The organism is Thauera sp. K11 (genome assembly GCF_002354895.1).
In the GTDB taxonomy this organism is placed as follows: domain Bacteria; phylum Pseudomonadota; class Gammaproteobacteria; order Burkholderiales; family Rhodocyclaceae; genus Thauera; species Thauera sinica.
Genome location: NZ_CP023439.1, coordinates 4,789,555 through 5,016,131, shown reverse-complemented (window position 1 = coordinate 5,016,131; position 226,577 = coordinate 4,789,555). Strand labels below are relative to the sequence as shown.

Below are 226,577 nucleotides of genomic sequence, written 5' to 3'. Positions count from 1 at the left end.
AGACAGGGAAATCACGCGGACACCCGCCAAGGTCGAAAGCCTGACGCTGGTGCCTTCTTTGGCGGACCAATCGAGACACACAACGGTGACTTGGTGGCCGGACTCCTGAAGCGATTCAGCCAGCTCATTCGTAAGCCAGGGGTCGCTTTCCTCCAGCGAAAATCGCGTGCACAGCATCAGCACTTTCATCGCTGATTCCTCTTGACCCAGGCCATCAATCCCAGAGACATCATGATCGCCAACACCCCGTATGTCATCACATGCGCGTAAACCGGCGCAAGCCTGCCTGCGACGTTTGCCAGCAGCATGAACGCCACTACGAGGAATACGCCTTGTAAAAGCTCGAACATCATCGAAACCCGGATGATTCCACGAGCCATGAACATGAAGGAAATCGATGCAGCAACAGTCCGAAATATGTCTCCGATGAACTGCGCAGCAAAAAAATCGGACATCGGCAGGAAATCCTTGGAGAACACCAACTCTATGACAATGTTCCGTATCAGGTAGAGCAGTAGTAGTCCTGCGCTGATGGCCAGCAACAGCCAGAGCAGCGTCGTCTTGAGTTCGACCACCGCCCGATCGAGATTGGTTGCTGCTGCGCATCTCGGCAGGGCATAGTTGACCAGAACGACGCCGACGAACTGCATATAGACATCCGATATTTTTACTGCTCCCTGCCACAGCCCTACTTGGTCCCATCCGGACTGTCTGCCGACGACATCCCGGATGATCAGGTGGGCAATCGGAATGGACGTCGCACCAATCAGCGTTACAATGGAAAAAGAAAGAAGATGGCGAATCCGCGATTTATCCACCGACCATCCCAGATGCCGGAAGAATTCACTGTTTTTTTTGAGGGCATAACAGAATCCAAGCAGCCCGGGCAACGCAGGCATCAGCATCACTCCATACGCGGCCCCCTCAAAGCCCGACATATGAACAGCCGCTGCGATGATGCCTGCGCCAAGAACAGTTCCCAGGATATTGGTCTTTGCATAAAACGCACTATCACCGCGACTACTCGCCTCTGCTTGCACCAGGTTCCCATAGGCAACTACCGACTGGGCCAAGGCAAGTCCAAGAAACACCGAAGAAAGATGCCCTTGGAGCAAGCGATTCGCCAACATTTCCGAAAATATTATCAACAACAGGGCAATTATCGCCGAGGCCAGGGTTGTCACCGTAAAGGCAGTCGAAACCCAAGCCTTTCCTTCGACTGTATTCGCCGGGGCACCGGCAAGGACTTTGATGAGGCCATTCGTGACCCCTGCCCCTGCAAGCATTGCCGTAATAGCCACGACAGTCATGACCTGACTGAGAAGGCCGAAGCCTTCAGGACCCAGTTTCCATGCTACGACCTTGATTACAACGAGCCCGGCAACAATCTTGACCAGGGTAGAGGACAGAAAATGCGCAGCCGATTTCAGCTTCATCAGATTACATTTTCCATCTCTATGCTTCCAGGTGAATGATCACCAGACATTGGTTGGCAGATCCTCGAATCCAAGCATGTGCGGACCAATAAGCAGGCAGCATTGGCACGTATCAAGTCGCAACCTCGCCGCATTGCCACTTCATGGCGAGAGTTCGGCGGGACTTACGCATGTCTATACTTTTCCGATTGCCACGATGGCACGTCGATGGGCTGTCCACCAACCCAGAGCAAGGGCCATGAAAACGCCAAGCATGCCGCCAACGATCAGCCCCAGGACGGCACCGGTCGTAGTACCCGGCTTGCGTTCTCGATTTTCCGTCCTGTCGGGCGATGCGATGAATCGCATGCGGACCAGGTAGTCGTTGGCCCAGCTCCCGCGCTGCAGGTCGAGTTCGTTCCAGGTCTGCTCGACGACATTGGCACTTCGGTCCTTGCCTTCGAACACCGTCTTCTGGATGTTGCCGAGTTCGGCGAGGAAGGCACGTCCATCGCGATTGCCTTGCAGGGCCTGCTGGGCCTCGCAGTAGTAGTCGCGCTTGAGCGCACTGGCCACCCGTTCGCGCTCGCGGCGGGCGTCGTCGAGGCGCATGTCGGCGATCTGGATTTCGACCGCGGTGAGTTGCGCCTGCGGGGACAGGAAGCGTTCCGTCCCTTTGTCCACCGCCACGATCTGGCGGGCATTCTGGCCCTGGGTATCGGGGTTGCGCGTCGTCAGCGTGCGTAGCGTTGCGGCGCGCTCTTCCTGCTGCCCGATGTCGAATCCATTCTGGAGTTGCTCGTTACGCAGGGTCTGCTCACGGATGCGGTAGTCGTTGCATTGCCGCAGAATGGTCTCTTCCATATCGACGCGGATGACGGTATCGCGCACGAATTCTGCCAGCAGCGCGAGCGGCGCCCCACCGATGGGTTCCGGGCTCTCATACCGCAGACGGACGTCGACCGTATCGCTGACCTTGCCGGCCTGTACGCCAAAGGTCTTGGCATCCCTGTCGGTAAAACCGAACTCGAGCCGGAGTGCCTTTCTGAGCGCGGCGTCGCTGTCGATCAGTTTCAGAATCCGGGCGGACGCGGCATCGTTTTCCGTGCCGTTCCTTTGCACGAATTGGGCGAGCCGCGGACCGCTGAGCAGGACACTTTCATAGCGCTTGTAGGCTCCGATGGGCACGTGGGCCATGAAGATGCCTTCCGACACATAGCGCGTGGATGCCAGGCTTATACCCAGGCCCAGCAAAGCGCCGAGGCCGGCAAGGCAGCAGATCATCCTGCGGCGTTGCCAAAGAACAGGGACAAGATCGCTCAGGTGGATCTCCTCAGCGTCGTCACGGACTGGGGCGGGCTCTGGAATGGAGGCGATATGCTTGTTCATCGGCGCGGATCGTGTATTTGGCGATAGGGTTCGTAGTCCGGCCGCGTACCGGCGCCGCCGCGATCAGCGGAGACGCCCCGCGCTAATCCAGAGACGGATGCTCGGATGACGAACCTAACAAAAAATTAACATACCATTATCGCATAGCATCATTGCAACGAATATATATCGAAAGTCATAACGTCGCACAGGCCGGCTCATGCAGGCATGGTTTCCTTGCTACCGCCGGTACTGCTGCGCGCGTTGGCGACGAATTCCACCGCGAAGGCCAGTATCGTCCCCCCCATCAGCCCAAGCACGACGGCCAGGGCAAGAATGAACGACTTCTTGGGTGCGGCAGGCTTGGCCGGGGCTGCAATGCTGCCGAGCAATTCCGTCGCCTGCGTTTGCGGCGGCGAGAGCCTTTGCGCGAGGGCCGGGCGCTCGGCATCCAGCGCATTGATGGCGATCGCCAGCCGGCCGCGCTCCAGCATGATCAAGGATGCCTGCACCGGGTCGCGCTGCTTCACTTGCTCCATCAGGGCCGTTGCGTCGGCCAGTTGCTGCGTCAGTGTCTTGCGCTGGATGTCGAGGTGCTCGATACGCTCGGTGAGGTATTTGACGTTGAGGGCGTAATTCTGCTGATGCGCCGCCTGCACGTCATTCGAGATCTTCTCGAGCAGCGCCACGGCATCCGCGGGGGCATCGCCCTCCGTCACCAGTTCGACCACCGTGGCGAGCCCTTTGGGGGCCGATGCCCGTTTGAGGAAGGGCCGCGGACGCTTGACGCCGTCAGCGACGTCTTCGCCGTATTCGGACAAGAGGCGTGATGAGATGAGTTCGGGTGCTTCGAACGGGCCGGCAGATGCAACCTGCCCGATGCGTACCTTCACCGATGCTTCGTACACCGGCGTCTTGACGAGCAGGTAGGCCCCGGCCGCCGCGAGGCAGAGGACAAGACAGGCAAGAATCCAGCGCCTGCGGCGGACGAGAACGTTCCAGAGCGTGATCAGGTCGATTTCGTCTTCGCCACTGGCGGCCGGCGTCGCTGCTTGATTCTGTATCGCCATTTATGCCTCTGAAGAATAAAGAAAAAAGATTTTTTCACACCTCGCGCCCGTGCCGCCATCCTAATAGTTACAGGATATTGGAAAAGCCCGGCGGCATGGCGGCAGATCATGGCGATGGCGTCGGGACCGTGGGCTCTTCCCTCGCACGACGTCGCCACCGATCCGATCGGCCGGATCGAGCGCCGGGTCCGCGCGGGAGACCTCCGCATCGTCCGGCAGGCTTCGCGAGTCGCCTTCCGCCCGAAGGACGCCAGCAGGGATGCGGTCGAACGGGCCATGCCACGGCCATCCTCGCGCCCGGCGAATGCGTCGATGACCTGCCCTCGTTTCCTTCGCCGATGGCCGGAAGCCGGCGTTGCGATCCAGGCTGCAATCGGGCTCAGTGCGCCTCATCCCAGTTCGCCCCCGCCCCCACTTCCACCACCAGCGGCACGGCAAGCTTCGCCACCCCCGCCATCAGCCCGGGCAGTGCGCCGCGAATCAGTTCCAGTTCCCCCTGCGGCACTTCCAGCACGAGTTCGTCATGCACCTGCAGGATCAGCCTCGATTCCACCCCCCCGCGGTGCAGCCAGTCGCTCACCGCGATCATCGCCCGCTTGATGAGGTCCGCCGCCGTGCCCTGCATCGGCGCGTTGATCGCCGCGCGTTCGGCGGCCTGGCGGCGGCCGGCCTGCTGGGCGCGGATGTCGGGCAGGTAGAGGCGGCGGCCGAAGACGGTTTCGACGTAGCCCTGCTCGCGCGCTTCGGCGCGGGTGCGGTCCATGTAGGTGGCGACGCCGGGGTAGCGGGCGAAGTAGCGGTCGATCCAGCCCTGCGCGGCGGCGCGGTCGATGCCGAGGTTGCGGGCGAGGCCGTGGGCGCTCATGCCGTAGATGAGGCCGAAGTTGATGACCTTGGCGTAGCGGCGCTGTTCGCTGCTCACTTCCTCCTGCGGTACGCCGAACACCTCGCTGGCGGTGGCGCGGTGCACGTCCTCGCCGTGGGCGAAGGCGTCCAGCAGGCGGGCGTCGCCCGACAGGTGGGCCATGATGCGGAGTTCGATCTGCGAGTAGTCGGCCGATACGATGAGATGGTCGCGCGGCGCGATGAAGGCGGCGCGGATGCGGCGGCCTTCCGGCGTGCGGATGGGAATGTTCTGCAGGTTGGGGTCGGAGCTGGCCAGCCGGCCGGTGACCGCGGTGGCCTGCGAGAAGCTGGTATGCACCCGCCCGGTGCGCGGATTGACCATGCGCGGCAGCTTGTCGGCGTAGGTGCTCTTGAGCTTGGACAGGCTGCGGTGCTCGAGCAGCAGCTTGGGCAGCGGGTAGTCCTCGGCGAGTTTTTCCAGCACTTCCTCGTCGGTGGAGGGCTGGCCGGTGGCGGTTTTCTTGACCACCGGCAGGCCCAGCACGCCGAACAGCACCTCGCCGAGCTGCTTGGGCGAGCCGAGGTTGAAAGGCTGGCCGGCGAGCTGGTGCGCCTCGCGCTCGAGTTCGAGCAGGCGGCGGCCGAGTTCTTCGCTGTGGCCGGCGAGCAGGAAGGGGTCGATCAGCACGCCGGTGCGTTCCATCTCGAACAGCACCGACAGCGTGGGCAGCTCGATGTCTCGGTACAGCGCGGCGAGCGCGGGTTCGGCTTCGATCTGCGGCCACAGCTTGCGGTGCAGGCGCAGCGTGACGTCGGCATCTTCCGCCGAATATTCGGTGGCGCGGTCGATCGCGACTTCGTCGAAGCCGATCTGCTTGGCACCCTTGCCGCACACGTCGGTGTAGGGAATCGTCGTCAGGCCCAGGTGGCGCCTGGCGAGCGTGTCCATGTCGTGCGCCCTGTCGCTTTCCAGCACGTAGGACTGCAGCATCGTATCGTGCGCGATGCCGCCCAGCCGCAGGCCGTGGTTGGCGAGCACGTGGGCGTCGTATTTCAGGTTCTGGCCGACCTTGGCGTGCCTGTCCGATTCCAGCCAGGGACGCAGCTTGTGCAGCACTTCGTCCAGCGGCAACTGCGCCGGCACGTCCGCGCCGTGGTGCGCCAGCGGCAGGTAGGCCGCCTCGCCCGGCTCCACCGCGAAGGACATGCCGACCAGGCGCGCCACCATCGGGTCCAGGCTGGTGGTTTCGGTGTCGAAGGCGGTGAGTTCGGCGGCCTGGATCCTGGCCAGCCAGGCGTCGAACGCGGGCCAGTCGAGGATCGCGGCGTAGCCGGCACGGTGCGCACCGGGCTGGGCGGGCGGGTCGTCGTCGGCCGCCTCCTGCGACGCAAAGCGGCGCGCCTCGGTGGCGGCCTTCGATGCCGCCACGCTGGCGGCACCGGTGCTGGCGCCGGCCTCGCCGTCGAGGTCCTTCAGCCAGGTGCGGAACTCGAAGCGCTCGTACAGCGCGCGCAGCGCCGCCTTGTCGTCGTCGCGCGCGGGGAGGTCGTCGAGCGCCACCGGCAGTTCGACGTCGGTGGCCACCGTCACCAGCGTGCGGCCGAGCGGCAGGAAATCCAGATGCTTGCGCAGGTTCTCGCCGACCTTGCCGCCGACCTTGCCGGCGTTGGCGACGAGATTGTCGAGGGTGCCCCATTCGGCGAGCCACTTCACCGCGGTCTTGGGCCCGCACTTCTCGACGCCGGGCACGTTGTCCACCGCGTCGCCGACCAGCGCCAGGTAATCGACGATACGCGCCGGCGGCACGCCGAACTTGGCTTCCACGCCGGCCTCGTCCAGCACTTCCTCGCTCATCGTGTTCACCCACTTCACGCCGGGGCGCACGAGCTGGGTGAGGTCCTTGTCGCCGGTCGAAATCACCACCTCCCAGCCGCGCTCCAGCGCCTGGCGGGTGAGCGTGCCGATGACGTCGTCGGCCTCCACGCCGTCGACCGACAGCAGCGGCCAGCCTTCGGCCTGCACCGCCTCGTGCAGCGGTTCGATCTGCACGCGCAGGTCGTCGGGCATGGGCGGGCGGTGCGACTTGTATTCCGGATAGAGGTCGTCGCGGAAGGTCTTGCCCTTGGCATCGAAGACGCAGGCGCGGAATTCTGCCTTGTAGTCGCTTTCCAGCCGACGTAGCATCGACAGCACCCCCCTGATCGCCCCGGTCGGCTCGCCTTTCGAGTTGCGCAGGTCCGGCAGCGCGTGAAACGCGCGGTAGAGATAGCTGGAACCATCGACGAGCAGCAGCGTGGGCATCCTGAACGATCCTTGCAGGGAATCAGCCGGGCCGCACCCGAGTCGAATCGACGTGGGTGCGGCCCGCGAGAAGAAACCGAGAACAACATGACCGCGAAAGAAAAACTCCTCCGCAGCGTGGCAGACGGCAGCGCACCCCGGTTCAATGCGCGCGAATCCTGGCGAATCTTTGGAATTATGGCAGAGTTCGTCGAGGCGACCGAACGGCTCAGCGCCATCCGGCCGGCGGTGTCCATCTTCGGCAGCGCACGCACGCCGGCCGACCACATGTACTACATGCTCACCGAGCAGATCGCGCGCCAGCTCTCGGATGCCGGCTTCGCGGTGATCTCCGGCGGCGGGCCGGGCATCATGGAGGCCGCCAACAAGGGCGCCTATTTCGGCAAGAGCCCGTCGGTGGGCCTCAACATCCAGTTGCCGATGGAACAGGGTTCCAACCCCTACCAGGACATCTCGCAGACCTTCCAGCACTTCTTCGCGCGCAAGTTCATGTTCGTGAAGTTCGCCGCGGCCTACGTGGTGATGCCGGGCGGCTTCGGCACGCTGGACGAACTGCTCGAGGCGATGACGCTGATCCAGACGAAGAAGAGCCGCCAGATCCCGATCATCCTCGTCCATGGCCCGTTCTGGAAAGGGCTGCTGGACTGGATCCGCGACCGGCTGGTGACCGAGCGCATGATCAACGCCGAAGACCTCGACCTGGTGCAGGTGATCGACAAACCGGCGGAAGTCGTCGAGGCGATCTTCAAGCACTACGAGAAGCGCGGCTTCGCCCCGCTGCCGGCCGAACACGAGATGATGCTGAACCTCTGAACGCGCCCCGGCGCCCCCGGCGGCGGGAAACGGCTAGAATTGAGGCATGTCGAGGAGAACACACACAATGCGCCGTACCCTGACCGCCCTGCTGCTCGCCGCCGCCCTGCCGGCCTTCGCCCAGCAGCGTCCCGCGCTCGAACCCATTCCCGAACCGCCCCCTCCGCCGCCCGGCATGACCGACATCGAGGAACCTCAGGTGACCATCGTCAGGCGCGGCGAGGACACCGTGCAGGAGTACCGCATCCGCGGCAGGCTCTACATGGTCAAGGTGACGCCGCCGCACGGCGTCCCCTACTACCTGATCGACAAGGAAGGCACCGGCCAGATGGTGCGCGACGACACGGCGCCGACGCTGGCGGTGCCGATGTGGGTGATCAAATCCTGGTAGGCATGACGGCGGCGGACGCAGCGCCCGCCACGTCCGCAACCGCAATGATTCCGGAGGTCCGCAGCTTTCCGCCGGCGTTCCGCGCCGATGCGCGCGTGCTGATCCTCGGCAGCATGCCCGGCGAAGCCTCGCTGGCCGCAACGCAGTACTACGCCCATCCGCGCAACGCCTTCTGGCCCATCATGGGCAGGCTGTTCGGTGCCGGGCCCGATCTGCCCTATGACGAGCGCCTGGCCCGGCTCAATGCGGCGGGCATTGCGCTGTGGGACGTGATCGCGCGCTGCCGCCGGCCCGGCAGCCTGGACAGCGCGATCGACCGCGGCAGCGTCGAGCCCAACGATTTCGCCGGCCTGTTCGCCGCCTGCCCGCGGATCGGCCACGTGTTCTTCAACGGCACCGCGGCGGAAACGGCCTTCCGCCGCCACGTACGGCTGCCGGCCGGGTCGCGGCCACCGGCGTTCGCCCGCCTGCCCTCGACCAGCCCGGCGCATGCGGCGCGCGACTTCGCCGCCAAGCTCGCCGCCTGGCAGGCGGTGCGCGAGGCGCTGGGCGCCGCCCCGCGGCACGCGGCGGCATGCGCGGGCGCCGCCTGAGCCGGGACCTGCATCCCTCCCATCCACCGACCCGCGAGCCATGTCCGTCTTCACCCCCGTCCCCGAATCCGTCCTCGCCGACTGGCTCACGCACTATGCGATCGGCCGGCTCGTCGAACTGAAGGGCATCTCGGCCGGAGTGCAGAACAGCAACTTCTTCGTCACCACCACGCTCGGCCGCTACGTGCTGACGCTGTTCGAGGACACCCCGCGCGCCGAACTGCCCTATTACCTGCACCTGATGGCGCACCTGGCGCGCCACGGGCTGCCGGTGCCGGCACCGATCGCCAACCGCGACAACGAATACCTCGGCACGCTGCAGGACAGGCCGGCGGTGCTGGTGGTGCGCCTGTCGGGCGACTCCATCATGTCCCCCGGCACGACGCACTGCGCCAGGATCGGCGCGATGCTGGCCGGCCTGCATCTGGCGGGCCAGTCCTACGGCCGGCGCCAGGAGAACCCGCGCGGCGCGGCCTGGCGCGCAGCCACCGCGCAGGCGGTGCGCAGCTTCCTGCCGGCCGGCGAGCAGGCGCTGCTCGATGCGGAGGTGGCCTTCCAGGCCAGCGTCGACACCGCCGCGCTGCCTGCGGGCGCGATCCACGCCGACCTGTTCCGCGACAACGTGCTGTGGGACGTCGACGATACCGGCGATGCGCACGTCGGCGGGGTGATCGACTTCTACTTCGCCGGCTACGATGCGCTGCTGTTCGATGTCGCCGTCACGGTGAACGACTGGTGCGCCGCGCCCGACGGCACGCTGGACGCGGCACGCTGCGCCGCGCTGCTCGAGGCTTATCATGCCGAACGCCCCTTCACCGACGCAGAGCGCGCCGCCTGGCCGGCGATGCTGCGCGCCGCCGCGTTCCGCTTCTGGATGTCGCGCGCCGCCGACTTCCACCTGCCGCGCCCCGGCGAAATGGTGCTGGTGAAGAATCCCGATGAATACCGCGACATCCTGCGCCTGCGCGCGGCGGGCGTTCCGCCGCTGCCATGATGAATGATCGCCCGCGCTTTGAACTCGCCCCGCCCATGGGCTAGCATCGCCCGCAGACCCTGCCCCGGACCGCTGCGCGGCCCCCGCCGCCGATCCGTCCCGCCACACCACTTTCCTGGCCCGCCCGCCACCCGCCCTTTCCGATGACCCGACGCCCCCATCCGCACAACCATCCACTGCCCGGCACCGTGACACCGACGCAGGCGCTGCAGTGGCTCGCCACCGGCTGGCAACTGTTCATGAAGAACCCGGGCGTGTGGCTCGTGCAGTCGGTCATCTTCATCGTCATCCTGGCCGCGCTGGGCTTCGTGCCCTTCATCGGCTGGGCGGTCACGCCGGTGGCCCTGCCGGTGCTGACCGCCGGCATGCTGTCGGGGGCGCAGGCGCTCGAACGCGGCGAGGCGCTGCGCGTCGACCATCTCTTCGACGGCCTGCGCCGCCACGCCGGCAACCTCCTGCTGGTGGGCGGCTTCCATCTGCTGGGCACCCTGCTCGCGGCGTTGATCGCCGCCGCCATCGGCGGCAGCGCGATGCTCACCGGCATGCTGGTCGGCGCCTTCGCCGGCATGGGCGTGGCCGCCGGCGGCGTGATGTTCGGCGTGCTCGTGTTCACCGTGCTGTGGGCGCTGCTGATGATGGCGCTGTGGTTCGCACCGGCCCTGGTCATGCTGCACGACGTCGCCCCGCTCGAGGCGATGAAGCTGTCCGTCCAGGCATGTTTCCACAACCTGCTGACCTTCGTCGTGCTGGCGGCCATGCTCTACGTGCTCGTCTGGGTGGCGATGCTGCCGGCCGGCCTCGGCATGCTGGTGCTGGTGCCGGTGCTCGCCGGCGCCCTGCTCGAAGCCTGGCAGGACACCTTCCATGCGCGCCCCGCCCTGCCCGCCCCGGCACGGGACGACGCGCCGCCGCCCGCCGCCTAGCCCTTCCGAATCGATCCAATGCAAGCAAACCGACTCCCCATGCAGCGCGGCTGGGCCTGGCTGCGCGAGGGCCTCGCGCTGTGGCTGCGCAACCCCGCCCTGCTCACCTTCGCCGCCTTCGGCTGCCTGCTGGTACTGCTCGTCGTCAGCCTTTTCCCCTTCGTCGGCCGGGCGATCGTCTCGCTGCTGATGCCGGTGCTGTCGCTCGGCGTGCTCAATGCCTGCCGCGCGGTCGACACCGGCCGCAAGGTCGGGCCCGATGTGCTGTTCTCGGGCTTCAAGGCCAACCTGCCGGAATTGATCAAGATCGGCGGCCTCTACCTGGTGGCGAACTTCGCCGTTCTGTTCCTCACCACGCTGGCCGACGGCGGCACCCTGATGCGGGTGATGACCGACGGCAAGATCGACGAGACCGCCGCGGCCGACCCCGCGCTGACGCTCGCCCTCATCGTCGCCCTGGGGCTGTCGACGCCGGTCATGATGGCCTACTGGTTCGCGCCGCTGCTGGCCGGCTGGTGGAAGATGCCGGCGGCGAAGGCGCTGTTCTTCAGCTTCCACGCCTGCCTGCGCAACTGGCGCCCCTTCCTTGCATATGCGATCGCGCTGGCGCTGTTCGGCGTGCTGGTGCCGGGCCTGGTGATCGGCGTGATCGCGATGATCTCGCCGACGCTGGCCACCCTGCTGTCGGTGCCGCTGCCGCTGGTGACGGTGCCGGTGGTGTTCGCCAGCTTCTACGTCAATGCGCGCGACGTGTTCGGCCTGCCGGGCGAGGCGCCTCCCGCCCTGCCGCCGGCCGACGGACCGCGCGACGACGAACCGCGCGATGCCGACTGAGCGCCAGGCCGGCGCCGGGAGCGGCCCCGGCCCGCTGGGCTTGCTCGGCGGCACCTTCGACCCCATCCACCTCGGCCATCTGCGGCTCGCCGAGGAAGCGCGCGAGGCCCTGGGCCTGGAACGGGTGCGCCTGATCCCGGCCGGCCTGCCGCCCCACCGCGGCCTCCCCGGCTCCACCGCCGACGACCGCCTGGCGATGACGCATCTGGCGGTCGCCGGCAACCCCGGACTGGAAGTCGATGACGGCGAGGTGCGCGCGGCGCAGAAGAGCTACACCGTGCTGACGCTGGAGCGGCTGCGCACCGAACTGGGCGGGCAGCGCCCGCTGGTGCTGATCCTCGGCGCCGATGCCTTCCAGGGCCTGCCGAGTTGGCACCGCTGGACCGAACTCTTCGAACTCGCCCACATCGCCGTGGCCAACCGGCCGGGCTACGCGCCGCACGGCCGGCGCTGGCCGGCGGTGCTGTCGCCCGAACTGGACGCGGCCTGCCGCGGCCGCATGACGAACGACCCCGCGGCGCTGCGCCACCAGCCCGCCGGCCGGGTGGTGCCGTTCGACATGACGCCGCTGGCGATCTCCGCCTCGCTGATCCGCGACCTGCTGCGCGGCAGCCACAGCGCGCGCTATCTGCTGCCTGACACGGTTCTCGACTATATTGACTTGCACGACCTCTACCGCTGACCCGACCAGACACTCCATGGATACACCCACGCTGCAGCAAATCGTCATCTCCGCCCTCGAAGACATCAAGGCGCGCGACATCGAAGCCATCGACACCACCAGGGTCACCGCGCTGTTCGACAGCATCGTCGTCGCCAGCGCCGAATCCAGCCGGCAGACGCGGGCACTGGCGCGCAACGTCATCGACAAGGTCAAGGAAGCCGGCGGCGAGGTGGTCAGCATCGAAGGCGAGGACAGCGGCGAGTGGGTGCTGGTGGACCTCGGCAACATCGTGGTGCATGTCATGCAGCCGGCGGTGCGCGCCTATTACAGGCTCGAGGAACTGTGGTCCACCACGCCGGCCAGCCGGCGCAACGCGGCCTGAGCGCGCGCCCACCGCGCCGCCGCGCATGAAGCTTTTCGTCGTCGCCGTCGGCCATCGCATGCCGTCGTGGGTGGAGGCGGGCTTCGACGAGTTCGCCCGCCGCATGCCGCGCGAACTGCCCCTGCAGTTGATCGAGGTGAAGGCCGAACCGCGCACCGGCGGCAAGACGGTCGAGGCGATGATGGCGGCCGAGGCCGCGCGCATCGAGGCGGCGCTGCCGCCGCGCTGCCGCCGCGTGATCCTGGACGAGCGCGGCGCCGACCTCACCACCGCGGCCCTGGCACGCCGGCTCGAAGCCTGGCAGGGCGAGGGGCAGGACGTGGCGCTCGTCGTCGGCGGACCGGACGGCCTGTCGCCCGCCTTCAAGGCCGGCGCGCAGGAGGCCATCCGCCTGTCCAGCCTGACGCTGCCGCACGCGCTGGTGCGGCCCCTGCTGGCCGAGGCGCTGTACCGCGCCTGGACCGTGCTGCGCAACCACCCCTACCACCGCGAGTAGCGCCCGGGCCGACGGCATCGCGCGTACCCGAATACGCGTAGAATGCCGCAGCCGCCGGCCTTTCCGACCCGTTGCCGGTCCTGTCAGCAACGACTCATGCAGATGAACCCTTCGCGCATCTACCTCGCCTCCAAGAGCCCGCGCCGCCGCGAACTGCTGCGGCAGATCGGCGTGCATTTCGACGTCCTCACCTTTCGCGCCGGCGAGCGCGGCTACGACGCGGACGTCGATGAAACGCCGCTGCCCGACGAGGGCGTCGAGCGCTACGTCGAGCGCGTCGCCCTGACCAAGGCGCAGGCCGGCATGCGCCGCGTGCTGTGGCGCAAGCTGGTGCGCCAGCCGGTGCTGTCGGCCGACACCACGCTGGAGGTGGACGGCGAGATCATCGGCAAGCCGGTCGATGCGGGCGACGCCCATGCCATCCTGCACCGCCTGTCAGGACGCAGCCACCGGGTGCTGACGGCGGTGGCGATGAGCGACGGCGAACGCACCCGCAGCCGCCTGTCGGTGAGCGACGTGCGCTTCCGCGCGCTCACCGACCACGACATCCGGCACTACATCGCCACCGGCGAACCGCTGGACAAGGCCGGCGCCTACGGCATCCAGGGGCATGCGGCGATCTTCGTCGAGGAGATCCGCGGCAGCTACTCCGGGATCATGGGCCTGCCGCTGTTCGAAACCGCGCAATTGCTCGACGCCTTCGGCTATCCTCTGTAGCCTCGCGCGGCGCCGGCGACGCCGCCCGCGCCGGGCCGCCATGCGGCGGCCGCGCTCGCGATGAGCCATGCGCAATGGCGCACGCACCACGCGCCATTGCGCATTTCCCATTGTCCCAGCGCACCATGAGCATCGAATTCCTCATCAACTGCACGCCGCAGGAAACGCGGGTGGCGATCGTCGAGCAGGGCGTCGTGCAGGAACTGCACGTCGAACGCACCGCCAGCCGCGGCATCGTGGGCAACATCTATCTCGGCAAGGTGGTGCGGGTACTGCCGGGCATGCAGTCGGCCTTCATCGACATCGGCCTCGAGCGCACCGCCTTCCTGCACGTGGCCGACATCTGGAGCGACCGCCAGAACGGCGAGGGCGCGCGCCCGATCGAGAGGATCCTGGCCGAGGGACAGAACCTGATGGTGCAGGTGCTCAAGGACCCGATCGGCACCAAGGGCGCGCGCCTGTCGACGCAGATCAGCATCGCCGGCCGGCTGCTCGTGTATCTCCCGCAGGAAAAGCACATCGGCATCTCGCAGCGCATCGAGGACGAAGCCGAACGCGAGGCGCTGCGCGCGCGGCTCACCCGCCTGGTGCCGTCCGACGAGCCGGGCGGCTTCATCGTGCGCACGATGGCCGAATCCGCGTCCGACGACGAACTGGCCGCCGACATCGCCTACCTGCGCAAGCTGTGGGGCGAGATCGGCAACAGCACCACCGGCGCCTTTCCGCCCAAGGTGCTGCACGAGGACCTGGGCCTGGGCCAGCGCACGCTGCGCGACCTCGTCACCGACGACACCAGCCGCATCCGCATCGATTCACGAGAGAACTTCCAGAAGCTCAGCGCCTTCGCCGCCGAATACACGCCCACGGTGCTGCCGCTGCTCGAGCACTACAGCGGCGACCGCCCGCTGTTCGACCTCTACAACGTCGAGGAGGAGATCCAGCGGGCGCTGGCGCGCCGGGTGGACCTCAAGTCCGGCGGCTACCTGATCATCGACCAGACCGAGGCGATGACCACCGTCGACGTGAATACCGGCGGCTTCGTCGGCGCGCGCAACTTCGACGACACCATCTTCAAGACCAACCTCGAAGCCACCCAGGCGATCGCGCGCCAACTGCGGCTGCGCAACCTGGGCGGCATCATCATCATCGACTTCATCGACATGGAGAACGTCGAGCACCGCGAAATGGTGCTCGACGAATTCCGCAAGGCGCTGGCGCGCGACCACACCAAGATGAGCATCAACGGCTTCACCGCGCTCGGACTGGTGGAGATGACCCGCAAGCGCACGCGCGAATCGCTCGCCCACCTGCTGTGCGAACCCTGCCCGACCTGCGGCGGCCGCGGCGAGGTGAAGACCGCACGCACCGTGGCCTACGAGATCCTGCGCGAACTGCTGCGCGAGGCGCGCCAGTTCAACGCCAGGGAGTTCCGCGTGCTCGCCGCGCCCGACGTCATCGACCTCTTCCTCGACGAGGAGAGCCAGTCGCTGGCGATGCTGTCCGATTTCATCGACAAGAAGATCTCGCTGCACGCCGAAGCCAGCTACACCCAGGAACAGTTCGACATCGTGCTGCTGTGAGCGATACCGCACGTCCGCCCGAGCCCGGCGCCGGGCGCTACGCCAACGGCCTGTCGCGCCACTTCGCCGCGACCCGCCCGGCCTTCCTGTCGGTGACGCTGGTCGGCTGCCTGATCGGGCTGGCATGCGCCTACCGCGACGGCGTGCCGATCGATGCGGCGACGGCCTTGTGCACCGTGCTGTTCGCCCTCGTCGCCCATGCCGGCATCAACGTCATCAACGACTATCACGACGCCCGCAGCGGCGCCGATGCGGCGAACACGGGACGCATCTTCCCCTTCACCGGCGGCAGCCGCTTCATCCAGAACGGCGTACTGAGCGAGCGCGCCACCGGCCGCTACGGCCATGCGCTGCTCGGCGCGGTGGTTCCGGCCGGCCTGTGGCTGGCCTGGCAGTCGGGCGCCGGCCTGCTGGCCATCGGCGCCGCCGGCCTCGTCATCGGCTGGGCCTATTCCGCGCCGCCGCTGGCGCTGATGAGCCGCGGGCTGGGCGAACTGGCGATCGCGGCCGGCTGGCTGCTGGTGGTGGCCGGCAGCGACTACGTGCAGCGCAAGGGCTTTTCGCCGCTGCCGCTGGCGGCCGGCCTGTCCTACGCGCTGCTGGTGGCGAACCTGCTGTTCATCAACGGATTCCCCGACCACGACGGCGACGCCGCCGCGGCCAAGCGCACGCTGGTGGTACGGCTCGGCCCGCAGGCGGCCAAATGGGGCTACCTGCTGATCGCCATCGTCGCCTACGGCTGGCTGGTGTCCATGGTCGCCACCGGGCGCCTGCCGCAGCAGGCCGCGGCGGCGGCGATGACGCTGGTGCTGTCGTTCTCCGCCGCGCGCGAACTGCTGCACCACGCCTCGCAGCCGCAGGCGCTGGCCCCGGCGATCAAGCGCACCATCCTCGCCACGAACCTGCACGGCCTGATCCTCGCCGCCACCCTGGCGTGGGGCCGCTGAGGTCGCAGGCGCCGCGGCCGCGGTGCTGTACAAAGATTCACTTTCCGCGCATGGCAGGCGGCCGGCGCTGGTAGACTCCGCGCAGGCCCCTTGCCCCGGAACATCATGATCGGACGCCTCACCGGCACCCTGCTGGAAAAGAACCCGCCGCAGATCCTCATCGACGTGCATGGCGTCGGCTACGAACTCGACGTGCCGATGAGCACCTTCTACGGCCTGCCGGCGGCGGGTGCGCAACTGAGCCTGCACACCCACTTCGTCGTGCGCGAGGACGGCCACTTCCTGTTCGGCTTCGCCACCGAAGAAGAACGCGCGACCTTCCGCCAGTTGCTGAAGGTGTCGGGAGTCGGCGCGCGCATGGCGCTGGCGGTGCTGTCCGGGCTGTCGGTGAACGATCTCGCGCAGGCGGTGGCACTGCAGGAAGCCGGCCGCCTGGTGAAGATCCCCGGCATCGGCAAGAAGACCGCCGAGCGCCTGCTGCTGGAACTGCGCGACAAGCTCGGCAAGGCGCTGCCCGGCGTGTCCGGCGCCCGCCTCGCCACCGCGCCGGGCGCCCCCCCGGATTCGAAGAGCGACATCCTGAATGCGCTGCTGGCGCTGGGCTACAACGAGCGCGAGGCGCTGGGGGCGATGAAGGGACTGGCCGAGGATGCGGGCGTGTCCGAAGGCATCCGCCAGGCGCTCAGGCTGCTGTCCAAGGGCTAAACTGCCGCCATGATCGAGACCGACAAGCTGCGCGCCGGCACGCCCGAGCGCCTGATCTCCGCGCAACCCGCCGACCGCCAGGAAGACGCCGTCGAGCGCGCGCTGCGGCCCAAGCGCCTGGCCGAATACGTCGGCCAGGCCAAGATCCGCGAACAGCTCGAGATCTTCATCTCGGCGGCGCGGCGACGCGGCGAGGCGCTCGACCACGTGCTGCTGTTCGGCCCGCCCGGCCTGGGCAAGACCACGCTGGCCCACATCGTCGCCGCCGAGATGGGGGTGAATCTGCGCCAGACCTCCGGCCCGGTGCTGGAACGCGCCGGCGACCTCGCCGCGCTGCTGACCAACCTCGAACCGCACGACGTGCTGTTCATCGACGAGATCCACCGCCTGTCGCCGGTGGTGGAGGAGATCCTCTACCCGGCGCTGGAAGACTTCCAGATCGACATCATGATCGGCGAGGGGCCGGCCGCGCGCTCGGTGAAGCTCGACCTGCCACCCTTCACGCTGGTCGGCGCCACCACCCGCGCTGGCATGCTGACCAATCCGCTGCGCGACCGCTTCGGCATCGTGTCGCGGCTGGAATTCTACACCGCGGAGGAACTCGCCTTCATCGTCGGCCGCTCGGCGCGGCTGCTCAACGTCGCCATCGACGATGCCGGCGCGCTGGAGATCGCGCGCCGCGCCCGCGGCACGCCGCGCATCGCCAACCGCCTGCTGCGCCGCGTGCGCGACTACGCGGAGGTGAAGGCCGGCGGCCACATCAGCAGCGGCGTGGCCGATGCGGCGCTGCAGATGCTCGACGTCGACGTGCTGGGGCTGGACCTGATGGACCGCAAGCTGCTCGGCGCGATGCTGGAAAAGTTCGGCGGCGGCCCGGTCGGGCTGGACAACCTCGCCGCGGCGATCGGCGAATCCACCGATACCATCGAAGACGTCATCGAGCCCTACCTGATCCAGCAGGGCTACCTGCAGCGCACTCCGCGCGGCCGCATGGCCACGCATTCGATCTGGCAGCACTTCGGCCTCGCGCCGCCGCGCGCCGGCGGCGACGGCCTGTTCGCCTGACGGCATCGCTTTCGCATGCGCACCCTGCAGGTGCTGATGTTCATGCTGTGCCTGCTGGGCGGGCTGTACCTGCTGATGCAGGCGCCCGCCTTCTTCATGCCCGACCGCTGGAACCCCGCGACCGGCCGGCAGTTCGACGCCGCCGCGGCGCGCCTGCTGGGTGCCGCGCTGCTCGCCATCGCCGCCGCGGGCGCAAGCTACCTGCGCCACTTCTACTACGGAGAACGCCGCCGCCTGCCCGGCCCTGCCACGCAACGCCGCCACTTCATGCTGCTGTTGCTGGCCCTGGCGCTGCTGGCCGTGGCGCTGGTGACGGCCGAACCGGTCGCGAACCCCGACTACCGCCCACCCGCCTCGCGGCGGCCGTGAGCGGCGCCGGCCGCCGCATCCGCACGGGCGGGGCCGCCGCGTCTCACTCGCTCATCAGGCGCCGCGCCCGGTCGGCCGTCTCGATGACCTCGGCCAGTTGCCGCGAGGTGAGCATCGAGCCGAAATGCGCCAGGGCCTCGCGGGTCACGTAGAGGTGGCCGTTCTCGCGGCGGCTAATCCAGCCCAGCTCGATCAGGCGCGCGATCTTGCGGCGCACGGTTTCGCGCGGCAGGCCGGTCGCGGCAGCGATGGAATAGGCGTTGCATGGACGCAACAGGCAGCCTTCCTCGCCCTCGCTCCGCTCGCCCGACGCCGCGCCGTCCGCTCCGTTCTCGAGCGCGCCGATGTTGTGCAGGGCGATCTCGCCGAGCAGGATGGGCAGCAGGATGTCGCGGTCGAACTCTTCGAACCAGCGCTTGAGGTTGCGGATCTCGTGGCGCGCAAGCAACAGCGCGACCGGTTTCAGGAGGCGCGTGGGTGAAGTTTCGGCGACGCACACTGCGTCAGCCTCAGACTGCGGAGGCGATAGGGGTTTCTTTTCGGGTCTGCTGGGCATGACGGCCTTGACGGTTCTGAACGGCGCTCTCGGACGCAACCGAACGTGAATCGAGCCTGTTATTAGGTTTCGATGAACTACTGATCTTCGGTCCCGAGGATAGCCGAAGCCGGCCGCTTGCCCCTGATAACGAATGCCCAAAGTGGGTGCTATTTCTTGGCCCGTGGATGCGCGGCGTCATAGACCTTCGCAAGATGCTGGAAATCGAGGTGGGTGTAGACCTGCGTGCTGCGGATGCTGGCGTGGCCGAGCAGTTCCTGCACCGCGCGCAGATCGCCGCTGGATTGCAGCAGATGGCTTGCAAAGCTGTGGCGCAGCATGTGCGGATGGACATGCACTCCCAGGCCCAGTGCGCCGGCGCGCCGCGCGAGCCGGCTGCGGATGGCGCCCGGGCTCATGCGCCGTCCGTTGCGGGTGACGAAGAGCGCCGGTTCCGCGGCGCAGGGCAGTTGCCCGCGCACCGCCGACCATGCGCGCAGGGCGGCCCACGCCTTTTCGCCCACCGGGACGCTGCGGCTGCGGCTGCGCTTGCCGGTGACGGTGACCATGCCTTCGGCGGGGTCGAGCCCCCCGCCCACGTCCAGCGCGGCCAGTTCGGCCAGCCGCAGGCCGGACGAATAGAACAGCTCGAACATCGCCGCGTCGCGGATGTCGAGCAGGCTTTCGGGCGCCGGGTCGAGCAGCGCCTGGGCCTGGTCCGGCGACAGCACGCGGGGCAGCCGTGTCGGCGATTTCGGCGCGCGGATGCCTTCCACCGGATTGGCGGGCAGCCCGCGATGGCGGATCAGCCAGCGGTAGAAGCTGCGCCAGGCGGACAGGCAGCGCGCGATGGAGCGCCCGGACAGCCCCTGGGCGTGGAGCCGGCCGACGAAACGGCGGATGTCGTGGGGCGCGAGCGAGGCCGGGTCGCGGCCGTCGGCGAGCCGGTGCAGCGCGGCCAGGTCCTTGCGGTAGGCCGCCAGGGTGAGACCGGCGGCGCGGCGCTGCGACGCCAGCCAAGCGAGCCAGTCCTCGCCCGCCGCCGGCAGGGCCGCAGCCCCGGCGGCGGGTGTCAGGCGCTCGTGCACGCCAGTGCGGCGGCGACGAGGTCGCCGATGCGTCCCAGATAGAGCGTGCCCATTTCCGGGTAGAAGCGCTCGGTCTCGGCGCTGCCCAGCGCCAGCACGCCGACCGGCTCGCCGCCGTGATTCAGCGGGATCATGGCCATCGAGCGCACGTGCGGTGCAGCCTCGCCGAACCAGCCCAGCACCTCGATGTTGTCCGGCACGCCGCAATACGCATGGCGCAGCCCTTCCACATGGCGGCGCACCGCCTCGCCCACCGGCGCGGGCCCGCCCTCGGCCGCCTCCTCGAGCCATGTGCGCAGCGCGACGTGCGGCACCGAGAAATCCTCCTGCAGGCTGGAGAACACCGCGTGGCGCACGCCGTCGAGGCTGTGCGCCTCCAGCAGCGCCACCGCCAGGCGATGCACCTTCTCGCTGATGTCGTCGTTCTCTTCGCCGAAACGGATCAGCTCGGACAATTTCTGCTCGAGCAGGCCGATCTTGTCGCGCAAGGCGTGCAACTGGCGCTCGGCGAGCGAGATCGCCTGCCCGCCGTGGCGCGGATGCGGAACGGTGAGGCGGGTGAACAGCTCGCCATGCTCGTTGAGGAAATCGGGGTTGTCGCGCAGATAGCGGGCGACGTCTTCGGGATTCATCGGGTAGCTCCAGCCGGGCGCAGCAGGCCCGGATCAAGGTCGGATCAGGTCCGGAAAGGGTCGGCGAACGATCAGGCGAGTTCCAGTTCGCCGTCGAACACGGTGACGGCCGGGCCGGTCATCAGCACCGGCGAGCCCTCGCCGGCCCAGGCGATCTCGAGCGTGCCGCCGCGCGTGTCGACCCGTACCGGCGATTCCAGCAGGCCGCGCAGGATGCCGGCGACCACCGCCGCGCAGGCGCCCGTGCCGCAGGCCAGCGTCTCGCCCGCGCCGCGCTCGAACACGCGCAGCCGGATGTGGCGGGCATCGACCACCTGCATGAAGCCGGCATTGACACGGGCGGGGAAGCGCGCATGGCGTTCGATCAGCGCCCCCTGCGCCGCCACCGGCGCGGTGTCGACGTCGGCCACCACCTGCACCGCATGCGGGTTGCCCATCGACACCGCGGTGATCGCCACCGTGTCGCCGCCCACCTCCAGCGGCTGCACCACCGCGTCGGAATCGGACACGAAGGGCACGTCCGCAGGCTTCAGCACCGGCACGCCCATGTCCACCGTCACCAGCCCGTCGTCGCGCAGGCGCGGCTCGATGATGCCGGAACGCGTCTCGACGCGGATCTCGCGCTTGCCGGTGAGCTGCTTGTCGTGGACGAAGCGCACGAAACAGCGCGCGCCGTTGCCGCACTGCTCGACCTCGCCGCCGTCGGCATTGAAGATGCGATAGCGGAAATCCACCCCCGGCGTGCTCGCCGGCTCGACCACCAGCAACTGGTCGCAACCGACGCCGAAATGGCGGTCGGCGATGGCGGCGACACGCTCGGGCGTGAGTTCGACCGGAGCGCGGGTGGCGTCGATCACGACGAAGTCGTTGCCGAGGCCGTGCATCTTGGTGAAGCGCAGTTTCATTGCAGGAGGTCCAGACGGTTTCAGTAGAACTTCGGCTCGCCGCGCGGCCGCGTCTTGAAGCGGCGATGCACCCAGTAGTATTGCTCCGGCATGGTGCGGATCACGCCTTCGAGCCAGGTGTTCATGCGCGCCACGTCGCCTTCGACGTCGCCACCGGGGAAATTCTCCCACGGCGCGCCGATCTGCAGCACGCAGCCGCCGCGCGGCTGCAGGCGCGCGACGCAGGGCAGCACCGCCGCGTCGGCCAGGCGCGCGAGGCGCGGCAGGGCGGAGATGGTCGCCGCCGGAATGCCGAAGAAGGGCACGAAGATCGATTCCCTGCGGCCGTAGTCGAGATCGGGCAGGTAGTAGAAGGGGCGCCCCGACTTCATCGCCTTCACCGTGCTGCGCACGCCGTCGCTGCGCGACAGCAGCAACTGGTCGCCGAAGCGGCTGCGGCCATGGTACAGCCAGCGGTCGAACACCTTGTTGCGCTGCCGCGAATAGATGCTGACCGCGTCGATCTCCAGCGTGATCCGGGTGCCGGCCATGTCCAGGCCGAGGAAATGCGGCGCCAGCAGGATCACCGCGCGGCCCTCGTCCTGCGCGCGGCGCAGGTGCTCGAGCCCCTCGATGGGCACGATCTCCTTCAGGCGTGCGGCGCTCGCCCACCACAGCAGGCCGCGCTCGAACAGGCTGCGGCCGAGCAGCGCGAAGTGCCGCCGCGCCAGCCGCCGCCGCGCGGGTTCGTCCAGTTCCGGAAAGCACAGCCGCAGATTGGTCTGCACCACATGCCGGCGCCAGCGCGCGAACGGGTACAGCAGCAGGCCGAAGCCGCGGCCCAGGGCGGCGAGCAGCGGCAGCGGCAGGAAGTGGAGCAGCCAGATCAGGCCGATCGCCAGACGGCTCACTGCCCGTCTCCGCCCGCGCCGTCCGCCGCGCCGCCGCTGTCGCCGGTCCGGGGCGAACGCGGCTTCTTGTAGCGGTTGTAGCCCCACAGGTACTGCTCGGGGCGCAGCATGATCAGGCGCTCGACCTCGCGGTTGATGGTGGCGCAGCGCGCCTCGAGATCCCCCTCCAGCGGCAGCGTCGGCGGATACAGGCGCATGACGAAACCCTCGCCGCGCGGCAGGCGCTCGACCCAGCAGTAGATCGTGCGCACGCCCTTCACCTCGGCTAGGCGCGCGGCCAGCGTCATCGTCCACGCCGGGCGGCCGAAGAACGGCGCCCACACGCCTTCGCCCGCGCCCGGCACCTGGTCGGGCAGCATGCCCACCGCCCCGCGGTTGCGCAGCGTCTTCACCAGTTGACGCACGCCGGACAGGTCGGCCGGTGCGGCGCGCAACTGCGGCCGCGAGCGCCCCGCTTCCATCAGCGGCGCCAGCACCGACTTGCGCGGCGGCCGGTAGAGCACGGTGATCGGCTCGCGGGTGGCGATGTACTGCGCATTGATCTCGAAGCAGCCCAGGTGCGGCGTGACGAACAGCAGCCCGGCACCCTCGCGGTGCGCGGCCTCGACCAGTTCCCAGCCCTCCACCCGCAGCTTCTCCATGACCGCGTCCACCGGACGCAGCCACACCCATGCGATTTCGATGAACTGCCGGCCGGTCTCGGCGATCGCGGCACGCAGCAGGCGCGTGTCCTCGCGCCCCAGCGCATTGAACAGGTTCTGCCGCAGGCGGCGGCGGTAGGTCGGCGACGCCGCGTAGGTGATCCAGCCGGCCCAGCCACCGAGGCGGTGCAGCCAGGACAAGGGAAGACGGGCGAGGAGGCGGAACAGGGATTGGACGATCACGTCGCTCAGCAGGAAATCACGCTCGGCGGGCCGGAGCGTTTGACCTCCGGAAGCGGCTTCGTATAATTATGACTTAGCCGCCGAGTTAACTCGACAACTTGCAGGGCGGCCAGCGGAAGCGACCGGCATCGGCCGGATGACGCCTCTTCCGCCAAAACAAGTTCTGCTAAAGCGTCGGCTGCTCGAAAGCATCCCCGGAGCCGGCCGTCACGCAAGGCCAGTGCGAACCGGGGATTTCGCCTTTTTGGAGCAGCATCTTGAGCACCTTTCTCTTCACCTCCGAATCCGTTTCCGAAGGCCATCCGGACAAGGTCGCCGACCAGGTTTCCGACGGCGTGCTCGACGCCATCCTGACCGAGGACCCCAAGGCGCGCGTCGCCTGCGAAACGCTGGTGTCGACCGGCCTCGTCGTGATCTCGGGCGAGATCACCACCACCGCCCACCCGAACTACCGCGAGATCGCGCAGGAAGTCATCCGCCGCATCGGCTACGACAATTCCGACATCGGCTTCGACTACAAGAGCTGCGCGGTGCTGGCGGCGATCAACCGCCAGTCGCCCGACATCGCCCAGGGCGTCAACCAGGCCAACGACGACCCGCTCGATCAGGGCGCTGGCGACCAGGGCCTGATGTTCGGCTACGCCACCAACGAAACCGCCGCCCTGATGCCGCTGCCGATCTACTACGCGCACCGCATCATGCAGCGCCAGGCCGAAGTGCGGAAGGACGGCCGCCTGCCCTGGCTGCGCCCCGACGCCAAGAGCCAGCTCACGGTGAAGTACGTCGACGGCAAGCCCGCGGCGATCGACACCGTGGTGGTGTCCACCCAGCACGACCCCGACGTGTCGCAGTCCCAGATCCACGAGGCGGTGATCGAGACCATCATCAAGCCGGTGCTGCCGCCCGAACTGATGAAGGGCGAAGTGCGCTACCTGGTGAACCCGACCGGACGCTTCGTCGTCGGCGGCCCGCACGGCGACTGCGGCCTGACCGGGCGCAAGATCATCGTCGACACCTATGGCGGCGCGGCCCACCACGGCGGCGGCGCGTTCTCCGGCAAGGACCCGTCCAAGGTCGACCGCTCGGCCGCCTATGCCGGCCGCTACGTGGCGAAGAACATCGTCGCCGCCGGCCTGGCCGACAAGTGCGAGGTGCAGGTCGCCTATGCGATCGGCGTCGCGCGCCCGGTGAGCCTGATGGTCAACACTTTCGGTACCGGCAGGATCGCCGACGAGAGAATCGTCCAGCTCATCGGCCGCCACTTCGACCTGCGCCCGAAGGCCATCATCCAGACGCTCGACCTGCTGCGCCCGATCTACTCCAAGACCGCCGCCTACGGCCACTTCGGCCGCGACGAGCCGGAATTCACCTGGGAGCAGACCGACAAGGCCGCCGCGCTGCGCGCGGACGCCGGGCTGTAAGGCCGCCCGGCACGGCCTCGAACGCAGCGCCCACGCCAGCCGTCCGTGCCGGGCATTCCTGGAGGGGGCGAGGACTGTCCGAGCCCGCAGGGCGAGTTCCGCAGCCCCCGGAAGGAATGCCCGGCACGGACGGCGGTCCCCCGCACAGACAGCCAGCGCCCGAACGACGCCCATCCGCCGGACAGCCATCCACCCGTACGACACCCACGGCAGACCCGAAGCTATAATCACACCTCTTCCGAGGAGCGCTGCAAGGCGCCGGCCGCATCCCCTGCGTCGGCCCCCAGGCTCGGAACCCGCCACTCCCGGCGGGCATGTCCAACGGCGCTCACCTGATCGCAACCCTCAACCCTGCCGGGTTCGGGATGTCGGGTGAGCATGATGCCGTCCCCTCCCTCCCGGCCATAGCACGGAGCTTCACATGAACGCTGTGGCTGATCTCAACGACCACGTAGTCGCCGACCTGTCGCTTGCCGACTGGGGCCGCAAGGAAATCCGCATCGCCGAGACCGAGATGCCCGGCCTGATGGCGATCCGCGAGGAATACGCCGCCAGCCAGCCCCTCAAGGGCGCCCGCATCACCGGCTCGCTGCACATGACGATCCAGACCGCGGTGCTGATCGAAACCCTGATCGCACTCGGCGCCCAGGTACGCTGGGCCTCGTGCAACATCTTCTCGACCCAGGACCACGCCGCCGCCGCAATCGCCAAGGACGGCATCCCGGTGTTCGCCGTCAAGGGCGAATCGCTCGAGGACTACTGGGACTACACCCACCGCATCTTCGAATGGAAGGACGGCGGCTGCAGCAACATGATCCTCGACGACGGCGGCGACGCCACGCTGCTGCTGCACCTGGGCGCGCGCGCCGAACAGGATGCGTCGGTGCTGGCCAGGCCCGGCTCGGAAGAGGAGACGATCCTCTTCGCCGCCATCGAGGCCAGGCTGGCGCAGGACCCCGCCTGGTACTCCACCCGCCTCGCCCACATCAAGGGCGTCACCGAGGAAACCACCACCGGCGTGCACCGCCTGTACCAGATGCACGCGCGCGGCGAGCTCCGCTTCCCGGCGATCAACGTCAACGATTCGGTCACCAAGTCCAAGTTCGACAATCTCTACGGCTGCCGCGAATCGCTGGTCGACGGCATCAAGCGCGCCACCGACGTCATGGTGGCCGGCAAGATCGCGCTGGTGTGCGGCTACGGCGACGTGGGCAAGGGCTCGGCGCAGGCGCTGCGTGCGCTGTCGGCCCAGGTGTGGGTGACCGAGGTCGACCCCATCTGCGCGCTGCAGGCGGCGATGGAAGGCTACCGCGTCGTCACCATGGACTACGCCGCCGACAAGGCCGACATCTTCGTCACCGCCACCGGCAACTACCACGTGATCACCCACGACCACATGGCGAAGATGAAGGACCAGGCCATCGTCTGCAACATCGGCCACTTCGACAACGAGATCGACGTGGCGTCGGTCGAGCAGTATCGCTGGGAAGAGATCAAGCCGCAGGTCGACCACATCATCTTCCCCGACGGCAAGCGGATCATCCTGCTCGCCAAGGGCCGCCTGGTGAACCTCGGCTGCGCCACCGGCCACCCGAGCTACGTGATGTCCAGTTCCTTCGCCAACCAGACGATCGCGCAGATCGAACTGTTCCAACACACCGCCAGGTACCCGGTGGGCGTCTACACGCTGCCCAAGCACCTCGACGAAAAGGTCGCGCGCCTGCAGTTGAAGAAGCTCAACGCCCAGCTCACCGTCCTGACGTCCGCGCAGGCCGCCTACATCGGCGTGCCGGTCGAAGGCCCGTACAAGTCGGAACACTACCGTTACTGAGCGGCATCCGGAGGCCGTCCCGATGAGCATGAATTCCTTCCATGCCCGGCAGGGACGGCCGCGCCATGCCACCGACGCGAAGAAGCCGGCCGACCGCCACGGCCTGCTGCGCGTCGACCAGTTGCTGGTGGCACAGGGGCTGGCGCCGTCGCGCACCGCGGCGCGCAGCCTCATCGAGGCGGGCCGCGTCAGCCACGACGGCGAGGCTGTCACCAAGCCGTCGCTGGAACTGCCGCCCGATGCCAGGCTGGCGGTGGTGGCGGACGACGGCGACCGCTTCGTGTCGCGCGGCGCGCTCAAGCTCGAAGGCGCACTTGAGCGCAGCCTGCTCGACGTGCGCGGCATCACCTGCCTGGACATCGGCCAATCCACCGGCGGCTTCACAGACTGCCTGCTGCAGGCCGGCGCAGCGAAGGTGGTGGGGGTCGAGGTCGGACACGACCAGCTCCACCAGCGCCTGCGCAAGGACCACCGCTGCGTGACGCTGGAGGGCCTGAACGCCCGCCGGCTCGCGCCCGCCGACCTGCACGGGCACTTCCCGCCGCACGGCTTCGACCTCATCGTCTGCGACGCCAGCTTCATCTCGCTCGCCCTGCTGATGCCGCAATGGCCGGCGCTGCTGGCGCCGGGCGGGCACGTGCTGGCGCTGGTGAAGCCGCAGTTCGAGGTCGGCCCGCAGGGGCTCGGCAAGGGCGGCATCGTGCGCGACGCGGCACGCTACGCCGAGGTCGAGACCCGGCTGCGCGCCGCCGCGCACGACGCCGGCCTGCGCATCCTCGACTGGTTCGAATCGCCCATCGCCGGCGGCGACGGCAACCGCGAATTCTTTTTCCACGGCATCCGCGCAACGGATGCCGGCACCCCACCGCACACGCCATGAATACCGAAATCTCGATCGAGTTCTTCCCGCCGCAGACCGCCGAGGGCGCCGACAAGCTGCGCACCACCTGCGAGAAGCTGGCCGCGCTGAAGCCCGCCTTCTTCTCCGTGACCTACGGCGCCGGCGGTTCGACCCGCGAGCGCACCTTCGCCGCCGTGAAGGAGATCGCCGCGGCCGGCCATGAAGCCGCGCCCCACCTGTCGTGCATCGGCTCCACCCGCGACAGCATCCGCTCCATCCTGCAGGAGTATGCCGACGCCGGCATCCGCCGCATCGTCGCGCTGCGCGGCGACCTGCCCTCGGGAGTGGTCGATCCGGGCGAGTTCCGCTACGCCAGCGAACTGGTGGAATTCATCCGCGCCGAAACCGGCGACCGCTTCCACATCGAGATCGCCGCCTACCCCGAATGGCATCCGCAGGCGAGGAGCCCGCGGGACGATCTCCTGGCCTTCAAGCGCAAGGCCGAGGCCGGCGCCGACTCGGCGATCACCCAGTACTTCTACAACCTCGACGCCTACCTCCATTTCGTCGACGCGGTGCGCGGGATGGGCGTCACCATTCCCGTCGTGCCCGGCATCATGCCCGTCGGCAGCTTCAGCAAGCTGGCGCGCTTCTCGGACGCCTGCGGCGCCGAGATCCCGCGCTGGATGCGCAAGACCTTCGAGAGCTACGGCGACGACGCCGAATCGATCCGCGCCTTCGGCCTGGACGTCGTCACCCGCCTGTGCGAGAAGCTGATCGCCGCGGGCGCGCCCGGCCTGCACTTCTACAGCATGAACATGGCCGGCCCGACCACCGAGATCTGCCGCCGGCTCGGCCTGGACGGCCCGCCCCGCCCCTGAACGGCGAGGCTCGCACCGGAACCGCAACGCAATTCCGGACCGCCATTCCGGAGCGCCTCGCCCGGCGGATGCCGCCGCCGGGCCCGCGGGATGCGGCCCGTGGATCGCGGCGCACTCCCCGGCGCATGTTCTATCCACAGCGCCGGAGGATTTGAGTATGCTGACGCACCGATCCGCGCGCCGTCCGCAACGCCCGGGGATCTGCGCCCTTCGCGTGACGGCCCTGCCCCGAGATGAAAAAACTGGAAAACATCGCCATCACCGGTGAACTTCCGAGCCCTAAAGGGGTTGCGCTGGCCATCCTCGAAATGTGCCGGCGGGACGACACCACGGCCGCCGAGATCGCGCACATCGCGCACACCGACCCCGCCCTCGCCGGCCGCCTGATCCGGCATGCGAACTCGGCCGCCGCGGGCAACGGCCGCCCGGTGGTCGCGGTGGTCGACGCCATCCTGCGCCTCGGGCTGGGCACGGTACGCAACCTGGCGCTGGGCTTCTCGCTGGTAGACCAGTACCAGAACGGCCCCTGCGACGGCTTCGACTACCGGACCTTCTGGTCGCATTCGCTGCTGATGGCGCTCGCGCTCCAGAAGTTCTGCGCCCTCACGCACATCGGCCAGCCCGACGAACTGTTCGCCTGCGGCCTGCTGTCGCGCATCGGCTGCCTGGCGCTCGCCACCGCCTACCCGGCCGAATACACCAACGTGCTGGGCCTGAACGGACCGGAGCGCACGCTCACCGACCTCGAGCAGGAACACCTGCAGACCGACCACAACGAACTGAGCGCCGCCCTGCTCACCGACTGGGGCATTCCGGGCGCGCTGGTCGAGCCCATCTATCACCACGAGAATCCCGACGCCTCAGGCTTCTCGGAAGGCTCGCGGCCGTACCGGCTCGTGCACCTGCTCTACCTCGCCAAGCGCGTGGCCGATCTGGGCGTCGCCGCCGAGAACGAACGCAGCGGCCGGACGGCGGAGCTGCTGCTGCTGGGCGGCAGGATCGGCCTGAACTGCGAGGAGCTCGGCGCCACCATCGACGAACTGGTGCGCCAATGGCACGAATGGGGCGAACTGCTGAAGATCCCCGCCTCGGCCCTGCCCCCCTTCGCCCAGGTGTCCGCGCCTCCGCGTCCGGCGGAAAGCGGCAGTCCCGCGGCCCTGCGGGTACTGCTGGCCGAAGACGACCCCGCCACCCGCAGCATGCTCGAGACTGTGCTCGGCGGCGCACTGGGGCATTCGGTGATGTGCGCCGGCGACGGACGCGAGGCGCTAGCGCTGGCGATAGAGGCCATGCCGCAGATCGTCATCGCCGACTGGAAGATGCCCGGCATGGGCGGCCTCGAGCTGTCGCGGGCCCTGCGCGCCACCGAATGGGGGCAGACGATCTACCTGATCATGCTGATCGGCGGCGAATCCGAAGACGAGGTCGGCGAGGCTTTCGAGGCGGGCGTCGACGACTTCCTCGCCAAGCCGGTCGACGTCCGCACGCTGCACACCCGCCTGCGCGCCGCCCGGCACTACGTGCAACTGCTCGCGGCGTGGGAGCGCGACCGCGCGCAGCTCAAGCACTTTGCCGCCGAACTGGCGATCAGCAACCGCCGCCTGGAGCACGCGGCGATGACCGACCTGCTTACCGGCCTACCCAACCGCCGCGCCGGCATGACCGCGCTCGCCAAGGCGTGGAGCGCCGCCAACCGCTCCGGCCAGCCGCTGTCGGCGCTGTTGCTCGACGTCGACCACTTCAAGCGCATCAACGACAGCCACGGCCATGCCATCGGCGACAACGTGCTGCGCGAGGTCGCGCAGGCGCTGCAGCACTCCGCGCGCCGGGACGACAGCGTGTGCCGCCTCGGCGGCGAGGAATTCCTCATGATCTGCCAGAACGCCGACCTGAAGTCCGCGCTGATGGCCGCCGAACGCCTGCGCCGCATGATCGAGGGCCTGCGCATCAAGGCCGGCGGCGCACTCATCCAGACCTCGATCAGCATCGGCGTGGCCAGCCGCGAGACGGCGATGGCCGACGCCGACGACCTGGTGAATGCGGCCGACCGCGCCCTGTACCAGGCCAAGCAGGCGGGGCGCAACCGCAGTTGCATCTACGTCCAGGGGCAGTTGCGCTGCAACCCGCACTGACGCGGAGCGGCACCCGCGCGCAAGCCTCGCAGGCGCCCCGCGAGCGCTTCGCGCTCAGCCCGCCTTGCGCGCCATGAACATCACGCCGCCGATCACCATCGCCGTACCCGCGATCTGCGCAAGGCCGATGGCTTCGTCGAGCAGCAGCCAGCCCAGCGCGATGGTGATCGCCGGCCCGAGGCTGCTCGTCAGCGACACCGGCCCGGCACCGAGACGCCGGATCGCCTCCGAGGTCAGCCACACCGGCGCCACCGTGCTGACGAGCGCCATCGCCAGGGCGAGCGCATACACCTGCCACGGCTGCACCAGCGCAGACACCGGCCGCATCACGAAGAACTGCACCAGGCAGCCGAGGCAGGCGAAGCTGGTGGCATAGGCAGTGAAGCGCGCCGAACCCGTCCGCCCCACGACTTCGCCGTTGCCCATCAGGTAGAGCGCGAAGGTGACCGCGCTGGCGAACACCAGCAGGCTGCCCAGCACCACGTCGTCGGCATCGCCGGCGATCGTCAGGTCGTGGCCGACGGCGACGCCGATGCCCAAGTAGCACAGGCCGAGCGCACCCAGCATGCGGCGGGTGACGGGCTTGCCGAGGAAGAGCGCCGACAGCACGATCACCAGCGTCGGATACAGGTACAGGATCAGCCGCTCGAGCGCGGCGGTGATGTACTTCAGGCCAAGGAAGTCGAGGTAGCTGGCGAGGTAGTAGCCGATCAGCCCCAGGCCCAGCATCCACGCCCAGTCTCGCGCCGGCAGCCGCGCGGCGGCGCGGCGGCTGGCGACGACGCCCATCGCCACGAAGAACGGCAGCGAGAAGCCCATGCGCAGTGCGAGCAGGGTCTCGGCATCCACGCCGTGGCGGTAGGCGAGCTTGACCAGGATGGCCTTGAACGAAAAGCCCGTCGCGCCCAGCACCGCAAAGGCGAGGCCGCTGCGGTTCATCGGCCGGCCCCCGTCCTGCGGCCGCGCACGGCCGCCTCCCCGCCGTACCGGCCGTGCGGGGCGGCAGCCACGCTCAGCGGCGCCCTCCGAGCAGGGAGCCGAGGATGCCGCGCACGATCTGCCGGCCGATGGAACTGCCTATCGTGCGCGTCACCGTCTTGGCCGCGATCTGCACCAGGCCGTCGCGCTGGCCGCCGCGCGGGCCGGTGGAACCGAACAGGATGTCGCCGACCATGCTGCCGGTTTCGCCGCCGGCCTGTTTCGCCGCCTCGCGGCCGGCCTTGATCGCCGCGGTGGTGGCCGCCTTGGCCTGCAGCATCTCGTAGGCCGACTCGCGGTCGATCGCCTGCTCGTAGTGGCCGAAGACCACCGAGCCCTTGATCGCCGCGTCGCGCTCGGCGGCATCCAGCGGGCCCAGCCGCGAATTCGGCGCGATGACGAAGCAGCGCTCGGTGATCTCCGGCCGGCCCTTGTCGTCGAGGAAGGACACCAGGGCCTCGCCGACGCCGAGTTCGGTGATGGCCGTCGCCGCATCGAAGGCCGGGTTCGCGCGCATCGTCTCGGCAGCGGTCTTCACCGCCTTCTGGTCGCGCGGCGTGAAGGCGCGCAGCGCGTGCTGCACGCGGTTGCCGAGCTGCCCCAGCACGGTCTCGGGCACGTCGAGCGGGTTCTGGGTGACGAAATACACCCCCACGCCCTTCGAGCGGATCAGCCTCACGACCTGTTCGATCTTCTCCAGCAATGCCTTGGGCGCATCGTTGAACAGCAGGTGGGCCTCGTCGAAGAAGAACACCATCTTCGGCTTGTCCGGGTCGCCGACCTCGGGCAGTTGCTCGAAGAGTTCGGACAGCATCCACAGCAGGAAGGTGGAATACAGCTTGGGCGAGTTGTACAGCCTGTCGGCGGCCAGCACGTTGATCACGCCGCGGCCGTCGGCATCGGTCTGCATCAGGTCGTTGATGTCCAGCATCGGCTCGCCGAAGAACACGTCGCCGCCCTGCTGCTCCAGCGCCAGCAGGTTGCGCTGGATGGCGCCGATCGAGGCGGCGGCGATGTTGCCGTACTGGGTGGTGAAGTCCTTCGCGTTCTCGCCGACGTACTGCACCATCGCGCGCAGGTCCTTGAGATCCAGCAGCAGCATGCCGTTGTCGTCGGCGATCTTGAACACCAGTTGCAGCACGCCGCCCTGGGTGTCGTTGAGGTTGAGCAGGCGGCCGAGCAGCAGCGGCCCCATGTCGGAAACCGTCGCGCGCACCGGGTGGCCATGCTCCCCGTACACATCCCAGAACACGACGGTGTTGGCGCGCGGCGCATAGTCGGCGATGCCCAGCGCGGCCAGGCGCTGCATCAGCTTGTCGGACTTCGTGCCGGCGGCGCCGATGCCGGACAGGTCGCCCTTCACGTCGGCCAGGAACACAGGCACGCCGATGCCCGCGAACGACTCGGCCATCTTCTGCAGCGTCACCGTCTTGCCGGTGCCGGTGGCGCCGGTGACGAGGCCGTGGCGATTGGACAGGCGCGGCAGCAGGTTGATGTCTTTGTATACGCCGTCGTGGGACGTGCGGGCGATCAGCAGCGGCTCGACCATGGAAAGGCTCCGGAAGGATGGCGAAACAGGCGGGGATGCCGGTCATGCGGACGGCGGAAAGTGTAGCAGCGCCGGCAGCTTGCGTGACACCGCCGCCTCGGCGGGAGCGGCCGCCGGCTGTATAATGCCGGACTCTTCAATCGCTCAGGCAGTATCGGGGTTCTCATGGCTGGTCATTCGAAATGGGCCAATATCCAGCACCGCAAGGGTCGTCAGGACGAAAAGCGCGGTGCGGCCTTCTCCAAACTCGCGAAGGAAATCACCGTCGCCGCCAAGATGGGCGGAGGTGATCCGGGCTTCAACCCGCGCCTGCGCCTGGCGGTGGACAAGGCCAAGGGAGTGAACATGCCCAAGGACAGGATCGAGAACGCGATCAAGAAAGGCACCGGCGAACTCGAAGGCGTGAGCTACGAGGAAGTGCGCTACGAGGGCTACGGCATCGGCGGCTCGGCCGTCATGGTCGATTGCCTCACCGACAACAAGACCCGCACCGTCGCCGACGTACGCCACGCCTTCTCCAAGTACGGCGGCAACATGGGCACCGACGGCTGCGTCTCGTTCCAGTTCAAGCACTGCGGCCAGTTGCTGTTCGCCCCGGGCACCAGCGAGGATGCACTGATGGAAGCCGCGCTCGAAGCCGGCGCCGAGGACGTCGTGGCCAACGACGACGGCTCGATCGAAGTCATCACCGGGCCGTGGGAATTCACCACGGTGAAGGAAACGCTGGAAAAGGTCGGCTTCACCGCCGAGTTCGGCGAAGTGACGATGAAGCCGCAGAACGAGACCGACCTCGCCAGCGACGACGCCGCGCGCATGCAGAAGCTGCTCGACGCGCTCGAGGCACTCGACGACGTGCAGGAGGTCTATACCTCGGCCGCATTCGCCGAGTAAGCTGCGCCGACGCAGCCGAACCCATGGGGCGGCGCACTGCGCCGCCCTTTTTCTTTGCGGGCACTGCCCGGGGAGCACGACCATGCTGATGTCCACCACCCCCACGCTCGACGGCCAGCCGATCCGCCAGTACCTCGGCGTCGTCACCGGCGAGGCCATCATCGGCGCCAACATCTTCAAGGACATGTTCGCCTCGATCCGCAACGTGGTCGGCGGCCGCGCAGGCTCCTACGAGCGCACCCTGGCCGACTCGCGGGAGATCGCCATGGACGAGATGGCCGAAGCCGCCCGCAAGCTCGGCGCCAACGCGGTGGTCGGCATCGACATCGACTACGAAGTCCTCGGCCAGGACAACGGCATGCTGATGGTGTGCGTCAGCGGCACCGCGGTGAAGGTCTGACCCGCCGGTCCAGTGAGCGCCGCATCAGCCACCGTCGCCACCCGCATCCTGGGGCTCGATCCGGGGCTGCGCATCACCGGCTTCGGACTCATCGACACCCTCGGCAGCCAGTTGCGCTACGTCGCCAGCGGCTGCATCAGGACGCGGGACGGCGAACTGCCCGGCCGCCTGAAGACGCTGCTCGACGGCGTGCGCGAAGTGATCGAGACCTACCGCCCGGACGTGGTCGCGGTGGAAAAGGTGTTCGTGAACGTCAACCCGCAATCCACCCTGCTGCTCGGACAGGCACGCGGCGCGGTGATCTGCGGCGCGGTGTCGTGCGATCTCGCGGTGCATGAATACACCGCCCTGCAGGTCAAGCAGTCGGTGGTCGGCTACGGCAAGGCAGCCAAGGAACAGGTGCAGCACATGGTGCAACGCCTGCTGGCGCTCGACGCCAGCCCCAGCCCGGACGCCGCCGACGCGCTCGCCTGCGCCATCTGCCACGCCCACGGCAGCCGCGGCCTCGGCGCCCTGCCCGGCCTCGGCACCCGCCGCCGCGCCGGACGGATGCTTGCCTGACGCCACACGGCCGCTGCCGACGATTTCCTGTTTCGTCCATATTGCAAACGACCCGCCGCGCGTGTAGTATGCGGCCCTCTTGACCGGATGCAACATCCGGTCAGCCGCAAGGCAGCGGGGGTATAGCTCAGTTGGTAGAGCAGCTGACTCTTAATCAGTAGGTCCAAGGTTCGAATCCTTGTGCCCCCACCAAGGAATTCAGCAGTCGAAAAGGCTAGTTCTCGCGGACTGGCCTTTTTGCTTTCTGGCACCATGTAAGCACTCTGTAAGCGTTTCCCAAAGGTCGGACCCTAGCCAAGGCGACGCCCAGTTCGGCGGCGCACCGGCACCGGCACCGCCACCAGGACGCCGGCCAGCCGCGGAGCTGGCAAACGGCACGGCATAACCCCCCGTACAGACGTATGCACGAAGCCAGGGGATGGAATCAACGCTAGGAACTAGCGCGGCGGCCGGGATGTTCCCGCTTGTTCCCACTTATAAAAATCCAAGAGGGAACAGACAAACAGCCGGGAACCCGCATGGTTATTGAGATTCCTTATGTTGTTCTCACTGTTCCCGCTACTTTGCAGGCGGTCGGCTCCATACCCCCTATCCATTTTGCGGAATTACACACCACTATAGGATGGCCCGATCTTCAGGCATGGAGCCCTAGAGTTTTTGACTCCCCCCATGTCAGCACACCTCGATGCGGTACAGGCAGGATGCCCCGGCATCGCCAAGCAAGCGGCGCAGCGGCGGATGTGAAGTTCCTTTTCACGTTGTGGTCAGGGGCGCGGTGTTGGCCCACCACGCATGCCCCGCTTCTTGCCGGCATCCGGCCGGCGCCGGTGTTGCTCGGTCAGGCCGTCAATGCTTCGATGACGGCCGCCGGGTTGCGCTCGATCACGTTCAGCAGCACCAGCGCCGGGCCACGGGGCGTGCGGTCGCCCCGCTCCCAGTGGCGCAGGGTGGCTGTAGAAAAGCCGAAGCGGGCGGCAAATTGCTCTTGCGTCATGCCCACACGGGTGCGCAACGCCTTCACATCCACAGGGCGCGGCCGGTGAATGCGGGTTTCAGGCGCGCGGTCTTCGGCGTGTTCGATGGCTTCCAGTAGCCCGCGCTTGATGCTGTCGAATGCAGTGCTCATGTTCGTTTCCCTTTCCATGCCTTGACGAGCAAGGCCGTCAGCGTTGCCAGCTCGTTGCGCTCCGCCTGGCTCAAGTTGGCACGCTCGCCCTTGGCGAACAGCGTCAGCAGGTATAGCGGCATGGCGTCATCGTGGAAGTAGTAGATGACACGAACGCCCCCGCTCTTGCCCTGCGAACCGCGCCGCCAGCGCAGCTTGCGCACGCCTCCCGTGCCAACCATCAGATCCCCGTCTTTCGGGTGTTCCGCCAAGTAGCGGATGATGTCCTGCCGTTCTTCCTCGCTCAGCAACTTGTCGGCGGTACGGATGTACTCGGGCAGTTCGGCAACGGTTTGCATGGTTCAGAGTGTAATCCACTGGAACAGTTCGGGCCATCGTCAGGCGGTGCGCAACTGCACCACGTTCGCCGGGGTGCTCTCGCCCGTCCGGATCGCTTCAAGCCGCGCTTCCCAGGCCACCAGCGCAGCGCGCTTCTCATCGATGTAGGCGTGCCGGTCGTAGTGAGCGGACTGCACCCCGCTGATGCCGTGGGAAAGAAGCTGTGCGCGGATATCCTTGCTGATGCCCATCGCCGCCAACATGGTTTCCACGGTGCGGCGGATGTCGCGCAGATCGAACGCTTCGTCGCCCATGCTGGCGCTGATTTCGGCGACGCGATCCCCGGGCGTGGTGGCGGTCATCGCGACCTTGCCGTGCGTCGAGAACAGCCACAGACCGGCCATGTTGGCGGCGCGGTCCTCTGCCTTCGCCCGTTCGGCTTCCCGGCGCCTGGCGCGCTCCACGAGGCCGGCCGCCAGCGCGGCGGCATTCGGCGCCAGGGGCAACAGATGTTCCCGCGCCGCCGTGCGCTTGCCCTTGCCGTCCCACAGCCGCAAGGTCTGTGTGTCGGGGTCGTAGTCGCTCACCTTGGCGCGCAGCAATTGCACCATACGTTGCCCGCCGGCCAGCAGCGCCAGCTGCAGGGCCAGGTCGGGCAGATCGTCGCCAAGCGCCTGCAGGTAGGCACGCAGCTCGTCCGACGACAGAACGCGGTCGCCGCGCCGCACCGCACCGGAATGGCGGGGATGGCGTCCACCGGGTTGTGCTCGATACCGAAGGGGATCAGGTCGGACGGTAGCGCGGAATCGAACGGGGCGCGCTTGGCAGCATTGAAGGCAGCGGAAAGGTAGCTGCGCAGGATGCCGGCGGCGCGCACTTTGCCGGCCTCTCGCACCTTGCGCACCATCGCCGCGGCCTGGTGCGCGGTCACGTCCCGCGCCGCCATCTCTGCAATCGTGGGGTGCGCGGCGAGCACATGGCACTTGAAGGAAGAACGGGTAGCGGCAGCGCTCTTGCCCTTGCCCGAGCGCTCCAGATGGGCAGTGTAGGCGGCGCATAACGCGCGCAGGGTGGCTTCTTCCGCGGCCTTCGCGGCTTCGATGGCGGCGCGCTTGTCCGCTTTCTCTTGGCACGGGTCGGTGCCTTGGTCGATCAGGGTTTGCAGGCGCCGGGCTTCAGCGCGGACTGCATCAATGCTCCAGGCTCGGGCGTCGCCGATGGTTGCTCGAAGGTCTTTGCCATTCAACTTGCCTTGGAAGATGAAGGCGCGCACCTCGCCGACCGGTGTCGCTCGCACTGCGAGGCCGGGCGCTTCGGAGTCCCACAGGAAGATCAGTATGTCCAAGGTTCGAATCCTTGTGCCCCCACCAAGGAATTCAGCAGTCGAAAAGGCCAGCCCCAGCGGACTGGCCTTTTTGCTTTTCTGCTCCGTGTAGCACTTCCGGGCAACGCAGTCTTTGCCCACGCTCGTTGAAATCTCCATGCGTTGCACTAAACTACGTACAATGTTTTGGAGAATGCAATGGACGCCCTGACCTTCAGCTACACGCGAGCCCACCTCGCCGAGGTGATGCGCACCGTCAACGAGGACCGCGCGCCCGTACTCGTCACCACTCAACGCGGCAAGCCGGTGGTCATCATGTCGCTCGACGACTACAACGCCCTCGAAGAAACCGCATACCTGCTGCGCAACCCCAAGGGCGCCCGCCGCTTGCTCGATTCGGTCGAACAGCTTCGTGCCGGCAGCGGCTCCGTGCATGAACCGATCGACGACGATGCCGCTGAAGTTCGCTGACCATGCGTGGGACGACTACGTCTATTGGAGCCAGCATGACCGCAAAGTCCTCAAGCGCATCAACCAACTGATCGAGGACATCCGGCGGCACCCCTTCGAGGGGATCGGCAAACCGGAACCCCTGAAGCATCAGCTCTCGGGGTTCTGGTCCCGCCGGACCGATGATCGTCATCGACTCGTGTATGCGATCAATGGCGACGACGTCTTGATCGCGCAGTGCCGGGACCACTATTGAGCGTCCCTGTTCTCGTCGCCCTCCAACGACGATGGCCTCCCGCCTGCCGTCGATGACGCTCACCACGGAGAGCGCTTCTCGGGAACACGGCACGCGCGCAGTCTGAGAAATGGACTTCATGCCCGAAGTCACTCAGGTGGCCGTTTCCGGGCAAAGCAGGTATGCGGCCGGCGCGATCGCGAAAGCACGCCGCGCGCCCTACACTGGCTCCATCGAACGAACCGGGAGCGAGCGGCGATGAGAAACGGACTTCCTGCCAACGAGCGCAACGGCGGCCGGGTGCTGGTCGAGGCGCTGCGCGTCAACGGGGTCGATACGGTGTACTGCGTGCCGGGCGAAAGTTATCTGCCGGTACTCGACGCGCTGCATGACACGAGCGGGATCCAGACCATCGTCACCCGCCACGAGGGCGCGGCGGCGAACATGGCCGATGCCTACGGCAAGCTCACCGGCCGGCCCGGCATCTGCTTCGTGACGCGCGGCCCCGGCGCCACGCATGCGGCCAACGGCGTGCACACCGCCCGCGAGGATTCCACGCCGATGATCCTGTTCATCGGCCAGGTCGATACCGGTTTTCTTGGCCGCGAAGCCTTCCAGGAGATCGATTACGGGCAGATGTTCGGCAGCGTGGCGAAATGGGTCGCGCAGATCGACCGCATCGAGCGCATCCCCGAGATCGTGGCGCGGGCCTTCAGCGTGGCGCTGTCCGGCCGCCCGGGGCCGGTGGTGGTCGCGCTGCCGGAAGACGTCCTGTTCGGCAGCGGTGCCGTCGCCGATGTGCCGCCGGTGCGCATCGCCAGGGCCGCCCCGGCGGCGGCCGACATGGCCGAACTGCGCGCCCTGCTGGCGCAGGCCCGGCGGCCGCTGGTGGTCGCCGGCGGCAGCGGCTGGGATGCCGCGGCCTGCGCGGCGCTCGTCCGCTTCGTCACCGCCAGCGATCTGCCGCTCGCGGCATCGTTCCGCCGCCAGGACCTGTTCGACAACCGCGACCGCCACTATGTCGGCCAGCTCGGGCTGGGCGTATCGCCGCGCCTTGCGGACCGCGTCAGGGAGGCGGACCTGCTGCTGGTGATCGGCGCCCGGCTCGGCGAAGCCTCGTCGTCGGGCTACACGCTGGTGGAGAGCCCGGAGCCGCGGCAGACCCTGATCCACATCCACGCCGACCCGCAGGAACTCGGCCGCGTCTATCGTCCGACCCTGCCGATCAACGCCGGCATGGCGCAGGCGGCGGCCGCGCTCGCGACCCTGGCGCCGATCGAGGAACCGGCATGGCGCGACTGGACCCGCGAGGTCCGCGCCGACTACGAGCGGCATTCCACCCCGCCGCCGGCCCATCCCGAACTGGCCGGAGTGGATCTCGCCGAAGTCGTCGGCTGGCTCGGCAAGACGTTGCCCGACGATGCGGTCGTCGCCAACGGCGCAGGCAACTACACGGTGTGGGTGCACCGCTTCTTCCGCTACCGCCGGCCGGCCACCGAACTGGCGCCGACCAACGGCGCGATGGGCTACGGCCTGCCGGCGGCGATCGCGGCAAAGCTGCGCCATCCGGCGCGCACGGTGGTGTGCTTTGCCGGCGACGGCTGCTTCATGATGTATCCGCAGGAACTGGCCACCGCCGTGCAGTACGGGGCGGCCGTCGTGATCGTCCTCGTCAACAACGGCATGCTGGGCACCATCCGCATGCACCAGGAACGCGAGTACCCCGGACGGATCAGCGCCACGCGGCTGGTCAATCCGGATTTCGTCGCGCTGGCGCGCGCCTTCGGCGCCCATGCCGAACGTGTCGAGCGCAGCGCCGACTTCCCCGCGGCGTTCGCACGCGCCTCGGAAGCCGGCGTGCCGGCGCTGATCGAGCTATGCGCCGATCCGCGCCAGATCACGCCGCAGGCGCGGCTGGACTGACCGGAAACGCCCGGCTCACGGCCGGCCCGACAGCCTCGCGGCCAGGAAGTCGATCAGCACGCGAACCCGGCCCGGCAGGTAGTGGTTGCTCGGCAACAGCGCGTAGATGCCGAGCGGCGGCGGCTCGAAGTCCTCGAGCAGCGTCTCCACCGCACCGCTGGCGAGGTAGTCGGCGGCGATGAAATCCGGCTGCATGGTGATGCCCAGTCCCTGCGCCGCCGCCAGGGCGAGCGCGTCGCCGTTGTTGGCCTGCAGGCGGAACGGCAGGTAGACGCTCTGCGGCTGGCCGTCGACGGTGAACAGCCACGGCCGGTTGTTCGCCTTGGCGGAGTATCCCAGGCAACGATGGGCTGCCAGTTCGGAGGGGTGCCGCGGACGGCCGTGCCGCGACAGGTAGTCGGGCGAGGCGACGGCGAGCAGGCGGCAGTCTCCGATCTTGCGCGCCACGTCGCCGGGGTCGAGCCGGGCGGTGACCCGGATCGACAGGTCCACGCCCTCGTCGATCAGGTTGATGTGCCGGTCGGTGAAGTCCAGGGCCAGGTTGATCTCGGGGCAGGTCTTCTGGAATTCGGGCAGCAGCGGCATGATCCGCTTGAGGCCGAAGCTGAGCGGCAGGCCCATGCGCAGGTTGCCGCGCGGCGTGAGCCGCTCCTCCATCACATCGGCCTCGGCCGCCTCGACGAGGTCGAGGATCGTCCGGCACTTTTCCAGATAGCCCGCGCCCGCGGTGGTCAGCGTCAGCCGCCGCGTCGTGCGCACGATCAGCTTGACGCCCAGGTGCTCCTCCAGCGCCGCGATGTGGCGCGTGACCACCGAGCGGGCGACGCCGAGCTGGCTTGCAACGGCGGCGAAGCTTCCCAGGTCGGCCACGCGGACGAACAGGCCCATGGCGTCGAGTCGGTTCATTGTTGCCATCCACGCAATCGAGATTTGCCCATTGTCGGCCATTTCGGCACGCGCTGCGGACCCGGACGGAATCGCGCCATGCCGGACACGACCGTCCGCCGGCCCCGCGCGGCAAGGGTAGTTGCAAAGGCGGAATGTTTGACCGGCGTCAACACCCGCCGCGGCCAGCCGGACTCTAATTCCTGAAACTTTTAGACAGCGTCTAGATCCGGCCGGCGCGCCCGAAGGAAGTGGAAGTCGCGAACCGGCCCGTCAGGTTTTTCATCGCGAGAAAGGGGAGCAGGAAATGATGCGAATGAAGATGGTGGGCATTGCCGTCTCGGCAGTGATTGCGGGCACTGCATGGGCGGCGGCGACGCGCGACGAGCCGATCACGCCGATCCGTCCGCCGGTGCAGGTCAACCTCGGGATGGTGGAACTGGGCAAGAAGCTGTACTTCGATCCGCGCCTGTCGAAGTCGGGCTTCATCTCCTGTAACTCCTGTCACAACCTGTCGATGGGCGGCACCGACAACATCCCGACCTCGATCGGCGACAAGTGGCAGCAGGGCCCGATCAACGCCCCCACGGTGCTCAACTCCAGCCTGAACGTGGCGCAGTTCTGGGACGGCCGCGCGGCCGACCTGAAGGCGCAGGCCGGCGGCCCGATCGCCAACCCGGGCGAGATGGCCTTCACCCATACGCTGGCGCTGGACGTGCTCGAATCGATCCCGGCCTACGTGCGTGAATTCAAGCAGGTCTTCGGCAAGGACAAGATCGACATCGACCAGGTGACGCTGGCCATCGCCGAGTTCGAGAAGACGCTGGTGACGCCCAATTCGCGCTTCGACCAGTGGCTGCTGGGCAAGGACGACGCGCTGACGCCGGCGGAGCTTGAGGGCTACAACCTGTTCAAGAACAGCGGCTGCGTGGCGTGCCACAACGGCGAAGCGGTGGGCGGCAACTCATTCCAGAAGATGGGCCTGGTCGAGCCGTACAAGGCCAGCAGCCCGGCCGAAGGCCGCTCGGCGGTGACGGGCAAGGACGCCGACCGCTTCAACTTCAAGGTGCCGACGCTGCGCAACGTGGAAATGACCTATCCGTACTTCCACGACGGCGCCGCCAACACGCTGACCGAGGCCGTCGACACCATGGGCCGCCTGCAACTGGGCAAGAAATTCACGAAGGACGAGAACGCCAGGATCGTCGCCTTCCTGAAGACGCTGACCGGCGAGCAGCCGAAATTCACGCTGCCGATCCTGCCGCCGTCCTCGGACGCGACGCCGCGTCCCAAGCCCTTCAACTGACCGCAACCGCGTGCCTTGCCCGCCGCGGGCAGGGCGCGCGCCTTGCGCGATACACAAAATGGGCGGAACAGCCCATCATCACGAACGAAACGAACCACCCTGCCGACAGAGATGAACGCATACTCCTTTGCCGATGCCGTCGCGTGCCTGCGCAACGCCGGCGTGGCGGTCACCCGGCCGCGGATCGAGATCGCGCGCATAATGTTCTCCCGGCCTGTCCACCTCACCGCGGAACAGGTCTTCGAGCGCGTGCGCACGGCCTCGCCGGAAACCTCCCGGGCAACGGTGTACAACACGCTGAACTTCTTTTCCGAGAAGAAACTGGTGCGAAAACTGTTGGTCACCCCCCAGCACGTGATCTTCGATTCGACTCCCACTCCCCATTTCCACCTGTTCGATGCCGACACGGGGGAAATCTCCGATCTCGACCCGCAGGACCTGAAGGTCGTCGGCCAGCCGAAACTGCCCGAAGGCGTGGAGCTGGAAGAAGTCGACGTCATCGTCCGCGTGCGCAGCAGGAAATCCTGACACCATGACTTCGTCGCCCTCACGAGATACCGCCGCCAAGCCCGCCAGCGCCTGGAAGGTCTTCGACCTCGACTCCCTCAGGAAGCACGTCGAGGGCAGCGAGCCGCGCATCCACGAGTTCCTGCGCAGCGCCGCGATGTCCTGTGCGATCTACCGGCTCCCGGCGGGCGCCCGCGACATGCAGGCGCCCCACCTGGAAGACGAGGTCTATCTGGTGCTGGAAGGAAAGGCGCGGCTGCATCTGGGCGACCAGGTCGAGGAGGTCGGCCCTGGCATGGTGCTGTTCGTCGGCGCCACGACGGAGCATTCCTTCTTCGACATCCAGGAAGACCTGACGCTATTGGCCATCTTCGGCCCGGCGCCCGGCACGCTGCAGCGCCGCGGCGCCGGCCCGAGCCCCGGCAGCCGCGCGTAGCGGCGCCGGCGCGAGAAGCGCCCGGCCTCTTGTCAAACGCCACCCGGAGAAGACGGAACCGGCCCATCCTTCCGGGCCCGGGCCGCAGCCCGCTGCGGCCGGCAGCGATGCCGGCCGGATGCTCAGAGCCAGGTTCCGCCCTGCCGTTCGTCCGGCGTCCGCGTGGCGGGGTCGAAGTCGTGGATCCAGCCCAGGTGGTGCAGCATTTCCTCGCGCTGGCCGAGCCGCGCGTTGCGCCGGTCGGCGGCGGAGCCGTCGGGCAGATGCAGCACGTCGGCGGTGGAGATCGACGCGAACTGGACCTTGCGCGTGCGCCCGCGGCGCAGGCGTTCGTAGTTCTCCAGCGCCGGCCCGAAGCGGTCGGGACCGCATTCGCCCAGGCTGGCGGCGAGCACCACCGCATCCTCGATGGACTGGTTGGCACCCTGGCCGTGATGCGGCACCAGCGCATGCGCCGCGTCGCCCAGGAGCGTGACCCGGCCCCGCGTCCAGCGCCCCAGCGGCGGACGGTGGAACAGCGCCCAGCGGCTGCTGGTCGGCACGGCGGTGATCATCTGCACCACCGCCGGGTGCCAGTTGGCGAAGTGCCGCAACTGCTCGCCCTGCTCGGCGCCGGTCACCCACTCGCGCACCGGCCACGGCGACGGATGGCGCTCGACGAGCAGGAAGTTGTGGTCGCCGCTGCCGATCGGGTAGTGCAGCAGATGGCCGCCCGGACCGATCCAGAACTGGATGGCGTCGGGATCGGGCAGCAGGTCGAGCATCTCCGGCGGGACGATGCCGCGGAAACCCGAGCAACCGGAATAGAGCGCGTCGTCGTAGCCGAGCATCCAGCGCCGCACCAGCGAGCGCGCGCCGTCGGCGCCGATCACCAGGTCGGCCCGGGCGGAGCTGCCGTCCTCGAATTCGAGCACGACCTCGCGGCCGTCGTCCTTCAGGTCGCGCAGCCGCTTGTCGAGATGAATACGATCCATGCCGACGGTCCGCGACAGGATGGCCTGCAGGTCGGCACGGTGGATGCCCCAGTAGCAGGCGCCGAACTGCCCCTCGTAGGTCGGCTCGCCGCCGTGCCGGCCGATCACCCTGCCGTCGCGGCCGTCGCGGTAGATCAGGGTCGAAATCGAGAAACACACCTCGTCGAACCTCTCGCGCAGGCCGATGCGGTCGTAGAACCGGGTCGCGTTCGCCGACAGCGCGACCGCCGCGCCCACTTCCCTCAGTTCGGCCGTCTGTTCGTAGAGATCGACCTCGATGCCGTGCTCGCGCAGGGCGAGTGCCAGCGTCAGGCCGCCGATGCCGGCGCCGACGACCGCGATCTTCCAGTCTCCTTTGCTCATGAATCTCCATCCTCTGGTGGTTGTCGTTGTTGCGGCGCCCGGCACCCTGGCCACGGTGCGCCGCAGTCCGTCGGCGCAGGAGACCGGTTCGCTCCCCGCGCCCCCATGCCTGCGGCCGCTCGCGGCGCGCAGGCATGGATCTGGCGGAGCAGAGATTAGACATCCCCACGATATGACTCAATGCACCATGTCTTATGGGCTCCATGATTCACAGTCATAGTCCACCCGCCCGATGTCGCCCGCGAGGTTAGGGCACGGATCGCCTGCGAGGCACCCCTCGCCCAGCCGAAATCCCGCCCGGCGGCCGCAGAGCCGGCACGGTTGCACGGCCGGGTCGCTGGCTCGACAGGCATCATTTCGTATTTTCCGAAATATCACTCTCGGTTTATCTGATTTTTCTTTCATCATCCAGCGGCTATCCTTCGGCGCGTTCGCCTCTTCCCCAACGGAGTTGCACATGAAGACGTTCTCGCTGGTGGCCGCCGTGCTCGCGCTCGGCCTGACGCTGTCCGCACCCGACGCCGAAGCGGCCAAGCGCCTCGGCGGCGGCACCTCTTCGGGCATGCAGAGAAGCATGAGCGCCCCCGACCGCGCGCCCTCGGCCGCGCCCCCGCAGGCTCCCGCCGCCTCGGCGGCGACGCGCTCGCCCGCCGCCGCGACTGCCGCATCCCAGGCCCAGCCCAAGCGCTCGTGGATGGGGCCGATCGCCGGCCTGGCCGCGGGCCTGGGCCTTGCGGCGCTGGCCTCCCACCTTGGATTCGGCGAGGAACTCGCCTCGATGATGATGATCGGCCTGCTGGTGATGGCGGTGCTGGTCGTGGTCGGCCTCATCATGCGGCGCCGCGCGGGCGGCCCGCAGCCGGCGATGGCAGGAACAGGCGGCATGCAGTATGCCGGCCAGGCGCCGCAGGCCCGCGATGCGGCCATGCCGCAACCCGGTCACGGCGCCTTCGCCGGCGCTGCCGCCGGCCAGCCCGCCGCGGCGCATGGCCTGCCGGCCGGTTTCGATGCCGAAGCCTTCGTGCGCCAGGCCAAGGTGAACTTCATCCGCCTGCAAGCCTCCAACGACGCGGGCAACCTCGACGACCTGCGCGAATTCACCACGCCGGAGATGTTCGCCGAACTGAAGACCAACATCCTCGCGCGCGGCGACGCATCGCAACAGACCGACATCGTGCAGATCGACGCCGAGGTGCTCGAGGTGGCCGAGGAAGCCTCGCGCTACGTGGTCAGCGTCCGCTACAGTGGCCTCCTCCGCGAAGACCGGGACGGCCCGACCGAGCAGATCGACGAGATCTGGCACCTGGTCAAGCCGCGCGCCGGCAACGGCGGCTGGCTGCTCGCCGGCATGCAGCAGGCGTAAGGAGCGGGACCTTTCCTGTACGGGGAGGGGGCGCCGGGCGGCGCCCCCTCCCCTTTCCAGTTGGAGGAAGCACGACATGCTCGACCAGGTCGCCGAGAGAATCGCGAGCCGGATCATCGTCGGCCTGCTGCTCGGCGGCCTGCTGCTCCTGAGCTATTCGGTGCTGCACCCCTTCATCGTGCCGGTGGCGTGGGCGGTCATCATCGCCTTCGCCACCTGGCCGCTGTACCAGGTCCTGCGCGCGCGGCTGCCGCGCCTTCCCACCCTGAGCGCGCTCATCATGACGCTGCTGCTGAGCGCGGCCTTCGTGCTGCCGGCGCTATGGATGGCGGCGCTGCTGCGCGGCGAGATCAGCCTGGCGATCGGCACGGTGGTGTCGCACATCCGGCAGGGGCCGCCGGCACTGCCCGAGTTTATCCGCGACCTGCCGTGGGTGGGCGACCTGCTGCAGGGCATGTTGGACGATCTGACCGGCGACGTCGAAGCCTTCAAGGCGCGGCTCACCGAATGGGTGCGGCAGGGCGCGGATCTCCTCGTGGTCCTCATCGGCGACGTCGGCCGCAACGCCGCCAAGCTGGGCTTCGCGCTGATCACCGTGTTCTTCCTGTACCGCGACGGCGAACTCGTGCTGGGGCAGGTGCAGCGGGTGCTGCACCGCTTCCTCGGCGCACGGGTGGACGACTACCTGGCCGCGGTGGGCGGAATGACCAAGGCGGTGATTTGGGGGCTGGTCGCCACCGCGCTGGTGCAGGGCTTCTTCGCCGGGCTGGGCTACTGGTGGGCAGGCCTGTCGGCCCCGGTGCTGCTCGGGGCGGTGACCGCGCTGGTCGCCATGATCCCGTTCGGCACGCCGTTCGCATGGGGCTCCATCGGCGTCTGGCTGCTGGTCAGCGGCGACACCCGCGCCGGCATCGGCCTGCTGCTGTGGGGCACGCTGGTGGTGAGCTGGGTGGACAACCTGGTGCGCCCGCTGGTCATCAGCAATGCGACGCGCATCCCCTTCCTGCTGGTGATGTTCGGCGTGCTCGGCGGACTGACGGCTTTCGGCCTGGTCGGCCTGTTCCTCGGGCCGGTGATCCTCGCGGTGCTGATGGCGGTGTGGCGGGAATGGATCGGCGAATCGGCGCAGGCATCGCCGCCGGCTCCGCCCGCCGCGGCAGCGCCCCCGGGCGCGCCCTTGCGCGCGCCGGACCAGGCCCGCCGGACGGAAGGCTGAGCCCGGCCCGTGCAGGCGGGCGGCCGGACCGGCGTCAATGGCAGACGACACCATCGCATGAAAGGGGCGACAGCCGGCGCCATTGCATCGCCGTGCGACATCGCGAACAATTCCCGCCACCCGCACACCGCCCGGCCATCGTGTCGAAACTGCACAACTCCCGCCTGATGCGCATCGCCTTCCTGTGGCTGGGCTGCATCGCCCTGCTTCTGGGCGCGCTCGGCGTGGTCCTGCCGCTGCTGCCGACCACGCCTTTCGTGCTGCTGGCGGCGGCCTGCTTCGCCCGCGGCTCGGAACGTTTCCACCGCCGCCTGCTCGCGCACCGCATCGCCGGACCGATCGTGCGCGAATGGGAAGAGCATCGCAGCATGCCGCCGGGGGTCAAGCCCTGGGCCTTCGGGCTGATGTTCGTCTCCTTCGGCGTGTCGATGCTGATCGTGCCCGCGACCTGGCACCGCCTCATGCTGCTGTGCATCGCCGCCGTGCTGACTTTCTTCCTGTGGCGCGTGCCGGTGCGCGCGCCCGGCGCGGCGCGGTCAGCCGGCGCCGCCGGCGAAACCCGGGAGTGAAGAGCTGCTGCTGCGCCGCACCACCCAGCCGCCCATCGCCAGCACGTCCATGTCGGTGCGCAGGAAGCACGCCAGCGCCTCTTCCGGCCGGCAGACCACCGGCTCGTTTTCGTTGAACGACGTGTTGAGCACCATGGGCACGCCGGTGATGTCGCAAAAGGCGCGGATCAGGCGGTAGTACAGCGGGTTCGCGCGCTCTTCCACCGTCTGCAGCCGCCCCGAGCCATCCACGTGCGTCACCGCCGGCACCTGCGGCCGGCGCTCGGCGCGGATACGGAACACCTGCGACATGAAGGGCACGTCGCCATCCTGCTCGAACCATGCGGCAACCGCCTCGCGCAGCACCGACGGCGCGAACGGGCGGAAGGATTCGCGGCGCTTGATCTTGAGGTTGAGCACGTCCTTCATGTCCGCCCGCCGCGGATCGCCGAGGATGCTGCGGTTGCCGAGCGCACGCGGTCCCCACTCCATGCGCCCCTGGAACCAGCCCACCACCCTGCCCGCGGCGATGTCGGCGGCGGTACGCCGGACCAGTTCGCCGGCGTCGGCGATGCGTTCCAGCGTGCAGCCCGCCGCCGCGAGTTGCGCCGCGGCGGCATCCAGGACGCGGCCGATGGCCTCGTCGCCGAAGGCGGGGCCGAGGCCGGCATCCAGGAGCGCGGGCGCACGCGGAGCATCGCCATGCGGGCAGGCGCGATGCCAGGCCAGGAGCGCGGCGCCGATCGCCAGGCCGGCATCGCCCGGCGCCGGCGGCACATGCACGCGGCGAAACGGCGTGCGCAGGCGGATGCGGCCGTTCGCCGCCGAATTCAGCCCGCCGTCGCCACCCAGCGCCAGTGCGTCCAGGCCATGGCGCGCGTGCAGCGCATCGAGCAGATGGAACAGGGTTTCCTCGTAGATCGCCTGGGTGGCGCGGGCGATGTCGAAGTGGCGCGGCGCCAGCGGCTCCCCCGGCCGGCGCGCGGGGCCGAGCAGGGCTTCGAGCGCACAGCCGTCGCCGAGCAAGGCCGGATCGAGCCGGAAGCCGCCGTCCGGCCGCAACCCGACGAGGCGGCGCAACAGCGGCACGAGGGCTTCGCTGCCGTAGGGTGCCAGACCCATCACCTTGTATTCGTCGCCTTCGCCGGGAAACCCGATGTGCCGCGTCAGCATGCGGTAGAAAAGCCCCAGGGCATCGGGATGATCCTGCCCGCCGTGAAGCTCGATACGGGTGCCGCTGCCGACGCCCCAGACGGTGCGCGCGCCGGGCGCGGCGCCTGCCACCGACAACACCACCGCTTCGGGGAACGGCGACGCCAGGAAGGCGGCCGCCAGTTGCGCATCCTGGAGCGCGATGCCGACCACTTCGGGCACGGCGCGTGCGTCGCCCCTCGCGGCGGCCGGTTCGCCGGCCAGACCGGAACGCAGTTCGCGCAGCATGTCCGGCGCGGCCCGCGGTTCCACCGCGACCGCCACCTGCGCCAGATCCGCCGGCGCCATGCCGGCTTCGGCGAGGCAGTAGCGGATCGCCTCGCGCGGGAAGCCGGCCCAGTGCTTGATGCGGCGAAAGCGCTCTTCCTCGGCGGCAGCGACGACGATGCCGTCACGGACCAGGCAGGCGGCGGAATCGGGGCGGAAGGCGGAAACGCCGAGGATGAAGGGCATGCGGGCGGGCAAAGGAGTGATGCGGCGTGTGCTGCACGCCTCGCCCAGTGTGCGGCGCCCGGCCCCGTCCCGCAAGCCGCCGGAACCGGCACGCCGGCGCTGCCGGCCCGTGCCGCGGGGGCGTCCTGCAGCACTCAGGACTTCGCGTAGCCGTGCCGCGCCAGCACCGGAATCCAGCACTTGTCGACCACTTGCCCGAAACCCGCCTGCGTGGGGTGCAGTTCGTTGTCCCAGTCCTTCTCGTGGTTCGCCGAAACGAGGCATCCGGCGGAGCGGATGAAATACACGCGCTCGTGGGTCGCGGCGAAACCCTCGTACATCTTCGCCAGGCGGTCGATCAGGATGCGGCAGATCGCCCGGCGCAGCGCCATCTCCCCGTCGACACGCCGCACCTCCATCGCCGGCCGCAGCCATGGGCCGGTGATCTTCAGGTCGGCGAGCTTGAAGCCGCGGCCGTCGGGGACGGGGTAGTCGTAGCTGTGCAGGAAGATGTCCGGGCGCTGGACCGGACCGCCGGCGTAGGCGTCGGCGATGCGCTGCAGCAGCGCACTCAGCGCCGCCGACAGCTTGCCGATGAAGACCGCCATCGTGTCCTCGTCGATGCATTCCTCGGCCGTTTCCATGCCGCTGCAGTTGCGCTTGAGCGCAAGCCGGTAGTCGACCGCGTCGTTGCCCGCGCCGCTGACCAGGATCGCCGAATAGACGCCACGAAAGCCGGCCGACAGATGCTTCTCGAGCTGCTTCGCATGGCGCCCGAACACGTATTCCTCCAGCTTGGCGCCGTTGTAGCCCAGCATCTGGACGATGCGGTACGGGTCCTTGAGCCGCTTGTGTTCGACCAGCGCCTGCAGCACGTTGTTGCGCGGATACCAGAACCAGGAATCCCCGATCGCCAGCATCGCCGGAAACAGCCCCGGCTCCCAGGTATCGGTGGGGAGATAGATGCGGGACGTGCTCATGCGGGCCTCCTCGGATGCGCCGGGAAATGCGTTTGCGATTTCCGCCTGTGCTCCCGGTATAGCAGCAGCCGCGGCAGGCGCAAGGAGGCCGGTTCGCGGCCGCCGCGACGGGCGCCCCTCCGGCACGGCCCGCGCCGCCGGATTCAGTTTTCCGGCGCGCGCCCGGCCGGCGGCGCCAGCCAGGCGTTGACGGCCTCGATGCCGGGCTCGTCCAGCGTCCCCACCAGGCTCTGCAGGCGCAGGCGGGAGACGATGTAGCGATACCTCGCCACCGCCAGGTCGCGCTTGACGCTCACGCGCTGCTGCTGCGCGTCGAGGATGTCGATGCGGCTGCGCGTGCCGGCCTGGAAGCCCTTCTGGTTGGAAAACACCGCCTGCCCGGCGGAGCGCTCGGCCTGCTCCAGCGCGCGCACCCGCAGCACCCCCTCGGCGACGTTCTGAAACTCCTTGCGGATCTCCTGCCCGACCTCGCGCCGGCGGGCCTCGTACTGCTGCTCGGCGCGCTCGATGCCGGCCAGGGCCTGGCGGGTCTGCGACACCGTGTAGCCGCCGGCGAAGAGCGGCACGTTGACCTGCACGCCGACCAGCGTGGTCAGGTAGCGCGTGTCGATCGACACGTTGTTCTCGCTCTCGCTCCTGCTGCGCTGGGCGACCAGATCGACCGTGGGGTAGTGCCCGGCGCGCGCCTTGTCGAGTTCCTGCCGCGCGACCTCGATGTCGGCGCGCAGCGCGCGCAGTTCCGGATTCACCTCTTCGCCGCGCGCGATCCATTCTTCCGCGTCGGCCGGCTGCGGCGGCTGCAGCTCCATGCGCGCCGGATCGAGCGCGGCGAGCGCATCGACCGGCCGATCGATGATGGTCTGCAGTTGCCGCCGCGTGTAGCCCAGGTTCTGGCTGGCTTCGAGTTCCTGCGCCAGCGTGAGGTCGTAGCGCGCCTGCGCGTCGTCGATGTCGGTGCGCGTGCCCTGCCCGGCGGCGAAGGCGCGCTTCGATGCTTCGAGCTGGGCGGCGTAGGCTTCCTTCTGCGCGATCACCAGCGCATGCTGGTCCTGCGCCAGCAGCGCGTCGAAATAGGCGCCGGCCAGGCGCACCAGCAGGTCCTGCAGGCTGCGGTCCAGCGTCGCCTCCGCCCCTTCCACCTGGTGCCGCGCCTGCCGGTACTGCGCGAAGCCGTACATGCGCAGCACCGGCTGGCGCAGCGTCAGCGCGTAGTTGCTGCTGACGTAGTCGAAGCTGTCGGTGGCCGTGCGGCCGAAGACGTCGGGCGCCTCGCGCTCGGTGCTGTTCCTGCTGCGCGTCAGGCTCGCCGAAACGCTGGGCAGCAACTGGGCGCGGGCCTGCGGCACGGCCTCGCGGCTGGCCGCGGCCTGCGCGCGCGACGCCTGGTGGCGGGCGTCGTTCTGCAGGGCCAGCCGGTAGCTGTCGAGCAGGTCGAGCGCTGCGGCCGGCGGCGCCGGCAGCAGCGCTGCCAGGCCGAGGGCCGCGGCGGCGGCCCGCCACGCCGCGCCGCGCGAAAGCGCGGAATGTGCCGTCCCCCGCATGGCTCACTCCTCCTTCATCGACGCGGCCATGCGCTTGAGCAGCGGATGCAGCAGGTAGGCGAGCACGGTGCGCTCCCCGGTGCGGATCACCACCTCGGCAGGCATTCCGGCCTGCATCTGGCGGTCGCCGAGTTCCTTCATGCCCTGCGGCGTCAGCGAGATGCGCGCCAGGTAGTAGGACAGCCTGGTCTCCGGATCGGCGACGAGATCGGACGACACCGAATCCACCCTGCCCTGCACCACCAGCGCCGGCGAATGCGCGAAGGACGCGAAGCGGACGTCGGTCTCCATGCCCGGCTGCACGCGGTCGATCATGTGCGGCGGCACCTTCGTCTCGAGCAGCAGGGCCTCGTCCTGCGGCACCACGTCCATCAGCTTCTGCCCCGGGGCGATGACGCCGCCCACCGTCTGCGCCACCAGACCGACGACCTGCCCCTCGGCCGGCGAGCGTATCGTCGTGCGCGCCAGTTCGTCACCGGCGGCCTTCAGCTTCTCGGCGTCGGCCTGCACCTCGCGGCGGATCTCGGCGAGCTGCGCATCCACTTCCTTGCGGTATTCCTGCGTGCGCTGCACGGTGCGCAGCTTCATCTCGGCGATCGAGCGGCGCGCGCGCTGGATGTTGCCCTGCAGGTCGGCCACCGAACCGGCCGCCTCGGCCGCCAGCCGCTGCACCTCGAGCTGCTTGTTGCGCGGCGCATAGCCCTCCTGCACCAGTTCGCGCAGGCCCTCCAGTTCGTCCTGCAGCAGTTCGAGCTGGGTGCGGCGCGCCGCCAGCATGCCCTCGTAGCCGCGGATGGCGGCCTCTTCGCCCCGTATGCCCTCGCGGATCGCGTCGATTTCCGCCTGCAGGGCGCTACGCCGCGCGACGAAGAGGCTTTGCTGGTTGTCCGTGGTCTGCCGGATCACCGGATCCGCGGCGGCCTGCTGCAGGTCGGGGTGGAAGACGATCTCCGCCCGGCCGGCCTGCTCCGCCATCAGCCGGCCTTCCATCGCGCGCAGGGTCAGGTAGTGCTGGCGGATCGACTCGTAGTTCGCCAGCGCCACCGCGCTGTCGATGCGCAGCAGCGGATCGCCGCCGCGCACGAACTGGCCTTCCTTGACGAAGACCTCGGTGACGATGCCGCCCGACAGGTGCTGCACCGCCTTGCGCTTGGTATCGATCGCGACCATGCCGGCGGTCGGCACGCCCTCGTCGAGCGGAGCGAGCGCCGCCCACAGCAGGAAGCCGCCGAAGCCCAGGCCGAGCACCCACATGCCCAGCCGCGCCGGATGGCCGGTGTCGAGCGGCAAGGCGGGATCGGCGTCGGGCACCGCGCCCGTGGAGGAGGGTCCGGCACCGGCCGCGTCACGGCCGGGGATCAGCTTGCGAATCGCCATGTGGAACTTCCGTAAGACGGACTGCGAAAAAGGGTCTGCTCAGGCCGGCTGCGGCACTGCTCCGCCGGGCGCGGCGCGCGTGCCGGCCGCCAGTTCGGCGAGCACCTGCCGGGGCGGTCCGTCGTGGGTGATCGCGCCGTCGTCCATGACCAGCAGGCGGTCGGCGGAACCGACGATGCCGCGGCGGTGCGTGATCAGGAAGACGGTGCTGCCCTGCTGCTTCAGGTCCTCCACCGCGCGCCCCAGAGCGGCCTCGCCGACGTCGTCGAGATTGGAATTGGGCTCGTCGAGCACGACGATGCGCGGATCGCCATACAGCGCCCGCGCCAGCCCGAGGCGCTGGCGCTGCCCGCCCGACAGCGTGCCGCCGGCCTCGCCGATCTGCGTGTCGTAGCCCTGCGCGAAGCGCAGGATCATGTCATGCACGCCGGCGCGCTCGCAGGCGCGGATCACCCCGGCCGGGTCCAGTTCGCCGAAGCGCGCGACGTTCTCGGCGATGCTGCCTTCGAAGAGTTCGATGTCCTGCGGCAGGTAGCCGATGTGGGGGCCGAGCGCCTCGCGGTCCCGGTTCTCGATCGGCTCGCCGTCGATCAGCACGCGCCCGCCGCGATGCGGCCAGATGCCGACCAGCGCGCGCGCCAGCGTGGACTTGCCCGACCCCGACGGGCCGACGATGGCGATCACCTCGCCTGGGCCGAAATCCGCGCTCAGATCCTTCAGGATGGGCTGCGCGCGCCCCGGCGCGGTGGCCGTCAGGTGCTCGATCCGCACACGCCCCGACGGCGCATCGTGCCCCGGACCGATGCCGGGGGCCGGCGCCGGATGTCCGGCCAGCAGCGCATCGAGGCTGCGGAAGGCCCGGCGCGCACCCAGGAAGGGCTTCCAGTTCGCCACCATCTGGTCCAGCGGCTGCGTCGCGCGCCCCATCAGCACGTTGGCGGCGATCATCGCCCCGGCGGTCAGCTCGCCCTCGATCACCAGCAGCGCGCCGGCGCCGAGGGTGAGCGACTGCAGCGTGTAGCGCAGAAATTTGGTCAGCGCCAGCATCCTCGCGCCCAGGTCGGCCGCCCGCGCGTTCAGCGCCAGATGCCGCCGGTGGCGGGCCTGCCAGCGCTGCCTGAGGTTGCCGAGCATGCCCATCGCCTCGATCGCCTCGGCATTGCGCAGCTTGCCATGCACGAACGCACCCACCTGCGAGCCCGCCTCGAGCGCGGCCTCGACCGGCTTTTGCGTGAGGCGGTGCGACAGCCACGCGAGGCCGGCCAGCAGCAGCGCGAACACCACGCCCAGCACGCCCAGCATCGGATGCAGCATGAACAGCACGGCGAGGTAGATCGGCGTCCACGGCGCGTCCATGAAGGCGAACAGGCCGTTGCCGGTCATGAACTGGCGCAGGCTGGTCAGATCGGAAAAGGTGCGCGCCGGATTGCGCCCGCCGTGGTTCAGGCTGGACCGGAAGCCGGCCTGGAACACGCGCACGCCGAGCAGCGCGTCGAAGCACACGCCCAGGCGTACCAGCAGCCGCGCACGGGCCCATTCCGCGAAGGCCATCGCCGCGAAGCAGAACAGCATGACCAGCGTCACCGCGACCAGCGTGAGGCTGCTGCGGCTGACCATCACCCGGTCGTAGATCTGCAGCATGTAGATCGTGGGCGTCAGCATCAGCAGGTTGACGAGCACGGAGAACGCCATGCAGACGGCGAACTCGCGCCGGAACCCCCACAGCGCCGCGCCCAGGGCGCTCTGCCGGACGAAGGGAGGCGTCTTCATGCCGTCACCGGGCGCGGCGCCACGGCGGGCGGGGCTGCGCGCTGCAGGCCGGCGAGGACCTCGTCGCGCGGGCCGAAAGCCTTGACGCGGCCGTCCTGCAGCACGAGCACCAGATCGACCGCGGGCAGCACGCTGGTGCGATGGGTGATGATGACGACCGTCGCGCCCCGCGCCTTCAGTGCGAACAGGGTCTGCAGCAGCGCCTGCTCGCCCGCCTCGTCGAGGTTGGAGTTCGGCTCGTCGAGCACGACCAGGCGCGGCTCGCCGTAGATCGCCCGCGCCAGGCCGATGCGCTGGCGCATGCCGCCCGACAGGATGCAGCCCTCGTCGCCGATCCCGCTGTCGTAACCCGAGGGCAGCGCGAGGATCTGCCCATGGACGCCGACCGCGCGCGCCGCCGCCTTGACCGCCTCGCGGTCGGGCTCGCCGAAACGGGCGATGTTCTCGGCCAGCGTGCCGTCGAAGAGTTCCACGTCCTGCGGCAGGTAGCCGACGTGCGGGCCCAGTTCGGCCTTGTTCCACGGAAAGATGTCGACGCCGTCCAGCCTGACCTTGCCGCTGGCGGCCGGCCACACGCCCACCAGCAGCCTCGCCAGCGTCGACTTGCCCGAGGCGGCCGGCCCGATCAGCGCCAGCACCTTGCCGGGCGGCACGCCGAAATCGACCCCGCGCAGGATGGGCAGCGACGCGCCAGGCGCCGCGGCGACCACGCCTTCCACCGTCAGCAAGCCCTTGGGCGGCGGCAGCGGCATGCCGGGCGCGGGTGCCGGCACGGCGGCCAGCAGCCGGTCCACGCGCGCGAAGGCGTCGCGCGCATCGACCACCTGCCGCCACGCGCCGATGACCTGCACGATCGGCGCCAGCACCCGCACCCCAAGGGTGGAAGCCACGATCATCATGCCGCCGCCACCGGGAAACCTCCCTTCGATGAGCAGCCAGCAGCCGGCGCCCAGCAGCAGCGACGACTGCGTGAGCTGTACGAACTTCGCCATCGACGCGTAGTTGCCCGCCTTGTCCGAGGCCCGCGCCTGCAGCGCGAGGAACTCGTTCTGCCGCTTCAGCCAGCGCCGCCGGATGCCGGCCTGCATGCCCATGGCCTCGATCACCTCGGCATTGCGCAGGCTATCGGCGGCGTAGCTCTGCGCAGCGATCGCGGCCCGGTTGGCATGTGCGAGCGGCGGCTGGGTGTCGCGCTCGGTGAGCCAGGCCAGGCCGACCTGGATCAGCGCGCCGATGATGGACATCCAGCCCAGCACGGGATCGATCAAGAAGATGGCCAGGATGTAGAGCATCGCCAGCGGCACGTCGATCAGCGCCGTCGCCGCCGGGCCGTGGATGAATTCGCGCACCGTGCGCAGGTCGTTGAGCACCTGGGCGGTGGCGCCCGGCACGCGCCGCAGCCCGGCCGCGAACAGGGCATCGAAGACGCGCCCGCCGACGCGCGCATCGAACCTCGACGCCGCATCGTGCAACACCCGGCTGCGCACCCACTCCAGCACCTCCATCACCGCATAGACGGCCACGATCAGCAGCGTGAGCATCGCCAGGGTCGTGCCGCTGCGGCTGTTCACGACGCGGTCGTACACCTCCAGCATGTAGAGGGTCGGCGTCATCACCAGCAGGTTGATGAAGAAGCTGAAGAAGACGACCTGCCGGATCAGCGACTTCTGCGCGTCGAGGGCGGCGCGCAGGTCGGACGGCGTGTCGCCGGGCTTGATGGCCATGGGTCGGGTCTTTGCGGATTCTTGCGGTCGCGTCGGATTCTACGCGGACCGCCGCCGCCGACGCGTATCAATCCCTTTCGGCGGGACCGCCGCGGCCGCGTCTCCGGCGGCGCGGCCGGCCTGCCTCGACCGTCTTCCAGCGGATCGCAGAGGACCACATCCAAGAGACGAAAGTAGCCGCTTCTTCTACGCGGGTTCACACATGGCCCGGTAACTCATTGAACGGTAAGAATTTCCATGGCGATCCCTCGAAATATAATGACAAAAGAGTAAATGGCCAGTGCTTCTGGGATAATGCGCAAATGGCATCATCCAGACGATCACTTTCCGGCCAAGTTCCGGTTCCGCAAACCACCGCAAACGCGTAAGCCCGCGCCGACCGGAAGCCACGCCTGAGGATCATCGGATGGATACGCTACGGCGACAAAACCGCCTGCGGCGGCACGGTGGCTGAGGGCTTGCCGAATTACACCAGCCACGGGCGGGCGATTTCCGTCCAGGGCGCCCGGAAGAATTTCCATGGATTTAACGAGCAGAGGCCACCTCAGGCGTCCAAGGCTATTGATCGCCTGCATACTCATTTTGGGACTGCTGGGATGTTTCACTCTCAGCAATGCGGTGCTGTATGCGCATTCGTCTGGGGACTTCCTTTACGCATCAATGCCAATGCTGCTCACGACAGTGATTTACATGCACCGCAGATACCCGACGAAATTGGGATGGTTTGCCATTGCATTCCTGCTCCTGGCACCGTCAATCGCAGGAACTATTGGCGGACTTACGTCCATCTATTTCGACATTGGCACCAAATATGGCTGGGGAATGCTAATTGACGTCCTATTGATTGATCTTGCGATTTTCCTCGTCATAGCGTGTCTTCTCCATGCTGCCAGTATCACTGATGCCGCCAGGCCTTGACCTTCGCGGTCCGCCGCCCTCCTTTGCCCGGCGCGGTGCCGTCGTTCAGCCCAGGCGCTCGTCCCGCAGGTGCTGCCGCAGCGGACCGAGCACGCGCCTTGCCAGTTCGAAGAAGGTTTCGTCCAGCGCCACCGGCTCGCCGCGCAGGGCGAGGCGGTAGGCGGGGTCGCTGCCTTCGCCGTGCTCCGGCCGGTTGCCGCCGCTCCATCGCGCATGGGCCCTGGCGCCGTTGTCGCCATTGGCCACGCAGGCCCAGGCCGACTTGGGGAAGAAGTGCAGCGGGCGGCTCAATCCTTCGCGGTACAGCGCGAGCGCGTCGCCCAGCAGGCGGTGCGCCTCGGCGGCTGCCAAGGGCGGGAACGCGAACGTGCCGTCGCGCGACAAGCCCCGGGTTTCGCATGCCGCGCCGGCGACCGGCGCGGCGCACAGTGCCAGATGCGAGAACCATGCGGAAAGATAGTCGGCGACGCGGGTGTCGTCGTAGCGCTGGCGCAGCAGGCCGCCGGGGTGCAGGTTCGCGAATGCCGCGGTCAGCGTCCAGCGCTCCGCGCCGAGTTCGAACTCGATCCGCGACACCTGCGGCGGCAGCGGGGCGTCCGCCGTCGCCACCGCCACCGCTGAGGCGAAGCCGCGCAGGCTGGCCAGTTCGCGCAGCAGTTCGCCCTCGCCCAGCGCGCCGGGCGGATACTCGCCGCCGGCGCGCGCCAGTTCGAGCAGGTCCGCGGAAGGCGCTGCCGCGGCATCCGTCCCTCCCGCCGGCCGGTCGAGCAGGGCCGGCAGCAGGCGCTGCGCCAGCGCCTGCCGCGCCGGCCAGTCGGGGATGAAGCCTTCCACGTCCTCGAGTTCGTCGTCGGCCTCGGGCAGGTCGAGGCCGATGCGCTCGCGCAGCAGGTAGCGGCAGGGGTTGCCGAAGAAGCGGATCAACTGCGCCAGGCCCACGTCGCGCCATTCCTCGCCGGGCGGCGGCAGCGGCGCGATGAAGAAGGGACGATGCACCGCGTCGTCGACCGGGCGGTCCTCACCGTCGGCAGCGCTGCCCTCGTCTTCGCCGCCTTCGTCCCCGGCCTGCGCATCATCCATGCCGGCGGTTCCGCCGGACGCGGCTCCCAGCCGGGCGGCGAGCGCCGCGGCGTATTCCTCGTGGTAGCTGACGAGGCGCGGATCGCGCTGCGGCGACGGCAGGAAGTAATCGGCCGCGAACGGCTGCAGCGGATGCGCCACCGTCAGCCGGCGGCGCGCGGCGGCCAGCGAGGCGGGATCGGCGGGGTCCGCGGCGCAGGCCGCCGCCAGGGTGTCGAACAGTTCGTCCACCAGCACCGACGGCGGCAGAACACCGCCGTCGCGCACACTGCGCCCGACGTAGGACAGATGCAGCACGTCGCGCGCCGACAGCAGTACGTCGAGGAACAGGTTGCGGTCGTCGAGCCGGCGCTGACGGTCGCCGCGCTGCGGGCGCGCCGCCATCAGGTCGAACTCGGCAGCGCGGTCGCTGCCGGGAAAGGCGCCGTGGTCGAGCCCGATCACGCACACCACCCGGTAGGGCAGGCCGCGCAGCGCGGGCAGGGCTGAAAACGTCACCGTGCCGCCGGGCACGCCGCCGCGCGCAGGATCGTCGAGCAGGCCGGCGAGCGCCGCATGCACCACGTCCGGCGGCACCGGCGCGGACAGGCCGCCGCCGGCGATGGACTCGGCGAGCGATGCGACGGCCGCGCGCACGTCGCGCAGCTCGTCGGCCCACGCCACGCTGTCGCCGACCAGCGCCGCCAGCGCCTCGCCCAGCGTCCGGCGCCATCCCTCGGCGTCCTGCGGACGCAGCAGTGCCTCGCGCAGCGCACGCAGGGTCCGGGCGTAGCGCCAGAAGCGGCCGAGCGCGAGCGCGGCATTGCCCTCCGGCGCCGCCGCGCCGATGCGGCCGGCGAAGGGGGCCTGCCACGACGCCTCGCCAGCCGCCCAGGCGAGATACAGCCGGTGCAGACCCTCGTCCAGCGTATGGCGGGCAGGGCCGCCGTCGCCGCCCAGCCCCCAGCGGATGCCGGCGGCGCGCATCCAGTCATGGACCGTGGCGAGCGCGGCCTCGTCCAGGCCGAAGTTCGCCGCCACCGGCGGCTGTTGCAGCAGGTCGAACACGCGGCTCGCCGGAAAGCGCCCCGCGGCCAGCGTCAGCAGGCGGTCCAGCACCTGCGCCACCGGGTTCTCGCGCGTGCCGCCCAGGCCGGTGATGCGCCACGGAATGCGCCGGCCGGCCGGCGCGGTGCCGAACACCGCCTCGATGAGTGGCGCGGCGGCGTCCAAATCGGGCGTCAGCACCACGATCTCGTCGGGCCGCGGCGGGTTGCGCCCGGCGAAGAGGCCGAGCAGGCGGTCGTGCAGCACCTCCAGTTCGCGCGTGCGCGAATGGCAGGCGTGCAGTTCGATGCTGCGGTCGCGCTCGGCCAGCGCCACGCTGCCGGGCTCGAGATCCTGCAGGTCGAGAATGGCGTTCTGCAGGCGTGCCAGCACGTGTTTGCCCGGATGCGGCGCGAACGCGGCTTCTTCCTGCACCTCGCGCTCGCCGTCGAAGAGCAGGCCGATGTGCGCCTGGGTCTGCCGCCCCCACGCGGCCAGCAGCCGGTTGCCGGTTTCGTGGAACATGTCCTGCTGGCGGCTGGCGAGCCAGGACAGGCGGCGTGCATCGACGATCTCGAACCAGTATTCGCGGCAGGGATTGAGCACGTACAGCCGCACTTCGACCACCCGCGCCAGTTCGCGCAGCATCTCCAGGTAGAGCGGCGGCAGCGCCGGCAGGCCGAACACATGCACCGTGCGCGGCAGGCCGGCGGCGGCGAGTTCGGCCTCGCCCATCGCCGCGACGCGCCGCAGGAAGAGCGCCGCCGGATGCTCCTGGCGCAGGTGCAGGCCGGCGCGGATGCGCCGCCAGAGTTCGGCCTGCCAGGCTTCGTCGGCGCGTTCGGCCTCGGTCGCCGCGCCCTGCACCGCCGCCTTGCCGGCGGCCCATTGCTCGAGCCAGCGCGGCCGGTAGGTCAGGTAGTGGTCGAACACCCGCGCGATGCGCCCGGCGAGTTCGAAGCGCATCGCCGCGTCCGCGCCCTCCAGGTAGCGCGCCAGGCGGGGATGCGCCGGCAGCCAGCCGTCCGCGGCGGCGGAATCGAGCAGGCCGTGGATGCGCCAGGCGAGCAGCGCCGGCGCGAACGGCGAGCGCTCCGGCACCTCGACCACGCGGCCGATCTGCGCCCACAGCCACTGCGCCAGGTAGGCGAAGTCCAGATTGGCGCAGACGCCTTCGCGCGCGGCGACCGCGAGTTCCACCCTGCGCCGCAGCGCGCTGCTCGGCACCACCACGTGGCGCCGGCCGAAAGGCCCGGGCCGCTCGTCGGCGAGGCGGTCGAGCAGCATGTCGAGCAGGATTTCGAAACGGTTCGAGAAGGCGAGGTGGAACATCGGCAAGGCGCTTGCGGAAGGACTGCATTGTGCCATCCGCCGCCCGCCGGACGGCCTCCGTCGCTGCGCGACACCCTCCCCGCGGGAGGAGAGCGCCTCCTTCGGGCGGCCGGGCGGATGCACTCTAGGCAGGCTTCCCCTTCGGCACGACGGCGCGGCCGCTCTCCACCACCCTGCCGCGCCCGTTGCGCTTGGCTTCGTAGCATGCGATGTCGGCCGCCTTCAGCACGTCCGACGGGCTGCGGGTGTGGTCGTCGATGCGGGCGAGGCCGATGCTGGCGCCGACGCGGAAGGTCCGGCCGTCCCATTCGAAGGCATGGGTCTCGACCGCCTCGCCCAGCCCCTCGGCGATGCGGCGCGCATCCTCCGGGCTGCAGCCGCGCAGGATGAGGGCGAACTCGTCGCCGCCGACGCGGCAGATCAGGTCCTGCGCACGCACGCGATGCCGGATCAGGTCGCCGATCTCCTGCAGCAGCGCGTCGCCCGCCGCATGCCCGCAGGTGTCGTTGACCTCCTTGAAGCGGTCGAGGTCGATGAAGCACAGCGCGCCGTGGTCCGCGGCCCGCCGCGAGGCCAGCACCGCATCCTCCAGCGCCTGCTCGAAGGCGCGGCGGTTGGGCAGGCCGGTGAGCGGATCGTGCAGCGCCTGATAGGCGAGCTGGCCGGTGGCCTCCTCGACCCTGGCCTGCAGGTTGTGGGTCGCATCGGCGATCGAGCGGGCCATGTTGTTGAAGCCCTGCTGCAACTCGCCGAGTTCCTGGCCGCCGCCGACCGCCACGCGCACGTCGAGATCGCCCGCGGCCATGCGCCTGACGGCGTCCACCAGGCGGCCCACCGGCTCGCCCACCGAGCGCGCCAGCCGCACCGCGAGCACGCCCGTGCCGATCATCGTCGCGAACGCGAACGCCAGCACGGTCAGCGCGGTCATGCGGCGGCGCGCGGCATACGACCGGGTGTCGAGTTCGACATACACCCAGCCGATCACTTCCGGCGCCGGCGCCGCGGCGGTGGCGGCGCCCAGATCGTCCACCGCGACGGGCTGCGAGGTCACCGGCGCCGCGAAGGCATAGCGCCCCGCGCTCGCGCCGACGAGGCGCGGAGCCACCGTCGCCGCCACCCGGCCGAGATCGACGATGGCCGGGGAATCGCCCACCGCGCCGAGTTCGCCGCTGCGATCGTAGATCGCCGCGGCGACGACGTCCTGCTGCGCCAGCGCGGCAGCGAGCAGGCTGCGCAGGTTCACGGCATTGCCCGAGATGACGCCGTATTCGGCCGCGGGCGCGAGAAAGCTGACCATCGCCATGCCGCGGTCGCGCGTCGCCTGCTCGGTCAGTTCCGCCTCGCGGTCGAGATAGAGGATGCTGATGAGCACCGAGAGCAGCGAGACCGGCACCAGCACCGTCAGCAGCAGTCTTTGCGTCAATGTCAGCGCGCGCGCCGTCCTCATGGTGCGCCTCCCTGCAGCAGGCTCCGCAATTGTTCGTCGGCGGGGACGCCGATGTTGAGCGAGCGCGCCACCTGCCGGTTGACCGCCACCTGGAAGGGCGACGCAGGCCGCGCCGGCGGCAGCCGGCCCGCCGTGGTGCCGGCCTTGCGGACCCAGTCGGCGACGTCCGCCGCCACGTCGTCGGGCGCGCTGAAGACCGCGGCCAGCGCCCCCGCTTCGACGTAGGCGCGCGAAAAGGCGAAGATCGGCCGCCTGAAGCGGTAGCTGGTGAGCAGGATGGAGCGCGCCGGGCTGGATGCCGACAGCACCGGATCAGGCAGCACCAGCAATGCGTCCACGTTCGGCAGCAGCCGTTCGAGGCCGGCGATGACCTCGCCGGCCCCGGCGACGGCTTCGGGCACCAGCCTGAGGCCGGCGGCCGCGGCGGCCCGCGCCAGCTCCGGATCGGGCTCGCCGCTCGGGGTGCTGTAGAGCACGCCGAGGCGGCCTCCCCGCGGCAGCACCGCGCCGACCAGCCGCATCTGCCGCTCGGCGGGCTGATCGAGAAAGATGGCCGACAGCGCGGCCTGCGGGTGGCGCGCCCGCAGTGTCTCCCATTGGCCGCGGCTGAGCATCACCGCCAGCGTGGGCCGGCGAAAGCGTTCGAGCACGGTGGACGCTGCCTGCGAACCCGCGGCGATGACGAGATCGGCCCGGCCCAGCGCGCCTTCGTCCAGCCCGTCGGCGAGGTTGCCTGCCGGCAGCAGCTTGTAGCCGCTGCCGGCGAGCGTCCGCTGCAGGGCCTCGGCGAAAGCCTGCTGCGCCCCGCCGGGCTGCGACAGGGCCACGGCGACCTGCAGCGCGTGCGCTGGCGCCGACAGGCCCAGCACGAGCAGGCACGGCGCGGCGAAGCGGCCGAGAAAGGCGCCGACGAGCCACCGCGAGGCCGCAAGGCAGCAGGCGATCGACGACGGCCGGCGGCATCGCGACATGGTTCCTACCAGGAAAGGCGCAGGCTCGCGAACAGTTGCGGCTCGGCGCGGTACTTGCCCTCGTGGAACTCGGGATAGCGCCCGCCCACGCTCTGCGCCGTGATCGCGAACTCGTTGTCCGAGCGCGCGGGGCCGAAGCTGCGCGACACCTTGAGGTCCACGCGGTCGCGGGGCGGGACGACGTCGCCCTGGTTGAGCCACTTCATCTTTTCGTTGTGGTAGTAGCCGATGCTCGCGCGCCAGCGGTCGGGCAATTCCTTGATCAGCAGCAGCGAGGTCACCGCCTGCGGCGCGCTGACCTCGATGTCCTCGTCGAGCACGCCCTTGCCGGCATCGATCTCGATGAACGCCTGCGACAGCACGACGCGGCCCCAGCCGGGCCGGCGCCAGTCGACGCTGAACTCGGCGCCGTCCATCACGAAGGCGCCGGAATTGAGCATTTCCGACGAACGCTGCGGACGGGTCTGTTCGTACGGCAGGTAGCCGGACGGAGGCAGTGCCCGGCACGGCAGCCTGCCCAGCGGGTTGTTCGGGTCGAGCGGCGTCACCGTTCCGTCCGCCGCGATGGCCGGGTTCCAGCAGGTCCGCTCGTCGATGTAGCGCTCGTAGCTTTCGTGGAACACCCGCACGTCGAGGTTCAGCCCCAGGTCCGCCAGCAGCGCGACGTAGCCGAGTTCGGCATAGCGCACGCGCTCCGGCTGCAGCCGCTGCGTGGCGCGCAGGCCGAGGGCCTTGATCGCGCCGTCCTCGCGGTACACCTGTTCGGCGTCGGACTGCAGGAGCGTCGGCGCACGATAGGCCACGCCGCCGGACAGGCGCAGCGAGGACTGCTGCGACAGCGCGATGTTGAACGCGAGCCGCGGCGAAAACAGATCCCCGCTGTAGTCGTGCTTCTCGAACGTTCCGCCGGCGTTGATCTTGAGCCACTCGACCGGCTGCCACGTGAGGCTTCCGAAGACCTGCGCATGCCGCGCATACAGCGTGCCGCGGGTGTTGAAATAGTCGCGCGAACGCACGCTCTCCTGCCGCACGCCGGCGCCGATCATCATCTGCCATGCCGGATCGAGCCGCGTCGAGTACTGCAGTTCGAGATCGTCGCGGGTGGTGTCGAGATCGACGTCGACCACCGCCAGGCGGGTCCGCCGCCCGCCGAGTTCGGCCACGGCGAGCTTGCCCGGCCGTACGTGCTCCGACTGCCGGTAGTACTGCAGCGTGAAGTCGGATTCGGCGCCGAAACTGCGCGTCCACGCCAGGTGCAGGTAGTTGGCGCGGAACGACTCTTCGCCGATCGGATCGGCCACGGAGCCCGGCGTCCCGCGCTCATGGACGCCGTCGCTCATCCCCAGTTGCAGGCGCAGTTCGTCGTTCGGCGAGAGCTGGGTCGAGGCGCTGAAATTCACCGTGTCGAGGACGAAGCGCTCCTGCGGGTTCGCCATCCCGTCGTTCTCGGCGGGGGAGCGGAACGTCCTGGCGGCGCGGCGCGAGCCCGACAGCCGCCAGTCGACCGCGCCATCGGGCTGGCCGCTGAGGCGAACGCCGTGGTCGTAGAAGCCGTCCTGGCCGATGCGCGAGATGAGCGTCAGGCCGTCCTCGGTCGCGGGGGCGCGGGTGATGATGTTCACCACGCCCTGGAACGCATTCGCCCCGTAGGCGGCACCGTTGGGGCCGCGCACGACCTCGATCCGCTCGATGTCGTCGGTGCGGACCGGCAGTTCCCGCCAGTTCGCGTTGCCCCGCATGGGGCTGTTGACCGTCCGGCCGTCGATCATGACCTTCACGCGGCCGTTGTACGCGTCGCCCAGGCCGTGGTTCGCCACCGTCGGCGAACCCTCCGGCCACTGCGCCACCAGGAAGCCGGGCACCAGCCGCAGCAGGTCGTGGATCTCGGTGAAGCCGGAGGCGGCGATCATCTCGCGGTCGATGATCGTCACCGCGGCCGGCGCGTCGATCGGCGACTGTGCCAGGCGCGACGCCGTCAGCACGATGGGAATGTCGTCGAAGAAGACGTCGCCGGCCGCGGCCGCAGAAGGGAGCGCAAGGGTGGCGCCCGCAGTGTGCATGCATAGAATCGACCGCCGGAATCGCGCCTTCATTTCCGGTAAACCCCTCTCAATCTCTGACGGAACCCGACCACGGCAAGGGTCTCACAGCCCGCCGGACGCGGTCCACCGCCGATTCGGCCGGCATGCGGCACCTGACACGGCGGTGGCAGCAAACCCCCGCCCCGATTCCATGTGCGGCTCACGCATGGACCAGCGTGCGCACGCCGTTGGCGATGAATTCCACCGCCAGCGCCGCCAGCACCAGCCCCATCACCCGCGTCATGATGTTGAGCCCGGTCTGGCCGGCAAGGCGGCTGATCGGCCCCGCCAGGCGGAGGGTGGCCCACACCGCGGCGCCGATCGCCATGCCGATCAGCACCAGCAGGGCCAGTTGCCACCAGTGGCGCGCGCGCTCCGACAGGATGATGACCGAACTCATCGTGCCGGGCCCGGCCAGCAGCGGAATCGTCAGCGGCACCACCGCGATGCTGGAACGCTCCGCCGCCTCGTGCGCCTCCTCGGGCGTGGACCGCGCCCGGCCCGGCTCGGCATTGAACATGTTCAGCGCGATCAGGAAGAGCAGCACCCCGCCGCCCACCTGCAGCGACGCGATCGAGATGCCGAAGATGCCCAGCAGCGTCTGGCCGAACAGCGCCGACACCGCGATGACCACGGCGGTGGCGACGGCCGCGGTGTCAATGGTGCGGCGGACCTGCGACCGCGACTGGTGCGCGGTGAGGCTCAGGAACATCGGGATGGCGCCGAAGGGATTGATCAGCGCAAGCAGGGTGATGAAGGCTTTCAGCGTGTCCATGTCTCGTGTTCCCCCGCGCCCGGGCCGGCGGACCCCGGGCGTTCCGTCCGCGCCGCGAGCATAGCGCATGGGCCGGCTAGACTATCGCAGTGGCCGCCGATCCTGCACGATGTCCGGCCACGCGCCCGCCCCGCGGCCCACGTCCAACCCGATTCCGCCTCCCGCTCCCATGGCCCGCATCCATCCCGAAGGCTGGCGACAGCTCCCCGCAAGCGGCGCGCGCTCGCGCGAACTCGCCACGCTGGCGCTGTTCGCCGGCGCCCTGCCCGACGACTTCGCCGTCTACCACGGCCTGCACTGGACGCGCGCCGAGGGCGAGCACACCGTGTTCGGCGAGATCACCTTCGCCGTCGTCGGCCCTTCCGGCCGAGTGCTGCTGATCGAGCAGCAGGCGGGCTTCCTCGACGAGACGGCCGAGGGCCTGCTGCGGCCGCCGTCGCGCCGGGCGCGCAAGGTCAGCGTGGAACTGGCGCGCTGCACCGAGGCCCTGCGCGCGCGCCTGCGTCCGCTGCTGGACGGCGACGAGCCCCGGCTCGACACCCTGTTCTACTGCCCGGACTACCGCGTGCGGCAGCCCGGCACCGCCGGGCTGGACCCGGCGCGCATCGTCGACGCCTCCCGGCGCGACGAACTGGCCGCCATCGTGCGCACGCTCGCCGCCCCGGACGCCGGCCCGGAGGCGAAGCCGCCCGCCCCCGAGCGCCGCGCCACGCTGCACCGCTTCTTCGCCGACCTGCTCGAACTCGTGCCCGACGTGCAGGCGCTGGCCGGCCGCGCCGAGGCGCTCACCACCCGGCTGTCGGGCGGCCTCGCGGAGTGGGCGCGGCGCATCGACTTCACCCCTTTCCGCCTGCACGTCACCGCCACCGCCGGCAGCGGCAAGACGCAACTGGCGCTGGCCGCCTATGGCGACGCGCTGCGCGCCGGCCGCCGGCCCCTCTACGTGTGCTACAACCGGCCGCTGGCGGACCACTTCGCCCGCATCGCGCCGCCGGGCGGCGAGGTGGCGACCTTCCACCGGTTGTGCGACCGCCGCCTGCGCGCCGCCGGCCGCATCCCCGACTTCACCGCGCCGGGCGCGTTCCGGCGCATGGAGGCGGATTTCGCCGCGCTGGCCGCGGTGCGGGACCCTGCCTGGCGCTTCGGCGAACTGATCGTCGACGAAGGCCAGGACTTCGCCGAGCCCTGGCGCGACGCGCTGCTGGCGCTGCTCGCCGACGACGGCCGCGCGTGGTGGCTGGAAGATCCGATGCAGAATCTCTACGGCCGCCCGCCGGTGCCGCTGCCCGGCTGGGTGCGCATCACCGCCGCGACCAACTACCGCACGCCCGCCGACATCGTGGACCTGCTCAACCGCCGCCTGCCGCTGCCTGCGCCGATCCGCGCCGGCAGCCCGGTCGCCGGCAGCGCGCCGGAGGTGATGGCCTGGCACGGCGACGGCGAACAGGGCCTGATGGAGGCCACCCGGCGCGCGATCACCCGCGCCATCGGCCTCGGTTTCCGGCGCGACATGATCGCGCTCGTCACCTTCCGCGGCCGCGAGCATTCGCGCTTCACGCCGATCACCCACCTCGGCCCGCACCGGCTGCGCGCCTTTTCCGGCCGCTACGACCTCTTCGGCGAGCCGGAGCACAGCGAGGGCGACCTGCTGATCGACTCGGTGTATCGCTTCAAGGGCCAGTCGGCGCCGTGCGTGATCTTCACCGAGATCGACTTCGACGCGCTGGACGAGGCCACCGTGCGCAAGCTCTTCGTCGGCGCCACCCGGGCGACGATGAAGCTGATCCTGGTGGCGTCGCCGCGCGCCGCCGCCGTGCTGCAGCCGGACGAGGGTGAACCCTGAGGCCGCAGCGGCCCGAATCCGGACTAAGCTCAGAGCATGTCGGCAGCGCGGGGCCGCCCGGCCCGCGACGCGCGTTGCGCCGACGCCGATCGACACGATGCCGGGCGGCCCGCACCGGGCAGCCCGGGAGGAGCCAGGCATGCAGACACCGGACACAACGCCCCATGTTGAAGCCTTCGATCCCGTCGCCCGCGTCGCCGACGCGATCGCCGCGCGGCTGCCCGCCGACGAAGCCGCCGAGGCGGCGGAGTTCGCGCGCCAGTACTTCGCGCTGACCGCGCCCGAGGATCTCGCCGAGCGCCCGCCCGACGACCTCTACGGCGCGGTGCTGTCGCACTGGCACTTCGCGCGTACCTTCTCCGGCGGCGCGCCGCGGCTGCGCGTCTACAACCCGCGGCTGGAAGAGCACGGCTGGCAATCGACGCACACGGTCGTCGAGATCGTCAACGACGACATGCCCTTCCTGGTCGATTCGATCACCAACGAGGTGAACCGCCAGGGGCTGATGGTGCATCTGGTCGTGCACCCGGTCATGAAGATCCGGCGCGATGTGGAACACCGCATCGTGCACGTGGCGCGCTCGCGCAACGAGGCCGAGGGACGCTTCGAATCGCTGATCCACGTCGAGGTCGACCACCGCACCGAGCGCGCGCAGCTCGATGCGCTGCACGACGGCCTGCTGCGCATCCTGGGCGACGTGCGCGCCGCGGTGGAAGACTGGCGCCGGATGCAGCAGCGCATCGTCGACATCCTCGCCGAGCTGGAACTGTCGCCGCCGCCGCCGGTGCCGGCCCAGGAGCTGGCCGATGCCCGCGCCTTCCTGCAGTGGATCGCCGACGACAACTTCACCCTGCTCGGCTGCCGCGACTACGACCTGGTGCGCGACCCGGCGGGCACCGGCGCGGCCGACGGCAGCGCGGACGAACTGCGGGTCGTGCCCGGCAGCGGCCTGGGCATCCTGCGCGAGCACGGCCAGGCCCTGCCCTCGCTGGCCTTCTCGCAGATGCCGCCGGAGCTGCGTGCCTGCGCCCGCGCGCGCAACCTCTTGACGCTGACCAAGGCCAATGCGCGCGCCACCGTGCACCGCGCCGCCTACCTCGACTACATCGGCGTCAAGCGCTTCGACGCCGCCGGCGAGGTGATCGGCGAACGCCGCCTGCTGGGCCTCTACACCTCGGTCGCCTACAGCACCAGCCCGACGCAGATCCCGCTGCTGCGCAGCAAGGTGTCCACGGTCACCCAGCGCGCCGGCTTCCTGCCCAAGAGCCACGCCGCCAAGGCGCTCGCCACCATCCTCGAGCAGTATCCGCGCGACGAACTGATCCAGACCTCGGCCGACGATCTGTACGCCACCGCGATGGGCATCCTGCGCCTGGGAGAACGCCAGCGCACGCGGCTCTTCGTGCGCCGCGACACCTTCGGCCGCTACTACGCCTGCCTGCTGTTCGTGCCGCGCGAGAACTACAACACCGACGTACGCCAGCGCATGCAGACGGCACTGTCCGAGGCGCTGCACGGCGTGTCGTCGGAGTTCAACGTGCATCTGTCGGATTCGCCGCTCGCGCGCATCCTGATCGTGATCCGCACGCCGCCCGGCGCCGCGCCCGATTTCGACGTGCACGAACTGGAGCAGCAACTGGTGCGGCTGGCGCGGCGCTGGGAGGACGACCTCGCCCAGGCGCTGATCGAGGCCGTCGGCGAGGAGCGCGGCAATGCGCTGTTCGCGAAGTACGCCGCCGGATTCGCCGCCGGCTACCGCGAGGAACACGCCGCCCGCATGGCGGTGCACGACATCGAGCAGCTCGAGACGCTCGACGCCCCCGACGCCATCGCGATGAACCTCTACCTGCCGCTGGAGGCGCCGCCCGGCCGGCTGCGCTTCAAGCTGATCCGCGCCGGCGAACTGGCGCCGCTGTCGCAGAGCCTGCCGATGCTCGAGCACATGGGGGTGCGCGTGCTTGAAGAGCGTCCGTTCGAGGTGCGCCGCGCCGACGGCCAGGAATTGTGGATCGACGACTTCGGGCTGGCCGTGCCCGAGGGCGCGACGATGGTCGCGGAACTCGACATCGAGCGCCTGCGCGGGCCGTTCCAGGAAACCTTCCGGCGCACCTGGCGCGGCGACAACGACGACGACGATTTCAACCGCCTGGTGCTGCTCGCCGGCCTGGACTGGCGCAGCGTCACGGTGCTGCGCGCCTATGCGCGCTACATGAAGCAGGCCGCATTCACCTTCAGCCAGCACTACATCGAGCAGGCGTTGGCCAGCCATCCGGCGATCGCCGCCGAACTGATCGCGCTCTTCCGCGCACGCTTCGATCCGGCACAGGACGAGGCGCGCGACGCGCGCCAGGCGCAGATCGCCGAGCGCATCGCCGCCGCGCTCGACGGCGTGACCAACCTGGACGAGGACCGCATCCTGCGCCACTACCTGGCGCTGATCCAGGCCACGCTGCGCACCAACTTCTTCCAGTGCGACACCGACGGCCAGCCCAGGGGCTGGCTGTCGTTCAAGTTCGATCCGTCCGGGGTGCCGCTGCTGCCCGAGCCCAGGCCGATGTTCGAGATCTTCGTCCATTCGCCGCGGGTGGAAGGCGTGCACCTGCGCGGCGGCAGGGTCGCGCGCGGCGGCCTGCGCTGGTCCGACCGCATGGAGGACTACCGCACCGAGGTGCTCGGCCTGGTGAAGGCGCAGCAGGTCAAGAACGCGGTGATCGTGCCGGTGGGCTCGAAGGGCGGCTTCGTGCTCAAGCGCCCGCCCGCCGGCGGCGACCGCGATGCGCTGATGCGGGAAGGCATCGCCTGCTACCAGATCTATCTGCGCGGCCTGCTCGACCTCACCGACAACCTGGCGGGCGGCCAGGTCGTGCCGCCGCGGGACGTGGTGCGGCACGATGGCGACGATCCCTACCTGGTGGTGGCGGCCGACAAGGGCACCGCCACCTTCTCGGACATTGCCAACCGCACCGCGGCCGAATACGGCTTCTGGCTCGGCGACGCGTTCGCCTCGGGCGGCTCGGCCGGCTACGACCACAAGGGCATGGGCATCACCGCGCGCGGCGCGTGGGAATCGGTGAAGCGCCACTTCCGCAGCCTGGGCCGCGACAGCCAGACGCAGGACTTCACCGTGGTCGGCATCGGCGACATGTCGGGCGACGTGTTCGGCAACGGCATGCTGCTGTCGCGCCACATCCGCTTGGTGGCCGCCTTCGACCACCGCCACATCTTCATCGACCCGGACCCCGACGCCGCGGCCGGCTTCGCCGAGCGCGAGCGCCTGTTCAAGCTGCCGCGCTCGTCCTGGGCCGACTACGACGCCACGCTGATCTCGCGCGGCGGCGGCATCTTCCCGCGCGGCGCCAAGTCGGTGGCATTGTCGCCGCAGGCGCGCAGCACGCTCGGCATCGAGGCCGAGCAACTGTCGCCGGCCGAGCTGATCCACGCCATCCTGCAGGCGCCGGTGGACCTGCTCTACAACGGCGGCATCGGCACCTACGTCAAGGCGAGCACCGAGAGCCACGCCGAGGTGGGCGACCGCGCCAACGACGCCATCCGCGTCGACGGCGCGCAACTGCGCTGCAAGGTGGTGGCCGAGGGCGGCAACCTCGGCGTGACGCAGCGCGGACGCATCGAGTTCGCGCTGCGCGGCGGGCTGATCAACACCGACGCCATCGACAACTCGGGCGGCGTGGATTGCTCCGACCACGAGGTCAACATCAAGATCCTGCTCAACCAGGTGGTGGCCGAGGGCGAACTCACCGGCAAGCAGCGCGACCGCCTGCTCGCCGAGATGACCGACGAGGTGGCGCAACTGGTACTGCGCGACAACCGCGGGCAGAACCAGATCCTGGCGCTGGAACGCGCCCGCGGCGCGGCTCAGCTCGACGAGCAGGCACGCTACATGCGCCACCTCGCCGGCGCCGGCCGGCTCAACCGCCGCCTGGAGTTCCTGCCCTCGGACGAGGCCATCGCCGAACGCGGCCAGGCCCGCACCGGGCTCACCACGCCGGAACTCGCGGTGCTGCTCGCCTACGGCAAGATGGAGCTGTACGACGCCGTGCTGGCGTCCGGCATCCCGGAAGATCCCTACATCGCCACCGCGGTGGAGCGCTACTTCCCGAAGCCGCTGCGCGAACGCTTCCTGCCGCAGATCGGGCAGCATCCGCTGCGGCGCGAGATCGTCGCCACCCACGTGGTCAACAGCATGATCAATCGCGTCGGCCCCACCTTCTGCTTCCGCCTGCAGGAGGAAACCGGCGCGGCCCCCGCCGACATCGTGCGCGCCTACCTGGGCACGCGCGAGATCTTCGGCCTGGTGGCGCTGTGGAACGCCGCCGAGGCGCTCGACCATTCGGTGCCGGTCGGGGTGCAGCAGGACATCCTGCAGGCGAGCATGCGCCTGGCGCTGCGCGGCACGGTGTGGCTGCTGCAGCGGCGCGCCATCCTCGGCGAGCTGGACGCCGCCATCGGCCGCTTCGCACCCGGCGTGGCCGAAGTCGGCAACGGCCTGGGCCGCTGGCTGGCGCCGCACGAGCGCACGCCGATCGACGCCGAGGCGGACCGCCTGGCGGCGCAGGGCGTGCCGAAATCCCTGGCGCTGCGCATCGCCCAGCTCGGCGACCAGTTCTCGGCGCTCGACATCGTCGAGATCGCCGGCGAGACGGCACGCACGGTGGAAACCGTCGCCGACGTCTATTTCGGCCTCGGCGGCCGCCTCGACCTCGGCTGGCTGTCGCAGCAGATCTCCACGCTGCCCGCCGACGGGCACTGGTCGGCGCTCGCCCGCGTCGCGCTGCGCGATGACCTCACCGCGATCGCCCACGGCCTGGCGCGGTCGGTGCTCGACCTCAGCCCGCAGGAGCAGGACACCGGCGCCCTGATCGCCGCCTGGGAGGCGCGGCGCGAAGCCCACCTCGCCCGCTGCCGCCAGTTGCTGGCCGAACTGCACCCGGCCTCCACGCTGGATCTGGCGATGCTGTCGGTGACCTTGCGGCAGTTGCGGGCGCTGATCTGACGGCGCGGCATCGCCGGCCGGGCCAGGCGCCGTCAGGCGAAATCGCCGTCGTCGCGGCGCAGGTGCAGCCGGGTGATGCGCTCTTCCGTCGCCGGCAGCGGACCGCGCCGGCGCCGCTGCGCCTTCATGCGGTGACCGGGGAAGAGGGCCGGCGGCCGCGGTGCAGCGCGATGATCGAGGTCGCGGTCTGCTGCCTGACGACGTCTGCCAGCGTGTATGTGTCCAGCCGCTCGTAGAACGCCTGCTGCGCATCGTTCAGCGCCGCGCGCACGTTGCAGCCTTGCAGCAGCACGCAGGGCTGCGACGTGCAGTCGATGAGCGACTCCCCGCCTTCCAGCTCGCGCACCACTTCGCCCAGCCGGTATTGCGACGGCGGCTGCGCCAGCGCGAGGCCGCCGCCCTTGCCGCGGGTGGCGACGATCCAGCCTGATTGGCCGAGGCGATGGACGACCTTGGCGAGATGGTGGCGCGAGACGTCGAAACGAGTCGCGATCTCGTCGATCGTGACCGGCCCGCTGTCGGGCGGGACGGTCAGGTACATCAGCACGCGCAGGCTGAGGTCGGTGAAGCGGGTGATCTGCATGGATGGGGCGTCTCGACAGGATCCGGCAGCCGCTCCGTGCAACGCGTGGGCGCAGCGTGGCTGCCACGCCCCGATTAGATCACACCGCCACGCCGCCCGTGCTGAACACTTCGGCGTGGATGCGCCCCGAGCCGACGCCCAGTTCGTGCAGCGTGCGGATGTGCGCGTCCATGAACTCGGACGGCCCGCACAGGTAGTAGTCGGCCTGCGGCTTCAGCACGGCATCGCCGAGTTCGCGCAGGTCGAGCGTGCCGACCCTGGCCGGCGGCGCGGCCGGCCCCTCGTCGTGGAACACGTGCAGCCCGACCTGGCCGTTGTCCGCGGCGACCTTCGCCAGATGCGCGCCGAAGGCATACACGCCGGCATTGCGGCTGGCGTGCACGAACTGCACGTCGCGGTGCCCGGCGGTCTTCACCAGCCGGTTCAGCATCGCAACCATCGGCGTGATGCCGACGCCGCCGCTGATCAGGACCACCGGCGTGCCGCGGTCCTCGTGCAGGAAGAAGTCCCCGAACGGCGGCGCGACGTCGATGATGTCGCCCTCGTCGAACTTGTGATGCAGCAGGTTGGACACGCGGCCGGCCGGCGTATCGTCGGTGCTCGGCTCGCGCTTCACCGAGATGCGCAGATACGGCGTGCCCGGCGCCTCGGACAGCGTGTACTGGCGCGGCTGCATGACTTCCCATTCCGGCACGTACACCCTCACCGACACATACTGGCCGGCGCAATAGCCGGGCAGCGTGCCGCCGTCCGCCGGCGCCATGTGGAAAGAGGTGATCTGCTCGCTTTCCTTCACCTTGTCGACGATGCGGAACGCGCGCCAGCCGCTCCAGCCGCCGTCCCTGTTGGCGATCTCGGTGTACAGCCTGCTCTCGGCCTCGATGAAGAGGTCGGCCAGCGCACCGTAGGCCACCGCCCAGGCATCGATCAGTTCGTCGCTGGCGGCATCGCCCAGCACTTCCTCGATCGAGGCCAGCAGATGCTTGCCGACGATGGGGTAGTGCTCGGCGCGGATGCCGATGCTGGCGTGCTTGTTGGTGACCAGCGTGATCACCGGCGCCAGCACCGACGGATCGTCGATGTTTTCGGCATAGGCCAGGACCGACATCGCAAGCGCGGTCGCCTGCTTGCCCGACTCGTGATGGGTGCGGTTGAAGAGGTGCTTCAGTTCGGGATTGTGGCGGAACATGCGCTGATAGAAATAGGTGGTCAGCGCCACGCCGTGCTCTTTCAGAACGGGAACCGTCGCCTTCACGAGGCTGCGTACCTTGTCGTCCATGCGTACTCCGGGTTGATGAGGGTGGGAGGAATCGGGAGCAAAGAAACCCGGCGGCTCGCTCGCGGCCGCCGGGTTTCTTTAACATGCATCAAAACTACCTCTTTTAGCGCACGGAGGTCAATCAGGACAAACGCGGATGTCGCGATGCAACGGTGCGGGTGGGTGGGTCGAACCCGGTCTGGCGGCGGCGGATGCGCTCCGCGTCCTGCGCAACTCGACCTCGCTGCGCTCGGGACTCAGACAGTGCTCGTCCGCTCCGCGCATCCCCCGCCGCCAGACCTGCCGTGTTGCGGGCTTCTGGCACCTGTACGACTGCTCCGAAGGGGCTCCGCCCGGATCAGGCCAGCAGCACCGCGAGCAGGCCGGTCAGCACGATGCCGTCGAAAGTGCCGGCGCCGCCGATCGATGCCGCCGGCACGCCGAGCTTGCCGATCTCCTTCAGGCGCAGCAGGTCGGCACCGACGAGCACGCCCAGCGTCCCGCCGACATAGGCCAGCGGCGCCGCGTGCTCGATGTCGAGCACCAGCGCGACCGCGGCCGCGGTGGCCGGTGCCACCAGGAAGGGCATGGCGATGCCCACGCCGCGCTGCGGAAAGCTGGTGAGATAGGACACCACCGCCACCACGGCGACGGCGGCAAGCACCCGCGCCGTCTGAAGCTCGGTATGCGCCAGCAGATAGACGCAGAACGCCACCGGCACCACGCAACCGCCGACGTTGACCGCCACGATGGTCCTGCCGGTGAACGGCAGGCGCTTGAGGCCGAGGAACTCGCGCAATTGCCGCGACATGCCCTCGTCCGGCGGCGACTCGGCGCGGACGCTGAACAGCGGCAGGTTGATGAGGCTGCCGAACAGCGACGCGCCCAGCAGCAGGTAGGCCGAGCGCGGCTCGAGGCCGAGCTTGTAGAAGGCGATCTGCAGCACGCCGAGCTGCACGCTGCCCACCACGAAGGCGAAGGCGAGGATGAGCAGCAGCAGGCGCAGCGGCGAGTTGGGCATGGTCAGTCCGCCACGGCGGCGGCCGGCCGCGGGGCGGCGATGCGCGGGTCCCCGAAGGGTCTGGGAAAGATCACGGCGCGTGCTCCAGGAGATCGTGATGCCGGACCACTGCCGGCATTCTGCAGCATCCGCCGGGCCGCCGCACCCGCGGCGGACGGGCCGTGCCGCCCGACGCCTCGCCGCCACCGCAGGATTGTCCCCGGGCAGCCACCACGGCACGGGCTACCGGCGCATGAAGCGCTTCGCCATCCTGGCGCCGAATCGGACGTGAAGCGCAGGGACTGGCGCCGCGCCGTCCGGCTGGGCCGGACACGCCAGGCAGAATGATCCCGGCCAGGCTGGAGGCGGGTCGCCGCCACCGCCTGCCGGCGGATCGCGGCCGCGTTAGACGCTCAGGTCCACCTGGCTCACCGTGCCGACGCGGCCATCCTCGCCCAGGTAGATGCCGGTAGCGCGCATCAGGCCGATGGTCTGGTTGGCCGCATCCTTGAGGCTGAAGGGCGTGCTCACGTTGCCGACGTACAGGGCGCCGATGCCGGCGTCGGCGAGCGACTGCAGGCGGCCGTTGCCGGCCTCGTCGGGCTGCCAGAGCTTGAGCCGGCTCCAGCCGGCGTCGGCCTCGTCCACCCAGCCGTTGCCGTCGTCGTCCAGCTCGGCGAGTTCGCCGAACCCGCTGCCGGTGGTCGGGCCGAACAGCTCGCGGCCATCGTCGATGCGGCCGTTGTCGTTGCGGTCGAAGGCGAGAAAGCCGCGGCCGCCGGCCAGCGGCACCTGTTCCGCCTTGCCGTCGGCGTCGAGATCGAAGGAGAAACGCAGGTCGGACAGCGCCGCGGACGGGCCGGCGAAGTCGATCATCAGCGGGTCCTTCAGGCGCTGGTCGCCGGCGCGGAACTGCACCGAGGTCGATTCGCTGTAGCTGCGCGACATGCTCAGGCCCAGCTCGAAGCGGATCTCCTCGCCGTCCGCGGTGCGCACCACGCCGGAAGCGCCGAAGCTCGTCGTTTCCGTCTCGCTGTAGGTGGCGTTGAAATCGTATTCGATGCCGTAGCCGGCCCGCGGCCGGGCAGGCGCATCCGATGCGGACTGCGGCACCGACTGCGCGGCCTGCGCCGCGCGGGCGGCGCCGGCATCGAGTTCGCTGGCATCGAACAGGCGCACCGGCCTGCCGGTGAAGAACTCGATCATGCGGATCAGCATCGACAGCCGCGGATCGTTCCTGATCGCCGCGTCCACCGCGGCCCCGACCTCGCCGCCGTCCTCGGCCTGCTGCGCGGCGAGGCCCTCCGCCGAAATCTCGACCGCATCGCGCGGGGTGCGCTGCGGCCCGTCCGCGTCGCGCCAGGCTTCGAAGCGCTCGCTGACCTGCAGCGAAGTGGTGGCGACGTACGAAGATTGAAGTTCGATGCTGGATGCTGCGACTCTCACGGCCCGATTCCTCCACCGGCTTTTCCTGCTGACAGGTAACGGCCGCCCGATCAAGGACTTGAGCGAACCTCAGGCCAGCTCGGCGGCCAGCTCGGCGATCGCCTCGTCGCGCCGCTCGTCGTTCTCGCCCCGCGCCCATTCCGGATGCGCGCGCGCTTTCTCCAGCGCGTAGGGCAGCGGCCCCTTGCGCCAGCGCTGCGCCACGGGGTCGGCATCGGCGGCGCGCGCCACGTCCGCGTCCTTCAGTTCGATGGGCGCGGTCGCGGCATGGCCGCGGCCTTCGAGCGCGGCCAGCAACTGGCGCTGGCGCAGCGCGACCAGGCGCAGGATGGCGTCGTCCACGGTGAGTTCGCGATGGCCGCGCAGCTTCGCCGCGATGCGCTCGCCGTAATGGCCGAAGGTCTGCCACAGGCCGCCGGCGATCGCCCCCAGCGCCGCCGCCGCGCCCAGCGTCAGGCCGCCGGTCATGAGGTCGATGCCGACGCCGGCCGCGGCGCCGGCCGCCATGCCGGTGCCCAGATGCACGCCCATCTGACGCAGCGTCTCGGGGTTGAAGAGATCGTCCTCCCAGCGCCCGTTGGTCAGCGGCAGCGCGTCGGCGCGCGCGTCGCCGGGGCGGAACCGGTAGAGCCGCAGCAGGGCGTCGACGCAAGCCTGCTCGCGCGCGCGCACCGCATCGCGCAGGCGGGCGACGGCGGACTGCAGCGCGGCGTCCGACTCGTCCTCGACGCGGTCGTGCCGCGCCGCCAGCCCGATCAGCATGTCGGCGACTTCGCGCCGCGCCGCCTCGCGGCGCTCGTCGGCCTCGCGCTCGCGCGCGGCGATCAGGCGGTCGAGCGCCGGACGATGGGCATGCATCAGCGTGGCGAGCGTTTCGAACAACAGCCGCTCGCCGTCGAGCGCCGGCGCCACGGTGTCGAAATTGACCACCGCGTGCAAACCGAGGCGGGCGAGCGCGGCACGCCAGTCGGCGGTGCGCGCCTCGGGCGAGGCCACGAAGTTGAGCACCGGCAGCAGCGGCCGCGCGCAGGCGGCGAGCAGCGCCAGTTCGTCCTTGTGCTTGGGCAGCACCGGATCGCGCGCGTCCGCCACGTACAGGCCGGCATCGCTGGCGAGCAACTGGCGCAGCACCTTGGCTTCCTGCTCGAAGCGGCCTCCGGCCTCGGGCGCGGCGAGAAAGCGCGCGATGCGCTCCGGGCCGTCGAGGCGCCCGGCCGGCGGCGCCAGTTCGTCGATGCGCTCGAGCAGCGCGATCGCATCCTCCATGCCGGGCGTGTCGTACAGTTCCACCGCCGGCCGGCCGTCCGCCATCAGGCGCAGCCCCTCGACATGGCGCGTGGTACCGGCCTCGTCCGACACGTCCCCGAAGCCGGCATCGCGCGCCAGAGTGCGCAGCAGCGAAGTCTTGCCGGTATTGGTGTGGCCGACCACGGCCACGCGCAGGATGTCGCTCACTGGACCATTCTCCCGTCACTGCACGACGCGGCGCCGGCCTTGTACGGCCGGGCGGGGGCGCTCATCGGCCCTCCTCCAGCCAGTCGCAGGCGGCGCCGGCATCGATGAACAGGGCTTCGGCGGGGAAGTCCAGCCGCGCCAGCCCCTCGCGCCACAGCCGCAGGCGCTCGCTGGCGGCGCCGGTCTCCGCCGGCGCGGCCAGCGCCCACACGCCGGCCTCCACCGCGCGGTCGGCCAGTTCCGCGATCAGCCCCAGGCTGCCGCGGTCGGGCGTCTGGCGCGGATCGATCGCGATCAGCAGGCGGCGCGGCGGATGCGCGGCGAAATGCGCGAGCGCCGCGCGCCGCTGTTCGCGGCTGTCGAGGCGCCCCTCGTCGTGCCCGCCGCCCTCCCCGGCCTGCACCGGCGCGGCGCGGACGCAGGCCGGCGGCCACGGCAGGTCGCGCCCCAGTTCCAGCGCCACTAGGGCACACCCCTCGCCCGCCGCGGGATGCACCCCGCGGCGGCCGGGGCGCGGCATCGTTTCCGGTTCGGCGTCGCGCACGCCGATGCGTTCGCTGTCGGGCAGCAGGCGCGCGCGCAGGCGGGCATAGCCGGGCCGCGACAGATCCAGCGCCACGCGCCGCGCCGCCCTGCGCCACAGGGTCGTGCAGGCCAGCGCCAGTGCCAGCCTCGGCAGGACGCCATAGACCAGCAGGCAGCCGATCAGCCAGCCCGCCCATGCGCGCCGGCCCGCCTCCTGGAGCATGGCCGCGTCGCCGCTGGCGGCCACCGTCGCCGCATCGGGGACCGGAAAACCGAGTTGCGCGGGCAGCATGCCGAGCGCGAGCGTCAGCGACGTGAAGGTCTGCGCCGGCAGGATGGTCGTCTCCCACACGAAGCCGTAGCGCCGCGTGGCGAACAGCAGGAGCAGGCCGGCCGCCGCGCCGCCGAGCGCGAGCGCCCACAGGCCGTGGCTCACCGCGCCGACGCGCCAGGCCGCCGCGCGCCCGCGCCCCAGCAGGCCGCCCAGCGCAAGCGGCAGGTCGGCCGTCTGCGGGCTGCGGTCGAGGACGGTGACGATGCGCAGCCACAGCCGCGCGGCCACGCCGCCGGCCTGGGGTGCGCCACCCGCCGCACTGCCGGCGAGCAGCATGCCGATCAGCCACAGCGCGAGGCTCGCCAGATGCACGCCGAGCAGCCCGCCCAGCGCCCACACGACGTTCACCGGACGGCCGCCGTCGCCGAGTACGCCGGCCGCGGCGGTGAAGCCCAGGACCAGCGCCATCGCCGCCGCGACGGTCAGCCCGATCCGCATCCGGGCACGCCAGCGCAGCAGCGCGTCGCGCCAGCCCTCGCGTTCGCCCAGCACCTCGGCCCGGCGCAGGATGCGCGCTTCGAACACCAGCGCCAGCCGGCGCGCCGCCGCGACCGCGGCCGCATCCTCCAGCGCGCCGCGGCGCTCCTCGTGCCGCCGCACGGTTTCCGCGAGCCAGCGGGATTCGAAAGGAGTGAGTTGGGTGCGGGAAGTCGTCAATGCGGGGCGTCGCGGCTGGAAACGGCAACAGCATAGCAACCCGCGGCGCGGCCGGGCATCTCCGCCACGGCCCACGCGTACGCCGCACGACAACGGATGGCGACCGGAGTCCCCGTGCGGAAAGACCGGATCGCCCGGACCCGCGGCGATTGCGGCACGCGCCCCATGCCGGGCGGCCCCGGCCGGGCAGCACCACTCCGCCGGGTTCGGGCACGACGTCCGTCCATTCCGTGGCAGGCGCAGGCCGTCGATCAGCACGGCGTCGCCGGCGTCGGGATTGGCCGCACCCGGCGCGGCGGACCGCCGCCTGCGCTACCATCCACCCGCCGGATCGCCGTTCCGTGCGGCGCGCGGACGGCGGTGCGCGGCGGCGCCGGCTCCCTTCCCGACATCGAACCACTGGACCGGAGGCCCCATGGAACTCGACACCTACGTCCGCGCCCTGCCCAAGGCCGAACTGCATCTGCACATCGAAGGCACGCTGGAACCCGAGCTGATGTTCCGGCTCGCCGCACGCAACGGCGTCGCGCTGCCGTGGGCGAGCGTGGAGGAAACCCGCGCCGCCTACGATTTCACCGATCTGCAGAGCTTCCTGGATCTCTACTACGCCGGCGCGGCAGCACTGGTCCACGAGCACGACTTCTTCGATCTGGCGATGGCCTACTTCGCCCGCGCCCATGCCGACGGCGTGGTGCATGCCGAGCTGTTCTTCGACCCGCAGACCCACACCGCGCGCGGCATCGCCTTCGACACCGTGCTGTCGGGCCTGGAACGCGCCTGTCGCGACGCGCATGCGCGCTACGGCATCGGTTCGCGGCTGATCCTGTGCTTCCTGCGCCACCTGAGCGAGGAAGAAGGCTTCGCCGCGCTGGCGCAGGCCATGCCGCACCTCGGGCGCATCCATGGCGTCGGCCTGGATTCGTCGGAGAAGGGCCATCCGCCGTCCAAGTTTGCGCGCCTGTTCGCACGCTGCCGCGAACTCGGCCTGCACGTCGTCGCCCACGCCGGGGAGGAAGGCCCGCCCGCCTACATCGCCGAGGCGCTGGACGTGCTGAAGGCGGAACGCATCGACCACGGCGTGCGCGCCGCCGAAGACCCGGCGCTGATGCAGCGGCTGGCGCACACGCAGGTGCCGCTGACCGTGTGCCCGCTATCCAACGTCAGGCTGCGCGTGTTCCCGACGCTGGCGCAGCACAACCTGAAGACGCTGCTCGACGCCGGGCTGAAGGTGACGATCAATTCCGACGATCCCGCCTATTTCGGCGGCTACGTGGCGAAGAACTACATCGACACCGCAAAGGCGCTCGGACTCACGAAGGCCGACCTGAAACGCATTGCACGCAACAGCCTCGAAGCGGCCTTCGTCGATGACGCCGCGCGCGCACCGTGGCTGGCGCGGCTCGAGTCCCTGCCCGGCTGAGCGGCGCCGCGGTACGACGGCTCATCCTTCCTTCCGGCGCGATGCGGTCTCGGCCCACAGCGCGCGGCCGAAAGTCTTCCACGCCGGCCCGCCGTGGGTCTCCAGGCCGACGTCGGCGCTTTCTTCCATGGTGCGCAGCATCAGATTGGCGAGGCCGAACAGGGTCACCTTCGCATTGAGCCGCTGGTCGTCCGGGTGGGCGGCGGCCGCGTGCACGAGTTCGGGCGTATGCTCCAGCGCTTCGCGCGCGAGCGCGCGCACCTGCGCGTCGTCGCTCCAGTCTATGCCCAGCGCCACGCCCATGCGCTCGATCTCGAGTTCGATGTCATGGGTGGCGTGCTGGTAGTTCTCGAATCCGGCCATTTCCAACCTCGGGAAAAAGATGAATGGTGCGACCCCGGGCGGCGCTTACGACGCCGCCCGGCCGACGAACGGGGCGAACATCGCTTCGACCGCTTCGCGCGGCAGGTCGCGCACGATGAAGACCAGCCGCGAACGGTGGTCGCCGAAGGGCGGCTGGTCCGGCCAGGCCGGCAGGCTGGCCGGCGGATACACCGTATGCTGCACGCACTGCACGACCCGCGGCAACGGATCGCCGGCGACGTCGAGCAGGCCCTTGATCCGCAGGATGCGGTTGCCGTGCAACTGCAGCAACAGACCGAGCGCATCGGAGAATTCGAACCACGGCAGCGGCGCGTCGAAGCGCAGCACGAAACTAGCGACGCCCTCGTCGTGACGGCGCGCCGCCGCCTCCGGTGCGGCATCGGCAGCGGCATGCCGTGCTCCCATGCCCGGCCTGCGCCACTGCGGGGCCGCGTGCGCCGTCTGCCGTGCCTGCACCGCCTCCTCGCCCAGCCAGGCGGCGACGTCCGGCACCTTGCCCGCGGGGTCGTACAAGCCGCAGCCGAAAAAGGCGTCCGCGCCGGCCTCGCCCATGCGGACCTCGATCTGCGCCGCCGCCGGGTTGAGCCCGGCAAGGCGCCGCTTCAGCGCCTCGCGCCCCGCCTCGTCCGCCAGGTCGCACTTGGTGATCAGCAGCCGGTCGGCCATCGCCACCTGGCGCACCGCTTCGCGGTGGGCGCCGAGTTGCTGCAGCGCATGGGTGGCATCCACCGCGGCGATGACGCCGTCGCAGCGGTAGCGCCCGGCGATGAAGGGCTCGGCCATCAGCGTGTGGATGACCGGCGCGGGATCGGCAAGGCCGGTGGTCTCGACCAGCACCCGGCGCGGCGCGGGGATCTCGCGCCGCAGCGCGCGCATGAAGAGCCCTTTCAGCGCGCGCACCAGGTCGCCCTGCACGCTGCAGCAGATGCAGCCGGAATCGAGCACGACGAGGGTCTCGTCGACCTTCTCCAGCAGCCGCGGGTCGAGCAGGTGCGGATCGACGCCGACCGTGCCCAGCTCGTTGACCAGCACGGCGCTGCCCGCGGCCTGCGGCTGGCGCAGCAGGTGATTGAGCAGCGTGGTCTTGCCGGCGCCGAGGAAGCCGGTGAGCAGCGTCACCGGGATGCGCCTGTCCCCGGCGCCGGCGGCCGTCATCGCCGCGCCTACTTCCAGCCGCCGCCCAGCGCCCTGTACAGCGCCACGCGGTTCGACGCTTCGGCCAGGCGCACGCCGATCAGCTCCAGCTCGGCGCCGTACAGCGCGCGCTGCGCGTCGAGCAGGCCGAGGTAGCTGTCCACGCCGGCGCGGTAGCGCGCCTCGGACAGGCGATAGGTCTCCGCCGTGGCGGCGACCAGCCTGCGCCGGGCGTCGAGCTGTTCGGCCACCGTGGCGCGCTCGGCGAGGCTGTCGGCCACTTCGCGGAACGCGCTCTGGATGGCCTTCTCGTATTGCGCCACGTTGATGTCGCGCTGGATCTCGGCGGCGTCGAGGCTGGCCTGCAGGCGGCCGCCCTCGAAGATCGGGATGCGGATCTGCGGCAGGAAGCTCCAGGTGCCCGAGCCACCCTTGAACAGGCCGTCGAGCGAGGCGCTCGCGGTGCCTGCGCCGGCGGTGAGGGTGATGCTCGGGAAGAAGGCGGCGCGCGCGGCGCCGATGCTGGCATTGGCCGCCCGCAGCGCGCGCTCGGCCTGCAGCACGTCGGGCCGGCGCACCAGCACCTCCGACGGCACGCCGGCGGGCAGGTCGGCCACCGTGGTGAGCACGTCGGCCAGTTCGCCCGGCAGCATGCCGGCCGGCACCGGCGCGCCGGCGACCAGCGCGAGCGCATTCTCGTCCTGCGCGACCAGCGCGGTGTAGCGCGCCACGTCGGCGCGCGCGCCCTCGAGCAGGGTCTCGGCCTGGCGCAGGTCGAGCGCCGACACCGCGCCGGCGTCGAAGCTGCGCTTGGTCAGGTCGTAGGACTTCTGCCGCGTCTCATGGGTGCCGCGCGCCAGCGTCAGGCGCTCGCGGTCGGCCGCCAGCGTCAGCCAGGCGTTGGCGACCTCGGCCACCAGCGCGATCTGCGCGCTGCGGCGCGCCTCCTCGGTGGCGAGGTACGCTTCCAGCGCCTGCTCGTTCAGGCTGCGGATGCGGCCGAAGAAATCCAGCTCGTAGGCGGAGAAGCCGAGCGTGGCGCTGTACTGGCGGGTGATGCGCGACTCGCCGCTCATGCTGAGGTCGGCCGGCAGGCGCTGGGCGTTCTCCGAGCCGGTGACGCCGATGGCAGGGAACAGCGCCGCGCGCTGGATGCCGTACTGCGCGCGGGCACGCTCGATGTTGAGCGCGGCCACCCGCAGGTCGCGGTTGTTGGCCAGGGCGAGATCGATCAGCTCGCGCAGCCGCGCGTCGGCAAAGTAGTCGCGCCAGGCCAGCGTGTCGGCCTGCGGCGCGGCGACGGCACCGCTCGCCGGCGCGTTCGGGAAGGCTTCCGGCACCGGCGCCGCCGGGCGCTGATATGCGGGGATCAGCGAGCAGGCACCGGCCAGTGCGGCCGCGAGCACGATCGTCGATGTGCGTAGCCGGGTCATCATTTGAGCTCCTGTGCGGCGGCGGCAGTCGAATCCGCCGGCTTTTCCTTGAAGATGCGCTTGATCACGACGTAGAACAGCGGCACGAAGAAGATGCCCAGCGCCGTGGCGGCGATCGTGCCGCCCAGCACGCCGGTGCCGATCGCGTTCTGGCTGCCGGAACCGGCGCCGGTCGAGATCGCCAGCGGCAGCACGCCGAGGCCGAAGGCGAGCGAGGTCATCAGGATGGGCCGCAGGCGCATGCGCACCGCCTCGAGCGTCGCCGTGACGAGGTCCTTGCCTTCCTGCTCCATCTGCGCCTTGGCGAACTCGACGATCAGGATCGCGTTCTTCGACGACAGGCCGATCGTGGCGAGCAGGCCGACCTGGAAATACACGTCGTTCGACAATCCGCGCCCGGTCGCCGCCAGCAGCGCGCCGAGCACCCCCAGCGGCACCACCAGCATCACCGCGAACGGCACCGACCAGCTCTCGTACAGCGCCGCCAGGCACAGGAACACCACCAGCAGCGACAGCGCGTACAGCGCGGGCGCCTGCGCGCCGGAGCGGCGCTCCTCGTACGAGGTGCCGGTCCATTCGTAGCCGACCCCCGGCGGCAGCTTGGCGATGATCTCCTCGACCGCCTTCATCGCTTCGCCCGAGGACAGCCCGGGAGCCGCCTGGCCGAGGATCTCGACGGCGGACTGGCCGTTGTAGCGCTCCAGGCGCGGCGAACCGTACACCCACTTGGCGGAAGTGAAAGCGGAGAACGGCACCATGTCGCCCGCCTGGTTGCGCACGTACCACTTGCCGAGGTCTTCCGGCGTCATGCGTCCCGGCGCGTCGGCCTGCAGGTAGACCTTCTTGATGCGCCCGCGGTCGATGAAGTCATTCACATAGGTGCCGCCCCAGGCGGTGCTCAGCGTATCGTTGATGTCGGCCACGGTGACGCCGAGCGCGCCGGCCTTGGCGTGGTCGATGTCGAGCTGGTACTCGGGGGTGTCGTCCTGGCCGTTGGGGCGCACGCCCACCAGGCGCTTGTCCTGCGCCGCCATGCCGAGGAACTGGTTGCGCGCGTCGGTCAGCGCCTTGTGGCCGATGCCGGCACGGTCCTGCAACTGCAGGTCGAACCCGTTCGAGGTGCCGAGTTCGATCACCGCCGGCGGCACGAAGGCGAACACCATCGCCTCCTTGATCTGCGAGAACGCCCCCATCGCACGCCCGGCCACCGACTTCACGTCCATGCCGGCCTTCTTGCGCTCGTCCCAGTCCTTCAGGTTGACGAAGCCGATGCCCATGTTCTGGCCGCTGCCGCCGAAGCTGAAGCCGGCGACGGTGAACACCGCGCGTACGGTGTCCTTCTCGTTCTCGAGATAGTGGCGCTCGACCTTCTGCAGCACCTCCACCGTGCGCTCCTGCGTCGCGCCGGCCGGCAGCATGATCTGGTTGAACATCACGCCCTGGTCTTCTTCCGGCAGGAAGGAGGTCGGCATGCGCACGAACAGCAGGCCGAGCACCACGACGATGGCGGCGTAGATCGCCAGGAAGCGCATGCTGCGGCGCAGGATGCCGCCGACCGCCGACTCGTAGCGCTGCGTGCCGCGCGTGAAGTTGAGGTTGAACCAGTGGAAGAAGCCCGAGAACAGGCCGCCCTCTCCGTGTTCGTGGCCCTTTTCCACCCGCTTGAGCAGCGTCGCGCACAGCGCGGGCGTGAACACGATCGCCACCAGCACCGACAGCGCCATCGCCGCCACGATGGTGATCGAGAACTGGCGGTAGATGACGCCGGTCGAGCCGCCGAAGAAAGCCATCGGCACGAACACCGCCGACAGCACCAGGCCGATGCCCACCAGCGCGCCGGTGATCTGGCCCATCGACTTCTTCGTCGCCTCCTTGGGCGGCAGGCCCTCTTCGGTCATCACCCGCTCGACGTTCTCGACCACGACGATGGCGTCGTCCACCAGCAGGCCGATCGCCAGCACGATGCCGAACATCGTCAGGGTGTTGATGGAAAAGCCGAAGGCCGCCATCACCCCGAAGGTGCCGAGCAGCACCACCGGCACGGCGATGGTCGGGATCAGCGTGGCGCGGATGTTCTGCAGGAAGAGGTACATCACCAGGAAGACCAGCGCCACCGCCTCGATCAGCGTCTTGACCACTTCCTGGATGGATATCTTCACGAAGGGCGTGGTGTCGTAAGGCACCACCGCCTTCACCCCGACGGGAAAGTAGCGCTGCATCTCGTCGAGCTTGGTGCGCACCGCCGTGGCGGTGTCGAGCGCGTTGGCCCCCGCCGCCAGCTTGATGCCCACGCCTGCCGCGGGCTGGCCGTTGAAGCGCGCCACGGTGCCGTAGTTCTCAGCGCCGATCTCGATGCGGGCGACGTCCTTCAGGCGCACCTCGCCGCCCTGCCCCGAACTGCGCAGCAGGATCTGCTCGAACTCTTCCACCGTCTGCAGGCGGCTCTGGGCGGTGATCGTGGCGGAGAAGCCCTGCCCCGGCACGGCCGGCGTACCGCCGAGCTGCCCGGCCGACACCTGGGTGTTCTGCGCCAGCAGCGCAGTCCTGACGTCGCTCGGCACGAGCCGGTAGTTGGTCAGCTTGTCCGGATCGAGCCATACGCGCATCGCGTACTGCGCGCCGAACACCTGCACCTCGCCGACGCCGGTGACGCGCGACAGCGGGTCCTGGACGGTGGATACGAGGAAGTCGGCGAGGTCCGCCTGCTGCTGGCTTCCATCCTCCGACACGAAGCCGATCACCATCAGGAAGTTGCGCGCCGACTTCGCCACCTGGACGCCCTGCTGCTGCACGGCCTGCGGCAGCAGCGGCAGCGCGGTCTGCAGCTTGTTCTGCACCTGCACCTGGGCGATGTCGGGATTGGTGTCGGCATCGAAGGTCAGCGTGACCGTCGCATTGCCGTAGGCGTCGCTGGACGAGTTCATGTAGAGCAGGCCGTCGAGGCCGGTCATCTTCTGCTCGATGACCTGCGTGACGGAATCCTCCACCGCCTTCGCCGAGGCGCCGGGATACTTGGCATTGATGGCGACCGCCGGCGGCGCGATCGACGGGTACTGCGACACAGGAAGCTTCAGGATCGACAGCGATCCGAAGAGCATGATGACGATGGCGATGACCCACGCGAAGATGGGCCGGTCGATGAAGAAGCGTGCCATGGCGGGCTACCTCACTTGGCCGCCGCGGCGGCGGCTGGAGCGGCTGGCTCTGCGCCCGCTTCCTGCGCCTGGACTTGGACGCCCGGGCGCACCCGCTGCAGACCTTCGACGATGACACGCTCGCCGTCCGCCAGACCTTCGGTGATCACCCACTTGTCGCCCAGCGACTGGTCGGCCTTGACCGGACGCGCGTCGACCTTGCCGCCGGCATCGACCACCATGACCAGCGCCTGGCCGCGCGGGTCGCGGCTCAGCGCGGCATGCGGCACCAGGAAGGCGTCGCCCTTCGTACCCTGCGACAGCCGGGCGCGCACGTACATGCCCGGCAGCAGTTCGCCCTTGGGATTGGGGAACACCGCCCGCAGCGTGACGCTGCCGGTGCCCTGGTCGACCGAAACCTCCGAAAACGCCAGCTTGCCCTCGGCGCCATACAGCGTGCCGTCCTCCGTCACCAGCCGTACCGGCACGGTGGCGCCGCCGTTGCGCTGCAGCTTGCCCGCCTCGACCTCGCGCCTGAGACGCAGGAGGTCGGCGCTGGACTGCGTCACGTCGACGTAGATGGGATCGAGCTGCTGCACGGTAGCCAGCGCCGTGGCCTGATTGGCGGTCACGAGTGCGCCGGGGGTCACCGACGAACGTCCGATGCGACCCGAGATCGGCGACACCACGCGGGTGAATTCCAGGTCGATGCGCGCCTTGTCCGTCGCCGCGCGCGCGGCGGCGACGTCCGCCTCGGCCTGCTTCAGCGCCGCCACCGCGTCGTCGTTCTGCTGCTTGCTGATCGCCTCGATCTTCACCAGGTCGGCGTAGCGCTGCGCCTTCAGGCGCGCAGTATGGACGTTGGCATCGGCGCGTGCCAGGCTGGCCTTCGCGCTGTCGTAGGCGGCCTGGTAGGTGGACGGGTCGATCTGGTACAGCGACTGGCCGGCCTTGACCTCGCCGCCCTCGGTGAACTGGCGCTGCTTGACGATGCCGGTGACCTGCGGCCGAAGTTCGGCGATCAGATAGGGCGTGGTACGGCCGGGCAGTTCGGTCACCAGCGGCACCGACTCGCTCTTGACCGAAACGACGGTGACCGCCGGTGCTGCCGGCGCGGCGCCGGCCGCCTGGTCGCCCTGCTGGCTGCCGCCGCAACCGGCCAGCAGCAACGCGCCGGCAAGCACAACGACGGCCGGCATGAGCAGGGAAATACGGGAGATCTGCATGATTTGCCTCTCGCGACTGGGGTACAGGGCGGCAACCGCGCACTCATGGCACGCTCAATCCGCAGCCTGATGTTAGAATGGTTAATCTAGATTGAACGCTCATTCTATGCTACCGTTTGTTGCAGTGCAAGGTCGGCAAGACGCCTTTTCCATCACTTCATCATCGTGGTCTCGATGTCCGCAGAACACCGCAACCCTTCCGAACAGCAGCGCGCCGAAGCACGGCGCGAGCAGATCCTGTGCGCCGCCGCGACCTGTTTCCGCGATCGCGGCTTCCATGGCGCGAGCATTGCCCAGATCTCCAAGGCAGCGGGCATGAGCGCCGGCCATATCTACCACTATTTCGACAATAAGGAATCGATCATCGCCGCGATCGTCGAGCGCGATCTCGAATACCTGCTGACCCTGGGTGCGGAGCTGCGCGCGGCCGAGGACACGCGCGAGGCGCTGATCGAACACGTGATCGAGGCGGTGCAGAAGAATCTCGCACCCGAGGAAGCCGGGCTGAAACTGGAAGTGATGGCGGAGGCTGCCCGCAATCCGCACGTGGCGGACATCGTCCGACGTGCCGACGTCGTCTGCCGCGACAGTTTCGCCGCGACGCTGCGCGGCATTCGCCGCGCCAACGGCCTCGGCGACGGGGGCGACGCCGAGATCGACAGCATGATCGAGTTGATCGCCGCGATGTTCGAAGGTCTGATGATCCGCGGCATCCGCAACCCGGGCATGGACCATGCCGCCGTCACCCGCCGCTTCCAAGCCATCCTGCGCGTCGTGCTGAGCCAGCCGGACTGATTCCCGCAAGAAGATGGGCGGCCCTGCAGGGCCGCCCGCAGAAGCATTGCCCGAGGCGCGATCAGGGCTGATGCATCTGCCGCAGGCGCTCGGCCCACGGCGGCCTGCGGGAATCATCGCCCTGATTCCTGTCCGCCTGCTCGCGGTCGCGGTCACGCCGCCAGTCGGTGCGCCTTTCCTGCTCGCGCGGCCTGTCGGCGTCGCGCTGGCGCTGCCGCTCGTTCCCCCCGCCGAGCCGTTCGCCCAGCGCATCGTTCCGACGGTCCCGGTCCCGTTCCCGTGCGCGCTCGCGGTCCATCGCCCGTTCCCGCTCGGCGGCCTGTTCGCGCTGGCGCTCCCGCTCGCGGCGGACCTGCTGTTCGCGCTCCCGCTCGCGATCACGTGCGCGCGCTTCCTCCCGGTCGCGGCGGCGTTCCTCCTCTCTCGCGCGCTCGCGCTGGCGGGCGTTGGCGCGGTCGCGCTCGCGTTCCCACGCGCGCTCGCGTTCGATGCGCTGCTGCAGGCGCCAGCGCTCATGCGGCGGCGCCCAGTAGCCGGGCGTCCAGTCGTAGCCGCGCCCGCCCCGATCCCAGTAGCCGTCGATCCAGATGTAATCGACCGCAGGCGGATAGCCGCGGTATTCGACGCGCGGCGGCGGAGGCGCGACATATACCTCATCGTCGTAATACGGGTCCACCGGTGCCACCACGCAGCCGCCCAATGCCCCGGCGGCAGCCAGGGAAAGTACCCAGATGCGCCATCTCGGGAGTGCGGATTTCATATTCGGTGACCTCGGATCGGAATGAAGGGGCGGCACGCCGGACTCGCCCCACGTGGCTACGATAGGGCAGCCCCGGCGATGCGGCTGTTACGCCGGGTAATCAGTTGTAAAGGGCTGTGTCGCGCCGATGTCCTGCGCATTCTTCACCACGCCCTCCTTGCCGGAAACCGGCAGCCCGCCGGCTTCAAGGAGGCGGCGCGACGCGGTCGAGCAGCGCGTCGAAGGCCGGCAGCAGGCTGGGCCAGGACACCGCGCCGGCGCTGTCCACCGGCAGCGCCGCACCGGGTTCGTCGCCGGCGAGCGGCTCGCGCTGCGCAAGTTGCGCCTCGAGCACCGCGACATCGGCCTCCGAGGCGTCGCCGCCCTGCGCGCTGCGCGCCGCCACCCGCGCGCGCAGCATCGCCTCGGGCGCATCGAAGGCGAGGATCGCGAAGGGTACCTGCAGCCGGCGCGAGAGTTCGGCGAAGGCAGCGCGCTGCGCCCGGCGCAGGAAGGTCGCATCCACCAGCACCGGCCAGCCGGCCCCGATCACGCCGGCGGCCAGTTCCGCCAGCCGCGCATAGGTGCGCCGGCCCGCTTCGGCGCCGTAGATGCCGCCCGGCACCGCGGCGCTGGAATCTTCCGGCGCCAGGCCGAACAGGCGCTTGCGCTCGACGTCGGCGCGCACGCGGATCACGCCGCGCGCCTCGACCAGCCCCTGCGACTGGCTGGTCTTGCCTGAACCCGACACCCCGCTGGCGATCGCCAGGAAGAGCCGCGACGGCACGGCCTGCGCCACCGCGAGCGCAACGTAGGCCCGGCATTCGGCCAGGCAGGCAGCACGCGCCTCGCCGCCGAGCTGGCCGAGGCGGATCGCGGCGACCTTGGCGCGCACCATCGCGCGGTAGGCGATGTAGTAGCGCATCACCTGCAGGCTGTCATAGTCGCCACTGCGCTCCAGCCAGGCGTCGAGGAAGCGCGCGGCGAGATCGGGCCGGCCCCGCCGCTGCAGATCCATGACGAGAAAGGCGACGTCGGCGGCGACGTCGATCCAGCGCAGCCCGGCGCTGAACTCGATGCCGTCGAAGAGCCGCGGTTCGCCTTCGAGCAGGATCAGGTTGCCCAGATGCAGGTCGCCATGGCATTCGCGCACCCGCCCTTCCGCCAGGCGGCGCTCGAACACCGGCTGCAGCCGCGCGAACTGCGCCTCGCTCCAGCGCTCGGCGAGATCCGCCTGCGCCAGCAGTTCCGCGTCGTCGACCCGCTCGCGCAACTGCACGAAGTTCTGCTGCACCGGGAAATGCACCGCCTGCGCATCGCCGAACCCCTCGCCCGGCGCCGCGACGGCGGCCGCGGCGTGGAATCCGGCGACGTGCCGCGCCAGGCGGTCGATGAGTTCGGGCGGCAGCGCCCCCTTCTCCAGTGCGTCGTCCAGCAGCGCCGACTGCGCGAAGCGGCGCATGCGCACCGCGTATTCGATCGCTTCGCCGTCGCCGCCGATGCGCGGCGCATCGACGCTGCCGGTGACCGGCACCACGTCCAGGTACAGCTCCGGCGCGGTGCGCCGGTTCAGCCGCACCTCTTCCTCGCAGGCAGCGCGGCGCTTTTCCAGCGAACTGAAGTCGAGAAAACCGAGATCGAGCGGCTTCTTCAGCTTGTAGGCGAAATCGCCCGCCAGTACCACCGACGAGATGTGGGTCTCGATGCAGGCGATGCCGGCCACGGCATGCGCAAAGGCATCGGGGCGCTGCAGGTTGCGGATCAGGCGCTGGTGGCGTTCGGCGTCGCCTGCGGAAACGATGTTGGTCATGACCCATCCTGGCGCCGCTGCCGGCGCATCGACATGAACGGCCGCCAGTGTCGCAGGGGACGCGGGCGAAGTCGAACCGGCGGCGGACTCGTGCTCCGGACGGGGCTCAGGCGCGCAGCCCCGCCCACCACAGCCGCAGCCTCATCCCCAGTTCGGTGGTGAAGCCCACCGACACCGAGCGGATGCGCCCGTCGCCGCCGATCACCACGATCGCCGGCACGCCGCGCAGGCCGTAGGTGGCCGCGATGCGGCCGTCGGCGTCGATGGCGGTCGGCCATTGCAGGCCGCGTTCGGCCAGCACCTTCGCCACCGCCGCGGCATCACCCGACTGCATCGCCACGGTCAGCACCGGCCAGTCCGCGCGCACGGACTCGACGCCGCGCTGCTGCGCCTTGCAGATGGGGCACCAGTCGGCCCAGAAATACACCGCCACCGGCTGCCCGGGGTGCGCGGCGCGCCACGCGCCGAGACCGCCGCTGCGGCCGTCGGCGAACGGCGCCTCGAACGCGGGAGCCGGCCCGTCGGGCACGTTCCAGCTCTGCCACCACTGGATCGCGATCAGCGCCAGCACGAAGACGGCCAGTTCCCCCAGCCAGCGGCGCCTGCGCTTGCGGGCAGGCGCCGCGCCCGCCGGGCTGGCCTGTGCGTGTTCTTCTGCCGGCATCGGTTCTCGTCTGAATCGGAAGGAATCGAACAGCCCTACGTTGGCGGAGAATGCCCCCGCCTAACGGACCACCACCCAGCGCCGGCCGTCGGCCATGCGCTCGAACAGGCGCCAGCCTCCGCCCTCGCCGCCGCACAGCCCGTAGCGGAACGGAACCTCGTCGCGCCCCGGCGTCAGGAAGCGCAGATCCATGAAGTTCGCGCAGGTACCGCCCCTCCCCTGCTCCACGTGATCCAGCACCGGGAACATCGCGAACCAGCGGTAGAAGGCGAAGTCCTCGGCGTTCCACACCGTCTGCGCGAGCAGGCGCGCGCCGTCGCTGCCGAAACGCTCGCGCACCTCCCAGCGCGCCTGCGCCACCGGCAGGTAGGGCGCCGAGAAGCGGCGGATGAAGTTGTCGCCGGGACCCACCGCCAGCGGCTCGCTGCGCCGGGTGTTGATGTGGGCATAGTGGTAGCGCTCGCCGTCGAACACGATCGCCGTCCAGTTGAACGGCGAGGCCGGCCGCGGCGCCGCATCCACCATCACCACCGGGATGCCGTTCGCGTCGGCATGGGCGCGCGCGGCCTCGATCGCCTCCATGCGCCCCATCCAGCCCACCCCCACCCAGCCGGCCAGCAGCACCAGCGCGACCGCCGCCGGCACCCGGCTGCGCCGCCAGATGGCGCACGCTGCCAGCCCGGCGACGATGATGCCGGTAAAGACCAGGTCGATGATGAAGGTGGTGCCGATGCCGAAGCGCCGATCCGAGAACGGCGCCAGGATCATGGTGCCGAACTGCGTGATCAGGTCGCCCGCGATGTGGATCAGGATACCGCTGCACACCACGAGATAGAAGTCGCGCCACGACGGCGCGCCGCCCGTCCTCCCGCCGCGCCCGAAGAAGCGCGCCAGGAGCCACGCGATCGCCAGCCCCCACAGCGGCAGCAGCACGATGGAATGGGTGACGCCGCGGTGCCCGCGCAGGTAGGCGAGTTCCGACACCCAGCCGAGCACGAAGTCGAGGTCGGGGAAAGTCGCCGCCACCGCGCCCGCAACCACCGCCTGCCACACCAGCGGCAGGTGCCGCGCCGCGTCCGCGGACGCATCGCCCGCGGACGGAACGGCGGCAGACGCGGCGCGGCGGCGCGCAAGCAGGCGGCCAACCAGCGCGCCGGAGAGGGCATGGGTCAGGGTATCCACGGGCGGTTGGAGGAATCGGGCCGGGCTTGGTTCCGCGGCGCTAGCGTCGCGGCGGCCGGCAGTAGCGCTCGATCGCCCGCAGCGACGCCGTACAGGCATGGCGCACCTGTGCCTCGTCGTAGCGGTGCTCGCGCCCCACCGGGCAGGCGTCGCGCGCCACGCAACGCTCGCGGCAGCGCGAATCCGGCCGCAGGCGGTAGTCGACGCATCTTTGCAGCACGAACCCCCGTCCGCCATCGCCTGCGCCGGACAGGCGGCGACGCAGGGCCGCGCGGCACACGACGCGCACGGCGAGGCCGCCCGCAGCGGCGCGGTGGGCGGCAGGCCGGTGTCGGCCAGCAGCGCCGCCCGGTAGCCGAACCACGTTCCCCACTGCGGCAGGATGCCGAGTCTGAACGGCGTCGGCCGGTGCCAGCCGGCCAGTTCGCCGAGCGTCTGCAGGCCGACCGGCCTGTCGCCCGGGTACAGCAGCGTGTAGCGGTGCCCCGGGCATGCCGCGGCAAACCACTGCGCGACCGTGCGCACGCTGAAATCGTCGATCGGATCGTCCGGCGCCGGCCCCGACGCCTGCAGCGCCGTCCACATCGCCCGGCCGGCGTTGCCGATCAGGATGAGCTGGCGGCAGGCATGCGCGGGCGAGAACTCGCGCAGCAGGCCGGCGGCGAGCCCCGCGGGCAGCGCCTCGACGTCGAGGACGGCATGCAGGTTGAGGCCGGCGCGGTCGAGACGGGAGAAATCGGCGGGGGTGGCGTTCATCGGGTTCGGCTTCGGGCCTTCGGTCGGAGTCGGCGGGACGCATGATAGCCGGCCGGCGGCCTGGATGGCGCCGCTCGCCCGGCGGCCGGAAGAGGGCGGCCCCTCCCCGGCCGCACGGATGCGACGCCGCGCCTTCCCGGTGCCGGCCTCCCCCGGCGCGATGGACGCCCTTCATCCGGATTCGTATGCTGCCGCGCTCAGGCATATCGGCCGTCCTTCACGGCCCGGCGGAACATTCGATGGACTGGAAAATCGCTCATCGCGATCCGCGCGTCGCATCCGCATTCGCGGCCTACCGGGATTTCGTGCTCGGCGTGGCGACGCACTATGCGGGGTCGCGCCTGATGGAGCAGCTCGATCTCTCGCCCCTCGGCGACGATCTGCGCCTCTCCATATCGGACGACTTTCCCGAGGGCCTGACGACCATCCGCAGCATCCGCGATCTGCGCAACTCCATCGAGACCGGCGAGTATGGGCAGCTTTGCCTGCGCCTCGCCATCGTCCAGTTGTGCACGGCGTTCGAGGTCTTCTTCGACGCGGTCGCGGACATCCATGGAATCCCGGCAAGCCGCGGCGATTCCGTGAGCGCCACCTGCCACCGGGTCTCGGCCTCGCCCCTCGTCCTCGGGAACAGGGCGATCGTGCAGATCAGGAAGCTGCACCGCCGGCTTGCCATCCGGTCGGTCCTGGACAACGACGAAGTCCTCGTCAAGCTCACCGCGATCATCGAAGTGCGCAACTGCATCGTGCATTCGGCGGCCGTCGTGGCCGACGACAGGACGGCGCTGAGATTGCGCGCCTACGCCATCGACCACGCCGTCGGAGAAATGCTGCATCTCGCCGACAACCTGCTCGACGACTTCCTGCACTACATGGGAAGCCATGTCGCGGCCTTCGTCCGGGCGCTCCCGTGACCGGCATGCGGCGGCGGCACGCTCAGACCACGGCCGCCAGCATCATGATGAAGACACCGAGATGATGGTTTCCATCGCCGTCCGGGTCTTGAAGGTCTCGACGACGCTCATGTCGAAGCACGGCTTCGCCAGCCGGCAGCCGGCCTTGGGCGGAGAACTGCTCGTCGCCATGCGCCGCGCGGACCACAGGCGCGGCCGGCCCGCCTGCGGCGCCTCACGCCCGCATCCGCACCCTGCTCCCGCGCGCGCCCTGCGCCACCTCGATGGCCACGTCGATCTGCTGCTTCATCTCCTCCACGTGCGAGATCACGCCGACCATGCGGCCGCGCCGCTGCAGGTCGATCAGCGCCTTCATCGCCATGTCAAGCGATTCGGGATCGAGGCTGCCGAAGCCTTCGTCGATGAACAGGGTGTCGAGCTGCACGCCGCCCGCATAAGCCTGGACGACGTCGGAAAGACCGAGCGCGAGCGACAGCGACGCCATGAAACCCTCGCCGCCCGACAGCGTGCTGGCCGGCCGGGCGCGGCCGGTGTAGTCGTCGAACACTTCGAGGTCCAGCCCGGCGGCGCGCCTTGCGTCGGCGACGTCCTCGCGGCGCTGCAGCAGGTAGCGGCCGCGGCTCATCGCCTTCAGGCGCAGCGAGGCCGCGCGCAGCACGTCGTCGAGCAGCGCGGCGAGCACGTAGCGCTGGAAGGTGAGCCTGCGGCCGTTGTCGCCGTTGGCGATGTCGGCCAGATGGCCGACGACGCGGTATTCGGCCTCGACGGCGCCCGCTTCGCGCGCGATGTCGTCGAGTGCGGCGAGCAGCTTCGCCAGCCTGTCCTGCTCGCCGCGGTTGGCGGCGACGCGGGCGAGCACCGCCTCCACGGCTTCGCGGCAGGCCGCCGTGCGCGCTTCGAGCGCGGCGAGGTCGGGGGCGACGAGGCCGGCTACGGCCTGGCCGGCGCGCGCAGCGCGCTCGCGCGCGGCGGCGAGTTGCTCGTCCGCGCTGCGGATGCCGCGCACCAGGCGCTCGACCTCGTCGGCCGGCAGCAGGGCGGCGCGCCATGCGGCCTCGGCCTGCTGCAGTGCGTCCGCGAGCGCGGCGGTATCGGGCATCGCGGTATCGGGCGCGACGGCTTCGCCCGCACCCGCCGGGGCGAAGCCGGCGGCGCGCAGGGCCTCGGCGAAGCGGACGGCGGCGTCCTGCATGCGCTGCGCGGCGTCCTCCTCGGCCTCGGCCAGGGTTGCGCGCTGGGCGGCGAGCGCGGCGGCGCGGCCGGCAGCCGCCTGCTGGGCGGCCTGCGCCTCATGCAGTGCGGCATCCAGTTGCGTGCGCCTGGCGGCCGCCGCGGCAATGGCCTTTTCCAGCGCGGCACGGGTCCGCAGTTCCTGCGGCACGGCATCGCGGCGCTCGTCGGCAACCCGCTGCGCCGCCTGCGCCGCGGCGGCGGCGGTGCCGGCAGCACTGCGTGCCTGCTCGAAGACGGTGGCAGTGGCTGCGATGTCGGCATCCAGCGCCTGCAGACCGGCGCGTGCCGGCCCCACTTCCGCGGCGGCGGCGCGCGCCGACTGCAGGTCCTCGCGCAGCGCGGCCAGTGCGGGTGCCTGCTCCACGCCCCCGGCGTCCAGGCCTTCGTCCCGCAGGGCGGCTTCGCGCGTGGCGACTTCGGCCTCGGTCGCCGCGCGTTGCCGGACGGCCGCGTCGAGCTTGCCGCGCGCCGCCTCCAGGGCGGACTCGCCCTCGCGCACCGTGGCGGCCGCGGCCTGCAGTGCCTGTTCGGTGGGCAGTTCGCCGTCGAAGCGGGCGGGCGACGGGTGCGCAGCGCTGCCGCACACCGGGCAGGCATCGCCGTCGTGCAGGTGGCGCGCAAGGACGGCAGCCTGCGCACGGCGCCAGTGCGCATCGAGCGCGTCGAGCCGGTCGCGGCGCAGTTGCAGGGCCTGCCGCGCGGCGTCGAAAACCTGCTGCAGCTTCGCCTCCACGCCCTGCCGTTCCGCGAGTTGCCGGCGGCTGGCGGCAAGGCCGGCTGCGGCCAGCGCGCGGCGCTCGGCCTGCTGTACGCGCAGCGCCAGCGCATCGCTCTGCGCGGCCCGGGGCTGCAGCGCGTCGATGCGGGCGGCGAGCGCGGCCCTGCGCGCGGCGAGATCGTCGCGCCGGGCCGCGGCGGTGGCGAGGGCGCGCTCGGCCGCGCCGCGTTCGGCTTCGCGCACGGCGAGTTCGCCGTCCGCCTGCGCCAGCCGCGCCACCGCCCCGGACAGGGCTTCGAGCCGCAACAGCTCGCGCTGCGCCGCCTCGCGTTCGGCGGCGCGCGCCGCTTCCGCCTGCAGGCGGGCGTCCGCCTGCTGCAGCGCCCCGGCGGCGCGCGCGGCCTCGTCGGCTGCCTGCGTCCCGCGCCGGCGCGCCTCGTCGGCGGCACGGCGCGCGGCGGCCAGCGCGGTTTCGACGGGCTGCACCTGCAGCGCGCGCTGCGCCCGTTCCAGCCGCGTGCGCCGGGCGTCGATCTCGCCGCGGCGCGCGGTGAGCGCATCCAGCGCCGCGGTGGCCGCCGCCGCCTCGGCGAACAGCGCGGCGCCGGCCTGCCCCTGCTGCAGCGCGGCGCGGGCGGCGGCATCGTCGTCGCGGGCGCGCCTTTCCTCCGCCGCCAGCCCGGCCTGCGCCTCCTGCAGCGCCGCGCGCTGCGCGAGCAGGGCGTCCATCGTGTCGACGCCGGCCTGCAGCAGCAGGGTCTCGCGCTGCAGCCGCGCCTGCTCGCCGCGCTGTGCCAGCGCCGCCGCCTCGGCCTTCAGCGCATCCTGCACGCGTTTGTAGGCAGCGGTACCGAACAGGGTTTCGAGGATCTTTTCGCGCTCGTTGGAGCCGGCCGACAGCAGCTTGCGGAACTGGCCCTGGGGCAGCAGCACGACCTGGCGGAACTGGTCCGCCTTGAAGCCGAGCAGGTCTTCGACCAGCGCGGTGACCTCGGTGGCCTTGTGCGCGACCGGCGTCCACGCATCGCCGTCGAGCCGCGACAGTTCGGCCTTCGCCAGCACCCTGACCAGCCCCTGGCCGCGCAGCGCGGCGCGCTCCTGCTCGGGGATGCGCCTGACGCGGTAGCGCTGTTCGCCGAGCGCGAATTCGAATTCCACCTCGGTCTGCAGCGCATCGTCGGCGTGGTGGCTGCGCATTTCGCGCGCGCTGCGCTCGCCGCCCGAGGTGTCGCCGTACAGCGCATAGGTGATGCCGTCGAGGATGGAAGTCTTGCCGGCGCCGGTGGGGCCGGAGATCAGGAACAGGGCGCCGGCGGGCAGGCGGGTGAAATCCACCTCCTCGCGCCCGGCGAAGGGGCCGAAGGCTTGCAGCGCGAGCTTGAGCGGCTTCATGCGTGGCGCTCCTCCCGCTCCAGGCGGCCGATGATGCGTTCGAGCGCGGCCGTGGCCGCGGGCTCGAGCGGCAGGCCAGTGGTTTCCTCGTGGAAGCCGGCAAAGAGATCCTGCATGCGGATGCGGCGATGGTCGCCCGCCGCGCGGCCCGGGCCGTCGCCGGCCATGTCCGGCCGTTCGATGGCGAGCGCGTTGGGATAGGCGGTGCGCAGCTTGCCCATGGCGTCGAGCAGCGCGCCGCGGTCGGTCAGCCGCGCGAGGATGTAGTCGTCGCGCGCCGGGTCGGCCGCGGCGGCGGCGAGAAGGGCGTCGAGTTCGCCTTCGACGATGCGCAGGTCGCGGCGCGGCACGAGCGGCAGGCGCTGCACCGTGCAGCGGCCGGCGGCATCCATGTCCACCAGGTTCGCCGACTTGACGTGGCCGGCCTCGGCAAAGGAGTACTTGAGCAGCGAGCCGGAATACTGGATGCGGGCGGCACCGGCCCCTTCCGCCGCGCCGCCCAGCGCCTGCGGCCGGTGCAGGTGGCCGAGCGCGACGTAGTCGAAGCCGTCGAACACCTCGGCCCCCACCGAGCCGCTGCCGCCCACGGACAGCGGGCGCTCCGATTCGCTCTCACTGCCGCCGCGCACGAAGGCGTGCGCCACCGCCACCGAGCGCATGCCGGCCGGCTGCGCCGCGCGCGCCGCCCGGGCCTGCGCCGCCAGCGCGGCGTGGTGGTCGGCGATGTTCTCGTCGCCGCAGGCGCCGCGCACCACCGCCGGTTCGCCGTAGGGCAGCGCATGCACCGCGACTTCGCCGTGCGCATCGCGCAGGATCAGCGGCGGCGCCCCGGCATCGACCGGCCCGCGCACCACCAGGCCGGCGCGCGTCAGCAGTCCGGAGCCGAAGCCGAGCCGGTCGGGGCCGTCGTGGTTGCCGGCGATCATCACCACCGGGATCTTCAGCCCGAGCACCAGTTCGGTCAGCACCAGGTCGAGCAGGCGCACGGCTTCGGCCGGCGGCACCGAGCGGTCGTAGATGTCGCCGGCGATCAGGATGGCGTCGGGCCGCGCCTCGGCGGCGATGCGGATGAAGCCCCGCAGCACGTGGGCCTGGTCTTCGAGCAGGGAAACGCCGTGATAGACACGGCCGAGGTGCCAGTCGGCGGTGTGGAGGAAGCGCATCAGGAGCATCTCGCAGCGAAGGGGGAGCGCCGGCGGGCGCGCGTTGCAGGACGAATCCTACAGCGACATCCGCGCCGTCGGACATCACATTGGCGATGCTGCGTCTATATTGAAGTTGCGTAACACGCAGCCGGCGCGTTCGCCGTGCCGCGACATCCACAACAAGGAAGGAGCCCGACATGAAACACACCGCCGCCACCCTCGCCCTGTCCGGCCTGCTCGCCTTCACCGCGGCCGGCTGCGCCATCACCCGCGACCAGTCGACCGTCGGCGAATATGTCGACGACGCCACCATCACCACGCGCGTGAAGGCCAAGTTCGCCGAGGACCCGGCCGTCAGCGCGATGGCGATCAACGTCGAGACACTGCGCGGCACGGTGCAGCTCTCCGGCTTCGCCAAGAGCGCGGCCGAGAAGAACCAGGCCGAGAAGATCGCGCGCGGCACCCCGGGCGTGAAGGGCGTCAAGAACGACGTCGTGGTCCGCCCGTAGCCGGCAGCCTTCGCCGCCGCGGGGGACGGTCCGCCGTCCCCCTTTCGCACGTGCACGCGCCGCGCACGGCCGCAGGCACGCAGTGTCGATCCACGCCGACGACCGGGCTGCGCCGGCCGCCGGCGACCGAGGACGCACCCATGCCGCCGGAACCCTCCCACCCCCCGCGCCTGCGGCGCGCGTTGCCGCTGCTGCTCGCGGCAAGCCTCATCCTCGGCCTGGCCTGGCTCGCGTCGAGCCAATGGCAATCGACCTCCAGCCGCGCCGCACTCGAACGCCTGCGCACCGACGCCGAGCGCGTGCACCATCTAGACACCCTGCTGCTGCAACTGCTCGACGCCGAGAGCAGCGTGCGCGGCTACCTGCTGAGCCGCGATCCGGCATACCTCGGCCGCTACCGGGACGGCCATGCCCGCGTGGTGGAAACGCTGGGCGCGCTGCGTGCCGACGACTGGCACGGCGAAGCACAGCGCGCCCGGCTGGCCGAACTCGCCGCGCGGATCGACGGGAAGCTGGCCGCGCTCGCGCGCGGCGTTGAACAAGGACAAGGAGGACAAGGCGCGAACCCCGGCGCCGAGGCGCCGGCGGACGGGCCCGGCAAGCAGGCGATGGATGACATCCGCCGCATCGCCGACGCATTGCGCGGCGCCGCGCTGGCGGAGATCGACCAGTCGCTGGAAACGTCGCTGGCCCGCTTCGGCAGCGTGCACCGGCTCAACCTGGTGCTGGGCGCCGGCGTGCTCGCGCTGCTGCTGGCACTGCTCGTGGCGCTGTACCGCCAGAGCCTGCTGCGCGAGCAACTGGCCGGAATGCTGCATTCCGAGAACGAGCGCCTGCACGCCGAGGTGGAGCAGCGCACCACCGAGCTGAGCAGCCTCGCCACCTACCTGACCGACACCCGGGAACGGGAGCAGGCGCGGCTGGCGCGCGAGCTGCACGACGAACTCGGCGCGCTGATGACCGCGGCCAAGCTCGATGCGGGGTGGATCGCGCGCAAGCTTCCGGCCGCAGTGATGGAGCCGCTGCGCGAACGCTTCGACCGCCTGCTCGACACGCTGAACCAGGGCATCGCGATCAAGCGCAAGGTGGTGAACGACCTGCGCCCGCCGCTGCTGGCCGATCTCGGGCTGGTCGAGGCGCTGCGCTCGCTGGCCGATTCGGCCGCGATCGGCGACCACGACGGCCGCCTCGATCTCGACCTGCCGGAACAGGCGCCCGAGCTGCCCGCCGACACCGCGCTCGCCCTGTTCCGCATCGCGCAGGAAGCACTGACCAACGTGCGCCGCCACGCGCGGGCGACCCGGGCGACGCTGGCGATGCGGGTCGAGCCCGGCGCGATCGTGCTGCGCATCGCCGACGACGGCGTCGGCTTCGACCCTGCACGGCTCGGCCGCGCGCGCCATGGCCTGGCCGGCATCGCCCACCGCGTGCAGATGCTGTCGGGCAGGCTGCGGGTCGACAGCGCGCCGGGGCGGGGCACGGTGATCGAGGCGCGGATTCCGCGCCCGGCCTGAGCACCCGCGCCCGTCAGCGGCCGGCGACCGCGTCCTCGATGTAGTCGAGCAGTTCGTCCATCTGGAAGGATTTGTCGAAGAAGCGCTCCACGCCGAGCTTCTCGCAGCGTGCGCGCACCGCCTCGTGGCCATGGTTCGACAGCACCACCGCGCGCGGCCGGCCGAAGCGCAGCGGCTCGGCCTGCAGTGCGCGCAGCACGCCCATCCCGCTGCCTTCGCGCAGTTCCAGATCGACGATGGCGAGATCGGCGCGGTGCTGCTCCAGCCTGGCGAGCGCGCCGTGTTCGTCGTCGGCATCGGCGACGACCTCGACGCCCGGCAGTTCGCCCAGCATGCCGCGCAACAGCGCGCGCAGCTTGGGTGAATCCTCGATCAGCACGATGCGCAGGGCAGGGCGGGCATCGTCCATGCGCCCCTCCGCCTCACTCCACGAGCAGGCCGTGGCGCAGCGCATACGCGGCCAGCTCGGCATTGCTCGCCACGCCCAGCTTCTCCAGCAGGCGGGTGCGGTAGGTGCTCACCGTCTTCACGCTCAGGTGCAGCGTATCGGCGATGTCGGACACCGAGCCGCCGCCCGCCAGGCGCAGGAAGACCTGCAGCTCGCGGTCCGACAGGCGCTCGTGCGGCGCGCCGCCGCCGCCCGCCAGTTCCTCGGCCAGCAGTTCGGCGGTGCGCGGCGACAGGTAGCGGCGCCCCTGCGCCACGGTGCGGATCGCCTGCACCAGTTGCTCGCGTTCGCAGTCCTTGCACAAGTAGCCGTCGGCGCCGTTGCGGATCATCGCCAGCGCATAGCGCTCTTCCGGAAAGCCGCTCAGCACCACGATGCGCAGCGCCGGATGGCGCTGGCGGGCGGCGCGCAGCACGTCCACCCCGCTCAGCCCGGGCAGCGACAGATCGAGCAGCAGCACGTCCGTGCCGCCCTCGCGCAGCCGCGCCATCGCCTCTTCGCCCGACGCGGCCTCGAAGGACACGCGGAAGTCGAACTCCTCGGCGAGCAGTTCGCGGAACCCCGCGCGCACGATCTGGTGATCATCGACGATGGCGACATGCAACATGGGAACTCCGTCACGGCAGGGCCCGCCGTCCGCGGCGCGGCGACGGGGCAGGCCGCCCGGCGCGCCGTGCGCGGGCGGGACCGCCGGTGCGGACCGTCATCGGCCGCGCGCGATGTTGATCAGGAAGGTTACCACCGCCAGCACCAGGAACAGCGCGAACAGGATCTTGGCGATGCCCGCCGCGCCGGCGGCGATGCCGCCGAAGCCGAACACGGCGGCGATGATGGCGATGATGAAGAACACGACGGCGTAGTGCAGCATGATCGTCTCCTTGGTCGATGGCACCGGCGGGCCGTCCCGCGGTGACGCGGGACGGCCCGCCGGTGCCTGATTCCACTGTAGGCGCATCGCCGCGGCGGCCCCATCGGCCGCGTCCGAAACCGGCGTCGGACGATTCCGACACGGCACGGCGACGGGCCGGGTTTTCCGCTAGCCTATGGACCTTCACATATCCCGTACGGCGCACGCCATGATCCTCGACATCGACCTCGTTTCCGACTTCGTCTGCCCCTGGTGCTTCCTCGGCAAGACCCGCCTCGACCGGGCGCTGGCCGAGCTGAAGGCGTCGCGGCCGGACATCGAGGCGCGCATCAACTGGCTGCCCTTCTTCCTCAATCCGGACACGCCGCCCGCGGGCGAGCCCTACCGCGCCTTCCTCGAGGCCAAGTTCGGCGGCGCGCGGCAGGCCGACGAAGTGCTCGCCCGCGTCGCCGACGCCGCCGCGCCGGACGGCCTGGCCTTCGCCTTCGACCGCATCCGCACCCGCCCCAGCACGCTGAAGGCCCATCGCCTGTGCTACCGCGCGCAATCGCTGGGCTGGGCGCAGGGCAAGGTGCAGGCATTGGCCGGTGCGCTGTTCTCCGCCCACTTCCAGCAGGGCCAGGACATCGGCGACAGCGCCACGCTGGCCGACCTCGCCGCCGCCTGCGGCGACAGGCGCGACGCGGTGCTCGCCTACCTCGACGGCGGGCAGGACACCGACAAGGTGCAGCGCATGGCCGACGGCATCCGCAGCCAGGGCATCCAGGGCGTGCCCTTCTTCATCCTGAACCGCAAGCTCGCGGTGTCGGGCGCCCAGTCCGCCGCGGTGCTGGGCGCGGCAATCCTGCAGTCGCTGGAGACGGGCAAGCCGTCCTGAGGCGGCAACGCGCCGCCGGGGTGGAGATGGCGGTGGGCGCATGCGGCACCGCCGACGCCGCCGTTCTCGACCGGCTGCGTCGGCGTGGGCCTGCTCCGCAGCCTGTCGAACGGTTCGCCCGCAGGCTGGCCGGCGTGCAACCAACGGCGGCGGCGGCGATCGAATCCGGCTGAAGCATCGACCCTTGCATGACGAACATGGAAATCGCCGACCTGCGCGCACTGTCCGATGCGCGCACCCTCCTGGAACGACCGAGCCTCGCCGCGCGCCTGAGCGGCTTCGTCGGCAGCCCGCTCGAAAAGGGCATGGCGCGGCTGCCGGCGGGCTGGCGCACGCGCATCGCCACGGCGGCGCACGACGCCCTCGGCCATGCCATGGACGCCGCCGCGAAGACGCTGGACGCCTCGCCGCGGGCGGCGTCCCCGCGCCTGCACAAGGCGCTCGGCACGCTCAGCGGCGGCGTGGGCGGCGCCTTCGGGCTGGCCGGGCTGGGCGTCGAGATCCCGCTGTCCACGGTGCTGATCATGCGCACCATCCTCGACACCGCGCGCGGCGAGGGCGAGGTCCCCGCCGATCCGGCGACGCGGCTGGCGGCGCTGGAAGTGTTCGCGCTCGGCGGCCGCAGCGATGCCGACGATGCGGCGGAATCCGGCTACTACGCGATGCGCGCGGCGCTGGCCGGCGCGGTCTCCGAGGCCGCCCGCCATCTCGCGCAGAAGGGCCTGGCGCAGGAGGGGGCGCCGGCGCTGCTGCGCCTCATCTCGATGGTGGCGGCGCGCTACAAGGTGCAACTGACGCAGAAGGCGGCCGGCATGCTGGTGCCGGGCATTGGCGCGGCCGCCGGGGCGTCGATCAACCTGATCTTCATGGACCACTTCCAAAGCGTCAGCCGCGGCCATTTCACCGTCCGCCGCCTGGAGCGGCGCTACGGCGCCGACGCGGTGCGCGACGCCTACCTGGAGGCGGTGCCGCGCTGAAGCCCGCGCTTACGCCGGAAACGCTTCCGCCGCGACCGGCGGGCTGAAGTGGAAGCCTTGCATGAGGTCGCAGCCGCGCGCCGCCAGCATGTCGAACTGGGCCGCCGTCTCCACGCCCTCGCCGATCACGCGCAGGCCCAGGCTGTGGCCGATCGAGATGATCGCGGCGGCAAGCGCGGCGTCGCGCGGGTTGCGGTCGATGTCGCGCACGAACAGGCGGTCGATCTTCAGTTCGTCGATCGGGAAGCGCTTGAGGTAGCCGAGCGACGAGTAGCCGGTGCCGAAGTCGTCCAGCGCCACCCGCAGGCCCAGCATGCGCAGTTCCTCGAGCAGCGCGATGCCCTGGCAGGTGTCGTCCATCAGGATGCTTTCGGTCAGTTCCAGCGTCAGCAGGCCCGGCACCATGCCGGTCTCGCGCAGCACGCGGCGCACCATGTCGATGAAGTCGTGGTCGCGGAACTGGCGCGCGGAGATGTTCACCATCATGCGCACCGGCGGCCGGCCGGCGGCACTCCACGCGCGGTGCTGCTCGCAGGCGGTGCGCAGCACCCATTCGCCGATCGGCACGATGAGCCCGGTGTCCTCGGCGATCGGGATGAAATCCGCCGGCGACACCAGGCCGAGGTCGGGATGGCGCCAGCGCAGCAGCGCCTCGGCAGCGACCGTGTGGCAGCCGGCGACACTGACGATGGGCTGGTAGTGCAGCAGCAGCTCGCCGGCCGGCAGGGCGCGGTGCAGCGCCGCCTCGAGCGCGAGGTGTTCGAGCGAGCGGGCGTTCATCGCCGGCTGGTAGAGCTGGAAGGCGTTGCGCCCCTCGGCCTTGGCGCGGTACATCGCGACGTCGGCGTTCTTGATCAGCGTGCCGGAGTCCTCGCCGTCGTCCGGATAGAAGCTGATGCCGATGCTGCAGGTGACCACCAGTTCGCGCCCGTCGACGACGATGGGGCGGCGCAGGGCCGCCGCCATGCGGCCGGCGGCATGGGCCGCGCCCTCCGGGCCGTCGGCATCGCTCATGACGATGACGAACTCGTCGCCGCCCATGCGCGCCACGGTGTCGTCCTCGCGCAGGCAGCCGCACAGGCGGCGCGCGACCTCCACCAGCAACTGGTCGCCCACCTCGTGGCCGAGGCTGTCGTTGATGCGCTTGAAGCGGTCGAGGTCGACGAACATCACCGCCACCCGGCCGTGCTGCCGGCTGGCATGCGCCAGCTCCACCTGCAGGCGATCGTCGAGCAGGCGGCGGTTGGGCAGGCCGGTGAGCGGGTCGAAGTAGGCGAGGTCGCGGATGCGCTGTTCGTTCTGCTTGACCTCGGAGATGTCGCTGAACAGCGCCGCGTAGTTGGTCAGGCGGCCATCGTGGTCGGTGATGGCGTTGATCGTCAGGAACTCGGGGAACACCTCGCCGTTCTTGCGCCGGTTCCACACCTCGCCCTGCCAGCAGCCGTCGGCCTTGATGCTCTCCCACATGCGTGCGTAGAACGCCTTGCTCTGCCGGCCGGAACTGAGCAGCGAAGGATTGCGGCCGATGACTTCCTCGGCGGTATAGCCGGTGAGCCGGGTGAAGGCCGGGTTCACCGACATGATGCGCGCGTCGGCATCGGTGATCAGGATGCCCTCGAGCGAATTCTCGATGACCTTCTCGGCTAGGTAGAGGTTGCGCTGCGAGGCGTTCAGCGCGCGATCGCGCTCGGCCAGCGCGTGCTGCAGCTCGTGCACATAGACCAGCTCCATGCCGGTGAGGATGTCGCTGAAGTTGATCAGGTCGACCGGCACGCCGTCCTCGCCCACGACGCCGACGTGGCGCATGCGGCGCTCGGCCAGCAGGCAGCGCACCCGGTACAGGCTGGTATGCGCGGTGACCGTCACCAGCGGACGGCTGGCAAGCCCATCCACCGGACGGTCGGTGGTGCCGGCGGCCACCAGCCGGGTGACGTCGCGCTCGGTGAGGATGCCGTATTCCCCTTCGCCGTAGGCCACCACCACCGCATCGACGCCGCCCTCGCGCATGCGGCGCGCGGCTTCGGACAACGGCGCGGTGCGCGGCAGGGGTACCAGGCGCCCCTTGAGCAAGGAATCGACCTTGCGCAGCTTCAGATAATGCTCGATGCCCTGGTTCATCACCACGTCGGTCTGCGACACCACGCCGCAGCGCCGCCCGGCCTCGTCCACCACCAGGTAGTGGCGCAGGTGTTCCTCGCGAAAGCGCAGCGTCAGTTCGTGCAGGGTGATGGAGCGCGGCACCGTGCGCACCGGGGCGCTCATGGCATGCGCGATCGGCGTGTCGAACGCGACCGCGTCGGTGAAGTCGACCCGCAGCGCGTCGCGCTCGGTCCAGATGCCGACCACCTCGTCATCGTCGACGACCAGGATGGAACTGACCCGCGCCTCGCTCATCCTGCGCGCGGCGTCGCGCAGCGACACGTCGGGGGAACATTCGAGGATGTCCGGACGGACGATCTCGCCCAGCGTCAGATCGGCATTGCCGGCGGGCAGCGACATTGCACTCTCGAAACTGGCAGGCGAGGGGTCGGAATCGGACATCGGCGGGCTAGGATATTGGGTGGGCGGCGGACCGGGCGCAAAGCGAAGGGCCGCGAGCGAACGCATCGTCGCGGCCCAGACTGGGTACGGAATTCTAAGAGAACGCCCGCCTTTCAACAAATCCCGATACAAATGAACCGTTTGCCATCGTCCGCCGCCTCCGCCAGCCCGCCCCGCGCCGCGGCGCAAACGCGGTTTCCGCTCGCCATCGTCGGTGCCGGCGCGCTGGGGCTGCACTTCGCCGCCCGGCTCGCCCGCGGCGGGCCGGTGGCGGTCGTCGCGCGCACCGCGCAGCGCGCTGCGCAACTGCGCGCCGGCATCTACGTCGGCGACATGCTCTACCGTGCCGAGGCCCACGGCCCCGACGCCCTGCCCGAGGCGGAGTGGGTGATCGTGCTGGTGAAGGCCGCGGACACGGCCGACGCCGCCCGCCTCGCCGCGGCCATGCGCCCGCGCGGCGTGCTGTCGCTGCAGAACGGGCTCACCGAGGACGTGCTGCGCGCGCACTGCGGCGGCGCGGGCGGCGTGGCGCTCGTGGCGCAGGGCATCACCACCGAGGGCGCCTTTCGCGACGGCGACCGCGTCACCCCGTCGGGGGCCGGCGAAACGCTGGTGCCGCCGGGTTTCGAAGCGGTCGCCGGCCTGCTGTCGCGCGCCGGCTTCCGTGCCCGCGTGGAGCCCGGCATCGCCGCCGCCCGGCTGGCCAAGCTGCTGGTGAATCTGGCGATCAATCCGCTCGCCGCGCTGTTCCGCGTACCCAACGGCGCCCTGCTCGATCCGCCCTTTCGCGCCTGCCTCGATGCGCTGGTGGACGAAGCCTGGCCGCTGCTGCGCGCCGAAGGGCTGGCGCTGGACGAGGCCGCCGCCCATGCGCGCGTCGCCGAGGTGGCCCGCGCCACCGGCACCAACCGCGCCAGCATGCTGCAGGACGTGCTCGCCGGCCGGCGCACCGAGATCGACGCCATCACCGGCATGCTGCTCGCCATGGCGGCCCGCCGCGGCGTCGCGGTGCCCGTGCACCAGGCGGTATTCACGCTGGTGAAACTGCTGGAGCGCGGATGACGCGCGCGCAATCGCGTCTATGCTGAACGTATCGGGCGGCATGCCGCCGCTTCCAGGCCGCGAACCCGCGGGAGATCACGCATGAAACCCCACGCCTTCGTCGCCATGCCCTTCGGCACCAAGCCCGGCCCCGACGGCCGGCCGATCGACTTCAACCGCGTCTACGACGAATACATCGCGCCGGCGCTGGCGGAGGCGGGCTTCGAGGTGTTCCGCGCCGACCGCGAGCAGCGCGCCGGCGACATCCGCACCGACATGTTCCAGGAACTGCTGATGTCCGACCTGGTGGTCGCCGACCTGACGCTGGACAACCCCAACGTCTGGTACGAACTCGGCGTGCGCCATGCACTGCGCGCGCGCGGCGTGATCCTGGTGCAGGGGCCGCGGCCGACGCAGCCCTTCGACACCTACACCGACCGCAAGCTGCACTACGCGCTGCAGGACGGCGCACCCGATCCGGCCAGCCTGGAAGCCGATCGCCGCGCGCTCGCCGCGATGGCGCGCGCCACGCAGAGCGAATGGACCGGCGAGCGCGTCAGCCCGGTCTATGGCCTGCTGCCCAACCTGCGCGAACCGGACTGGAAGACGCTGCTGCTGGCGCAGGCCAACGCCTTCAATGCCGCCTATCGCGAGTGGGCGGGCCGCACCGAGATCGCGCGCCGCAAGCTGCGCCCCGGCGACATCCTGGTGCTGGCCGACGAGACGCCGACGCGGGCGCTGCGCGTCGAGGCCAAGATCACCGCCGGCGAGGCGCTGCTCAAGCTGCGCCACCATGACTTCGCCCTGGAGCAGTTCGAGGATGCGCTGGAACTCGACCCTTCGTGCAAGCGGGCGCGCGAGAAGAAGGTCGTCTGCCTCGGCCGCCTGGGCCGCTACGAGGAGGCGAGCGAATGGGTGCACCGCCTCACCGAGGACTTCCCCGCCGATCCCGAGGTGTGGGCGCTGCTCGGCCGCGTGGAAAAGGACAACTGGATCGCCCGCTGGCGCCGCGACGGCACCTCCGGCACCGAGCTGCGCACCGCCGCCGCCGGCGAGGATGCGGCGCTGGCCGAGGCGATCGCGCCCTATCACAGGGCCTTCATCGCCGACCCGTCGCATCATTTCTCCGGCATCAACGCGCTCACGCTCAACCTGCTGCGCCGCCATCTCGGCGGCAAGGCCAGCGACACGGTGATCGGCAACCTGGCCGGCGGCGTGCTGTGGGCTGCGCTGACGGCACAGGAGCGCGACCACAAGGACTACTGGGCGCGCGCGAGCCATGCCGAGCTGTGCCTGCTGGTCGATCCGCTCGCCACCGTGCGCGAGGCGTACGGCACCGCCGTCGCCGCGGCGAACCGCGACTGGTTCGCGCTCGACTCCAGCCGCCAGACACTGCGCCTGCTGCGCGACCTCGAGTTCCGCCCGGCGGAGACGGCGGCCGCGCTGGAGATCCTCGACCGCGAGATCGCGCGCAGCACGCCGCCCTTCGAGCCGTGCCAGGTGTTCCTGTTCAGCGGCCACATGATCGACGACCCGCGCCGCCCGGTGCCGCGCTTCCCGACCGGCAAGGAGAGCATCGCCGCGCAAGGGATCGCCAGAGCGCTCGACGCCCTCGGCGCCGGGCCGGGCGACCTGGCGCTGACCCAGGGCGCCAGCGGCGGCGACATCCTGTTCCTCGAGGCATGCAGGGCGCGCGGCCTGCGGCTGCACCTGATGCTGCCGCTGGACGAGCCCGAGTTCATCGACCGCTCGGTGCTGCCCTCCGCCGGCGGCCAGCAGTGGCGCGACCGCTACTACGCGATCCGCGGCGGCCTGCAGGACCCGCCGCGCATCATGCCCGTCGAGCTGGGCCCGCCGCCGCGCACCGGCGGCGACGGGCGCGCCGACCCGTTCGAGCGCTGCAACCTGTGGCTGCTCTACACCGCGCTGGCGTGGGGCATCGACAAGGTGCGCTTCATCTGCCTGTGGAACGGCGAAGGCGGCGACGGCCCCGGCGGCACCGCGCACATGTACCGCGAAGTGAAGCGCCGCACCGGGCGCGTCACCTGGCTCGACACCCGCACGCTGTGGTAGCGGCGCGCATGCGGCCGAAGGCGGGGCCGAACCTGCGCTCTTGCCGTACGTTTTTCCGGACTGCTGCGCCTGCTCGCCGCCGCGCGGCTTGCGACATCCGATCCGCCGCGTCGACGCGGTCAGGGAAGGAAATCCCGCTCCGACGCAGGAAGGCGCGCGGCAGCGAAATAGTCGCGGCCGAGTTCGGATCGCACTCCCGCCCGGCAGCGCAGGGTCGCGCGCCGCCTGCCGCCGCGCTCGACTGCGACGCCGGCCGTTTCGCCGCTGCCCTGCAGCCAGAAGGAGAAGACGACGTAACGATAGGGCGGCCGGGCGAACTCGACCCACGCGCCCCCGCCGCCGGCAAGCGTCGCGATGCCGGTCGAGAAGGCCGGGGAAGCATCGCCCGCTCCGGGGTAGACCATCTCCGGCGGCGACCCCGGCCTGCCGATCCGGTATTGCAGCACGCCGGGCTGCTCGCCGCCGGCAGGGCTTTCGCACAATGCGATGTGCTTCGTCCCGCTGCGGCAGGCGAACACGATGCGTTCGCCTTCCCCGCACGAAGCCGATGCCGGGGTGCCCGCCGCGCATGCCGGCAGCGCCAGCAGCAGAGCGAACGAGGCAATGCCGGAACTCGCGCCTTGCTTCAAATCAGCTTTTCCCCGCGCAGATAGGCCGTCTGGAAGTTGCCCAGGCCGTGCGTGCCGCCATTCACCTGGCGTCGCGCGCGGGCGAAGTCGCGTTCGATGATGGCCGACTTGATCTTCAATTCCCTGTCCTTGAGATAGCAGGCGAGGATGAGCCCCGCGGTCGCCGCCTCGTTGGCCCTGTCCGGATGCCCTTCCAGGTCCACGCCTATCGTCGCCCCGATGACCCCGTAGTTGCTGCGCCCGGTCAACTGGATGTAGCCGCGACCCTTGTAGCGCGCACCATCCGGCGCCCCCCGGTTGCCGAGGTCGCGGCGATTGTCGTACAGGTCGAAGGGATGGCCGCCGGGCGAAGTATTGAAGCGGGAACGGAATTCGTCCAGGGGTTCGAAACCCGCCGTTTCCGCTGCGATGGTGGCGAGCGCCATCAGCACCATGGTCTTGTCCGTCAGTCCGAAGTGCCGCAGGCCATCGAGCACCGACCCGAGATTGGCCTTGATGTTGTCGATCGGCGCGTCCGGCAGCATGCGGGCGACGATCAGCGGCGTGACCTCGTCGGCCACCGACGGCAAGGCCGCATCCCGCGCAAGGCCGAGCCGTGCCCGGGTGCGCGGCCCGGCCTGCCCATCCACCAGCAGATCGCCCTCGCTGCGCTGGAAAGCGCGCACCGCCGCATCGGTCGCGGCGCCGAAAACGCTGTCGATGCGGCCGGGCGAAAAACCCCTGTCGGCCAATGCCTGCTGCAGCGCCTTGACGTCGTCGCCCTGCATCAGCTCGCCGTCCAGAATCAGTTCCAGTGTTCGCATTCCGTCCGCCTCCGGTAGGGGTATGGGCGCCTGCGCACGACCGCCCGCATCAGGCAAGGTCCAGCGCGGCGAACGTATCCGGACCGACCTCGCCGTCCACCACCAGGCCGCGATCGGCCTGGAATTGCTTCACCGCGTCCGCGGTCTGCGGACCATAGACGCCGTCGGCCTTCCCCGGCGCGAAACCGAGCTTCGCCAGGCGGCGCTGGATCTTCTCGACCACGTCCGACTTGGTCATCGGCTCGGTCAGCCGGATGATGCCGGCCGGCGCCGGCACCCGCACCGGATCGCCGGAGCGGAAATAGCGGATGCCGGGCACGAGAACGCCCGCGTCCCAGCGGCGGGCACTGATCGTATGGGCGATGACGCCGGTCTTGCTGCTGTGCGCCTCGACCGTGCCGCCGCGTCCATCGCAGAACACGATGTGGCCGATCGCCCCCGGCCGCGGAAAACGCAGCAGGATGGCGCCCGGAATCACCGCCGCCTCTGCGACGCGCACCGTGCAGCGGGCTTCGCGCGCCTGCTCCGCCCAGAAGCCGGTGAAGGCATCGGCACGCACCGGGTCGTTGCGCGGCTGCGTGCCGAAGAGGATTCCCGACGCCTGGAACACGCACCAGGACACGAACTCGGCACAATCCCACGGCCCCTTCCAGCCGGAGTTCGCCATCGGCGCACGCGCCCCCAGCTTGTAGGTTTCGCCGATATGCCGCCGCGCGAGGACGAGCACGTCCTCACCGGTGACTTCGCGCCCGCCGCGGCGCACGATCGGCGCAAGCAGGGCACTCGATCCTGCCCCGGCGGGTGCGAACGCCGAAAATGCCATGTCATCCGCAAACGGCATGTCGTCCGCGAACGGCATGTCTTCCGCAAACGCTGCCTCGGTCGCCGCGGAGGGCGCACCTTCCTGCACTCCGCCGCTGCCAGCCCCGCCTGCTGCCTTCACCCGGCTTCGGGATTTCGTTGCCATGATTCCTCCTTGCTTCATGCCCCGCCCGGCGGCACCGCGCCGACGGGCAATGATCCGTGCGCCGCGGTCCGGCGCATGCCGTCATCCGTCAGCGGCCGCCCGCAGCACCGCCCTGCCCGGCCTGAAGATCGCGCGCGATGACGGCCTTGAATCCCTCGGTCAGCCGGCGCGCCGCCATCCCGGTGGTGAAGAAGCGCCGCAGGCCGAACTGCACCGCCTCGGTCGCGGTATCGACCTTGAACTGGCCGAAGACCGAGAGCGCATCGTCTTCGTATTCGGGCGCCTGCGCCCGCCCGCGGTGGCGGCCGCCCAGCCGCTCGGACGAACCGTCGGCGGAGCGGATCATGACCGGCACGAAGGCGATGTCCCGCCCGGTATAACCAAGGCTGAACTGCACCCCCTGCTCCGCCACCGATGTCGAAATGCCGAGGCCCAGGGTATTGGTCTGCGCAAAGACCAGCGGCGGCACATACACCTCGCCGCCGGTGCCCGGCTGGGGCTGCGACGAGCCGGCCTCCGCCTGCGCTTCCGCGCCCGTTCCGCCGGCCGGCCCGGCAGGAGTCTTCGCCGGCCCGGAAACGCTGCGGGACGGCATCTCCGGTGCCATCCCCGCCTCCGCCGGCGGCCGCCCCGTCCATCCGTCGTGGTAAGCCTCGGCGAGGTTCGTCGCCGCGAGGCCGGTGGCGAAGAAGCGCCCGAGTGCCACCTTGCGGGTGCCCGGGCCGCTGTCGCCGGCAGGCTGGGCGCCCTGCCCTTCGAACTGGCCGAACACGGACAGCGCATCCCATTCGGCGCCGGGACCGTCTTTCGTATGAGCGGTCACCGCCTGTCCCTTGCCGTGGCTGACCGCGCCGACCGGCACCACGGCCACGTCCTGATCCTTGTAACCCAGGGTGAAATCCACCCCCTGCGTGCCGGCGCCGGTGCCGATGGTGATGCCCATCGTCACCAGTTCGCCGAAGAAAAGCGGCGGCGACGGCGCCGTGGTGCATGCACACAGGATGAGCGGGGCGGCACATCCGAACGTTCTGGAAAATGCACGCATCGGATCGGTCTCCTGTTCGCGTCTAGGGCGCCGGCACGGCGCACAGCCCCGCGTTGGCATTCGCCAGCGCACGGACCGCCTCGAGGTGTTCGCGGGCAGCGACCCAGACGACCAGCCGGCACTCGTTGCCGAGCGCCGCCCAGCCGTGCCTCGCATAACCCGCCGTCCAGCCGAATGGACCGTGCGAAAAGCCGACCGACGTGATGTCGGCAACGTACGACTGCATGGCGCCCGGCACGTCCACGGCGAGCACGCCCCAATGACGCTCCACCCTGACGGCAGCCGGATCGAGCGCGGATTCGATGCGAACGGTCGTGCAGCCGGCAAGCACGAGCACCGTCGCGCCCATCCGCAGCGCGGCGCCCGAGCGCCTCGACCCGACCGATGCGGCACACATTCCGGTTGCACCTCGCAGACAGGGGCCGGGTACGCTCTTCGTCATATGACCGATGACGATCGCGCCTGATGGATGTGGTCTAGCACAGGCCGCATCATTTGCAAGATGCCGCGTCGGGACCGTGCCGCCTTTCGCCCATGCGCCAGCCATTTCGGGCCCGCGACCGGCTACCATCGCGTTTTCGCAGCGCTGGAGACCCGACCGGCCATGAAGCCATCCGCCTGGGGCACGCTTGCCCTCCTGCTATCCGCCTCCCTGCCCGCCGCCGCCGTCGAGGTCGGCTGCGTCACCACCGCGTGGAAGCTGATCGGCGCCAATCACCGCGTGTGCGTCGAAGCCTTCGCCGACCCCAAGGTGCCCGGCGTGACCTGCCATGTGAGCCAGGCGCGCACCGGCGGCGTGAAGGGCTCGTTCGGGCTGGCGCAGGACCCGTCGCAGTTCTCGCTGGCCTGCCGCCAGACCGGCCCGATCACGCTGCCGGCGAAGCTGCCGAAGGACGAGGTGGTGTTCTCGGAGGGCACCTCGCTGCTGTTCAAGGAAACGCGCATCGTGCGCATGTGGGACGAGGCCAACCGCACGCTGGTGTACCTGGCGATCAGCCGCAGGATCATCGAGGGCGCCCCCGCCAACGCGATCTCGACGGTGCCGGTGATGCCCTGGGGCGCGCGGCCGGCCGCGGGGTCCTGAGCGGCGGCTGCGCCCTGCACAGGCGCTCCGTCCAGACCGGGCGCCAGGGCGATCGCACGACGTCTCTTCATCGGCCCGGATGGCGCGACACGGTAGGTCTGGTGGCGGGAGATGCGTGGAGCGGGCGAGGACTGTCCGAGCACCGAGCGCAGCGAGGGCGAGTTCCGCAGCCCGCGGAACGCATCCCCCGCCACCAGACCGGATTCGAGAGACACGCCGAACGGTCGAAGACCGCCCAACCCCCGGACGAAGCGCGCCCGAATTCCACGGCCCGACGGAACGCATCCCCGCCACCGGACCGGATTCCGCGCACTCATGCGATCGCCCTGCGCCGGGCGCTGGCTGCACCCTGTCGACTGGTACATACTGCAACCGTTCACCGGATCGGGCGTTGCAGACCCGGTGCGCATTCCCACCGCAGGACAGACCCGCCTTCAGACATCGATGAAAAAGAACGAAGCGCCGTACCTGACCTACAAGCTCGACCTGATCAAGACGATCCTGATGAAGCTGGGCAATGCCCACTACAAGAAGGCCCTGGACCTGGGCGTGCGCGAACTGCGCGTGCTGCGGCTGGTGCATGACTTTCCCGGCATCACCGCGACCGACCTCGGCAACCGCCTGGTGCTGGACAAGACGCTGCTGTCCAAGAACATCTCCTACCTCGAAGGCCGGGGCCTGATCTCGCGCTGCGCCAACGCGCAGGACAACCGCCAGCAGTGCCTGACGCTCACCGAAGCGGGCATGCGCGCCTGGTACGAGGGCGAACGCATCGGCCGCGGCCTGGAAGCGGAGCTGTTCGCCGACTTCAGCGATCAGGAATGGACGCGGCTGCACGGGATGCTCGACCAGTTGCTGGCGTCGATCGAGAACTGGAAGCAACGCGACAGGCAGAAGTGATGCGCCTCAGGTGCGCAGCGCGGCATGCATGGCCGCGCGCCGGTGCGACTGCGCGCGCTGCATGACGCGGTTGGCCACCAGCACCGCGACCGACACCGCCGCCACGATCACCGTCGCCAGCGCATTGATCTCCGGCTTCAGGCCGTGGTGCAGGCGCGCGAACACCAGCACCGGCAGGGTCGTGCTGCCGGGGTCGGACAGCATCGCGGCGAGCACGAAGTCGTCCATCGACAGCGTGAAGGCCAGCAGCCAGCCGGCCACCAGCGCCGGCGCGATCACCGGCACGGTGATGACGAAGAAGACCTTCGCCGGCGGGCAGCCGAGATCGAGCGCGGCTTCTTCCAGCGCGCGGTCCATCTCGCGCAGCCGCGACCGCACCAGCACCGTCACGTAGGCCGCGCACAGCGTGGTGTGCGCCGCCCAGATCGCCGCCACGCCGCGTCCGCCGAGCACCGGCTGCAGCGCCGGATGGGTGAACAGCAGCACCAGCGAAAGCCCGACCACCACTTCGGGCATCACCATCGGCGCGGTGGTCATGCCGGCGAGGAAGCCGCCGAAGCGGGGCGCAAAGCGCGCCAGCACCACCGCCGCGGCGGTGCCGACGACCACCGCGGCGCTCGCCGCCAGCGCGCCGACCCGCAGCGACAGCAGCACCGCGGCGGCAAGCTCGCGGTCGTCCAGGAGCGCCGCGTACCAGCGCAGCGACACGCCGTCGAGCCGGGTGGTGATCTCTCCGGCGGTGAAGGAGAACACCACCAGGCACAGGATGGGGGCGTACAGGAAGGCATAGACCAGCAGCAGCCACGCCCGCGCGCCCCAGCGCCCGTCGCCGTCGGCGTGCATCACGGCCCCGCCTCCGGCCCACCCCCACCCTGGCCGTGGCGGTGGGCGAGCATGACGGGCACGATCAGCATCAGCACCATCACCACCGCGACGGCCGCCGCCATCGGCCAGTCCTGGTTGGGGCCGAAATCGTCCCAGATGCGGCGCCCTATCATCAGCACCCCGCCGCCGCCGAGCAGGTCCGGGATCACGAACTCTCCCACCGCCGGGATGAAGACCATCATCGAGCCGGCGACGATGCCCCGCCACGACAGCGGCAGCGTGATCGACACGAAGGCGGTCCACGGCCGCGCGCCGAGGTCGCGCGCCGCCTCCAGCAGGCGCACGTCCAGCTTCACCAGGTTGGCGTACAGCGGCAGCACCATGAAGGGCAGGTAGCTGTAGACCATGCCGGCCAGCACCGCGCCCCTGTTGTAGAGCAGTTGCAGCGGCGCCTCGACCACGCCGAGGGCGAGCAGCAACTGGTTGATAAGGCCCGCCTCGCTGCTGTCGAGCAGCCCCATCCATGCATACACGCGCAGCAGGAAGGACGTCCAGAACGGCAGCATGACCAGCATCAGCAGCGTGCCGCGCGCGGCCTCGCGCGAGCGGGCGATGTGGTAGGCGAAGGGGTAGCCGACGAGCAGGCAGCACAGGGTGGTCAGCGCCGCGAGCAGCAGCGAGTTGCCGAACGCGCGCAGGTACTGCAGATCGGCGCCGGGCGCGGCGAGCGCGGCAAGCTCGTCGCCGAGCCGGCGGTAGCTGCCGAAGTCGGGATGGAAGGCCGGCTCGCCCTGCACCGGCTCCAGCGAGAACGGGGGCACGTAGGGCGGCACCGCGAGGTCGGGCGTCGACAGGCTGACATTGACGATCAGCACGAAGGGCAGCAGGAAGAACAGCAGCATCCAGGCCCACGGCAGGCAGCCGACCCAGAAGCGGCCGCCCGGCAGGAAGCGGCGGCCGTTCATTGCGTCAGCACCACGCCGTCGGGCGCCCGCCACCACACCCAGACCGCCTCGCCGCGCGCCGGCGCCTCGCCCCGGCCGACGCCGGGCACGCTGGCGATCATGCCGCGCCCGCCATGCAGCCGCAGGTGATAGATCGAATGGCTGCCGAGGTAGGCGATCTCGGCGACGTCCGCCTGCGCGGCGTTGAGCGGCGCCCCGCCGTCCGCCGGAGGCGGGTGGCGGCCGAGCACCACCCGCTCCGGCCGCACCGACAGCCACGCCTCGGCCCCCGGCGGCGGCGCGCCGCCAGCGTCGATCGCCAGCGGCACCGGGAAGTCGCTGCCGGCCAGCCGGCCGTCTTCGATCCGGCCATGGAACAGATTGGTCTCGCCGATGAATTCGGCGGCGAAGCGGCAGCGCGGATGTTCGTAGATCTCGTCGGGCGCGCCGACCTGGAGCAGCCTGCCTTCGGACATGATGCCGATGCGCCCGGCCATGGCCATCGCCTCTTCCTGGTCGTGGGTGACGAGGATGCAGGTGACGCCGACGCGGCGGATCAGGCTCACCAGTTCGAGCCGGGTGTGCTGGCGGATCTGCTTGTCCAGCGCGGCAAGCGGTTCGTCGAGCAGCAGCAGCTTGGGCTCCCTCGCCAGGCTGCGCGCCAGCGCCACGCGCTGCTGCTGGCCGCCGGAGAGTTCGTGCGGCTTGCGCGCGGCGTAGCGCTGCATCTGCACCAGTTCCAGCATCTCGGCCACGCGCGCGGCGATCTGCACGCGCGACAGCCGCGGCCGTTCCTGGCGCAGGCTGAAGGCGACGTTGCCGGCGGCGCTCATGTGCGGGAACAGCGCGTAGGACTGGAACATCATGTTGGTCGGCCGGCGGAAGGCGGGGATGGCGGCCAGGTCCTCGCCGTCGAGCACGATGCGCCCGCCGCTCGGGCGTTCGAGGCCGGCGATCATGCGCAGCAGGGTGCTCTTGCCGCAGCCCGAGCTGCCGAGCAGCGCGAAGATCTCCTGCCGCCGGACCGCCAGCGTGACGCCGTCGACCGCGAGCGTGTCGTCGAAGCGCTTGCTGACGCCCTCGATGCGAAGATAGGTGGAATCCCGGTCGTCTGCGGCCACCCTGCTCCCCTGCCCCGCCGCGCCCGTTCGCGCAGGCCCGAGTCTAGCGCGCGCTCTTGAAGCGCCCCAGCGCCTGCGTCATCTCGCGCTGCACGTCCTTGCCGAGCACCGGCTTGGCGCGCAGCGTGCGCTTGACCTCGTCGGGGACGTTGATCATCGGGTCCTCGGTCAGCGTCCTGGACATCAGCGGCAGCGCGGCGCGGTTGGCGCTGATGTAGAAGGTTTCGTTGGAAATGCGCGCGATCACCGCGGGGTCGAGCATGGCGTTGATCCAGGCATGGGCGTTGCCGACGTGGCTGGCGTCGCGCGGGATGGCCATGACGTCTATCGACATCATCGCGCCCGGCCTGGGGATGAAGTAGCGGATGCGCGCGCCGGTGCCGGATTCGGCGGCGCGGCGGGCGGCGATCATGGCGTCGCCGGAGAACATCATCGCCGCGCACAGGCTGCCCTTGGCCATCTGGTCGATGGGGGCGGTGATGAAGGTGCGGATGTACTTGCGCACGGGCATGAGGCGGTCGATGGCGGCGCGGATGTCGGCCGGGTCCATCTTCGCGGTGTCCTTGCCGGCGTAGATCATCGCGGCGGGGACGACGTCGCTCGCCTCGTCCATCAGGGCGATGCCGCAGCCTTCGAGGCGGGCGGCGACGGCAGGATCGAACAGCAGGTCCCAGGCGTCGTCGGGGAGCTTGCCGCCGAGGGCCTTTTCCACCTTGTCTTCGTTGATGGCGACGCCGGTGGTGTACCACATGTAGGGGACGAGGTAGCGGTTGCCGGGATCGGCGGCCTCGACGGCCTTCAGGACGACGGGGTCGAGGTGGGCGAGATTGGGGAGCCTGGCCTTGTCGAGCGGCTGGAAGATGCCGGCCTGGATCTGCCGGCCGGCGTATTCGACGCTGGGGTAGACGACGTCGTAGCCGCTCTGGCCGGTGAGCAGCTTGCCCTGCAGCGTGGCATTGCTGTCGTAGAGGTCGTACTTGACGGCGATGCCGGTGGCTTTCTGGAAGGATGGAATGGTGTCGCGGGCGATGTAGTCGTTCCAGTTGTAGACGTTGAGCCGGGGCTCTTCGGCGCCGGCGGAAAGGCTCGCGGCGGCGAGCGAGACGGCAAGGAGAAGGCGGAGCGCGGTGCGGGGCAGGGTCATTTTTTCCTCACTCCTTGCGCGCCTGCGTTTGTCGCGGCGCGCATGCGGTCGTCAGGCGGGCGGCGGCGCGGACGATCCGCCGGAGACGCGGCGGGGCTTCGTTCCGTCGGGCTGCGGAACTCGCTCCCTGCGGTCGCTCGGACAGTCCTCGCCCGCTCCACGAAGCCCCGCCGCGTCTCCGGCCAGCCATGTGCGGGTCCATTCGATGGCGGCGGCGAGATTGTTCCTTGCGGCGGGGGAGATGGCCTGGCCCAGTTCCCATCGTTCGCCCCGGATGCCCAGCAGCCAGGCCGGCGGCGGTTCGCCGGCCTGCGTGTCGGCATAGACCTGCAGAATCGCCGCGGGTGTCATCGCGTGCGTGGTGAAGCTGGCGTCGCGCCGCGGCAGCAGCGGGGCCACGCTGAAGGGGGCGGCCGCTTCCATCGAGGCATCGACGAACAGCACGCGGCGGCGGCCGGCGAGGTCCAGCGCGTGCTCGACCTGGAGCTGGAAGTCGGTGAGGCATTCGACGCCGGGAAGCCGCAGCGCCTCGATGGCTTCGGCGAACAGCGGGCCGAGGGCGTCGTCGCCGCGGCTGGGGTTGCCCCAGGAGAAGACCAGCGTGCCGGGTTTCATCGGAGGTGCGTGCCGCTGCTCGTCAGTGCTTGTACCTGCGGTCGAGTTCGCGGCCTTCGGCGTCGAGCAGCACGACTTCCAGCGGCATGCTGCCGAGCGCGTGGGTGGCGCACGACAGGCAGGGGTCGAAGGCGCGGATCGCGACTTCGATGTGGTTCAGCAGGCCCTCGGTGATCTCCCTGCCGTCGAGGTACTTCTTGGCCACCTCGCGCACCGCGGTGTTCATCGCCTGGTTGTTGTTGGTGGTGGAGACGATGAGGTTGGCCATCGTCACCAGATCGTCGTCGCCCACCTGGTAGTGGTGGAACAGCGTGCCGCGCGGCGCCTCGATGACGCCCACGCCCTCGCGGCGGCGTTCGCCGGCGACCACCAGGTCGGTGCCTTCGAGGTCGTCGTCGTGCAGCAGCTCCTTGATCGTTTCGGCGGCGAACAGCATCTCGATCATGCGCGCCCAGTGGAAGCCGAGCGTGGCATGCATCGGCCCGCCGCCGGCGTAGGCGGCGAATTCGCGGCGTTCGTGCTCGGCGAAGGGGGTGGGGATGCCGTCGCAGTTCTGCACGCGGGCCAGCGGGCCCACCTTGTACCAGCCGCGCTCGGGGCCGAGCGCGGTGAAGTACGGGAACTTCATGTAGCTCCAGGGTTTGACCTCCTCGGTGATGAGCCGGTCGTAGGTCTGGTAGTCGACGTGGTCGAAGAGGATGTTGCCGCCGGCGTCCTTGGCGCGCAGCCCGCCGTGGTAGAGGTCCAGGCTGCCGTCGGGTGCGACCATGCCCATGAAATTGGAGGGGCAGGCGCCGAAGCCGTCGTACAGCGCCGGGTTCTGCTCGTGCAGTTCGCGGATGATCCGCACCGCGTCGCGGCTCCAGGCAATCATCCGGTAGGCGTCCTCGAGCAGTTCCGTCCGCTCGGCGCCGGTCAGCGCGCGGTTGACGCCGCCGGGCACCGAGCCGGTGCCATGCACCCGCTTGCCGGCGGTGTGCCGGATCACCTCCTGGCCGTACTTGCGCAGCAGGATGCCCTTCTTCGCGATGTCGGGATATTTCGCGGCGACGCCGACGATGTTGCGCCGCGCGACCTCGGAGTCGAAGCCGAACAGCAGGTCGGGCGAGGACAGGTGGAAGAAGTGCAGCGCGTGGGACTGCAGGATCTGGCCGTAGTGCATCAGCCGGCGCATCTTTTCCGCGGTGGGGGTCAGGCGGTCGGCGCCGACGATGACGTCCAGCGCCTTGCTCGCCGCCAGGTGGTGCGACACCGGGCAGATGCCGCACAGGCGCTGCACCATGACCGGCACTTCCCAGTAGGGCCGGCCCTGGATGAAGCGTTCGAAGCCGCGGAACTCGACGATGTGCAGGCGCACCTGGTGCACCTTGTCGTCCTCGTCGAGCAGCAGCGTGACCTTGCCGTGGCCTTCGACGCGGGACACGGGGTCGATGGCGACGCGGCGCAGGCTGTCGCGGGCGGCTGCGGCGGTTTCGAGTTCGAAGCTCATGGCAATCTCGCGGACGGATCAGTCGTAGTGCAGCAGGCCGTGGCCCGGAGCGGGCTCCCTGCCGGCGACGAGGTCGCCGAGGAAGGCCCAGATCGCATCGCCGGACGGCGGGCAGCCGGGCAGGAAGTAGTCGATCTTCACCACCTCGTGCACCGGGTGCACCTGGTTCAGCGGCAGCGGCAGCTCGGGGTCGTCCGGGATGCGGCTGCCTTCGGCGAGCCCGTGGCCGGTGCGATACACCTCCTGCAGGATGTCGGCCAGTTGCAGGTGGTTGCGCTGCGCCGGCAGGCCGCCATTGACGGCGCAGGCGCCGAGCGCGACCAGCACCTTGCAGTTGGCGCGGAATTCGCGCAGCACGTGCACGTTCTCGGCGTTGCATACGCCGCCTTCGATGAGGCCGATGTCGCACGGCCCGCAGTGCTTGATGTCGGTGATCGGCGAGCGGTCGAACTCGACCAGTTCGAGCAGCGGCAGCAGGCGCTCGTCGATGTCGAGGAAGGACATGTGGCAGCCGAAGCAGCCGGCCAGCGACACCGTCGCGACCTTCAGCTTGCGCGGCTGCGCCGCAGTCGCGGTGCTCATTGCCCTTCCTCCTTCGCGTGCGCGACCGCCACCTGCGAGATCGGCTGTGCGTCGTATTCGCGCTGTCCGATCGGCACCGCGAAGCCCACCCGCTTCTTCAGGATCACGCCCACCGGACAGACCCCGGCGGCACGGTCGGTGACGGCGAAGTCGGTGTCGGCCAGGCGCCCGCTCTCGCTGTTGACGATCAGGTGCGACCCGGCGCCGCGGCCCGACAGCGCGAACACGTCCTTGCCGTCGGCCTCGCGGCTGGCGCGCACGCACAGTTCGCACAGGATGCAGCGGTTGAAGTCGAGCAGCACGTCGGGGTGCGAGGCGTCGACCGGGCGGTCGGGGTAGAAGTGGTCGAAATGCGGGCTCAGCATGCCCATCTCGTAGGCGGTGGCCTGCAGCACGCAGTTGCCGCTCTTCTCGCAGGACGGGCAGAAATGGTTGCCCTCGACGAACAGCAGCTGCAGCAGCGTGCGCCGCTTTCCGGTGAGTTCCTCGCTGCGGTTCTCGACTTCCTGCCCGTCCGCGGCACGCACCGTACAGGCGGTGGCGAAACGCCCGCCGATCCTGACGGTGCACAGCTTGCACGAGCCGTGCGCGCTGAAATCCGGATGCCAGCACAGGTGCGGGATGTACTTGCCGGCGGCGCTGGCGGCCTGCATCACCGTCTGTCCGGGCGTGAATGGCACTTCTTCGCCATCGAGAAGAAAGCTGCTGGTCATGGCTGGGCCTCGCCGGGTTCTTGGCCGTGCGCCTCGGCGCGCTGCGCGCTCAGGTTGTCGGTGAGATGGGCGCCGGCGTCGTCGCGGCCGGTCATCTGCCGCGCCTGCGACAGCGCGGCGTCGAGGTCGAAGGCCGGCTCGTAGTCGGGCGAATGCAGCCGGCGCTCGAACGCGGGGCGGAACCTGGCAAGCATGTCGCGCAGCGCGATCGTCGCGGTGTTGCCCAGGCCGCAATGGCTGGCGCCCTGCATCAGGCGGTGCATCTTCTCCATCTCGTCGAGGTCGTAGGGCGAGCCGCGGCCGTGGGCGAGCTTGTCCATCAGCCGCGCGTTGACCGCGGTGCCGACGCGGCACGGGGTGCAGAAGCCGCAGCTCTCGTGCGCGAAGAAGCGGGTGAAGTTGCGCGCCACCTCGAACATGTCGCGGCTGCGGCCGAACACCATGATCGAACCGCCGGTGGGCACGTCCTCGAAGGCGATGCGGCGGCCGAACTCGCCGGCCGACAGGCAGAAGCCGGCCGCGCCGGCAGTGGTCACCGCCTGGGTGTCCACGCCGCCGGCGGCCTGCAGCACCTCGGCGACGGTCACGCCGAAGGGGAATTCGTAGATGCCCGGGCGTTCCACGTCGCCCGACACCGACAGCAGCTTGGTGCCGGTCGAGGCCGGCGTGCCGATGGCGCGGAACCATTCGCCCCCCTTCACCGCGATCAGCGCGGCGAGCGCGAGCGTCTCGACGTTGTTCACCGTCGTCGGCTGGCCGAGGTAGCCGTTCGTCACCGGGAAGGGCGGGCGGATGCGCGGCTTGCCCGGCTTGCCTTCGAGCGATTCGATGAGCGCGGATTCCTCGCCGCAGATGTAGGCGCCGGCACCGAGGTGGATCTCGATGTCGAAGGTGAAGCCGCGGCCGAGGATGTTGCGTCCGAGCAGCCCGGCCTCGCGCCGCTGGGCGAGCCGCGTCTCGAGCCGGTCGAGCAGGTAGCGGTATTCGCCGCGCAGGTAGATGAAGCCCTTGCTCGCGCCGATGGCGAAGCCGGCGATGCACATGCCGTCGACCACCATGTCGAAGAAGGCGCTCAGCAGCACGCGGTCCTTGAAGGTGCCGGGCTCGCCCTCGTCGGCGTTGCAGATCACGTAGTGCGCGTCGCCCCAGGCGTCGCGGCAGGAGCGCCACTTGATGTCGCTGCCGAAGCCCGCGCCGCCGCGCCCGCGCAGCGCCGAGCGTTCGATCTCGCCGAGCAGGCCGGCCGGGCCGCGGTCCAGCGCCGCGGCCAGCGCCGCGCCGGGCGCCAGGCCATGATCGAGCAGCACGTCGCGGCGGCGGATGTTGTCGTCGACGTGGAACCAGTCCGACGGCCAGTCCCCCACCGACACGCGGCGGCGGATCAGGTGGACCATGTCGTCGATGCGTTCGGGCGTCAGCCGCGTGACGGCGCGGTAGTTGGCCAGCAGCGCCGGCCCCTGGTCGCACATGCCGGTGCAAGACGTGGTGTCCACGCTGACCCGGCCGTCCTCCGACACGCGGCCGGGTTCCAGCCACAGCTTGTGGCACAGGGACCGCATCAGGTCGTGGCTGCCGAGCATGCGGTCGGTGATGTTGTCCGAGAACAGGAGGCGGTACTCGCCGAGCGGACGGGTGTGGAAGAAACTGTAGAAGCCCGCCGTGCCTTCCACCTGCGCGCGCGGCCGGCCTACTCCCTGCGCGATGGCGGTGAGCGTGTCGGGCGCCAGCCATCCCAGAGCGTCCTGGACCTCGCGCAGGATCTGCACCAGCCGGGTACCATCCCGGGCGTGCCGGTCGAGAACGGTTTCGATCGTCGCTGCTGCCACGCTGTCCTCCTGTGAGCCAGGGATGCGCTCGGAGTCGGTATCGGCCCGATGAGGATTCTGCCGTGTTGCGATGCGGAATTACAATGTCGCCGACCGGATTCCCGCCAGGCTTGTGACCTGCGTCAAAGGATGCGGCGACTCCATCGGGAAGACTGCCATGCATGAACTGTCGCTGGCCGAAAGCGCGGTGGGCCTGATCGAGGACGCGGCCCGGCGCGAGCGCTTCACCCGCGTGCGGGTCGTGCGCATGGAGATCGGCGCGCTGTCCTGCGTCGAAGCCGAGGCGCTGCGCTTCGCCTTCGAGTCCGCGAGCCTCGGCACCTGTGCCGAAGGGGCGAGGCTGGACATCGTCGCGGTGCCGGGCGAGGGCGAATGCGCGGCGTGCGGCATCCGCGCCGCAATGGAAACCCTCTACGACCTCTGTCCGCGATGCGAATCGCGCCCGCTCAGGGTGTTGCGCGGCACCGAGTTGCGGGTCAGGGACCTGGACGTCGAATAGACCGGAGCACGAGGCATGTGTACCACCTGCGGATGCGGTGGCGACGGCGCCACCATCGACCACCACGGCGGCCATCCCTACCGGCCGCATCGCCGCGCCGCGGCCGCATCGCCCGCGGCCGGGCGTGCGGACGACGCCCTCCTCCGCGCGGCCGTGGCCGGTGCCGCGCCCGAGCCGGCCGTCATGGCGGCGGGAAGCACCAGCGCGAGCCCCGGTACGGCGCCCGCCCCCTTCCCTGCCGCACATGATGCCGGGCATCCCGGAGCCGCATCCGGCGAGGCACTCGCGGCCGCCGCGCCTCTGCGCCACGTGGCCGTCGAGCAGGATCTGCTCGCCCGCAACGACGCCGAGGCCGCCGCCAACCGGCGCGCGCTGGCCGCGGCCGGCGTGTTCGCGGTCAACCTCGTCTCCAGCCCGGGCTCGGGCAAGACCACGCTGCTGGTGAAGACCATAGAGCGGCTGGCCGGCCGCATCCCGCTGGCGGTGATCGAGGGCGACCAGCAGACCAGCCGCGACGCCGAACGCATCCGCGCCACCGGCGCGCCCGCCACCCAGATCAACACCGGCAGGGGCTGCCACCTCGATGCGCGCATGGTGGGCGACGCGATGGCCGGCCTGCCGCTGGCGCGCGGCGGCCTGCTGCTGATCGAAAACGTCGGCAACCTGGTGTGCCCGGCCGCCTTCGACCTGGGCGAGGCACACAAGGTGGTGATCCTGTCGGTGACCGAGGGCGAGGACAAGCCGGTCAAGTACCCCGACATGTTCCGCGCCGCCGGCCTGATGCTGCTCAACAAGTGCGACCTGCTGCCCTACCTGGATTTCGACGTCCAGGCGGCACAGAACTGGGCGCGCCGGGTGAATCCGGACATCCGCATCATCCACGTGTCGGCGACGGGCGGCCAGGGCATGGACGAATGGCTGGACTGGCTGGCCGCCGGCGCCCGCCGCGCCGCAGCTTCGGCCCCGGCATGACGACGACCGCGCCCGTGCCGCTGATGGCGCCCCCCGCCGACTCGATCGAGCACCGCCTCGCGCTGCGCGACGGCCCGCCGGTGCTGGCGCTGGGCGCCTGGTTCAAGAACACGGTGTGCGCCGCACAGGGCAAGATCGCCGCGGTGTCGCGCACGGTGGGCGACCTCGACGGCGTAGACGCCTGCCTCGCCCACGAGCGCGCCGCGCGCGCACTGCTCGCCTGGCTGGCGGAGGCCGGCGCGCGGCCGGCTGCAATCGCGCACGACCTGCATCCGGATTTCCACTCCACGCGCTTCGCCGCCGAACTCGCCGCCGAACTCGGCGTGCCGCTGCAGCCGGTGCAGCACCACCATGCCCACATCGCCGCGGTGTGCGCGGAGCACGGCCACGACGGCGCGGCGCTCGGCCTCGCGCTCGACGGCGTCGGCCTGGGCGGCGACGGCAGCGCCTGGGGCGGCGAGCTATTGCAGGTCGACGGCGCACGCTGCCAGCGCATCGGCCACCTGCGCCCGCTCGCCCTGCCCGGCGGCGACCGCGCCGCGCGCGAACCCTGGCGCATGGCGGCCTCGGCGCTGCACGCGCTGGGCCGCGGCGGCGAGATCGCCGCGCGCTTCGCCGCCCTGCCGGCGGCCGCCGGCCTCGCCCGGCTGCTGGACGCCGGCCTGCGCTGCCCGCCGACGACCAGCATGGGCCGCGTGTTCGATGCCGCCGCCGGCCTGCTCGGCCTCGGCACGGTGATGCGGATCGAGGCCGAAGCGGCGATCGCGCTGGAACAGGCCGCCACCCGCCATGGGCCGGTCGAGCCGCTGGCCGGCGGCTGGCGCATCGACGAAGACGCGCATTCCGGCGCGCTGCGGCTCGATCTGCTGCTCTTGCTGGCCGCGCTCGCCGACCCCGCCTCCGGTGCGGAGCCCGGCCGCGGCGCCGCCCTGTTCCACGCCACGCTAGGCGCGGCACTGGCCGACTGGCTGCGGCAGGCGGCGCGGCGCCACGGCCTGGGCACCGTCGCCGCCGCCGGCGGCTGCCTCTTCAACAGGCTGCTCGCCGGCTCGCTGCGCCGCGACTGTACCCAGGCCGGCCTGCGCCTGCTCGAACCGCGCGCGCTGCCGCCCGGCGACACCGCGATCGCCTTCGGCCAGGCGGCGGTGGCGCGCCTGAGCCTGGCGGACGGCTGACATGGCCCGGCACGCCGACCCGGTCCGCATGCCATCGCGCGGCGACGGCCTCCATCGCCGAGCCCGGCCCGGCCGGCTCCGGCGCGCCTCCCATCCCGCCTGCCGCGCCACGCACGGCCTTTCCCCGGAGACCTGACGCCATGTGCCTTGCGATCCCCGCGATGGTGGTGGAACTGTGCGGCAAGGACGAAGCCCTCGTCGACCTCGACGGCGTGCGCAAACGCATCTCGCTGGCGATGGTGGATGACGTGGCGGTCGGCGATTACGTGATCGTGCATGTGGGCTTTGCGCTGCAGAAGCTCGACGTCGGGGAGGCCGAGGCCACGCTGGCGCTGCTGCGCGAGATCGCGCGGGCGCAGCAGGCCGCCGGCGAGGCCGGCCCGGCGGAGCTGCCATGAAATACGTCGACGACTTCCGCGACGGTACGGTGGCGCGCGCGCTGGGCGCCGCGATCCGCGCCGGGGCGCGCCCGGACCGCGAGTACCGCCTGATGGAGTTCTGCGGCGGCCACACGCATGCCATCTCGCGCTACGGCATCGCCGACCTGCTGCCGCCGCAGGTCCGGCTGGTCCACGGCCCCGGCTGCCCGGTGTGCGTCCTGCCGGTGGGGCGCATCGACCAGGCGATCCGCCTCGCGCTCGAACATGGCGTGATCCTCTGCACCTACGGCGACACGCTGCGCGTCCCCGCGTCCGGCAGGCTGTCGCTGCTGCGCGCCAAGGGCCGCGGCGCCGACGTGCGCATGGTGTATTCGCCGCTCGACGCGCTGCAGGTGGCGCGCGCCAACCCGGCGCGCGAAGTGGTGTTCCTCGCCATCGGCTTCGAGACCACCACGCCGCCGACCGCGGTGGCGGTGAAGCAGGCCCGGGCCGAGGGCCTGGGGAACTTCTCGCTGCTGTGCAACCACGTGCTGACGCCGGCGGCGATGCACGCCATCCTCGCCGCACCCGGCGGCGTGCGGCTGGACGGCTTCGTCGGCCCGGCGCACGTCTCCACCGTCATCGGCAGCGCCCCCTACGAACCCTTCGCGCGCGATCACGGCAAGCCGGTGGTGATCGCCGGCTTCGAGCCGCTGGACGTGATGCGCGCGATCCAGATGCTGATCCGCCAGATCGACGACGGCCGCGCCGAGGTCGAAAACGAATTCACCCGCGCCGTCACCGCCGAAGGCAACCGCAAGGCGCAGGCCCTGGTCGCCGAGGTGTTCGAGCTGCGCGACGCTTTCGAATGGCGCGGCCTGGGCACCGTGCCGGCGAGCGCGCTGCGCCTGCGCCCGGCCTTCGCCGGCTTCGATGCCGAGGCGCGCTTCGCCGTACCCGCCGTGCCCGTGCCCGACCACAGGGCCTGCGAGTGCGCCGCCATCCTGCGCGGCGAAAAACGTCCGCAGGAATGCCGCATCTTCGGCACCGCCTGCACGCCGGACAACCCGGTCGGCTCCTGCATGGTGTCGTCCGAGGGCGCCTGCGCCGCGCACTACACCTACGGCCGCTTCCGCGTGGAGGCGGCCCCGACGGAAACAACCCGCACATGAGACTCCCGCATTCCCACCCGCTGGACCTGGAACACGGCCGCATCGACCTGTCGCACGGCGCCGGCGGCCGCGCCATGGCGCAGTTGATCGAAGACCTCTTCGCCCGCGAGCTGGGCAACGAATTCCTCGCCCAGGGCGATGACGGCGCCCGCCTGCCCGCCTGCACCGGGCCGCTGGTGATGGCGACCGACGCGCACGTGGTGTCGCCGCTGTTCTTTCCCGGCGGCGACATCGGCTGCCTGTCGGTGCATGGCACGATCAACGACGTGGCGGTGATGGGCGCGCAGCCGCTGTACCTGGCGGCGAGCTTCGTGCTGGAAGAGGGCCTGCCGCTCGCCGGACTGGCGCGCATCGTCGCCTCGATGGCCGCCGCCGCGCGCGCGGCCGGCGTGCCGGTGGTCACCGGCGACACCAAGGTGGTCGAGCGCGGCAAGGCCGACGGCGTGTTCATCACCACCACCGGGGTGGGCGTACGCCTGGCCGGCATCGACGTGTCCGGTGCCAATGCGCGGCCGGGCGACGCGGTGCTGGTCTCCGGCCCGCTCGGCGATCACGGCATGGCGATCATGTCGGTGCGCGAGAACCTCGCGTTCGACGCGCCCATCGTCTCGGACACGGCCGCGCTGCACGGCCTCATCGCCGACCTGCTGGCCGCCGCGCCCGACGTCCGCGTGCTGCGCGACCCCACCCGCGGCGGGCTGGCGGCGACGCTGAACGAGATCGCCCACCAGTCGGGCGTGGGCATCGTGCTGGACGAAGCCGCCATCCCGGTACGCCCGGCGGTGGCCGCCGCCTGCGAACTGCTCGGGCTCGATCCGCTCGACATCGCCAGCGAGGGCCGGCTGATCGCCATCTGCCCCGCCGCCGGCGCCGAGCGCGCGCTGGCGGCGCTGCGCGCGCACCCGCTCGGCACGGAAGCCGTGCGCATCGGCGAAGTCATCGCCGACGAGCGCCGCTTCGTGCAGATGAAGACCCGCTTCGGCGGCCGGCGCATGGTCGACTGGCTGGCCGGGGATGCGCTGCCGCGGATCTGCTGAGCCGGCCGCGCGGAAGACGCCACGCCCTCAACCCGCATCACCGCGAGACGTCCGCCGCATCCCGCCAGCCGGCGGCAAGCCCCTCAGCCGCCGCCCTGCAACATGTCCCTTAGCGCCACCGCGTTGTTGTGCGCCTCGTCGTGCGCCGAATAGAGCAGCGTCAGCACCGGGCGGGCGGCGACCTCGGCACGCAGCGTTTCCAGCGCCGCCGCCGCCTCGCCTTGCCGCAGTTCCTCCAGGTAGCGCTCACGGAACGTCTCCCAGCGCGCCGGATCGTGTCCGAACCACTGGCGCAGCGCGGTCGACGGCGCGATGTCGCGCAGCCACAGATCGACCCCCGCCTTCTCCTTCGCCAGCCCGCGCGGCCACAGCCTGTCTATCAGCACCCGGAATCCGTCGCCCTCCTCGGGTGGCGCATAGACGCGTTTGATGCTCAAGCGCATGGCTTCCTCCTCCACGAATCGCAATGAACATGCGCGCAAAGAATACGCCACGGCGCGGAGCAGAGAGGACACTGCGCCCGCCCGCGCGGGCCGACTGCGCCGGTCAGGCAGCCGGCGACACCTCGCCGCGCCGGCGTAGCGCCAGCCACACCAGCGCCGCGCCGGTCAGCGCCACCGGCACCAGCGAGCCGGCATTGAGCAGCGTCCAGCCCTGCGTCGTCACCAGCGCGCCGGAGGCGAACGAGGTCAGCGCCATCGTCGCGAACACCGCGAAATTGATCGCCGCCTGCGCCTTGTCCTTTTCCGACGGGCGGTAGGCTTGCATGGCCAGGGTCGTGCCGCCGGTGAAAAGGAAGTTCCAGCCCACGCCGAGCAGGAACAGGCCGATCAGGAAGTGGTGCAGATCCTGCCCCGACAGCGCGACCGCGATGCAGGCCGCATTCAATGCCACGCCCGCCCCCATGATCTTCAGCACGCCGAAGCGCGCGATCAGGTGCCCGGTGAAGAACCCCGGCGCGAACATGCCGATGACGTGCCATTCCAGCACCAGCGCCGCATCCGAGAACGGCATGCCGCACACGTCCATCGCCAGCGGCGTCGCCGCCATCAGCAGGTTCATGACGCCATAGCCGAGCGCCGAAGCGGTCGCCGCCACGATGAATTCCGGCTGCCGCACGATCTCGCCCAGCGGCCGCACGCTGCCGGCCACGACCGCCTTCGCCTTCTCCGCCGGAAAGCGGATGCCCGCCATCACCGCCATCGACACCAGCGCCACCACCGCCAGCGCCAGGTAGGAGCCGAGAAAGGGCAGGCCCAGCCCGTCGCGGGTATGGTTGGCCAGGTTGGGACCGACGACCGCGCCGATCAGGCCGCCGGCCAGCACCAGCGACACCGCCCGCTCGCGAAACTCGGGCGACGCCATCTCGCCGGCGGCAAAGCGGTAGAGCTGGCCGTTGGCGCTGTAGTAGCCGGCGATCACCGTCCCCGCCACCAGCAGCCAGAAGCTGCCCAGATACAGCGCGAACGCGCACAGCAAGGCCGTCAGCAGGGCCACCAGCAGCCCAAGCTGGAACGAGGTCTTGCGCCCCCAGCGCTGCTGGCTGCGCGCCACCAGCCCGGTCGACAGCGCACCGCCCACCACGTAGCCCATCACCGGCAGCGTCGCCATCCAGGCCACCGGCGCCAGACTCAGGCCCACCAGCCCGTTGATGGCGATGAAGACGACGTTGTTGGTCAGGAACAGGCCCTGGGCGATAGCCAGCAGCCAGAGATTCTTCTTCATAAGGAAATGCTTTTTTAGGGGCCAGACGCGAATGTACCGCGTTCCGGCTGAGCGCGGGGCAGCGCGCCGGAAGCCGGCATCAACGACGAGACCGCATCGAGCCTTGTCGATTCGCTCCAGCGCGAACTGCGCGCGCACCCGAGGAAAACGCGCACGAACCTTGCCGCAAAGGAAGATGCCGTGTTGTTGCGCTTCGAGATGAACGCGATGAGGGCCGACGCATACCGGATCGCTGCGGTATCGCCGATCGCTCCTGCCAAGCCAGGAGGGAGGCAGCAAAAGAAAGGGCCTGACAGATCAGGCCCTTGCGGATATATGGCGCGCCCGGCGCGATTCGAACGCACGACCCCTGCCTTCGGAGGGCAGTACTCTATCCAGCTGAGCTACGGGCGCGGGGCTTGGGCCGGTGGAAATGCTTCCGGACACAAGGCGCGTGAGGATATAACGCTTTGCTGCCAAAGTCCATGCCGCGCTGCCACGATGGTTTTTCGCCGGCTATAATCGCGGCTCTCGTCTTGCGCCATAACACAAGTCAAAGGACTCGAGCATGTCGAACCATCGCCCCCTGCGCCTCACCCGTTTCGCAATGCCTGTCGCCGCCCTGGCCGCCGCCGTGCTGCTGGCTGGCTGTGGCAAGCAGGGTGCGTCCGTGGATCCGGAGAAGACCGCCGAACTGATCCAGCCGGTCGCCCGCGTCGAACTGAAGGTCCAGAAGATTGCACCGGGCAGCCGTACCGGCGAGCAGATCGTCAAGTCGGTGTGCTCCGGCTGTCATGACGCCGGCAGCCTCGGCGCGCCGAAGACGGGCGATGCCGGCGCCTGGGGGCCGCGCATCGCGCTGGGGTTCGATGCGCTGACGAAGTCGGCGATCGCCGGCAAGAACCAGATGCCGCCGCGCGGCGGCCTCGGCGACCTGACCGACACCGAAGTCGCCCGCGCCGTGGCCTACCTGGCCAACAAGGCGGGCTCGAGCTTCACGGAGCCGCCGGTCGAGCAGTGATCGGCCTCCCGCCGTGCCGCCAGGCGCGGCAGGCCATACGGAAACGGCAGCCCGCGGGCTGCCGTTTCGTTTTTTCGCCCGGATGCGGCTCCCCGCGCGTTCATCCCGCCGGCTTGTTGTCGCGTTGCTCGAACATGGCCATCAGGTTGGCGAGGCGCGCCTTGCCTTCTTCCCTGGACACCGGCGCGGCGGTGCGGCGATCGTTCATCTTCACGTCTTCGCCCATCTCGGCGATGAAGCGGCTCGGTTCGCAGGGGCGGGGCTCGCGCCCCGACTTGCGCCGCTCGCACCAGGTGATGTTGAGGCTGCGCTGGGCGCGGGTGATGCCGACGTACATCAGCCGGCGCTCTTCCTCGATCTTGTCCTCGTCGATGCTGCTCTGGTGCGGCAGCAGTCCTTCCTCGACGCCGATCAGGAACACGTGCGGGAACTCGAGCCCCTTGGAAGCATGCAGGGTGGCGAGCTGCACGCCGTCGAAGTCGGGGTCCTCCTTGTCGAGCATGGACATCAGCGCGATGGTCTGCGTCAGGTCGACGAGGTTCTTGCCGTCTTCCTCGCCCTTCCTGCCCAGCCAGCCGACGAAGTCGCGCACGTTGTCCCACTTGGACTCCGCCTCGCGCGTGTCGCAGTGCTCGAACAGCCAGGCTTCGTAGCCGATCGCTGCGAGCAGGTCTTCCAGCAGTTGCGCGGCGGGCTCGCGCGGCGCGCGGTACTGCAGCCGGTTGATGAAGCCGGCGAACTCCTGCACGCCGGCGAGTTGCTTCGCGTTCAGACGCTGGGTCAGACCTTCTTCGAACACCGCGGCGAACAGGCTGACGTGGCGCCGCCCGGCATAGGCGCCGAGCGCTTCCAGCGTGGCCGGACCGACGCCGCGGCGCGGCGTGGTGATGGCGCGGATGAAGGCGAGATCGTCGTCTTCATTGACCAGCAGACGCAGGTAGGAGATCAGGTCGCGGATCTCGGCCTTGTCGAAGAAACTCTGCCCGCCCGACATCACGTAGGGGACGCGCTGGTTGCGCAACTGCTGCTCGATGACGCGCGCCTGGTGGTTGCCGCGGTACAGGACGGCGTAGTCCTTGAAGCGGGTGCGATGCTCGAACTTGTGCGCGGTGATCTTCGTCGCCACCCATTCGGCTTCGTGCTCGGCATCGCGGCAGTTGGTGACGACGATCTGCTCGCCGATGCCGTGCTCGGACCACAGGCGCTTCTCGAACAGCTTCTCGTTGTTGGCGATGACGGTGTTGGCCGCCTCGAGGATGCGGCGCGACGAGCGGTAGTTCTGCTCGAGCTTGATGACCTTGAGCTTCGGGTAGTCCTGCTGCAGCAGGCGCAGGTTCTCGACGTCGGCGCCGCGCCAGGCGTAGATCGCCTGGTCGTCGTCGCCGACCGCGGTGAAGGCGCCGCGCACGCCGGAAAGCAGCTTCAGCAGGCGGTACTGGGCGCGGTTGGTGTCCTGGTACTCATCCACCAGCAGGTAGCGCAGGCGGTTCTGCCAGCGCTCGCGCACCTCGGGATGTTCCTCGAACAGGCGCACCGGCAGCGCGATGAGGTCGTCGAAATCCACCGCCTGGTAGGCGCGCAGCGTGCGCTCGTACTCCTTGTAGAGCCTGGCGGCGACCGAGGCGATCTCGTTGTCGGCCAGTTGCGCCGCCTCTTCGGGCGTGACCATCGCGTTCTTCCACGACGAGATCTGCCACTGCATCTGCTTGGCGATGCCCTTGTCGCTATCGCCGGCGACGTCGGACACGATCTGCACGGTGTCGGAGGCATCGAGGATGGAGAACTGCGGCTTCAGCCCGCAATGCGCCGCCTCCTGGCGGATGATGCGCACGCCCAGCGCATGGAAGGTGCACACGGTGAGGCCGCCCGGCGCCCGTCCGCCCATCAGGTGGGCGACGCGCTCCTGCATTTCCTTGGCCGCCTTGTTGGTGAAGGTGATCGCCGCGATGTTGGCCGGGCTGAGCCCGCATTCGTTGATGAGGTGCGCGATCTTGTGCGTGATGACCCGCGTCTTGCCGCTGCCGGCGCCGGCCAGCACCAGGCAGGGGCCGTCGAGGTAGCGTATGGCTTCGCGCTGCGGCGCATTGAGAAGGGCGGACATTGCGTCGGATACGGCGGCAAACGAAGCCACCCTGGCGGCGGCGGGGCCCAATTCTAGCCCATCGCCCACGGCCGGCCGCAGCCGTTACAGATCGGGCGCCGGCGGCTACAGCGCACCGAACACCTTCTTCGCCAGGCTGCCGGCGGCTTCGAGCGGATTGCGGCGGATCGCCTTTTCCTCCTCGGCGATCATCAGGTACAGGCCGTCGAGCGCCTTGCGCGTGACATAGCCCTCGATCTGCGCGTCGTCGCCCTTCACCAGCCCGACGCCGGCCGCCTGGGCGGCGAGCTTGTTGTATTGCGCGGCAACCGCGAGCCTGTCGGTCTGCGCCTTCACGGTGGGCAGGAAGCGCTGCGTGAGCTGCGCCTGCGTCTTGCCGCGGAAGTACTGCGTCACCGAATCGTCGCCGCCGGTGAGGATGCCCTTGGCGTCCTCCACCGTCATGCTCTTCACCGCGCCCACCAGCAGCGTCTTCGCCTCGGGGACGGCAGCCTCCGCGGCGCGGTTCATCACCGTCACCAGCTTGTCCAGATCCTTGCCCCGGCCGGCCATGCGCAGCAGCGGCTCGGCCTGCTCGAGTACGCCGGGCAGCGGAATCCTCACCTTCGGGTTCTTGAGGAAGCCGCCTTCGGTCCCGAGTTGCTCGACCGCGCGCCCGGCGCCCTGGGAGAGCGCCTCCTTCAGGCCGCCCGCGGCGTCCGTGCCGCTCAGCGCGGCAAGGCCGGCCCCCCAGGCGGGCATGCAGATGACAAGGATGGCGAAAGCCCGCAGAATCGAGCGCATTGCAGTCTCCAGGAAATGTGGAACACGAGGCATGAAAGCGAAGAACTTCGTCGTTGCGGCAGCCATGCTCGGCATTGCCGGGCACTTTGTCTACTGCCGGCCGCCGGCCGCGGCCCATGCCGCCGCATCCATGCCGCAGGGCCGTGCCTTCCGCACCATGGGGCTGCACTCGCCGAGCAGGCCGCTGCCGGCGGAAGCGGCCTGAGCATGCGTGCCGCCGGAGCCGGTGGACCGCAGCCGTGGCCTTTCTGCATGCGACGACCATGGGCAGGCGCCGCGCTGCTCGTCCTGGCACTGGGCCTGGCGGCGCCGGCCGGCGCGCAGCGCGCCGGCATGGTCGGCGGCTGCGACATCCGGCGCGGCACGCTGTGCACCAATCTCAACCTCAACGGGGCCGACCTCGCCGGCGCCAACCTGGCGAACTCGCAATTCACCCAGTCCGACCTGTCGGGCGCCAACCTCGCGGACGCGAAACTCGACGAGGCCAATTTCGCCAGCACCGAACTGCGCGGCGCCAACTTCCGGCAGGCGTCGATGGTGCGCATCAACCTGCGCGGGGCACGCCTCAACGAGGCGATCCTCGCCGGCGCGAACCTCGGCAATGCGGTGCTGCAGAACGCGGACCTGAGCAAGGCCGATCTTTCCGGAGCGGTGCTGGTCAATGCCGACTTCAGCAATGCGCGGCTCGAAGGCGCGAACCTCCAGGGTGCCGACCTGCAGCGCGCCAACCTGCGCGCCGCCAAGCTGAAGGGCGCCTCGCTCGCGGGCGCCAGGCTGCATGGCGCCAATTTCACCCGCGCCTCGCTGATCGACGCCGACCTCACCGGCGCCGACATCGACCAGGCGATCTTCCTGAACGCGCAGACGCAGGGGTGCAAGGGCTGCCCGTGAGCGGCCGCCGCGGACTGCCCGATGGCCGCGGGATGAAGCGGACGCCCGCCCCGTCCGCCGGGCCGTACCGCTGGCGACGCATATGCGGCGCCGGACGTGGGACAGGCGCTATTCCAGCGCGAACTCGAAGGTGCTGACGACGCGCAGCCGCTTGCCGATGGTGCGGGAGGTGTCCATGTCGCTGCCGTCGTCGTCGAGGATGCGGATCGCGCCCTGGTTGGCGCTCTTGAGGGGGCCGAGCGTCGCGCCGGCGTCGGCGGCGAACTTCTTCGCCTGCTCGCGTGCGCTCAGCGTGGCCTCTTCGAGCAGGTGGGGCTTGACGTCGTTGAAGCCGCGCAACTGGTAACGCGGCCCGCCGCCCGAGTCGTCGCCGCCGAGCTGGACGCCGGCCTCGATCAGCGGGTCCACCTTGTTCGACGCCTGCGCCACCGCGTCGACGCGGGCGGACTTCACCGTCACCTGGCCCTGGCCGTTGAAGCGCAGCGCGACGCGCTCCGAGCCGTATTCACGCGCCAGCAGGTCCTGCACCTGCAGCGGCCGGACTTCGATCTCGGCGTCGGTGAAGCCCTCGCCGCGCAGGAAGGCGATGATCCGCTCCCTGTCGCCGGTGAGCATCTGCTGCACGGCGGAGAACTCGTTCGCCGCACGGCGAAAGCTCAGCGTCCACACCGCGAAGTCGCTCTTCACGTCGCGCTCCGCCAGCCCCTTCACGGTGACGGTGCGGTCCGCGGTGCGAAAGCGCTCGATTCCCTTGCCCATCTGCACGCCGGCGAACGCGATGCCGCCGGCCAGCAGGAGCGCGGGGAAGAACCCTATCCTGGCATCGGCCATGTCTCGTTTCCTGACTCGAAGTTCCAATGGACGGGCAGTGTATCAGCAGCGCATCCGCGCCTCGCCTGCCCGCGCCGGCATCCTCACACCACGCCGGCACCGTGCGCCTGCTGGTCCGCCCAGTAGCTGGAGCGCACCATCGGGCCGCAGGCGGCGTTCCTGAAGCCCATCTTGAGCGCTTCGGTCTCGAACATCCTGAAGGTGTCCGGATGCGGATAGCGCAGCACCGGCAGGTGCCCGCCAGAGGGCTGCAGGTACTGGCCGATGGTCAGCATGTCGACGTCGTGCGCGCGCAGGTCGCGCATGACTTCCAGGATTTCCTCGTCGGTCTCGCCCAGGCCGACCATGAGGCCGGATTTGGTCGGCACGCCGGGGTGGCGCGCCTTGAATTCCTTCAGCAGCTTCAGCGAATACGCGTAGTCGGAACCCGGCCGCGCCTGCTTGTAGAGCCGCGGCACGGTCTCGAGGTTGTGGTTCATGACGTCGGGCGGCGCCTGGTCGAAGATCTCGAGGGCGACCTCCATGCGGCCGCGGAAGTCGGGCACCAGCACCTCGATGGAGGTGGCGGGCGAGGCGGCGCGGGTTTCGCGGATGCAGTCGACGAAGTGCTGCGCGCCGCCGTCGCGCAGATCGTCGCGGTCCACCGAGGTGATCACCACGTAGTTCAGGCGCATCGCGGCGATGGTCCTGGCGAGGTCGCGCGGTTCGTCCGGGTTCAGCGGGTCCGGACGGCCGTGGCCGACGTCACAGAACGGGCAGCGGCGAGTGCAGATGTCGCCCATGATCATGAAGGTGGCCGTGCCCTTGCCGAAGCATTCGTGGATGTTCGGGCAGGAGGCTTCCTCGCATACGGTGTGCAGCTTGTGTTCGCGCAGCGTGGCCTTGATCTCGTTGAAACGCTCGGCCTCCTGGCCGGCGCCGAGCCTGATGCGGATCCACTCCGGCTTCTTCAGGCGCTCGGCGGGGACGATCTTGATGGGGATGCGGGCGGTCTTGTCGGCGCCGCGCTGCTTGCGAACGGGGGTTTCCATGGTCGCTGTTCTCTGTGGGTTCCGGGTGGGAAATGGGTGGGGCGGATTATGATCCGCGCTACACCGATCCGACAGCCCTTGCCGGCTGATCCGCCGTATCAGCATCGGCCGGCAAGGGCGGCAGCAGGCGCTGCAGGTGCGCGAGCAGGGTTTCGCCCGCGCCCGGCACCGTCTCGGCGATGCCGAAATCCTTCATCTGTACGGTTCTGAGCCCTTCGTAGCCACAAGGGTTGATCCAGCCGAAGGGGGTGAGATCCATGTCCACGTTCAGGCTGAGGCCGTGGTAGCAGCAGCCGTTCCTGACCCGCAGGCCGAGCGCGGCGATCTTGGCGCCATCGACATAGACGCCCGGTGCGCCTTCCTTGCGCCCGGCGGCCAGGCCGTAATCGGCCAGCGTGTCGATGACGGCCTGCTCCATCAGCGTCACCAGCCCGCGCACCTTCAGGCGGCGGCGCGGCAGGTCGACCAGCAGGTAGGCGACGAGCTGGCCGGGGCCGTGGTAGGTGATCTGGCCACCGCGGTCGATATGCACCAGCGGAATGGCGGCGGGGTTCTGCAGCAGGTGCTCGGGGCGGCCGGCCTGGCCCAGGGTATAGACTGGCGGGTGTTCCAGCAGCCACAGCTCGTCGGGGGTGGAACCGGTCCGCTGCGCGGTGAACACGCGCATCGCCTCGAGCGCCGGCTCGTAGTCCACGCGGCCGAGGCGCTTGACGATCACAGCACCACCTTCACCATGGGGTGCGAGGTCAGCGCGCGGTAGAGGTTGTCGATCTGTTCCTGGGACACGGCCCGGAAGGTGCAGGTGATCGCCAGGTAGTTGCCCTTGCTCGAGGGACGCATTTCCATCGTCGCCGCCTCGAAGTCGGGCGCATGCACCAGCACGACGTCCAGCACCGCCTGCGCGAAGCCGTCGACGCGCGCGCCCATGATCTTGATCGGAAATTCGCAGGGAAACTCCAGCAGGCTCTGGCGGGGTTCGGAATCAGCCACTTCTCATCACCGTATCTTTGAATTCCTGGTACAGGGCGTGCAGCCGGCGGCCCACCGGGCCGGGCTTGCCGTCGCCCACCGGACGACCGTCGAGGGTCGTGACGGGCAGCACCTCCTTGGGGGAGGAGGCAATCAGCAATTCGTCGGCGTCGCGCACCTCGGCCTCGAGGATCTCGCGCACCTCGTGCGGCAGGCCATGGCGCGCGGCGAGTTCGAGCACCACGTCGTAGGTGACGCCGGGCAGCATCAGGTGGCTGTTGGGCGGCACCCGCAGCACGCCGTCCTTCACCACGAAGATGCTGGAGGCGGCGCCTTCGGTCAGAAAGCCGTCGCGGAACAGGATGGTCTCGGCGCAGCCGTGGTCGACGGCGATCTGGCGCAGCAGGCAGTTGGCCAGCAGCGACACCGTCTTGAGGTCGCAGCGCAGCCAGCGGAAATCGGCCGCGCTCACCGCGCCGACGCCGGTCTCCCGTTCGTGCTCGCCGGGCGTGGATAGCGGCTCGCTCATCAGGAACACGGTGGGCGGCACCGCCGGCGACGGGAAAGCCTGGTTGCGCTTCACGTCCGCACCACGGCTCACATGCAGGTACACGCCCTGGTCGGCCGGTTCGTTGCGCGCGACGATCTCGCCCACCTTCGCCGCCCATTCGCCGGCCGTGTGCGGATCGGGCAGGCGGATCGCCGCCAGCGTGCGCTCGAGGCGGCGCAGGTGCTCGGCGAGCCGGAACGGCTTGCGCGAGTACACCGGAATGACTTCGTAGGCGCCGTCGCCGAACAGGAAGCTGCGGTCCATCGGCGACACGCGCGCCTCGGCCAGGGGCAGGTAATCTCCGTTCAGGTAGCAGATGCTCATGTGCAGCTCCGCTCGGTTTCCGGGCCGCCGGCCGGCCCGCAGCGCGGACCGGGTCAGAGGCTCTTGATCCACATCACGATGGCGTCCCACAGGCGGCCGAAGAAGCCCGCCACCGGCACGTCCTGCAGGGCCACCACAGGATATTCGCCGAAGGGCTTGCCGTCGAGGCTGAGCTTGAGCGTGCCGATCTGCTGGCCCTTCTGCAGCGGCGCCACCAGCGGCTGCCGGCTCTCGAGCGTGGGCTGCACCTTCTCGGCCATGCCCTTGGGCAGCGACAGGACGAAATCGCCGGTGAAGCCGGCGCCGACCTCGTTGGCCTTGCCCTTCCACACGCGGAACTGCGACAGCGCCTCGTCGGCCGCGTACAGCTTCACGGTGTCGTAGAACTGGAAGCCGAAGTTCAGCAGTTTCAGCGATTCCTGCGCGCGCACGGTGTCCGAACTGGTGCCCAGCACCACCGAGATCAGGCGGCGCGAACTGCGCTGCGCGGTCGATACCAGGCAGTAGCCGGCGGTGCTGGTGTGGCCGGTCTTCATGCCGTCGACGGTGGGATCGAGGAACAGCAGGCGGTTGCGGTTGGGCTGGGTGATGCCGTTGTAGGTGTATTCCTTCATCGAGTACAGGCCGTAGTACTCGGGGAAGTCGCGCACGATGGCCGATGCCAGCATGGCGAGGTCGCGCGCGGTGGTGTAGAGCTGCGGGTCGGGCAGGCCGGTGGCGTTGGTGAAGTGGGTGTTGGTCAGGCCCAGGCGCTTGGCTTCGCGGTTCATCAGCGCGGCGAAGGCTTCCTCGCTGCCGGCGATCAGCTCGGCCAGCGCGACGCAGGCGTCGTTGCCCGACTGCACGATGACGCCGCGGATTAGTTCCTGCACGGTGACGGGCTTCAGCGGCTGGATGAACATGCGCGAGCCTTCCATGCGCCACGCCTTCTCCGACACCGGCACCGTCTGCTCCGGCGTGAGGGTGCCGGCCTTGAGCGCGGAGAACGTCAGGTAGGCGGTCATCAGCTTGGTCAGCGAGGCCGGTTCGATGCGGGCGTCTTCATCCTTCTGGGCCAGCACCTGGCCGGTTGCATGGTCGACGAGCACCCACGCCTTGGCCGCGAGCGCCGGGGGCGGCACCTGCTGCGCGAAGGCGGCGAACGAAAACAGGGAGATCAGGAAAGCAATGACGAAACGCATGGGGAAAACCCGGGAGAAGAAAGGCTGCGGCAAGACGAGCGCAGGATTATAGGACGCGCCGGGAAGGCGGACGAAAGACGAAAGGCTTTGTTTCATCCCGCACGGGCCATGATACCGGCCGGATGCTGCGATGCATCAGCGGATGACCACGAAGGGCTTGAGCTTGAGCTTGCTGCCCATGCTGGCCGCCGCCGCCTTCGCTTCCTCCACGCTGGTGTAGGGGCCGGCATGCAGATGGAAGCGGTCGCCGCTGGAGATCAGCTCGACGCGCTCGGCGAACGCGGATGCTTCCTGATGCACCGAGGCGTGGAAGCTCTCGGCGTTGAGCCGCGAGGCGAACGCGCCCAGTTGCAGGTAGATGCCGCCACCGCTCGCCGAGGGCAGCGGCGGCGCCAGGCTCGCCACCCCATCGGGCTTGCCCGGCACGGCCGGCGGCGGACCGGAGCGGCCCTTGAGCGGCGGTACCGGCCTGGCGGCGGCCACCAGCGGCACTTCGTCGGTCAGGATCTGCTCCACCTCGACCTCGGTGCTGCCGGCATTGACGTAGCCGAGCTTGTAGGCCGCGGTGTAGGACAGATCGATGACGCGGCCCTTGTGGAACGGACCCCGGTCGTTGATGCGCACCACCACCGAGCGGCCGTTGTCCAGACTCGTGACGCGCGCGTAGCTGGGGATGGGCAGCGTCGGGTGCGCCGCCGTCATCGCGTACATGTCGTAGGGCTCGCCGCTGGAGGTCGGATTGCCGTGGAACTGGCGTCCGTACCAGCTCGCCCTGCCCTGTTCGCGCCACGGCGCGATGCGGGTCGCGGGCACGTAACCCTGGCCCAGTACGTTGTAGGGGCGGTTGGCGTAGCGGTGCAGGGGTTCCGGGCGCGGCTCGGGGTCGGGGATGTCGTCGAGGTTGCCGGGGGTGTCGTCGCCCGGACCGTCGTTCTGGTAGTAGCCGCCGCCGCGCCGCGCTGCGGGCGCCGCCGGCTTGGCCGGCAGCCCAGGCAGGTGGAGCTGGGCATCGGCACCCGTTTGCGGCCGGGTCGGCGCGGTGCCGCAGGCCGACAGCAAGGCCGCCGCCAGCACGGCCGCCACCGCCCACCCGCCCCGCCGCCACGGCCGCGCCACGGCCTCGAGGGCGGCGCAAGCAAAGATCTGCGGGATGGCGGACTTCATCGCGGTGACGGGTCTCTCAGGTCTGCTTTGCCAGGCGGCTGCGCTGGATGCTCATCAGAATACCCACTCCGAGACACAAGGTGACGAGCGCGGTTCCTCCGTAGCTGACGAACGGCAGGGGCACGCCCACCACCGGCAGGATGCCGCTCACCATGCCCATGTTCACGAAGGCGTAGGTGAAGAAGATCATCGTGATCGCCCCGGCGAGCAGGCGCGTGCCCAGCGTGTGCGCCTGCAGCGCGATGTGGAAGCCGCGCACCAGCAGCATGAGGTAGGTCGCGAGCAGCACGATGGTACCGACGAGGCCGAACTCCTCCGACAGCACGGCGAAGATGAAATCGGTGTGGCGCTCGGGCAGGAAGGACAGATGGGTCTGCGTGCCGTTCTGCCAGCCCTTGCCGGTCACGCCGCCGGAACCGATGGCGATGGTGGACTGGATGATGTGGAAGCCCTTGCCGAGCGGGTCCTGGGTCGGGTCGAGCAGCGTGCACACGCGATGCTTCTGGTACTCGCGCAGCACCTTCCAGTCCACCTCCGGCTGGCAGATGGTGTCGCCGAAGGCAATGATGGAGCCGATGCCGACGATGCCGATCAGCGCCACCGGCACGATCAGCTTCCAGCTCAGGCCAGCGAAGAAGATCACGTAGAAGCCGGCGGCGGCCACCAGCAGCGAGGTGCCCAGATCCGGCTGGATCAGGATCAGGCCGACGGGCACCACCAGCATCAGGCCGGCGACGACGAACTCGCGCCAACTGACGTGGCCCTCGCGCTGCTGGAAGAACCAGGCCAGCATCAGCGGCATCGCGATCTTCATCAGTTCGGACGGCTGGATGCGGGTGATGCCGATGTCGAGCCAGCGCTGCGCGCCCTTGGAGACCTCGCCGAACAGCTCCACGGCCACCAGCAGCACGGTGCCGAGCACGTACAGCGGCAGGGCCAGGCCGAGCAGGCGCTGGCTGGGAACGGCCGCGATCGCCCACATCGCGGCGAGCGCGATGGCGCCGTGCATCAGTTGCGAATCCATGCGGTCGGGCGAGGCGCTGCCCATGATGACCAGCGCGTAGCCCATCAGGGTCAGCAGCACCAGCAGCAGGACGGGGTCGAGCGCGCGCAGCAGCCGGCGCAGGAATTCGAGCGCCTGGAAACGGAAATCGCTCACCGGATCACCCTCCCGCCGCTGCGCGGCGAAGGGCCGGCCTTGCACGGCCGTCCCGTTCCGCAGGCGCGGAGCGATGCTCCGCGCAACCCCTGCTCCACCCCCGCGGGAGGACGAGTACCTCCTTCGGGCGGCCGGGCGGCGGTGCTCACGACAGCCCTCCCGTCGCTGCGCGACACCCTCCCCGCGGGAGGACGAGCACCTCCTTCGGGCGGCCGGGCGGCGGTGCTCACGACAGCCCTCCCGTCGCTGCGCGACACCCTCCCCGCGGGAGGACGAGCACCTCCTTCGGGCGGCCGGGCGGCGGTGCTCACGACAGCCCTCCCGTCGCTGCGCGACACCCTCCCCGCGGGAGGACGAGCACCTCCTTCGGGCGGCCGGGCGGCGGTGCTCATTCCGCGCTCTCCACCGCGTCGGCATCCTCGTCCGCCGGATGGTCGGTCCGGCTCTTGAGGAGGAGGTAGTCGATCACCTGGCGTGCGATCGGCGCCGCCGACTGCGCGCCGAAGCCGCCGTTCTCCACCAGCACCGCCAGCGCGATCCTGGGCTTGTCGGCCGGCGCATACGCGATGAACCAGGAATGGTCGCGCAGGCGCTCGCTGATCCGGCCTTCGACGTATTTCCCGCCTCTGAGCGAGAACACCTGGGCGGTACCGGTCTTGCCGCCGGCCTCGTAGGGGGCACCGCGGAACGCGCGCGCGCCGGTCCCGGCCTTGTTCACGTCGACCATCGCCGCGCGCACTGCCGCCATATGGGCCGGATTCAGGGCGACCTTGCGCAGCGGCTCGGGCTCCACCACCCGCTTCGCGCCGCCCGCATCGATCACGTTGCGCACCAGATGCGGGCGGTACAGCCGGCCGTCGTTGACCAGCGCGGCGAGCGCATTGGCGAGCTGCACCGGCGTGTAGGCGTTGTAGCCCTGGCCGATGCCGACGGAGATCGTCTCGCCGCCGTACCAGCGCTGCAGTTCGGGCTTGCGGAAGCGCTTCTTCTTCCATTCCGGCGAAGGCAGCACGCCTTCGGCCTCGCCCGGCAGGTCGATGCCGGTGCGCGAACCGAAGCCGAGCGGGGCCATGAAGCCGGCGATGGCATCGATGCCGAGGTCGTTGGCGAGCTGGTAGTAATAGGTGTTGCACGACACCACGATGGACTTGTGCAGGTCGACCATGCCGTGGCCGCCGACCTTGTCGTCCATGAAGCGATGGCCGCCGAAGTTGAAGTAGCCCGGATCGGCGATGGCGCCATTGACCGTGCGCTTGCCGGTACTGAGCCCGGCCATCGCCATGAAGGGCTTGAAGGTCGAACCCGGCGGATAGGCGGAAAAGATCGCGCGGTTCAGCAGCGGATGGTCGGGCGAATCGTTCAGTTCCTTCCAGTCCTGCGTGGAGATGCCGTCCACGAAAAGGTTGGGATCGAAAGTGGGCGTAGACACCAGCGCCAGCACGCCGCCGGTCTCCGGCTCGATCGCGACCAGGGCGCCGCGGCGCTTGCCGAAGGCTGCCTCGGCCACCTTCTGCAGCTCGATGTCCAGCGTCAGCTCGAGATCGCTGCCCGGCACCGCCGGCAAGCGCGCCAGGGCCCGTACCGCGCGTCCGCTGGCGTTGACTTCCACCTGCTCGAAACCGGTCTGGCCGTGCAGTTCGGCCTCGTAGGACTGCTCCAGCCCGGACTTGCCGATGTATTCCGAACCGCGGTAGTTGGCGCTGTCGCCGCGCTCTTCGATGCGCTCGACGTCACGCTGGTTGAGGCGGCCGATGTAGCCGATGATGTGCGAGGCGGTCGCGCCCAGCGGGTAGTCGCGGAACAGCCGTGCCTGCACCTCCACGCCGGGAAAGCGGTAGCGCTGCGCGATGAAGCGGGCGACTTCCTCGTCGGTGAGGCGGGTGCGCACCGGCACGCTGTCGAAGTTCCGGCTCTCCTCGAGGATCTTGCGGAAACGGCGCCGGTCGCGCGGCTCGATGGCGATGATCTCGGACAGGCCGTCGATCGTCGCCTCGAGATCTCCTGCGCGCGACGGCGTGATCTCCAGCGTGTAGGCGGCGTAGTTGCGCGCCAGCACGACGCCGTTGCGATCGACGATGGTGCCGCGCTTGGGCACGGCGGGCAGCAGCGCGATGCGGTTGTCCTCGGCGCGGGTCAGGTAGTAGTCGTGGCGCACCACCTGCAGGTAGTAGAAGCGCGAGGCCAGCAGGCCGAGGCAGACGAGCACGAACAGGGCGGCCACGACGATGCGGCGGCGAAAGCGTGTGCTGTCCTGATCGGGGGTGCGGAACTCGGCCATCGGCGCCTGTGCTCAGATCGGGCGGTTGTCGTCGCGGTCGACCGGCTGGTACTGCGGCAGCAGCAGCAGGTAGGTGAGCGGCACCCACAGCAGCAGGCTGGTGAAGCTCGACAGGAAGTAGAGCCAGCCGGGAAACTCCGCCCCGGCGATCATGCGCACCGCCACCATCAGCACCTGCGACACCAGCAGCATCGGCAGCACGTGCAGCGCCTGCTCCAGCGGCGGGAACCACATCAGCCGGCGCGCCAGTCCGTTGACCAGGTAGGCGAGCACCACATAGGCGAGCGCATGCTGCCCCAGTGCCGCGCCGAGGCCGATGTCGACGAGCACGCCGAACACGAAACCCGTCCCCATGCCGATGCGCAGCGGTTCGCGGATGCACCAGAAGGCCAGCACCAGCGCCACCCAGTCGGGCACCCCCGGCGTACGCCCGGTCGGGATGTACTCGAGGCCGAGCGCCACGAACAGGCTGAGATAGATGAACCAGCCCTTGGCCGGCAGCAGGATGCGGCTGGATCGGTTGCTCGGCTGCATGGATCAGCGTCCTCTCGCTTTCTTTTCCGCGGGCGGGTCGGCCTTCGGCGGCGGGGGCGGCAGTTGCACGCGGCCGATCACCAGCACCTGCACACTGCGCTCCACCCCCGCGAGCGGTTTGCACACGATGGTGGCGAAGGCATCGGCATCGCGATCCACCGACACCACCTCCGCCACCGGCAGGCCGGGCACGAAGACGCCGTCCAGGCCCGAGGTCACCAGCCGGTCGCCGGGCTGGATGTCGGCGGAACCGATCACGAAGCGCACCTCCAGGCGCCCCTGGCCGGCGCCGAACAGCACGCCGCGCAGGCCGTTGCGTTCGACCTGCACCGGGATGGCCTGGTTGCGGTCGGTCAGCAGCGTGACTTCGGACTGCACCGGGAACACGCGCGTCACCTGGCCGATCACGCCGCTGGCGTCCACCACCGCGAGGCCGGGCTCGATGCCCTGCTGCGCGCCGCGGTCGAGGATCACCTTGCGGGCGAACGGATCGGGCGCGTTGTACAGGATGTCGGCGGCGACGCTGCGCGTCTGCACGCGCTGCGACATCTCGAGCAGGCCGCGCAGATGGGCGTTCTCCTGCTCGAGCAGATCGAAGCGCAGCAGACGTTCGCCGGCTCCCAGTTGCTGGCGGCGCAGTTCGGCGTTGTCGCGCTGCACCTCGACCAGCGTGGCGAAATACACCGACGCGTTGCGCACGAAGTCGGCCGGCGTGGCCGCCGCCATCTGCAGCGGATAGGTGACCACCGACAGCGCGTGCCGGAACACCTCGAGGTAGCGGAAGCGCAGGTCCGACACCAGCATGGCCAGGCAGACGCTGACGAAAAGCAGCAGGCGGACCAGCGGCGCCGGTCCGCGCCGGAAGATCGGGGGCGGCTTGTGGCCGACGAGGGACATCGGAAGGGTCCGGGATCAGCGCGGCGCCGGCAGGGCCGGCGGCGGGCGGTCAGTCCGAAGTGAAGATCGAGGCAAGCTTGTCCATCTTGTCGAGCGCCATGCCGCAGCCGCGCGCGACGCAGGTCAGCGGCTCCTCGGCGACGATCACCGGCAGGCCGGTCTCTTCCATCAGCAGGCGGTCGAGGTCGCGCAGCAGCGCACCGCCGCCGGTCAGCACCATGCCGCGGTCGGCGATGTCGGCGCCCAGTTCCGGCGGGGTCTGCTCGAGGGCGATCTTCACCGCGGAGACGATCTGGTTCAGCGGCTCGGACAGCGCCTCGAGGATCTCGTTGGACGAGATCGTGAAGCTGCGCGGAATGCCCTCGGCCAGGTTGCGGCCCTTGACCTCCATCTCGCGCACCTCGGAGCCGGGGAAGGCTGAGCCGATTTCCTTCTTGATGTTCTCGGCGGTCGTCTCGCCGATCAGCATGCCGTAGTTGCGGCGGATGTAGTTGACGATGGACTCGTCGAACTTGTCGCCGCCCACGCGCACGCTGCCCGCATAGACCATGCCGCCCAGCGCGATGACGCCCACCTCGGTGGTGCCGCCGCCGATGTCGACCACCATCGACCCCACCGCGTCGGACACCGGCAGGCCGGCGCCGATCGCCGCCGCCATCGGCTCCTCGATCAGGAAGACCTGCGATGCCCCCGCCGCCAGCGCCGCGTCGCGGATCGCGCGGCGCTCGACCTGGGTGGAGCCGCAGGGCACGCAGATGATGATGCGCGGGCTGGGCGACAGCAGGCGGGAATCGTGCACCTTCTTGATGAACTGCTTGATCATCTGCTCGGTGACGACGAAGTCGGCGATCACGCCATCCTTCATCGGCCGGATCGCGGTGATGTTGCCGGGCGTCTTGCCCAGCATCTGCTTGGCTTCGCGGCCGACCGCCTGGATGGTGCGCTTGGCGTTCGGGCCGCCTTCGGTGCGGATCGCCACCACCGAGGGTTCGTCCAGCACGATACCCTTGTTGCGCACGTAGATCAGGGTGTTGGCGGTGCCGAGGTCGATCGCGAGATCGTTGGAAAAATAGGAGCGCAGGAAACCGAACATGAGCCTTCCGAAACCGATGGTGTGTGGTCTGCCGCATCCGGGCCGGCGTATGCGGTCAGGCGGCCGGGAATGCAAGGCGGCCCCGACCGGGGCAAAGCGATTATGATAACCTACAAACCTTTGTAGACTCAGCAGGTTTTGTTACCTCATGTCGCTGTCCAACGAACAGGTCGGGCACATCGCCCGACTCGCGCGCATCGCGCTCACCGACGCCGGAATCGAAGCCGCCCGCGCCAAGCTCGACGACATCTTCGAACTGATCGAACAGATGCAGGCGGTCGACACCACCGGGGTGGCGCCGATGAGCCACCCGCAGGAACTGGCCGCGCGGCTGCGCCCCGACGCCGTCACCGAGACCGACCGCCGCGACGCCTTCCAGAAGATCGCGCCGCAGACCGAAGCCGGGCTCTACCTGGTCCCCAAAGTCATCGAATGAAGTCCGTGCGGACGGTCCGGCGCACATGCGCCGGACCGTCCGCCCCACTGCTGCCGACATCATGATCAATGCCTCCCTCGTGGAACTGCGCCGCGCGCTCGACGCCGGACGGATTTCCAGCGCCGAACTCGCCACGCTGTTCCTGGACCGCATCGCTGCGCTCGACCCGCAACTGAACGCCTTCATCACCGTCGACCGCGACGGCGCGATCGAGGCCGCGCGCGCGGCGGACGCGCGCATCGCTGCCGGCCGCGCCGGCCCGCTCACCGGCATCCCGCTCGCGCACAAGGACGTGTTCTGCACCGAAGGCGTGCTGACCACCTGCGCGTCGAAGATGCTCGGCAATTTCGTCAGCCCCTACGACGCCCACGTCGTCGGCCTGCTGAAGGCGGCCGGAGCGGTGAGCCTGGGCAAGACCAACATGGACGAGTTCGCGATGGGCTCGTCGAACGAGAGTTCCTTCTACGGCCCGGTGAAGAACCCGTGGGACACGGCCCGCGTGCCCGGCGGCTCGTCCGGCGGTTCGGCCGCGGCGGTGGCCGCGCGCCTGGTGCCGATCGCCACCGGCACCGACACCGGGGGCTCGGTGCGCCAGCCCGCGGCCTTCTGCGGCATCACCGGCATCAAGCCGACCTATGGCCTGGTGAGCCGCTACGGCATGATCGCCTACGCCTCCTCGCTCGACCAGGGCGGCGCCTTCGGCGCCAGCGCCGAGGACTGCGCGCTGCTGCTGTCGGCGATGACCGGCTTCGACGAGCGCGACTCCACCAGCCTGGAGCGTGCGCCCGAAGACTACGCCGCCGCCCTCGCCGCGCCCGCCGCCGGCCCGCAGCCGCTCGCGGGCCTACGCATCGGCCTGCCGCGCGAATTCTTCGCCGAAGGCATGGCCGACGGCGTGCGCGCCGCGGTCGAGGCCGCGCTGGATCAGTACCGCGCGCTGGGCGCGACCACCGTCGACGTCTCGCTGCCCAACGCGAAGCTGGCGATCCCCGCCTACTACGTGATCGCACCGGCCGAGTGCTCGAGCAACCTGTCCCGCTTCGACGGCGTGCGCTACGGCCATCGCGCGGCCGACTACGCCGACCTCGCCGACATGTACAGCAAGAGCCGCGCGGAAGGCTTCGGCGAGGAGGTCAAGCGCCGCATCCTGGTCGGCACCTACGTGCTGTCGCACGGCTACTACGATGCCTACTACCTGCAGGCGCAGCGCCTGCGCCGGCTGATCGCGGAGGACTTCAGGGCCGCGCTGGCGCAATGCGACGTGATCGCCGGCCCGACCACGCCCACCACCGCGTGGACGCTGGGCGCGATGGCCGACGACCCGGTGCAGATGTACCTGTCGGACATCTACACGATCGCGGTGAACCTCGCCGGCCTGCCGGGCATCTCGCACCCCTGCGGCTTCGACGCCGGCGGCCTGCCGGTCGGCCTGCAACTGGTGGGCGACTACTTCGGCGAGGGCCGGCTGCTGGCCGCCACCCATCGCTTCCAGCAGGCCACCGACTGGCACCTTCGCCGGCCGGAGTACGCGCGATGACCGCAGCCCGCGTGCGGCACGCCGGCCCGCTCGGCGCCGTTGCGGCAGCCCTGCTCGCAGCGGCCTGCGCCACGCCGTTGCTGCAGCCGTCCGCCTCGCCGGAGCTGCGCCCGGGGGCCGGCGGCCGCCTGAAGCCGATGCCGGTCCGCCCGCTCGACATCCGGGCCGACTGCCGCTTCAAGGACGAAGCCGGCTACGGCGCCAGCACGATGCTGGACGTGAGCTACGCGGAGGTGAAGGCGTTTTCGGCCTCGGTGGACATACCCAGGCGCGGCAGTTGCCGCTTCGACGGCGAGTTCGCGCAGGTCAGGCGCACGCCGCACGTCGAGCTTCGGGCGCGCGACGGCTGCACCGTCAGCATCTGGGAACAGGGCGAACAGGTCACCGTCGCCTTCAACGACTGCGCCGCCCGCTGCACGCGCGGCGCCTTCGACTACGTGTGGCCGATCATCGTCGATCGGCGCAGCGGCCAGTGCCACTGACGGTCCGGCACGGCGGGAAAACCGAATTTGATGCGCGGACGCCATCGGGCGCCCGCAGGCAGGAACGGAAACGACCATGAGCAGAACCGATTGGGAAGTCGTCATCGGGCTGGAAGTGCATGCCCAGCTCAACACCGCGAGCAAGATCTTTTCCGGCGCCAGCACCGCCTTCGGTGCCGAGCCCAACCGCCAGGCGAGCGCGGTGGACATCGCGCTGCCGGGCGTGCTGCCGGTGCTCAACCGCGGCGCGGTGGAACGCGCGATCCGCTTCGGCCTGGCGATCGGCGCCCACGTCGCCCCCACCAGCGTGTTCGCGCGCAAGAACTACTTCTACCCGGACCTCCCCAAGGGCTACCAGATCAGCCAGTTCGAGCTGCCGGTGGTGCAGGGCGGCGAGATCACGATCCGCGTCGGCGATGGCGACAAGGCCTACGAGAAGACCGTGCGCCTGACCCGCGCCCACCTCGAAGAAGACGCCGGCAAGAGCCTGCACGAGGACTTCCACGGCATGACCGGGATCGACCTCAACCGCGCCGGCACGCCGCTGCTGGAGATCGTGTCCGAGCCCGACATGCGCTCGTCGGCCGAAGCCGTGGCCTACGCCCGCACGCTGCATGCGCTGGTGCGCTGGATCGACATCTGCGACGGCAACATGCAGGAAGGCTCCTTCCGCTGCGACGCCAACGTGTCGGTGCGCAAGAAGGGCGCAACCGAGTTCGGCACGCGGCGCGAGATCAAGAACCTGAACTCCTTCCGCTTCCTGCAGCAGGCGATCGACTACGAGGTGCAGTGGCAGATCGGCACCATCGAGGACGGCGGCCGCATCGTGCAGGCGACCGTGCTGTTCGACCCCGACACCGGCGAGACGCGCATGATGCGCACCAAGGAAGACGCGCACGACTACCGCTACTTCCCCGACCCCGACCTGCTGCCGCTGGTGGTCTCCGACGCGTGGCAGGCGCGCGTGCAGGCCGGGATGCCCGAGTTGCCGGGCGCGATGAAGGCGCGCTTCATGGACGAATGGGGCCTGTCGGCCTACGACGCGACGACGCTCACCGCCTCCAAGGAGGTCGCCGACTTCTACCAGGCCACGGTGTCGGCCGCCGGCGCGGCGCTCGCCAAGCCCTGCGCCAACTGGGTGATGGGCGACCTCGCCGCGCGCCTGAACAAGGCCGAGCTCGACGTCGTCGCCTCGCCGGTGTCGCCCGCGCAGCTCGCCGGCCTGGTGGCGCGCATCGCCGACGGCACGATCTCCAACGCCATCGGCAAGAAGGTATTCGACGCGTTGTGGAACGGCGAAGGCGCGACCGCCGACGAGATCATCGACAAACAGGGCCTGAAGCAGGTCACCGACACCGGCGCCATCGAGGCCATCCTCGACGAGGTGCTGGCGGCCAACCAGAAATCGGTCGAGGAATTCCGCGCCGGCAAGGAGAAAGCCTTCAACGCGCTGGTCGGCCAGGCGATGAAGGCCAGCAAGGGCAAGGCCAACCCCGCGCAGGTGAACGAGCTGCTGCGTAAGAAGCTGGGCGGCTGACCCGCCACGCAAACCGCACGGGGTTTTCCAGCCGCCAGGATCGCGACACGGCAGGTCTGATGGCGGGGGAGGCGTGGAGCAGGCGAGGACTGTCCGAGCACCGAGCGCAGCGAGGGCGAGTTCCGCAGCCCACGGAACGCATCCCCCGCCACCGGACCGGATTCGAGCGACACGCCGAACGGGCGAAGGCCACCCAACCCCCGGACAAAGCGAGCCCAGATTCCGCAGCCCGACGGAACGCATCCCCGCCACCGGACCGGCTTCGGAGCACTCATGCGCCGCCCCGCCGACCCCGCCCGGCCGACGCAGCAGGCAGCGGCACGCAGCTACAATTCGAGCCTGGACAACGCTCCGAAGGAGACGAACCGATGTGTCAGCTCCTCGGCATGAACTGCAACGTGCCGACCGACATCTGCTTCTCGTTCGCGGGTTTTCGCGCCCGCGGCGGGCTCACCGACCACCACCGCGACGGCTGGGGCATCGCCTTCTTCGAGGGCGCCGGTGCGCGCGTCTTCCTCGACCCCTGCGCCAGCGCGTCGTCGCCGGTCGCCGAGCTGGTGCGCAGCTACCCCATCCGTTCGCTGAACGTCATCGCCCACATCCGCAAGGCCACGCAGGGCGAAGTCAGACTGGAGAACACCCACCCGTTCCAGCGCGAGCTGTGGGGGCGATACTGGATCTTCGCCCACAACGGCAACCTGACCGACTACCACCCGGCGCCGTCGGACCGCTTCCTGCCGGTGGGCGGCACCGATTCCGAACGCGCCTTCTGCCACATCCTCGACACGCTGGCGCGGCGCTTCCCCGACGGCCCGCCGCCGCCCGCGGCGCTGCACGGCGCGCTGCGCGAGCTGGCGACCCTCATCGGCGGCCACGGCGAATTCAACTTCCTGCTGTCCGACGGCGAGCGCCTGTTCGCGCATTGCTCGTCGCGGCTCTGCTACGTGGTGCGCAAGGCCCCCTTCCCGGTGGCGCACCTGGCCGACGAGGACGTGTCGGTGGATTTCAGCGAGGTGACCTCGCCCACCGACCGCGTCGCCATCATCGTCACCACCCCGCTGACCGACAACGAGACCTGGCGGCAGATCCCGCCGGGCACGCTGCTCGCCTTCCACGACGGCGAACCCGAGGCGCTGGGCGAGACCGCCACCATCGCCGCCCCGGCCGCCGCCGATCCGCAGCGTTGTGCGTAAATGTTCCGCCAGCATGCGCCGCGGGCACGCTAGAGTTATGTCCCGATCGTCCTTCGTCCGTTGCGAGCCCGTCCATGGATTGTCCGCTGTGTGCCGCACCGTCCCGCGCCGGGAGCCCCGAGATCGTGCTGTACGAGGACGAGCACTGCCGGGTGATCCGCGCCGGCGAGCCGGCCTACCCGGGCTTCTGCCGCGTGATCTGGAAGCGGCACGTGGCGGAGATGACCGAACTCGAACCCGAAGCGCGGCGCCACCTGATGGACGTGGTGTTCGCCACCGAACGGGCGCTGCGCGAGCTGATGCAGCCGGACAAGATCAACCTGGCAAGCTTCGGCAACATGGTGCCGCACCTGCACTGGCACGTCATTCCGCGCTTTTGCGACGACCGCCACTTCCCCGAACCGACCTGGGGCGCGCCGCAGCGCGAGGGCGTGGCGCACGCCTCGCCCCCGGCGGAGACGCTCGCCCGGGTCATCGCCTCCGCGCTGGCGCGCGGCTGAAGCCCCGGCCGATCACCCGGCACGCATGCCCAACGGAACCGACATGAATTTCCGCAATCCGGCCGACTGCCTGAACCTGCTGCGGCACCTCCACCCGACCGACGTCGTGGCCACGCATGCGACGCTGAGCGAGATGACCGCAGACCTGCTCGAGGCGATGCCGGCGCCCAACCAGCATCTCGAACTGCTGGAGGCCGCGCGCGACCTGCTGGTGTTCACCCAGACCGAGATGGCCAGGCGCTACGCCGCGCACCCCCTCGCGCCGGGCAGCGCGGACCATCCGACGCTGGTGCGCGTCGTGAGCCTGTGGAAAAACCTGGCCCGCTCCTACGCCCAGATCTCCCGCGACGACGCCGGGCAGGGCACGCTGGACGACCAGCGCGCGCTGCTGGCGCAGCGGCGCCTCTACTGCGCGGGCATGGTCGTGCTCGAGTACTTCCGCGCCCACCAGGAAGTACCGCGGGGCTGCTGGGCCGAGATCCACGAGTGCTATGCCGCAGCCGTGCAGGCGAACATGGAGGGCATCCGCGTCGCGGACCCCCTCAACGAAGTATGGAAGGCGCAAAGCACGCGCGAAGCCTACGTCTCCGTGCTGCTGGTCGACCTCGCCAATCCCTATGGCCGCGACGAACGCGAACTGAACTGGATCTTGCGCTGGGCGCAGCGCTTCGCCCCCTACTGCAGCCTCACCACCGACCTCGACAACCAGAAGGCCAACGTCTATGCGGTGGATCTCGGCGGCGACCGCGGACTGGGCCCGATCGGCCTGCTGCCGCGCACCAGCAGCCTCATCCGCTTCGACGGCAGCGCGCTGGCAAGCCAGATCCGGGGCGTGCTGGCGCAGTTCAAGCAAGGCGTGAAGCCGGCCTCGCTGGGCCTCGGCGAAGACTGCTCGCGCGATGCCGGCGCGCGCCTGCTGCTGTCGCTGTACCGTCCCTGGGGCCTGTCCTCCTCCGGGCGCCGCTTTCCGCGCCGCGCCGCCGAAGGCAACGTGGCGCTCACCGGCGACTGGCTGGCGATCGGCTTCGGCGTCGGCGGCATGGTATTCGAGCAGCCGCGGTTCGAAAGGCCGCGCGGCAACGTGCGCGAGGACATCTCGCTGCTCACCTTCGGCGAGCGTGTGCCGCGCGCCGATCCGCCATCGATATCCGCTTTCCACGATCGGCAACGCGAGGCGGAGCGCCTCGGGCTGGCCTGCGAGCCCTGGAAGCTGCTGGACCAGTCGGTGGGCGGATTCCGCGTCGAACAGACGCCGGGAGCGGAACGCGTCGGGCACCACCAGCTCGTCGGCGTGCGTCCGCACGACAGCGAACACATGCTGCTGGGCCAGATCAGTTGGTTGATGTTCAGGAACGACGGGCGGCTGGAGGCCGGCGTGCATCTGCTGTCGGGCATGCCGCGCATGGCCGCGGTGCGGCCCGTCGTCACGCAGGGCCGCCTGCCGGCGTTCCAGCAGGGCTTTGCGCTGCCCGCCAACCCGGCGCTGAAGACCGAGGCTTCGCTGATCCTGCCCGGCCCGTGGTATCAGCGCGGCCGCGAGATCGACATCCGCGAGGACGACGGTGCCCCGCGCCGCATGCGCCTGACGAAGCTCATGCTGCGCGGCGCCAACTTCGACCAGGTCTGCTTCGAGCCGGCGGCGATCAGTCCTGAGTGATGCGCGCGGGCGGGAAGCGCACCGTGAAGCGGCTGCCGGCGCCGGGCCGGCTTTGGACACCCATCTCGGCCTGGTGCCGCGTCAGGATGTGCTTGACGATGGCCAGCCCCAGGCCGGTACCGCCGGTCTCGCGCGAGCGCCCGCGGTCCACGCGGTAGAAACGCTCGGTCAGGCGCGGGATGTGCCCGGCTTCGATGCCGATGCCGTCATCCTGGACCCAGAACTCGCCCCCGCCGTCCGCACGGCGCCGCCAGCCGATCTCGACGTGGCCGCCGGTGGGCGTGTAGCGCACCGCGTTGCTCGTCAGGTTGGCGACCGCGCTGTGCAGCTCCTTGCGACTGCCATGCAGTACCCCTCCGCCTTCGAGCTTCATCGTGACGGTATGCCGGCCACCCGACAGCAGTTCGGTCTCCTTGTGCACCTCGTGCATCAGGTCGGCGACATCCACTCCCTCTTCCACCGGCGCCGGCGCGCCGGTCTCGAGCACCGACAGCGTCAGCAGGTCGTCGATGAGGCGGCGCATGCGGCCGGACTGCTCGTGGGCGAGCACCAGGTAGCGGTGGACCTCGTCGTGGTCGAAATCGTCGAGGCCGTCCGACAGGGTCTCCAGGAAACCGTCGATGACGGTCAGCGGCGTGCGCAGCTCGTGCGACACGTTGGCGACGAAATCGCGGCGCATCGTTTCCAGCCGCTCGAGCTGGGAAATGTCGCGCGACAGCACCAGATACTGGTCCTCGCCGAACGGAATCACCTGCACCTGCAGGGTCAGACCGGCGCCGCGCCCGGCATGCATCACGAGCGGCTCGCCGTAATGGCGCGACTGCAGATAGCGCACGAACTCGGGATTGCGGACGAGGTGCGTCATCGGGGCACCGAGGTCGTGCGCGCGGTCGAGGCCGAAATGCTGCTCCGCCCTGACGTTGAGCCACTCGATGGTGCCGGCCCCGGAAAGGTACAGCACGCCGTCGGGCATCGCCTGGCTGGCGCTCTGGAAGCGCCCGAGCGCATGCGTGAGGCGATCCCTGACCTCGTACGATTGCCGCGAACGCCGCTCGAACTCGGCGAAGGCCCGCCCCCAGTAGCCGCGTGCAGTGGGCAGGGGCGTGCCCATCGGCTCGCGCGTCCATGCCAGCAGCCGGTGAAGCTGGTAGCGATCGTGCGCGGAAAGGGCGATCAGGCCGACGATGAAGACGGCCGCGCCCCACGCCACGCCGGCGGCGACGAGCACGGGCAGCGACAGGAACATCAGCAGGGTCAGCGCCACGACGGCACTGACCCACACGTAACGGAGCGAACGGATCATGCCAACGCCAGCGGGAAGCAGGAAAACGTCAATTATCCCGCCGGCGAGCCTTGTTGTGCCTGGGTCGACAAACGATAACCGCTGCCCCGCACCGTCTGGATCAGCGCGTCATGGCCGCCCGGCTCGAGCGCGCAGCGCAGGCGGCGGATGTGCACGTCGACGGTGCGCTCCTCGACGAACACATGGTCGCCCCAGACCTGGTCGAGCAGTTGCGCACGCGAATGAACGCGCTCCGGGTGGGTCATCAGGAAATGCAGCAGGCGGAATTCGGTCGGCCCCAGCGACAGCGCCTGGTCGTTGGCGCTGACACGGTGCGTGACCGGGTCGAGCCGCAGGCCGCCCACCTCCACCGCATCCTCGGTGGCCTGCGGTGCACGCCGGCGCAGCACGGCCTTGATGCGGGCGACGAGTTCGCGCGGGCTGAAGGGCTTGGTCACGTAGTCGTCGGCTCCGGTCTCGAGGCCGACCACCTTGTCCTGCTCCTCGCCACGCGCGGTGAGCATGATGATGGGAATGTTGCGCGTGCGCTCCTCGGCACGCAGGCGGCGGGCAAACTCGATGCCCGAGGCGCCCGGCAGCATCCAGTCGAGCAGCACGAGGTCCGGCAGGGCCTCGCGCATGATGCGGGAGGCGATTTCCGCATCGGCCGCGCGCACCACGTGATGCCCGGCGCGCGCAAGGTTGGCGGCGATCAACTCCTGGATGGCCGGCTCGTCTTCGACGAGCAGGATGTTCGCTGGCATGGTGTCACTCCGCGATGGTCTGGCGGCAGTCTATTGCAGCAGTTTGACAATCTGATGAAATGTCATCGGCCTGAAACAAGACAGCCGGGCGGAAGGGGGCGGCCGATTCGGGTATGATGGCCTCCCCATACGGAGGCTGCCGCAATGGCCGGACTGGATCAGGACACCCCGATTCCCACCGCGATCACGCTGCACCGCAAGTCGCGCGTGCTCGAGATCGCCTTCGCCGACGGCAGCCGCTTCGAGTTTCCCTTCGAGTTCCTGCGGGTCCAGTCCCCGTCCGCCGAGGTGCGCGGCCACGGCCCCGGCCAGGAAACCCTGCAGCAGGGCAAGCGCGACGTCGACATCCTGAGCCTGGAGCCCGTGGGCAACTACGCGGTGAAGCCGGTATTTTCCGACGGACACGACAGCGGCCTGTATTCCTGGGACTACCTCCACATGCTGGGCCGCGAACAGGACGGCCTGTGGCAGGCGTATCTCCGACGCCTCGAACGCGAGGGCGGCACCCGCGACCCGGCGAAACTTCCGCCGCCGGCACCGAAGGGCGGTTGCGGACACCACCACTGAGCGGATCATGAGCGAAAAGACCACCCATTTCGGCTTCCAGACGGTGGCCGAGGAAGCCAAGCAGAAGAAGGTCGCCGAGGTGTTCTCCTCGGTGGCGCAGAAGTACGACGTGATGAACGACCTGATGTCCATGGGCCTGCACCGACTCTGGAAGGCGTTCGCCATCCAGGTGTCCGGCGTGCGCGACGGCGACCGGGTGCTCGACGTGGCTGGCGGCACCGCGGACCTGTCGCTCGCCTTCGCCAGGAAGGTGGGCAAGCGCGGCCAGGTATGGCTCACCGACATCAACCACGCGATGCTGTCGCGCGGACGCGACCGCGTCGTCGACGCCGGACACCCGCTGCCGGTCGCCCAGTGCAACGCCGAAAGGCTGCCCTTCCCCGACGACTGGTTCGACTGCGTGACGGTCGCCTTCGGCCTGCGCAACATGACCCACAAGGACGCCGCCCTCGCCGAGATGCGGCGCGTGCTGCGGCCGGGCGGCCGCCTGCTGGTGCTCGAGTTCTCGCGCGTCTGGAAGCCGCTGTCACCACTGTACGACCTCTATTCGTTCAAGATCCTGCCGTGGATGGGCAAGAAGGTCGCCAACGACGCGGACAGCTACCGCTACCTCGCCGAATCGATCCGCATGCACCCCGGCCAGGAGGAATTGAAGGCGCTGATGGAACAAGCGGGGCTGGCCAGGGTCGATTATTTCAACCTGAGCGCGGGCGTGGTTGCCCTGCATCGCGGTTACAAGATCTGACGAGGAGACCTCACCGATGAAACGACTGATCCTTTCCCTCTTCATGGCCATCTTCTCCTTAGGCTTCATCGCCGCCGACGCCGAGGCCCGGCGCCTGGGTGGCGGCGGCAGCCTCGGCATGCAGCGCTCGGCCCCCGCCCAGGCGCCGCGGCAGCCCGCCGCCACCCCGCCGAGCCAGACGCCCGCCGCCGCGCCGGCGCAGCAGCCGCGGCGCGGATGGATGGGCCCGGTCGCCGGCCTCGCCGCCGGACTGGGCCTGGCGGCCCTGGCCTCGCATCTCGGCTTTGGCGAGGAACTGGCTTCGTTCATGATGCTGGCGCTGCTCGCCATCGCTGCAGTCGTGGTATTCCGCCTGCTGTTCCGCCGCGGCCCCGCCAGCGGCGCCCGGCCGCAGCAGGGCCTGCAATACGCCGGCACCCCCGCCTCCGGGACGGGTACCGTACCGCGCTTCGACGCCGCGCAGCCGGTTTCCCCTGTGAGCGCCGCAGCGGCCCGCGGCTTCGATGCCGAGGCATTCGCGCGGCAGGCGAAGGTGAACTTCATCCGCCTGCAGGCCGCCAACGACGCCGGCGACCTCGACGATATCCGCGAATTCACCACCCCCGAGATGTTCGCCGAGATCCGCCTGCAGCTCGCCGAGCGCGGCTCCGCAGCGCAGCGCACCGACGTGATCCAGCTCGACGCCGAAGTGATCGACATCGCCGAAGAGGCGGGCCGCTACATCGTCAGCGTGCGCTTCAGCGGCTTGCTGCGCGAGGAAGCCGGCGCCGCCCCCGCGCCCTTCGACGAGGTCTGGCACCTCACCAAGCCGATGACGGGCACGTCGGGCTGGGTGATCGCCGGCATCCAGCAGACCCATTGATCCACGCGGCGGGGCCGCATACGGCGTGCGGCCCGCCTAGACGCGAGGCGCAGCGCGCTTCGCCACTCCTTGCCGCACCGGCCGCGAGGGCTGGAACGAACCGCGGTTTCGCCATGATCGACAGCCTTTTCCTCTCCGCCACGAATCATCTTCTCGCCCAGGCCGCCTGGGCGCGCAAACGCCTCGAACCTCACGCGGGCCGCACGGCCCGCCTCGAACTTCCACCGCTGGGCACGATCGACTTCTCCGTATCCGGCGATGGCCATCTCGCACGATGGACTGCCGGGGCGGCACCCGACGTGTTGCTGCAACTACCCGTCGGACGCCTCCCACTGGCGCTCGCCGAGGGGATGGAGGCAGTGATGCGCCAGGTGCGCATCGAAGGCAATGCCGAATTCGCCGATGCGCTCGGCTTCGTGTTCCGCCACCTGCGCTGGGACCTGGAAGAGGATCTGTCCCGCGTGGTCGGCGACATCGCCGCACATCGCCTCGTCGAGACCGGCCGGCAGCTTTCGGAGCAGGGCCGGCGCACCTTGGCCAACGCCGGCGGCAATCTGGTCGAATACCTCGTGGAGGAAAAGCCGCTGCTCGTGTCGCGCAGCACCCTGCTCGCCCTCGCCAGCGAGATCGCCGAACTGCGCGACGCGGTGGCGCGGCTGGACAAGCAGATCGAACGGATCGCGCGCCGCTGCTGAATCGCCCCTGGAAGGCCGCAACGACGACCGGCGCATGCAAGGCGCCGCGGCGACTGCACCGCAATACGCGCAGCGGCCGGACGCGGCGGGGCCTCACCGCTCAGGATTTGCCAACAGGCAAAAAAAAGCAGCCACGCGGGCTGCTTTTCTCACAATTGCCGCCCACAAGGGCGGCGGGAGCGATCAGTGGCCGCGCTTGCGCAGCTTCTGGATCGCCTCGAGCTGTGCGATCGCCTCGATGAGCTCCGCCTGCGCCTTGGCGTAGTCGAGCTTGGCGGTCTGGTTGCGCAGCGCCTCTTCGGCCTTCTGCTTGGCCTCGAGCGCCTTGGCTTCGTCCAGATCCTTGCCACGGATCGCGGTATCCGCCAGCACCGTCACCAGCCCCGGCTGGACTTCCAGCAAGCCGCCCGCGACGAACACCAGTTCCTCGTCCGTCTGTCCAGGCAGCCTGACCCGCACCGCACCCGGCTTGATCCGGGTCATCAGCGGCATGTGGCCCGGCAGGATGCCAAGCTCACCCGCTTCGCCCGGCAGCGCAACGAACTCTGCAAGTCCGGAGAAGATCTGCTCTTCCGCGCTAACGATGTCCACGTGAACCGTCATGGCCATAGTGTGTCCTTTTCAGATCCGCACGGCGAGATGCTCGCCGTGCGGGAATTGACGCAAAGCCGGGCGGCTTACGACAGCTTCTTCGCCTTCTCCATGGCCTCTTCGATACCGCCGACCATGTAGAAAGCCTGCTCGGGCATGTGGTCGCACTCGCCGTTGACGATCATCTTGAAGCCGGTGATCGTGTCCTTCAGCGCGACGTACTTGCCGGGCGACCCGGTGAACACTTCGGCAACGTGGAAGGGCTGCGACAGGAAGCGCTGGATCTTGCGCGCGCGCGCCACGGCGAGCTTGTCGTCCGGCGACAGTTCGTCCATGCCCAGAATCGCGATGATGTCGCGCAGTTCCTTGTACTTCTGCAGGGTCTGCTGCACCTGGCGCGCCACGTTGTAGTGCTCTTCGCCCACGACCAGCGGATCGAGCTGGCGGCTGGTGGAGTCAAGCGGATCGACCGCCGGGTAGATACCCAGCGCGGCGATGTCACGCGACAGCACGACGGTAGAGTCGAGGTGCAGGAAAGTGGTGGCAGGCGACGGGTCGGTCAAGTCATCCGCCGGCACATACACGGCCTGGATCGAGGTGATCGAGCCGACCTTGGTCGAGGTGATGCGTTCCTGCAGACGGCCCATTTCTTCGGCCAGCGTCGGCTGGTAGCCCACCGCGGACGGCATCCGGCCCAGCAGCGCGGACACTTCGGTACCGGCCAGGGTGTAGCGATAGATGTTGTCCACGAAGAACAGGATGTCGCGGCCTTCGTCGCGGAAGCGCTCGGCCATGGTCAGGCCGGTCAGCGCCACGCGCAGGCGGTTGCCCGGGGGTTCGTTCATCTGACCGAACACCATCGCGACCTTGTCGAGCACGTTGGAGTCCTTCATTTCGTGGTAGAAGTCGTTGCCCTCACGGGTACGCTCGCCCACGCCGGCGAACACCGACAAGCCCGAGTGCTGCTTGGCGATGTTGTTGATCAGCTCCATCATGTTCACGGTCTTGCCCACGCCAGCGCCGCCGAAGAGACCCACCTTGCCGCCCTTGGCGAACGGGCAGATCAGGTCGATCACCTTGATGCCGGTTTCGAGCAGTTCCACCGACGGCGACAGTTCGTCGAACTTCGGCGCCTTCTGGTGGATCGCGCGCAGTTCGTCGGTTTCGATCGGACCGGCTTCGTCGATCGGGCGGCCGAGCACGTCCATGATGCGGCCCAGCGTGCCGTGGCCGACCGGCACCGAGATCGGCTTGCCGGTGCCGGAAACCTTCATGCCGCGGCGCAGGCCGTCGGAGGAACCCAGCGCGATGGTACGCACGACGCCGTCGCCGAGCTGCTGCTGGACCTCGAAGGTCAGGCCAGGCTCGGCGAAGGAGTCGGCAGAATCCTCGAGCTTCAGGGCGTCATACACCTTGGGCATCGCGTCGCGCGGGAACTGGATGTCCACCACGGCGCCGATGCACTGAACGATCGTACCTTGACTCATCGTCATATCCTTAAATCAATAATCCGTTACACCGCGGCGGCGCCGCCGACGATTTCCGACAGTTCCTTGGTGATCGCGGCCTGGCGGGTCTTGTTGTAGACCAGTTGCAGTTCGCCAATCACGTTCTTGGCATTGTCGGAAGCGGCCTTCATCGCCACCATGCGCGCGCTCTGCTCGGATGCCATGTTCTCGGCCACCGCCTGGTACACCAGGGCCTCGACGTAACGCACCAGCAGTTCGTCGATGACGACCTGCGGATCGGGCTCGTAGAGGTAGTCCCAGGAGCTGTCCGGCGTGCCCAGCTTCTCGCCGGACAGCGGCAGCAACTGCTCGAGCTGCGGCTCCTGCTTCATCGTGTTGATGAAGCGCGTGTAAGCCACGTAAACCGCATCGAGCTCGTCGTTCTGGAACGCGTCGAGCATGACCTTGACCGGGCCGATCAGCTTTTCCAGGTGCGGCGTGTCACCGAGTTGCGTGACGTTCGACACCACCTTCGCCCCGATGCGCTGCATGAAGCCCAGACCCTTATTACCGATGCAGCAGGCACGGATCTCGGTGACGCCCGCGGACTCCCAGTCCTTCAGGGCGTTGAGCGCGATACGCTGGACGTTGGTGTTGAGACCGCCGCAAAGACCCTTGTCGGTGGTCACCAGGATCAGCCCCACCCGCCTGATCTGGTCCTTGCGGATCAGGAACGGGTGCTTGTAATCGGTCACATTGGCCTGGGACAGGTTCGCGGCGAGTCGGCGGACTTTCTCGGCAAAGGGACGGGCGGCACGCATCCTGTCCTGCGCCTTGCGCATCTTGGATGCGGCCACCATTTCCATGGCCTTGGTGATCTTGCGCGTGTTTTGCACGCTCTTGATCTTGGTACGGATTTCCTTACCGCTAGCCATATTCCGTCTCCGTCCGCGGCCTTAGGCCCAGCTCTTCTTGAACTCGGCGATCGCGGCAGCCAGAACCTTCTCGCCGTCGGCGTCGAGTTCCTTGGATTCCATGATCTTGGAGACGAGGTCGGCGCTCCTGGTCTTGACGTACTGCTGCAGACCATGCTCGAAGGCCAGCACGCGCGAGACGTCGACGTCGTCGAAGTAGCCGTTGTTCACCGCGTACAGCGTCACCGCCATCTCGGCGATCGACAGCGGCGAATACTGCGGCTGCTTCATCAGCTCGGTCACGCGGCGGCCGCGCTCGAGCTGCTTGCGGGTGGCGTCGTCGAGGTCGGAGGCGAACTGGGCGAAGGCGGCGAGTTCGCGGTACTGCGCGAGGTCGGTACGGATACCGCCGGACAGCTTCTTGATGACCTTGGTCTGGGCGGCGCCGCCGACGCGGGACACCGAGATGCCGGCGTTGATCGCGGGACGGATACCGGCGTTGAAGAGGTCGGTTTCCAGGAAGATCTGACCGTCGGTGATCGAGATCACGTTGGTCGGCACGAACGCGGACACGTCGCCGGCCTGCGTTTCGATGACCGGCAGGGCGGTCAGCGAACCGGTCTTGCCCTTGACCTCGCCGTTGGTGAACTTCTCGACGTAGTCGGCGTTCACGCGCGCGGCGCGCTCGAGCAGGCGGGAGTGCAGGTAGAACACGTCGCCCGGATAGGCTTCGCGGCCCGGCGGACGGCGCAGCAGCAGCGAGACCTGGCGGTAGGCCCAGGCCTGCTTGGTCAGATCGTCATAGACGATCAGCGCGTCCTGGCCGCGGTCACGGAAGTACTCGCCCATGGTGCAGCCGGCGTAGGCCGACAGGTACTGCATGGCGGCGGATTCGGAAGCGGTCGCGGCGACGACGATGGTGTATTCCAGCGCGCCGTTCTCTTCCAGCTTGCGCACCACGTTCGCGACGGTCGAAGCCTTCTGGCCGATCGCAACGTAGACGCAGAACATGTTCTGGCCTTTCTGGTTGATGATGGCATCAACCGCGACGGCCGTCTTGCCGGTCTGGCGGTCGCCGATGATCAGCTCGCGCTGGCCGCGGCCGATCGGCACCATGGAGTCGACCGACTTCAGACCGGTCTGCACCGGCTGCGAAACGGACTGGCGGGCGATGACGCCCGGCGCGACCTTCTCGATCTTGTCGGTGAGCCTGGCGTTGATCGGACCCTTGCCGTCGATCGGCTGGCCCAGCGCATTGACGACGCGGCCGACCAGTTCGGGGCCGACCGGCACTTCGAGAATGCGGCCGGTCGCCTTGACGGTGTCGCCTTCGGTGATGTGCTCGTATTCGCCGAGCACGACCGCGCCGACGGAATCACGCTCGAGGTTCAGCGCCATGCCGTAGGTGTTGCCGGGGAACTCCAGCATTTCGCCCTGCATGACGTCGGTCAGACCGTGGATGCGGCAGATACCGTCGGTGACGGAAACCACCGTGCCCTCGTTGCGCGACGTGGCGGCGAGCTGCAGATTCTGGATCCGGCTCTTAATCAGATCACTGATTTCAGAGGGGTTGAGTTGCATATATGTATGCTCCTAGTTCTTTAGCGCAGCGGCCATGTTCGCGAGCTTGCCGCGGACCGAGGCGTCGATGACTTCGTCGCCGACGGCGATGCGGACCCCACCGATGAGCGTGGGATCGATGTGAACCTGCACGTTCAGTCTCGCCTTGAAGCGGGCTTCGAGGTCGGACTTGAGCGAGGTCAGCGTCGCATCGTCGAGGGGGAAGGCAGAGGCGATGTCCGCCTCGAGGACGCCCTCGTGTTCGTTCTTGAGTGCAACGAACAGGTCACGGATCTCCGGAAGCACCTGCAGGCGTTCGTTATCCACGAGCACGCGGACGAAGTTCTGCTGATCGGCGGACAGCGTCCCGGCCACGTCCAGCACCAGCGTGTTGAGCTGGTCGGCGGAGAGCTTGGGATCACTGATGCATGCCCGCATGTCGGAATCGGCCGCCACCGCGGCGAGCCGATCCAGTGCTTCCGACCAAGGCCCCAGCGCACCTGCCCCGCGGGCCAGCTCGAAGGCGGCATCCGCATAGGGGCGCGCGATGGTGACGTTCTCGGCCATGACTTATTGCAGTTCCTGTTTCAGGTTGGCAAGCAGTTCGGTATGCACCTGGGCGTTGATTTCGCGGCGCAGGATCTTCTCCGCGCCGGCAACGGCCAGATGGGCGACCTGGTCGCGCAGGGCTTCCTTCGCACGCTGGGCGGCGGCGCCGGCTTCGGCTTCCGCGGCTTCGCGCGCCTGGGCGATGATGCGGGTGGCCTCGGCACGGGCTTCGTCGATCAACTGGCTCGCCTGCTTTTCAGCGGAGGCCCGCACGTCGCCCGCGGATTCGCGAGCCTTGCGCAGTTCCTCGACGACCTTCTTCTCGGCGAGCGCCAGATCCGTCTTGGCCTTGTCCGCAGCTGCCAGCCCGTCTGCGATCTTCTTCGCGCGCTCGTCGAGTGCCTTCACGATGGGCGGCCACACGAACTTCATCGTGAACCACGCCAGAATGAAGAACACAACGAGCTGGGCAATCAGGGTTGCGTTCAGATTCACGGTTTTCGCTCCTTAGAGGATTAAGGAGACGATTACTGGAGGATGAACGGGTTGGCGAACGCGAACATCATGGCGATACCGACACCGATCAGGAACGCGGCGTCGATCAGACCGGCCAGCAGGAACATCTTGGTCTGCAGGGCATTCATCAGTTCAGGCTGGCGGGCGGAAGCTTCGAGGTACTTGGAACCCATGATGCCGATGCCGATGCAAGCGCCGATGGCACCCAGACCGATGATCAGACCGGCGGCCAGAGCAACAAAACCCAGAACGTTTTCCATGACGACTCCTTAGTGAGATTGATGAGTTTAAAAACCAGGTACTGCGATGAAACGGGTCAGTGACCTTCGTGCGCCTGACCGATGTACACCAGCGTCAGCATCATGAAGATGAATGCCTGCAGGGTGATGATCAGGATGTGGAAGATCGCCCAGATGGTGCCGGCGATGACGTGACCGACCAGACCGAAGACGGTGGCGGTGCTGCCGAGCAGCGCGATCAGGATGAAGATCAGCTCGCCGGCGTACATGTTGCCGAACAGCCGCATGCCGTGGGACACGGTCTTGGCGAGGAACTCGATCATCTGCATCAGGAAGTTGACCGGATACAGCAGCGGGTGGCTGCCGAACGGGGCGGTGAAGAGTTCGTGCACCCAGCCGCCGAAGCCCTTGATCTTGACGTTGTAGTAGAGGCACAGCAGCAGCACGCCGATCGACAGGCCCAGCGTGGCCGAGAGGTCGGCGGTCGGCACCACGCGCTGGTAGGCGTGGGCGGGATCGCCGCCGGCGGAAGCATAGACGCCTTCCCAGATGCGCGGCAGCAGATCGACCGGCAGCAGATCCATCGCGTTCATCAGGAAGATCCACACGAACACGGTCAGCGCCAGCGGAGCGACGAACTTGCGCGATTCGGCGCTGTGGATGATGCCCTTGGCCTGGTCGGCCACCATCTCGACGAGCACCTCGACGATGCTCTGGAAGCGGCCGGGCACGCCAGAGGTGGCCTTGCGCGCGGCGAGCCAGAATAGGAACACCGTCAGCAGGCCGAGTGCGACGGAGTAGAACAGCGAGTCCAGGTTGAAGACGCTGAAATCGACGATGCTCTTCTGGGCATGGCCGGTCGTGTTCAGGTGCGTCAGGTGGTGGACGACGTATTCGGAAGCGGTGGGAGCGTGCCCTTCAGTAGCCATGGTCAGGTCTTTACCAGAAATGCAAACAAATTCGCCTTGAGCGCCAGGACCAGTCCGATCAGCAGCGCTCCCCAGTGCAGGTCCGGATACAGGGCCCGGGCCAGCACCAACAATCCCACGATCGAGGCGATCTTGAAGAACTCGCCCGCGACGAAGGCGGTCACCGTTGCGGTACCCGTCCTGCGCGTGATGGCACGCAGACGCATGGCGAACATCCAGCTCGGCAGCACGCACGCGAACCCTGCGCACGCGGCCGAGATCGCCCCACGAAGGCCGAACAGCACGGCCGAGATCGCGATCGCGAGCAGGGTTGCGCCCAACTGCAACAGAACGGCATTAAGCATCGGGTTTGACACCAGCACATCCGAAGCGCTGGCGACCGCCAAAAATCCCGCGAATACTAGGGGTTAACCGTAGGGAAGTCAAACTTCGCGGAACAGCATCGCATACGGCCGGCACATGTCTTCCAGCTTATATAAGACTCGTGCCGCAGGATTGACAGGAAGCCCGCGCGCTCGCGAACATGCGCACATGAATCCAGACTATTCCCGCGCGATTCCGGCGGCGTGGCAGCAGATGTCGCGCGTCTTCACCGCGCTCGGCGACGAACACCGGCAGCGCATCCTGCTCACCTTCGAGCGCGGCGAGCGACTCAACGTCAGCCAGATCGCCGAGGTATCGACCCTGTCGCGCCCCGCGGTGTCGCATCATCTCAAGATCCTGCGCGAAGCCGGCGTGCTCAGCTCCGAGAAAATCGGCAAGGAAATTTTTTTCTGGGTAAACAAGGACTTTCTCGCCGAGACCTTCGACAACGTGCGCGACTACCTCGATGCGCATCTCTAGCATTTGCAAACAACATGTCGAAATGTCTCGACATGTTGTCATTTTAACGGCATGATCCGGCCCGTCCTCATCACACGGGTATCGGAACCATGGCCGTCGCACTCATCAAGTCGCTGCTGCGCTTCCTGCTCGGACGCCTCTGCCGCGTCCGGCTGAAAGGCGACATCACCCAATTCGACGATCCGCGCCTGCTGGTCGTCGCCAACCACGAATCCTTCCTCGACGGGCTGCTGCTCGGCCTCTTCCTGCCGATCTCGCCCGTCTTCGTCGTCCACACCGGCGTCGCGCGGCATGTCTGGTTCCGCCTCGCGCTGCGCCTGGTCGATCACCTCGCCGTCGATCCGGCCAATCCGATGGCGATGAAGCGGGTCATCCGCCTGATCGAGAGCGGCCGGCCGGTGGTGATCTTCCCCGAGGGCCGCATCACCACCACCGGCAGCCTGATGAAGGTCTACGACGGCCCCGCCTTCGTCGCGGCGAAGACGGGCGCCACCGTGGTTCCCGTCCGCGTCGATGGCGCCGCGCGCAGTTATTTCTCGCGCGTGGCCGGCCGCCACCCGCGCCGCCTGCTGCCGCGCATCACCCTGAGCGTCCAGCCCGCCACCCGTATCGACATGCCGGCCACGGGCAGCGCGCGCGAACGCCGCCGCCAGGCGGGCGAGGCGATGCGCCGGCTGATGCAGGAAATGCTGTTCGCCTCGCGGCCGCAGCAGACGCTGTTCGACGCGCTGCTCGACACCGCCGCGATCCACGGCCGCCGCCGCCGCGTGGTCGAGGACATGAAGCAGATCGAATACGGCTACGGCGACCTGCTGAAGATGGCGCTGATGCTCGGCCGCCTCGGCGCCAGACTGGCCGCGCCGGGCGAACGCATCGGCGTCCTGCTGCCCAACCTCGCGCCGACGCTCGGCCTGGTGTTCGGCCTCAACGCCTTCGGCCGCGTCCCGGCGATGCTCAACTACACCGCCGGCAGCGATGGCCTGCAGGCCGCGTGCACCGCCGCCAGCCTGCGCACCGTCATCACCTCGCGCGCCTTCGTCGAACAAGCCCGCCTGGCCGACAAGCTCGCCGCACTTCACGGCGTGGACATCGTCTACCTCGAGGACCTGCGCGCCGGCATCGGTCTCGCCGACAAGCTGTGGCTGATGCTGTGGGCACTGCCCTTTCCACGGCTGGCGGCCCGCCGGCTGCAACCCGAAGATCCGGCCGTCGTGCTGTTCACGTCCGGCTCGGAAGGCAGCCCCAAGGGCGTGGTGCTGTCGCAGCGCGCGCTGCTCGCCAACGTCGCGCAGATCCGCGCCGTGATCGACATCTCGCCCGACGACAAGATGCTCAATGCGCTGCCGCTGTTCCACTCCTTCGGCCTCACCGGCGGCGCGCTGCTGCCGGTGCTGGCCGGCGCCGAGGTCTTCCTCTATCCCTCGCCGCTGCACTACCGCGTGATTCCCGAGCTGGCCTACGACCGCGGCTGCACCGTGCTGCTGGGCACCAGCACCTTCCTCGGCAACTACGCGCGCTTCGCCCACCCCTACGACTTCTACCGCCTGCGCTACGTCATCGCCGGCGCCGAGAAACTTTCCGACGCGGTGCGCAGCGCCTGGTTCGAGAAGTTCGGCATCCGCATCTTCGAGGGCTACGGCGCCACCGAAACCGCCCCGGTGCTGGCGGTGAACACGCCGATGGCCTACCGCAGCGGCACCGTCGGCCAGTTGCTGCCCGGCCTGCAGGCGAAGCTGCTGCCGGTGCCCGGCATCGCGCGCGGCGGCATGCTGCACGTCGCCGGCCCCAACCTGATGTCCGGCTACCTGCGCGTCGAAAAACCCGGCGTACTGCAGCCGCCGTCGTCCGAGGCCGGCGACGGCTGGTACGAGACCGGCGACGTGGTCGAGATCGACGGCGACGGCTTCCTCTCCATCGTCGGCCGGGTCAAGCGCTTCGCCAAGGTCGCCGGCGAGATGGTGTCGCTCGAAGCGGTGGAAAAGCTCGCGGTGCAGGCCGCGCCCTGCGCGGCGCACGCTGCCGCCAGCCAGCCGGACGCCGCCCGCGGCGAGAACATCCTGCTGTTCACCACCGACCGCTCGCTCAGCCGCGAACGCCTGCAGGCCGCGGCGCGCGACGGCGGCTGGCCGGAGATCGCGGTGCCGCGCCGCATCGTCACGGTCGATACCTTGCCACTGCTCGGCACCGGCAAGATCGACTACGTGACGCTCAAGCAGTGGGCGGAGGCCGCGTGATGGGCGCCCGTTTCTCCCCCCGGCGACGGCGCCTGCTGCTCGGCGGCGCCGGCCTGGCGCTGGCGGCCGGCGGCAGCCTTGCCGCGGCGCGGCCGCTGCTGATGAACGCCTGCCACGCCAGCCTGCCCGACGACCCGGCCGTGCATGCGCTGCTGGCCGAAGCCTGGGCGGGCCTCGACCCGGCCAGGGTGTGGGACATGCACGTGCATCTGGCCGGCACCGGCGACTCGGGCCGCGGCATCGAGATCTCCGACAAGATGCAGTCGCCGCTGCGGCCGTGGGAATACGCCCAGCGCCTGTTCTACCTCAACGCCGGCTGCGCCCACCGCGCGCCGGGGCAGGTGGACGAGAGCTACGTCGCCCGCCTGCAGAATCTGTGCGGCGACGCCCCGGCCGGCTTCAAGCTGCTGCTCTACGCCTTCGAGCGCGCCTACGACGAGGCCGGCCGCATGCTGCCGCTGGAAGGCAGCATCTACGTGCCCAACGGCTACGCCCGCGACGTCGCCCGGCGCGATCCCGCACGCTTCGAGTGGGCCTGCTCCATCCATCCGCTGCGTGCCGATGCGGTCGACGCGCTGCATGCGGCCGCGGCCGACGGCGCCCGCGCGGTCAAGTGGCTGCCGCCGGCGATGGGCATCGATCCGGCCTCGCCCCGCTGCGACGCCTTCTACGCCGCGCTCGCCCAGCTCGGCCTGCCGCTCGTCGTCCACGTCGGCGAAGAACTGGCGGTGCATGGCCCCGGCCGCCCGGAATGGTCCAACCCGCTGCGCCTGCGCCGCGCGCTGGCGCACGGCGTGCGGGTGATCGCCGCGCACTGCGGCAGCATCGGCAGCGACATCGACACCGATCACGGCGGCCGGCGCGTGCCGACCTTCGACCTGTTCGCCCGGCTGATGGACGAGACGCAGCACGGCGGTGGCCTGTATGGCGACATTTCGGCGATCACGCTGATCAACCGCAAGCCGGAGGTCCTGCGCACCCTGGTCGAACGGCGCGAATGGCACGATCGCCTCTTGTTCGGCAGCGACTACCCGCTGCCCGGCATCGTGCCGCTGATCCCGCTCGGCCGGCTGGTGAAGGAACGCCTGCTCGACGAGGACAGCGTGCCGGCGCTGGACACGCTGCGCCATCACAATCCCATCCTGTTCGACTTCGCCCTCAAGCGCCGGCTCGCCTCGCGCGGGCGCAGTCTTGCCCCTACCGTCTTCGAAAACCGCCGCCATTTCGACAGGAGCGTCGCATGAGACACCCTGTGTCAACCTCCCCCGGGGGGATGTCGCGCAGCGACAGGAGAGCAGTCCCGTGAACCACCAGTCCGCGCTGATGAAGCAGCGCCGCTTCCTGCCCTTCTTCCTCACCCAGTTCCTCGGCGCCTTCAACGACAACGTCTACAAGAATGCGCTGGTGGTGCTGCTCACCTTCCAGGCCGCGCGCTACACCACGCTGGCGCCGGGCATCCTGGTGAATCTGTGCGCCGGGCTCTTCATCCTGCCCTTCTTCCTATTCTCCGCCACCTCCGGCCAGATCGCCGACAAGTACGAGAAGAGCCGGCTGATGCGCTTCACCAAGCTGCTGGAAATCGTGGTGATGGCGCTCGCCTGCGTCGCCTTCGCGTTCGAATCGCTGGCGCTGATGCTGGCGTGCCTGTTCCTGATGGGCGCCCAATCCACGCTGTTCGGCCCGGTGAAGTACGCCATCCTGCCGCAGCACCTGCGCGAGGACGAACTGATCGGCGGCAACGCGCTGGTCGAGTCCGGCACCTTCGTCGCCATCCTGCTCGGCACGCTGGCCGGCGGCGTGCTCGTCAGCCTGCCGGACGGCACGCTGTGGGTGTCGATCGCCACCGTGGCGATCGCGGTGCTCGGCTACCTCGCCAGCCGCGGCGTGCCGCTGGCTGCCGCGGCCGCGCCGGAACTGACGATCAACTGGAACCCGGTCACCGAGACCTGCCGCAACCTCGCCTTCACGCGCGGCAACCGCACGGTGTTCCTGTCCATCCTCGGCGTGTCCTGGTTCTGGTTCTACGGTGCGGTCTTCCTGTCGCAGTTCCCCGCCTACGCCAAGGACGTGCTCGGCGGCAACGAGCACGCGGTGGTGTTGCTGCTGGCGGTGTTCTCGGTCGGCATCGGCATCGGCTCGCTGCTGTGCGAGCGGCTGTCCACCGGCCACATCGAGATCGGTCTGGTGCCCTTCGGTTCGATCGGCCTGTCGCTGTTCGCGCTCGACCTGTGGTGGTCCAGCCCCGCCGCCGTCGCGGCCGGCACCGCGGCGCTGCCGCTCGCCGAGGTGCTGGCGCGGCCGGGCACCTGGCATGCCATCGCCGACCTCGTCGCCATCGGCATCTTCGGCGGCTTCTACATCGTGCCGCTGTACGCGCTGATCCAGAGCCGCAGCGAGCCGGAACACCGCTCCCGCATCATCGCCGGCAACAACATCCTCAACGCGCTCTTCATGGTGGTCGCCGCCGCCATGGGCGCGGGGCTGCTCGCCGCCGGGCTGGGCGTGACCGGGCTCTTCCTCGTCACCGGGCTGCTCAACATCGCGGTGGCCGCCTACATCTACACCCTGGTGCCGGAATTCCTGCTGCGCTTCCTGGTGTGGCTGCTGGTGCATACGGTGTACCGGCTGGAGGTGAAGGGCATCGGGCACATTCCCCAGAACGGCCCGGCGGTGCTGGTGTGCAACCACGTCAGCTTCGTCGACGCGCTGGTGATCATGGCGGCGAGCCGGCGGCCGATCCGCTTCGTCATGCATCACCACATCTTCCGTCTGCCGCTGCTGCGCTTCGTCTTCCGCGAGGGGCGGGCGATCCCGATCGCGTCGGCGAAGGAGGACCCGGAGATGGTCAGACGCGCCTTCGACGAGGTCGCCCGCGCGCTCGAAGCCGGCGAGCTGGTGGCGATCTTCCCCGAAGGCCACATCACCGAGGACGGCGAGATCGACGGCTTCCGCCCCGGCATCCGCCGCATCGTCGAACGCACGCCGGTGCCGGTGGTGCCGCTGGCGCTGCGCGGCCTGTGGGGCAGCTTCTTCTCGCGCAAGGACGGAAGGGCGATGTCGCGGCCGCTGCGGCGCGGCATCTTCAACCGCATCGAACTGGTGGCCGGCGCGCCGCTGGCGGCGGCGGACGCCAGCGCGGAAGCGCTCCAGGCCCGCGTCGCCGAGCTGCGCGGCGACTGGCGCTGACCCCGACTTGGCGCCGGGACGGGAGGAACCGATGGCAAACTTGCTGTGGATCGCGGCCGGCGCCATCGCCGGCCTGCTCGGCGGGCCGGCGGGTGCGCTGGCCGGCGCGGTGCTGGGCGGGCTGGTGGCCAGCCTGCGCAGGGAGCAGGCGCAGTCGCGGATGCGCCAGGACGAGCGCATCGCCGCGCTCGAACGCGAACTCGCCGCGCTGTCGGCACAGCTGGGCGCCCGGCCCGCGCCGCCGCCGGCAGCGCCCGCCGTCGCGGCCGCCGCAACGCGCGAACTCGACCTCGATCTCGACCTGCCGGCCGTCGCGCCTGCGCCCGCGGCTGCCCCGGCCGCTACCCGCGATACGGCAACGGCCGCCGAACGCTTCGACCTCGACCCGCTCTACGCCCGCTGCCGCGACTGGCTGCTCGGCGGCAACACCCTGGTGCGGGTGGGCATCCTGGTGCTGTTCTTCGGGCTGACCTTCCTCGCCCGCTACGCGGTGGAGCACGCGCTGCTGCCGCCGGCGCTGCGCCTGGCCGGCATCGCCGCCGCCGGCAGCGCCCTGGCCGCCATCGGCTGGCGGCTGCGCGAGCAGCGCCGCGGCTACGCGCTGACGCTGCAGGGCGGCGGCGTCGCAGTGCTCTACCTGACGGTGTTCGCCGCCTTCCGCCTGTATGGACTGCTGCCGCCGGGCGCCGCCTTCGGGCTGATGCTGGTGATGGTGGCGGTCGCCGCCTGGTTCGCGGTGCGCCAGGACGCCGCGCCGCTGGCGGTGATCGGCACCGCGGGCGGCTTCGCGGCGCCCATCCTCGCCTCCACCGGCGGCGGCACCCACGTCGAGCTGTTCACCTACTATGCCCTGCTCAACACCGGCGTGCTGGCGCTGGCGTGGTGGCGGGCCTGGCGCTCGCTCAACCTCACCGGCTTCCTGTTCACCTTCGCCATCGGCCTGGCCTGGGGCGCCGGCGACTACCACCCCTGGCACTTCGCCACCACCGAACCCTTCCTGATCCTGTTCTGCCTGATGTACGTGGCCGCGGCGGTGGCCTACGCCTGGAAACACGCGCCCAGCCTGCGCGACCCGGTGGACGGCACGCTGGTGTTCGGCGTGCCCGTGGTCGGCTTCGGCCTGCAGGCGGCGCTGGTGCATGGCATGCCGAACGCGCTGGCGTGGAGCGCCGCGGCGGTCGGCATCTTCTACCTGCTGCTCGCCGCCGTGCTGCACCGGCTGCGGCGTCCGCCGCTGGCACTGCTGGTGAAGAGCTTCACCGCGCTCGGTATCGCCTTCCTGACGCTGGCGATCCCGCTCGCCTTCGACGGCCGCTGGAGCGCGGCGGCGTGGGCACTGGAAGGCGCCGCGCTGTGGTGGGTCGGGCTGCAGCAGCAGCGCCGGCTTGCCGCCGCCAGCGGCCTGCTGCTGCAGGCGGGCGCCGGCCTGCTGTTCGCCGCCGACCTCGCCCAGCATCCCGGCCTGCGCGGCTTCGCGGTGCTCAACAGCGCCTTCCTCGGCACCACCATGATCGCCGGCGCCGGCTTCGTCAGCGCCTGGCTGGCCGATCGGCAGACGGGCTGGCCGGCCTGGCTGCGCCCCATCGGCCGGGCGCTGCTCGCCTGGGCGTGGCTGTGGTGGCTGGTCGGCGGCTGGGCGGAGATCGACACCCAGGTGCTCACCGGCACCCGTCCGGCGGCGCACCTGCTGTTGTTCGCCGTCAGCGGCGCGCTGGCCGTGGCGCTGGCGCCGCGCCTGGGCTGGGCCGATCTGCAATTCGCGGTAGCGCTGCCGGCCGCCGGCATGCTGCTGGCGCTGGCCCAGGCGACGGACTACGGCGTGCCACCCTCCGGCCACGGCGGCTGGCTGGCGTGGCCGCTCGCGCTGGCGCTGCACGGCCTCGCACTGCGCCGCGCCGATGCGCATCCTGCGCGCGCATTGCTGAGCTGGACCCACGCTGCCGGGGTGTGGCTGATCGCGCTCGCGCTCTCGCAAGAAGTGGGGCGACAGGTCGCTGCGCTCGACCTCGGCAACGGCTGGAAGACGGCGGCCTTCGCCGCGCCGGCGGTGCTGGTGCTGGCCGCGCTCGCGTGGCGGGCCGACTGCGCGCGCTGGCCGCTGTCCGGCTGGCGCGGCGCCTACCTCTGCCGCGGCGGCATGCCGCTGGCGGCGGGGCTGGCGCTGTGGTCGCTGGCCATCCTGCCGCTGGCCGATGGCAATGCTTGGCCGCTCGCCTACCTGCCCGTGCTCAACCCGCTCGATCTTTGCGTAGCTGCGCTGCTCGGCAGCATCGCCTGGTGGCTGCGGCGCGCCCGCGCCGGGCTGGAAGCGGTGACCGGGCCGATACGCACGCTGCAGGCCGGGCTGGCAGTGATCACCTTCATCGGCGCGAATGCCGCGCTGCTGCGCGGCGTGCATCACGCCACCGGCCTGCCCTGGGATCTCGCCCGGCTGCTCGCCGCCGACACCACGCAGACGGCGCTGTCGCTGTTCTGGGCGGCGCTCGGGCTCGGCCTGATGCTGCTCGCCAACCGCCGCGCCAGCCGGCCGATGTGGCTGGCGGGCGCGGGCCTGATGGCGGCGGTGGTGGCCAAGCTCTTCCTGGTGGACATGGCGGCGAGCGGCACGCTCACCCGCATCGTGTCCTTCATCGGCGCCGGGCTGCTGTTGCTGGTGGTGGGCTACTTCTCGCCGCTGCCGCCGCGGCAACCCGTGAACGACGAAGACTGAAGCGCAGGCTGGCTGACGAAGGAAGCCGAACGGCGGTGATATCCAGGCGCTCGCGCCGGGCTTCGCCGCACTCGACCCAAGCTGCGCAGCATCCTCGTTCGACGGCCGGATCATCGATCCGGCCGGCTCAGCGCAGGCGGCCGAGCAGGCCGTCGAGCTGGTCCAGGCTGCCGAAGCGGATCACCACTTCGCCGGCGCCCTTCTTGTTGGCCTTGATCTTGACCGTGGCGCCGATGACGTCGGCGATTTCCTCTTCCAGCCGCAGCAGATCGCGGTCGGGCGGCGGCACCGCCTTCTTCTGGCGCGGATTGAGCGCCTGCTGCACGAGGCGCTCGGTGTCGCGCACCGACAACTGTTTCGCCGCGACGAGGTTGGCGAGCTGGATCTGGCTGGCGCCGTCGAGCGGCAGCAGCGCACGCGCATGCCCCATGTCGATGTCGCCGGCCATCAGCAGTTCCTGCACCGGCTTGGCCAGGTTCAGCAGCCGCAGCAGGTTGGACGCCGCCGGACGCGAGCGGCCGACCGCGTCGGCCGCCTGCTGGTGCGTCATCGTGAACTCGTCGATCAGGCGCTGGATGCCGCTCGCTTCTTCGAGCGGATTCAGGTCCTCGCGCTGGATGTTCTCGATCAGCGACATCGCCAGCGCGGCCTCGTCGGGGATCTCGCGCACCAGGCAGGGCAGCGCGGTGAGCCCGGCGATCTGCGAGGCGCGCCAGCGCCGTTCGCCGGCGATGATCTCGTAGCGCGGCTCGCCGTCGAACTGCGCGAGCGGGCGCACCAGCACCGGCTGCATCACGCCCTGCGCCCTGATCGACGCCGCCAGCTCTTCGAGCGAACCGGGGTCCATGCGGGTGCGCGGCTGGTACTTGCCGGGCTGCAGCGCGTCGGTGGCGAGCGTCTGCAGCTCGCCCTTCTCGGCTTCGTCGTCGCGGTTGGCGGCCAGCAGGGCGTCGAGGCCGCGGCCGAGGCCTTTGAGTTTGGGTGGGGTCATGTCATTGGTCGGGCTGCTCGCCCCGAATCAAGGAGTGTAGTCGTTCCAGACTGACACGCAGGCCAGGCAGGTCACGCACGATGGTTTGCCAGACCCGCGCCGGCTCCACCGAGGCATAGCCGTGGATCAGGCGGTTGCGGTGATCGATGATGACGCGCCACGGCACGTCGGCGTACCGGGCCCTGGGCTCTGCGGGCAGTTGGTTGGCCGCCTCGCCGAGTATCTCGAAACTGCGCTCGATGGCCCGCTGCGTCCGGAGGTCGCCCAGGAAGACCGCCTCGCCCACCTGGGCGAAGGTGTCGATTTCATCCAGGGCTGCCAGCATGTCGCCGACCAGCAGCAGAATGTCTCGCTCACGCGTCACAGCGCACGCGCCTCGGCCAGCACCCTCACCCGCAATGCCGGATGCAGTTCGTCCTCGACGACCAGGTCCACCCGGTGCGCAAGCACATCGTCCAGTTCCTGGTTGAGGCGGACAACCTCGAACGAGGACACATCGCCTGGAAGCTCCACCAGCAGGTCGATATCGCTGTCCGCCCCTTCCTCGCCGCGCGCCACCGAGCCGAACACCCGCGGGTTGGACGCGCGGTGGCGGGCGAGGCAGGCCAGCACTTCCTCGCGGCGGGCGATCAGTTCGTCGAGCAGGCGGCCCATGGTCGGCTCCTCACAGCGTCCTGACGCGTTCGATCATCTCGGTGGCGAAGGCCATGTAGGCCTGCGCGCCCTTGGCCGCGCGGTCGAACACCACGCCCGGCATGCCGTGGCTGGGCGCTTCGGCCAGGCGCACGTTGCGCGGCACGATGGCGTTGAACACCTTGTCGCCGAAGTGATCTTCGAGTTGGGCGGAGACCTGCTGCTGCAGCGTCACCCGCGGGTCGAACATCACCCGCAAGAGGCCGATGATCTTGAGGTCGCGGTTGAGGTTGGCGTGCACCTTCTTGATGGTGTTCACCAGGTCCGACAGGCCTTCGAGCGCGTAGTACTCGCACTGCATCGGGATGATCACGCCGTGGGCGGCGCACAGGCCGTTCAGCGTCAGCATCGACAGCGACGGCGGGCAGTCGATCAGCACGAAGTCGTATTCGGCATCGAAGGCGCGCAGGGCTTCGCGCAGCCGCTTCTCGCGGTTGTCGAGGTTGACCAGTTCCACTTCGGCGCCGGCGAGGTCGCGGTTGGCCGGCAGGATGTCGTAGCCGCCGGTTTCGGACTTCACCCGCGCTTCGTCCAGCGCCGCCAGCCCGACCAGCAGGTGATACACCGACTTTTCCAGCGTGCGCTTGTCCACCCCGCTGCCCATCGTGGCGTTGCCCTGCGGGTCGAGGTCGACCAGCAGCGTGCGCTGCCCGGCCAGGTGCAGCGCGGCGGCGAGGTTGACGCAGGTGGTGGTCTTGCCCACCCCGCCTTTCTGGTTGGCGACACAGAAGATTCGGGCCATGTTCGGCTTCAGCCTTGTCCGGTTGCAGGAGAATCGCGCACGGCGCGAAACCCGGAGTTTACTTCAATGCGGCAGTGCAGCAGCCGGACCGCGGCATGGCCGGCGCGTGTTCGCACACTGGTGTTCCAATCCGGTCCGGTGCGGACGGATGCACTCCACGTTCTGCGCAACTCGACCTCGCTGCGCTCGGGACTCGGACAGTGCTCGCCCGCTCCGCGCATCAGCCCGCGCCGGACCTGCCGGGTTGCGGGCAGCCATCGCCCAAGGCGCCCTGCCCGACGAATTTCATGCACGCTCGATGACCAGCAGATGACGTTCGGCATCCAGCCCCGGCACCTGCAGCGCATGCACCGCGGTGACGGCCCAGCCGGCGGGCAGCGCCGCGATCTCGTCGGCCGGCTGCACGCCCTTCATCGCGTACAGCGCGCCGCCCGCGGCGACGAGATGGCCGGACGACTGCACGAAGTCCGCGAGGCTGGAGAAGGCGCGCGAGATCACGCCGTCGGCCGCGCCGCCCGGCAGGCGGTCGGGGGCGACCTTCTCCACCCGTTCGTTGATCACACTGAAATTGCCCAGTTGCAGTTCGATCCTGGCCTGCTGCTGGAAGCTCGCCTTCTTGTTCACCGCCTCGATGGAGCTGACGATCAGCCCGCTGCGCACGATGGCCAGCGGAATGCCGGGCAGACCGCCGCCGGAGCCGATGTCGGCGAGCCGCTCGACGCGCTCGAGGCAGGGCAGCACCGCGAGCGAATCGAGCAGATGGTGGGTGATCACCTCGCGCGGGTCGCGGATCGCGGTCAGGTTGTAGACCTTGTTCCACTTCAGCAGCAGTTCACCGAAGGCGAGCAGCCGGTCGACGGTTTCCTGCGGCAGCGCGAAGCCGAGCGCGGCGATGCCGTCGGCGAGCCGGCGCGCGTGGGCGGCGAGCGCGCCGCTCACGCCGATCGCCTCTGACCGCCCGCAGCGTCCTCGCGCGCCGCCATGTCGCGCCGCTTCAGCCACACCAACAGCAGCGAGATCGCCGCCGGCGTCACGCCCTGGATGCGGCTCGCCTGGCCGATGGTCTCGGGCTTGTGCAGGTTCAGCTTCTGCTGCACCTCGCGCGACAGGCCGCGCACCTCGGCATAGTCCAGCCCCGCGGGCAGGCGGGTGGCTTCGGCCTGCGCCTGCCTGGCGACCTCGTCCTGCTGGCGGTCGATGTAGCCCTGGTACTTGGCGGCGATCTCAATCTGCTCGACCACCTGCGGGTCGGTCTCCGGGTTTTCCGGCGCGCCGGGCAGGCTCATCAGCGCCGCGTAGGTGGTCTCGGGCCGGCGCAGCAGGTCGAAGTAGCGGTATTCGCGCTCGAGCGCCTTGCCGACGACGCGCTCGGCTTCGGCTGCCGGAATGCGGTCGGGCAGCGCCCAGGTCGCCTTCAGCCGCGCGGTCTCGCGCTCGATCGCCTCGCGCTTGGCGCAGAACGCCGTCCAGCGCGCATCGTCGACCAGGCCCAGTTCGCGGCCCTTCTCGGTCAGACGCAGGTCGGCGTTGTCCTCGCGCAGCGACAGGCGGTATTCGGCGCGCGAGGTGAACATGCGGTAGGGGTCGGCCACGCCGCGGGTGATCAGGTCGTCCACCAGCACACCCAGGTAGGCTTCGTCGCGGCGCGGACACCATGGTTCGCGGCCCTGCGCCTGCAGCGCGGCGTTGGCGCCGGCCAGCAGGCCCTGCGCCGCCGCCTCTTCGTAGCCGGTGGTGCCATTGATCTGGCCGGCGAAGAACAGGCCGGCGATCGACTTCGTCTCCAGGCTGGACTTCAGGTTGCGCGGGTCGAAGAAGTCGTACTCGATCGCGTAGCCCGGACGCAGGATGTGCGCGTTCTCCAGCCCGCGGATGCTGCGCACCACCTGCAGTTGCACGTCGAAGGGCAGCGAGGTGGAGATGCCGTTGGGGTAGATCTCGTGCGTCTCCAGACCCTCGGGCTCGAGGAAGACGTTGTGGCTGTCCTTGTCGGCGAAGCGGTGGATCTTGTCTTCGATCGACGGGCAGTAGCGTGGACCGATGCCTTCGATCACGCCGGAATACATCGGCGAGCGGTCGAGGTTGGCGCGGATGATGTCGTGCGTGCCGGCGTTGGTCTGCGTGATCCAGCACGGCAGTTGGCGCGGATGCCGGGCGGCCGAGCCGAGGAAGCTGAACACCGGCACCGGATCGTCGCCCGGCTGCACCGTCATCGCCGAGAAGTCGATGGTGCGCGCATCGAGCCGCGGCGGCGTGCCGGTCTTCAGCCGCCCCTGCGGCAGCGCGAGTTCCTTCAGCCGCTGGCCGAGCGACACCGCCGGCGGGTCGCCGGCGCGGCCCGCCGCGTAGTGCTGCAGGCCGACGTGGATCAGGCCGTTGAGGAAGGTGCCGGCGGTCAGCACCACCGCCTGCGCCTCGAAGCGCAGGCCGATCTGGGTGACCACGCCGGTGACGCGCTCGCCGGCGACGAGCAGGTCGTCCACCGCCTGCTGGAACAGCCACAGGCCGGGCTGGTTCTCCAGCCGGCGGCGGATCGCCGCCTTGTACAGCACGCGGTCGGCCTGCGCGCGGGTGGCGCGCACCGCCGGGCCCTTGGAGGCGTTGAGGATGCGGAACTGGATGCCGCCCTCGTCGGTGGCCTCCGCCATCGCGCCGCCGAGCGCATCGACCTCCTTCACCAGGTGGCCCTTGCCGATGCCGCCGATCGACGGATTGCAGCTCATCGCGCCCAGGGTCTCGATGTTGTGCGTGAGCAGCAGCGTCTTCGCGCCCATGCGCGCAGCGGCCAGCGCCGCCTCGGTGCCGGCGTGGCCGCCGCCGACGACGATGACGTCGAAGCGGGTGGGGTAGAGCATGGATTGCGAGGCGGGATGCTGCATGGTGCGGTACGCGAAAACCGGTCGGAAGAGGGGCCGATTGTACGCGCAGATGCGCCACCAGCCTAGCGTTCCGCACCGCTGTTCCACGATTTTTCACATGCTAAACATGGGCTTATTGAATACGCCCACGCTTTGGCGCGCTTGCGGCCGCGCAATCCGCCCGAAGCGCGGCGCGGCCCGCCGGCTGCAGGCGGGCCGCGCCGCCGCGGTCATCGCCCGCCGTGCAGCCTGTCCTCCGCCTCGTCGGCCCGCTCGTAGATGTGCGGCTCGATCGCGTGCTTCTGCAGCGCCTCACCCAGCTTCATGCGCAGGAAGGTGCTGGAGGTATATCGGGTCACCTGGTTGTAGTGGCGCTCCATCAGGCCCTTGACCATGCCGATGTAGTCGTCCACCAGTTCCGACACGATGGAGAAGCGGTCGTAGTTGACGATGGCATCGACCTTGCGGCCCACCGGCGCGAGGGCGGCATCGACCGCGCGCATGATGCGCACGATGTCGTCCTCGGTGCGCACCGACAGCCCCTCGAAATCGACGAAGAAGAGATTCTGCCGGGCGTCGTACGAAAGGCGCCGCTCGAGGGGGATCTCCAGCAGTTCGCGGCGCAGGCCCATCGGCTCGTCGCGGAAGATGCGGGCATCCATCGGGGCGGGTTCCCGCTTCATGACCGGCACGAAATCCATGCGGTCGAGAATGTCCTTCTGCAGATCCACGCCGGGCGCGATCTCGATGAGTTCCAGGCCCTCCTCGCACAGCCGGAACACGCAGCGCTCGGTCACGTAGAGCACGCTCCTGCCCCACTTGGCGGCCTGGACGCCGCTGAAGGTACGGTGCTCGACCTCGTCGACGAACTTCCTCGCCCTGCCGTCCTCGAGGATGGCCAGTGCGCCGTCGCGGATCGCGATCTGCAGGTTGCCGGCGGTGAAGGTGCCGACGAACACGACCTTCTTGGCGTTCTGCGAGATGTTGATGAAGCCGCCCGCCCCGGCCAGCCGCGGCCCGAAGCGCGAGACGTTGAGGTTGCCCTGGCGGTCGGCCTGGGCCAGCCCCAGGAAGGCGATGTCCAGCCCGCCGCCGTCGTAGAAGTCGAACTGGCTGGGCTGGTCGATGACGGCCTGCGCGTTGGTGGCCGCGCCGAAACTGAGGCCGCCGGCCGGAATCCCGCCGATGACCCCGGGTTCGGCGGTGAGCGTCATCAGGTCGATGATCTTTTCCTCGGTCGCCACGTTGGCCAGCCCTTCGGGCATGCCGATGCCGAGGTTGACCACCGCGTTGGCCTTCAGCTCCAGCGCGGCGCGGCGGGCGATGATCTTGCGCTCGCTCATCGGCATCGCCGCGATCGCCGACGTCGGCACCCTGATCTCGCCCGAGAACGCCGCGCTGTAGGGCTCGGCGAAGGTCTGCAGGTGGTATTCGGGCTTTTCCGCCACCACGACGCAGTCGACCAGCACGCCGGGGACCTTCACCTGGCGCGGATTCAGCGTGCCGCGCTCGGCGATGCGCTCGACCTGGACGATGACGATGCCGCCCGAATTGCGCGCCGCCATGGCGATGGCCTGCGCCTCCAGCGTCAGCGCCTCCTTTTCCATCGTGACGTTGCCGTCCGGATCGGCCGTGGTGCCGCGGATGATGCCGACGTTGATCGGGAACGCCTTGTAGAACAGGTACTCCTCGCCGTCGATCTCCATCAGGCGGACGAGGTCGGCGGTGGTCATGGCGTTGAGCTTGCCGCCGCCGAAGCGGGGATCGACGTAGGTGCCGAGGCCCACCCGGGTCAGGGTGCCCGGCTTGCCCGCGGCGATGTCGCGGAACAGGTGGCTGATCACCCCCTGCGGCAGGTTGTAGGCTTCGATCCGGTTCGACACCGCCAGTTGCTGCAGCTTGGGCACCAGCCCCCAGTGGCCGCCGATCACCCGGCCGACCAGGCCGTCGTGGCCGAGATGGTTGAGGCCGCGGTCCTTGCCATCGCCCTGCCCGGCGGCATAGACGAGCGTCAGCCCGCGCGGGCAGCCGAGGCCCTGCGGGCCCGCGGCCTCGCCCTCGAGAAAGCGTTCCTCGAGGGCGACCGCGATGTTCTCGGGAAACCCGATGCCGACGAAGCCGCCGGTCGCGACGGTATCGCCGTCGTTGATGAGGCGGACGGCATCGCGGGCGGAAACGATCTTGCCGGTATCGGATGCGCGCAGCAGTTCGGTGATCGGGTGCGGGGCGAGCGGCATGGGCATGGCGAGTCTCCTCCGGGTTCCGGTCCGGTCACACCAGGCCGGTGGCGTAATAGACCGCGATCACCACGAACACGGCCAGGGTCTTGATGCAGGTGACGGCGAAGATGTCCTTGTACGACTGCCGGTGGGTCAGGCCGGTGACTGCGAGCAGCGTGATCACCGCGCCGTTGTGCGGCAGGGTGTCCATGCCGCCGGAAGCCATCGACGCGACGCGGTGGAAGACCTCGAGCGGAATGCCCGCGGCCTGGGCGTTGGCGATGAAGGTATCGGCCATGGCCGCCAGCGCGATGCCCATGCCGCCGGAGGCCGAGCCGGTGATGCCCGCCAGCGAGGTCACGGTGATCGCTTCGTTGACGAGCGGGTTGGGGATGGAACCGAGGGCGTTGGCGACGACCAGGAAGCCCGGCAGCGCGGCGATGACCGCGCCGAAGCCGTATTCCGAAGCGGTGTTCATGGTCGCCAGCAGGGCACCGGCGATGGCCCCCTTGCTGCCCTCGGCGAACTTGGCGACCACCCTGCGCCCGGCGAACACGAACACCGTGGCGATACCCAGCAGCAGCGCACCCTCGACCGCCCAGATCGCCGCCACCGCCTTGGTCTGCTGCACCACCGGCGCGGCATTGCCGATGACCGCCGGGATGAAGGACACCTTTTCGCCGTAGAGCAGCGGGATGGCGCTGGTGAAGACCTTGTTCATCACCCCGACCATCACCAGCGGCAGGATGGCGATCAGCGGATGGGCCAGCTTCTCGTGCTCGAAGGGCTCCGGCTCGTTGACGTGGCCGGTGCCGTAGCCTTCGCCCGCGGCGGCGGCCCGGCGGCGGCATCCTTCCAGGTACGCCATGCCGAGCGCGAAGATGAACAGCGCGCCGATGATGCCCAGCCAGGGCGCCGCGTAGATGTCGGTCTTGAAGAAGGTGGTCGGGATGATGTTCTGGATCTGCGGCGTACCAGGCAGCGAATCCATCGTGAACGTGAAGGCGCCCAGCGCGATCGTGCCGGGAATCAGGCGCTTCGGGATGCCGCCCTGCCGGAACATCTCGGCGGCGAACGGATAGACCGCGAACACCACGACGAACAGCGACACCCCGCCGTAGGTCAGTAGCGCGCAGACGATGACGATGGACAGCATCGCGCGCTCGCGGCCGATGAGCTTGATCACCGAGGCGACGATGGCCTTGGAAAAGCCCGACAGTTCGATGACCTTGCCGAACACCGCGCCGAGCAGGAAGACCGGGAAGAAGTTCTTCACGAAGCCGACCATCTTGTCCATGAACAGGCCGGTGAACATCGGTGCGACCAGGTTGGGGTCGACGAACAGCACGGCGCCGAGTGCGGCGACCGGGGCGAACAGGATGACGCTGTAGCCCCGATAGGCGACGAACATCAGGAAGGCCAGCGAGGCCAGTACGATCAGGAAGTCCACTTTCTTGTCTCCTCCGGAGTTGTCCATGAATGTGGCGCCTCCTGCAGCACATTGCGTGCCTGACGGACCAAGTCACTGAAAACACTAGATTTTCTAGATTTCTCCCGTCGTATGGCGGCTTCGGAGTGTCCGCCGTTCCGGACAGCCTGTCGGGCCCCGCGGACAGCGCGGACCGCGGCCGACTACAGCCCCAGGACGGCGATCTTTTCGTACAGGGCGGCGCGGGAGATCCCCAGCATGCGGGCGGCCTTGGCCTTGTTGCCGTGGCAGGCTTCGATCGCGGCGTGGATCGCGCGGCGCTCGGCCTGCGCCACCGTCTCGGCCAGGCCGGCGGGCGCGCGGCCCTCGGCGGCGGCACGCCATGCCGGCTCGACCGCCACCGACGGCATCACGCGGTCGAGGTCGGCCGCTTCGAGCAGGTCGGAATCGGTCATCAGCAGGGCCCGTTCGAGCACGTTGGACAGCTCGCGCACGTTGCCCGGCCAGCCGTGGCGGCGCAGCCGCGCGATGGCATCCGCGCCGATGCCGCGCACCGCGATGCCCTGCCGGCGGCAGATCTGCTCCACCAGGTATTCGGCCAGCAGCGGCATGTCTTCCGTGCGGGCACGCAGCGGCGGCGTCTCGAGGCGGATCACGTTCAGCCGGTAGTAGAGGTCGGCGCGAAAGGCACCCTCCGCCACCATCTTCTCGAGGTCGCGGCTGGTCGCGGCGATGACGCGCACGTCGGCCGTCTCCAGGCGGTTGGAGCCGACGGGCTCGAACTCCCGCTCCTGAAGGGTGCGCAGCAGCTTGGCCTGCAAGGCGAGGGACATGTCGCCGATTTCGTCGAGGAACAGGGTGCCGCCGTCGGCCAGCTTGAACTTGCCCTCGCGCCCGCGACGGTCGGCGCCGGTATAGGCGCCCGGCGCAACGCCGAAGAACTCCGCCTCCAGCAGGGTTTCGGGCACGGCCGCGATGTTGACCGCGACGAACGCGCCCGCCGCGCGCGGGCTGGCGGCATGGATGGACTGCGCCAGCAGTTCCTTGCCGGTACCGGTTTCGCCGAGGATCAGCACCGACGCCGAGGTGCGCGCCGCCCGCCGTGCCGCCTGCTTGAGTTCCGCGCAGGCCGGGCCGAGGCCGACGAAGCTGGTGAAGGAGTAGCGGGTGCGGCGCTCGGCGACCAGCTTGCGCTCGGCTTCGGCCAGGTCGGCGCGCAGCCGCTGGAAGCGCGCCACCACCGGCGTCAGGTGACGCGGATCGTCGTACAGCATGAAGCCCACCGCGCCCACCACCTTTCCGCCCGCATCGCGCAGCGGCAGGCGGGTCACCACGAAAGCGTCGTCGCCGAAATCCATGATGTCCACCATGATCGGCCGCCCCGACTCGACCACCTGCCGCATCAGGCTGTTCGGAATGACTTCCTCGATCGGCCGGCCGATCGCGGCCGCGGGCACGTCGATGCCCAGCCGCCCGAGATAGCGGTCGCTCATCCAGACCACGTTGGCATCGGCATCGACGATCACCGTCCCGTCGCACAGATCGGCAAAATGCGACAGAAGCGACTGCGACGCCAGTTGGCGCAAGGTTTCGCCGCGGCTCGTCATCGGCGTGTCTCCCGCTGTTCTTTGGTTGTTATGTGCAACAGGATAATCGCGGGGAGCGCAGAAAGCAGCAGAGCAGGTGGTCGACGCAGGGCGATCGCATGACGAGGTCCTGCGGCCGTCGGCCTGGCGTCGCGGCAGGTCTGGCGGCGGGGGATGCGTTGAGCGGACGAGTACGGTCCGAGTCCCGAGCGGCAGCGAGGTCGGGTTGCGCAGGACGCGGAGCGCATCCCCCGCCGCCAGACCGGATGCGGGCGATCATGCGATTGCCCCGCTGGCGACGCCACCGGCGGCGGGACGGCCGCCGCCGTGCGCCCACGGTGGCGGCGCCGGCCGCGCTTTTCAGTTGACGCCGGAGCGCCGGATCAGCGCCTGCAGTTCGCCGACGATGCCGCGGCGGAACAGCAGCACGCACAGCACGAAGATCGCGCCCATGATCACCGTCACCCACGAGCCCACCTTGTCCGCCAGCTCGCTCTGCAGGCTGACGATGACCGCGGCGCCGGCCAGCGGGCCGAGGATGGTGCCGAGGCCGCCGAGCAGGGTCATCAGCACCACCTCGCCGGACATGTGCCAATGCACGTCGGTCAGCGAGGCGAGCTGGAACACCAGCGTCTTGGTCGCGCCGGCCAGGCCGGCGAGCGCGGCCGACAGCACGAAGGCGAGCAGCTTGAACTTCGTCACGTCGTAGCCGAGCGAGACCGCGCGCGGCTCGTTCTCGCGGATCGCCTTCAGGATCTGGCCGAAGGGGGAATGGATGGCGCGGTAGATGATGAAGAAGCCGATGCAGAACACCGCGAACACCAGGTAGTACATGGCGAGGTTGTTGGACAGGTCGATGACGCCGAACAGGTGGCCGCGCGGCACCCCCTGGAGCCCGTCCTCGCCGCCGGTCGCCCTCCACTGCAGCGCGAAGAAGAACACCATCTGCGCCAGCGCCAGCGTGATCATGGCGAAATAGATGCCACTGCGGCGGATCGCCAGCACGCCGAACACCCAGCCCAGGATGCCCGCCGCCAGCGTGCCGCCGAGGATGCCGACCTCCGGGGTGACGCCCGCATCGCGCACCAGCATGCCGCACACGTAGCCGGCGGTGCCGAGGAAGGCGGCATGGCCGAAGGACAGCAGGCCGGCGAAACCCAGCAGCAGGTTGAAGGCGCAGGCGAACAGGCCGAAGCACAGGATCTTCATCAGGAAGGTGGGATACACCGCGAACGGCGCCACCAGCCCGAGAACGAACAGGGCGCCGAACAGGAGCGGGGTGGCGCGGGCGAACATGGAAAGGTTGCGGCTCATAGGCGTTGTCCTCGGGGCGCGGCTCAGACGGCGCGGCCGAACAGCCCGGCGGGGCGGACCAGCAGCACGATCACCATGATGAAGAAGACGACCACGGCGGACGCCTCGGGATAGAACACGCGCGTCAGCCCTTCGACCAGGCCCAGGCCCAGGCCGGTGACGATGGAGCCCATGATCGACCCCATGCCGCCGATGACGACCACCGCGAACACGACGATGATGAGGTTGGAGCCCATCTGCGGGCTGACCTGGTAGATCGGCGCCGCGAGCACGCCGGCGAAGGCGGCCAGCGCCACGCCGTAGCCGTAGGTGAAGGTGATCAGCAGCGGCACGTTGATGCCCAGCGCCTGCACGATCTGCGGATTCTCGGTGCCGGCGCGCAGGTAGGCGCCGAGCTTGGTCTTCTCGATCATGAACCAGGTGCCGAAGCACACCGCGAGCGCGGCGACGACCACCCAGCCGCGATAGATCGGCATGAACATGAAGCCGAGGTTGACGCCGCCCTGCAGCAGTTCCGGCACTTCGTAGCTTTGCCCGGAGATGCCGAACTGGTCGCGGAAGACGCCCTCGAAGATCAGCGCCAGGCCGAAGGTCAGCAGCAGGCCGTAGAGATGGTCGAGCTTGTAGAGCTTGCTCAGCATCGTGCGCTCCAGCACCACGCCCAGCGCCCCGACCAGGATCGGCGCCAGCAGCAGCGCCACCCAGTAGTTGACGCCGAACTTCGCCAGCGCGATCCAGGCGACGAAGGCACCCATCATGTACTGCGCGCCGTGTGCGAAGTTGATGATGTTGAGCAGGCCGAAGATGATCGCCAGCCCGAGGCTGAGGATGGCGTAGAACGAGCCGTTGATCAGGCCGATCAGCAACTGGCTGCCGAACAGCGCACTCGGCACTCCGAAGATTTCCATGGACGGCTCCCGCGCCGGGACGGCGGTGGCCGCCCCGGGCGCAGCGGTGGATCAGATCACTTCTTGACCAGCGGGCAGCGCGACTGCGACAGCGGCTGGAAGGCCTCGGCCGCCGGGATGACCTGGCGGATGTGGTAGTAGTCCCACGGGTACTTGGATTCGTCCGGCTTCTTCACCTGCACCAGGTACATGTCGTGGATCATGCGGCCGTCCTCGCGGATCTGGCCGTTCCTGGCGAAGAAGTCGTTGATCGGCGTCTTCTTCATCTGCGCCATCACCTTGGCGGTGTCGTCGGTGCCGGCGGCCTTCACCGCCTTCAGGTAGTGCAGCACCGAGGAATACTGGCCGGCCTGCACCATGGTCGGCATGCGCTTCTGCTTGTCGAAGAAGCGCTTGGACCAGGCGCGGGTCTGGTCGTCGCGATCCCAGTAGAAGCCGGTGGTGAGGTACATGCCCTGGCTGTTCTTGAGGCCGAGCGAATGCACGTCGGAGAGGAACATCAGCAGACCGGCGAGCTGCTGCTTGGGCGTGATGCCGAATTCGGCCGCCTGCTTGATCGCGTTGGTGGTGTCGGCGCCGGCATTGGCCAGGCCGATGATCTGCGCGCCCGAAGCCTGCGCCTGCAGCAGGAAGGAGGAGAAGTCCGACGCCGGGAAGGGGTGGCGCACCGAGCCCAGCACCTTGCCGCCGTTGGCGGTGACCACCGCCGACGAGTCCTTTTCCAGTGCCTGGCCGAAGGCGTAGTCGGCGGTGAGGAAGAACCAGGTCTTGCCGCCCTGCTGGGTCACCGCCTTGGCGGTACCGTTGGCGAGCGCGTAGGTGTCGTAGGTGTAGTGCACGCTGACGTCGTTGCACTGCTCGTTGGTGATCGGCGTCGAGGCCGGGCCGTTCATCAGCACCACCTTGTTCATTTCCTTGCCGATCTTCATCACCGCCAGCGCGGTCGAGGTGGTGACCAGCTCGGTGGCGGTGTCCACGCCCTCGCGCTCGAACCATTCGCGCGCCTTGGTGGAGGCGATGTCGGCCTTGTTCTGGTGGTCGGCGGAGACCATCTCCACCTTGAACGTCGGCTTCTCCTGGGCGATGAAGTCGTCGATCGCCATCTGGGTGGCGAGTACCGCGCCCGGGCCGGCGAGGTCGGAATAGGTGCCCGACATGTCGGTGAGCACGCCGATCTTCACCGTGTTGCCCGAGATCTGCGCGTGCGCGCCGCCGGCCAGCGCGGCCATGGCCGCTGCGCAGATGGCGGTCAGCCGTTTCTTCATGTGCATGGTTCGTCTCCGTCGTTGTGAGGACGCCTGGATCACACGCCAAGCGTCTGGTGCAGCCAGTCCATCCTGCCGGGCAGCTCCGCCTGCGGGATGGTGGCAATGATTTCGCCGTGCTCCAGCACGTAGTGCCGGTCGGCGAGCGGCGCGGCAAAGCGGAAGTTCTGCTCCACCATGACGATGGTGAAGCCGCGTGCCTTCAGCTCGGTGATGACTTCGCCCAGCTTCTTCACGATCACCGGCGCCAGCCCCTCGGTGATCTCGTCGAGCAGCAGCAGGCGCGCGCCGGTGCGCAGCACGCGCGCCATCGCCAGCATCTGCTGCTCGCCGCCGGAGAGCTTGGTGCCGGGGCTGGCGCGGCGCTCTTCCAGGTTGGGGAACATGCGGTAGATCTCGTCCACCGACATGCCGCCGCTGGACACCTGCGGCGGCAGCAGCAGGTTTTCCTCGGCCGACAGCGAGGAGAAGATCGCCCTTTCCTCGGGCACGTAGCCGATGCCGTGGCGCGCCATGCGGTGGGTGGGCTCGGCGACCACCTCCTTGCCATTGACCATGATCGAGCCGCTGCGCCGCCCGACGAGGCCGAGGACGGACTTCAGCGTGGTCGAGCGGCCCGAGCCGTTGCGCCCGAGCAGCGTCACGCATTCGCCCCGCGCCACCTGGAGGTCGATGCCGTGGAGGATGTGGGATTCACCGTAGAAGGCGTGCAGATCGCTGATCCGCAGCATCTCCGGATGGGGTTCGAAGGCGCTGGTCATGGGTCGCGGCCTAGTGGTGGGCGTCGTTCATGTCGTCGGAGCCGACGTAGGCTTCGAGTACCTTGGGATTCTTCGACACCTCGCCGTAGCTGCCTTCGGCGAGCACGCTGCCGCGCGTCAGCACGGTGATGCGGTCGCACAGGTTGGCGACCACCGACAGGTTGTGCTCCACCATCAGGATGGTGCGGTTCTCCGACACCTTGCGGATCAGCGCGACGACGCGGTCGATGTCTTCGTGGCCCATGCCCTGGGTGGGCTCGTCGAGCAGCATCATCGTGGGCTCCAGCGCCAGCGTGGTGGCGATCTCGAGCGCGCGCTTGCGGCCGTAGGGCATCTCGCCGGTCACGGTGTCGGCGAACCTGCCGAGGTCCACCGATTCCAGCAGCGCCATCGCGCGGTCGTTGAGCACGTCGAGCGACTTCTCGGAGCGCCAGAAGTGGAAGCCGGTGCCGAGCTTGCGCTGCAGGCCGATGCGCACGTTTTCCAGCACGGTCAGGTTGGGAAAGGTGGCGGAAATCTGGAACGAACGCACCAGCCCGCGCCGCGCCGTGGCCGCCGGGGCCTCGTGGGTGATGTCGCGGCCCTCGAAGTGGATCGTGCCGGCGGTGGGCGGCAGGAATTTCGTGAGCAGGTTGAAGACCGTGGTCTTGCCCGCGCCGTTGGGCCCGATCAGCGCATGGATGTGGCCGCGCCGCACCCGCAGATCGACCCCCGAAACGGCGGCAAAGCCCTTGAATTCCTTGGTCAGTCCGCTGGTTTCGAGAATGAACTCGCTCATTGCCGGTGCCGCTCCCCTGATGAGGCTTATCCCGTTGAAATCATTCTCTTCGCCTCGGTCAGCCAAGGCTAGGAAAAGACTTTTGCAACACCATTGCTGAAATGTATCGAATGTTACGTGCGCTACCGTATGGCACGGGAGTAATGGCGCGAGTTCACGGAATCCGATCAGGAGCCGGAGGATGCGATGCGTCGGGCTACGGAACCCGGCCTCGCTTTGTCCGGGGCTTGGGCAGTCTTCGCCCATTCCGTGTGTTTTCGTGTGTCTCTCGAATCCGGTCTGGTGGCGGGGGATGCGTTCCGCGGGCTGCGGAACTCGCCCTCGCTGCGCTCGGGGCTCGGACAGTCCTCGCCCGCTCCACGCATCCCCCACCACCAGACCTGCCGCAGTGCGCGATCCCGGCGGCTGAAAAACCCGGTGGGTGATTGTCCTGGCGGGTTCAGCCCGGCAAGGGCAGCGCCGTCCTGTCTACCACCCGCCGCAGCACGAAGCTGGAATGCACGCCGGTGACGCCGGGGATGCGGGTGATGCGGTTCAGCAGCAGGTCCTGGTAGGCGTCCATGTCGGCCACCACGACCTTGAGCTGGTAGTCGGCGGACTGGCCGGTGATCAGCAGGCATTCGAGCACCTCGGGGATCTGCGCGATCTCGGACTCGAAATGCGCGAAGCGCTCCGGGGTATGGCTGTCCATCGAGATGTGGATCAGCGCCATCAGCGACAGGCCGAGCTTCCTGGCGTCGAGCAGGGCGCGGTAGCCGATGATGAGGCCGGATTCTTCCAGCGCGCGCAGCCGCCGCAGGCAGGACGAGGGCGACAGCGCGATGCGGTCGGCGAGGTCCTGGTTGCTGATGCGGCCGTCCTGCTGCAGGACGTCGAGGATCTGGCGGTCGTAGCGGTCGAGCTGCATGTCTTTCCCGTGCCGAAGTTCGGTCCGGCAGATTCTTGCACATCTTCGCCATCCGTCGCACGCATCCTCCATGACGTCTCGAATACCGGCGTCAATTCGCAATCGTCTGCCGTCCCGGCCCGCGTAAACTTTCGTCCATCGAATCACGCCCATCCTACGAGGACCGCACCATGATGTTGCAGAGCCCCGCCGCCAAGTACCACCCCTTTCCCGCCATCCCGCTCGCCGACCGCCAGTGGCCGAACAAGGTCATCGACAAGGCGCCGATCTGGATGAGCACCGACCTGCGCGACGGCAACCAGGCGCTGTTCGAGCCGATGAACGTCGAGCGCAAGATGCGCATGTTCCGCACGGTGTGCGACATCGGCTTCAAGGAGATCGAGGTCGGTTTTCCGTCGGCTTCTCAGACCGACTACGACTTCGTGCGCCACCTCGTCGAGGGCGGCCACATTCCCGAAGACGTGACCATCGAGGTGCTCACCCAGGCGCGCGAGGATCTCATCCGCCGCACCATGGAGTCGGTGCGCGGTGCGCGCCGGGCCATCGTCCACGTCTATAACGCGACCTCGCCCGCCTTCCGCGACGTCGTGTTCGGCATGGACAAGCCGCAGGTGGTGGCGCTCGCGGTGTCGGCGGTGCGCCTCATCAAGGAGATCGCCGCCGAGATGAAAGCCGGCTCCGGCACCGGGATCGTGCTGCAGTACAGCCCGGAGACCTTCTCCGCCACCGAACTCGACTTCGCCAGGGAGGTCTGCGACGCCGTCACCGCCGAATGGGGCGCGACGCCGGACGACAAGGTCATCATCAACCTGCCGGCCACGGTGGAAGTGGCCACGCCCAACGTCTATGCCGACCAGGTCGAGTGGATGCACCGCAACCTCGCCCGCCGCGACAGCGTGATCCTCTCGCTCCACCCGCACAACGACCGCGGCACCGGCGTCGCCGCCGCCGAACTGGGCATGATGGCGGGCGCCGACCGCGTCGAGGGCTGCCTGTTCGGCAACGGCGAGCGCACCGGCAACGTCGACATCGTCACCCTCGCCCTCAACATGTACACCCAGGGCGTGTCGCCGGGGCTCGACTTCTCGGACATCAACGCCGTCGCGCGCACCGTCGAATACTGCAACCAGCTTCCCATCCACCCGCGCCACCCGTATGTGGGGGATCTCGTATTCACCGCCTTCTCCGGCTCCCACCAGGACGCCATCAAGAAGGGATTCGCCGCCCAGAAGGCGGACGCGCGGTGGAACGTGCCCTACCTCCCGATCGACCCGGCCGACGTCGGCCGCAGCTACGACTCGGTGATCCGCGTGAACAGCCAGTCGGGCAAGGGCGGCATCGCCTACCTGCTCGAGGCCGAGTACGGCATCGTGATGCCGCGCCGCCTGCAGGTGGAATTCTCGCGCGAGGTGCAGCAGGTGACGGACGCCACCGGCGGCGAGATGAGCGCGGCCGACATCTGGCGGCTCTTCAGCCGCACCTACCTCGAATCGGCCGCGCCGGTGCGCTACGTCGAGCACCACCTCTTCGAGCACGGCGAGGCGCAGGGCATCCGCCTGGTGGTGGAAATCAACGGCATGCGCCACCTCCTCGTCGGCGAAGGCAACGGCCCGATCGACGCGACCGCGCACGCCCTTCGCACCGCCGGCATCCACGTCCAGGTGCGCAGCTACGAGGAGCGCTCGATCGCGCCGAGCGAGGATGGCGGCAACGCCCGCGCCTGCGCCTTCCTCGAACTCACGCCGGAGGATGGCGGCCAGGCCGGCGACCGCTATGGCGTCGGGGTGGACGCCAACATCATCACCGCGTCGATCCGCGCCATCATCAGCGGCGTGAACCGGCTGCTGCCGGCGAAGGACGGCGCGCAGCTCGCCGCCTGAAGCAAAGGCCCGGAGCCGCGCCGATGCGGCTCCGCCCACCCGGCCGCGCGGCCGGCCCGCCTTCTGCCGGGCCTCCCCGGGTGCTACGCTTCGGTCGTGGCACCAGCGCTTCGAGGAGCGGCGACCATGGACAGAACCTGGATACCGGCGGACTACGGCCTGAAGGACAAGCCCGGCATCTACGACACCGGCACCGGCGCACTGCAGCTCATCGAGGCCAACCCGGGCTTCCCCGGCATCCAGCGCGTGACCATCCGCAGCTATTGCGGCCGCCACGAGGACGATCGCCGCTTCTACCGCCTCACCGGCGATCCCAGGCGCATCTTCGCCACCCTGGAGGAAGCCATCGCCGCACGGCCGGTGCGGCTGACCTGAGCGCGGGCGCCGCTGCGGCGCAACGCTCACAGGTCCAGTTGCAGCGCCGCCAGCCGCGCGTACAGGCCGCCCTGGCGGCGCAGGTCGGCGGGCGTGCCGGTCTCGACGATGCGCCCGCCGTCGAGCACGACGATGCGGTCCACGCGCTGCACGGTGGCCAGCCGGTGGGCGATCACCAGCGTGGTGCGGCCCTGCATGGCGGCATCCAGGCCCTGCTGGACGAGAATCTCGGATTCGGCATCGAGCGCGCTGGTGGCCTCGTCCAGCAGCAGCAGGCGCGCGTTCTTCAGGATCGCGCGTGCGATCGCAATGCGCTGGCGCTGGCCGCCGGACAGCCGCGTGCCGCGCTCGCCGAGGAAGGTGCCGTAGCCTTCGGGCAGGCGCGCCACGAACTCGTCGGCCGCCGCGGCGCGCGCCGCCTGCCGCACCTCGTCGTCGGTCGCGTCGCCGCGGCCGTAGCGGATGTTCTCCAGCGCGCTGGCGGAGAAGATCACCGGCTCCTGCGGCACGATGGCGATGTCGCGGCGCAGGTCGTGCAGCGACAGCTCGCGGACGTCCCTGCCGCCGATGCGGATGCTGCCGGCCGACACCTTGTAGTAGCGCAGCAGCAACTGGAACAGGCTGGTCTTGCCGGCGCCCGACGGCCCTACCAGCGCCACCCGTTCGCCCGGCGCGATGTCGAGGCAGACGTCGTCCAGCGCGCGTACCGCCGGCCGCGCCGGGTAGCAGAAGACGACGTGGTCGAAGGCGATGGACAGCCGTTCCGCCGCCGCCGGAGGCTCGGGCCGCAACGGCTCGCGGATCGCCGGCTCGGCATGCAGCAGCTCCAGCAGGCGCTCGGCCGCGCCGCCGGCGCGCATCACGTCGCCCCACACCTCGGCCAGCGTGCCCACGCCGCCCGCCACCAGGGCCGCGTACAGCACGAAGGCGCCCAGCTCGCCGACGCTGAGCGTGCCTGCCTGCACCTGCCGCGCGCCGATCCACAGCACGAAGATGATGGTCCCCATCACCGCCGCGATCACCAGCGCCGTCATCGCCGCGCGCACGCGGGTGCGGCTCACCGCGGTGGCGAAGCCCGTTTCGGTGCGTCCGGCGAAGCGGCGCGCCTCGTTCCGCTCCTGGGTGAAAGCCTGCACCGTGGGCATGGCATTGAGGATCTCGCCCGCCAGCGCCGACGCATCGGCGATACGATCCTGCGATTCGCGTGACAGCGCGCGCACGCGGCGGCCGATCAGCGCGATCGGCGCCGCCAGCAGCGTCATCAGGCCCAGGATCAGCGCGAACAGGTACGGGCTGGTCACCGCCAGCATCGCCATGCCGCCGCCGAACTGGAACAGGCTGCGCAGGCCCATCGACACCGAGCTGCCGACCACCGTCTGGATCAGCGTGGTGTCGCCGGTCAGGCGCGACAGCACCTCGCCCGTCTGCAGCGTCTCGAAGAACTGCGGCGACTGCCCCAGCACCTGCTCATACACCGCGCTGCGCAGGTCCGCCGTCACCCGCTCGCCGATCCACGACACGGTGTAGTAGCGCGCCGCCACCGCCAGCGCCCAGAACACGGCCAGCCCGGACAGCGCGATGAAATGCCCGTCCAGGCCGGCAGTGCCGAACAGCCCGCCGCCGGGAGCGGCGCCCCGGCCGAAACCCGCGTCGACCAGGTCGCGGAATGCCAGCGGCACCACCAGGATGGTGGCCGAGCCGATGCACAGCAGCGCGAACGCCAGGCCGACGCGGACGCGATAGGGGCGCAGGAAAGGCGCCAGCCCGCGCAGTGCGGACAGGCGGCGGGGGCTGGCGGGGACGGCATCGCGGGGCATGCGCGATTATTGCCCTTTCGCGGCGCCCGCGGATGCCTGCCGGCCGCCGTCCCGCGCGCCCCTGCCGGCGGCATGCGGGACGGCGGCCCCGCTCACCTGAGCGCGTCCAGCGCCGCGCCGAAGTTGATGTGGAACGGCTGCCCGTCGATGACCAGGGCCGGCACCGACTTCACCCCGAGGCGTTCGGCCTCGGCGACGCGCGACTTCTGCTCGCCCAGATGCACCACCTCGACCTGGTAGCGTGCCGGGTCCAGTGCGGTGGCGAACTGCTGCTCCGCGGCGACGCAGACGGAACATCCGGCGTGGAAGAAGATTGCCTTGCTCATGACGGCCTCCTTGATGGGTTAATGCATCGACTCGATGCATTTAGAGCCTAGGACCTGCAGGCCGCCCTTGTCAAGAAATGCATCGAGGCGATACATTGGACCCATGAATGCCGCCGCCCTGCTCCTCGAGCGCCTTGGCGCGCTGCTCCACCAGTCGGTACGCGACGACGCGGCCCGCCACGGGCTGCTGCCGATCCACGTGCAGGTCCTGGCCTACCTGGCGCAGGCCAACCGCTACAGCAACCTGCCGATCGCCATCGCCGAATACTTCGGCATCACCCGCGGCACGGTGTCGCAGACGCTCGCCGTGCTCGAACGCAAGGGGCTGGTGACCAAGCAGGCCGACGCCAGGCACGGCCGCCGCGTGCATCTGACGCTGACACCGGCCGGCGAGGCCGTCCTGCAGGGAAGCTGGTCGCATCGCATCGACGCCGCGCTCGGCGAACTGCCGCTCGAACCGCAGGCGCTCGACGCCGCGCTGCGCGCCCTGCTCGCGAGCCTGCAGCGGCTCAACGGCCAGCGGGCCTTCGGCGTATGCCGCCAGTGCGCGCATTTCCTGGCCGAAGCCGACGGCGCCCGCTGCGGGCTCACCGGCGAGCGGCTCGAACAGGAACAGACGCTGCGCATCTGCCGCGAATGGGATGCACCGCGCACCCCGTCCGCCTAGGCGGACGGCGCGCCGCGCGGCACGGCGGCGGCCTCAGATCCGGGCCAGCACCGACTTCAGCAGCGCGGCCCCCGGCTGCGTCATCGACCCGCCGAGCAGCGCGCAGTTGGCGACGACCGTGAGCCAGAACACCACCTGGAACTCGCGCTTGACCGACTTGTGCCGCAGCAGCCGCTGCGCGGCCAGGGCACCGGGCCAGCCGCCGGCGAGGGCGCACAGATGCAGCGTGCTCTCCGCCGTTCGCCAGGTGCCGTTGCGCGCGGCGGACTTGTCGCCGAGATACAGCAAAAAGGCCACCACGCTCGCCGCCGCGTAGAGTCCGGGCACCGCAAGGGGCAGCCTGCCGCTCATCGCGAGCGCCGCCAGCAGGCCGACGAAGGCCAGCGTCAGGACGACCGGCAGCGGGCTCGTGCCCGGCCTTCGCTGCCGCCGCCCGCGCTCGCCGGCGAACGCGACCCTGGCCGCCCGCGCACGCCCCCTGGGATCGGCGGTCAGTTCGTAGGTCACGAGTTCGCCGCCGGCCGGCCGCCGCGACGCCCCCGAAAAGGCTTTGACATGGACGAAGACCGCTTCCCCGCCGCCGTCCGGCGTGATGAAGCCGAAGCCCTGGTCGTCCTTCCACGAAGTGATTCTGCCTTGATGACGCATCGATGGGATGCCGTTCCGGAAATGCCCGGAGTATGAACGGCTCCGGCGAGACGTACCGTGACATCGGACCGCCCCGCGCCGCACCTCGGCGCGAAAGCCGCCGGGCGGTCCGCTTTCTGCACTATCCTGCAGGGCATCCAGGCCAGCCACGGGATTCGCGCATGGAAACGCCCGACACGATCCACGCCTTCTGGTTCGGACCCGACGCGGACGATGCGCAGGTCATCGCGCGGCAATCGCCGCTGTGGTGGCACAAGCGGGCGGCGGCCGATGCCGAGATCGGACGCCGTTTCTCGCCGGTAGTGCAACAGGCGGCGATCGGCCGGCTCGACGACTGGCTGGCGAGCCTGCGGGGACGGCTGGCGCTGGTCCTGGTCGCCGACCAGTTCCCGCGCAACATCTGGCGCGGCTCGGCGCCGGCCTTCGCCTTCGATACGCTGGCGCGGCGCTGGGCCAGGGACGCGATCCGGCTCGGCATCGATCGGGATGCGCGCGCCGTCGAGCGCGTGTTCCTGTATCTGCCGCTGGAACATTCCGAGGATCTCGCCGACCAGCGCGAATCGGTGCGCCTGTTCGACCGCCTCTGCGCGGAGGTGCCGGCCGCGCAGCGCACCCTCTTCGACGGCTATCTGGACTATGCCCGCCGCCACCTCGAGGTCATAGAGCGCTTCGGCCGCTTTCCCCATCGCAACGCCGCCCTCGGACGCGAGACGACGCCCGCGGAGGCCGACTTCCTGCGGCAGCCCGGTTCGTCGTTCTGAACCGCGAAACGGCCCGCCGGCGCGGCGCCGGCCATGCGGCCGGGAAACGCTTAGAATGATTCCCTGTTTCCGCCACGCTGCCGAAGGTACGGACATGCGCCCTGTCCCCGCCCCCCTCGCATCCCGCCTGCTCGCCCTCCTTGGCGCCGTGCTGATCGCGCTCGCGTTCGCCGGCTGCGCCGGACTGCCCGGCCGCGATCCGGTGCGCATGAACGTGGTCGGCCTCGAACCCATGCCGGGCGAGGGCATGGAAATGCGCTTCAGGGTCAAGCTGCGGGTGCAGAACCCGAACGACACGGCGATCGAATTCGACGGCATCGCGCTGGAACTGGAAATCAACGACCGCAGCTTCGCCACCGGCGTCAGCGACCAGAAGGGCAGCGTGCCGCGCTTCGGCGAGACGGTGGTCGGCGTGCCGGTTTCCGTTTCGGCCCTGGCGGCCGTGCGCCAGGCGCTGGGGCTGATGGACGGGCGCGCGGCCGCCGACGTGCCCTACGTGCTGCACGCCCGACTCGGCGGACCGCTGTTCGCGGGCATGCGCTTCACCGAGCGGGGCACGCTGGAGCTGCCGGCACCCGGCAAGCCGGCCCGCTGACCGCCGGAAGGAAGAACCACAGGAGACGGCACGATGACGCTTCCCCCCCTCGAAGATGCCCTGCTCGCGGTCGACGGCCGCGTCGCCACGCTGACCCTGAACCGCGACGACGTGCGCAACGCGCTCACCGGCACGCGGCTCATCGACGACATCGTCGCGGTGGCCGAATGGGTGAACCGCCGCGAGGAAGTGTCGGTGCTCGTGCTCGCCGCCAACGGCGCAGCCTTCTCGGCCGGCGGCAACGTCAAGGACATGGCCGCGCGCGGCGGCGACTTCGCCGGCGGCGTGGCCGAGGTGGCCGAGCGCTACCGGCGCGGCATACAGCGCATCCCGCTGGCGATGCAGAACATCGAGGTGCCGGTGATCGCGGCGGTGAACGGGCCGGCGATCGGCGCCGGCTGCGATCTCGCCAACATGGCCGACGTGCGCATCGCCTCGCACCGGGCAAAGTTCGGCGAGACCTTCCTGAACCTGGGCATCATCCCGGGCGACGGCGGCGCGTGGTTCATGCAGCGCCTGATCGGCTACCAGCGCGCCTTCGAGCTGACGCTGTCGGGGCGCATCATCGACGCCGAAGAAGCGAAGACGATCGGCCTGGTGCTGGACGTGGTCGAACCCGGCCAACTGATGGCGCGCACCATGGAACTCGCCGGCCGCATCGCCGCGCAGCCGCCCAAGGCCACGCGGCTCACCAAGCGCCTGATGAAGATGGCGCAGCGCATGGAGCTGAAGGACTTCCTCGACCTGTGCGCCGGCTTCCAGGGCATGTGCCACAACGAGCCGGAGCACCTCGAAGCGCTCGACCGCATGCTGGCCAGGAACTGAGCACCGCCATGGCGCACCACATCTCGTTCGATGCCCCCTTCGTCGCCCCGGCGCGCTTCGACGACCCCGCCGCCGCGGTGGAGCGCGTCGCGAGCATCTACGAGAGCGGCGTCGCCCACCTGCGCAGCGCGCTGCAGCGCTACGTGGCCGGCGACGACGTCGCGCGCCACGTGCGCGCCTGCTACCCCTTCGTGCGCGTGCGCACCGACACCGTGGCGCGCGCCGACTCGCGCCTGTCCTACGGCTTCGTCGCCGGCCCGGGCATGTACGAAACCACGCTGACGCGCCCCGACCTGTTCGGCGACTACTACCGCGAGCAGTTCCGCCTGCTGCTGCAGAACCACCAGATCGAACTCGAGATCGGCACCAGTTCGCAGCCTATCCCGGTGCACTTCTCGCTCGCCGAGCAGGAACACCTCGAAGGCCACCTCGAACCCGGGCGCCGCCAGTTGCTGCGCGACCGCTTCGACCTGCCCGACCTCGCGGCGATGGACGACGGCATCGCCAACGGCACCTACGAGCCGCGGCCCGGCGAACCGCACCCGCTGGCGCTGTTCACCGCGCCGCGGGTGGACTACTCGCTGCACCGGCTGCGCCACTACACCGGCACGCGGCCGGAGCATTTCCAGAACTTCGTGCTGTTCACCAACTACCAGTTCTACATCGACGAGTTCATCGAACTCGGCCACGAATACATGGCCGACGGCTCGGGAGCGCACGACTACGTCGCCTTCGTCGAGCCCGGCAACGTCGTCACCCGGCGCGCCGGGCTGCCGCCCGAGCCCGGCGACGAACTCGGCGCCGAACCGCCGCGCCTGCCGCAGATGCCGGCCTACCACCTGGTGCGCGGGGACCACGCCGGCATCACGATGGTGAACATCGGCGTCGGCCCGGCCAACGCCAAGACCATCACCGACCACATCGCGGTCCTGCGGCCGCATGCCTGGATCATGCTCGGCCACTGCGCCGGCCTGCGCAACAGCCAGCAACTGGGCGACTACGTGCTCGCCCACGGCTACGTGCGCGAGGACCACGTGCTCGACGAGGACCTGCCGCTGTGGGTGCCGATCCCGCCGCTGGCCGAGATCCAGCTCGCGCTCGCGGGCGCGGTGGCCGACGTCACGCAGTGCAGCGGCTACGAACTGAAGCGGCTGATGCGCACCGGCACGGTGGCGAGCACCGACAACCGCAACTGGGAGCTGCTGCCCTCGCACGGCATGGCCAGCAGCCCGGAGCGGCGCTTCAGCCAGAGCCGGGCGATTGCGCTGGACATGGAATCCGCCACCATCGCCGCCAACGGCTTCCGCTTCCGCGTGCCCTACGGCACGCTGCTGTGCGTCAGCGACAAGCCGCTGCACGGCGAGATCAAGCTGCCCGGCATGGCCGACCGCTTCTACCGCGAGCGCGTGGACCAGCACCTGCGCATCGGCATCCGCGCCATCGAGCGCCTGCGCGAAGAAGGCATCGACCGGCTGCACAGCCGCAAGCTGCGCAGCTTCGCCGAGGTGGCGTTCCAGTAGGCGGAAGCCGGCGAGAATCATGCAGGCCGAGCCACCAATCGGGCTCGAACCGCGGCGTCTTGAAGCCCGCCGTCAGATCCTCCAGCATCTGCTTGCCCACTTCCATCAACTGCTCCCTCCCCCCCCCCCGGCAGATCGTTTCAAAGGGCGGTTACGCGGTTCAAATTACGGACTCGCGTTCGCGCACTTTCGGGGAGAACTACGTTGTCTTCCTCATGGCTCCATCTTCTCAAGACTTGGAGCCTCCGCGAAATCCGGAGCGATTCAGTTTTCATGGATGCCTTGTGTATTCGTGGTGTCTGTTGTTGCTTCATCTACCTCTTTTACACCGTCACTTTATTTTCTGACAAAGCTCGTAAAGTTGGCTCCTTAGCGTGTCAAACTCCATATTCTCAGCGACTAGTGACTGTCCATCTCTATATAAAACAACATCATTTAGAGACCCCATGCCTCCATACAACGACAACAATTGCGACAATGCATGCTCCGGATCTATTCTCAAATCCATCTTGATATTTTTAAGCGCAGTAGCCCAACCATCACCCCCTCCCAAACGAAGCAGCTCAATCATGCGTGCTAGAACAAGATCAGCATCGTTGTATCGTTTCATTTCAATGGACTCGATTTGATTACTTGAACACCATCAATCAACCAGGGCTTTTGAACTACGATTTGCTGTGCTCCACCGATGTAGAACCCATTCTGCGATCCAACTTCACCAATATATACTTTGGTTCCCGCCGGTATTTTTACTTCAAATACCGTATCTATAGGAGACTTTGCTCCACTTGACCATTCTGGCAAAACCGCTTTTTCAATTCTTGTCTGTAAAACACTAGCTGACGGTTCATTGCTAAAGAACTGGCCAAGAGGTTTATCTGCAGTACCCGCGCGGTAAAGAACAGTATCTTTCTCAAGAGTAACGGCTCATGGCAATCTTGACCCTGAATATAAAACTCAACCTCATAAGCTAAAGGCTGCATTGGATCTCCGTGGACCAAGACGACTACCCCCACCACTCCAGAAGGGATAACAAGAGATCGTCCATCTCCAACTACCTCTGCACCAACTGGTTCACTTAGGTGTATTACATTATTTTCATAGTAAATATTTATTTCGTCGCCGGAATCCCTGTTACTAAGCGTACAGCCTCAGCGTTATTCGGAGTTCACGCCGCCAACAATTACTATCGCAATATTTCTCAATCAAATATCCCACTTATCCTTGCTGTATCAGGGAGAGCAAATCCGCCCCTCTCACTTTATCCTCTCTAACAATTAGGATTCCTTCCTCGTATTTCTCAAGATCATTTCCGGTCCAAGATTCACCATCACGCGCCACATGAAGCTTGACAACAGCACCAAATTCATCACAAACAACTATTGCTAGAAGACTCTCATTTCGCCCTTCCCGCTCCCAACTGGCGAAACAGTCCTCTACAAAAATAAACGCATACGTTAGATATTCAGCCGACACATAGTCATCGATATGAACGGAGTTAACGAAACATTCATACCCGGTCTTATCCGGAAAATCTTGACTACTCACATTGCGCTCTCCCTCCGCAAGGGAGGTTAGAAATACACACCCTCCATACTCACAAAATCCCCTATTTAGAATACTCACCAATTCCGTTGGCAACTCTTTTCCTGCCCGGTGAATACCCTGAGCCTCTAAAGCCATCCTACTATTCATTCTAACCATAGCTATTCACCCAGATATTTCTTCATGCCTTTATCTATCGCTTGCCGGAACAGAGAATTTTCTAGCATTTCATTAACTACCTTAGGTGCATCCGGGAATGAATCTGTTGCTGGGTCATATAAATACTTATTCCCCTTATTATCTTGGTAATGTATCTGACCTGGTCGTTGCCCTGGATTAGGATTTTCTACGTCAATACGTTCTTTTCCATTACCTTTCCACAATGTCTTACTTGCGGTTTGCACACCATTTTCGCCCAACATTCCGACTTTTGAGCCGGCGGCCACAACGTCATTTGTTTTTTCAGCAGATTTCAACGCCCTGGCTAGACTCCCAAGAGATCCGCTGACAGCCCCAAGTACTGCCAAAGAGTAATCCCCGAGGGTGTTCGCTTCGGCAAACGCCTTCAGATCACTCAGGATGGGCGTGAAATCGAGAAGGACGCTGCTGATCAGCTCCTTCTGCGATTGCAGCTTCGCCGCGCACTGGTTTGCGCTCAGGTTCTGGCAGTTGCCCTGCTGCCAGAGCGTGAACTCCCGTGCGGCGTCCTCTGCGCGCTGGATCTTGGCGACGGTGTGCTGGACGTTGAGATTCGTCTGCTGCATGGCGAGCAGCGCACGTGCATTGCCTCCCGTGTTTTCCAGCGTCTTGAAGACGTCGTCCTCGATCTGCTTGGCCCGCTCGATCTCCGCCAGATGCCCGTTGACGCATTCCAGCGTGACGCAGGAGGCCAGCGCGTCGTTGTTCCGGGTGGAGACCGCCTCGTAGCGCTGGCTGATCGCACCAAGTTCGGCAGCCGAGCACTGCCGCGCATTGCAGTCCTGGATTTCCTTGCGCAGCGCCGTGAGTTCGTCGTGGCGCAGGTAGTTGTACTGCGTGTCGGACAGCGCGATGCTCGCGGCCAGCCCCGGATCGCCGCCCGAGAGCGCCGTCGATACCGCGCCGACCAGTTGCGAAGCGATGCCGAGCAGTTTCGGGTCGCGGTCGACCAGGGGCGCGAGCCTGTCGATCAGCGCCTCGTTGGCGCCTGCCGCCAGCGCGCCGGTGGCGAAGTCCCCGGTGGCCGCCTGGCTGATGAGCCCGCCCACCAGCGCTTTCACCGCGACCTTCTCGATGCTGCCTTTTTCCAGGCCGAGATTGCCGATTTCGTTGAATGCGAGCGTGGAAACCACCTGGACGGCCTGCTGGGCCAGGGCCACGCCGAGCTTCTCCTGGAAGCGGCCGCCGTTGATCGCCGCATCGACCCCGGCCGAGATCACCGCGGACCCGCCGGTCTGGACGGCGAAGCGGCCGATGGCCGCCAGCGTCTCGAAGCTGCTGCTGGCACTGGCCGCGGCCTGCGACGCATCGACGGCCGCCGCGGCATTCCCGGCGGCACCGAAATAGCCGTCGATCAGCCCGGTGGTGAGGTCGGTCACCAGCATGCTGGTGAGGTAGCTTTTGAGCGCGCCCGCCGACAGACTCTTTTCCAGCGCCTTGCCGATGTCACCGCCGTTGTTGAAGGTGTGGATGGCCACGTTCGAGGCGGCCGAGGTCGCCACCGTCGTCAGCACGACGTTGGCCCAGCCGGCGGAAGCCCCCGCCGCAGCGGCGGTGGCCGGCACCGCCGCGGCCATCGCGCCACCGACCGGCGCGCCCGTGCCGATCAAGGCGCTCAACTGCGGCCCGACCACCGCCGTCACCACGATCGCCGTCACCAGCGTCAGCCCCGGCCCCATGCCCGACTGGCTGTACTGGAAGCGCTCGTGCACTTCCTTCACGCGCTGCCAGTCGATGTCGCCGCGGCGCTCCATCTGCTTGAGCCACGCCAGTTGCGGTTCGGCTTCCGCCAGCGCCGTGATGGTCTGCGAGACCGTCTGCGCATTGACTTCGGGGACGTCGATGCGGATGTGCTGCGCCGCCCGGATCGCCAGCTCACCCCCGGCGATCAGTTCGCTCTGGCGCAGCGTCTCGTCCGTCTTGCCCTTGCCCTTGGCCGAGGTCCATGCCCAATCGCTGTCGCTCTTCTCGTGGATCGCCTGCTCGAGGTCCTTCACGCCCTCGAAGGCGATCCCGCCACCCGAGTCCAGCGTGAGGTCTTGGCCGCTCTTCAGCTTGGCCACCTGATAGCGCTGGTCGCCACCGCTCTCCACCGTCAGATCGGTGCCGGCTTCGATCCGGCTGCCCACCTGCGTGACGACGTTCACTTCGTCATGCCGCGTGCGCCTGCTGCCGAAACCGCCTTTCGACTTCTTGTCGTAGAGGAACGCGTCCTGATCCGTCTGCGCCAGCAGCGCGACGTCGCGGCCGGCGTAGAGGTAGGCTTCCCGCCCCGCGCTCGCGTTGCTGGCCACCAGCGTCAAGTCCTGCCCGGCCGCCAGCGTCAGGTCACCCCCGGCCTCGACCTCGGCGGCCTGCTGGCGCACCGTACGCGTTTCCTGATGAAGCTTCTTGCCGCGGCGCCTGTCGCGTTCGTCCTCGTGCGACGCGTCGGCCGCCGAGGACAGCGTCAGGTCGTTCCCCGCCAGCAGCGTCGCGTCGCCCCCGGCCTCGACCCGGCTGCCGATCACCGACAGGTCCTGGCCCGCCACCGCGGTCAGGTCGCCGCCGGCGCTCACCGCGCCGCCGTACTGGGTCACGCTTTCGATCCGGTGCGTGCGACGCCTGGTGCGCAGCAGGCTGTCGTCGCGTTCCTCCGCCGCGGCGATGACGAGGTCGCGGCCCGCCGACAGGTCCAGGTCGGCGATCGCCGAGATCACGCCCCCCAGGTTGTAGAGATCGCGCCCGGCCGACAGCGACAGGCTGCCCAGCGCTTCGATGCGCGCGGCCGAATCGGCCAGCCCGACGGTGAAGGTGAGGCGGCTGGCCGTGCCGTCGACGTGGGTGACGGTACGCTCGTTGATGAGGTCGCCGTCCAGCGCGGTGACGTCCACGTCGCGCCCGGCGAGGATGCCGCCGCGGGTGTTGGCCACGCTGTCCCCGCCCAGCACCGACAACCGCTCGCCCGCTTCCATCAGCCCGGCGTTGAGCACCGTCGTGGCTGACGCCGACAGGTCCCCGGTCGCCCTCAGCGTGCCGCGGTTGGCGAGCGTGCCGCCGGCGATCAGCTCGAGGTTCTGCCCCTGGATCAGCGCCCCCGTGGGGCCCAGCCGGCCTTCGGCCTGCGCCAGGTACAGCACCGGCGCCAGCACGCGCTCGCCATTGACCTCGACGGTTTCGAGCCACACGATGTCGTGCGTGAGCGCCGCCACCTGTCCGGCCGTCAGGCTCACGCCCACCGACAGGTTCAGCGCCGCCTTGCTGGCGAGGGCGTTGTCCATCAGGTAGCGGTAGGTCGCCTCGTCCGAATCCAGGCCGGCCAGGAAGCGCTGCCCGGTGCGCGCCACTACCGCCTGCTGGACCAGCCGCTGTTCGTACAGGCCGTCGCCCAGGCGGCGCCAGGCGGTGTCGCCGTCTTCGCCCAACCGGCCCAGCAGGTAGTCGGAACCGAGGAACGCGGTGAGTTCGGTCAGGGCCGGGTTGGTCTCGATGAGGTACTTGTGCGGCTGCGATCAAGCAGCAGACAAGTACCGGAAGCATATCGTCAGCGGCATCCTCACAGATGCCGCTGACGATGCTGATTTATTACTTACCGATTTTTAAAGAACGGACCAAAAAGCAAAGCCCAATTAGTTATGCAGTAGCAACCATTTTAATGCCATGTATCTTCTGCCCCTCAACGGACTATGTTTCCTAATAACTTCGCCGCTGAAGCGTCAGGCACCCCGCGCTAGCCCAGTCATCAGAATCATGGACAATCCTGCAAAAATCACATTTGCAGAGTAACTACACAATCAGGCCCAAGCTCAATCAGCTTTATATTTTTCACTTAGCCACGTACCACCTTATTAAATTTTTCCAACTGTAAGTCATCGATATCTTGATACTCTTCATTCAATCCAGACCCACAAAAAAACCCCACTCCCTCACTAAAAGCAGCATATATAGAACCCGCACAGCCATTGCTTTCATCTAAAGAAAATATGCTTAGCAAAGGGCTACTAAACTCAGTTCCACACCAAGAAATAACCGCACCGTTCTCAACAAACCACTTTAGCGATCTTTCAATGATAGACATCCAATGCGATTCATCCGGCCAACTGTTTATTTTCACTTCAATAGAAAAATTACTTGACTCCTCACCATCCCATTCTCGAGTTTTTATATCGACCCCTCCTCCCCATATCTCTTTAAACGAAGGAATTTCGTTATATATATGGCTTGGAATCCCCTCCTCCCAATAACCGTAAAATACTAGCCCACTCACCTCATCTTGATAAATTTCATTACTATCCGCATCCAAAAACGGCCAATAAATACCAAGACTTTCAATTGTTTTCATAATCCAAAATTCTTCATTTGTTGAGCAGATGGCTTAATGGCTGTCACGATATCTCCGGCCTTTATTTTTCCATAAGCTTCTTTCGCCACAAAAATCACGACATCACTTCCATTTACTGTCCCGTAGTATCCCTTTACTGCCTGCCCCCCTTGAGCCATGACGTGATCAAACGTTCTTGTTGGATTGGTTAGAATGCTCTGCCCGATCTCTTGAAACGCTTGCCGGGCAGCTTTTGACCCGGAATTCGCTGTGATCACGCCAGCATCAATCAAATGTCTAGCAGAGTGATCAACACGGCCTATATTAGAAAGCGCAAACGTTGCTGCATCATCAGCGAGGCCGACAACTGCGTTCGCCCCACTCTTGCCAACAAGGTTTGCGATCCAGCTTGATATTGTGCCGCTACTCTTCGCCGCACCGACCAGCCCTCCAACAAGGCTGGCTCCGGCCAGCGTAAGTTCGGCCTTCTCCACGGTGTCGAGCCGCTGCTGTTCCGATTCGGTCGGCACATACAAGAAGTCCTTCAACCCCGGAGACAACGCAAACATGTAGTTGTTGACGAAGGCCAGGGCTTCCGGCTTGGCGTTCTCGAAACCGACCCCGTGCTGTGCTTCAGCCTCCATTGCAGCCAGCACATCCCCCGTCGTCAGCCGCGCGAAACTCGGATCGCATTGCTCCGGCCTACTCTTGCAGTGTTCCAGCGCCTGCTCCGCTACCTTGGCGGCGTCCTTGTGCAATTCGTGGTTGTACTGCGTGTCGGATAGCGCGATGTCCGAGGCGAGATTCGGATCGCCGCCCGAGATCGCCGACGACACCGCCCCCACCAGTTGCGAGGCCATGCCGGTCAGTTGCGGGTCGTGGTCGGCCAGGTCGGCCAGATGCTTGACCAGCGCCTCGTTGGCGCCGGCCGCCAGCGCGCCGGTGGCGAAGTCCCCGGTGGCTACCTGGCTGATGAGCCCGCCCACCAGCGCTTTCACCGCGACCTTCTCGATCGAGCCGTCCTGCAGCTTCAGATCGCCGATCTCGTGGAACGCCACCGCCGAGACCGTGTGGACGGCCGCCAAGGTCAGGGCCGCGCCGAGCTTATCTTCGAAGTTCCCGCCGTTGATCGCCGTATCCACCCCGGCCGAAACCAGGGCACGCGTGCCCTGGTAGGCCGCGAACTGGCCGATGCCCGCCGCCGTATCGAGGTTGAAACCGGACGCGCTGGTACTGGCCGTGGCCTGCCCGGCCTGCGAGACATCCCCCTCCACCCCCGCGCCGCTGCCGCCCTCGCCCTTGAAATAGCGGTCGACCAACCCGGTCATGAGGCCGGCCACCACCGCGCTGGTCAGGTAGCCCTTCATGGCGCGCTCGGAGAAGGTGTTCTCCAGCGCCTTGCCCAGGTCGCCGCCGCTGTTGAGGGTGTGGATGGCTGCGTTCGAGGCGGCCGAGGTCGCCACCGTCGTCAGCACGACGTTGGCCCAGCCGGCGGACACCCCCGCCGCGGTGGCGGTGGCCGGCACCGCCGCGACCATCGCGCTGCCGGCCGCCGCCCCCGTGCCGAGCCAGGCACTCACCGTCCCCCACGTCAGCGCCGTCACCACGATCGCCGTCACCAGCGTCAGCCCCGGCCCCATGCCCGACTGGCTGTACTGGAAGCGCTCGTGCACCTCCTTCACCCGCTGCCAGTCGATGTCGCCGCGGCGCTCCATCTCCTTGAGCCACGCCAGTTGCGGTTCGGCCTGCACCAGCGCGTCGATGGTCTGGCTCACGCTGTGCGCATTGACCTCCGGAACGTCGATGCGGATCTTTTCCGCGGCACGGATCGCCAGTTCGCCCCCGGCGATCAGTTCGCTCTGGCGCAGCGTCTCGTCGGTCTTGCCCTTGCCCCGGGCCGAGGTCCATGCCCAATCGCTGTCGCTCTTCTCGTGGATCGCCTGCTCGAGGTCCTTCGCGCCCTCGAAGGCGATCCCGCCGCCGGCATCCAGCGTGAGGTCGGCGCCGCTCTTCAGCTTGGCCACCTGGTAGCGCTGGTCGCCGCCGCTTTCCACCGTCAGATCGGTGCCGGCTTCGATCCGGCTGCCCACCTGCGTGACGACGTTCACTTCGTCATGCCGCGTGCGCCTGCTGCCGAAACCGCCTTTCGACTTCTTGTCGTAGAGGAACGCGTCCTGATCCGTCTGCGCCAGCAGCGCGACGTCGCGGCCGGCGTAGAGGTAGGCTTCCCGCCCCGCGCTCGCGGTGCTGGCCATCAGCGTCAGGTCCTGCCCGGCCGCCAGCGTGAGATCACCCCCGGCCTCGACCTCGGCGGCCTGCTGGCGCACCGTGCGCGTTTCCTGATGTAGCTTCTTGCCGCGGCGCCTGTCGCGTTCGTCCTCGTGCGACGCGTCGGCCGCCGAGGACAGCGTCAGGTCGTTCCCGGCCAGCAGCGTCGCGTCGCCCCCGGCCTCGACCCGGCTGCCGATCACCGCCAGGTCCTGGCCCGCCACCGCGGTGAGGTCGCCGCCGGCGCTCACCGCGCCGCCGTACTGGGTCACGCTTTCGATCCGGTGCGTGCGCCGCCTGGTGCGCAGCAGGCTGTCGTCGCGTTCCTCCGCCGCGGCGATGACGAGGTCGCGGCCCGCCGACAGGTCCAGGTCGGCGATCGCCGAGATCACGCCCCCCAGGTTGTAGAGATCGCGCCCGGCCGACAGCGACAGGCTGCCCAGCGCTTCGATGCGCGCGGCCGAGTCGGCCAGCCCGAGGGTGAAGGTGAGGCGGCTGGCCGTGCCGTCGACGTGGGTGACGGTGCGCTCGTTGATGAGGTCGCCGTCCAGCGCGGTGACGTCCACGTCGCGCCCGGCGAGGATGCCGCCGCGGGTGTTGACCACGCTGTCCCCGCCCAGCACCGACAGCCGCTCGCCCGCTTCCATCAGCCCGGCGTTCGCCACCGTGTCCGCCACGGCCGACAGGTCCCCGGTCGCCCTCAGCGTGCCGCGGTTGGCGAGCGTGCCGCCGCTCCCGGCGATGCCCTGGCGGTTGTCCAGCGCGCCGGACAGGTGAAGGTCAATGGCGCCGGCGCCGATCCGGATGCTGCGGTTGGCGAGAATCATGCAGGTCGAGGGGCGAACCCATCAGGACCGAAACAAGCCCCCTGCACTGAATTCCCCCACCCTGGCGGATTCAATCGCGCGAGCGATTGGGACGCAGGTGGTCGAGAAAGACCTCCGTCTGCCTTTCCGTCGCGTAGGCCACGTGCAGCAATATCTGGACCGGCTTGGGAATGTTGCGGCCGGACTCGTAGCGCGAACCCGCCGATTGGGTCACGCCGAGCACCCCCCAGAACGCCACTTGATTCATGCCAAGCCTGCGACGTGCTTCACGCACGTCCTCGCCCGTCTTGAAGCAGAGCGCAGGCGTCCTCTTGGACTTCGATCGCTTCGGCGTGTCGTTCGGTTTGTCGTCTGTCGTTACCATCAATGTTTTCTCCTTGCGCTTTCAAGAATTCATTTTTTTCTTAAACCGGGCTCCCAATAACCACGAATTTCACCCCAACCGGGTACTCAATCCCTCTCCCCTCCGGGGCGAGATCGTGGCTAGTTCCATTATTTCTCCTTGAACTTCAATTCTCTCTTGACCCTCTCCTGCTGGGACTCGCCGGGTTGATACTCAACCTTTTGCGGTATACGCAATTGTTTTGGCATTATTTTTTGTTTAGCGAAATTGCTTTCAAGAAAATCTTTGTGTGTTAATCCCCCCCGCCCCAAATCACAAAGGCGGCGCCAATGTGGATCATCATAGGGTATCCAAAATTGATCTCGCATGTTCCTCACCATATATCCAAAAAAGTCAAAAGGTTCTTCCAACTCATTTGAAATACATAAATCCAGAATAGGATTCAGCAATTCCAGCGCGTAATCAACACATTCGGCACTTCCTGGATACCCTCTCTTCAAAAAGTCCTCACGGGCTACATGCAGTACTTCCCTAAGCTTTAGCGCTGCTTTTGCCAACTCTTCTTTTTGCATTACGTACTCTTGCATGCAGGTCAAATGCTTTTTCTAATCCTCATCGATCGAATTAACACACCCTTCTTCTCGCCTTTCAAGCATACGAAACTCAATAAAAGACCACCCAGCCACTACTAGGCCGATAACACCAAGAAACCATGGGCCCGGTTTTTCATACCCCCATTTCTTAGTAGCCCATGGAAGATCATAATTAAACATTGCATACATACTGGCAAGAAACAAAACTCCTCCTGCAATCATCAGAATTATTAAAACCATCTTTTTCAATAGCATCATTTCTCTTTCTCTAAGCTCTTATTTATTTGATTCCATATCTCCATCGGGGTATTTGGAGAGTTAATCAACGTACCTGTCAAGCCCCAAGCTGACGTAGGAGGGGAAGGATCCCAGTTAGTAACCGAAAGCACGAAATCAGCAACATTCTGTACATTTGTAGGGTTTGTCAGCCAAACAGATGTGCTCATTGCGGCAGGTATTACATAATTTTGATATCCAAATCGCAGCAGTTGCACCTCAGCCTGCAGAGCATTCGTCATGGCTTGGCTGGTCGTTCCAAATGCCTGCATCACCGGCGATACGCCATATCCGAGCAAACGCAAACCCGCTCCCGCGACGCTTCCAGGCCCCGCTGCGAGCCAGCCTTCGGACAAGCTAGCTGACTGTCCATAGTGCCAGCTATTAAGCATAGTTTGCTGGTTGATGGCCTCCTGATTGGTGCCGGAGGTCAATACCGGCGTATTGTCCGCCACGCTCCGGTGATCGGCGTTGATGCTGGCCAATTCGTTCAAACGGCGCTGCGAGATCATGCCGTAATCCAGACCGCTGGCGGCCCATTGCAGCATCTGTTCCGCAAAGGCTGCATCCCTGTTCAGCGAAGGATCAAGCAATTCGTGGGGACTGCGACTGCTGCTCAATGCGATCGCATCTTTCAACAGAATATCCTTGCAATTGTTGTCGCCACCGCACTCGCGCAAACCTTTCAACAATTGGTCTGTTTCCTGGTGACTCAAATAGTTGTACTGCGTGTCGGATAGCGCAATATTCGAAGCCAGATTCGGATCGCCGCCGGAGATCGCCGACGACACCGCCCCCACCAGTTGCGAGGCCATGCCGGTCAGTTGCGGGTCGTGGTCGGCCAGGTCGGCCAGATGCTTGACCAGCGCCTCGTTGGCGCCGGCCGCCAGCGCGCCGGTGGCGAAGTCCCCGGTGGCCGCCTGGCTGATGAGCCCGCCCACCAGCGCTTTCACCGCGACCTTCTCGATCGAGCCGTCCTGCAGCTTCAGATCGCCGATCTCGTGGAACGCCACCGCCGAGACCGTGTGGACGGCCGCCAAGGTCAGGGCCGCACCGAGCTTCTCCTCGAAGTTCCCGCCGTTGATCGCCGTATCCACCCCGGCCGAAACCAGGGCACGCGTGCCCTGGTAGGCCGCGAACTGGCCGATGCCCGCCGCCGTATCGAGGTTGAAACCGGACGCGCTGGTACTGGCCGTGGCCTGCCCGGCCTGCGAGACATCCCCCTCCACCCCCGCGCCGCTGCCGCCCTCGCCCTTGAAATAGCGGTCGACCAACCCGGTCATGAGGCCGGCCACCACCGCGCTGGTCAGGTAGCCCTTCATGGCGCGCTCGGAGAAGGTGTTCTCCAGCGCCTTGCCCAGGTCGCCGCCGCTGTTGAGGGTGTGGATGGCTGCGTTGCTCGCCATCGAGGTCACCGTGGCCGTCAGTGCGGCATTGGCCCAACCGGCGGACACCCCCGCCGCGGTGGCGGTGGCCGGCACCGCCGCGACCATCGCGCTGCCGGCCGCCGCCCCCGTGCCGAGCCAGGCACTCACCGTCCCCCACGTCAGCGCCGTCACCACGATCGCCGTCACCAGCGTCAGCCCCGGCCCCATGCCCGACTGGCTGTACTGGAAGCGCTCGTGCACCTCCTTCACCCGCTGCCAGTCGATGTCGCCGCGGCGCTCCATCTCCTTGAGCCACGCCAGTTGCGGTTCGGCCTGCACCAGCGCGTCGATGGTCTGGCTCACGCTGTGCGCATTGACCTCCGGAACGTCGATGCGGATCTTTTCCGCGGCACGGATCGCCAGTTCGCCCCCGGCGATCAGTTCGCTCTGGCGCAGCGTCTCGTCCGTCTTGCCCTTGCCCTTGGCCGAGGTCCACGCCCAATCGCTGTCGCTCTTCTCGTGGATCGCCTGCTCGAAGTCCTTCGCACCCTCGAAGGCAATCCCGCCGCCGGCATCCAGCGTGAGGTCTTGGCCGCTCTTCAGGTTCGCCACTTGGTAACGCTGGTCGCCGCCGCTCTCCACCGTCAGATCCGTGCCGGCGGAAACGCTGCTGCCCACCTGCGTGACGACGTTCACTTCGTCATGCCGCGTGCGCCTGCTGCCGAAACCGCCTTTCGACTTCTTGTCGTAGAGGAACGCGTCCTGATCCGTCTGCGCCAGCAGCGCGACGTCGCGGCCGGCGTAGAGGTAGGCTTCCCGGCCCGCGCTCGCGGTGCTGGCCACCAGCGTCAGGTCCTGCCCGGCCGCCAGCGTGAGATCACCCCCGGCCTCGACCTCGGCGGCCTGCTGGCGCACCGTGCGCGTTGCCTGATGAAGCTTCTTGCCGCGGCGCCTGTCGCGTTCGTCCTCGTGCGACGCGTCGGCCGCCGAGGACAGCGTCAGGTCGTTCCCGGCCAGCAGCGTCGCGTCGCCCCCGGCCTCGACCCGGCTGCCGATCACCGACAGGTCCTGGCCCGCCACCGCGGTGAGATCGCCGCCGGCGCTCACCGCGCCGCCGTACTGGGTCACGCTTTCGATCCGGTGCGTGCGCCGCCTGGTGCGCAGCAGGCTGTCGTCGCGTTCCTCCGCCGCGGCGATGACGAGGTCGCGGCCCGCCGACAGGTCCAGGTCGGCGATCGCCGAGATCACGCCCCCCAGGTTGTAGAGATCGCGCCCGGCCGACAGCGACAGGCTGCCCAGCGCTTCGATGCGCGCGGCCGAGTCGGCCAGCCCGACGGTGAAGGTGAGGCGGCTGGCCGTGCCGTCGACGTGGGTGACGGTGCGCTCGTTGATGAGGTCGCCGTCCAGCGCGGTGACGTCCACGTCGCGCCCGGCGAGGATGCCGCCGCGGGTGTTGGCCACGCTGTCCCCGCCCAGCACCGACAACCGCTCGCCCGCTTCCATCAGTCCGGCGTTGAGCACCGTCGTGGCTGACGCCGACAGGTCCCCGGTCGCCCTCAGCGTGCCGCGGTTGGCGAGCGTGCCGCCGGCGATCAGGTCCAGGTTCTGCCCCTGGATCAGCGCCCCCGTGGGGCCCAGCCGGCCTTCGGCCTGCGCCAGGTACAGCACCGGCGCCAGCACGCGCTCGCCATTGACCTCGACGGTTTCGAGCCACACGATGTCGTGCGTGAGCGCCGCCACCTGTCCAGCCGTCAGGCTCACGCCCACCGACAGGTTCAGCGCCGCCTTGCTGGCGAGGGCGTTGTCCATCAGGTAGCGGTAGGTCGCCTCGTCCGAATCCAGGCCGGCCAGGAAGCGCTGCCCGGTGCGCGCCACCACCGCCTGCTGGACCAGCCGCTGTTCGTACAGGCCGTCGCCCAGGCGGCGCCAGGCCGTGTCGCCGTCTTCGCCCAACCGGCCCAGCAGGTAGTCGGAACCGAGGAACGCGGTGAGTTCGGTCAGGGCCGGGTTGGTTTCGATCAGGTATTTGTGCGGCTGCGAGACGGTATTGACCGGTACGCCCTGGGCGCGCGGCAGGGGCGTGCCGCTGTCGGCGGCAGGGGGCTGCGCCGGCGTGCCCGGCACCGGGGCACTGCTGGCCGGCAAGGCGGTGCCGCCCACGGCCAGGTCGCCCAGGCGCACGTCGCCGGCCTGCACGCCGGGGACGGCCGGGCCGCGCTGCACCGGTTCGAGCGTGGCGCCGGACAGGGTCCAGTCCTGCCCGGCCGGCGCGGCGCTCGCCCGGGTGTCGCGGCCGGCCTCGCCGTTCAGGCGGAACAGGCCATTCTGCCCGCTGGGCAGGCTGAAGCCGGGCAGCGTCAGCGGATTGACCTGCTGCTGGGCGAGGTCGGGGGGAAGCTGCGGGTTCAGTTGGACGACGGTGGTCGCGACTGCGGCGGGCGTGGTGTCGACCGTGGGCCGGGTGCCCGGCTGGGAGGCGGTGCCGGCGTTGATGACGCCGTTGTTCAGGTTCTGGCTGGCGGCGATGGCCACGTTGCCGCCGGCCTGGATCACCGCGGCGTACCCATGGCCGCCGCCGGTGGCGGTGGCCACTTCGACGTCGCTGGTCAGGATGAGCGAATCGAAGTCGGCCGGAAGGGGGAGCAGGTTGTTGGGGTCGTATTGGGAGGAGAGGGGAATCGCCTGCCCCTCGGAGAGACGCACCCAACGAACAATAGGCTCCAAGTATTCGGAAAAACCCGTCGAGTAATTGATTGATGCGGCTTGCAACCGGTCCAGGACCCGGCCTGTTTCCATGTCGCTATAAATCAGTTCGCGATAGTGGACCCATCCAACATCTGGAGACAACACGGCCTTCTCCACCACCTCAGCCTTCGCCAGGCGTAGGTTTCCGGCATCGTCCACGTAATAGGCGTTCGGGAAATCCGGGCTGTTGCGCAGGTTGTAGGGCACGACGTTGGCCTCGACGAAGCGCTTGACCCTGCCGTCCTTGACCTGGTCGTGCCCGCCGTAGATGCGGGTGCGCTCGATCGTGCCGCTGAGCCCGCCTTCATTGCTGAACTGCGCGGCGTCGATGCTCAGGTCGCCGCCGGCCGCGACCGTGCTGAGCCGGTTGACGAAGGTCCCGCCCACGAAATCGAAATGGCCGCCCGCGGTGAGGCTGGCTGGCGCCTCGGCCTGGACGCCGCTCTGGTAGGTCTCCCGGACGTAGTAGTCGACCGTGTAGTGGTCGTTCGAGCAGTCGAAGCAGCGCACCGCGATGGCGCCCGAGATCAACTGGCGCTCGGTCTCGACGGCATCGGCGGTGTTCTCCAGCGATAGCGCGCGGAGATGCATGTCGCCCGCGCTTTCGATGGTGCCGGACGGGTTCTCCACCGCGGTCGCGCTGCCGCTCCCATCGACACTGGCGATGCCCAGGTCGCCCAGGCTGTAGACGTCCGCATGACGGTTGGTGAAGCGGCCCACCTGCAGCGCCATGTCGCCACCACTGAAGATCAGCCCGCCCTCGTTGAGGAGCGCCGGCGTGCTCAGCGTCAGCCGCCCGGCGCTGCCCAGCGTGCCGCGGTTGGTCAGCGCCGCGGCGCTCAGCGCCATGTCGCCGGCGGCGGTGATGCGACCGCGGTTGTCCGCCTGCCCGCCCAGGGCGAGCACGGCCTGGCCGCCGCCAGCGATGGAGGCCATGTCGGTCAGGTCGAGGCGGGCGGCGGCCAGGCTCAGGGTGCCCAGGCTGGTGAGGCGCCCGCTGCCGCCGTAGCCGCCGGTGAGCGTCAGCGACAGCGTGCCGTCGCTGGCGATGAGGCCGTCGTGGGTCCAGTCGGCGCCGCTGCCGGTGAAGGATTCGGTGGCCAGCAACTGGCCCCCGGCGCTCTGGCTGAGGGTGCCGACGTCAAGCCTCAGGCGGGCGGCCTGCAGGACGCTGCGGTTGTGCCAGGTGTCGGCCACGATGTCGAGGCCGCCGCGGGTGACGAGGGTGCCGCCAGCCTGGGCGATCTGCGCCGGGGCGAGGCGCAATTCGCCCTCGCCCGCGTGCAGCAGGCTGCCGCCTTCGTTGGCGAGGTCGCCCACGGCGAGCGTGAGATCGGCGTTGGCGGTCTCCAGCGCGCCGTCGCGGTTGTCCAGGCTGCCGGAGAGCCGGAAGGACGTTTCGCCCTCGGTGCCCAGCGCGCGCAGTTGGCCGCCCTGGTTGTCCACGTCCGTGCCGGTCACGGCGAGCGTGCCGCCGCTCTCGACGAGGCCCTGGCGGTTGTCCAGCGCGCCGGACAGCAGAAGCGCGATGGCGCCGGCGCCGAGCCGGCCGCCGCGGTTGTCGACGGCGCCGCCGGCGAAGCGCAGCGTGTCGCGGGCGTAGAGCACGCCGTGCCGGTTGTCCAGCGCGGCGGCCGACAGGCGGGCGTCGCCGCCCAGCGCGTGGATTCGGCCGCCGTCGTTGCTGAGCGTGCCGGCGGCGAGCGCCAGCCTCTCGCCCTGGATCAGGCCGCCCTCGCCGTTGTTCAGCCCGCCCGACAGCACCGTGCGCACCCACCCTTCGATGCTGGCGAGCGTGCCCTGGCGGTTGTCGAGGTGCGTGGCCCGGACGTCGACGTCGCCGGTGCGGCTCACCACGGTGCCGCCCGCGTTGCGCAGGTCGCCGCCGAGCACCAGGGCGAGGTCGCCCTGGCCCTGCAGCGTGCCGCCCGCGTTGTCCAGCGCACCGGCGGCCAGATGCACGGTGGCATCGCGGCTGTCGATGAGACCGTCGTCGCGGTTGTCGAGCAGGCCGGCCACGGCAAGGCCGAGCGCACCGTTGGCAGCCAGGGTGCCGCCGGCCGTGTTGTCCAGGGTGGCGGCGTCCAGATCGAGCGTGCTCCGGCTGGCGAGCGTGCCGCCGCGGTTGTCCAGCGCACCGGCGGTGATGGCCAGCGGGCCGCCGCTGGCGAGTTGGCCGCCGGCGTTGCCGAAGGCACCGCTCAGTCCGAGCCGGGCGGCGGCAGCGGCGCTGATCCGGCCGCCGGCGTTGTCCACCGCGCCGCCGGTCACTTCCAGCGCCTGGGCCGACAGCACGAGGCCGCCGCGGTTGTCCAGGCGGGCCGCGGCCAGCGCGAGCGCGGCGCCGCTGTCGATCTGCCCGCCGCGGTTGTCGAGGGTGTCGTCGACGGTGAGGCGCTGCCCGGCGCCGCTGGAGAGGAGGCCCTGTTCGCGGTTGTCCACGCCGGCCGCGGCCAGTTCGAGCCGGCCGGCGGCCGCCAGCGCGCCCTGCCCGCTGTTGAGCAGTTCGCCCGCCAGCGTCAGCGCGAGGTCGCCGCTGCGGCTGGACACGGTGCCGAACTGGCGGTTGTCCAGGTCGCCGCCGGTGAGCACGAGGCCCAGCCAGCCCGAGAGCAGGCCGCCCTGGTTGTCGGTGTCGCCGAGCGCGAGCGCGAGCCGGTCGCGGCTGATGAGGCGGCCGGCGCGGTTGTCGAGGGTGGGGGCGGACACGGTGAGGGCGCCGAGGCCGGAGATCTCGCCGCCGCGGTTGTCCAGCGCGCCCAGGCTCGCCAGGGCGAGGGCGCCGCGGCTGCCGATGAGCCCGCCCTGGTTGTCCAGGCCGCCCGCACCCAGCACCAGGCCGAGGGCGGCTTCGCCGATCAGCACGCCGTGCTGCTGGACGAGCGTGCCGAGCGAGAGCTGCATGTCGCCCTTGGCCGAGACTTCGCCGCCGGCGCTGGAATCCAGGTGCGCGGCGCCGAGGGCCAGGCCGCCCTGGCTGTTCACGAGGCCGCCGTCGCGGTTGTCCAGGGTGTCCGCCACCACCGCGTCCAGGGACTGCCCGGCCAGCAGGCGGCCGCCGCGGTTGTCGAGGTGGCCGGCGGCGAGATCCAGCCCCTGGCCGGCCTGGATCAGGCCGCCGGCGCGGTTGTCCAGCGCGCCGGCCACCGTCAGGCCGAGCTCGCCCCGGGCGTGGAGGGTGCCGCCGGCGTTGTCGAGGCGGCCGGCGGCCAGCGCCAGGCGGCTGGCGCTGATGAGCCCGTGCGCGTTGCCGAGGCGGCCGTCGATGCGCAGCGCGAGGCCGGCCTCGGACAGCAGGCGGCCCTGGGCATTGTCCAGGGCGGTGGCGGCCAGTTCGAAGCCCGCCGCGCTGGCGATTTCGCCGCCGCGGTTGCGGACGGCGCCGAGGTGTTGCAGGACGAGGACGTCGGGGGCGCGGATGAGGCCGTCGTCGTTGTCCAGGTCGCCGCCGTGCAGGTCCAGGGTGAGCGTGCGCTGGCTGAAGAGTTCGCCGCCGGGCTGGAGGAGGCCGCTGGCGCTCAGGGCCAGCGGGCCGGCGCTGGCGATGCGGCCCGCAGTATTGGTGAGCGCGCCGGCGACGAGGTCGAGGCGGCCGCCGGCGGTCAGGTGCCCCCGGGTGTTGTCGACGGCGCCGGTGCCCAGGTCGAGCGCGCCTTTCGCGGCGATCCGGCCTTCGCGGTTGTCCAGGCCGGCGCTGCGCAGCCGCAGCGCGGCATCGGTGAGGAGGTAGCCGCCCGCGTTGGACAGGGCGCCGCTGGCGCTCACGCGCAGGTCGCCGGCGCTGGAGAGCGTGCCCCCGAGGTTGTCGATGCGCACGGCCGAGAGCGTCAGCGTGCCGTCGCTGTCGAGGCGGCCGCCGGCGTTGTTCAGGCGGCCGTCCAGGGTGGCGTCGCTGGCCACGGCGGCGAGGTCGACGGTCAGGGCCGTGCCGCCGGCGAGCGTGCCGCCGTCGTTGTCCAGGCGCGCGCCCGTCACCCGGGCGGCGTCCCGGCCGTGGATCAGGCCCTGGTTGCGGTTGAGGAGGTGCAAGACGTCCAGGTCGAGGCCGGCGGCGAGCAGGTGGCCGGCGTCGCCGTTGTCCAGCCGCCGGGCCTGGATGGCGGCGGCGGACCGGGTGGAGAGGTCGCCGCCACGGTTGTCGATGGCGTCGATGGCAAGCCACAGGCCGCCGTTGGCGGCGACGCGCCCGCCGCGGTTGTCGAGCAGGTGGCCGGTGAGGGTGAGCGCGCCTTCGGCGAGCAGTTCGCCGTCCGCCTGCCGCAGTTCGCCGATGGCGGCGGCGAGGTCGCCGCGGCTGGCGATGCGCCCGGCGGCGTTGTCCGCGCGGGCGGCGGCCAGCTCCAGGCTGTCGGCGCGGATGAGGCCGTGCGCGTTGCCGAGGAGGTCGTCGAGGCGCAGCACGAGGCCGGCGCCGGACAGCAGGCGGCCCTGGGCGTTGTCCAGGCCGGCGGCGGCCAGCATGAAGCCGGCCACGCTGGAGATCTCGCCGCCGCGGTTGCGGACGGCGCCGAGGTTCTTCAGGGTCAGGGCGCCGGCGGCGTTGATGAGGGCGCCGTCGTTGTCCAGGTCGCCGCCGTCCAGGTCCAGGGTGAGCGTGCGCTGGCTGTAGAGTTCGCCGCCGGGCTGGTCGAGGCCGCTGGCGCGGACCGCGAGCGGGCCGCCGCTGGCGATGCGCCCGGCGGCGTTGGTGATGTGGCCGGCGGCGAGCGTGACGCGGCCAAGGCCGACCAGGCTGCCGCCGGTGTTGTCGAGCAGGCCGGTGTCCAGGGCGAGCGTGCCTTGTCCTTCGATGCGGCCCTGGCGGTTGTCGAGGCGGGCGGCGGCGATCTCCACGGCGGCGTCGCCGGCGATCAGGCCGCCGGTGTTGTCCAGGCTGCCGTCGAGGCCGTCGCGCGCGGCCAGCCGAATCCCCAGCGCGCCGTCGCTGGCGAGCGTGCCGCCGGCGTTGTCCAGGCGGGCGGCGGCCAGCTCCAGGCCGTCGGCGCGGATGAGGCCGTGCGCGTTGGCGAGGAGGCCGTCGAGGCGCAGCACGAGGCCGGCGCCGGACAGCACACGGCCCTGGGCATTGTCCAGGCGGGCAGCCGCCAGCATGAAGCCGGCCACGCTGGAGATCTCGCCGCCGCGGTTGCGGACGGCGCCGAGGTGTTCGAGGACGAGGGATTCGGGGGCGCTGATGAGGCCGCCGTCGTTGTCCAGGTCGCCGCCGTCCAGGTCCAGCGTGAGCGTGCGCTGGCTGTAGAGTTCGCCGTCCTGCTGGATGAGGCCGCTGGCGCGGACCGCGAGCGGGCCGCCGCCGGCGATGCGCCCGGCGGCGTTGGTAATGTGGCCGGCGGCGAGCGTCAGGCGCTCGGCCGCGGTGAGCCGGCCCCGGTCGTTGTCCAGGCGGGCGGCGGCCACGGTGGCGTGCCGGTCGGCGACGAGCCGGCCGTCGCGGTTGTCCAGGGTCTGGCCGGCGTCCGCCTGCAGGTCGCGGCTGGCGAGCAGGCTGCCGCTGTTGCGCACGTTCTGGCCGGACAGGCGGAGGTCGCCGCCGGCGTTGCGGCTGTCGTCGGGGTTCACGCCCGCTTCGACGTGGCCCGGGTTGGCGAGCGTGCCGCCGCTGGCGAGCACGACGGCGTCGCGGGCGGCGAGCGTGTGCAGGTTGGTGAGATCGCCGGTGGCGGCCAGGTCGAGCTGCGTGCCCGCGTACAGGCGGCCTTGCGTTTCGAGGCTCGCGGCGCGGGCGGCGATGCCGGCCGTGGCGGCGGCATCCTTGATCGTGAGCCGGCCCGCGGCGTCGATGCGGATGTCTCCGGCGCTGGCGGCCATGTCGCCGGCAAGACGCACGCCGACGCCGGCCTCGGTGCCCAGCAGCACGATGCTGCCGGCGTACATGCCGCCGAGCGCGGTGCTGTCCAGCGCGAACAGGGGCGGGGTGCCGTCGGGCGCGAGCGCGGTCGCCGACAGCGCGTCCGCGGCCACGTCGTTGCGGCCGGTGACGAGGTTCAGCCGCTGGGCGTGGAGGGCGGCGTTGATCCGGGCGCTGCGGGTGACGAGGTCGAACTGGTCGAGGTTGCCGGCGTTGAGCCCGGCGCCTTCGATGGCGATCTCGCCGCCTTCGACGCGAAAGCCCGCCAGCCGTCCGTCCTCGATCCGCGGCGTGCCGGTGGTGAGCGTCACGCGCGGGGTGTTGAGAAAGCCGCAGCCGTTGCAGGCGAGGCCCCACGGGTTGGCGACGACCAGCCGCGCGGCCGGGCCGGCGATCTCGGTGTAGCCAGCGAGCGTACTCGGCCGCCCGCCGGTGACTTCGTTCACGATGAGGCTGGCCGCCGTGCCGCCGAGCCGGGCGTTGCCGACGATGAGCCCGCCCAGTTGGGTGGGCTGCGTGGCGCCGGGGGCGTTGTTGAGGATGAGCCCGGCGCGGCCGACGTTGTAGTCGGTGAAGCGGTTGTGCGAGAGCCCCCGGGCGTTGGGCGCGGCGATGTCGACCACCGGCACGCCGTTGCCCGCCGCCCCGACCGTGGTGCCGCCGCCGGCCGCGGTGACCTGGGCCAGCGCCGGGCCCAGCGGGTTCATGACCAGCGTGGCGCTGAGCACCCAGGCCAGGGCACTGCGGGCCGGGCTGGGCAGGTTCATCGGCATGTCCGGAGCGCGGGCGGCCAGAATCAGCGGCAGGAGCCGGGACTCCCGGCGGAAAGCCCGGCCAAGGCAGGCACGACGTGAGCGGCGCGATGAAAGCATGACGATGGGGAAGCGTCCGATGTCGATGGGAAAGCGGTGTCGTTTCTTGACGAACGGGCGACGGGGATGGCTTCCATGGCCTGCCAAGGCGTCCAGTCATTGCCTTGGCATGGAACCGGAGGCGCGTTTCCCGCGGGTCATTCCGTCCGCGGGCGCATTCTGGCGTCTCGCCCGCACGGCGATGTTTGCCATCCGGCTCGGTTTCTTTGATTGCGGGCTCCGAGTGCCCGGAAAGGCGCGGGATCGGCGCTCGTCAACGAAAACGCCCGGCAGGCCGCCGGGCGTTTTCAGGTCGATTGCAGGGGATGCTTCCCGTCTTCAGGCTCCGCGATGTCAACCGGCGGCGCCCACTCACTCAGGTCACAGGATGCGCGTTCCGCCGTCTGTCCGCGCTTCCGGCGCCTTCCCCTTCGCCGCCTTCGTATCGCGGACGGGCGATGTGCCGAACATCCGGCCGTATTCGCGAGTGAATTGCGGCACGCTTTGGTAGCCGACCGCAAACGCCGCCCCGCTTGCGGTCATGCCTTCCGAGAACATCAGCCGCCTTGCCTCGATCAGGCGTAGTCGTTTCTGGAACTGCAGCGGGGACAGGGACGTCACGGTGCGGAAGTGCTGATGAAACGACGATGGGCTCATGCCTGCCGCATCCGCAAGGCGCTGGACGGGCACGGGCCGTGCAAACTCGGACCGGAGCACCGCGACTGCGCGCGCGATGCGCTGCACGTGCCCCTCGGGCCAGCCCAGGCGCCGGATCGCTGCGCCATGTTTGCCCGCAAGCAGCCAGTAGTGCATTTCGCGCATGAGCTGCGCCCGCAGTACCGGCACCGCGGACGGACGATCGAGCAAACGCATCAGCCGCAGCGCTGCATCGGCCACGTCGGCCTCGGTCGGCTCGACTCGTACCGGTGCATCATCGTTTGCAGGCGCCCTGCCCATCTGGTCCGCCAAATCCGCAATAATCCCCGGGTCGAGTTCCAGGACCAGCGAGAAGTACGGCGCCGCGATGCTCGCGCGGGTGATCCGGCTCACGGTCGGCACGTCCGCGGCAATCAGCAGCGAATCGCCCGCGGCGAACGAGAATGTCCGCGTCCCCATCGTCACCTCTTTGCTTCCCTGGACCACGAGACAGACGAGCGGCCGGGAGATGTCATGGATGAGGCCGCTGGGCATGGTGGCGCGGATGACGGCCAGGCCCGGGATCGGGCTACGGGCGAATCCATCCGCGTCAGCATGAGCCTGGGCGTAGCGGCGGATGGCATCAAGCAGCGCGGTCATGGGGAAAGCCTGTGTCGTCGTCGCCGGCAGCAGGCCACATTCTGGAGAAACAGGCAAGAACCGCCGAGTTTCCGGCAACAACGGCGGGGACATCACGCCGACACTGACACCTTCACCCGTCGCAACAGACCACAGGAGTCCGACATGACCAAGATCACACTCATCACCGGTGCCAGCCGCGGCCTGGGGCGCAACACCGCCCTCAGCATCGCCCGCCATGGCGCCGACGTCATCCTCACTTACCAGAGCCGGGCCGAAGACGCCCATGCCGTCGTCGCCGAGATCGAGGGCATGG

General features: G+C 69.3%; 200 protein-coding genes, 2 tRNA genes and 1 riboswitch (2 of these 203 only partly in view). Of the genes, 80 read left to right on the top strand and 122 right to left on the bottom strand.

What is annotated here, in order from left to right; all coding sequences use genetic code 11:
- From CCZ27_RS21905 to polA, 5 genes are all read right to left on the bottom strand, one after another.
- Positions 1-189, bottom strand: the start of a protein-coding gene (locus tag CCZ27_RS21905; protein ID WP_096451792.1) for a glycosyltransferase family 4 protein. The gene continues 1,032 nt to the left of window position 1, outside the view; 189 of the gene's 1,221 nt are visible here — the first part of the coding sequence; it begins with the start codon at positions 187-189; its stop codon lies beyond the left edge, outside the window.
- Positions 186-1,436, bottom strand: a complete 1,251-nt coding sequence (locus tag CCZ27_RS21900) for an O-antigen translocase (RefSeq protein WP_198363222.1) — start codon at positions 1,434-1,436, stop codon at positions 186-188. Before CCZ27_RS21900 ends, CCZ27_RS21905 begins: the two co-directional genes overlap by 4 nt.
- A gap of 174 nt (positions 1,437-1,610) precedes the next feature.
- Positions 1,611-2,804, bottom strand: a complete 1,194-nt coding sequence (locus CCZ27_RS21895; protein WP_096451788.1) for a lipopolysaccharide biosynthesis protein — start codon at positions 2,802-2,804, stop codon at positions 1,611-1,613.
- A gap of 197 nt (positions 2,805-3,001) precedes the next feature.
- Positions 3,002-3,853: a Wzz/FepE/Etk N-terminal domain-containing protein gene (locus tag CCZ27_RS21890; RefSeq protein ID WP_096451786.1), complete on the bottom strand. Its 852-nt coding sequence runs from the start codon at positions 3,851-3,853 to the stop codon at positions 3,002-3,004.
- A gap of 379 nt (positions 3,854-4,232) precedes the next feature.
- Complete coding sequence (gene polA, locus CCZ27_RS21885; RefSeq protein ID WP_096451784.1) at positions 4,233-7,001, bottom strand: DNA polymerase I; 2,769 nt, start codon at positions 6,999-7,001, stop codon at positions 4,233-4,235.
- An 87-nt stretch (positions 7,002-7,088) separates the two neighbouring features.
- Here polA and CCZ27_RS21880 point away from each other — a divergent pair, with 87 nt between their 5' ends.
- The 15 genes from CCZ27_RS21880 (at position 7,089) to CCZ27_RS21810 (ending at position 18,474) form a co-directional block, all read left to right on the top strand.
- Entirely contained in the window at positions 7,089-7,814 is a 726-nt protein-coding gene (locus CCZ27_RS21880; RefSeq protein WP_096451782.1) for an LOG family protein, read from the top strand.
- Positions 7,815-7,881: 67 nt separating this feature from the next.
- Positions 7,882-8,205, top strand: a complete 324-nt coding sequence (locus tag CCZ27_RS21875) for a DUF2782 domain-containing protein (RefSeq protein ID WP_096451780.1) — start codon at positions 7,882-7,884, stop codon at positions 8,203-8,205.
- A 44-nt stretch (positions 8,206-8,249) separates the two neighbouring features.
- Positions 8,250-8,798 carry a DNA-deoxyinosine glycosylase gene (locus CCZ27_RS21870; RefSeq protein ID WP_096452890.1) on the top strand — a complete coding sequence of 183 codons (549 nt, stop codon included), beginning with the start codon at positions 8,250-8,252 and terminating at the stop codon, positions 8,796-8,798.
- Between the two features lie 40 nt (positions 8,799-8,838).
- A complete protein-coding gene (locus tag CCZ27_RS21865) occupies positions 8,839-9,792 on the top strand; it encodes a homoserine kinase (RefSeq protein WP_096451778.1) in 954 nt (317 codons plus the stop codon).
- 143 nt (positions 9,793-9,935) lie between these two features.
- On the top strand, positions 9,936-10,715 hold the full coding sequence (locus CCZ27_RS21860) for a BPSS1780 family membrane protein (protein ID WP_096451776.1): 780 nt from the start codon (positions 9,936-9,938) through the stop codon (positions 10,713-10,715).
- 39 nt (positions 10,716-10,754) lie between these two features.
- The gene (locus tag CCZ27_RS21855) at positions 10,755-11,549 is read left to right on the top strand and encodes a BPSS1780 family membrane protein (RefSeq protein WP_096451774.1); all 795 of its coding nucleotides are present in this window, start codon (positions 10,755-10,757) and stop codon (positions 11,547-11,549) included.
- Complete coding sequence (nadD, locus tag CCZ27_RS21850; RefSeq protein ID WP_096451772.1) at positions 11,539-12,231, top strand: nicotinate-nucleotide adenylyltransferase; 693 nt, start codon at positions 11,539-11,541, stop codon at positions 12,229-12,231. The genes CCZ27_RS21855 and nadD overlap by 11 nt, the downstream gene beginning before the upstream one ends.
- A 16-nt stretch (positions 12,232-12,247) precedes the next feature.
- Positions 12,248-12,595, top strand: coding sequence for a ribosome silencing factor (gene rsfS, locus CCZ27_RS21845; RefSeq protein ID WP_096451770.1), 348 nt, complete (start codon positions 12,248-12,250; stop codon positions 12,593-12,595).
- 25 nt (positions 12,596-12,620) lie between these two features.
- On the top strand, positions 12,621-13,091 hold the full coding sequence (gene rlmH / locus CCZ27_RS21840) for a 23S rRNA (pseudouridine(1915)-N(3))-methyltransferase RlmH (protein ID WP_096451768.1): 471 nt from the start codon (positions 12,621-12,623) through the stop codon (positions 13,089-13,091).
- Positions 13,092-13,187: 96 nt separating this feature from the next.
- Entirely contained in the window at positions 13,188-13,808 is a 621-nt protein-coding gene (locus tag CCZ27_RS21835; RefSeq protein ID WP_096451766.1) for a Maf family protein, read from the top strand.
- A gap of 125 nt (positions 13,809-13,933) precedes the next feature.
- Positions 13,934-15,388: a ribonuclease G gene (gene rng, locus CCZ27_RS21830; protein ID WP_096451764.1), complete on the top strand. Its 1,455-nt coding sequence runs from the start codon at positions 13,934-13,936 to the stop codon at positions 15,386-15,388.
- The gene (locus CCZ27_RS21825; protein ID WP_096451762.1) at positions 15,385-16,335 is read left to right on the top strand and encodes a prenyltransferase; all 951 of its coding nucleotides are present in this window, start codon (positions 15,385-15,387) and stop codon (positions 16,333-16,335) included. Before rng ends, CCZ27_RS21825 begins: the two co-directional genes overlap by 4 nt.
- A gap of 105 nt (positions 16,336-16,440) precedes the next feature.
- Complete coding sequence (gene ruvA, locus CCZ27_RS21820; protein WP_096451760.1) at positions 16,441-17,040, top strand: Holliday junction branch migration protein RuvA; 600 nt, start codon at positions 16,441-16,443, stop codon at positions 17,038-17,040.
- 9 nt (positions 17,041-17,049) lie between these two features.
- A complete protein-coding gene (gene ruvB / locus CCZ27_RS21815; protein WP_096451758.1) occupies positions 17,050-18,105 on the top strand; it encodes a Holliday junction branch migration DNA helicase RuvB in 1,056 nt (351 codons plus the stop codon).
- Positions 18,106-18,120: 15 nt separating this feature from the next.
- Positions 18,121-18,474, top strand: a complete 354-nt coding sequence (locus CCZ27_RS21810) for a hypothetical protein (RefSeq protein WP_096451756.1) — start codon at positions 18,121-18,123, stop codon at positions 18,472-18,474.
- Positions 18,475-18,517: 43 nt separating this feature from the next.
- Here the strand turns inward: CCZ27_RS21810 and CCZ27_RS21805 are convergent, their stop codons facing one another.
- The 6 genes from CCZ27_RS21805 to CCZ27_RS21780 all read right to left on the bottom strand — a co-directional run bounded on the left by CCZ27_RS21805 (position 18,518) and on the right by CCZ27_RS21780 (position 23,408).
- Positions 18,518-18,973 carry a hypothetical protein gene (locus CCZ27_RS21805; protein ID WP_096451754.1) on the bottom strand — a complete coding sequence of 152 codons (456 nt, stop codon included), beginning with the start codon at positions 18,971-18,973 and terminating at the stop codon, positions 18,518-18,520.
- 206 nt (positions 18,974-19,179) lie between these two features.
- Positions 19,180-20,097, bottom strand: coding sequence for a tyrosine recombinase XerC (locus CCZ27_RS21800; protein ID WP_232516493.1), 918 nt, complete (start codon positions 20,095-20,097; stop codon positions 19,180-19,182).
- Positions 20,082-20,729 carry a DUF484 family protein gene (locus CCZ27_RS21795; protein ID WP_096451752.1) on the bottom strand — a complete coding sequence of 216 codons (648 nt, stop codon included), beginning with the start codon at positions 20,727-20,729 and terminating at the stop codon, positions 20,082-20,084. Before CCZ27_RS21795 ends, CCZ27_RS21800 begins: the two co-directional genes overlap by 16 nt.
- Positions 20,730-20,800: 71 nt before the next feature.
- Positions 20,801-21,634: a diaminopimelate epimerase gene (gene dapF / locus CCZ27_RS21790; RefSeq protein WP_096451750.1), complete on the bottom strand. Its 834-nt coding sequence runs from the start codon at positions 21,632-21,634 to the stop codon at positions 20,801-20,803.
- A 20-nt stretch (positions 21,635-21,654) separates the two neighbouring features.
- Positions 21,655-22,524, bottom strand: a complete 870-nt coding sequence (locus CCZ27_RS21785) for a lysophospholipid acyltransferase family protein (RefSeq protein WP_096451748.1) — start codon at positions 22,522-22,524, stop codon at positions 21,655-21,657.
- Entirely contained in the window at positions 22,521-23,408 is an 888-nt protein-coding gene (locus tag CCZ27_RS21780; protein WP_096451746.1) for a lysophospholipid acyltransferase family protein, read from the bottom strand. The genes CCZ27_RS21785 and CCZ27_RS21780 overlap by 4 nt, the downstream gene beginning before the upstream one ends.
- Before the next feature lie 257 nt (positions 23,409-23,665).
- Here CCZ27_RS21780 and metK point away from each other — a divergent pair, with 257 nt between their 5' ends.
- From metK to CCZ27_RS21755, 5 genes are all read left to right on the top strand, one after another.
- Complete coding sequence (metK, locus tag CCZ27_RS21775) at positions 23,666-24,829, top strand: methionine adenosyltransferase (RefSeq protein ID WP_096451744.1); 1,164 nt, start codon at positions 23,666-23,668, stop codon at positions 24,827-24,829.
- 234 nt (positions 24,830-25,063) lie between these two features.
- A riboswitch (S-adenosyl-L-homocysteine riboswitch) is annotated at positions 25,064-25,166 on the top strand.
- A gap of 84 nt (positions 25,167-25,250) precedes the next feature.
- A complete protein-coding gene (ahcY, locus tag CCZ27_RS21770) occupies positions 25,251-26,660 on the top strand; it encodes an adenosylhomocysteinase (protein WP_096451742.1) in 1,410 nt (469 codons plus the stop codon).
- 22 nt (positions 26,661-26,682) lie between these two features.
- Positions 26,683-27,540 carry a TlyA family RNA methyltransferase gene (locus CCZ27_RS21765; protein ID WP_096451740.1) on the top strand — a complete coding sequence of 286 codons (858 nt, stop codon included), beginning with the start codon at positions 26,683-26,685 and terminating at the stop codon, positions 27,538-27,540.
- Positions 27,537-28,382, top strand: a complete 846-nt coding sequence (gene metF / locus CCZ27_RS21760) for a methylenetetrahydrofolate reductase [NAD(P)H] (RefSeq protein ID WP_096451738.1) — start codon at positions 27,537-27,539, stop codon at positions 28,380-28,382. The genes CCZ27_RS21765 and metF overlap by 4 nt, the downstream gene beginning before the upstream one ends.
- Before the next feature lie 233 nt (positions 28,383-28,615).
- Positions 28,616-30,514 (top strand): GGDEF domain-containing response regulator, encoded by a 1,899-nt coding sequence (locus tag CCZ27_RS21755; RefSeq protein ID WP_096451736.1) that lies wholly within the window; start codon positions 28,616-28,618, stop codon positions 30,512-30,514.
- A gap of 54 nt (positions 30,515-30,568) precedes the next feature.
- Here CCZ27_RS21755 and CCZ27_RS21750 read toward each other — a convergent pair whose 3' ends face one another.
- Together CCZ27_RS21750 and CCZ27_RS21745 are read right to left on the bottom strand one after the other, a co-directional pair.
- Positions 30,569-31,453: a DMT family transporter gene (locus tag CCZ27_RS21750; protein WP_096451734.1), complete on the bottom strand. Its 885-nt coding sequence runs from the start codon at positions 31,451-31,453 to the stop codon at positions 30,569-30,571.
- A gap of 73 nt (positions 31,454-31,526) precedes the next feature.
- Positions 31,527-33,041, bottom strand: a complete 1,515-nt coding sequence (locus CCZ27_RS21745) for a helicase HerA-like C-terminal domain-containing protein (protein WP_096451732.1) — start codon at positions 33,039-33,041, stop codon at positions 31,527-31,529.
- A 165-nt stretch (positions 33,042-33,206) separates the two neighbouring features.
- On the opposite strand from CCZ27_RS21745, the gene CCZ27_RS21740 reads away from it, so the two are divergent.
- From CCZ27_RS21740 to CCZ27_RS21725, 4 genes are all read left to right on the top strand, one after another.
- On the top strand, positions 33,207-33,932 hold the full coding sequence (locus CCZ27_RS21740; protein WP_096451730.1) for a YebC/PmpR family DNA-binding transcriptional regulator: 726 nt from the start codon (positions 33,207-33,209) through the stop codon (positions 33,930-33,932).
- 82 nt (positions 33,933-34,014) lie between these two features.
- Positions 34,015-34,332, top strand: a complete 318-nt coding sequence (locus CCZ27_RS21735; RefSeq protein ID WP_096451728.1) for a heavy metal-binding domain-containing protein — start codon at positions 34,015-34,017, stop codon at positions 34,330-34,332.
- 12 nt (positions 34,333-34,344) lie between these two features.
- Positions 34,345-34,893 carry a crossover junction endodeoxyribonuclease RuvC gene (gene ruvC / locus CCZ27_RS21730; protein WP_096451726.1) on the top strand — a complete coding sequence of 183 codons (549 nt, stop codon included), beginning with the start codon at positions 34,345-34,347 and terminating at the stop codon, positions 34,891-34,893.
- Positions 34,894-35,009: 116 nt separating this feature from the next.
- Positions 35,010-35,085: transfer RNA gene (locus CCZ27_RS21725), tRNA-Lys, on the top strand.
- A gap of 646 nt (positions 35,086-35,731) precedes the next feature.
- Here the strand turns inward: CCZ27_RS21725 and CCZ27_RS21720 are convergent.
- The 4 genes from CCZ27_RS21720 to CCZ27_RS24440 are packed head-to-tail and all read right to left on the bottom strand — an operon-like array spanning position 35,732 to position 37,682.
- Positions 35,732-36,019, bottom strand: coding sequence for a helix-turn-helix domain-containing protein (locus CCZ27_RS21720; protein WP_096451724.1), 288 nt, complete (start codon positions 36,017-36,019; stop codon positions 35,732-35,734).
- The gene (locus tag CCZ27_RS21715; RefSeq protein WP_096451722.1) at positions 36,016-36,357 is read right to left on the bottom strand and encodes a type II toxin-antitoxin system RelE/ParE family toxin; all 342 of its coding nucleotides are present in this window, start codon (positions 36,355-36,357) and stop codon (positions 36,016-36,018) included. The genes CCZ27_RS21720 and CCZ27_RS21715 overlap by 4 nt, the downstream gene beginning before the upstream one ends.
- A gap of 39 nt (positions 36,358-36,396) precedes the next feature.
- The gene (locus tag CCZ27_RS24445) at positions 36,397-36,987 is read right to left on the bottom strand and encodes a site-specific integrase (protein WP_232516690.1); all 591 of its coding nucleotides are present in this window, start codon (positions 36,985-36,987) and stop codon (positions 36,397-36,399) included.
- Positions 36,921-37,682 carry an Arm DNA-binding domain-containing protein gene (locus tag CCZ27_RS24440; protein ID WP_232516492.1) on the bottom strand — a complete coding sequence of 254 codons (762 nt, stop codon included), beginning with the start codon at positions 37,680-37,682 and terminating at the stop codon, positions 36,921-36,923. Before CCZ27_RS24440 ends, CCZ27_RS24445 begins: the two co-directional genes overlap by 67 nt.
- 177 nt (positions 37,683-37,859) lie before the next feature.
- Here CCZ27_RS24440 and CCZ27_RS21705 point away from each other — a divergent pair, with 177 nt between their 5' ends.
- From CCZ27_RS21705 to CCZ27_RS21695, 3 genes are all read left to right on the top strand, one after another.
- Positions 37,860-38,132 carry a type II toxin-antitoxin system prevent-host-death family antitoxin gene (locus CCZ27_RS21705; RefSeq protein WP_096451720.1) on the top strand — a complete coding sequence of 91 codons (273 nt, stop codon included), beginning with the start codon at positions 37,860-37,862 and terminating at the stop codon, positions 38,130-38,132.
- On the top strand, positions 38,113-38,367 hold the full coding sequence (locus tag CCZ27_RS21700) for a Txe/YoeB family addiction module toxin (protein WP_096451718.1): 255 nt from the start codon (positions 38,113-38,115) through the stop codon (positions 38,365-38,367). Before CCZ27_RS21705 ends, CCZ27_RS21700 begins: the two co-directional genes overlap by 20 nt.
- Positions 38,368-38,604: 237 nt before the next feature.
- The gene (locus CCZ27_RS21695; RefSeq protein ID WP_096451716.1) at positions 38,605-40,269 is read left to right on the top strand and encodes a thiamine pyrophosphate-binding protein; all 1,665 of its coding nucleotides are present in this window, start codon (positions 38,605-38,607) and stop codon (positions 40,267-40,269) included.
- Positions 40,270-40,284: 15 nt separating this feature from the next.
- Here the strand turns inward: CCZ27_RS21695 and CCZ27_RS21690 are convergent, their stop codons facing one another.
- Positions 40,285-41,175 (bottom strand): LysR family transcriptional regulator, encoded by an 891-nt coding sequence (locus CCZ27_RS21690; RefSeq protein WP_096451714.1) that lies wholly within the window; start codon positions 41,173-41,175, stop codon positions 40,285-40,287.
- Positions 41,176-41,461: 286 nt separating this feature from the next.
- Between CCZ27_RS21690 and CCZ27_RS21685 the strand changes: the two genes are divergently transcribed.
- The 3 genes from CCZ27_RS21685 (at position 41,462) to CCZ27_RS21675 (ending at position 43,403) form a co-directional block, all read left to right on the top strand.
- Positions 41,462-42,460, top strand: coding sequence for a cytochrome-c peroxidase (locus tag CCZ27_RS21685; protein ID WP_198363220.1), 999 nt, complete (start codon positions 41,462-41,464; stop codon positions 42,458-42,460).
- Positions 42,461-42,571: 111 nt separating this feature from the next.
- Positions 42,572-42,988: a Fur family transcriptional regulator gene (locus CCZ27_RS21680; RefSeq protein WP_096451710.1), complete on the top strand. Its 417-nt coding sequence runs from the start codon at positions 42,572-42,574 to the stop codon at positions 42,986-42,988.
- Between the two features lie 4 nt (positions 42,989-42,992).
- Positions 42,993-43,403: a cupin domain-containing protein gene (locus CCZ27_RS21675; RefSeq protein WP_096451708.1), complete on the top strand. Its 411-nt coding sequence runs from the start codon at positions 42,993-42,995 to the stop codon at positions 43,401-43,403.
- A 122-nt stretch (positions 43,404-43,525) separates the two neighbouring features.
- On the opposite strand, the gene CCZ27_RS21670 is transcribed toward CCZ27_RS21675, so the two are convergent.
- A complete protein-coding gene (locus tag CCZ27_RS21670; protein ID WP_096451706.1) occupies positions 43,526-44,740 on the bottom strand; it encodes an FAD-dependent monooxygenase in 1,215 nt (404 codons plus the stop codon).
- Between the two features lie 457 nt (positions 44,741-45,197).
- Between CCZ27_RS21670 and CCZ27_RS21665 the strand changes: the two genes are divergently transcribed.
- The 3 genes from CCZ27_RS21665 (at position 45,198) to CCZ27_RS21655 (ending at position 47,888) form a co-directional block, all read left to right on the top strand.
- The gene (locus CCZ27_RS21665) at positions 45,198-46,103 is read left to right on the top strand and encodes a Tim44 domain-containing protein (protein WP_096451704.1); all 906 of its coding nucleotides are present in this window, start codon (positions 45,198-45,200) and stop codon (positions 46,101-46,103) included.
- A 76-nt stretch (positions 46,104-46,179) separates the two neighbouring features.
- On the top strand, positions 46,180-47,319 hold the full coding sequence (locus CCZ27_RS21660) for an AI-2E family transporter (RefSeq protein WP_096451702.1): 1,140 nt from the start codon (positions 46,180-46,182) through the stop codon (positions 47,317-47,319).
- A gap of 140 nt (positions 47,320-47,459) precedes the next feature.
- Positions 47,460-47,888 carry a YbaN family protein gene (locus CCZ27_RS21655; RefSeq protein ID WP_232516491.1) on the top strand — a complete coding sequence of 143 codons (429 nt, stop codon included), beginning with the start codon at positions 47,460-47,462 and terminating at the stop codon, positions 47,886-47,888.
- Here CCZ27_RS21655 and CCZ27_RS21650 read toward each other — a convergent pair.
- The 6 genes from CCZ27_RS21650 to CCZ27_RS21625 form a co-directional block, all read right to left on the bottom strand.
- Positions 47,856-49,532, bottom strand: coding sequence for a carbamoyltransferase family protein (locus tag CCZ27_RS21650; RefSeq protein WP_096451700.1), 1,677 nt, complete (start codon positions 49,530-49,532; stop codon positions 47,856-47,858). The two genes, CCZ27_RS21655 and CCZ27_RS21650, sit on opposite strands and share 33 nt — an antisense overlap.
- Before the next feature lie 134 nt (positions 49,533-49,666).
- Positions 49,667-50,491, bottom strand: a complete 825-nt coding sequence (locus CCZ27_RS21645; RefSeq protein WP_096451698.1) for a hypothetical protein — start codon at positions 50,489-50,491, stop codon at positions 49,667-49,669.
- 143 nt (positions 50,492-50,634) lie between these two features.
- Complete coding sequence (locus CCZ27_RS21640) at positions 50,635-52,032, bottom strand: TolC family outer membrane protein (protein WP_096451696.1); 1,398 nt, start codon at positions 52,030-52,032, stop codon at positions 50,635-50,637.
- Between the two features lie 3 nt (positions 52,033-52,035).
- Positions 52,036-53,409: an HlyD family type I secretion periplasmic adaptor subunit gene (locus tag CCZ27_RS21635; protein ID WP_096451694.1), complete on the bottom strand. Its 1,374-nt coding sequence runs from the start codon at positions 53,407-53,409 to the stop codon at positions 52,036-52,038.
- Positions 53,410-53,448: 39 nt separating this feature from the next.
- Positions 53,449-55,179 carry a type I secretion system permease/ATPase gene (locus CCZ27_RS21630; RefSeq protein ID WP_096451692.1) on the bottom strand — a complete coding sequence of 577 codons (1,731 nt, stop codon included), beginning with the start codon at positions 55,177-55,179 and terminating at the stop codon, positions 53,449-53,451.
- Entirely contained in the window at positions 55,176-56,903 is a 1,728-nt protein-coding gene (locus CCZ27_RS21625) for a type I secretion system permease/ATPase (protein ID WP_096451690.1), read from the bottom strand. The genes CCZ27_RS21630 and CCZ27_RS21625 overlap by 4 nt, the downstream gene beginning before the upstream one ends.
- 519 nt (positions 56,904-57,422) lie before the next feature.
- On the opposite strand from CCZ27_RS21625, the gene CCZ27_RS21620 reads away from it, so the two are divergent.
- A complete protein-coding gene (locus CCZ27_RS21620; protein ID WP_157748681.1) occupies positions 57,423-57,821 on the top strand; it encodes a hypothetical protein in 399 nt (132 codons plus the stop codon).
- 45 nt (positions 57,822-57,866) lie between these two features.
- Here CCZ27_RS21620 and recC read toward each other — a convergent pair whose 3' ends face one another.
- From recC to CCZ27_RS21595, 5 genes are all read right to left on the bottom strand, one after another.
- Positions 57,867-61,259 carry an exodeoxyribonuclease V subunit gamma gene (gene recC, locus CCZ27_RS21615; RefSeq protein WP_096451686.1) on the bottom strand — a complete coding sequence of 1,131 codons (3,393 nt, stop codon included), beginning with the start codon at positions 61,257-61,259 and terminating at the stop codon, positions 57,867-57,869.
- 124 nt (positions 61,260-61,383) lie between these two features.
- A complete protein-coding gene (locus CCZ27_RS21610; RefSeq protein WP_096451684.1) occupies positions 61,384-62,706 on the bottom strand; it encodes a GGDEF domain-containing protein in 1,323 nt (440 codons plus the stop codon).
- Positions 62,703-63,677 carry an ABC transporter substrate-binding protein gene (locus tag CCZ27_RS21605; protein ID WP_096451682.1) on the bottom strand — a complete coding sequence of 325 codons (975 nt, stop codon included), beginning with the start codon at positions 63,675-63,677 and terminating at the stop codon, positions 62,703-62,705. Before CCZ27_RS21605 ends, CCZ27_RS21610 begins: the two co-directional genes overlap by 4 nt.
- A gap of 5 nt (positions 63,678-63,682) precedes the next feature.
- Complete coding sequence (locus CCZ27_RS21600; protein ID WP_096451680.1) at positions 63,683-65,737, bottom strand: TonB-dependent receptor plug domain-containing protein; 2,055 nt, start codon at positions 65,735-65,737, stop codon at positions 63,683-63,685.
- 181 nt (positions 65,738-65,918) lie between these two features.
- On the bottom strand, positions 65,919-66,533 hold the full coding sequence (locus CCZ27_RS21595; RefSeq protein ID WP_096451678.1) for a MarC family protein: 615 nt from the start codon (positions 66,531-66,533) through the stop codon (positions 65,919-65,921).
- Between the two features lie 169 nt (positions 66,534-66,702).
- On the opposite strand from CCZ27_RS21595, the gene CCZ27_RS21590 reads away from it, so the two are divergent.
- The gene (locus CCZ27_RS21590) at positions 66,703-68,376 is read left to right on the top strand and encodes an ATP-binding domain-containing protein (RefSeq protein WP_096451677.1); all 1,674 of its coding nucleotides are present in this window, start codon (positions 66,703-66,705) and stop codon (positions 68,374-68,376) included.
- A 139-nt stretch (positions 68,377-68,515) separates the two neighbouring features.
- Entirely contained in the window at positions 68,516-73,387 is a 4,872-nt protein-coding gene (locus CCZ27_RS21585; RefSeq protein WP_096451675.1) for an NAD-glutamate dehydrogenase, read from the top strand.
- Between the two features lie 124 nt (positions 73,388-73,511).
- Here CCZ27_RS21585 and CCZ27_RS21580 read toward each other — a convergent pair whose 3' ends face one another.
- The 6 genes from CCZ27_RS21580 to CCZ27_RS21555 all read right to left on the bottom strand — a co-directional run bounded on the left by CCZ27_RS21580 (position 73,512) and on the right by CCZ27_RS21555 (position 80,645).
- On the bottom strand, positions 73,512-73,970 hold the full coding sequence (locus tag CCZ27_RS21580; RefSeq protein ID WP_096451673.1) for an RrF2 family transcriptional regulator: 459 nt from the start codon (positions 73,968-73,970) through the stop codon (positions 73,512-73,514).
- Between the two features lie 79 nt (positions 73,971-74,049).
- Positions 74,050-75,249 (bottom strand): NO-inducible flavohemoprotein, encoded by a 1,200-nt coding sequence (hmpA, locus tag CCZ27_RS21575; RefSeq protein WP_096451671.1) that lies wholly within the window; start codon positions 75,247-75,249, stop codon positions 74,050-74,052.
- 337 nt (positions 75,250-75,586) lie between these two features.
- Positions 75,587-76,249 (bottom strand): DUF1614 domain-containing protein, encoded by a 663-nt coding sequence (locus CCZ27_RS21570; protein WP_198363219.1) that lies wholly within the window; start codon positions 76,247-76,249, stop codon positions 75,587-75,589.
- Positions 76,250-76,633: 384 nt separating this feature from the next.
- Positions 76,634-77,674 carry an SPM autocatalytic domain-containing protein gene (locus CCZ27_RS21565; protein ID WP_096451669.1) on the bottom strand — a complete coding sequence of 347 codons (1,041 nt, stop codon included), beginning with the start codon at positions 77,672-77,674 and terminating at the stop codon, positions 76,634-76,636.
- Positions 77,675-77,743: 69 nt separating this feature from the next.
- Positions 77,744-79,129 (bottom strand): GTPase/DUF3482 domain-containing protein, encoded by a 1,386-nt coding sequence (locus CCZ27_RS21560; protein ID WP_096451667.1) that lies wholly within the window; start codon positions 79,127-79,129, stop codon positions 77,744-77,746.
- Between the two features lie 61 nt (positions 79,130-79,190).
- Positions 79,191-80,645 carry a DUF2868 domain-containing protein gene (locus tag CCZ27_RS21555; RefSeq protein WP_232516490.1) on the bottom strand — a complete coding sequence of 485 codons (1,455 nt, stop codon included), beginning with the start codon at positions 80,643-80,645 and terminating at the stop codon, positions 79,191-79,193.
- Positions 80,646-81,060: 415 nt separating this feature from the next.
- Between CCZ27_RS21555 and CCZ27_RS21550 the strand changes: the two genes are divergently transcribed.
- Complete coding sequence (locus CCZ27_RS21550) at positions 81,061-82,065, top strand: adenosine deaminase (protein WP_096451665.1); 1,005 nt, start codon at positions 81,061-81,063, stop codon at positions 82,063-82,065.
- Positions 82,066-82,086: 21 nt separating this feature from the next.
- On the opposite strand, the gene CCZ27_RS21545 is transcribed toward CCZ27_RS21550, so the two are convergent.
- From CCZ27_RS21545 to CCZ27_RS21525, 5 genes are read right to left on the bottom strand one after another with little or no spacing between them, the layout of a single operon-like run.
- Positions 82,087-82,428: a hypothetical protein gene (locus tag CCZ27_RS21545; RefSeq protein ID WP_096451663.1), complete on the bottom strand. Its 342-nt coding sequence runs from the start codon at positions 82,426-82,428 to the stop codon at positions 82,087-82,089.
- 45 nt (positions 82,429-82,473) lie between these two features.
- Positions 82,474-83,604 carry a CobW family GTP-binding protein gene (locus CCZ27_RS21540; RefSeq protein ID WP_096451661.1) on the bottom strand — a complete coding sequence of 377 codons (1,131 nt, stop codon included), beginning with the start codon at positions 83,602-83,604 and terminating at the stop codon, positions 82,474-82,476.
- A gap of 8 nt (positions 83,605-83,612) precedes the next feature.
- The gene (adeC, locus tag CCZ27_RS21535; protein ID WP_096452880.1) at positions 83,613-85,016 is read right to left on the bottom strand and encodes an AdeC/AdeK/OprM family multidrug efflux complex outer membrane factor; all 1,404 of its coding nucleotides are present in this window, start codon (positions 85,014-85,016) and stop codon (positions 83,613-83,615) included.
- A complete protein-coding gene (locus CCZ27_RS21530; RefSeq protein WP_096451659.1) occupies positions 85,016-88,171 on the bottom strand; it encodes an efflux RND transporter permease subunit in 3,156 nt (1,051 codons plus the stop codon). Before CCZ27_RS21530 ends, adeC begins: the two co-directional genes overlap by 1 nt.
- An 11-nt stretch (positions 88,172-88,182) precedes the next feature.
- Positions 88,183-89,376, bottom strand: a complete 1,194-nt coding sequence (locus CCZ27_RS21525; protein WP_096451657.1) for an efflux RND transporter periplasmic adaptor subunit — start codon at positions 89,374-89,376, stop codon at positions 88,183-88,185.
- Between the two features lie 174 nt (positions 89,377-89,550).
- Here CCZ27_RS21525 and CCZ27_RS21520 point away from each other — a divergent pair, with 174 nt between their 5' ends.
- Positions 89,551-90,171 carry a TetR/AcrR family transcriptional regulator gene (locus tag CCZ27_RS21520; protein WP_096451655.1) on the top strand — a complete coding sequence of 207 codons (621 nt, stop codon included), beginning with the start codon at positions 89,551-89,553 and terminating at the stop codon, positions 90,169-90,171.
- Between the two features lie 61 nt (positions 90,172-90,232).
- Here CCZ27_RS21520 and CCZ27_RS21515 read toward each other — a convergent pair whose 3' ends face one another.
- The 4 genes from CCZ27_RS21515 to CCZ27_RS24805 all read right to left on the bottom strand — a co-directional run bounded on the left by CCZ27_RS21515 (position 90,233) and on the right by CCZ27_RS24805 (position 95,322).
- Positions 90,233-90,931 carry a YXWGXW repeat-containing protein gene (locus CCZ27_RS21515; protein WP_096451653.1) on the bottom strand — a complete coding sequence of 233 codons (699 nt, stop codon included), beginning with the start codon at positions 90,929-90,931 and terminating at the stop codon, positions 90,233-90,235.
- A gap of 184 nt (positions 90,932-91,115) precedes the next feature.
- Positions 91,116-92,720, bottom strand: a complete 1,605-nt coding sequence (locus tag CCZ27_RS21510; RefSeq protein WP_096451651.1) for a bifunctional aminoglycoside phosphotransferase/ATP-binding protein — start codon at positions 92,718-92,720, stop codon at positions 91,116-91,118.
- A gap of 106 nt (positions 92,721-92,826) precedes the next feature.
- Entirely contained in the window at positions 92,827-93,384 is a 558-nt protein-coding gene (locus tag CCZ27_RS21505) for a redoxin domain-containing protein (RefSeq protein ID WP_096451649.1), read from the bottom strand.
- A 60-nt stretch (positions 93,385-93,444) separates the two neighbouring features.
- Complete coding sequence (locus CCZ27_RS24805) at positions 93,445-95,322, bottom strand: metal-dependent hydrolase (RefSeq protein ID WP_232516489.1); 1,878 nt, start codon at positions 95,320-95,322, stop codon at positions 93,445-93,447.
- A gap of 239 nt (positions 95,323-95,561) precedes the next feature.
- Between CCZ27_RS24805 and CCZ27_RS21490 the strand changes: the two genes are divergently transcribed.
- Positions 95,562-96,236, top strand: coding sequence for a hypothetical protein (locus CCZ27_RS21490; RefSeq protein WP_096451645.1), 675 nt, complete (start codon positions 95,562-95,564; stop codon positions 96,234-96,236).
- 42 nt (positions 96,237-96,278) lie between these two features.
- Here CCZ27_RS21490 and CCZ27_RS24430 read toward each other — a convergent pair whose 3' ends face one another.
- From CCZ27_RS24430 to CCZ27_RS21480, 3 genes are read right to left on the bottom strand one after another with little or no spacing between them, the layout of a single operon-like run.
- Positions 96,279-96,407 carry a GntP family permease gene (locus CCZ27_RS24430; RefSeq protein ID WP_232516488.1) on the bottom strand — a complete coding sequence of 43 codons (129 nt, stop codon included), beginning with the start codon at positions 96,405-96,407 and terminating at the stop codon, positions 96,279-96,281.
- 43 nt (positions 96,408-96,450) lie between these two features.
- Positions 96,451-99,579 (bottom strand): AAA family ATPase, encoded by a 3,129-nt coding sequence (locus tag CCZ27_RS21485; protein ID WP_096451643.1) that lies wholly within the window; start codon positions 99,577-99,579, stop codon positions 96,451-96,453.
- A complete protein-coding gene (locus tag CCZ27_RS21480; RefSeq protein WP_096452878.1) occupies positions 99,576-100,742 on the bottom strand; it encodes an exonuclease SbcCD subunit D in 1,167 nt (388 codons plus the stop codon). Before CCZ27_RS21480 ends, CCZ27_RS21485 begins: the two co-directional genes overlap by 4 nt.
- A 179-nt stretch (positions 100,743-100,921) precedes the next feature.
- On the opposite strand from CCZ27_RS21480, the gene CCZ27_RS21475 reads away from it, so the two are divergent.
- A complete protein-coding gene (locus CCZ27_RS21475; protein ID WP_096451641.1) occupies positions 100,922-101,233 on the top strand; it encodes a BON domain-containing protein in 312 nt (103 codons plus the stop codon).
- Between the two features lie 140 nt (positions 101,234-101,373).
- Positions 101,374-102,747 carry a CHASE3 domain-containing protein gene (locus CCZ27_RS21470; RefSeq protein ID WP_096451639.1) on the top strand — a complete coding sequence of 458 codons (1,374 nt, stop codon included), beginning with the start codon at positions 101,374-101,376 and terminating at the stop codon, positions 102,745-102,747.
- Between the two features lie 13 nt (positions 102,748-102,760).
- On the opposite strand, the gene CCZ27_RS21465 is transcribed toward CCZ27_RS21470, so the two are convergent.
- From CCZ27_RS21465 to CCZ27_RS21455, 3 genes are all read right to left on the bottom strand, one after another.
- Positions 102,761-103,156, bottom strand: a complete 396-nt coding sequence (locus CCZ27_RS21465) for a response regulator (protein WP_096451637.1) — start codon at positions 103,154-103,156, stop codon at positions 102,761-102,763.
- A gap of 13 nt (positions 103,157-103,169) precedes the next feature.
- Entirely contained in the window at positions 103,170-103,802 is a 633-nt protein-coding gene (locus tag CCZ27_RS21460) for a response regulator (RefSeq protein ID WP_096451635.1), read from the bottom strand.
- Positions 103,803-103,898: 96 nt separating this feature from the next.
- Entirely contained in the window at positions 103,899-104,063 is a 165-nt protein-coding gene (locus tag CCZ27_RS21455; protein ID WP_096451633.1) for a DUF1328 domain-containing protein, read from the bottom strand.
- Between the two features lie 208 nt (positions 104,064-104,271).
- On the opposite strand from CCZ27_RS21455, the gene CCZ27_RS21450 reads away from it, so the two are divergent.
- Entirely contained in the window at positions 104,272-104,940 is a 669-nt protein-coding gene (locus CCZ27_RS21450) for a DsbA family oxidoreductase (RefSeq protein WP_096451631.1), read from the top strand.
- A 188-nt stretch (positions 104,941-105,128) separates the two neighbouring features.
- On the top strand, positions 105,129-105,917 hold the full coding sequence (locus CCZ27_RS21445; protein WP_096451629.1) for an EcsC family protein: 789 nt from the start codon (positions 105,129-105,131) through the stop codon (positions 105,915-105,917).
- A 9-nt stretch (positions 105,918-105,926) separates the two neighbouring features.
- Here the strand turns inward: CCZ27_RS21445 and CCZ27_RS21440 are convergent, their stop codons facing one another.
- Complete coding sequence (locus CCZ27_RS21440; RefSeq protein ID WP_232516487.1) at positions 105,927-108,416, bottom strand: EAL domain-containing protein; 2,490 nt, start codon at positions 108,414-108,416, stop codon at positions 105,927-105,929.
- 174 nt (positions 108,417-108,590) lie between these two features.
- Here CCZ27_RS21440 and CCZ27_RS21435 point away from each other — a divergent pair, with 174 nt between their 5' ends.
- Positions 108,591-109,520, top strand: a complete 930-nt coding sequence (locus CCZ27_RS21435; protein ID WP_096451625.1) for a ketopantoate reductase family protein — start codon at positions 108,591-108,593, stop codon at positions 109,518-109,520.
- Between the two features lie 81 nt (positions 109,521-109,601).
- The gene (locus CCZ27_RS21430) at positions 109,602-111,572 is read left to right on the top strand and encodes a tetratricopeptide repeat protein (RefSeq protein ID WP_096451623.1); all 1,971 of its coding nucleotides are present in this window, start codon (positions 109,602-109,604) and stop codon (positions 111,570-111,572) included.
- A gap of 119 nt (positions 111,573-111,691) precedes the next feature.
- Here the strand turns inward: CCZ27_RS21430 and CCZ27_RS21425 are convergent, their stop codons facing one another.
- The 5 genes from CCZ27_RS21425 to CCZ27_RS21405 all read right to left on the bottom strand — a co-directional run bounded on the left by CCZ27_RS21425 (position 111,692) and on the right by CCZ27_RS21405 (position 115,413).
- Entirely contained in the window at positions 111,692-112,201 is a 510-nt protein-coding gene (locus CCZ27_RS21425; RefSeq protein WP_096451621.1) for a hypothetical protein, read from the bottom strand.
- Positions 112,198-113,004, bottom strand: a complete 807-nt coding sequence (locus tag CCZ27_RS21420; RefSeq protein ID WP_232516486.1) for a peptidoglycan-binding protein — start codon at positions 113,002-113,004, stop codon at positions 112,198-112,200. Before CCZ27_RS21420 ends, CCZ27_RS21425 begins: the two co-directional genes overlap by 4 nt.
- A 49-nt stretch (positions 113,005-113,053) precedes the next feature.
- Complete coding sequence (locus CCZ27_RS21415; protein WP_157748680.1) at positions 113,054-113,971, bottom strand: peptidoglycan-binding domain-containing protein; 918 nt, start codon at positions 113,969-113,971, stop codon at positions 113,054-113,056.
- A gap of 88 nt (positions 113,972-114,059) precedes the next feature.
- Positions 114,060-115,016, bottom strand: a complete 957-nt coding sequence (locus CCZ27_RS21410; protein WP_096451617.1) for a hypothetical protein — start codon at positions 115,014-115,016, stop codon at positions 114,060-114,062.
- Positions 115,017-115,038: 22 nt separating this feature from the next.
- Positions 115,039-115,413, bottom strand: coding sequence for a hypothetical protein (locus CCZ27_RS21405; protein ID WP_157748679.1), 375 nt, complete (start codon positions 115,411-115,413; stop codon positions 115,039-115,041).
- 207 nt (positions 115,414-115,620) lie between these two features.
- Between CCZ27_RS21405 and CCZ27_RS21400 the strand changes: the two genes are divergently transcribed.
- Together CCZ27_RS21400 and CCZ27_RS21395 are read left to right on the top strand one after the other, a co-directional pair.
- Complete coding sequence (locus CCZ27_RS21400; RefSeq protein ID WP_096451613.1) at positions 115,621-116,100, top strand: CreA family protein; 480 nt, start codon at positions 115,621-115,623, stop codon at positions 116,098-116,100.
- Positions 116,101-116,544: 444 nt separating this feature from the next.
- A complete protein-coding gene (locus tag CCZ27_RS21395) occupies positions 116,545-117,000 on the top strand; it encodes a MarR family winged helix-turn-helix transcriptional regulator (RefSeq protein ID WP_096451611.1) in 456 nt (151 codons plus the stop codon).
- A gap of 6 nt (positions 117,001-117,006) precedes the next feature.
- Here CCZ27_RS21395 and CCZ27_RS21390 read toward each other — a convergent pair whose 3' ends face one another.
- From CCZ27_RS21390 to CCZ27_RS21350, 9 genes are read right to left on the bottom strand one after another with little or no spacing between them, the layout of a single operon-like run.
- Positions 117,007-117,843 (bottom strand): ABC transporter permease subunit, encoded by an 837-nt coding sequence (locus tag CCZ27_RS21390; RefSeq protein WP_096451609.1) that lies wholly within the window; start codon positions 117,841-117,843, stop codon positions 117,007-117,009.
- Entirely contained in the window at positions 117,843-118,790 is a 948-nt protein-coding gene (locus CCZ27_RS21385) for an ABC transporter permease (protein ID WP_096451607.1), read from the bottom strand. The genes CCZ27_RS21390 and CCZ27_RS21385 overlap by 1 nt, the downstream gene beginning before the upstream one ends.
- On the bottom strand, positions 118,787-119,890 hold the full coding sequence (locus CCZ27_RS21380) for an ABC transporter ATP-binding protein (RefSeq protein WP_096451605.1): 1,104 nt from the start codon (positions 119,888-119,890) through the stop codon (positions 118,787-118,789). The genes CCZ27_RS21385 and CCZ27_RS21380 overlap by 4 nt, the downstream gene beginning before the upstream one ends.
- 43 nt (positions 119,891-119,933) lie before the next feature.
- Positions 119,934-121,034 carry a polyamine ABC transporter substrate-binding protein gene (locus tag CCZ27_RS21375; RefSeq protein ID WP_096451603.1) on the bottom strand — a complete coding sequence of 367 codons (1,101 nt, stop codon included), beginning with the start codon at positions 121,032-121,034 and terminating at the stop codon, positions 119,934-119,936.
- Between the two features lie 51 nt (positions 121,035-121,085).
- Entirely contained in the window at positions 121,086-121,649 is a 564-nt protein-coding gene (locus tag CCZ27_RS21370; protein WP_096451601.1) for a hydrogenase maturation protease, read from the bottom strand.
- Positions 121,650-121,671: 22 nt separating this feature from the next.
- Complete coding sequence (locus CCZ27_RS21365) at positions 121,672-123,138, bottom strand: Ni/Fe hydrogenase subunit alpha (RefSeq protein ID WP_096451599.1); 1,467 nt, start codon at positions 123,136-123,138, stop codon at positions 121,672-121,674.
- An 18-nt stretch (positions 123,139-123,156) separates the two neighbouring features.
- Positions 123,157-123,720 carry an NADH-quinone oxidoreductase subunit B family protein gene (locus tag CCZ27_RS21360; protein WP_096451597.1) on the bottom strand — a complete coding sequence of 188 codons (564 nt, stop codon included), beginning with the start codon at positions 123,718-123,720 and terminating at the stop codon, positions 123,157-123,159.
- Positions 123,717-124,433, bottom strand: a complete 717-nt coding sequence (locus CCZ27_RS21355; protein ID WP_096451595.1) for a 2Fe-2S iron-sulfur cluster-binding protein — start codon at positions 124,431-124,433, stop codon at positions 123,717-123,719. The genes CCZ27_RS21360 and CCZ27_RS21355 overlap by 4 nt, the downstream gene beginning before the upstream one ends.
- Positions 124,430-126,259 (bottom strand): NAD(P)H-dependent oxidoreductase subunit E, encoded by a 1,830-nt coding sequence (locus CCZ27_RS21350; protein ID WP_096451593.1) that lies wholly within the window; start codon positions 126,257-126,259, stop codon positions 124,430-124,432. Before CCZ27_RS21350 ends, CCZ27_RS21355 begins: the two co-directional genes overlap by 4 nt.
- A 157-nt stretch (positions 126,260-126,416) precedes the next feature.
- On the opposite strand from CCZ27_RS21350, the gene hypA reads away from it, so the two are divergent.
- From hypA to hypE, 6 genes are all read left to right on the top strand, one after another.
- Positions 126,417-126,758, top strand: coding sequence for a hydrogenase maturation nickel metallochaperone HypA (gene hypA / locus CCZ27_RS21345; RefSeq protein ID WP_096452874.1), 342 nt, complete (start codon positions 126,417-126,419; stop codon positions 126,756-126,758).
- A 15-nt stretch (positions 126,759-126,773) separates the two neighbouring features.
- Positions 126,774-127,730: a hydrogenase nickel incorporation protein HypB gene (gene hypB, locus CCZ27_RS21340; RefSeq protein ID WP_269769085.1), complete on the top strand. Its 957-nt coding sequence runs from the start codon at positions 126,774-126,776 to the stop codon at positions 127,728-127,730.
- Positions 127,673-128,905, top strand: a complete 1,233-nt coding sequence (locus tag CCZ27_RS21335; protein ID WP_096451591.1) for a Kae1-like domain-containing protein — start codon at positions 127,673-127,675, stop codon at positions 128,903-128,905. Before hypB ends, CCZ27_RS21335 begins: the two co-directional genes overlap by 58 nt.
- 140 nt (positions 128,906-129,045) lie before the next feature.
- Complete coding sequence (locus tag CCZ27_RS21330; RefSeq protein ID WP_096451589.1) at positions 129,046-129,303, top strand: HypC/HybG/HupF family hydrogenase formation chaperone; 258 nt, start codon at positions 129,046-129,048, stop codon at positions 129,301-129,303.
- Positions 129,300-130,436 (top strand): hydrogenase formation protein HypD, encoded by a 1,137-nt coding sequence (gene hypD, locus CCZ27_RS21325; RefSeq protein WP_096451587.1) that lies wholly within the window; start codon positions 129,300-129,302, stop codon positions 130,434-130,436. The genes CCZ27_RS21330 and hypD overlap by 4 nt, the downstream gene beginning before the upstream one ends.
- Positions 130,433-131,473: a hydrogenase expression/formation protein HypE gene (gene hypE / locus CCZ27_RS21320; protein ID WP_096451585.1), complete on the top strand. Its 1,041-nt coding sequence runs from the start codon at positions 130,433-130,435 to the stop codon at positions 131,471-131,473. Before hypD ends, hypE begins: the two co-directional genes overlap by 4 nt.
- Before the next feature lie 83 nt (positions 131,474-131,556).
- Here the strand turns inward: hypE and CCZ27_RS21315 are convergent, their stop codons facing one another.
- From CCZ27_RS21315 to CCZ27_RS21305, 3 genes are all read right to left on the bottom strand, one after another.
- Positions 131,557-131,916, bottom strand: a complete 360-nt coding sequence (locus CCZ27_RS21315; RefSeq protein WP_096451583.1) for a DUF488 domain-containing protein — start codon at positions 131,914-131,916, stop codon at positions 131,557-131,559.
- A 103-nt stretch (positions 131,917-132,019) separates the two neighbouring features.
- A complete protein-coding gene (locus CCZ27_RS21310; protein ID WP_096451581.1) occupies positions 132,020-133,198 on the bottom strand; it encodes an MFS transporter in 1,179 nt (392 codons plus the stop codon).
- 316 nt (positions 133,199-133,514) lie between these two features.
- A tRNA-Arg gene (locus tag CCZ27_RS21305) sits at positions 133,515-133,591 on the bottom strand.
- Positions 133,592-133,745: 154 nt separating this feature from the next.
- On the opposite strand from CCZ27_RS21305, the gene CCZ27_RS21300 reads away from it, so the two are divergent.
- Positions 133,746-134,198 carry a c-type cytochrome gene (locus tag CCZ27_RS21300; RefSeq protein ID WP_096451579.1) on the top strand — a complete coding sequence of 151 codons (453 nt, stop codon included), beginning with the start codon at positions 133,746-133,748 and terminating at the stop codon, positions 134,196-134,198.
- A gap of 100 nt (positions 134,199-134,298) precedes the next feature.
- On the opposite strand, the gene CCZ27_RS21295 is transcribed toward CCZ27_RS21300, so the two are convergent.
- Positions 134,299-136,299 (bottom strand): UvrD-helicase domain-containing protein, encoded by a 2,001-nt coding sequence (locus CCZ27_RS21295; RefSeq protein WP_096451577.1) that lies wholly within the window; start codon positions 136,297-136,299, stop codon positions 134,299-134,301.
- Positions 136,300-136,404: 105 nt separating this feature from the next.
- The gene (locus CCZ27_RS21290) at positions 136,405-137,082 is read right to left on the bottom strand and encodes a DUF4197 domain-containing protein (RefSeq protein WP_096451575.1); all 678 of its coding nucleotides are present in this window, start codon (positions 137,080-137,082) and stop codon (positions 136,405-136,407) included.
- 31 nt (positions 137,083-137,113) lie between these two features.
- Between CCZ27_RS21290 and CCZ27_RS23815 the strand changes: the two genes are divergently transcribed.
- Positions 137,114-137,287, top strand: a complete 174-nt coding sequence (locus tag CCZ27_RS23815) for a hypothetical protein (protein ID WP_157748677.1) — start codon at positions 137,114-137,116, stop codon at positions 137,285-137,287.
- 47 nt (positions 137,288-137,334) lie between these two features.
- Positions 137,335-137,973 carry a pentapeptide repeat-containing protein gene (locus tag CCZ27_RS21285; RefSeq protein ID WP_096451572.1) on the top strand — a complete coding sequence of 213 codons (639 nt, stop codon included), beginning with the start codon at positions 137,335-137,337 and terminating at the stop codon, positions 137,971-137,973.
- A gap of 108 nt (positions 137,974-138,081) precedes the next feature.
- Here the strand turns inward: CCZ27_RS21285 and CCZ27_RS21280 are convergent, their stop codons facing one another.
- From CCZ27_RS21280 to CCZ27_RS21225, 12 genes are all read right to left on the bottom strand, one after another.
- A complete protein-coding gene (locus CCZ27_RS21280) occupies positions 138,082-138,804 on the bottom strand; it encodes an SIMPL domain-containing protein (RefSeq protein WP_096451570.1) in 723 nt (240 codons plus the stop codon).
- Positions 138,805-138,887: 83 nt separating this feature from the next.
- Complete coding sequence (gene lipA / locus CCZ27_RS21275) at positions 138,888-139,835, bottom strand: lipoyl synthase (RefSeq protein ID WP_096451568.1); 948 nt, start codon at positions 139,833-139,835, stop codon at positions 138,888-138,890.
- Between the two features lie 58 nt (positions 139,836-139,893).
- The gene (lipB, locus tag CCZ27_RS21270; RefSeq protein WP_096451566.1) at positions 139,894-140,553 is read right to left on the bottom strand and encodes a lipoyl(octanoyl) transferase LipB; all 660 of its coding nucleotides are present in this window, start codon (positions 140,551-140,553) and stop codon (positions 139,894-139,896) included.
- A complete protein-coding gene (locus CCZ27_RS21265) occupies positions 140,550-140,762 on the bottom strand; it encodes a YbeD family protein (RefSeq protein ID WP_385961165.1) in 213 nt (70 codons plus the stop codon). The genes lipB and CCZ27_RS21265 overlap by 4 nt, the downstream gene beginning before the upstream one ends.
- A gap of 55 nt (positions 140,763-140,817) precedes the next feature.
- A complete protein-coding gene (locus CCZ27_RS21260; RefSeq protein ID WP_096451562.1) occupies positions 140,818-141,678 on the bottom strand; it encodes a D-amino acid aminotransferase in 861 nt (286 codons plus the stop codon).
- 53 nt (positions 141,679-141,731) lie between these two features.
- Complete coding sequence (locus CCZ27_RS21255; RefSeq protein ID WP_096451560.1) at positions 141,732-142,859, bottom strand: D-alanyl-D-alanine carboxypeptidase family protein; 1,128 nt, start codon at positions 142,857-142,859, stop codon at positions 141,732-141,734.
- 135 nt (positions 142,860-142,994) lie between these two features.
- Positions 142,995-144,023 carry a septal ring lytic transglycosylase RlpA family protein gene (locus CCZ27_RS21250; RefSeq protein ID WP_096451558.1) on the bottom strand — a complete coding sequence of 343 codons (1,029 nt, stop codon included), beginning with the start codon at positions 144,021-144,023 and terminating at the stop codon, positions 142,995-142,997.
- 16 nt (positions 144,024-144,039) lie between these two features.
- On the bottom strand, positions 144,040-145,182 hold the full coding sequence (gene rodA / locus CCZ27_RS21245; RefSeq protein ID WP_096452870.1) for a rod shape-determining protein RodA: 1,143 nt from the start codon (positions 145,180-145,182) through the stop codon (positions 144,040-144,042).
- A 388-nt stretch (positions 145,183-145,570) separates the two neighbouring features.
- Positions 145,571-147,460 (bottom strand): penicillin-binding protein 2, encoded by a 1,890-nt coding sequence (gene mrdA, locus CCZ27_RS21240; RefSeq protein WP_096451557.1) that lies wholly within the window; start codon positions 147,458-147,460, stop codon positions 145,571-145,573.
- A 12-nt stretch (positions 147,461-147,472) separates the two neighbouring features.
- Entirely contained in the window at positions 147,473-147,994 is a 522-nt protein-coding gene (gene mreD, locus CCZ27_RS21235) for a rod shape-determining protein MreD (RefSeq protein WP_096451555.1), read from the bottom strand.
- A gap of 3 nt (positions 147,995-147,997) precedes the next feature.
- Positions 147,998-148,891 carry a rod shape-determining protein MreC gene (gene mreC, locus CCZ27_RS21230; protein ID WP_096451553.1) on the bottom strand — a complete coding sequence of 298 codons (894 nt, stop codon included), beginning with the start codon at positions 148,889-148,891 and terminating at the stop codon, positions 147,998-148,000.
- 49 nt (positions 148,892-148,940) lie between these two features.
- Complete coding sequence (locus CCZ27_RS21225; protein WP_096451551.1) at positions 148,941-149,984, bottom strand: rod shape-determining protein; 1,044 nt, start codon at positions 149,982-149,984, stop codon at positions 148,941-148,943.
- Between the two features lie 148 nt (positions 149,985-150,132).
- On the opposite strand from CCZ27_RS21225, the gene gatC reads away from it, so the two are divergent.
- The 7 genes from gatC (at position 150,133) to CCZ27_RS21190 (ending at position 157,326) form a co-directional block, all read left to right on the top strand.
- Positions 150,133-150,420 carry an Asp-tRNA(Asn)/Glu-tRNA(Gln) amidotransferase subunit GatC gene (gene gatC, locus CCZ27_RS21220; RefSeq protein ID WP_096451549.1) on the top strand — a complete coding sequence of 96 codons (288 nt, stop codon included), beginning with the start codon at positions 150,133-150,135 and terminating at the stop codon, positions 150,418-150,420.
- Between the two features lie 61 nt (positions 150,421-150,481).
- Entirely contained in the window at positions 150,482-151,957 is a 1,476-nt protein-coding gene (gene gatA / locus CCZ27_RS21215; RefSeq protein ID WP_096452868.1) for an Asp-tRNA(Asn)/Glu-tRNA(Gln) amidotransferase subunit GatA, read from the top strand.
- The gene (locus CCZ27_RS21210; protein ID WP_096451547.1) at positions 151,954-152,439 is read left to right on the top strand and encodes a hypothetical protein; all 486 of its coding nucleotides are present in this window, start codon (positions 151,954-151,956) and stop codon (positions 152,437-152,439) included. Before gatA ends, CCZ27_RS21210 begins: the two co-directional genes overlap by 4 nt.
- Before the next feature lie 76 nt (positions 152,440-152,515).
- Positions 152,516-153,976 (top strand): Asp-tRNA(Asn)/Glu-tRNA(Gln) amidotransferase subunit GatB, encoded by a 1,461-nt coding sequence (gene gatB / locus CCZ27_RS21205; protein ID WP_096451545.1) that lies wholly within the window; start codon positions 152,516-152,518, stop codon positions 153,974-153,976.
- A gap of 368 nt (positions 153,977-154,344) precedes the next feature.
- On the top strand, positions 154,345-155,169 hold the full coding sequence (locus CCZ27_RS21200) for a class II glutamine amidotransferase (RefSeq protein ID WP_096451543.1): 825 nt from the start codon (positions 154,345-154,347) through the stop codon (positions 155,167-155,169).
- Positions 155,170-155,243: 74 nt separating this feature from the next.
- On the top strand, positions 155,244-155,669 hold the full coding sequence (locus CCZ27_RS21195; RefSeq protein WP_096451541.1) for an HIT family protein: 426 nt from the start codon (positions 155,244-155,246) through the stop codon (positions 155,667-155,669).
- A 43-nt stretch (positions 155,670-155,712) separates the two neighbouring features.
- Entirely contained in the window at positions 155,713-157,326 is a 1,614-nt protein-coding gene (locus CCZ27_RS21190) for a cyclic-di-GMP receptor FimW-related protein (protein ID WP_096452866.1), read from the top strand.
- On the opposite strand, the gene phoR is transcribed toward CCZ27_RS21190, so the two are convergent.
- Positions 157,313-158,629 (bottom strand): phosphate regulon sensor histidine kinase PhoR, encoded by a 1,317-nt coding sequence (gene phoR / locus CCZ27_RS21185; RefSeq protein WP_096451539.1) that lies wholly within the window; start codon positions 158,627-158,629, stop codon positions 157,313-157,315. The genes CCZ27_RS21190 and phoR overlap by 14 nt on opposite strands.
- A 32-nt stretch (positions 158,630-158,661) precedes the next feature.
- The gene (gene phoB / locus CCZ27_RS21180; protein WP_096451537.1) at positions 158,662-159,372 is read right to left on the bottom strand and encodes a phosphate regulon transcriptional regulator PhoB; all 711 of its coding nucleotides are present in this window, start codon (positions 159,370-159,372) and stop codon (positions 158,662-158,664) included.
- A gap of 144 nt (positions 159,373-159,516) precedes the next feature.
- Between phoB and CCZ27_RS21175 the strand changes: the two genes are divergently transcribed.
- The 4 genes from CCZ27_RS21175 to CCZ27_RS21160 all read left to right on the top strand — a co-directional run bounded on the left by CCZ27_RS21175 (position 159,517) and on the right by CCZ27_RS21160 (position 162,241).
- Positions 159,517-159,939, top strand: coding sequence for a gamma-butyrobetaine hydroxylase family protein (locus tag CCZ27_RS21175; protein ID WP_096451535.1), 423 nt, complete (start codon positions 159,517-159,519; stop codon positions 159,937-159,939).
- A gap of 7 nt (positions 159,940-159,946) precedes the next feature.
- A complete protein-coding gene (gene ubiE / locus CCZ27_RS21170; RefSeq protein WP_096451533.1) occupies positions 159,947-160,684 on the top strand; it encodes a bifunctional demethylmenaquinone methyltransferase/2-methoxy-6-polyprenyl-1,4-benzoquinol methylase UbiE in 738 nt (245 codons plus the stop codon).
- Positions 160,685-160,700: 16 nt separating this feature from the next.
- Complete coding sequence (locus CCZ27_RS21165) at positions 160,701-161,546, top strand: Tim44 domain-containing protein (RefSeq protein WP_096451531.1); 846 nt, start codon at positions 160,701-160,703, stop codon at positions 161,544-161,546.
- 113 nt (positions 161,547-161,659) lie between these two features.
- Positions 161,660-162,241 (top strand): ubiquinone biosynthesis accessory factor UbiJ, encoded by a 582-nt coding sequence (locus tag CCZ27_RS21160; RefSeq protein WP_096451529.1) that lies wholly within the window; start codon positions 161,660-161,662, stop codon positions 162,239-162,241.
- A 183-nt stretch (positions 162,242-162,424) separates the two neighbouring features.
- Here CCZ27_RS21160 and CCZ27_RS21155 read toward each other — a convergent pair whose 3' ends face one another.
- From CCZ27_RS21155 to CCZ27_RS21115, 9 genes are all read right to left on the bottom strand, one after another.
- Entirely contained in the window at positions 162,425-162,850 is a 426-nt protein-coding gene (locus CCZ27_RS21155) for a F0F1 ATP synthase subunit epsilon (protein WP_096451527.1), read from the bottom strand.
- A gap of 68 nt (positions 162,851-162,918) precedes the next feature.
- On the bottom strand, positions 162,919-164,319 hold the full coding sequence (gene atpD / locus CCZ27_RS21150) for a F0F1 ATP synthase subunit beta (RefSeq protein ID WP_096452864.1): 1,401 nt from the start codon (positions 164,317-164,319) through the stop codon (positions 162,919-162,921).
- A gap of 26 nt (positions 164,320-164,345) precedes the next feature.
- The gene (atpG, locus tag CCZ27_RS21145) at positions 164,346-165,215 is read right to left on the bottom strand and encodes a F0F1 ATP synthase subunit gamma (protein WP_096451525.1); all 870 of its coding nucleotides are present in this window, start codon (positions 165,213-165,215) and stop codon (positions 164,346-164,348) included.
- Positions 165,216-165,236: 21 nt separating this feature from the next.
- A complete protein-coding gene (atpA, locus tag CCZ27_RS21140; RefSeq protein WP_096451523.1) occupies positions 165,237-166,775 on the bottom strand; it encodes a F0F1 ATP synthase subunit alpha in 1,539 nt (512 codons plus the stop codon).
- Between the two features lie 12 nt (positions 166,776-166,787).
- Positions 166,788-167,321 (bottom strand): F0F1 ATP synthase subunit delta, encoded by a 534-nt coding sequence (locus CCZ27_RS21135; protein ID WP_096451521.1) that lies wholly within the window; start codon positions 167,319-167,321, stop codon positions 166,788-166,790.
- Between the two features lie 3 nt (positions 167,322-167,324).
- Positions 167,325-167,798 carry a F0F1 ATP synthase subunit B gene (locus CCZ27_RS21130; protein ID WP_096451519.1) on the bottom strand — a complete coding sequence of 158 codons (474 nt, stop codon included), beginning with the start codon at positions 167,796-167,798 and terminating at the stop codon, positions 167,325-167,327.
- 32 nt (positions 167,799-167,830) lie between these two features.
- Positions 167,831-168,079: a F0F1 ATP synthase subunit C gene (gene atpE, locus CCZ27_RS21125; RefSeq protein ID WP_096451517.1), complete on the bottom strand. Its 249-nt coding sequence runs from the start codon at positions 168,077-168,079 to the stop codon at positions 167,831-167,833.
- Positions 168,080-168,135: 56 nt separating this feature from the next.
- The gene (atpB, locus tag CCZ27_RS21120; protein WP_096451515.1) at positions 168,136-168,987 is read right to left on the bottom strand and encodes a F0F1 ATP synthase subunit A; all 852 of its coding nucleotides are present in this window, start codon (positions 168,985-168,987) and stop codon (positions 168,136-168,138) included.
- 2 nt (positions 168,988-168,989) lie between these two features.
- Positions 168,990-169,331, bottom strand: coding sequence for an ATP synthase subunit I (locus CCZ27_RS21115; protein WP_096451513.1), 342 nt, complete (start codon positions 169,329-169,331; stop codon positions 168,990-168,992).
- A 187-nt stretch (positions 169,332-169,518) separates the two neighbouring features.
- Between CCZ27_RS21115 and CCZ27_RS21110 the strand changes: the two genes are divergently transcribed.
- The 5 genes from CCZ27_RS21110 (at position 169,519) to CCZ27_RS21090 (ending at position 177,960) form a co-directional block, all read left to right on the top strand.
- A complete protein-coding gene (locus CCZ27_RS21110) occupies positions 169,519-169,830 on the top strand; it encodes an ArsR/SmtB family transcription factor (protein ID WP_096451511.1) in 312 nt (103 codons plus the stop codon).
- 89 nt (positions 169,831-169,919) lie between these two features.
- Positions 169,920-172,064 carry a bifunctional acyl-ACP--phospholipid O-acyltransferase/long-chain-fatty-acid--ACP ligase gene (aas, locus tag CCZ27_RS21105; protein ID WP_096451509.1) on the top strand — a complete coding sequence of 715 codons (2,145 nt, stop codon included), beginning with the start codon at positions 169,920-169,922 and terminating at the stop codon, positions 172,062-172,064.
- Complete coding sequence (locus CCZ27_RS21100) at positions 172,064-173,308, top strand: amidohydrolase family protein (RefSeq protein WP_096452862.1); 1,245 nt, start codon at positions 172,064-172,066, stop codon at positions 173,306-173,308. The genes aas and CCZ27_RS21100 overlap by 1 nt, the downstream gene beginning before the upstream one ends.
- A gap of 58 nt (positions 173,309-173,366) precedes the next feature.
- A complete protein-coding gene (locus CCZ27_RS21095; protein WP_096451507.1) occupies positions 173,367-175,250 on the top strand; it encodes an MFS transporter in 1,884 nt (627 codons plus the stop codon).
- A 31-nt stretch (positions 175,251-175,281) separates the two neighbouring features.
- Positions 175,282-177,960, top strand: coding sequence for a DUF2339 domain-containing protein (locus CCZ27_RS21090; RefSeq protein ID WP_096451505.1), 2,679 nt, complete (start codon positions 175,282-175,284; stop codon positions 177,958-177,960).
- A gap of 127 nt (positions 177,961-178,087) precedes the next feature.
- On the opposite strand, the gene CCZ27_RS21085 is transcribed toward CCZ27_RS21090, so the two are convergent.
- From CCZ27_RS21085 to CCZ27_RS21015, 15 genes are all read right to left on the bottom strand, one after another.
- Positions 178,088-178,951 (bottom strand): ParB/RepB/Spo0J family partition protein, encoded by an 864-nt coding sequence (locus CCZ27_RS21085; protein WP_096451503.1) that lies wholly within the window; start codon positions 178,949-178,951, stop codon positions 178,088-178,090.
- Between the two features lies 1 nt (position 178,952).
- Entirely contained in the window at positions 178,953-179,315 is a 363-nt protein-coding gene (locus CCZ27_RS21080; protein ID WP_096451501.1) for a HepT-like ribonuclease domain-containing protein, read from the bottom strand.
- Positions 179,312-179,605 (bottom strand): nucleotidyltransferase family protein, encoded by a 294-nt coding sequence (locus CCZ27_RS21075; protein ID WP_096451499.1) that lies wholly within the window; start codon positions 179,603-179,605, stop codon positions 179,312-179,314. Before CCZ27_RS21075 ends, CCZ27_RS21080 begins: the two co-directional genes overlap by 4 nt.
- Positions 179,606-179,615: 10 nt before the next feature.
- Positions 179,616-180,386, bottom strand: a complete 771-nt coding sequence (locus tag CCZ27_RS21070; RefSeq protein ID WP_096451497.1) for a ParA family protein — start codon at positions 180,384-180,386, stop codon at positions 179,616-179,618.
- A gap of 285 nt (positions 180,387-180,671) precedes the next feature.
- Positions 180,672-181,325: a 16S rRNA (guanine(527)-N(7))-methyltransferase RsmG gene (rsmG, locus tag CCZ27_RS21065; RefSeq protein WP_096451495.1), complete on the bottom strand. Its 654-nt coding sequence runs from the start codon at positions 181,323-181,325 to the stop codon at positions 180,672-180,674.
- On the bottom strand, positions 181,322-183,241 hold the full coding sequence (mnmG, locus tag CCZ27_RS21060) for a tRNA uridine-5-carboxymethylaminomethyl(34) synthesis enzyme MnmG (RefSeq protein WP_096452860.1): 1,920 nt from the start codon (positions 183,239-183,241) through the stop codon (positions 181,322-181,324). Before mnmG ends, rsmG begins: the two co-directional genes overlap by 4 nt.
- Before the next feature lie 233 nt (positions 183,242-183,474).
- Entirely contained in the window at positions 183,475-185,481 is a 2,007-nt protein-coding gene (locus CCZ27_RS21055) for an acyl CoA:acetate/3-ketoacid CoA transferase (protein ID WP_096451493.1), read from the bottom strand.
- Positions 185,482-185,515: 34 nt separating this feature from the next.
- On the bottom strand, positions 185,516-186,913 hold the full coding sequence (locus CCZ27_RS21050; protein ID WP_096452858.1) for a GntP family permease: 1,398 nt from the start codon (positions 186,911-186,913) through the stop codon (positions 185,516-185,518).
- Positions 186,914-187,095: 182 nt separating this feature from the next.
- Complete coding sequence (locus CCZ27_RS21045) at positions 187,096-188,499, bottom strand: sigma-54 interaction domain-containing protein (RefSeq protein ID WP_096451491.1); 1,404 nt, start codon at positions 188,497-188,499, stop codon at positions 187,096-187,098.
- 339 nt (positions 188,500-188,838) lie between these two features.
- Positions 188,839-189,792 carry a branched-chain amino acid ABC transporter permease gene (locus CCZ27_RS21040; RefSeq protein ID WP_096451489.1) on the bottom strand — a complete coding sequence of 318 codons (954 nt, stop codon included), beginning with the start codon at positions 189,790-189,792 and terminating at the stop codon, positions 188,839-188,841.
- A gap of 23 nt (positions 189,793-189,815) precedes the next feature.
- Positions 189,816-190,700, bottom strand: a complete 885-nt coding sequence (locus CCZ27_RS21035) for a branched-chain amino acid ABC transporter permease (protein WP_096451487.1) — start codon at positions 190,698-190,700, stop codon at positions 189,816-189,818.
- Positions 190,701-190,756: 56 nt separating this feature from the next.
- The gene (locus CCZ27_RS21030; RefSeq protein WP_096451485.1) at positions 190,757-191,971 is read right to left on the bottom strand and encodes an ABC transporter substrate-binding protein; all 1,215 of its coding nucleotides are present in this window, start codon (positions 191,969-191,971) and stop codon (positions 190,757-190,759) included.
- 32 nt (positions 191,972-192,003) lie between these two features.
- Positions 192,004-192,726: an ABC transporter ATP-binding protein gene (locus CCZ27_RS21025; protein ID WP_096451483.1), complete on the bottom strand. Its 723-nt coding sequence runs from the start codon at positions 192,724-192,726 to the stop codon at positions 192,004-192,006.
- Between the two features lie 10 nt (positions 192,727-192,736).
- A complete protein-coding gene (locus CCZ27_RS21020) occupies positions 192,737-193,504 on the bottom strand; it encodes an ABC transporter ATP-binding protein (RefSeq protein ID WP_096451481.1) in 768 nt (255 codons plus the stop codon).
- Between the two features lie 439 nt (positions 193,505-193,943).
- Positions 193,944-194,411: an Lrp/AsnC family transcriptional regulator gene (locus tag CCZ27_RS21015; RefSeq protein ID WP_096451479.1), complete on the bottom strand. Its 468-nt coding sequence runs from the start codon at positions 194,409-194,411 to the stop codon at positions 193,944-193,946.
- Positions 194,412-194,581: 170 nt separating this feature from the next.
- Here CCZ27_RS21015 and leuA point away from each other — a divergent pair, with 170 nt between their 5' ends.
- The gene (leuA, locus tag CCZ27_RS21010) at positions 194,582-196,291 is read left to right on the top strand and encodes a 2-isopropylmalate synthase (RefSeq protein WP_096451477.1); all 1,710 of its coding nucleotides are present in this window, start codon (positions 194,582-194,584) and stop codon (positions 196,289-196,291) included.
- Between the two features lie 126 nt (positions 196,292-196,417).
- Complete coding sequence (locus CCZ27_RS21005) at positions 196,418-196,666, top strand: hypothetical protein (protein ID WP_096451475.1); 249 nt, start codon at positions 196,418-196,420, stop codon at positions 196,664-196,666.
- 26 nt (positions 196,667-196,692) lie between these two features.
- Here CCZ27_RS21005 and CCZ27_RS21000 read toward each other — a convergent pair whose 3' ends face one another.
- Both CCZ27_RS21000 and CCZ27_RS20995 read right to left on the bottom strand, forming a co-directional pair.
- Entirely contained in the window at positions 196,693-198,483 is a 1,791-nt protein-coding gene (locus tag CCZ27_RS21000; protein ID WP_096451473.1) for an ABC transporter transmembrane domain-containing protein, read from the bottom strand.
- Between the two features lie 92 nt (positions 198,484-198,575).
- Entirely contained in the window at positions 198,576-198,809 is a 234-nt protein-coding gene (locus CCZ27_RS20995; protein ID WP_096451471.1) for a thioredoxin family protein, read from the bottom strand.
- Positions 198,810-198,912: 103 nt separating this feature from the next.
- Between CCZ27_RS20995 and CCZ27_RS20990 the strand changes: the two genes are divergently transcribed.
- Positions 198,913-199,476, top strand: coding sequence for a MarR family winged helix-turn-helix transcriptional regulator (locus CCZ27_RS20990; RefSeq protein WP_096451469.1), 564 nt, complete (start codon positions 198,913-198,915; stop codon positions 199,474-199,476).
- Between the two features lie 33 nt (positions 199,477-199,509).
- Here the strand turns inward: CCZ27_RS20990 and CCZ27_RS20985 are convergent, their stop codons facing one another.
- Positions 199,510-200,124 (bottom strand): DUF1294 domain-containing protein, encoded by a 615-nt coding sequence (locus tag CCZ27_RS20985; RefSeq protein WP_096451467.1) that lies wholly within the window; start codon positions 200,122-200,124, stop codon positions 199,510-199,512.
- A 161-nt stretch (positions 200,125-200,285) separates the two neighbouring features.
- On the opposite strand from CCZ27_RS20985, the gene CCZ27_RS20980 reads away from it, so the two are divergent.
- The 4 genes from CCZ27_RS20980 (at position 200,286) to CCZ27_RS20965 (ending at position 203,825) form a co-directional block, all read left to right on the top strand.
- Positions 200,286-200,885, top strand: coding sequence for a DUF924 family protein (locus CCZ27_RS20980; protein ID WP_096451465.1), 600 nt, complete (start codon positions 200,286-200,288; stop codon positions 200,883-200,885).
- Between the two features lie 94 nt (positions 200,886-200,979).
- The gene (locus tag CCZ27_RS20975) at positions 200,980-201,480 is read left to right on the top strand and encodes an LEA/WHy family protein (RefSeq protein WP_096451463.1); all 501 of its coding nucleotides are present in this window, start codon (positions 200,980-200,982) and stop codon (positions 201,478-201,480) included.
- A gap of 33 nt (positions 201,481-201,513) precedes the next feature.
- Positions 201,514-202,305, top strand: coding sequence for an enoyl-CoA hydratase-related protein (locus CCZ27_RS20970; RefSeq protein WP_096451461.1), 792 nt, complete (start codon positions 201,514-201,516; stop codon positions 202,303-202,305).
- 8 nt (positions 202,306-202,313) lie between these two features.
- Complete coding sequence (locus tag CCZ27_RS20965; RefSeq protein ID WP_096451459.1) at positions 202,314-203,825, top strand: AMP nucleosidase; 1,512 nt, start codon at positions 202,314-202,316, stop codon at positions 203,823-203,825.
- Between the two features lie 331 nt (positions 203,826-204,156).
- Here the strand turns inward: CCZ27_RS20965 and CCZ27_RS23810 are convergent, their stop codons facing one another.
- The 10 genes from CCZ27_RS23810 to CCZ27_RS20935 form a co-directional block, all read right to left on the bottom strand.
- Complete coding sequence (locus CCZ27_RS23810; RefSeq protein WP_157748676.1) at positions 204,157-204,435, bottom strand: DUF6966 domain-containing protein; 279 nt, start codon at positions 204,433-204,435, stop codon at positions 204,157-204,159.
- A gap of 608 nt (positions 204,436-205,043) precedes the next feature.
- The gene (locus tag CCZ27_RS23805) at positions 205,044-205,508 is read right to left on the bottom strand and encodes a PM0498 family protein (protein ID WP_503660836.1); all 465 of its coding nucleotides are present in this window, start codon (positions 205,506-205,508) and stop codon (positions 205,044-205,046) included.
- Between the two features lie 23 nt (positions 205,509-205,531).
- Positions 205,532-208,972: a DUF637 domain-containing protein gene (locus tag CCZ27_RS20955; protein WP_096451455.1), complete on the bottom strand. Its 3,441-nt coding sequence runs from the start codon at positions 208,970-208,972 to the stop codon at positions 205,532-205,534.
- Positions 208,973-209,376: 404 nt separating this feature from the next.
- Complete coding sequence (locus tag CCZ27_RS23800; RefSeq protein WP_157748674.1) at positions 209,377-209,889, bottom strand: hypothetical protein; 513 nt, start codon at positions 209,887-209,889, stop codon at positions 209,377-209,379.
- Complete coding sequence (locus CCZ27_RS20950) at positions 209,886-212,963, bottom strand: DUF637 domain-containing protein (protein ID WP_096451453.1); 3,078 nt, start codon at positions 212,961-212,963, stop codon at positions 209,886-209,888. The genes CCZ27_RS23800 and CCZ27_RS20950 overlap by 4 nt, the downstream gene beginning before the upstream one ends.
- A gap of 70 nt (positions 212,964-213,033) precedes the next feature.
- Complete coding sequence (locus CCZ27_RS24660) at positions 213,034-213,327, bottom strand: helix-turn-helix domain-containing protein (RefSeq protein ID WP_332460887.1); 294 nt, start codon at positions 213,325-213,327, stop codon at positions 213,034-213,036.
- Between the two features lie 128 nt (positions 213,328-213,455).
- Positions 213,456-213,893: a hypothetical protein gene (locus CCZ27_RS23795; RefSeq protein ID WP_157748673.1), complete on the bottom strand. Its 438-nt coding sequence runs from the start codon at positions 213,891-213,893 to the stop codon at positions 213,456-213,458.
- Between the two features lie 18 nt (positions 213,894-213,911).
- Positions 213,912-214,157 carry a hypothetical protein gene (locus CCZ27_RS23790; RefSeq protein WP_157748672.1) on the bottom strand — a complete coding sequence of 82 codons (246 nt, stop codon included), beginning with the start codon at positions 214,155-214,157 and terminating at the stop codon, positions 213,912-213,914.
- On the bottom strand, positions 214,154-224,902 hold the full coding sequence (locus tag CCZ27_RS20940; RefSeq protein ID WP_198363218.1) for a two-partner secretion domain-containing protein: 10,749 nt from the start codon (positions 224,900-224,902) through the stop codon (positions 214,154-214,156). The genes CCZ27_RS23790 and CCZ27_RS20940 overlap by 4 nt, the downstream gene beginning before the upstream one ends.
- A gap of 465 nt (positions 224,903-225,367) precedes the next feature.
- Positions 225,368-226,282, bottom strand: coding sequence for an AraC family transcriptional regulator (locus CCZ27_RS20935; protein WP_096451449.1), 915 nt, complete (start codon positions 226,280-226,282; stop codon positions 225,368-225,370).
- 144 nt (positions 226,283-226,426) lie between these two features.
- Between CCZ27_RS20935 and CCZ27_RS20930 the strand changes: the two genes are divergently transcribed.
- Positions 226,427-226,577, top strand: partial view of an SDR family NAD(P)-dependent oxidoreductase gene (locus tag CCZ27_RS20930; protein WP_096451447.1) — the 5' portion only. Its footprint extends 605 nt past the window's final position; only the first 151 of its 756 coding nucleotides appear in the window; it begins with the start codon at positions 226,427-226,429; its stop codon lies off the right edge, out of view.

What these genes read in the sequence shown, in the direction of transcription:
- CCZ27_RS21900 (WP_198363222.1), bottom strand. Translation starts at nt 1,436, where the DNA reads ATGAAGCTGAAATCGGCTGCGCATTTTCTGTCCTCTACCCTGGTCAAG.
- CCZ27_RS21895 (WP_096451788.1), bottom strand. Translation starts at nt 2,804, where the DNA reads ATGAACAAGCATATCGCCTCCATTCCAGAGCCCGCCCCAGTCCGTGAC.
- CCZ27_RS21890 (WP_096451786.1), bottom strand. Translation starts at nt 3,853, where the DNA reads ATGGCGATACAGAATCAAGCAGCGACGCCGGCCGCCAGTGGCGAAGAC.
- polA (WP_096451784.1), bottom strand. Translation starts at nt 7,001, where the DNA reads ATGCCCACGCTGCTGCTCGTCGATGGTTCCAGCTATCTCTACCGCGCG.
- CCZ27_RS21880 (WP_096451782.1), top strand. Translation starts at nt 7,089, where the DNA reads ATGACCGCGAAAGAAAAACTCCTCCGCAGCGTGGCAGACGGCAGCGCA.
- CCZ27_RS21875 (WP_096451780.1), top strand. Translation starts at nt 7,882, where the DNA reads ATGCGCCGTACCCTGACCGCCCTGCTGCTCGCCGCCGCCCTGCCGGCC.
- CCZ27_RS21870 (WP_096452890.1), top strand. Translation starts at nt 8,250, where the DNA reads ATGATTCCGGAGGTCCGCAGCTTTCCGCCGGCGTTCCGCGCCGATGCG.
- CCZ27_RS21865 (WP_096451778.1), top strand. Translation starts at nt 8,839, where the DNA reads ATGTCCGTCTTCACCCCCGTCCCCGAATCCGTCCTCGCCGACTGGCTC.
- CCZ27_RS21860 (WP_096451776.1), top strand. Translation starts at nt 9,936, where the DNA reads ATGACCCGACGCCCCCATCCGCACAACCATCCACTGCCCGGCACCGTG.
- CCZ27_RS21855 (WP_096451774.1), top strand. Translation starts at nt 10,755, where the DNA reads ATGCAGCGCGGCTGGGCCTGGCTGCGCGAGGGCCTCGCGCTGTGGCTG.
- nadD (WP_096451772.1), top strand. Translation starts at nt 11,539, where the DNA reads ATGCCGACTGAGCGCCAGGCCGGCGCCGGGAGCGGCCCCGGCCCGCTG.
- rsfS (WP_096451770.1), top strand. Translation starts at nt 12,248, where the DNA reads ATGGATACACCCACGCTGCAGCAAATCGTCATCTCCGCCCTCGAAGAC.
- rlmH (WP_096451768.1), top strand. Translation starts at nt 12,621, where the DNA reads ATGAAGCTTTTCGTCGTCGCCGTCGGCCATCGCATGCCGTCGTGGGTG.
- CCZ27_RS21835 (WP_096451766.1), top strand. Translation starts at nt 13,188, where the DNA reads ATGCAGATGAACCCTTCGCGCATCTACCTCGCCTCCAAGAGCCCGCGC.
- rng (WP_096451764.1), top strand. Translation starts at nt 13,934, where the DNA reads ATGAGCATCGAATTCCTCATCAACTGCACGCCGCAGGAAACGCGGGTG.
- ruvA (WP_096451760.1), top strand. Translation starts at nt 16,441, where the DNA reads ATGATCGGACGCCTCACCGGCACCCTGCTGGAAAAGAACCCGCCGCAG.
- ruvB (WP_096451758.1), top strand. Translation starts at nt 17,050, where the DNA reads ATGATCGAGACCGACAAGCTGCGCGCCGGCACGCCCGAGCGCCTGATC.
- CCZ27_RS21810 (WP_096451756.1), top strand. Translation starts at nt 18,121, where the DNA reads ATGCGCACCCTGCAGGTGCTGATGTTCATGCTGTGCCTGCTGGGCGGG.
- CCZ27_RS21795 (WP_096451752.1), bottom strand. Translation starts at nt 20,729, where the DNA reads ATGAATCCCGAAGACGTCGCCCGCTATCTGCGCGACAACCCCGATTTC.
- dapF (WP_096451750.1), bottom strand. Translation starts at nt 21,634, where the DNA reads ATGAAACTGCGCTTCACCAAGATGCACGGCCTCGGCAACGACTTCGTC.
- ahcY (WP_096451742.1), top strand. Translation starts at nt 25,251, where the DNA reads ATGAACGCTGTGGCTGATCTCAACGACCACGTAGTCGCCGACCTGTCG.
- CCZ27_RS21765 (WP_096451740.1), top strand. Translation starts at nt 26,683, where the DNA reads ATGAGCATGAATTCCTTCCATGCCCGGCAGGGACGGCCGCGCCATGCC.
- metF (WP_096451738.1), top strand. Translation starts at nt 27,537, where the DNA reads ATGAATACCGAAATCTCGATCGAGTTCTTCCCGCCGCAGACCGCCGAG.
- CCZ27_RS21755 (WP_096451736.1), top strand. Translation starts at nt 28,616, where the DNA reads ATGAAAAAACTGGAAAACATCGCCATCACCGGTGAACTTCCGAGCCCT.
- CCZ27_RS21750 (WP_096451734.1), bottom strand. Translation starts at nt 31,453, where the DNA reads ATGAACCGCAGCGGCCTCGCCTTTGCGGTGCTGGGCGCGACGGGCTTT.
- CCZ27_RS21745 (WP_096451732.1), bottom strand. Translation starts at nt 33,041, where the DNA reads ATGGTCGAGCCGCTGCTGATCGCCCGCACGTCCCACGACGGCGTATAC.
- CCZ27_RS21740 (WP_096451730.1), top strand. Translation starts at nt 33,207, where the DNA reads ATGGCTGGTCATTCGAAATGGGCCAATATCCAGCACCGCAAGGGTCGT.
- CCZ27_RS21735 (WP_096451728.1), top strand. Translation starts at nt 34,015, where the DNA reads ATGCTGATGTCCACCACCCCCACGCTCGACGGCCAGCCGATCCGCCAG.
- CCZ27_RS21720 (WP_096451724.1), bottom strand. Translation starts at nt 36,019, where the DNA reads ATGAGCACTGCATTCGACAGCATCAAGCGCGGGCTACTGGAAGCCATC.
- CCZ27_RS21715 (WP_096451722.1), bottom strand. Translation starts at nt 36,357, where the DNA reads ATGCAAACCGTTGCCGAACTGCCCGAGTACATCCGTACCGCCGACAAG.
- CCZ27_RS21705 (WP_096451720.1), top strand. Translation starts at nt 37,860, where the DNA reads ATGGACGCCCTGACCTTCAGCTACACGCGAGCCCACCTCGCCGAGGTG.
- CCZ27_RS21700 (WP_096451718.1), top strand. Translation starts at nt 38,113, where the DNA reads ATGCCGCTGAAGTTCGCTGACCATGCGTGGGACGACTACGTCTATTGG.
- CCZ27_RS21695 (WP_096451716.1), top strand. Translation starts at nt 38,605, where the DNA reads ATGAGAAACGGACTTCCTGCCAACGAGCGCAACGGCGGCCGGGTGCTG.
- CCZ27_RS21690 (WP_096451714.1), bottom strand. Translation starts at nt 41,175, where the DNA reads ATGAACCGACTCGACGCCATGGGCCTGTTCGTCCGCGTGGCCGACCTG.
- CCZ27_RS21685 (WP_198363220.1), top strand. Translation starts at nt 41,462, where the DNA reads ATGATGCGAATGAAGATGGTGGGCATTGCCGTCTCGGCAGTGATTGCG.
- CCZ27_RS21680 (WP_096451710.1), top strand. Translation starts at nt 42,572, where the DNA reads ATGAACGCATACTCCTTTGCCGATGCCGTCGCGTGCCTGCGCAACGCC.
- CCZ27_RS21675 (WP_096451708.1), top strand. Translation starts at nt 42,993, where the DNA reads ATGACTTCGTCGCCCTCACGAGATACCGCCGCCAAGCCCGCCAGCGCC.
- CCZ27_RS21670 (WP_096451706.1), bottom strand. Translation starts at nt 44,740, where the DNA reads ATGAGCAAAGGAGACTGGAAGATCGCGGTCGTCGGCGCCGGCATCGGC.
- CCZ27_RS21665 (WP_096451704.1), top strand. Translation starts at nt 45,198, where the DNA reads ATGAAGACGTTCTCGCTGGTGGCCGCCGTGCTCGCGCTCGGCCTGACG.
- CCZ27_RS21660 (WP_096451702.1), top strand. Translation starts at nt 46,180, where the DNA reads ATGCTCGACCAGGTCGCCGAGAGAATCGCGAGCCGGATCATCGTCGGC.
- CCZ27_RS21650 (WP_096451700.1), bottom strand. Translation starts at nt 49,532, where the DNA reads ATGCCCTTCATCCTCGGCGTTTCCGCCTTCCGCCCCGATTCCGCCGCC.
- CCZ27_RS21645 (WP_096451698.1), bottom strand. Translation starts at nt 50,491, where the DNA reads ATGAGCACGTCCCGCATCTATCTCCCCACCGATACCTGGGAGCCGGGG.
- CCZ27_RS21640 (WP_096451696.1), bottom strand. Translation starts at nt 52,032, where the DNA reads ATGCGGGGGACGGCACATTCCGCGCTTTCGCGCGGCGCGGCGTGGCGG.
- CCZ27_RS21635 (WP_096451694.1), bottom strand. Translation starts at nt 53,409, where the DNA reads ATGGCGATTCGCAAGCTGATCCCCGGCCGTGACGCGGCCGGTGCCGGA.
- CCZ27_RS21630 (WP_096451692.1), bottom strand. Translation starts at nt 55,179, where the DNA reads ATGAAGACGCCTCCCTTCGTCCGGCAGAGCGCCCTGGGCGCGGCGCTG.
- CCZ27_RS21625 (WP_096451690.1), bottom strand. Translation starts at nt 56,903, where the DNA reads ATGGCCATCAAGCCCGGCGACACGCCGTCCGACCTGCGCGCCGCCCTC.
- CCZ27_RS21620 (WP_157748681.1), top strand. Translation starts at nt 57,423, where the DNA reads ATGGATTTAACGAGCAGAGGCCACCTCAGGCGTCCAAGGCTATTGATC.
- recC (WP_096451686.1), bottom strand. Translation starts at nt 61,259, where the DNA reads ATGTTCCACCTCGCCTTCTCGAACCGTTTCGAAATCCTGCTCGACATG.
- CCZ27_RS21610 (WP_096451684.1), bottom strand. Translation starts at nt 62,706, where the DNA reads ATGAGGACGGCGCGCGCGCTGACATTGACGCAAAGACTGCTGCTGACG.
- CCZ27_RS21605 (WP_096451682.1), bottom strand. Translation starts at nt 63,677, where the DNA reads ATGTCGCGATGCCGCCGGCCGTCGTCGATCGCCTGCTGCCTTGCGGCC.
- CCZ27_RS21600 (WP_096451680.1), bottom strand. Translation starts at nt 65,737, where the DNA reads ATGCACACTGCGGGCGCCACCCTTGCGCTCCCTTCTGCGGCCGCGGCC.
- CCZ27_RS21595 (WP_096451678.1), bottom strand. Translation starts at nt 66,533, where the DNA reads ATGGACACGCTGAAAGCCTTCATCACCCTGCTTGCGCTGATCAATCCC.
- CCZ27_RS21590 (WP_096451677.1), top strand. Translation starts at nt 66,703, where the DNA reads ATGGCCCGCATCCATCCCGAAGGCTGGCGACAGCTCCCCGCAAGCGGC.
- CCZ27_RS21585 (WP_096451675.1), top strand. Translation starts at nt 68,516, where the DNA reads ATGCAGACACCGGACACAACGCCCCATGTTGAAGCCTTCGATCCCGTC.
- CCZ27_RS21580 (WP_096451673.1), bottom strand. Translation starts at nt 73,970, where the DNA reads ATGCAGATCACCCGCTTCACCGACCTCAGCCTGCGCGTGCTGATGTAC.
- hmpA (WP_096451671.1), bottom strand. Translation starts at nt 75,249, where the DNA reads ATGGACGACAAGGTACGCAGCCTCGTGAAGGCGACGGTTCCCGTTCTG.
- CCZ27_RS21570 (WP_198363219.1), bottom strand. Translation starts at nt 76,249, where the DNA reads ATGCCCAACTCGCCGCTGCGCCTGCTGCTGCTCATCCTCGCCTTCGCC.
- CCZ27_RS21550 (WP_096451665.1), top strand. Translation starts at nt 81,061, where the DNA reads ATGGAACTCGACACCTACGTCCGCGCCCTGCCCAAGGCCGAACTGCAT.
- CCZ27_RS21545 (WP_096451663.1), bottom strand. Translation starts at nt 82,428, where the DNA reads ATGGCCGGATTCGAGAACTACCAGCACGCCACCCATGACATCGAACTC.
- CCZ27_RS21540 (WP_096451661.1), bottom strand. Translation starts at nt 83,604, where the DNA reads ATGACGGCCGCCGGCGCCGGGGACAGGCGCATCCCGGTGACGCTGCTC.
- adeC (WP_096452880.1), bottom strand. Translation starts at nt 85,016, where the DNA reads ATGACCCGGCTACGCACATCGACGATCGTGCTCGCGGCCGCACTGGCC.
- CCZ27_RS21530 (WP_096451659.1), bottom strand. Translation starts at nt 88,171, where the DNA reads ATGGCACGCTTCTTCATCGACCGGCCCATCTTCGCGTGGGTCATCGCC.
- CCZ27_RS21525 (WP_096451657.1), bottom strand. Translation starts at nt 89,376, where the DNA reads ATGCAGATCTCCCGTATTTCCCTGCTCATGCCGGCCGTCGTTGTGCTT.
- CCZ27_RS21520 (WP_096451655.1), top strand. Translation starts at nt 89,551, where the DNA reads ATGTCCGCAGAACACCGCAACCCTTCCGAACAGCAGCGCGCCGAAGCA.
- CCZ27_RS21515 (WP_096451653.1), bottom strand. Translation starts at nt 90,931, where the DNA reads ATGAAATCCGCACTCCCGAGATGGCGCATCTGGGTACTTTCCCTGGCT.
- CCZ27_RS21510 (WP_096451651.1), bottom strand. Translation starts at nt 92,720, where the DNA reads ATGACCAACATCGTTTCCGCAGGCGACGCCGAACGCCACCAGCGCCTG.
- CCZ27_RS21505 (WP_096451649.1), bottom strand. Translation starts at nt 93,384, where the DNA reads ATGCCGGCAGAAGAACACGCACAGGCCAGCCCGGCGGGCGCGGCGCCT.
- CCZ27_RS24805 (WP_232516489.1), bottom strand. Translation starts at nt 95,322, where the DNA reads ATGAACGCCACCCCCGCCGATTTCTCCCGTCTCGACCGCGCCGGCCTC.
- CCZ27_RS21490 (WP_096451645.1), top strand. Translation starts at nt 95,562, where the DNA reads ATGGACTGGAAAATCGCTCATCGCGATCCGCGCGTCGCATCCGCATTC.
- CCZ27_RS24430 (WP_232516488.1), bottom strand. Translation starts at nt 96,407, where the DNA reads ATGGCGACGAGCAGTTCTCCGCCCAAGGCCGGCTGCCGGCTGGCGAAG.
- CCZ27_RS21485 (WP_096451643.1), bottom strand. Translation starts at nt 99,579, where the DNA reads ATGAAGCCGCTCAAGCTCGCGCTGCAAGCCTTCGGCCCCTTCGCCGGG.
- CCZ27_RS21480 (WP_096452878.1), bottom strand. Translation starts at nt 100,742, where the DNA reads ATGCGCTTCCTCCACACCGCCGACTGGCACCTCGGCCGTGTCTATCAC.
- CCZ27_RS21475 (WP_096451641.1), top strand. Translation starts at nt 100,922, where the DNA reads ATGAAACACACCGCCGCCACCCTCGCCCTGTCCGGCCTGCTCGCCTTC.
- CCZ27_RS21470 (WP_096451639.1), top strand. Translation starts at nt 101,374, where the DNA reads ATGCCGCCGGAACCCTCCCACCCCCCGCGCCTGCGGCGCGCGTTGCCG.
- CCZ27_RS21465 (WP_096451637.1), bottom strand. Translation starts at nt 103,156, where the DNA reads ATGGACGATGCCCGCCCTGCCCTGCGCATCGTGCTGATCGAGGATTCA.
- CCZ27_RS21460 (WP_096451635.1), bottom strand. Translation starts at nt 103,802, where the DNA reads ATGTTGCATGTCGCCATCGTCGATGATCACCAGATCGTGCGCGCGGGG.
- CCZ27_RS21455 (WP_096451633.1), bottom strand. Translation starts at nt 104,063, where the DNA reads ATGCTGCACTACGCCGTCGTGTTCTTCATCATCGCCATCATCGCCGCC.
- CCZ27_RS21450 (WP_096451631.1), top strand. Translation starts at nt 104,272, where the DNA reads ATGATCCTCGACATCGACCTCGTTTCCGACTTCGTCTGCCCCTGGTGC.
- CCZ27_RS21445 (WP_096451629.1), top strand. Translation starts at nt 105,129, where the DNA reads ATGACGAACATGGAAATCGCCGACCTGCGCGCACTGTCCGATGCGCGC.
- CCZ27_RS21440 (WP_232516487.1), bottom strand. Translation starts at nt 108,416, where the DNA reads ATGTCGCTGCCCGCCGGCAATGCCGATCTGACGCTGGGCGAGATCGTC.
- CCZ27_RS21435 (WP_096451625.1), top strand. Translation starts at nt 108,591, where the DNA reads ATGAACCGTTTGCCATCGTCCGCCGCCTCCGCCAGCCCGCCCCGCGCC.
- CCZ27_RS21430 (WP_096451623.1), top strand. Translation starts at nt 109,602, where the DNA reads ATGAAACCCCACGCCTTCGTCGCCATGCCCTTCGGCACCAAGCCCGGC.
- CCZ27_RS21420 (WP_232516486.1), bottom strand. Translation starts at nt 113,004, where the DNA reads ATGCGAACACTGGAACTGATTCTGGACGGCGAGCTGATGCAGGGCGAC.
- CCZ27_RS21415 (WP_157748680.1), bottom strand. Translation starts at nt 113,971, where the DNA reads ATGGCAACGAAATCCCGAAGCCGGGTGAAGGCAGCAGGCGGGGCTGGC.
- CCZ27_RS21410 (WP_096451617.1), bottom strand. Translation starts at nt 115,016, where the DNA reads ATGCGTGCATTTTCCAGAACGTTCGGATGTGCCGCCCCGCTCATCCTG.
- CCZ27_RS21405 (WP_157748679.1), bottom strand. Translation starts at nt 115,413, where the DNA reads ATGTGTGCCGCATCGGTCGGGTCGAGGCGCTCGGGCGCCGCGCTGCGG.
- CCZ27_RS21400 (WP_096451613.1), top strand. Translation starts at nt 115,621, where the DNA reads ATGAAGCCATCCGCCTGGGGCACGCTTGCCCTCCTGCTATCCGCCTCC.
- CCZ27_RS21395 (WP_096451611.1), top strand. Translation starts at nt 116,545, where the DNA reads ATGAAAAAGAACGAAGCGCCGTACCTGACCTACAAGCTCGACCTGATC.
- CCZ27_RS21390 (WP_096451609.1), bottom strand. Translation starts at nt 117,843, where the DNA reads ATGCACGCCGACGGCGACGGGCGCTGGGGCGCGCGGGCGTGGCTGCTG.
- CCZ27_RS21385 (WP_096451607.1), bottom strand. Translation starts at nt 118,790, where the DNA reads ATGAACGGCCGCCGCTTCCTGCCGGGCGGCCGCTTCTGGGTCGGCTGC.
- CCZ27_RS21375 (WP_096451603.1), bottom strand. Translation starts at nt 121,034, where the DNA reads ATGACCCTGCCCCGCACCGCGCTCCGCCTTCTCCTTGCCGTCTCGCTC.
- CCZ27_RS21370 (WP_096451601.1), bottom strand. Translation starts at nt 121,649, where the DNA reads ATGAAACCCGGCACGCTGGTCTTCTCCTGGGGCAACCCCAGCCGCGGC.
- CCZ27_RS21365 (WP_096451599.1), bottom strand. Translation starts at nt 123,138, where the DNA reads ATGAGCTTCGAACTCGAAACCGCCGCAGCCGCCCGCGACAGCCTGCGC.
- CCZ27_RS21360 (WP_096451597.1), bottom strand. Translation starts at nt 123,720, where the DNA reads ATGAGCACCGCGACTGCGGCGCAGCCGCGCAAGCTGAAGGTCGCGACG.
- CCZ27_RS21355 (WP_096451595.1), bottom strand. Translation starts at nt 124,433, where the DNA reads ATGACCAGCAGCTTTCTTCTCGATGGCGAAGAAGTGCCATTCACGCCC.
- hypA (WP_096452874.1), top strand. Translation starts at nt 126,417, where the DNA reads ATGCATGAACTGTCGCTGGCCGAAAGCGCGGTGGGCCTGATCGAGGAC.
- hypB (WP_269769085.1), top strand. Translation starts at nt 126,774, where the DNA reads ATGTGTACCACCTGCGGATGCGGTGGCGACGGCGCCACCATCGACCAC.
- CCZ27_RS21335 (WP_096451591.1), top strand. Translation starts at nt 127,673, where the DNA reads ATGGCTGGACTGGCTGGCCGCCGGCGCCCGCCGCGCCGCAGCTTCGGC.
- CCZ27_RS21330 (WP_096451589.1), top strand. Translation starts at nt 129,046, where the DNA reads ATGTGCCTTGCGATCCCCGCGATGGTGGTGGAACTGTGCGGCAAGGAC.
- hypD (WP_096451587.1), top strand. Translation starts at nt 129,300, where the DNA reads ATGAAATACGTCGACGACTTCCGCGACGGTACGGTGGCGCGCGCGCTG.
- hypE (WP_096451585.1), top strand. Translation starts at nt 130,433, where the DNA reads ATGAGACTCCCGCATTCCCACCCGCTGGACCTGGAACACGGCCGCATC.
- CCZ27_RS21315 (WP_096451583.1), bottom strand. Translation starts at nt 131,916, where the DNA reads ATGCGCTTGAGCATCAAACGCGTCTATGCGCCACCCGAGGAGGGCGAC.
- CCZ27_RS21310 (WP_096451581.1), bottom strand. Translation starts at nt 133,198, where the DNA reads ATGAAGAAGAATCTCTGGCTGCTGGCTATCGCCCAGGGCCTGTTCCTG.
- CCZ27_RS21300 (WP_096451579.1), top strand. Translation starts at nt 133,746, where the DNA reads ATGTCGAACCATCGCCCCCTGCGCCTCACCCGTTTCGCAATGCCTGTC.
- CCZ27_RS21295 (WP_096451577.1), bottom strand. Translation starts at nt 136,299, where the DNA reads ATGTCCGCCCTTCTCAATGCGCCGCAGCGCGAAGCCATACGCTACCTC.
- CCZ27_RS21290 (WP_096451575.1), bottom strand. Translation starts at nt 137,082, where the DNA reads ATGCGCTCGATTCTGCGGGCTTTCGCCATCCTTGTCATCTGCATGCCC.
- CCZ27_RS23815 (WP_157748677.1), top strand. Translation starts at nt 137,114, where the DNA reads ATGAAAGCGAAGAACTTCGTCGTTGCGGCAGCCATGCTCGGCATTGCC.
- CCZ27_RS21285 (WP_096451572.1), top strand. Translation starts at nt 137,335, where the DNA reads ATGCGACGACCATGGGCAGGCGCCGCGCTGCTCGTCCTGGCACTGGGC.
- CCZ27_RS21280 (WP_096451570.1), bottom strand. Translation starts at nt 138,804, where the DNA reads ATGGCCGATGCCAGGATAGGGTTCTTCCCCGCGCTCCTGCTGGCCGGC.
- lipA (WP_096451568.1), bottom strand. Translation starts at nt 139,835, where the DNA reads ATGGAAACCCCCGTTCGCAAGCAGCGCGGCGCCGACAAGACCGCCCGC.
- CCZ27_RS21265 (WP_385961165.1), bottom strand. Translation starts at nt 140,762, where the DNA reads ATGGGCGCGCGCGTCGACGGCTTCGCGCAGGCGGTGCTGGACGTCGTG.
- CCZ27_RS21260 (WP_096451562.1), bottom strand. Translation starts at nt 141,678, where the DNA reads ATGAGCATCTGCTACCTGAACGGAGATTACCTGCCCCTGGCCGAGGCG.
- CCZ27_RS21255 (WP_096451560.1), bottom strand. Translation starts at nt 142,859, where the DNA reads ATGCGTTTCGTCATTGCTTTCCTGATCTCCCTGTTTTCGTTCGCCGCC.
- CCZ27_RS21250 (WP_096451558.1), bottom strand. Translation starts at nt 144,023, where the DNA reads ATGAAGTCCGCCATCCCGCAGATCTTTGCTTGCGCCGCCCTCGAGGCC.
- mrdA (WP_096451557.1), bottom strand. Translation starts at nt 147,460, where the DNA reads ATGGCCGAGTTCCGCACCCCCGATCAGGACAGCACACGCTTTCGCCGC.
- mreD (WP_096451555.1), bottom strand. Translation starts at nt 147,994, where the DNA reads ATGCAGCCGAGCAACCGATCCAGCCGCATCCTGCTGCCGGCCAAGGGC.
- mreC (WP_096451553.1), bottom strand. Translation starts at nt 148,891, where the DNA reads ATGTCCCTCGTCGGCCACAAGCCGCCCCCGATCTTCCGGCGCGGACCG.
- CCZ27_RS21225 (WP_096451551.1), bottom strand. Translation starts at nt 149,984, where the DNA reads ATGTTCGGTTTCCTGCGCTCCTATTTTTCCAACGATCTCGCGATCGAC.
- gatC (WP_096451549.1), top strand. Translation starts at nt 150,133, where the DNA reads ATGTCGCTGTCCAACGAACAGGTCGGGCACATCGCCCGACTCGCGCGC.
- gatA (WP_096452868.1), top strand. Translation starts at nt 150,482, where the DNA reads ATGATCAATGCCTCCCTCGTGGAACTGCGCCGCGCGCTCGACGCCGGA.
- CCZ27_RS21210 (WP_096451547.1), top strand. Translation starts at nt 151,954, where the DNA reads ATGACCGCAGCCCGCGTGCGGCACGCCGGCCCGCTCGGCGCCGTTGCG.
- gatB (WP_096451545.1), top strand. Translation starts at nt 152,516, where the DNA reads ATGAGCAGAACCGATTGGGAAGTCGTCATCGGGCTGGAAGTGCATGCC.
- CCZ27_RS21200 (WP_096451543.1), top strand. Translation starts at nt 154,345, where the DNA reads ATGTGTCAGCTCCTCGGCATGAACTGCAACGTGCCGACCGACATCTGC.
- CCZ27_RS21195 (WP_096451541.1), top strand. Translation starts at nt 155,244, where the DNA reads ATGGATTGTCCGCTGTGTGCCGCACCGTCCCGCGCCGGGAGCCCCGAG.
- CCZ27_RS21190 (WP_096452866.1), top strand. Translation starts at nt 155,713, where the DNA reads ATGAATTTCCGCAATCCGGCCGACTGCCTGAACCTGCTGCGGCACCTC.
- phoR (WP_096451539.1), bottom strand. Translation starts at nt 158,629, where the DNA reads ATGATCCGTTCGCTCCGTTACGTGTGGGTCAGTGCCGTCGTGGCGCTG.
- phoB (WP_096451537.1), bottom strand. Translation starts at nt 159,372, where the DNA reads ATGCCAGCGAACATCCTGCTCGTCGAAGACGAGCCGGCCATCCAGGAG.
- CCZ27_RS21175 (WP_096451535.1), top strand. Translation starts at nt 159,517, where the DNA reads ATGGCCGGACTGGATCAGGACACCCCGATTCCCACCGCGATCACGCTG.
- ubiE (WP_096451533.1), top strand. Translation starts at nt 159,947, where the DNA reads ATGAGCGAAAAGACCACCCATTTCGGCTTCCAGACGGTGGCCGAGGAA.
- CCZ27_RS21165 (WP_096451531.1), top strand. Translation starts at nt 160,701, where the DNA reads ATGAAACGACTGATCCTTTCCCTCTTCATGGCCATCTTCTCCTTAGGC.
- CCZ27_RS21160 (WP_096451529.1), top strand. Translation starts at nt 161,660, where the DNA reads ATGATCGACAGCCTTTTCCTCTCCGCCACGAATCATCTTCTCGCCCAG.
- CCZ27_RS21155 (WP_096451527.1), bottom strand. Translation starts at nt 162,850, where the DNA reads ATGGCCATGACGGTTCACGTGGACATCGTTAGCGCGGAAGAGCAGATC.
- atpD (WP_096452864.1), bottom strand. Translation starts at nt 164,319, where the DNA reads ATGAGTCAAGGTACGATCGTTCAGTGCATCGGCGCCGTGGTGGACATC.
- atpG (WP_096451525.1), bottom strand. Translation starts at nt 165,215, where the DNA reads ATGGCTAGCGGTAAGGAAATCCGTACCAAGATCAAGAGCGTGCAAAAC.
- atpA (WP_096451523.1), bottom strand. Translation starts at nt 166,775, where the DNA reads ATGCAACTCAACCCCTCTGAAATCAGTGATCTGATTAAGAGCCGGATC.
- CCZ27_RS21135 (WP_096451521.1), bottom strand. Translation starts at nt 167,321, where the DNA reads ATGGCCGAGAACGTCACCATCGCGCGCCCCTATGCGGATGCCGCCTTC.
- atpE (WP_096451517.1), bottom strand. Translation starts at nt 168,079, where the DNA reads ATGGAAAACGTTCTGGGTTTTGTTGCTCTGGCCGCCGGTCTGATCATC.
- atpB (WP_096451515.1), bottom strand. Translation starts at nt 168,987, where the DNA reads ATGGCTACTGAAGGGCACGCTCCCACCGCTTCCGAATACGTCGTCCAC.
- CCZ27_RS21115 (WP_096451513.1), bottom strand. Translation starts at nt 169,331, where the DNA reads ATGCTTAATGCCGTTCTGTTGCAGTTGGGCGCAACCCTGCTCGCGATC.
- CCZ27_RS21110 (WP_096451511.1), top strand. Translation starts at nt 169,519, where the DNA reads ATGAATCCAGACTATTCCCGCGCGATTCCGGCGGCGTGGCAGCAGATG.
- aas (WP_096451509.1), top strand. Translation starts at nt 169,920, where the DNA reads ATGGCCGTCGCACTCATCAAGTCGCTGCTGCGCTTCCTGCTCGGACGC.
- CCZ27_RS21100 (WP_096452862.1), top strand. Translation starts at nt 172,064, where the DNA reads ATGGGCGCCCGTTTCTCCCCCCGGCGACGGCGCCTGCTGCTCGGCGGC.
- CCZ27_RS21090 (WP_096451505.1), top strand. Translation starts at nt 175,282, where the DNA reads ATGGCAAACTTGCTGTGGATCGCGGCCGGCGCCATCGCCGGCCTGCTC.
- CCZ27_RS21085 (WP_096451503.1), bottom strand. Translation starts at nt 178,951, where the DNA reads ATGACCCCACCCAAACTCAAAGGCCTCGGCCGCGGCCTCGACGCCCTG.
- CCZ27_RS21075 (WP_096451499.1), bottom strand. Translation starts at nt 179,605, where the DNA reads ATGGGCCGCCTGCTCGACGAACTGATCGCCCGCCGCGAGGAAGTGCTG.
- CCZ27_RS21070 (WP_096451497.1), bottom strand. Translation starts at nt 180,386, where the DNA reads ATGGCCCGAATCTTCTGTGTCGCCAACCAGAAAGGCGGGGTGGGCAAG.
- mnmG (WP_096452860.1), bottom strand. Translation starts at nt 183,241, where the DNA reads ATGCTCTACCCCACCCGCTTCGACGTCATCGTCGTCGGCGGCGGCCAC.
- CCZ27_RS21055 (WP_096451493.1), bottom strand. Translation starts at nt 185,481, where the DNA reads ATGCCGCTCGCCCCGCACCCGATCACCGAACTGCTGCGCGCATCCGAT.
- CCZ27_RS21045 (WP_096451491.1), bottom strand. Translation starts at nt 188,499, where the DNA reads ATGACGAGCCGCGGCGAAACCTTGCGCCAACTGGCGTCGCAGTCGCTT.
- CCZ27_RS21040 (WP_096451489.1), bottom strand. Translation starts at nt 189,792, where the DNA reads ATGAGCCGCAACCTTTCCATGTTCGCCCGCGCCACCCCGCTCCTGTTC.
- CCZ27_RS21035 (WP_096451487.1), bottom strand. Translation starts at nt 190,700, where the DNA reads ATGGAAATCTTCGGAGTGCCGAGTGCGCTGTTCGGCAGCCAGTTGCTG.
- CCZ27_RS21030 (WP_096451485.1), bottom strand. Translation starts at nt 191,971, where the DNA reads ATGCACATGAAGAAACGGCTGACCGCCATCTGCGCAGCGGCCATGGCC.
- CCZ27_RS21025 (WP_096451483.1), bottom strand. Translation starts at nt 192,726, where the DNA reads ATGACCAGCGCCTTCGAACCCCATCCGGAGATGCTGCGGATCAGCGAT.
- CCZ27_RS21020 (WP_096451481.1), bottom strand. Translation starts at nt 193,504, where the DNA reads ATGAGCGAGTTCATTCTCGAAACCAGCGGACTGACCAAGGAATTCAAG.
- CCZ27_RS21015 (WP_096451479.1), bottom strand. Translation starts at nt 194,411, where the DNA reads ATGCAGCTCGACCGCTACGACCGCCAGATCCTCGACGTCCTGCAGCAG.
- leuA (WP_096451477.1), top strand. Translation starts at nt 194,582, where the DNA reads ATGATGTTGCAGAGCCCCGCCGCCAAGTACCACCCCTTTCCCGCCATC.
- CCZ27_RS21005 (WP_096451475.1), top strand. Translation starts at nt 196,418, where the DNA reads ATGGACAGAACCTGGATACCGGCGGACTACGGCCTGAAGGACAAGCCC.
- CCZ27_RS21000 (WP_096451473.1), bottom strand. Translation starts at nt 198,483, where the DNA reads ATGCCCCGCGATGCCGTCCCCGCCAGCCCCCGCCGCCTGTCCGCACTG.
- CCZ27_RS20995 (WP_096451471.1), bottom strand. Translation starts at nt 198,809, where the DNA reads ATGAGCAAGGCAATCTTCTTCCACGCCGGATGTTCCGTCTGCGTCGCC.
- CCZ27_RS20990 (WP_096451469.1), top strand. Translation starts at nt 198,913, where the DNA reads ATGAATGCCGCCGCCCTGCTCCTCGAGCGCCTTGGCGCGCTGCTCCAC.
- CCZ27_RS20985 (WP_096451467.1), bottom strand. Translation starts at nt 200,124, where the DNA reads ATGCGTCATCAAGGCAGAATCACTTCGTGGAAGGACGACCAGGGCTTC.
- CCZ27_RS20980 (WP_096451465.1), top strand. Translation starts at nt 200,286, where the DNA reads ATGGAAACGCCCGACACGATCCACGCCTTCTGGTTCGGACCCGACGCG.
- CCZ27_RS20975 (WP_096451463.1), top strand. Translation starts at nt 200,980, where the DNA reads ATGCGCCCTGTCCCCGCCCCCCTCGCATCCCGCCTGCTCGCCCTCCTT.
- CCZ27_RS20970 (WP_096451461.1), top strand. Translation starts at nt 201,514, where the DNA reads ATGACGCTTCCCCCCCTCGAAGATGCCCTGCTCGCGGTCGACGGCCGC.
- CCZ27_RS20965 (WP_096451459.1), top strand. Translation starts at nt 202,314, where the DNA reads ATGGCGCACCACATCTCGTTCGATGCCCCCTTCGTCGCCCCGGCGCGC.
- CCZ27_RS23810 (WP_157748676.1), bottom strand. Translation starts at nt 204,435, where the DNA reads ATGAAACGATACAACGATGCTGATCTTGTTCTAGCACGCATGATTGAG.
- CCZ27_RS23805 (WP_503660836.1), bottom strand. Translation starts at nt 205,508, where the DNA reads ATGGCTTTAGAGGCTCAGGGTATTCACCGGGCAGGAAAAGAGTTGCCA.
- CCZ27_RS23800 (WP_157748674.1), bottom strand. Translation starts at nt 209,889, where the DNA reads ATGAAAACAATTGAAAGTCTTGGTATTTATTGGCCGTTTTTGGATGCG.
- CCZ27_RS20950 (WP_096451453.1), bottom strand. Translation starts at nt 212,963, where the DNA reads ATGATTCTCGCCAACCGCAGCATCCGGATCGGCGCCGGCGCCATTGAC.
- CCZ27_RS24660 (WP_332460887.1), bottom strand. Translation starts at nt 213,327, where the DNA reads ATGGTAACGACAGACGACAAACCGAACGACACGCCGAAGCGATCGAAG.
- CCZ27_RS23795 (WP_157748673.1), bottom strand. Translation starts at nt 213,893, where the DNA reads ATGCAAGAGTACGTAATGCAAAAAGAAGAGTTGGCAAAAGCAGCGCTA.
- CCZ27_RS23790 (WP_157748672.1), bottom strand. Translation starts at nt 214,157, where the DNA reads ATGATGCTATTGAAAAAGATGGTTTTAATAATTCTGATGATTGCAGGA.
- CCZ27_RS20940 (WP_198363218.1), bottom strand. Translation starts at nt 224,902, where the DNA reads ATGAACCTGCCCAGCCCGGCCCGCAGTGCCCTGGCCTGGGTGCTCAGC.
- CCZ27_RS20935 (WP_096451449.1), bottom strand. Translation starts at nt 226,282, where the DNA reads ATGACCGCGCTGCTTGATGCCATCCGCCGCTACGCCCAGGCTCATGCT.